We start from the raw sequence: 230,686 nt of genomic DNA, 5'->3' as shown, positions 1-230,686 counted from the left end.
GCGATGACGGTCTCCGGGTCCACCTCGCCCGGGTAGTCGAGCGTGACGAAGTAGTCCTTCTCCGCGGTGAATCCGTGCAGCTTGTTCATGTAGTAGGCGACATACGTCCTCGGCCGGCCGTCCACCTCGACCTTGCCGTAGTTCCAGGCCTCCCAGCGGTCGCGGTCGGCCGGGACCACGGACGGGTCGGTGTGCAGGATCACCGTCGAGCCGTTGTAGGCGACCTTGGAGAGCACCTCCGTCTGGCGCTCGGTCGGGTTGTCCAGCAGGGCCAGCGCCTCGTCGGCGTGCGCGCCGACCACCACGTAGTCGAAGCGCTCGCTGCCCCGGGCGGTCGTGACCACCGCACCGTCCTCGTCCTGGTGGATCGCGGTGACCGGCTCGCCGGTGCGGATCTCCGGACCGATCGCGGCGATCGCCTTGCGGACATAGGAGATCGAACCGCCGCCCACCGTCCGCCAGTCCACCTCGCGGCCGCCGAGGCCGCCCTCGTCATGGCCCATGAAGAACGCGATCGCGGTGCTGGCGGGCATCTCCCAGATCAGCTCGGCGGGGATCGACCAGACCGCCGAGCAGAGCAGGATCACGTAGGAGTGGCGGAACGCCTGGCTGTAGCCACCGCGGTCGAGGTACTCGCCGAGCGGGATGTCGGCCTTCTTGCGCACGAAGTCCTTGCGGCCCTCGGTGTGGAAGCGCCGCGCCTCCCGCCAGATGGTCAGGAACTCCTCGGAGTAGCGCTCGGACACCTCCTCCTCGCTCATGTCGAGCTCCTTGGTGCCGTACTCCAGGCCGGTGTCCAGGTCGAAGAAGTTGAAGGCGCCGCGGTGTTCGACCGCGTCGACGCCCAGCTCCTCGAAGAACTCGCAGAGGTTCGTGTAGGCGGGCCGGTTGAAGACGACGAACGCGGTGTCGATGCCGAGGGTCTTGCCGTTCTCCTCCACCTCGACGGTGTTGGCGTGACCGCCGAGGCGGTCCTCCCGCTCGAAGACGGTGATCCGGGCGCGGTTGCGCAGGTGGTAGGCGGCGGACAGACCGGCGACACCGGCTCCGACGATGGCGACACGCGGACTGGTGGGCTGCGACATGGAGATGTCCTTCAGGGTCGGTCTCATACGCATGAGATGTCGGAGAGCGAGAGGTCGGAGAGGTCGGTGCGGCGCAGGGCCCCGGGGTGCCCGTCCTCGGTGGCGACGGCCACCACGTGTCCGGGGCCGGGGTAGAGCAGGTCGAACCACCACCGGGAGTCGGTGCCCGCCGGCTGCTGCGGGTCGTGGACGGCGATACGGCCGTCGGCGCGGGGGCCGAAGGAGAACCCGCCGAGGCTCCGGGACAGCCCGGTGCCCAGGGCCTTGAGATAGGCCTCCTTCAGAACCCACAGCTCACCGGCGAGCGCGCCCCGCACGCCCGGCGGCGAGGCGGCGAGCGCGGCGCGTTCGGCCGGGGCGAGCCGGCGGCCGAGCTGTGTCACCAGCTCGGCCGGCGAGGGGGTGGGACCGACGTCGACCCCGCACCCGCGGCCCTGGGTGACGACACAGGCGATGAGCCCCTCGGTGTGCGAGAGGTTGAACCGCACGCCCTCCGGGTCCGGTTCGGCCTCGGGCCGCCCGTGCTCGCCGAGCCGGAAGCGCCACCGGTCCACCGGCCGGCCGGTGCGGGCGCTGAGCGCGTAGCGGCACAGCAGCCGCGCCCCGAGGTACCGGCGCCGTGCACCGTCGGTGAGCCGCCGGCCGAGCGCGGCCCGTTCCCCTTCCGTGAGCAGCCGGGTGCCGCCGAGGGCGGCGGCGAAGTCGTCCACCGCGCGCTCGGGCAGCAGCCACAGGAACGTCGGGTCGGGTTGCATCGACGGCACTCCCGGCCGCTCAGAGGCGGGCGGCGGAGAGATCACCGGCGCGCTTGGCGAGCTGGAACTGCCAGTGCGAGAACAGCCGGTCCTCCCGGTGGAGCCGGCGCAGCACCTCCATCACCTCGTCGACGACGGACTGGTCCGTGATCGATTCGTGCGGGTACAGATGCCGGCGCAGCCGTTCCAGCTGGAGCAGCAGGAGGGCGCCGCTCGGCAGCGGGCTCTCCAGCGCCCCGTGCGAGTGGACGAAGGTGAGCACGCACGCCGCGGTGGCGTGCAACAGGCAGTACTCCTTGGACAGTTCGAACAGCTCGGCCGACTGTCCGTACGCCCGCCCCAGGTCGGCCTTGAGCGCCGTCGCGCTGTCGGCCAGCGGGCCCGCCCGGTCGAGGAGTTCCTCGGCCACGTCGGCCGCGCGCTCCAGGCGGTCCCGCTCGGTGCCGTCGGCCTTCTCCGCCAGGGCCCGCAGCCGGCGCAGACCGTCGGGCGCGGCCAGCACGGCGTCGTCCATACCGCGGCTGAACAGCTCCTGCTTCCAGGGCTCGTACACGGGCAGTTCACGGTCCATGCCGAAGAGGGTCTCGGCGCGCACCGCCGCTGCTTTACGGATCTCGGGTGAGGCTTCGCGTGCCGTGGTCAGCAGTCCGTCCAGCTGCTGGCCCAGGTTGCGGAGGTTCACCACGGTGTTCCCGTCGGCGATGTTGGCGACGAGCAGATCGCGCAGCATCTTCTGGTACGGCCCGTAGTGCGGGTGGTCGCGCAGGAAGAAGCGGGCTCCGAGGACCGTGTTGAGCTGGGACATGGTTCTCTCCAGCAGCGTCGGCACCAGGTACTTGACGGCCGACGACCACACGCTGAGCTGCTCCGGCGCGGCCTGGAGGCAGCGCACCGCGCCCAGGCTCATCGCATCCGCGATCATCAGGTCCGCGAACGCCTCGGTCAGCTGACGGCGGCTGTAGGGGACGTCGCTGACCGTGCCGCCGAAGATCACCCGGCCCTCGGTGAAGTCCAGGGTCAGCCGCAGACCGGTGTCGACGGCCGACAGCGGGAGGCTGCCGATCACACTGCGCGCCACCTGGGTGGCCTTGAGGGCGATCTCCAGGCCCTGGCCCTCGGCGCCGACCAGTGCGGAGTCGGGGACGAAGGCCCGCCGCAGGCGCAGCCCGCTGAGGTCGAGCGCGCGCAGACCGTGCAGCTTCTCGACGGGCAGCTCCTCGGCGGCGTCCGGGGCGAGCTCCCACTTGTCGACGATGAAGATGGAGTACGCCGCGGGGCCGTTGCGCTTGCCGGTACGGGCGTACACGATCATCGTGTCGGCGACGGTGGCGTTGCCGATCAGCCACTTCTCGCCGGTGAGTTCCCAGCCGCCGTCGACCTTCTCTGCGAACATCTCGTTGGCGATCAGGTCACTGCCGTGTTCGCGCTCCGACAGTCCCCAGGACAGGCCGCCGCCCCGCTTCATCCGCTCGATCGCCGTGCGCTTCTGCTCCTCGGTGCCGGCGATCCACAGCGGCATGAAGCTGAGGTTGGTGATCACCAGGGAGGTGGCGGTGGAGGCGTCGCGGCGGGCCACGAGACGCATCAGGTTGAACCCGGTCTCCACGTTGCCCGCCCGGCCGCCCTGTTCGGCGGGCAGCGAGTACTCGTGGACGCTCCAGCGGCGCAGCTGGCTGACGAAGCCGTAGGGGTACTCCTCGTGCTCGTCGTGGTCCATCACGCGGCGGAAGGACATCCGGCTGCCGTCGTCGAACGGGTCGCCGAGGTACTTCTCGAGCTCTGCGGCCAGTGCGGTGAGATCGGCCTGGGACATGAAGACTCCTATCGGGTCGGCGCCAGCCGCACGGGCAGGGCGGTGAACAGCTGGTCGGTCTCCCGCAGCGTCGCGACGGCGTCGAGCGCCGGTGTCAGGACGGCCCCGTGCCGACGGGGGTCGACACCGTCGGCACGGGCGAGGAGGTAGCCGAGCGTGGCGCCCAGCCAGCCGGCGGAGCCGGGTGTCGTGCCGTACAGCGACCGGTCGCGGTTGGCGTGCCACAGATGGACGCAGGACGCGGCGGCGTGCAGCCAGGCGTACCGTTCGGCGGCGTCCACCAGCGCGTTGGGGTCGGCGCCGCGCTGCTGCGCGGCGCGCGTCAGCTCCCCGAGTCCGGCCACGGCCTGTGCCAACTGCCGCAGCAGGGCGCCGGTCTGCTCGTCCTCGACCAGCTCGGCCACCGTCACGGCGGCGTCCGGGAGTCCGGCGAGGACCGGGTCGGCGCCCCGGGCGAACATGTCGAGCCGGTCCGTCTCGTACGCCGGCAGGTCCGCGCCGAGGGTGTAGACCGCGGCCAGCGCCTCGGGATCGGACGCGGCCCCACCCTCGGTGAGGGTGGGCAACTGCCCCGCGTACGAGCGCAGATTGGCGAGCGTGCTGGAGTCGATCACGCGGACCACGCCGGAGTCCCGCTGGAGCTTCTGGAAGAGCCCGGCACCGCGTTCGCCCTCGCGCAGGACCGAGCGGGTCGCGAGCACCGTGCCGCAGCGGCGGATCAGTTCGTCGCAGGACTCGGCCACGACGTGCTTGGCGGCCGGCGCCCAGACGCTGAACACCTCGGGCAGCACATGGACGCCGCGCGCCGCGGTCAGGGCCACCACGTCCGCCGCCAGCAGCGCGGCCGCGGCGACCGCCAGATCGCGCCGGGGGTGCGGCGACTCGGTGAGGACCGCGCGGCCGACCCTGCGGACGGAGGCGAAGTCCAGCGCCAGGCGTACGGCGCTGTCGGCGATGCCCAGACTGCCGGCCATGCTCATCAGCCGTACGGCCTGCTGCGCCTTGACGGCGGCCTCCAGGCCCTCGCCCAGCCGGCCGACGAGCGCGCCGTCCGGCACGCGCAGCCCGGTGAAGCGCATCCGGGCGAGGTCGATGCCGCGCATCCCGCCGGTGCGTACGGCGGGAACCCGCTCCAACTGCCCCTCGGGCACGTCCGCCAGGTCCAGCAGCACCGCCGAGAAGGCGGCGGGACCGCGGCCGCCGGTGCGGGCCACCACATAGACCGCCTCGCAGCGCATGCCGAGGCCGACCATCCACTTCTCGCCGTCCAGCGCTCCGTCCGACAGGCGTACGTCGCCGGACAGCAGATCGCTGCCGTGCTCGGCCTCGGTGAGCGCGAAGGCCACCGCGCCGCCTCGGCAGAGGATCTCCGCGGCCCGGCGCTGCTGCTCGGGGGTGCCGTGCAGCTGGAGGCAGGTCGCGGCGATGATGCTGAACATCGTGCCGGGCATGATGTTGACGTCCCGGCGGGCCGCGGAGCGCACCAGGGTGAGGCTGCGGTCGAAGGACTCGAACGTGCCGCCCCACTCCTTGGGCAGGTAGTTCAGATGGAACCCGGCGCCGACGAGCGCGTCGCACAGCGCGGTGGGGAACTCGTCCCGCTCGTCGCGTTCGACGGCCGCCGTGAAACCGTGCGGGTTGGTGTCGTCCCCGGGGTCGCCGAGCAGCTCCTCCAGCTGCTCGGGGGTCAGCGGGCTCATCGCATGCCCGCCGGGGAGTCGTGGGCCGGGGTCTCCAGCGGGACCGGGCGGTAGTCGCCGGCCGTGGCGGGGATGTGCACCCCGGAGCTGCGCAGCTGGGCCAGCCGGGTGTGGAACGCGGCGCCGAGCATCAGGTGGTGGGCGACGTCGGCGACCCGGCGGTTGCCCGGTGTCTTCAGATAGCTGCCGGTCACCCAGTCGTTGAAGCTGCCCATCGCCGGGCCGCACCAGATCTGGTAGTCCATCGCCCGGTCCGTGTCACCGGTGACCGCCCAGCGCGAGGACATGCCGAGGTACCAGCGGAAGACGAGCGCCATCCGGCGCTTGGGGTTGCCGGCCGCGCGGGCGAGCTGCTCGGGGTCGCGCCGCTCGAAGTAGCCGACGCACTCCTGCCACACGTCCTCCAACGGGCGCCGGAAGACCTGCTGTTCGAGCTTGGCGCGGTCGGCGGCCGGGATGGACTCGATGCCGTCGTGGGCCTGGTAGAGCTGGTAGAGCTTCTTGGCCCGCATCGGGAAGAGGGTGCCCTTCTTGAGCACCTGGAGGTCCACGCCCATCTCGAACATGTCCGCCGCGGGCGCCATCTCGCAGTCGGCGATGCCCGCCTCGGCGAGCATCGCCTTGGAGGCCGTGGACGCACCGGACTCCAGGCAGGACTGGTTCACCGACCCGGTCACGACATAGGCGGCGCCCATCGCGAAGGCGGCCGCCACCGCGACGGGGGTGCCGAGGCCGCCGCCGGCCCCGACCCGGATCGGCACGGTGTACCGGTGCTCCCGCTGGACCGTGTCGCGCAGCCGCAGGATCGTCGGCAGCAGCGCGGGCAGCGGCCGGCGGTCGGTGTGGCCGCCCGAGTCGGCCTCCACGGTGATGTCGTCGGCCAGCGGCACATGGTGGGCGAGCGCTGCCTGGTCGTGAGTGATCAGCCCTTGGTCCAGCAGGGCGCTGACGAGGGTGGCCGGGGCGGGGCGCATGAACCGCTCGGCCGTCTCGGACCGGGAGATCTTGGCGATCAGCCGGTTGGCGGCGACGACCGTGCCGTCCGCCTCGCGGTACAGACCCGCGAGCCGGTAGCGCACCACGTGCGGGGTGAGGTCCATGTAGGCGGACGCCTCCACGCACCGCACCCCGTGCCGCAGGAACAGCTCGACGGCCTCCCGCTCCAGCCGGTCCTCGCTGGGGCTGTGGATGAGGTTGACCGCGTACGGCAGTCCCGGGATCTCGGCGGCGAACCGGCCGAGCGCCTTCTCGATCGTGCCGGGCAGCAGACCGGCCGCGCCGTAGGAGGCGAGGAAGCCTTCCCGGGCGAGGGCGACGACCATGTCGGCCGAGGCGATGCCGCCGGCCATGGCACCGGCCATGTACGGCTGGTGCACGCCGTGCGCGGCGAGGAAGGCGGCCGACCCCAGCCGCTGCGGCGGCAGCGGCTGGGCGGCGGCGAGCAGCGGCAGCCCGGCGGTGTCGGAGCCGGAGGTCACGGCGCCGCCGGAGACGGCACCGATCCCTTCCGGCGTGACGACGATGAAACAGGGCTGGTCGAGATCGGCCAGGGCGTTGTAGATACCCGCCGGGTCCGTACTGGGGTACCGCTCTCCGGACCACCGGAGAGGGGTGTCGCGAATACTCATGGGGAAACGAAGCTCCTTGGGCTGAGCGCGGGTGCGGGCCGTCAGGCCCCGACGGGACGGACCTCGATGGCCACGTCGGTGAGTTCGTAGATGCGCAGGCCCGGCTTCGAGAGATCCGCGTCGGCGATGACCAGCAGACGGTCCGCCTCGCGCCGGACCTCCTTGATGTGCACGTCGAACCGGAGCTCCTTGTCGTGCCGCAGGATCTGGCCGCGGTACTTCCAGGCCGTCTCGACGTCGGTGGCCATCGCGAAGCGGGGCTGCTCCATGCCCTCGGCGAGGTTCTGCTCGATGACGAACAGCCGCATGGCCTGGAGGATCGCCTCGACGCCCAGCGATCCGGGCATCACCGGGTCGCGGTGGAAGTGGCAGTCGAAGTACCACTCGTCGGGCCGGATGGCGCGGTGGCCGTGCAGATAGCCCTGGCCGTGCCGGCCTCCGTCGGTGACGAGGTCGACCCGGTCCACGAGCGCGAACTGCCCGCCCGGCAGGTGCAGATGGCCCCCGGTGGGGTCGCTGAACGCCGGTGCGCCCTCGGGGAGTTCGATACGGCGGACCCGCGAGGGGTCCGGCTTCTCGGTCTCGATCCAGGGCGCGACGTACGTGCCGTTGTCGAGTCCGACCTGGTTGGCGAGAGCCGCGTCGCTGAAGTAGCCGAACAGCGACTCTCCGACGTAGAACACCTCGCCGTCGGCGGAGAGTTCGTAGCTGAAGTTCTGGAGCACCGCACCGGAGACCGCGCTCGTCATCAGCAGCTTGGAGTGGTGGCGGATGGTCTTGCCCCGCAGGTCGATGTCCTTGACCAGGGTCGCCCTGCCGTCGAGGTTGCGGATCGCGTACTGCTCCTCGGGGCGTTCGAGCGTGGCGCCGAGGTAGTACCCGAGGAAGATCGCGGCCTGGAGCGAGGTCTCCATGTAGACCGCGTTCGGCATGTGCGGGTAGGAGTTCTGCTCGTAGTACCAGGCGTCCGCCGGGGAGTCGTACTCGGTCACCATCTCCGAGCCGGGGCTGCGCAGATCGCCTCGGGTGCCCTTGAGGGACATCACCCGGTCGACGAACTGGAAGTCGCCGTTGGGGATGTAGGGCGCGCGGCTGTTGCGGTAGACCTCGAACTCCGGGCCCATCGCGATGTCCAGATGCCCCTTGGCCGCGTGCGCCAGGTGCATCTCGTTGATCATGGCGGCTTCGCCGTTCCTGTTGCGGCGGCCGAGGAACTGCGGGATGCCGCCCGCCTCGGGACGGTAGGGCGAGCCGTCCTTCTCGCGGACCTGGAGGCCGAGGCCCTTCATCCGGATGACCGGCTTGTCGCCCAGGTAGATGAGGACGTCGGCGATGACCGTGGCGCGCGGCAGGAGCGTGAGCTCCATGACCTCGACCTCGTAGCGGATCTCCTCGTGGGCCTGGGTGATCTGGCCGCGGACCTGCACCTCGATCGGCACGTCGGTCACGCACTGGAAGCGCGCGTCCGGCAGCGTCAGATGCATGCCCTGGTGCATCAGATAGATCTGGAGCAGCTGCACCGCGCCCTCGGCGACCAGCGAGCCGGCCAGGACGTGGTCGTCGGGGAAGTGGCAGGTGAAGTACCAGGCGTCCGGCGTGAGCCGCTTGGTCGCGCTGAGCGTGCCGAGACCGCGCGGGCCGCCCTTGCGGTCGATGGTGACCTCGTCGACCATGCGCAGCTTGGCGTCGGGGAGCCGGATCGCGGGGTTGATCCCGGGGTCCTGGGCGTGGTCCGGGCCGAAGACGTCGCCGGGGCGGCCCTGGGCCAGCACCTCCAGGTCCTCGGGGGTCAGATGGTTCTTCTCGGTGTACGCGAGGGGCTTGAAATACCCCCGGGGCAGTGCCGCGCGCGCCGCCTTCTCCTTGTCGGTCATGACGACACCGAGCGGGGTGTCGAGCTCCTGCTTGCTGAAGAACCCGGCGCAGGCGTCGTGGAGTTCGAGGATCAGCTCCCCGTCCGCGTAGCACTGGTAGCTGAAGAAGAAGAGCGTGGTGTCGCCCTGGTGCACGAAGCGGTCGATGGAGATGTCGTAGCGCAGCGTCTGACCGACCTGGGGCAGGTTGCCGCGGAAGATCAGCGTGCTGTCGAGGAGCCGGTAGACGCGCTCGCCCTTGTTGCGGAAGTCGATGCCGAGGTAGCTGACCAGCAGCAGATCGCACTGGCCTGCCTCGACGGTCACGGCCGGCGGGACGCCTCCGTCGACGGCGTACCAGGCGTCCTCGGGGACGTCGTACTCCGTGGTGATGGTGGCGGGCTTGAACTCCCCGGTGGTGCCGCTGAGTTCTGTGACGCGGGTGACGAAGTGGTACGGCGGTGCGGGCAGCCGAACCCGCTTGGCGTACCCGTCGATGACGCCGAACTCGGGCCCGAAGACCTTGGCGACGGAACCGACGGCGAACTCCAGGAGGTCCGCCTCGTCCCAGATCACGCCCTCCTTGACCTCGCGCTCCTCGGCGGCGGCCGGGATCTCGCCCGTCGCGGCGACCGGAGCCGGGGCGGGAGGGGCGGGCGGCAGGGCCGCGGGCTCGGGCCGGGGAGCGGGCGCGACGGCCGGCAGGGCGGCGGCCGGGGGCACGGGGGTCGTGCCCCCGGCCGGGGCGGTGGCCCCGTCGAGCAGCGCCTCCACCCGGGAGAGCGTGGCCCCCTGGAGGATGCGCTGGGTCTCCATCACCACCGAGTGGGTGGCGACCATCTGCTGCCGGATCTCACGGACCAGGTCGGCGGCGGGAGTCGGCGACTCGGTGGTCGCGGTGGACGGCGCGGCCGTCGTCGCGGCCGTGGCGCCGGACGGCGGGACGCTGACGACGGGGGCAGGCGCGGCGGGCGCGGGCACGGCTTCGGCGGCCGGCAGGGCGGCCTCCGTCTCCCCGGGCGCGGGCGCCCAGGGAAGGAAGGAGATCGGGGTGCCGTCGAAGGCGATGACCTCCGCGTCAGCGAGAGTCGGATCGGCAGGCATGACGGGGTCCTCCGGCGGTACGGACGGAACGGGGGCGGACGGTACGGCGGGATGCGGCGTACCGGGCCCGGCGGGAGCGCCGGGGGCGGTCGCGGCGGCGGGCGGGACGAAGTGCGCGGCACCGGAGTGCGGGGTGCCGGCACCGGGCGCCGGAGTGCCGGGCGCGGAGAGCGCGGCCGGGGCCGTGGAGGTGCCCACGGACGCGGTGGCGGCGAGGGGCGAGCCGGCGGCCGGCGTCGCGGCACCGGGATGCGCGCCGGCGGTCGACGCGACCGGAACCGGCGTGGTGTGCGCGGCGGTTGAAGGGGTCCGATGCACGGCAGCGGCTCCGGCGGACGCCGCAGCCGGAGCGCCGGGCGCCGTGGCCGCGATCCCTCGGGCCACACGGGCGGGGACCGGGTCGCCGCCACCCACCCGGAAGCGGGTCGAACGGGCCGGACGGACGGTGGATTCCGGGGTGCCCAGCAGGGGCGTCAGATCCAGCTCCAGGCCATGGCCGACGAGCCGGGCCACCAGCTGTGCCACCGACTTCGTCGCCGGCACACCGCGGCGGTCCACCGACACCGAGACGTGTTCGGCGTCGCCGAGCGTGTCACGGACCCACCGCGAGCAGGTCGAGCCGGGGCCGACCTCGATGAAGTAGCGGAAGCCCCGGTCGTGCGCGTCGCGCACCAGACGGGCGAAGTCGATCGTGGAGCGCAGGGTCCAGGCGATGCGCCGGGCGATCTCCGCCCGGTCCAGCGCGGGCAGCGCCTCGTAGTCGTAGGCGCTGAACAGTTCCAGATCTCCGAACGAGCCCGTCGGGTAGTCGTTCAGGCCCGCCAGACCGTCCAGTTCCGCGTCCACGACCGGGCAGTGCATGACCACGTTGACCGGCGAGCGGGCGGCCGGGCAGCCGAGTTCCTTCACCAGTGCGCGGCACTGGACCGGGTCACCGGCGATGACCAGTTCGGCCGGGGTGTTGATGTGGGTGAGGTGGACGCGGTCATACCGGGGCAGCACCGCGCGTACCGAGTCCGCGTCGGTGAGCAGCACATGGCTGGCCCACAGCGATTCGTCCGCGGCGTCGGCGGGCACGTCCCACAGCTCGCGCACGGTACGCCGCGGGCCGCACAACCGGTCCTGGAAGATCGGTGTGTTGCTGATCAGGTCGTCGCGTCGGCCGCCGAGCTGCCAGCCGCCGGTGGCGAACAGCATGCTCGACTCGCCGAGGCTGTAGCCGAACGCACCGTGTGCCGTGACGCCGAGGAGGTCGCGGACCAGATCGGTGTGCAGGATCGCGAAGTTGGTGCCGGTGGCGAGCATGAACGGCACGTCGTCGCCGAGCCCCGCCTCCAGCGCCATCAGCTCGCGCCGCCCCACGGCGACCTTGCTGCGCGGATAGAGCGAGGTGGCGCGCAGCTGCCGCTCGGGCTCGTCCGCCTGCTCCTCGAACCGGTCGAGCAGGCTCGGGAAGGCCCGGAAGAAGTCCTGGCCGAGGCCCGGGTAGGAGTTGAACGCGCCCGGGTAGACCAGCGCGACCCTGCCGTCCGGTCCGATGGGCCGTGCGGTGAAGTAGCTGCCGGCCGGTGTGGCCCACTCCCCTTTCTTGGCGTGCACATCGGCCAGGTCCCGTACCGCGAGCTCCAGTTGGGCCCGCAGCTCGGCGCGGTCCCGTCCGACGAGCACCGCACGCAGCTTCCTGCCCGGCAGCTCCCGGGCCGCCTCGCGGGCGAGGGCGTACGGGTCGGCGACGGCCAGCAGTTCCAGGTGGTGCTCGATCGTGGCGTGCAGCGCGTCGAAGGAGTCGGCGGAGAGCGCCAGGACGACGGGTCCCCCGGCCCGCTGCCAGTCGGACCGGGTGACCGCGCCGCGGGTGGCGTCGGCGGAGAGCACGAGGTGGCCGTGCGCGCCGGAGGCCCCGATGAAGCTGACGGCCGCGTACCTGCGGGCGCCCTTGGTCCGCCGCATCCAGGGCCGGGAGGCGTCCGGGACGTAGAGCGCGGAAGCGGTGAAGTCCTCGGCCAGGTCGCCGGCCGGTCGGGTCCAGCCGCGGGTGCCGGGCAGATAGCCGTGGTGCAGGCACAGCACGGACCGGATGAGCCCGGCCATGGTGGCGGCGCAGCCGGCGTCGCCGATCTGGGCCTTGGCACTGCCGAGGGCCACCTCGGCGCCGGCGGCCGGGTAGACGGCGGCCAGCGCGGCGATCTCGGCACGGTCCTGGAGCTCGGTGCCGCCCGCGTGGGCCTCCAGGTAGCCGACGTCGCCGGCCGTGACGCCGGCGGCGGTGAGTGCTTCGCCGGCCGCTGCCGCGAGGGCCGCGGCGTCCGCCTCGGGCACCGCGCCGTCCACGGGCACGGCGTGCCGGATGGCGACGGCGTCCAGACGCGCGTACGCGGGCCGCTCCCGCTCACCGGGCCGGGTGACGACGACCGCGCCCGCTCCTTCGCCGATACGGCGGCCCCGGACGCCTTCGCCGAAGGTCAGTCCGGCCTCGGCGACGACATCGGGACGCAGCAGCAGGTTCTCCGCCGAGCCCGCGAGGTCGACCGCTCCGACGAGCACCGCCTCGATGGTGGGGTCGAGCAGCAGCAGCCGCGCGACCTCCAGGGCCTCGGCGGTCCCCGAGCCGTCGGAGGAGACGGTGAAGGAGGGACCGGTCAGGTTCCACAGCGAGGAGATACGGCTCGCCATCACGTTGCCGATGAAGCTGAGGACCTCGTTGGCGACGATGGGGTCGACCACCGCGTCCCGGCCCACCGCGCTCAGCGCGGCGAGCCGCTCCTCGTCGACGGGGACCCCGGCCCGCGCGAACTCCTCGCGGACGAAGGCACCGAGGGTGCGGCGGGTGAGCCGCAGATGGGTCATGGGCTCGATCTCCATGCCCACGACCACCGCGATCCGGCGGGGCTCGGGCGCGCTGCTGCCCTTGGGCACGTCGCGGCTGTAGCCGGCGTCGCGCAGGGCCTCGTCGGCCACCTTGGTCGCCAGCGCGTGCTGGAGGTTGTACGTCCGCAGGTCGGCCGGCGGGATCTTGAGGTCGACCGGGTCGATGCCGAGGCCGTCGACGAACGCGCCGCTCGGCAGCGCGTCGGGCGAGACACCGGTGGCATCCTCCAGGGAGCCGCCGCGGGTCTGGTCCAGCCCGCGCCAGCGGCGTTCGGGCAGCGGGACCAGGGCGTCGCCGCCGTCGTGGACGGCACGCTCGAAGGCGTCGAGGGAGTCCAGGGAGCCGAAGTGGGCGCCGAGTCCGACGATGTCGAGTGCGGGTACGGCCGCGGCGTCGTCCGTCTCGGTCTCCGCGGCGGCCGCGGCCGGCTCGGACAGCACCACGTGTGCGTTGGTGCCGCCGAAGCCGAACGCGGAGACCGCTGCCCGGCGCGGCCCGGCACCGCTCGGCCATTCGCGGCCGGTGCGGACGAGGGTCGCGTCGCCGACGCGGCCGTCCTTGGAGGTGACGGGCCGCTCCACGCCGATGGTCGGCGGGATGTGGCCGTCGCCCATCGCCAGGACGACCTTGAGCATGCTGCTCAGTCCGGCGACGGTGAGCAGGTGGCCGATGTTGCCCTTCACGGACCCGATCAGCGGCACCCGGCCGGCGTTGCCGAAGAACTCGGCGACGGACTCGGCCTCGGTGGCATCACCGATGGGGGTGCCGGTGGCGTGGCACTCCAGGTAGTCGACGGTCGCCGGGTCGACCCCGGCCTGGGCGTACGCCAGCTCGTACGACTGGAGTTGACCGCCGCCCTGCGGCACCAGCAGATGGCGTCCGCTGCCGTCGTTGGTCAGACCGATGCCGTCCACGACGGCGTGGATGCGGTCGCCGTCGCGCAGCGCGTCCGCCAGCCGTTTGACGGCGACCATGCCCGCGCCCTGGCCGGTGAGGATGCCGCCGGACCGGTCGTCGAAGGGCTGGCTGAACCCGTCGCGGGGGTAGGCCTGGAGATCGGAGAACGACAGGTGGATCAGGGTCGGGTCGGGCGCGCAGACGCCGCCCGCCAGCACCAGATCGGCCTGGCCGGCGGCGAGGTGGTCGCAGGCCAGCTTGAGTGCGTACAGCGCGGAGGAGCAGGCGGCGTCCAGGGCGTAGCGGGGACCGCCGAGGCCGAGCGCGCTCGCCGCGACCGACGCCGGTGAGCCGCTGACGCGCAGGTCCTCGGGCCGCAGGCCGGCGTGGTCGATGCGCCTGTCCTTGTCGGCGAGGGCGCCGAGTGCCGGATGCCCGGCACGGCGCAGCCCCTCCAGGACGGCCTCCTGGACCAGCGGGACGCTGACCCCGGCGGAGGTCGGGGTGGGGAACGAGTAGTTGCCGAGGATCAGCCCGGTGCGTCCGAGGACCTCGGGGCGCTCCAGGTGGCCGCTGTCCCGCAGTGCCTCCCTGGCCACGTGCAGGGACCAGTGGAAGATCCGGTCGAGCCCGGAGAGATGACCGGCGTCGAGCAGGTAGCCGGACGGGTCGAAGGCGAAGTCGGTGATGAAGCCGCCGCGCGTGCAGTAGATGCCGTGCTGCGGGTCGGTGTCCCTGGCGTCGAGGGCGGGTCCGAAGACCTGCTCGCCCCCTTCCCGGCGGCTGTCCGCCCCGGCGCGGAGGTTCTGCCGGAACTCGGCAGGTGTCTCCGCTCCCGGGAACAGGCAGGAGAGGCCAACGATGGCGTACTTGCTCATGAGAGCTTTCGGGTCCCTTCTGAGGGGCGGGGCCGGCCCGGACGGGCACGGGTGTGCGCCGTCCGGGCCGACCCGATCGCTTGCGTCGGGTACGAAGCGGAATCAGCCGCTGATGAACTTGGCCGCCAACTGGGGGGCCGAGACCACGGATACGCCGTCGAAGCGGGTGAGCACCCGTCCGTCGGGAGTGCAGGCGGTGACGGTGAGCGAGGCGCCGGAGCCGTTGCCGCCGGTGGCGGCGGGCTCGACCACGATCAGGAAGGGCTCGCCGTCGGGCAGCGGGTGGTGCAGGTCCACACGGCCGACGGACAGGGGCAGCCCGGCGGTGCCGCGGAACAGCCGCACCCAGACGAGGCCCGCCTGGAGCAGCAGGTCCGCCGTGCCGGGGGCGAAGCGGGAGCCGGCGAACGCGCCGCCGGCCGGGCGGTGTTCGGTCAGTGCGCACTCCAGGACCAGCCGGTTCACCGACGCGTCCTCGGCGAGCACCCGGCGTACGCCCCGCAGGGACGGGCCGTGGAAGAGCGTGCCGTCACTGTAGAGCTCGGCGGCGTCGCGGCCGGTGCCGAGCGCGGGCAGTGCGCCGACCGTGGCCGCGGCGGGCGGGGCCTGCGGGGTGACGACGGCCGCGTAGTGCGGTCGTGCGGTGCCCTGCGCGTCGACGGCGTGGATCGCGGTACGGACGCTGTCGCCGTCGGGAGTCATCGCCAGGCTGATGCGCTCCGGCTGGTCGGCGTCGAAGACGATGCCCTTGTGCACCGAGAAGTCGTGCACCTGGCGCACCTCGGTGCCGCCGGCGCGCTCCACCGCGCCGATCGCCCAGCCGAGGGCGACGACCGCCGGGAGGACCGGGGATTCACCGATGACGTGGTCGGTGAGGATCTGCTCGTTCTCCAGCGCCGCCAGCGGGCGTTCGACGGTGACGGTGGCCGTGGTGGCGGTCCGCTCCGGCTCCGACAGGGGCGTCGTCGGGCCGAGCACGGTGACGACGTCACCGGCGCGCTCCGGGGCGAACTGCTCGGTGAACATCCGGGCTCCGGTGTCCACCGGGATCAGGGTGATGCCGCGCTCCTGGAAGACGGCCTTGACCTCCGGGGAGACCATTCCGCTGTCCCAGGCACCCCAGTTGAGGGAGGTGACGCGGGCGGCGGGGTGGCGCTGCTTCCAGGACGACGCCCAGGCATTGAGGACCTCGTTGGCCATGGCGTAGTCCGACTGCCCGCGGTTGCCGAAGAATCCGGCGACCGAGGAGAACAGGACGACGTGCCGCAGGGTCTCGGGGTCGAGCGCCGCGGTCACGGCGCGCAGTCCGGTCAGCTTGGGGGCGAAGACCCGCTCGACCTCGGAGGCCTTCTTGTTGGCGATGAGCTGGTCGGCGAGGACGCCGGCGCCGTGCACCAGACCCGTGATGCGGGCCTTGTGCGGGGCGAGCGCGGCGGCGGTCGCCTGCGGGTCGGTGATGTCCACGGCGAGGTACTCGGCGCGGCTGCCGGCGGCCTCGACGTCGGCGAGGGTCCGGCGGATCTCGCGGGCGCCGACGACGGCCCGGTAGAGCTGCTCGACCCGCTTCGGGGTCGGCTTCTCCCCCGCCGACTTCAGGTGGGAGGCGGCAGCCGCCTTGAGAGCGGGCGCGTCGACATCCTGCGCCCAGGCCGGCTCCTCCTCGAGCGGGGTGCGGCCGAGGAGCAGCAGTCCGGGCCGGTGGCGCTTGGCCAGTTCGACGACGCAGGCGGCGGTGATGCCGCGGCCTCCGCCGGTGACGACGAGCAGGTCCTCGGAGGTGAGCTGCGGCGCGGTCTCGGTGTCGGAGGCGGTCAGCGACTGCTCGGCGAGGGTCAGAGCGACGCGGCGGGCGCCGTCGAGGCCGACCTGGGCGGTGTCCGTGACCGCGTCCTCGACCTCGGCGAGCAGCAGCGCGGCGCCGGCGTCAGGGCTCAGCGCGGGGGCGATGTCGACGGCCCGGCAGAACAGCTCCGGGGCCTCCACCGCAAGGGTCTTGACGAGACCCGCGGACCCACCGACGGGGGCGAGTTCTTCGGGGACCCCGCCGAGGCCGAAGGCGCCGTCGAGCCGGGTGACGGTGACGAAGGCGGCACGGCCGGAGGCGGCCGCGGTGGTCAGCGGCTGGACGGCGTGCTTGGCGGCGAGCAGCGTGTGGGCGAGGCGGCGTACGCCCTCGGACCAGTCGGCGCCGCGCGCGGCGGAGAGGTCGAGCACCAGGCTGATGCGGTCGGCGAGGATCTCCTCCATCTGCTCGGCCAGTTCGGTCACGCCCCAGCCGGACAGGGCGTGGTCCTTGACGCCGCTGATGCGCTCGGCGACACCCGGCAGACGCAGGACGTGCACATGGCGGCCCGACTCGATGAGCCGGTTCACGAGCGCGGGTGCGAGCTCGGCGCCGTCGTCGACGACGAGTGCGCCCGAGCCCTCGGCGTACGCGCCGACGAGCCGGTCGGGGGTGGGCAGATCGACGAGCGCGGCCTGCGCGCGGCCGATGCCGCCACCGGGCTTGGCGGCCGCGGGCTCGTCGCCGGCGGGGGCGGCTGCCTGCGCGGCTGCGGGAGCCGCTTCGGAGGCGCCGCCGCTCATGAAGTCGACGATGTGGCGCAGGGTCCGGAGCTCGGCGAGCTGCTCGGGACCGGCGGAGATGCTCTCGCCGAACCGCTCCTGGAGGACGCCCATGATCTCGACCCGCTTGATGGAATCGATGCCCAAGTCGGCCTCGATGTCCATGTCCAGCTCCAGCATGTCCGCCGGATAGCCGGTCTTCTCACCGACCACCTCCAGCAGCACCGCCTCCACGGTCGCGGCGTCCGGACCGGCGGGGGCCGGGGCTGCGGGAGCGGCGGCCTGAGGTGCGGCACTGGCGCTCATGAAGTCGACGATGTGGCGCAGCGTCCGGAGCTCGGCGAGCTGCTCGGGACCGGCGGAGATGGTCTCGCCGAACCGCTCCTGGAGGACGCCCATGATCTCGACACGCTTGATGGAATCGATGCCCAAGTCGGCCTCGATGTCCATGTCCAGCTCCAGCATGTCCGCCGGGTAACCGGTCTTCTGACCGACCACCTCCAGCAGGACGGACTCCACGGTCGCGGCGTCCGGACCGGCGGGGGCCGGGGCTGCGGGAGCAGCGGCCTGGGAAGCCGCGCTGGCGCTCATGAACTCCACGATGTGACGCAGCGTACGAAGCTCCGCGAGCTGCTCCGGACCGGCCGATATCCCGCCCTCGAACCGCTCCTGCAACACACCCATGATCTCGACACGCTTGATGGAATCGATGCCCAAGTCGGCCTCGATGTCCATGTCCAGCTCCAGCATGTCCGCCGGGTAACCGGTCTTCTGACCGACCACCTCCAGCAGAGCCGCCTCCACCGTGGCCGCGTCCAGGCCGGCCGGAGCCGCGGCGGCGGGAGCAGCGGCCTGGGAAGCCGCGCTGGCGCTCATGAACTCCACGATGTGACGCAGCGTACGAAGCTCCGCGAGCTGCTCCGGACCGGCCGATATCCCGCCCTCGAACCGCTCCTGCAACACACCCATGATCTCGACACGCTTGATGGAATCGATGCCCAAGTCGGCCTCGATGTCCATGTCCAGCTCCAGCATGTCCGCCGGGTAACCGGTCTTCTGACCGACCACCTCCAGCAGAGCCGCCTCCACCGTGGCCGCGTCCAGGCCGGCCGGAGCCGCAGCGGCGGGAGCAGCCGCCGGTGCGACGGGGGCGGGCGGGGCGGCGATGGCGGGCGCGGTGACCACCGGGGCCGCGGGCAGCGCCTGCGGTGCGGGGGCCAGGGGCCGGGCGGGGGCCGGGGCGGCGGCGAGTGCGGCCGGGACCGGTACGGCGGCCACCGGCTGCGCGACCGGGGCGGCCACGGCCGGCGCGGTCTGCTCCGCCGTGGCGCGGCCCGCCGGGGCGGGCGCGGTGCCGAGTTCCAGGCCGGCCAGGTCGCGCAGGATCTCGTTGGCGCGCAGATGGCTGCGGCCGATGTCGAGGCCGTGCTCCTTGACCGCGTTCACCCCGGCCAGGACCTGGCCGAGCTGTCCCTGGTCGGCGGCGCGCTCCAGCAGACCGGTCAGACGCTCGGCGCTCTGCAACTGGCCGTTGAGGTAGTCGTCGTGCAGGGCGAGGTGGTCGGCCACCAGACCGGCCAGGCGATCACTGTCCACGTGGGCTGTCTCCATGACGGTGGGAGCAGGGGCGGGGGTGGGCGCCACCGCGGCCGCGGGCGCGGGCAGCACCGCCGTGGCGGTCGCGGCCGCGGCCGGTGCCTGCGCGGCTGCGGCCGCGACCGCCACGGCGGGGGCGGACGCGGCGGCCGGCCGTGCGGCGGGCGTGGGGGCCGGGGGCTGGACCGTCACCGGGGCCGGTCGGGGCGTTGCGGCCACCGGTGACGGGGTCGGGGCCGCGGCCGCGGCGGGAGCCGGTACCGCGGGTGTCGCCGGGACGGCGATCCGGTAGCCGTTGTCGATCGCGTCGCGGTAGGCCGCCCTGCGCTCGGGAGAGACGTAGTTGATGCCGTTCAGCAGGATCGACATGCCCTTGGCGGGCACCTCGGCCACGGCCTCGGCGACATAGCGGTCGGTGGTGGCGAGCGGCAGTCCGAGGACGGCGAGCTGGGCGACGGCCTGCTTCAGCGCGACATCGGCGTCCCGTCCGGGGCCGGCGTCGAGGCTGACCACGGTGTGCTCACGGTCGCCGAGGATGCGGCGGACGAGCTGGGTGAGGACGCTCTTAGGACCGAACTCCACGAAGACGCGGAACCCGGCGGCGTACATCTCCTCGACGCGGGCGGCGAAGTCGACCGGGTTGATGAGCTGTTCGGCGAGGACCGTGCGGTTGGCGTCGATGTCGTCGCCGTAGGCCGCGCCGCGGGTGTTGGCGAAGACGGTGCCGTTCGGCCGGCGGACCTCGACGCGCGCCACGTCACCGCGGAAGGCGTCGACGGCGTGGCCGACGAAGGGGGTGTGGAACGCGGCGGACACCGGCAGCCGGCTCGCCCGCAGACCCGCGTCCTTCGCGGCGGCGACCAGGCGCTCCACCTCTTCGGTGGCGCCGCCGACCACGATCTGGTCGGCCGCGTTGCGGTTGCAGACGACCAGGCCGGGGCGGTCGGCGAGGAGTTCGGCGACCCGCTCCTCGGGGGCGGAGACCGCGGCCATCGCACCGGCGTCGAAGCCGGACTCCGGCGGCGGGGCCATGGCCTTGCCGCGGGCCCGGGCGAGAGCGAAGAAGGCGTCGTCGTCGAGGGCGCCGGAGGCCCACAGCGCGGTCAGCTCGCCGAAGCTGTGGCCGAGGAACCCTTCGGCTCCGAAGCCGAGTTCGGACAGATAGCGGAACTGGCCGGCGGACAGGGCGCCGATCGCGGGCTGCGCGTACGCGGTGGCCTGGAGGGCGGTTTCCTGCGCGGCGCGCACACCGGCGCCGAACAGCGGCGGCGGGAACGCGACACGGGACAGCGGCGCGGAGCCCTCGAAGTGCACATTGGCCCGGTCGAAGGCGGACCGCAGCGGCGGCAGCGCCATCACGGCGCTCTGGCCGAGGTTGACGTACTGGCTGCCCTGACCCGCGAAGAGTGCGCCGACCTTGCCGGCCGGAGCGGCGCTGCGGCGGTAGTGGACTCCCTTGGGGTGCGACCAGGCGTCGGCGTCGGGCCGGGCGCGCAGTTCACCGAGGGCCAGGTCGCGCAGGGACTTCAGCTCGTCCTCGCCGCGCGCGGCCAGCGCGACACGGGCGTGGCCCGCGGGGGCCGGGCCGCCGGTGGCGGGCGCGCCGTCGGCGAGCAGCTCGGTGAGGGCGGCGGTGTCGGGCGCGTGCCACAGGTGCACACGGGCGACGGGGTAGGAGACCCGCAGGTCGTCTCCGTCGCCGTGCTCCTCCAGCACCATGTGGAAGTTGGTGCCGCCGAAGCCGAACGAGGAGATGGCGGCGCGGCGCTTGGGGCGCTCGGGGTCGCGGATCCAGGGCCGTGCCTCGGTGTTGACGTAGAACGGCCCGGAGGCGAAGTCGATGGCGGGGTTCGGCTCGTCGACGTTGATGGTCGGCGGCAGGACCTTGTGGTGCAGCGAGAGCGCCAGCTTGATCAGGCCGGCCGCGCCCGCGGCCGCCTTGGTGTGCCCGATCTGGGACTTGACGCTGCCGACGGCCGCGTACTGCCGGCTGTCGTTGCCGTCGGAGACCACCGCGGCCAGTGCGCTCAGCTCGGTCGCGTCGCCGACGGCGGTTCCGGTGCCGTGCGCCTCGAAGAGCTCGATGCTGGACGGCGTGCAGTCGGCGTCCTCGTACGCGCGGCGCAGGGCGACCATCTGGCCCTCCTTGCGCGGGGCGTAGATGGACTTGAACCGGCCGTCGCTGGAGGTGCCCATGCCGCGCAGGACCGCGTAGATCTGGTTGCCGTCGCGCTCGGCGTCGGCGAGGCGGCGCAGGGCGAGCATGCCGATGCCCTCGCCGATGAGGGTGCCGTCGGCGTCCTTGTCGAACGGCCGGATGCGCCCGGACTTGGACAGCGCGGGCGTCTTGCTGAAGCACAGGTACATGAAGATGGTGTTCTCGGCGTCGCAGCCGCCCACCAGCATCGTGTCGGAGCGGCCTTCGAGCAGCTCGCTCACCGCGGTCCTGACCGCGCCGAGGGAGCTGGCGCAGGCGGCGTCGATCGTCATGTTGATGCCGCCGAGGTCGAGCCGGTTGGCGACCCGTCCGGCGACGACGTTGCCGAGCATGCCGGGGAAGGAGTTCTCCTCCCACGGGGCGTACGCGAGGCGGAACTTGGCGACGATCTCCTCGGCGTCCTTGTCGGAGAGACCGCAGCTACGGACGACCTCCTTGAGCACCGGGCTCTGGAGCCGCGCGGTCAGCGGCTGGGTGAGCTGGTTGGCGCCGGTGATGCCGAGGACGACTCCGGTGCGGGAGGCGTCATACCACGACTGACCAGCCTTGTCGGCCCCGGCGTCCTTCAGCAGGTCCCGGGCGACCACCAGGCTGAGCAGCTGGAGGACGTCGGTCACCTCGAGGGTGTTCGGCGGCAGGCCGAACTCCAGCGGGTTGAACGGGACGTCGGGGATGAAGCCGCCGCGCTTGGAGTACGTCTTGTCGGGCACCGAGGGGTCGGGGTCGTAGTGCTCGTCGACGTCCCAGTGTCCTGCGGGCACGTCGTCGATGCAGTCGGCGGCCGAGACGACGTTCGCCCAGAAGTCCGTGAGATTGCTGGACTTGGGGTAGAGCGCGGAGAGGCCGACGATGGCGATGGGGTCCCGGGCGAGCCGACGGTCGAGGTCGGATTCCTGCGAAGAGTTCACGGCAAGTCTCTCTGGATCTGGGCGAACAGGGACTTCGGTCTCGGCGCCCCGGCTCCCGGTCCGTGTGGGGACCGGGGCGGTCGGCGGCCGCTCGGGGCGGCGGACCGGATCGGCGACTGTCGCGGCGGCGGGCGGGCGGCCGGCGCCGTACCGGGGTCGCCTGGTGCGATGCGGGGGGCAAGGCCGTCGGTGGCGGGGTTCCGCTCCGGCCGAACGGCACGTTCTCGGTGCCTTGTCGGGCCTTGCCGGGCACCAGCGGTACGGAACCGGCGGGTCTCGCTCGCCTGGCCGCACCGGCCGGCAGTGGCCGTCCGGTGCGCCGTGGCGCTACGCCGCGGCGGTGCGCTTCTCGCTCTCCTCGGCGATGTGGGCGGCGAGGGCCTCGATGGTGGGGTGGTACCAGAGCGCCGTCGTTCCGAGCTCGAAGCCCAGCCAGGTCTCCATCTCACCGGCGATGATCAGTGCCTGGGTGCTGTCGAGGTCGAGCTCGTCGAAGTACTGGTCGGGCGGAACCTCTGTCGGCGCCACACCCAGGCGCTGGGCGATCTCCTCGATCAGCCATTTCTGGGCTTCTTCGGCCGTCACGTTCGCCATTTCCCATCCTCTCCAAACGGCTTATTGCATGCCTTCGGGGAATGTTCGGCTTTTCCCCGTAAGGGCGCCTCGCACTTCGAGGCGCCAAAGAATCATCAGCATTGGCCGGACCGGCCGCTAATCGGGACTTGCCCGCGATCGTGACCCTAGGTGGGCACCCCTGCCGGGGCAACCGAACTCCGCTGCCGCAAACGCCGATTTACGTGCGCCTAATCGGCATGTCAACCTGTGGGCCACGGAATTCCTGCGCTGAGCTGCGATGATTCCTTCGGAGTGGACGGGACGGAATTTCCTGTCAGCCTGGCGTAAGGCTGTCAGCGCTCATGTCAGCCGTTGCCACCGGCTGTCAGCGGCTTTGTTCGTACGGCCCGGCCTCGACGCCCGGTGGGCACGCAGCGGGTAGAGGTTCTCGGCCTCACCGCCGCGTGCGAGTTCGGAGACGAGTGTGCGGATGGAGACGTGCGGCGTCGCGGCGAGCCGGGCGACGGCCATGCGCAGCTCCAGCGGATATTGCCCGCACACGGCGGCCAGTTCCTGGGTGGCCTCGGGTTCCGCCGCCGTGCGCTCCGGACCGAGATACGTCTCGATCAGCTCGTACGCCTCGGCGGCGGACAGGACGTCGAGAGCCATGCTCATGGCACCCTCGCGCGTTACCAGGTCGATGAGAGGTGCCCGGCTGGTGACGAGCACGACGTTGCCCGGTGTCCCGGGCAACAGGCAGCGGACCTGTGCCGCATCCGCCGCGTCGTCCAGCACGACGAGGAAGCGGCGGCCGGCGAGCAGGCTGCGGAAGAGGGCGGACGCCTCCTCCGGGTTGTCCGGAATCCACTCGTCGGGCGCGCCGAGGGAGCGCAGGAACCGGGTGAGCACGGTGCTCGGGTTCACCGGCCGTTCCGACGGGTCGGCGCTGCCCTGAAGATCGGCGTACAACTGCCCGTCGGGGAACTCGTCGTGGTGCTGGTGGGCCCATCGGACGGCCAGTGCGGTCTTCCCGATCTCGGAGGGACCGTGGATGGCCGCGATACCGACCGCCGCGTATCCCTTGTGCTGCTGTGCCAGCAGGCCGTCGAGGGCCGCCAGTTGCTGCTGTCTCCCGGTGAAGGGGGCGATCACCGGGGGAAGCTGGGCGGGCGGCGCGAGGCTGCGGGGACGGGCGGATGAGGGCGGAGGGGTGCGGGGCGGCAGCGGTCCGTTCCAGGAGTGGTCAGGCGTGCCGTACTGCTCGCCCGGTGCGGGGCCGGTTGCCTCGGGGCGGTTCTCGGCGCCGTCCTGGACGAGGATGCTGTTGCGCGCCTGCCAGATCTCCTCGCTCGGTTCCACGCCGAGTTCCTTCTTGAGCCGCATCCTCAGGTCGGTGAACAGGCGCAGGGCCGCCGCGCGGCGGCCGGAACCGGCGAGCGCCAGCATGATCCGGGCCTGCAGCGATTCGTGCAGCGGTTCCTCGTACGAGGCGACCCTGAGGTACTCGACGGCGAACGCGGACCGGTTCAGCCGCAGCGCCAGATCGGCGAACTCGATGGCCACGTCGATATGGCGCTGGGCCACCCTGACCACGGAGGGGTGGTGCCAGAGCTGCGGCAGGTCCTGGAGCAGCCGGCCCTGCCAGCAGCGCAGGGCCTGCCGGTAGAGGTCGAGCGCGGCGGACGGGTCGTCCATGGCGGTCCGGGCGGCCAGGGCGGCGCGCTCCTCGAACCGGGAGAGGTCCAGTCGCACTCCGCCGCTGTTGAAGACGTATCCACCGCGGACGGTGCTGATCCTGCGGGTCGTGCCGCCGTGGCCGGGGCCGGGCTCGATGATGCGGCGCAGCCGGGCGACGTAGGTGTGCACCAACTGCGGGTAGGCGGGCGGTGCTTCGCCGTTCCACAGGACGTCGGCGATCTCTTCGTGGCTGACGGTCTGGTCGGGCTGCACGGCGAGCAGGCCGAGCAGGGCGCGCTGCTTGAGCGGCATGGACACGGGCTCGTCGGCGCTCAGGACGGTGAGCGGCCCGAGCAGCCGTATCTCCTGGGCGAATGCGGGCGGTTCGGCAGGGGTCCCGATATCGGGGGCGTCGTCCGGAACCGCGGCCTCATATCCGACGACCTCGGCCATACGGGCCAGGGTCTCGTGCCGCGGATTCTTCACGTGCCCGCGTTCAATGTGACGGACAGTTCGTACGCTGATGGCGGCGCGTCTGGCCACCTCGTCCTGTGTTAATCCTGCCTTGATGCGCGCGGCACGCAGTCCGGAACCCCGTACAATCCTCAACCATCCCCCCACCCTTCAAGCAGGTATAGACAAAACCGGCGCCAATAGCTCTGACTTACGTTCCGCCCACAATCACTCTATTGCGAAAAATTCACGGAAGCGATCATTCCGATTTAGGAATTCGCCAAGGCCGGCCTACCGACCGGACGGTCATCCGTTTTCCGGGGCCCGCGCACGGTCGGCCGCGTGCCCCGGAAAGCGGTTTCTCACACGGCCCGGAGCGAACCCTCCGCGGCCGTCTTCGGGCGGTCGCCGTCGTCCGGCACCGCGGTGTCGTGGTGTTCGGGAGAGCGGCGCACCAGGAGCAGGACCAGCACCCCGGCAAGCAGAGCGGCGAGCCCGCTCACCAGGAAGACCTGGTCGAGTCCCGCGGCGTACGCGTCCTCGACGGCCCGCGCACCCGCGGCCTGCGCCTGGGCGGGCAGTTCGGCGACCACGCTCGCGGACCTGCCGCCGGTGACCAGTTCGGCCGCCGCGTCGGAGTCGGCGAACGAGCCGTTGTCGGCCAGCTCCCGTCCGATCGCGCCGGACAGAATGGCTCCGACCACCGGAATGCCGACGGCGAAGCCCAGCTGCCGGAACGTGTTCGCCGCTCCGCCCGCCATGCCCGCCCGGCTCGCCGGCGCGGCGGCCAGCGCGGCCGACGCGAGGATCGGCGAGGCGATACCGACACCGATACCCGTCAGCAGCATGCCGGGGAGCAGCGCCGTCCAGCCGGAGGTGCCGGTGAGCAGCATCTCCAGCAGCGTCCCGGCACCGATCAGCAGCAGACCGGCCCCGATCGGCCACTGTGGCGCGACGTTTGCGAGGAAGCGGCCCGCAAGGCCCGCCGCCACGAACGACATTCCGCTGAGCGGCATCAGGATCAGACCGGCCTTCACCGGGCTGAGCTCCAGCACCGACTGCGCCCAGACGGACACGAACACCAGATTGGCGAAGGCGGCCGCACTGAAGACCACCGCGCCGGCCATCAGCCCGCCGAACGACGGTGTCCGCAGCAGCTTCAGGTCGAGCATGGGATCGCGCCGGCCGCGTTCGACCAGGACGAAGGCGATCAACGCGACCACCGTGCCGCCGAACAGCGCGAGCGTGATGTCCGCGCCCCAGCCGTCCTCGCCCGCACGGATCAGGGCGAAGATCAACAGGGTGGAGGCCAGGGTGAAGGCGACCGTGCCCGGGATGTCGACGCGGCGGTCGGTCCTGATGGACGAGCCCGTCAGGTGCTTGTGGCCGACGATCAGGGCGATGGCCGCGACGGGCAGGTTGACCAGGAAGATCCACCGCCAGTTGAGATGCTCGGTGAGCAGACCTCCGAGTATCGGACCGGCCGCGGCGGCGGCGCCGTTGACAGCACCCCACAGACCGAAGGCGATGCCCCGGTCCTTGCCGCGGTAATTGCTCGCCAGCAGTGCGGTGTTGGTGGCGAACATCGCCGCCGCGCCGAGGCCCTGGACACCGCGCGCGACGATCAGCATGCCGCTGCTGTCCGCGAGCCCGCAGGCGAGGGACGCCACGGCGAACACGGCCAGGCCGGCGAGGTAGACCCGGCGGGCGCCGGTGAGGTCGGACAGCGAGCCGATCGCCATCAGCAGTGCGGCGAGCACCAGAACGTAGATGTCGACCACCCATTGCAGGGCGGAGAACGACGCGTCGAGCGAGTCGGTCATCTGGGGCAGCGCCACGCTGACGATGGTCACATCGATCAACAGCATGAAGGTGCCTAAGCAAACCGCCAGCAGCGGCATCCATTTGCGCATGACGCGGAGCCTCTCAGGGAGCGAGCCGAAATGCGGACAATTGCGCCGGTCGGCAGGTCGGGTCGACCGGCGGCCCGAGCGAGCGGGGCACGCCTCGACCAGCGCCGTCAGCGGCGGTATCGGCAGCGGGCAGGTCTGTTCGGGCACCTCTTAGACAGTGGCTAATAGGTTAGGCTGACTCTATGCCCTGCGGGTCGCCGGGCGTCAAGTCGCTCCGGCCACTTCCCCTCAGCGTTAGGTTTCTCGTCATGTCTGAGTCAGCGCCGCGCCGTCGCTCACGCGCCTCGGCGGGCCTGCCGCCGATCACGGCGGAGAAGATCATCGACGCGGCCGTCGAACTGACCGCGGAACGCGGCCTCGACGGCTGGTCGATCCGGCAGATCGCCACCAAGCTGGACGTCTGGCCCGGTGTGGTCGCCCATCACGTGGGCGACCGGGAGGCGGTCGTCATGGCGGTCACGGACCAGGTGATCGGCCGTATACCGGTACCGGATCCGGATGTTCCGTGGCGCGACTGGTTCAGCTCGCTCACCTTCGACGGGCGCGCCGTCCTGAAGCAGTACCCGGGGGTGGCGCGGCGGCTGGTCGTGGTGGGGCCGAACGTGCCGTCCGCGCTGCCGACGATCGACACCGGCATCAAGGTGCTCCTGCTCGCGGGGTTCGGCGACCACGCGACGGAGATCTACCGCTATCTGCTCAACAGCGCGTTCATGCTGGTGGCGGTGGAGGACGACCGCGACAGCTTCTTCCCGAGCGCACGCGCGGACATGGGCCGCACGATGGCCGCGTTCGCGGCGGACCCGAACCGGCCGGGCCTCGCGGCGGCGGGCGCGCAGGCGGTGGCCCGGAGCGAGGACGCGGGAGCGCAGGACCTGGCGTTCTTCCGGCTGACGGTGGAGAGGTCGCTGGACGGGGCGGAGGCGTTGCTGAAGGGGTGAGCGGTGGGGGGTGGGGGGTGGGCCCGGGGGTTGCGGCTCCCGGGGCCCGCGCGTCGGGGTGGTGGCCCGCACGGCTGGGCGCGGGTCTGGTTGCGGGTTGTTGGCCCGCACGACTGGGCGCGGGCCTGGTTGCGGGCCATGCGTCGGCCGACCCGCCGCCCGTGCCACACGGCCTGCGGCCATGTCCTCAAACGCCGGATGGGCTGCAATGGTTGCCCCGCACGACCGGGCGCGGGCCTGGTTGCGGGCCATGCGTCGGCCGACCCGCCGTCCGTACCGCACGGCCTGCGGCCGTGTCCTCAAGCGCCGGACGGGCTGGAATGGTTGCCCGCACAACCGGGCGCCGGTCTGGTTGCGGGCCATGCGTCGGCCGACCTGCCGTCCGTACCGCACGGCCTGCGGCCCTGTCCTCAAACGCCGGACGGGCTGCAATGGTTGCCCCGCACGACCGGGCGCCGGCTCGTTGCGCGCCGTGCGTCGGCCGACCCGCCGCCTGTGCCGCGGCCGTGTCCTCAAGCGCCGGACGGGCTGCAATTGTTGCCCCGCACGACCAGGCGCACTTGTCGGACCCATGACGCCGGAGGGCCTCCTCCGCACCTCCCGGCGCACACCTCGGTGACAGAACCACCGAGTGGCGGGACGGTCTACGCGACCGGCCCGCCACTCAGTCGTGCGCTGCTACGACGTCGGCTGGTGCGCCGTCGTCGAGGACTCCGTCAGGATGCCCGCCAGGAAGCCCGCTATCTCGCTCACCGTCGGGTAGTTCCACAGCAGCGTCGCCGGGAGCGCCACTCCAAGGTCCCGCTCCAGCGCCACCCGTACCGCCGCCGCCAGCAGGGAGTCGACTCCCGCCTCCGTCAGGGGGCGGTGGACGCCGACCGCCGCCGGCTGCATGCCGAGGACCGCCGCGACCCGGCGGCGTACGTCGTCGAGCAGGTACGCCGCCAGTTCGTCGCCCGTCAGGCCCACCCAGTCCGGTACCTCCGTGGGCCGTGAGGCGTCGTCGCCCGCCAGTTCCGCCAGCAGGGCGGGGCGCGGGCCCGTGTGGCCGCGCAGCAGGCTGATGACCGTGACCAGCGCGCCCGGGGCTCCCGCCGCGGTCTGGTCGAAGGCGCGCAGCGCCTGGTCCGGGGCGATGTCGGCCGTGCCGCGGGCGGCCAGTTCGACGTCGGTCGCGTCGGCCGAGGTCGCCATGCCCATCCCCCGCCAGCTGGTCCAGGCGATGCTCACGGACTCCTGGGCGCCGCCGGTCCGCCGGTGGGCGGCGAGGGCGTCGAGGTAGGCGTTGGCCGCGGCGTACGCACCCTGGCCCGGCAGGCCGAGGAGCGGGCCCGCCGAGGAGAAGAGGACGAAGAAGTCCGTCGAACCCGGCGGGAACAGCTCGTGCAGGACCAGCGCGCCCTCCGCCTTGGGCCGCATGACCTCGCGCAGCGCGCTCGCCTCCAGACGGTGCATCATCGCGCTGTGCACGGTGCCGGCGGCGTGGACGACACCGCGGATCGGCGGGAGCCCGAGCGCGTCGAGCGCGGCCCGGGTCGCCTCCAGGTCGGTGATGTCCACGGCGACGGTGCTCACCGTGACCCCGGCGGACTCCAGCCTGCGCAGCGCGCCGACCCGGCGGTCGTCGTCGGACCACGCGGCGCGCGGAGGCACCGCGGTACGGCCGAGGAGGACGATGCGGCGGGCGCCGCGCTGGGCGAGGTGTTCGGCCATTTCGAGGCCCAGCACACCGAGGCCGCCGGTGATCAGATACGTGCCGTCGGCGCGGCAGCTGAACGGCTCGGCGTCCGGCACCGGCGTCGCGGGGACCAGCCGGGGCACGTGGACCGCGCCGTCGGCGACGGACAACACCGGCTCGGCGGGTCGCAGATGGAGCAGATTGAGCAGCAGCGCGGCGCTCACCTCGTCGGGCGCGCCCGCCGGCAGATCGACGACACCGCCCCAGAACTCGGGGTGTTCGCTCGCCGCCACCCGGCCCATGCCCCACAGCGGTGAGCCCGCCAGATCGCCGATCGAGGCCGCGCCCCGTACGCCCGCGGTCAGGCACCACAGCAGCGGCTTGCGGCCGGGCAGGGAGGCGATCTCGGCGACGATGCGGGCGAACTCGACCGCGATGTCCGCCGGTTCGGCGGCTGTCGGGGCGAACAGCACATGGTCGGCGTCGGTGACCGCGGTCGCGTCCACGCTCACCGTCGCACCGTGCGCGGCGCACGCCGGAACCAGGGAGCGGGCGAGATCGGTCGGGCCGAGCACCAGAACCGTGTGGTCGGGCAGCGCGGTGTGCGTCTCGGTGTCGACCGGGAACTGCTGCCACTCCAGCTCGAACCGGCCGCTGGTGCTCTGCTCCTCCCCGGAGAGGTCACCGTCGAGCTCCCCGTAGTGCAGACCGCGCAGGGTGAGGACGGAGTCGTCCTCCTCGCCCTCGACGGTGCCGCGGATCTCCACGTGCACGGTCGTGGGCCGGGCGGGGTCGAGGCGGACGGTGATGGCGGCTCTGCGCGGGGGCGGGCCGGAGCGGGTCACCTGGTCGATGTGCGCGGGCATGCGCAGCACGCCGGGGCCGGTGAAGATGACCGATGCCATCGACAGGGCGGCGTCCAGGACGGCCGCCCAGCTGCGGTCGAGTTCGGCGGTCGCGACGGCCGTCAACGTGCCCTCGCCGCAGCGCAGTTCCTCGATCCGCCAGGGGTATCCCATGTCGGCGACGCCGAGTTCGGCGAGCCGCTCGATGACATGACCGGGGTCGAGCACCTCGGGGGCGTCCGCGTCACCGGCAGGCGCCGCGGGCTCTCCGCCGCCGACGGTGGCCAGGGTGTGCGTGGACCAGGCCGTGTCGGGCGCGCCGAGCTTGCGGGAGACCAGCCGCAGGCCGGTGTCGTCGCGGACGATCTGCACCTCGCGGGTCTCCTGCTGCGGCACGACGACCGGCTGGCGCAGCCGCAGGTCGGTCAGGACGTCGGTGCGGCCGGCGGACAGGAAGGTGTTCACGAGCACGGCGGCCGGGACGATCTCGGTGCCGAGGACGGGGTGCCGGCGCGGATAGGGGCGGGTGCGCAGGTCGAGCGTGGTCTGCCAGATCCGCAGCCGGGAGGCGTGCACCGCGGTCTCGGTGCCCAGCAGGGTGTCGACGGGCGACTCGGTGAGCCCCCGGGCGTCGACCCAGTGCCGCTCGTGCTGCCAGGCCGTCGTCGGCAGATCGGCACGGCGTCCGGCGGGCTGGAGGACCGACCAGTCGACCGGCACGTTCGCGCAGTGCAGACGGGCCAGCGAGGTGAGCAGCGTGGTGCGTTCGGTCTTGTTGCGGCGCAGGGTCGGTACGACCAGCGCGCCCGGCACGTTGGCCGTGGTCTCCGTGACCGAGTGGCTGACCACGGGGTGCGCGGAGATCTCCAGGAAGGTCCGGTGCCCGTCCTCGACGGCGGCCTGGACGGCGTCGACGAACCGGACGGGGTTGCGCAGGTTCGCCGCCCAGTAGGTCGCGTCCTGCCTGCGGGTGGACCGCGGGTCGTCGAGCGCGGTGAGGTAGAGCGGTACGTCCGCGGTCCTGGCCTCGATGTCCGCGACGGCGACGGCGAGATCGGCGCTGATCTCGTCCATGTGCGAGCTGTGGAAGGCGACGTCGGAGTCGACCCGGCGGACGGTCCGGCCGAGCGCGGCCCACTGCTCGGCGGCCTCGTCGACGGCGGTGATGTCTCCGGCGACGACGGTCGAGGTGGGAGAGGCGGCGATCGCGGCGCACAGGGTGGGGTCGGTGCCGATGATGTCGCGCACCTCGTCGAACGGCCGGTCCACCATGATCATGGCGCCGTTGCCGGCCACCTTGCGCAGCAGCGCGGAACGGCGGCACACCAGCCGGGCGCCGTCGGACTCGGACAGCACACCGGCGACGACGGCCGCGGCGATCTCACCGACGGAGTGGCCGATGATCGCGCCGGGGACGACCCCGTAGCGCCGCCAGACCTCGGCGAGGCCGATCTGCATGGCGAAGAGCATGGACTGGATGATGTCGACGGAGCCGAGCTCCCCGCTGGTGAGCACCTCGCGCGGGGTGAGGCCGAGCTCCTCGGCGTAGATGGGGCCGAGGCGGTCGATGGCCGCGGCGAACACCGGCTCGTCGTCGAGCAGTTCGCGGCCCATGCCCGACCACTGGGCGCCGTGGCCGGAGAACACCCAGACCGGCGCCCGGGACGGGCCCGACGCGTCGCCGGTGACGACGGCCGGATGGGTCTCTCCCTCGGCCAACGCCCGCAGACCGGCAGTGAGTTCGTCCTTGTCCGCCGCGACGACGACACCGCGTCCGGCGAGGTGGGCCCGGCGCCGGGCGAGGGTGTGCCCGATGTCCGCGAGCTCGTGCGGCGCGAGGCCGTCGGCGAGCCGCGCGGCCTGCGCGGCGAGGCCGGGCTCGTTGGCGGAGGAGACGGGGTAGAGGGTGACGTCCGCGCTCGCGGAAGCCGCGCCCGTCCCCTCGGCCGCGCCCGAGGACGTGCCCGAGGACGTGTCCGCCGAGGCGTCCGCCTCCTGAGTGGTGTCCACCGGTGCCTGCTCCAGGACGGCGTGCGCGATCGTGCCGCCGTAGCCGTAACTGGCCACACCGGCCAGCCGCGGACGGTTCACCGCCGGCCACGGGGTCGCCTCGGCGACCAGGCTCAGACCCGACTCGGCCCACGGGATGTCCTTGCGCGGCCCGTCGACGGTCAGGGTCGGCGGGATGACGCCGTGCTGCATGGCGAGCGCGGTCTTGATGAGACCCGCGACGCCGGCGGCCGCCTCGCAGTGACCGATGTTGGTCTTCACGGATCCGATCAGGCAGGGGCCCTGCCCGGGGGCACGGTCGCCCACGACCTCGGCGAGCGCGGCGGCCTCGATCGGGTCGCCGACCTTGGTGCCGGTGCCGTGCGCCTCGACGTAGTCGACCTCACCGGGCGCGACGCCGGCCGCCGCGTACGCCCTGCGCAGCAGATGCGCCTGAGCGGTCGGGCTGGGCGCCATGATCCCGTCGGTGCGGCCGTCCTGGTGCACGGCGCTGCCGCGGACGAGCGCGATGACGCGGTCGCCGTCGCGCCGGGCGTCGGCGAGGCGCTTGAGGACGACGATGCCGCAGCCCTCGCCGCGGCCGTAGCCGTTCGCGGCCTCGTCGAACGCCTTGGAGCGGCCGTCCGGGGAGATGGCCCCCGCGATGTCGAGGACGGTCGTCAGACCGGGGCCCGCCATCAGCATGACGCCGCCGGCGAGCGCCACGGGCACCTCGCCGCTGCGCAGGCTGGCGCACGCCTGGTGGAGTGCGACCAGCGAGGAGGAGCAGGCGGTGTCCACGGCGACGCTCGGGCCGCGCAGATCGAGGGTGTACGAGATCCGGTTGGGCACGCCGCACAGCGAGGACCCGATACCGGTCCACGCCTCGACGCCCGGCAGGTCCTCCAGGAGTCGGCGGCCGTAGTCGTCGGTGCCGACACCGACGAAGACGCCGGTGTCGCTGCCCGCGAGGCTCGACGCGGGGATGCCGGCGTGCTCCAGCGCCTCCCAGGCCACCTCCAGCGCCATGCGCTGCTGCGGGTCGAGCTGGCGGGCCTCGGTGGCGGACATGCCGAAGAAGGCGGCGTCGAAGCCGCTGATGTCGTCGACGAAGGCGCCGTTGGAGATCACCCGCGACAGGACGGCGGCGTTCTCCCGGGACTGGGCGCGCTGCGGCGCCCACCGGTCCTCGGGTATCGGTCCGGACGCGTCGCCCGCGTCCATCAGCAACTCCCAGAGCGCCTGCGGGGAGTCGACGCCACCGGGGAAGCGGCAGCCGATGCCGACGATGGCGATCCGGTCCTCGGGGCTCGGCGGCAGGGGGGACATCTCACTCACCATGGGTCACCGCTTACGGGTCGGGCGTCGTCCGCTGTGGACGACGGGAGGACGGGAGAGGGCCGGCCGGGGCCGGCGGGGTGCGGACGGGCCGTCGGATGCGCGCAGCTCGGAGCGGCTCATGCGTACATGACCGCCTTGTCCCAGTCCTCGCCCTCACCGAACAGATAGCGGGCCTTGAGGATGTCGCGCTGTGCGGTGAGCGCCTCGGAGGGGACCAGCGTGCCGAGGGGAAGGCCGGTGATGCTGTGCGGTACGCCGAGTTCGCGGTCGATGAGTCCGGTCAGTTCCTTGACGGCCCGCTCACGGGTCGCGTCGGGGGCCTCGAACTCCACCCGCAGCACGTCCGGGTGGGCCATCGCGCGCCAGAACATCACGTCGTACTCGAAGGGCAGGCTGAACACCAGCTCCTCCAGGCGCTGTTGGGTGACCGTCGCGGAGCCGACGGTGTAGCCGGTGCCGGAACGGCCGAGCACCCGGACGGTCGGCAGCAGCCAGCCGCAGGTGCAGTCGGCGGTGGACACCTCGACGTCGTCGGCGAGGTTGTAGCGCAGCAGCGGCATGGCCTCGCGGTAGAGCGGGGTCACCACGAGCTGGCCGCGGCCGGAGTCGGAGAGTTCGCCGGTGGCCGGGTCCCACACCTCGAAGACGGCGCGGTCGGCCCACAGGTGCAGGGAGCCGTCCGGGCACTGGCCGGCGATGGTGCCGGTCTCGGTGGAGCCGTACTCCTCGACGACGGGGATGCCGCCCCAGATCTCGCTGATCCGGCGGCGGCGCACCTCGGTGAGGGGCTCGGCGGCGGTGAACATCGCCCGCAGGGCGGGGAAGTCCTTGTCGGGGCGGAGGCCCGCGGCCTTGGCGGCTGCCGCGAGCATCATGATCTCGGTGGGGTTGCACCAGGTCAGCGAGACGTCCAGGGCACGCATCACCCGCACCATGCGCGGCAGCGGGGTGGCGAGCGAACGGGCGTCGCCGGGCACGATGGTGGCACCGCGCAGCCGGCCGGCGGCCTGGGCGAGGTGCGCGGTGATGACCAGGCCGTAGGGGGTGCGGACGAGGAAGGTGTCCGACGGATGGATGCCGACCCACTTGCGTGCGTACCGCTCGGCCAGGTCGGCCCAGTCGTCGTCCGTGTAGTACGAGGCGGTCGGGTCACCGGCCGTGCCGCTGGACTCGTGGTAGGTGGCCAGCTTCTCGCGGTCCACGGCGAGCATCCCGAACGGGTACTGGTCGCGCAGGTCCTGCTTGGTGGTCAGTTCGATGCCGGCGAAGTCCTCCGCACCGGCCGGTGCGCTGCGGCCCCGGTAGCGGGCGGCGTAGAACGGCGAGCGCATCGCCTGGGCGAGCACCCTCGGCAGCTCCGCCCGCTGCAACTGCGCGAGTTCGGCTGGACTTGACCAGTCGCCCGGTTCCGGACGCGACCACGACATCGGATCTCCCTCGTCTGTGCCCAGGGGCCGCGGGCTGTGGCACGCGGCGGCTACGCGCCCAGCACAGCACCGCGCCACACGGAGGGGCCCGAGTAGTCGCTACTCAATTCGGCCACCGCAACCGGCCCGTGGAGCGTGTATCGCCGCTGCACAGGACGGTGCGGGATAGACAGTGTCTAAGAGGAGGTGGATGAGTACCGCCTACTCATGAGGGCCGGGATCGCAGCTGTTGTGCTTGCCGCCAAGGCCACCCACCCACGAAGGAGTCGGCGCGATGAGGACCGAGAACCTGTATCTCGCCGGGATCGGCAGTCATCTGCCGCCCCTGTACCCGGCCGAGCGCGCGGTCGCGGAAGGTCTGTACGACGAGGCCGCCCGGCAGGCGTCGGGCATGCGGTCCGCGGCCGTCAGCAAGTCAACGCCCGCGCCCGACATGGCGATCGACGCGGCCCGCGCCGCACTGGCCGAGTCCGGCCACGGCCCCGACGACATCGGCATCCTGCTGCACAGCTACACGCACCACCAGGGTCCGGACGGCTGGTCGGCCGTGCACTACATCCTGAACAACACCGTCGACCGCCCGGTGCCGGCCGTCGAGATCAAGCAGGGCTGCCTCGGCATGCTCGCCTCGGTGGAGGTGGCGGCCAACCGGCTCGCGGCCAACCCCACGCACGAGGCCGCCCTCATCACCACCGGCGACAACTACTCGACACCGGGAGTGGAGCGCTGGCGCGCCTCCGGCCTCTTCGTGCTCGCCGACGCCGGCTCGGCCGTGGTCCTCTCACGGCGCGGCGGCTTCGCCGAGATGCTCGCCCTCGGCTCGCTGTCCGACTCCTCGATGGAGATCCTGCACCGCGCCGGCGAGGAGCTCTTCCCGCCCGGTGTCACCCGCGGCCGCGGACTGAACTTCGCCGAGCGCGCCGAGAAGGTGCGTGAGCAGTGGGCCGCCGGACAGGCCCCGCCCATCAAGAACTTCGGCGACCGCGTCGCCGAGATCGCCGAGCGCACGCTCAAGGAGGCGGGCCTCACCTTCGACCAGATCGACCGGGTCTGCCACGTCGGCTTCGGCCGGCCGGCACTGGAGGCGATGTTCCTGCTGCCGCTGGACGTCCCCGAGGACAAGGACGTCTGGGACTACGTCAGCACCGTCGGCCACACGGGCGCCGCCGACCTGTTCCTCGGCCTCGAACACCTCTGGCGCTCCGGCCAGGTCGGCCCGGGCGACAACGTCCTGCTGATCGGCGCGAGCACCGGCATGGAGGCGGGCGCCGCCGTCGTCCGCATCACCGAATCCGCACCCGAAGCCGAGTAGGAGAGCCACCCATGCTTGCCGGATGCACTCCCTGGCCGTCCGATGTCGCTCAGCGCTACCGCGAGCAGGGCATCTGGCGCGGCGAGACGCTCGGCACGGTGCTGCGCGACGCCGCGCGGCAGTACGGCTCCGCCACCGCGCTGGTGCACGGCGGCCGGCGGATCAGCTACACCGAACTCGACCGCTGGGCCGACCGGCTGGCCGCCGGCTTCCTCGAGCACGGGGTGCGCGCCGACGACCGGATCGTGGTGCAGCTGCCCAACGTGCCGGAGTTTGTTGCGATCTCGTTCGCCCTCATGCGGATCGGCGCGAAGCTCGTCTTCTCGCTGCCCGCGCACCGCGCGACCGAGATCAGCCATCTCGTGGAACTGAGCGGCGCCACCGGCTACGTCCTCCCCGAGACCCACCGCGGATTCGACCACCGCGACCTCGCGCGGCAGGTGCAGGCCGGCAGCGAGACCCTGCGGACCCTGTTCGTGCTCGGCGCGAAGACCGACGGGTTCGTCTCGGTGTCCGAGCTGGAACTCGCCGCCCCCGACGCCGAGCCCTTGCCGGAGCCCGACGCGTCCGACGTGGCGTTCTTCCTGCTCTCCGGCGGGACCACGGCGCTGCCGAAGCTGATCCCTCGTACCCACGACGACTACGTGTACCAGGCGCAGCGCGCGGCGGAGGTGTGCGAACTGACGCCCACCGACACCTATCTGGCGGTGCTGCCGATCGAGTTCAACTTCGCCTACGGCTGCCCCGGTGTGATCGGCACGCTGATGTCCGGCGGCACCACGGTGCTCGCCGACACCCCCAACCCGCTGGACTGCTTCCCCCTGATCGAGCAGCACGCGGTCACCGTCACCTCGATGGTGCCCTCGATCATGCAGCTGTGGCTGGAGGCAGCCGAGTGGAGCGAGGACGACCTGAGCAGCCTGCGGCTGGTCCAGGTCGGCGGTGCCCGCATGCTGCGCGAGTTCACCGAACGCATCGCGCCCACGCTGGGCTGCTCGCTCCAGCAGGTGTTCGGCATGGCCGAGGGCCTGCTCACGTTCAGCAGGCCGGACGATCCGGCCGAGGCGGTGCTCACCACCCAGGGCAGGCCGATCTCGGACGCGGACGAGCTGCTCATCGTGGACGAGAACGGTGACCCGCTGCCCGCCGGCGGTATCGGCGAGCTGATCACCCGCGGTCCGTACACACTGCGCGGGTACTACGGCGTACCCGAGTACAACAAGCGCGCGTTCACCGAGGACGGCTTCTACCGCACCGGCGACCTCGCCCGGCTCACCGAGGACGGTGACCTGGTGATCGAGGGCCGGATCAAGGAAATGATCATCCGCGGCGGCGACAAGATCTCCGCGGGCGAGGTCGAGGACCATCTCATGGCGCTCGACGGGGTGGCCGCGGCCGCGGTGATCGGCGTACCCGACGAGTTCCTCGGCGAACGGATCTGCGCCTGCATCGTCGCGGAGGGGCCGCAGAGGACGCTCGCCGCGCTCAAGCAGGCGGTCCACGCGCGGGGCGTCGCGGACTACAAGCTGCCCGACGCCGTCCGGTACGTGACCGAGCTGCCGCTCACCCCCCTCGGCAAAGTCGACAAGAAGGCGCTGGCCGCAACAGCCGCGTCCGAGCAGGAAGGCTGACGTGGACAACACCGACACCCGCACCCCGACCGAGCAGGATCTGCGTGAGGTGGTCGCTCCGCTGCTCGGCATCGAGCCGGCGGCGATCGACCCGGACGCCAATCTGGTCGTCCTCGGCCTGAGTTCGCTGGAGATCATGCGGCTCGTCAGCCGCTGGCGCAGGAACAAGGTCCCGGTCGAGTTCGACGCGCTCGTCGCCGCGCCGACGCTGAACGGCTGGCTCGCGCACTTCGCGGCCGGCGCCGTACCCGCCGCGGCGGAGCCCGAGGTGGCCTCATGAGCGCCGAGCTGATCACCGGCGGCACCGTCTACACGGCGGACGCCGAGGAGAGCGTGCACGCGCACGGCGCCGTCCTGATCGTGGACGGGACGATCGCCGCGGTGGGGGCCGCCGACGAGGTCGAGCGGGCCGTGGCCACGCTCGACCCCGCGCGGAAGGCCGGGCTGAAGACGCGCGACGTCCGCGGGATGATGGTGCTCCCCGGATTCGTCAACGCGCACTGGCACGAGATGTTCGCCATGCGCTTCCCGATGCGCGGCGCGCTGCGGCCGGTCTCCGACCGCGACGACGAGGTCGCGTTCATGGGCGGCGGCGGCGACATGCACCAGATATCCGCCACCTTCGACCGCTTCGACGGCCTCATCGAGCAGATGACGCCCGACGAGGCGCAGGCCATCGCCGAGTACTCGATGTGGACCCAGCTGCGCGGCGGTGTCACCACCCTCGGCGACATGGGTTCGCTCAACCGCCCGCGCTCGATGGTCGCCGCGGCACAGCGCGTCGGTATCCGCTTCTCCGCGAGCACCTGGGCGAGCGACGCGGTCTGCGCCCCCGACCAGGACCGCTTCGTGCGCACCCGGGACGCCGACGGCGTCCTGGCGGACGTGGAGTCGCTGCTGCGGCTGGCGTCCGAGGACACCTCGGGCCGGCTGCGGTGCCGTCCGAGCGTCGCGTACGTCACCAACATGACCGACGAGCTGGCACGCGGCATGGCCGAGCTCGTCGCCCGCCACGACACCGGTTTCGCGACCCACGTCGGAGCGCTGCGCAACGAGGTCGACCTGATGCGCAGGTACTACGGCGAGACGGGCGTGCGCCGGCTGGCCGAACTGGGCCTGGTCAACAAGCGGTTGATGGCGGGCCACTGCGCCTTCCTGGACGAGGACGAGCAGAAGCTGCTGCTCTCCGGCCGCGCCCACATCAGCCACTCCCCCGGCAAGTACGGCCCGTCCGGCGAGTCGTCGCTCACCGAGACCGGTGTCGTCCCGGCGCTCCGTCGGCAGGGCTTGGACGTCTCCCTGTCGACGGACGGTTCCTCGATGCCGAGCGCCGGCATCGCCGAGACGATGCGTGCGGCCTGGCAGATGTACAACGAGATGAGCGCCGACCAGACCGAGGTGCTGCCCAGCGACGCGCTGGCGATGGGCACCCGGATCGCGGCCAAGGGGCTGCGCTGGGACGACGCCGTGGGCAGCCTGGAGACCGGCAAGCAGGCCGACCTGGTGCTGGTGCGTACCGACGACTGGCGCTACCTGCTGAACCCGCGGCCGCTGGAGAGCTTCCTGTGGCTGGCCGGTTCGGCCGATGTGGACACCGTGATCGTGGGCGGCCGCACGCTGCTGTCCGGCGGCCGGGGTGTCGAGGTCGACGAGGCCGGTCTCCAGGAGCGCTATCTGGCCGCGCTCGGTTCGTTCACCACCCGCGCCCTGCGGGTGCCGGACGAGGTGGTCGGGCGTGTGCTCGGGCGGTGGACCCGATGACCGGGCCGCTGTCCGGGGTCGCCATGGTGACGGGCGCCGCCGGCGGGATCGGTGCCGAGGTCGTCCGCGCGCTGGTGGACGCCGAGCTGCCGGTCGCGCTGATCGACCGCGACGTACCGGCGCTGTGGGAGCTGGCGGCCGAACTCGACGCGGCCGGGGCCCGGGTGCTCGCGGTCGCGACGGACGTGACCGACAGCGCCGACGTGGACACCGCGGTCGCCAAGGTCGAGGTCGAGCTCGGGCCGATCGAGTACCTCGTCAACGCCGCCGGGGTACTGCGCAGCGGCCCGGCGGCCGAGCTCAGCGACGAGGAGTGGGACACGACCTTCGCGGTCAACGCGGGCGGGGTGTTCCACACCAGCCGGGCGGTCGCCCGGGTGATGGTGCCGCGCCGGCGCGGGGCGATCGTGACGGTCGCCTCCAACGCGGCGGCGACGCCCCGGATGTCGATGTCCGCCTACGCGGCCTCCAAGGCGGCCTCCGCGATGTTCACCAAGTGCCTGGGCCTGGAGCTGGCCGGGCACGGCATCCGGTGCAACGTCGTCGCGCCCGGCTCGACCCGCACCCCGATGCTGACCGCCCTCCAGGGCGACGCCGCCGAGCGGGCGTCGGTCGACGGTGTGCCCGCCGCGTACCGCGTCGGCATCCCCCTCGGCCGGATCGCCGAACCCGCCCACATCGCCGACGCGGTGCTGTTCCTGCTCTCCGAGCGGGCCGCCCACATCACCATGCACGACCTGACCGTAGACGGCGGCGCCGCGCTCGGTGCCTGAGCGGGCCCGCGAGCAGACCCCCGCGAGAATCCCCGCGAGAAGAGGACACGACCAGTGGCGATTGCGCCGATCGACTCCTATCCCATGCCGCGGCCCGCCGAACTGCCCGCGAACACCGCGGCGTGGACCGTCGACCCCCGCCGGGCCGTGCTGCTGGTGCACGACATGCAGCACTACTTCCTCGCACCGTTCGCCGAGGGCGGGCTGCGGACCGAGCTGCTCGACGCCGTCGCCGGGCTGCGCGAGAGCTGTGAGCGTGCCGGCGTCCCCGTCGTCTACTCGGCCCAGCCCGGCGGTATGACCCCAAAGGAGCGGGGCCTGCTGCAGGACTTCTGGGGTCCGGGCATGTCCGCGGAGCCCGCGGACCGCGGCATCCCCGACGTCATCGCCCCCGGCGAGCGGGACACCGTGCTCACCAAGTGGCGGGCCAGCGCGTTCCACAACAGCGGTCTGCTCGAACTGATGTCCGCGCAGGGCCGCGACCAGCTCGTCATCTGCGGCATCTACGCCCATGTCGGCATCCTGCTCACCGCCTGCGACGCCTTCGCCCACACGATCCAGCCCTTCGTGGTGGCCGACGCGATCGCCGACTTCACGCCCGAGTTCCACCGGATGGCACTGGAGTACGCGGCCACCCGGTGCGCCATGACCGTGCCGGCCGCGGCGGTGCACGACGCGCTCGCGACGGCGACCACCGTGTCCGCAGGAGACGCCTCATGACCTCCCTCGACGAACTGGCTGCGAGCGGACGGGCGTTCGCCGTGCTGCACCGCCCCGAGAGCGACCGGCCCGACACGGTCGACCTGCTGCTCGGCGACTTCACGGAGGCCGGTACGACGGCCGGCCTGCCGGTCGTCGACGACGGCGCGCCCGACCGTCACGAGACGCTCGTGCTGCTGCCCTACCGGGTGATCGGTGAGCGGGGCTACGACCATCACGACGACGGCGAGCCGCTGCTGGCGATGAACATCCGTGAGCAGTCGCGGCTGCCCGTGGACGAGGTGCTCGACCAGGTGCTGGCCTGGCCGATCGAACTCGCCGCGGACGAGGGCACCTTCGACCTCGACGACGAGGCGTACGGCGACCTGGTGCGCCGGGTGCTCGCCGAGGAGATCGGTCACGGCTCCGGCGCCAACTTCGTCCTCAAGCGCACCTATCTCACCGAGATCCCCGACTGGTCGGTGCGCACCGCGCTGGCGTTCTGGGGGCGGCTGCTGCGCGGCGAACCCGGCGCGTACTGGACCTTCCTCGTCCACACGGGCGAGCGGACCTTCATCGGCGCCAGCCCCGAGCGGCATGTGAGCCTCGACGGCGGGGTCGCCGTGATGAACCCGATCAGCGGGACCTACCGCTATCCCGACGGCGGGGCGAGCACGGCCGGGCTGCTGGAGTTCCTCGCCGACAGCAAGGAGACCAACGAGCTCTACATGGTCCTCGACGAGGAACTGAAGATGATGAGCCGGGTCTGCGACGACGTGCGCGTGGTGGGGCCGCGGCTCAAGGAGATGGCCCACCTCGCCCACACCGAGTACCGCATTGTCGGCCGCAGCGACCGCGACGTGCGGGAGATCCTGCACGAGACGCTCCTCGCGCCCACCGTCACCGGCAGCCCCGTGCAGAGCGCCTGCCGGGTGATCGCCAAGATCGAGCCCGCGGGCCGCGGTTACTACGCGGGCGTCGCCGCCCTCATCGGCCGCGACGCTGCCGGTGCGCGGCGGATGGACTCCGCGATCATGATCCGCACGGCAGACGTGGACGCGCGGGGCCGGATGCGGATCGGCGTCGGCGCGACGCTCGTGCGCGACTCCGAGCCCGCGAAGGAGGCGGCGGAGACCGCGGCGAAGGCGGCCGGGCTGCTCGACGCACTGCACCGGATCGCCCGGCGCAGACGTCCTGCCGGGCACAACGAGCATCCGCAGATCAGAGCGGCGCTCGCGGAGCGCAACCGGCCGCTGTCGGACTTCTGGCTCGCGCCCGCGACGCCCCGCCCGGCCGACCGCGGCCGGCTGCTGATCCTGGACGCCGAGGACACCTTCACCGCCATGGGCGCCCTCCAGCTCCGCTCGCTCGGATTCGACGTCACCGTCCGCCGGTTCGACGAACCGCACCGGCTGACCGGGTACGACCTCGTGGTGCTGGGCCCCGGGCCGGGCGACCCCCGCGAGGAGAACCACCGCAAGATCGCCTATCTGCGCGCGGTGACCGGCTCGCTGCTCAATCTGCGGGTGCCGTTCGTGTCGGTGTGCCTGAGCCACCAGGTCCTGTGCGGACTGCTCGGACTGCCGTTGCGCAAGCTGGACTTCCCCAACCAGGGCGTCCGGCGGACGGTCGATCTGTTCGGTACCGAGGAGCAGGTCTACTACTACAACACCTTCGCCGCACACACCGACAGCGATCTGCTGGAGAGCCCGCTGGTCGCGGACTACGTCGACGTCGCGCGCGACCCTGCCACCGGCGAGGTGCACGCCCTGCGCGGGCCCGGGTTCACGTCGGTGCAGTTCCACCCCGAGTCCGTGATGACCCGTCACGGCCTGGCCATCCTGGACAACCTGGTCACCGGCGCGCTCGCTCCGGTGCCTCACAGAGTGGAGCTCACGGCGTGACCACTCCCCTGGTCGGCGTCCCTTCCGTGCAGTCCGCGCCGAGCTGGCGCTCCCTGCCGGCCCGCCAGCAGCCGCACTGGCCGGACGCGTCCGCACTCGACTCGGCCGTGGAGACCCTGGGCCGCAGTCTGCCCCTCGTCTTCCCGCGCGAATGCGACCTCCTCAAGCGCCGGCTGGCCGCCGTCGCCCGTGGCGAGGCGTTCCTCGTCCAGGGAGGCGACTGCGCCGAGTCCCTCGACGCGGCGGATGCCGCCTCCATCGGCCGTACGGTCGCCACACTGCGGCAACTGGCCACGGTGCTCGGCCATGCCATGGCACTTCCGGTGGTCACGGTCGGCCGCCTGGCGGGCCAGTACGCCAAGCCTCGCTCGGCCTCCACCGAGACGAGGGACGGGACCGAACTGCCCGTCTACCGGGGCGACGCCGTGAACGGCTCCGCCTTCACCACGGCGGCCCGCACCCCCGACCCCCAGCGCCTCGTCCGCATCTACAACGCCTCCGCCGCCACCCTCAATCTCGTGCGGGCGTTCGGCATGCGCGAGCGGATGGGCGCGGCCGAAGCAGGCGACGGACTGCGGGAGTTCGCGGCCGGATCACCGTCCCGCGAGCGGTACGAGGAACTCGTCGCCGGGACCGGGCAGGCGGGAGGGCTCGTCGCGGCCGACGGTGCGCACACCACCGGCGATCTGTTCACCTCGCACGAGGGCCTGCTCCTGGACTACGAGTCCGCCCTGACGAGGACGGACGTCGACACCGGCAAGAAGTACGCGGTCTCGGGCCATCTGCTGTGGATCGGCGAGCGCACCCGGCAGCTCGACGGAGCCCATGTCGCGTACTTCGCCGGCATCAGCAACCCGATCGCGGTGAAGATCGGCCCGGGCATCGGCACCGACGAACTGCTCCAGCTCATCGACAGGCTGGACCCCGAGCGCGATCCGGGCCGGCTCACCCTCATCGTGCGGATGGGGGCCGAGCGGATCCGTGACGTCCTGCCCGACCTGGTCGCCAAGGTGACGGCCGAGGGGTTCCCCGTCGGCTGGATGTCCGACCCCATGCACGGCAACACGATCGGCGCGCCGTGCGGGCGCAAGACCCGCCGGTTCGACGACGTGCTCGACGAGCTGTCCGGGTTCTTCGAGGTGACGGGCGGCCTGGGTGTGCACCCCGGCGGCGTCCATCTGGAGCTGACCGGCGACGACGTGACCGAATGCGTCGGCGGCGCCCCGGGCCTCACCTTCGACGATCTGCCCGACCGCTACCGGTCGCTGTGCGACCCCCGGCTCAACCGGGAGCAGGCGCTCGACCTCGCCTTCCGGCTCGCCGACACCCTCGCCGGCCGTCCGGGCGGCGGGCGGACACCGGCCGGCGGACACCCCGGAGAGGAGCTGCGGCATGGCTGACACGACCACCCTCGCCGAACGGACCCCCGATGCCGGGACGGCCGCCGGTACCGGGGCCACCTATCTGTGGCTGCTGCCGGAGCACGCCGTCACCACGTTCGCCGCCGGTCTCGGCGGCGACCGGCTCCTCACCGAGGAGGAACGGGCCCGCGGGGCACGGCTGGTGACACCCGCCGCCCGGCAGCGGTTCCTGGGCCGCCGGCTGCTGTGCCGGTACGCGCTCAGCGACCGCACCGGCCGTCCGCTCGACAGCTGGCGGTTCACGACCGGACGCTACGGGCGCCCCGAGACCGAGACGGACACCGACGGTGTGCGGTTCAGCCTCTCCCACACGGAAGGCCTGATCGTCTGCGCCGTCACCCACGGCCGGTCGTGCGGCGTCGATGTGGAGGGGACGGCGGCCTCCGCCGAATCCGCGCACTACATCAGCAGGTTCTTCGCCGCCGACGAACTCCTGGAGCTCGCCGCGCTCGACCCCGCGGATCTGGTCGCCCGGGTGGGCGACCTCTGGGTCCTCAAGGAGGCCTACCTCAAGGCACAGGGCACCGGACTGCACCGGAGCCTCGCGGGTTTCTCCTTCGCTGCGCGCGGACCGGCCGCCGGGCGCCGGATCACCGTGCACGACACCGAGCGGACCGGCCCGTCCGCCGACTGGTCCTTCGAACTCCTCCGCCCGACCTCCCGGCACCTCCTCGCCCTCGCGATCGAGGGCGCGCACCCGGGGGCGCTCCACCAGACCTGGCTGACCAGCACCTGAGGGCCGCTTCCGGCCCGAGGAACAACGATGGGAAGACCGATGAACCGAGAACTGGACATGACTGTCGCCCTCTTCCCCGGGCAGGGCGCGTACCGCCCAGGCACCCTCAAGGGACTCTGGGAGCGTGGCGACGACGCCGTACGCTCCACCTTCGAAGAGGTCGACGCCGTCGCCAAGGACCGGCTCGGCCGCGCGGTGTCGCCGACGGTCTTCCAGCCCTCTCCGCCGAGCCCCGCCACGCTGCTGGAGACCGCCCCGGACATCCTCCAGCTGGCCGTCTTCACCGCCTCCGTCGCCACCCACCGGCTCCTCGCCGAGCGTGGTGCCCGCGCGTCGGTCCACGTCGGCCACAGCCTCGGCGAGATCGCCGCACTGACCTGCGCGGGCGCCTGGGACCTGGCGGACGCGGCCGCGGTGCTCTGCGAGCGGATCTCGGTCGTCCGCGAACACGACCGCAGCGACGGGAAGATGCTCGCCCTCGGCTGCGGACGAGGACGCGCCGAGCAGGTGGTGGCGCTGATCGGCCACCCGGATCTCGTCCTCGCGGTCGACAACAGCGCGAACCAGTCCGTCCTCTCCGGTCCCGCCGACCTGATCGACACGGCCGCGGCGATCGCCGGCCGGATCGGCATCACGGCGACGCAGCTGCGCTCGCCGCACCCGTTCCACAACCCGCTGCTGGGCCAGGCGCGCCGCCGGCTCACGGAACGGATCGCCTCCTTCACCAGCCGTCCGCTCGAGGTCCCGGTGTACTCGCCGATTCTGGGCCGGTTCTACCGCGACGGGGACGATCTGGCCGAGCTGCTGGCCCTGCACCTGGTGACACCGGTCGAGTTCGGCACGTCGATCTCGGCCCTGCACGCGGCCGGAGCCCGGGTGTTCGTCGAGACGGGTGCGGGCCGTGTGCTGACGGCCCTGGTGGAGCAGTCCCTGCCGGGCGCGCACGTGGTGGCGCCGCTGGCCGGCCGTGACGACGACGAGGGGCTCACCCGGGCGGCCGGTTCGCTGCGCCCGGCCCTGAGCGGAGCCCGGCCGACGGCCCCGCCGGCCGCCGTCACCGCCGAGCCGGAGGCCGCCCCGAACACGCCCGGCGCTCCGGTCACCATCGACCGCGCCGACCTGGCAGCTCAGGTACGGGCGTTGTACGCCGAGGCCATGGAGTACCCCGAGGAGGTCTTCACGGACGACGTGCTGCTGGAGGCGGACCTCGGTGTCGACTCGGTCAAGCAGACGGAACTGCTCAGCAGGCTCGGTGACCGCTTCGGACTGGGCGTGCCGCCCGCCGGGCTGCGGGTCGCCGACTACGACACGTTCGGCAAGGTGGTCGACTTCGTGGCCGCCGGTGCCGCGGACGGCGCCTTCGCGGGAAGCGCGGCGGTCCGGTGAATGACCGACACCTCATGACCGGCGGCGAGTTCGCCGGACGCATAGCCCTGGTCACCGGCGGCGCGGGAAGCGTCGGCCGGGTCGTCGTGGAACGGCTCGCCGAGCGCGGCGCGACCGTCCTGCTGAACTGCTTCCACTCGTACGACTCCGCCAAGGAACAGGCCCGTGCCCTCGTCGGCCGCGGTCTCGACGTACGCGTGGTGCGGGCATCCGTGGCCCGCCCCGCGCAGGTCGAGCGGATGTTCGCGGAGATCGGCGACGAACACGGCCGGCTCGACATCCTGGTCAACAACGCGGCCGCCGGATCCTTCGTCCCCTTCGACGAGATCACCGAGGAACTGCTCGACCGCACGTACACCACCAACGTCAAGGGCCCTCTGTGGTGCGCCCGTTACGCGCGCCCGCTGCTCGCCGCGTCCGGCGGGCGGGGTGGGGCGATCGTCAACGTCTCCTCGCTGGGAGCGACGACCACACCCGCCAACTACCTGCCGGTGGGCGTGTCCAAGGCCGCACTGGAGGCCCTGACCCGCTACCTCGCCGCGGAACTCGCCGAGGACCGGATCCGGGTGAACGCCGCCTCGTGCGGCCTCATCGACAACCCGGTGGGCCAGATGTTCCCGGCCTTCACGGACGTCCGGGCGAACACGGTCGCGGCGACGCCCCTGGCGCGCCTCGGCCGCCCGGAGGATCTCGCGGAGGTCGTGCTGTTCCTCAGCTCGGAACGCTCGGGCTGGGTGACCGGCCAGACGGTCCTGGCGGACGGCGGGCTGACGCTGCTGCGTTCCGCGATGTCCCCGACGCGGGAGCCGGCGGAGGAGGCTTCCACCTCGGAGACGGAGACGGTGTCGCCGCCTGCGGACCGCGCGAAGGTGTCTGCGGCCCACGGAAGTTCGGACACGGCGACGGCCGGGGAAGCATCGCTGCCTCCGGCGGAGGCTCCCGCCGGCCGGGGCCCGAGCCGCACGACAGCGGACACCACTCCTGCCCTCCGCACGGCGACCCGCCCCACCACCGTGCCCGAACTCGACGACGAGGAGTTCCTGCCCGCCGGGGAAACCGCCGTCTGCGGTGATGTGCTCCTCCCGGACACGGCCGCACCGGCCGACTCCCCCGGACCGTCCGACGCAGCCGACGTGCCCGACGCCGCCGACCTCGCCCGCCCCACCGACCCCGCCGACGATCCCATCGCGGTCGTCGGCATGGGCATGGCCGTCCCCGGAGCCTCCTCTCCGGAGGAGTTCTGGCGGCTCCTGATCGACGGCGCGGAGCTCTTCGTCGACGCCCCCGCCGACCGGTGGGACATCGCACGGTTCCACCACGACGACCGCCGCGCGCCCGACAAGACCTACCAGCGGCGCTCGGGCTTCATCACCGGATTCCAGCCGCACGAGAAGCTCCGGGCGGAGGGCCTCGCCGACGCCGGGCTCGACCACACCGCGCTCTGGCTGCGGCACAGCCTCCACCAGGCCCTCGACGGCGTACGCCGCACATCGGCGGACCGGTTCTCCTTCTGTGTCGGCTACACCCCCGACGGCAGCCAGCACCTGGAAGAGGCCTTCGTTCTGCGTTCCGCGCTGGACACCCTCGCCGAGGACGGCGACGACGCCCTCGAAGGCCCCGTCGGGGACGCTCTGCGGCGGCGGTTCAGCCGCGGCGAAGACCCCTCCGCCGCGTATCTCCCCCACCGCGTCGGCCAGGACGCCATGGACGGCATCCTCCCGTCCGGCACCCGGCTGCACATGGTGGACACCGCCTGCTCGTCCTCGCTCTACGCGATGGACCTCGGCGTGCGCGATCTGCTCTCCGGGCAGAGCGACATCGCCGTGTGCGGCGGTTCCTTCGCGCTGGCTCCGAGCGGCTCGATCCTGTTCGCCAAGCTCAACGGGCTCTCCGCGGGCGGCGCCGTGCGCGCGCTGGACGCCGGCGCGGACGGTGCGCTGTTCTCGGACGGCGCCGGGCTCGTCGTGCTCAAGCGGCTCTCGCGCGCCCGCGCCGACGGCGACCAGGTCCTGGGCATCGTCTCGGCGATCGGTCTGTCGGCGGACGGCCGCGGTAAGGCCATCTACGCACCGGCCCCCGCCGGCCAGGAGCTCGCCGTGGAGCGGGCGTTCGGCCGCAGCGGCCTCGGGCCGGACGACGTGGACTGGATCGTGGCGCACGCCACCGGCACCCCGGCGGGCGACGAGGCGGAGTTCACCAGCCTCGCCCAGCGCTACTCGGGCAGCCGCACCACGCTGGTGACCTCCAACAAGTCCCTGGTCGGGCACTGCGGTTGGGCCGCCGGTGTCGTGTCGGTGATCCACACCCTGCTGGCGCTGCGCCACGACACGATCCCCGCCCAGTACCGCTTCGAGCGGCTGCCGGACGCGCTCGCCGGGCAGGGGGACGGCCTCACGGTGCCGGAGCAGCCGGTGCCCTGGCCCGCCGACGCCGGCCGCCCCCGCCGTGCCGCGGTGTCGGGCTTCGGCTTCGGCGGCACCAACGCCCACATGATCATCTCCGAGGACCACCGGAGCACCCGCTCCGGGCACCCGGCGGCGCTTCCCGCGCCGCTCGGCGAGGACCTGGTCGTGGTCGGCTGGTCGTCCCAGATGCCGGGCAGCCCCGAGGCCGACGAGGTCGCGGCCTGGGCGGCGAACGGCGGGTCCGGCGAGGACTTCGAGCCGTCGTTCGGGCCGGCGTACCCCGTACCGCCGTTCCAGGAACTGCGGATGCCGCCGCCCACCGCGCGGACCACCGACCGCACCCAGCTGATGATGGTCCGCTGCATGCAGCGGCTCGACGAGCGGGTGCGCGAGCTGTGCCTCCGCCATCACCGGACAACCGGGGTGGTGGTCGGCCACACCGGCGCCACCCGCAACGCCCTGCTCTACAAGACCCGCGCCTATCTCGACGAGATCGGCCACGCGGTGGCCGGGGCGGGCGAGCCGGCCACCACGGCCAAGTTCCTCCAGCGCCTGGAGGAACGGGCCACCGGTCTGATCGCCGCACCGACCGAGGACTCGTTCCCCGGCGAGATGCCCAATGTCATCGCGGCCCGGCTGTCGAACTACTTCGACCTGCGGGGACTCAACATCACGGTCGACGCGGGCGAGGCATCGCTCCTGGAGGCGTTCGACGTGGCCGGCTCGTACCTGGACTTCCAGGAGATCGACGTCGCGCTCGTGGCGGGCGTCAACGGCACGGCGCTGCCCGGGTGGAACGACACCGCGGGCCGCCGGGCCGCCGAGGGCGCCTTCCTCTTCGTCGTGACCCGCAGGTCCCTCGCCGAGGAGGCCGGCCTGCCCGTGCTGGCCGTCATCGAAAGGAGCGTGGCAGCGTGACCGCCCCGCGCCAGGGTTCCACCACCCTGCTGGGCGCCGAGGGCGCCCGCGAACTGATCGCGTTCCTCACGGCGTCCGGGCCCGTCCGGACACCGTCGGGCGGGACCGCGGTGATCGAACGCGCCGTCCAGGAGGGCGGCCCGGCCCACCGGCTGCGCCTGCGCCACCCGGACGCGCCGCGCACGACGGCCGAACCGGCACCACGCCCGACCACCGCGCAGACACCTCGTACGACCGCCGAGCCCGCATCACGCAAGACCGCCGACCCGGCACCACGCCCGACCGCCGAACCGGCCCCGCGCCCGACCGCCGCGCCGACACCCCGTACGACCGCCGACCCGGCACCACGCCCGACCACCGACCGGACGCCGCGCCCTGCCTCCGGACCCGCGCCGGCCGCACCGCCCGAACCGGCATCCACCGAGCAGGCACCCCCGGCCGCACCCCATCTCCTCGACCGGCATGTCCTGCGGCTCGCGCCCGCGGCGCGTCCCGCACCCGGCGGCGGACCCGTCCCACCACTCTTCCCGCCCGCCACCGTCGTGCTGACCGGCCGTCACACCACTCTGGGCGCACGCGAACTGCACCCCGGCTGCACTGTGCTGACACCTCTTCAGGACGAGAGCATCGAGGCCGCCGTCCTGCACGCGCGGCCCCGGCATGTGCGCGTCCTGGTCGACCTGTCGCAGGAGGATCCGCTCGCCGGGCCGTCCGAGCGGCTGCTCCGGCTGCACGACGCGATGTTCCGTACGGCCAAGGCCTGCGCCGAACTGCCCGAACGGCCCGAGTCGTTCGCCGTCGTCGTCCTCGGCGGTATCGACGCGTCCCGGGTGCCGCATCCCTGCACCGGTCTGTTCACCGGGTTCGTCAAGAGCCTGGCGCTCGAATGGCCCGCGTCCTCGGTGGTGGCCGTGGTCCACGACGCCACCGAGCTGACGGCGGCCGAGACGGACGCCGCAGCCGAGACCCTGGCCGAACAGATGCTGCCCGTCGTCTCGTTCGCGGGCGGCACCCGGCTCCTGTGGCAGGCCGTGCCCGAGCCGGGAGCCGTCCGGGCTTCCGCAGCGCCGACCGGGTACACCGTCGTCGCGGCCGGCGGCGGCCGCGGTATCGGCGCCGAGCTGCTCACCGCGCTGGCGCGCCGCGACCGGCCCCGGCTCCATGTCATCGGCTCCACCCGGCTCGACGGGGTGACGGCGGAGGACGCCCGGCTGACCCGCAAGGACTTCATCCGAGCGCGCAGCACGGGGCAGGACCGGCTCACCGTGAAGGAGGCGAACGCCGCCTTCGACCGGCTGTCCGCCGCCGTCGAGGTGCAGGCCAATCTGCGCACCCTGGAGGACATCTGCGGTTCGGACAGGGTCACGTACCACGTCTGCGATCTCCGTGACCCCGACGCCGTGAACGCGGTCGTCGGGCGGATCACGGCGTCCGAGGCGGACGGCGTCGATCTGCTGCTCGACATCGCCGGCACCAACCGTGCCGCGTCGGTGGACCAGAAGAGCCTGGACGACTTCCGTACCGTCCGCGATCTGAAGGTCCGCAGCTACGCCAACCTCAAGGCCGCCTTCGGCGACCGGCAGCCGCGCCGCTGGTGCAACTTCGGCTCCTTCGTCGGCTTCACCGGCCAGACCGGGGAGACCGACTACGGAGCGGCGAACGACTACTTCAACACCGCCGCCCTGCACAGTGCCTCCCGCGGGCTGAGCGAGTTCACCATCGGCTGGACGCTGTGGCGGGACGTGGGCCTCGGGTCGACCCCGATCATGCGCACCTTCCTCGCGAAGAGCGCGCAGTTCACCGCCATGCCCACGCCGGAGGGGATCGACCACTTCCTGCACGAACTCGACCAGGCGCACCAGAGCCCGGTCACCGTGCTGTTCGGCGAACCCGAGCGGGCCGCCATCGAGGCGGCCGTGCCCGGCTATCTGGAGTTCTGCCGGACCGGGCCGGCACCCGCCGTGCCCGCGGCCGCCACGGCTCCCGCCCTGCCGGACTTCTTCGTCGACGACATCGTCGACCGCGGCCCCGACCGGCTCACCGTGGTCCGCACCTTCAACCAGGAGCGGGACGCCTATCTCCACGACCACGTGGTCAACGGCTATCCCACCCTGCCCGGCACCTTCGTCCCCGAACTCGCCGCACAGGCCGCGATGCACCTGGTGCCCGGCCGCGTCCCGGCCGTCCTGGAGGACATCCGGCTCGACTCGTTCCTGCGCGTCTACCGGCCGGGCCGCGACGAGACCAAGCGCATCACCGCACGTCTCGTCACCCACGGCCCCACCGAAAGCATCGTCGACATCGAGGTGACGGGCGACGTGCTGGCCCCGAACGGGCGGCTGCTGGTCAAGGACCGCCGTCACTTCTCGGCGCGCGTACGGCTGCGGGACGAACCGGTCGCGGCGCCGCGCTGGGACCACTGGGACGACCAGGGCGCCGAGCCCATGGCCGACCCGTACCACCTGCCCAACCCGGCCGTCCTGCTGAGCGGTGTGTTCGTCTCCACCGGCGACACCCGCACCCATCCGCACGGCAGGCGCGCCCGCTACACGCCCGACCGGCCCGGCATCGAGCGCTGGTTCTCCGGACTCGTCGTGCCCTCCGTGCTGCTGGACGGCCTGGCGCGGGTCTCCGTGCTCGACCGCAGCGACGGCGACTGGACCCCGTTGGCCGTCCCCCGCACCATCCGCCGCATCGATCTCTACGGCGGCCACACCGATGCCACGCTCGCCGCGGCCGGCACCCGGGTCGAGCTCTACTCACTGCCCTCGCGTCTCGACCTGGAGAGCGAGGAGGACAACCGGGCCGTGGCGGTCACCGCGGCCGGAGACGTCGTCCTGCAGATCAAGGACATGACCGGTGTCGTACTCGGCCATGTGAACCAGTCGACCGGCGAGTACCGCGAACGCCGGCGCCCTGCCGAGGAGGCAACATCGTGACCGAGGCACACGAGCGGACGACCGCCGCACCGCCGGCACCCGAGGGCGTCTGCCCCGTGACCGGCGCCCGCGCGAAGCCGGTCGAGGGACCGACGAGCTTCCCGCTGTCCTCGCCCGTCATCTCCACCGTGGCGTACGCGTCCGACCCTCCGGGGTACTCGCTGCGCGCCCAGCAGAACCACGGCACCGTGGTGAAGCTGCCGATCCTGCCGCACAATCCGACCGTGCAGCTCTCCGCGCCGGACGCCATCCGGCGGGTGCTCCAGGGCAACGCCGACAACTATGCGCGCGGCGCGTACTACGAGGCGTTCGAGCTGTTCATGGGCCAGGGGCTGCTCACCCTCGACGACGGCGACTGGCGCGGCCATCGCAAGGTCGTCAACCCCGCCTTCACCCCGAACGCGATCGCCGCCCGTGGCGCGCAGAGCGACGAGGCCGTCGCCGACCTGCTCGACCGCTGGGCCGAACACGCCCGTGCGGGGCGGCCGTTCGACCTCTTCGCCGAGTCCATGAAGCTGACCTGCCGGGTGATGGGTCTGGCGCTGGTGGGCAAGGACCTGTCCCAGGACGGCGGGGAGTTCGCACAGGCCGTCTCGGTCGCGCTGGAGGCGATCTTCAAGAACGTCGGCTCGCTGGACAAGGCGATCCCGTCGTTCGTCCCGACCCCCTACCGCCGCCGTGTGGCACGCGCCCGGCGCACCCTGGAAAGGGTCGTCGCCGAGGCCGCGCAGAACGTCGATCTCGGCGTCGGCGGCGAAGTCGCCACGCTCATCCGGGAGTCGGACCTTCCCGAGGACGCGCTCTGGGCCGACCTCGTCACGCTGTTCCTGGCGGGCGTCGAGACAACGGCTCTCTCGCTGTCCTGGACGCTCTACGAGGTGGCGCGGGACGCGGGTGTACGGGAGCGGCTGGAGGAGGAGACGGACCGGCTGCTGCGCGGCCGTATGCCCACCGCGCGGGACCTGTCCGAGCTCACCTACGCGGGCATGGTCGTCGACGAGGGACTGCGGATGCATCCCCCGGTCTGGCAGTTCACCCGTGAGGCGATCGGGGACGACGTCCTCGCCGGCCATCACATCCCCGCGGGGACGCCCCTGCTCGTGTCCGTGTACGGGGCGCACTACAACCCCGAGCAGTGGGAGGACCCGGAGCGCTTCGACCCGGAGCGGTTCCGGCCCGGTGCGTCGCCGACCCAGGACCGTTCGGCGTATCTGCCCTTCGGCGGCGGACGGCGTCAGTGCATCGGCAAGCGGATGGGTCTTGCGCTGCTCCAGCAGACGGTGGCCGCGGTGTCCGGCAGGTTCCGGCTCTCGCTCGCCCGTGACGCGGCCCGCGAGGGTGCGTTCATCACGCTGTTCCCCAAGGGCGGCATCCAGGTGAAGGCCGAGGAGCGCCACCGATGACGACCACCAGCGCAGGGCCGGCGACGGCCCGGACGAGCACCGGGTCCGCGCCCGCCATGGCCCGGACAACCACCGCCGCCCCGGCCATGGATCAGTGGCCGGCGGTCCGGCCGCACCTCTCCTCGTTCGACCCGGACGCCTTCGTGCGTCCGGTCGACCGGTTCATCTGGGAGCCGGTCCCCGTTCCGCACACCGGCCCCGCGCCGGACCGTCCGCTGGCCGGCCGCCGGCTGCTGCTCGTCGGCGAGTCGGCCGCACTGGTGTCCGCCGTGGCCGCCGAACTCGGCGGGCGCGGCGCGCTGGTCGTGCGGTCCGATCCCGGCACGCCGCTGTGCGCGGACGGCTGGGACGGCATCGTCGATCTCAATGTGATGGGCGAGACCTACGAACTGGGTGACACCGGCTGGCAGTCGGCGCTCACCCGCACCACCGAGGCGATCCGCGCCGCCTATCGGCGCTGGGCCGACGAGCCGCGCTTCGGGCGCCATGTCTATCTCGCCCTGACCCGGCTCGGCGGGCTCTCGGGCCACGGCGACGGCGAGGTGCCGCAGCCGCTGGGCGGCATCTGGGCCGGTCTCGCGAAGTGCCTGCCGCGTGAACTGCCCGCCGCCGGCATCGTCGTGGTCGATCTGGACCGCGCGGACGCCGGCGCGATCGCGGACGCGGTCGAGCGGGAGTACGTACGGCCCGATCAGTTCGAGGTCGGGTACCGCGACGGGGTGCGTCATGTGCTCGCGGGCCGTCCCGCCCCCGCGTGCCCGCCCGGCGGGACTCCGCCGGGCCCCGGTGACACCGTGCTGATCACCGGTGGTGCGCGCGGTGTCGGGTTCGCGGCGGCCCGCGCGTTCGCCGAGTCCTTCGGCTGCCGTGTCGTCGTCACGGGCCGCGGAGAGCGCCCGGAGACGAGTGAGGTGAACGATCTCGACGACGAGGAGTTCACCGTCTGGCGCCGCCGTCGGATGTCCGGCGCGCGCACCCCGCAGGACCTCGCCGCCGCCCGGGGCGACATCCGCCGCGCGGACGAGAACCGTACGGTGCACCGCAACCTCGCGCAGGCGGCGGCCGACGGGCTGCGCGTCGACTATCTGCGCTGCGACTGCACGGACGCGGAGCAGGTCGAGCGGGCCTTCGCCGCACTCGGCGACGGTCCGCAGTTCGTGGTCCACAACGCCGGCATCGACGACCCCGCCCGCTTCGACCGCAAGTCGGCCGAGTCCGTGGTGCGGACGGTCGACGTGAAGGTCACCGGCTTCGCGAACCTGGTGGCGGCGATCCTCGCGCGTCCCGAACGGCGCGCCCGGCTGCGCCTGTTGAGCAATGTCGGCTCGCTCGCGGGCCGGATGGGCGGCATGGTCGGCCAGATCGACTACGCCGCGGGAAACGAGGCGCTCGCCCGGCTCGGCTTCTGGGCGCGCGACAACCTCGGACTGCCGGTGCAGACGCTGTGCTGGCCGACCTGGGAACGGCTCGGGGTCATCGCGAACTACTCCGCCGCCGTCCGCTACGTCTCCACGCTCGACCCCGGCGAGGGCGCCCGCCGCTGGGTGGCGGAACTCGCCTCCGGCCACACCGACGAGGCCGTGTTCCTGGGCCGGATCGGGGCCGTACTGGCGCCGGGTCAGCTGCGCGGCTTCGGCATGCTGACCGGTCACCCGGATCTGCCGCGGCTGCACGCGCTGGACCATCACCTCGGCGAGGTGGAGGAGTACGAGATCTTCCGGTCCCTGCGCACCACCCGGACCTGGGACGCCGATCGGCATCCGTGTCTGTCGGAGGTCCGGGTCGACGGCGCCCCGGCCGTCCCGGTCGGTGTGGTCGTGGAGCACGCGGTCGCGGCCGGCGACTGGGTGGTCCCGGAGGGCTGGCCGCTGCTGCACCTGCGGGAGTTGCGCGGGCTGCGTGTACGGCTGGAGGGGCTGCGGTTCACCGGCGGTTCCCTCACCCTGCACCGCGAGGCCCGCGGCGCTCACCGGGACGGCGAATGGTGCGTGGACGTCACGGTCCGCGACCCCGCCGGGGCCGTCATCGCGAGCGTCACCCTCGTCTACGGTCCCGAGCCGGCCGGGCATCCCCCGGTGCGCACCGAGCGGTCGTCGCTCGGGCAGGCGACCGGGGCGGGCAGGCTGAGCTGGGCCGGTGTGGTGTTCCGCGAGGCCCGGCCGGAGCCCGGCGACGAGGGGCTGCTGGCTCTCGATCCGGTCCTGCCGGCCGATCTGTGGACCGTGCCCTTCCCGCCGGAGCCCACCCTCGCCCCGGCGGCGATCGAGACGATCGTGCGCGAGACGGACCGCCGCTGGGACCGTACGTCGGCGGGCGTCCTGACGATCGGGCGGCTGGTGCTGAGCCCGGGGGCCCAGCAGGTCGACGAGCTGCGGGCCGGTGCCGCGCCGGGCCAGTGGACGGGGGTGCGCGCGGGGGTCGGCGTGCTCCTGGCGGAGGACGTCGGCCTCACGGACTGATGCGCCGGCCCGGCGGGTGGGTGACGCCGGGCGGGCAGCGCGCCGCGGCGGGACGGCCCCGTGCCGTCTCAGCCGCGGCGCCAGCCGCTGACGACGGCGCGCAGGGTGGCTTCGTAGGCGTCGCCGATGTCGAGCCCCGGTGGCTCGTTCCCGGAAAGCTCCAGGGACACCAGTCCATGGGCCGCGCCCCAGCAGGACAGGGCGATCACATCGGGCGAGCCGTCCTTGAACTGGCCGGCCGCCTGTCCTCTCACCACCGCGTCGACGAGCGGCTGGATGGTCTCGCCGACCTCGTTCCTGCGCTCCGGCGTCGGTTCGTAGTCGACCGTGCGGTCGGCGAACATGATCGCGTACAGGTGAGGGTTCGCCAGTGCGTACTCGCGATAGGCCTTGCCGAGCCGGATGACGTCGGCCGCGGGGTCGTCGGACGAGTCGACCGTGGCCAGGCGCGCGACGAACAGTCTGGCCGCCTCCCGGTACAGGCTGTCGAGCAGCCCGGCCTTGTTTCCGAACAGCGAATACACCGCTGTGGTCGACGTCTTCACATCGGCGGCGAGCCGCCGCAGGCTCAGGGCCGCGGTGCCCCGGTCGAAGACCGTGGCGGCAGCGCGGTTGATGAGCTTGAGACGGAGTGCTTCGTCATGAGTCTTGAGCCGGGCCATGCGCCAAATGTATCGCAACACCGTTATACGAGCCGGTGGACAGCAGCCCAAGAGCTCGCTCACTGACATGGCGCTGACATCGCCCAAAAATCTTGCACACTGTCTAAGTGTGACATTACCCCAGGTCAAAGCATGTGAGCACCGACTCACCCCCACCCCGATGCACCCCGCTTCGCCGGGACAGCCATTGATAACGCTGTTACTGTTGCCGTAGCTTCGAAGCATGGCAAGCGGAACGTGCGGAACGATCTAGGGAGTTGGGATGTTCGAGGGGTTGGGGCGGTTCATCCACCGGGGGCGCAAGCCCCTGCTGATCCTCACACTGGTGTTCGCCGTGCTCTCCGGGGTGTACGGCGTCGGCGTCTTCGGCGACATGAAACCCGGCGGATTCGAGGACCCGAAGTCGGAGAGCCGCAAGGCGGCCCTCCTTGCCGAGAAGGCGTTCCCGCAGCGCGCACCCGATGCGGTCGTCGTCTACCGCAGCGATGACAGGACGGTCGACGACCCGGCGTTCCAGAAGGCCGTCGTCGGCAAGATCTCGTCGCTGCCGAAGTCGGTGGTCACCGGGTCCGCGCACTTCTGGATGACCAAGATGCCCTCGCAGGTGAGCCGGGACCGGCACGCGACGTACGTCGCGATGAACCTGCACGGCAGCGATGACAACACCAAGGAAGAGTCCTACAAGAAGATCAAGGACAAGCTGGACGTCGCCGGGTTCGAGACCCTGCGCGGCGGCCCCGTCCCCACCGGCCACCAGGCCGGCGAGGAGATCGGCAAGGATCTCGGCGCCGCCGAGGGCTTCTCGTTCCCCATCCTCTTCCTGCTGCTGGTGGTCGTCTTCGGCGGACTGGCCGCGGCGAGCCTGCCGCTGCTCGTCGGCGGACTCTCGATCATCGGCTCCATGGCGGTCCTGAGGGTCATCGCCCAGTTCACCGACGTCTCGGTGTTCGCGATGAGTCTCGTGACGATCCTGGGCCTGGCGGTCGCCATCGACTACGGCCTGCTGATCGTGAGCCGCTACCGCGAGGAGCTGCAGGCCGGCCGCACCGGCGCCGACGCCCTCGCGCGGACGGTCGCCACCGCCGGACGGACCGTCGTGGTCTCCGGCATCACGGTCGCGGTCGCCCTGTTCGGCATGACCTTCTTCCCGTTCGCCTTCCTCAAGTCCATGGCGTACGGCGGTGTGGCCGCGGTCGTCCTGTCCGTCTTCTTCTCGATCATCGCCCTGCCCGCCGCGCTGGCCGTCATGGGCCCGAAGGTCAACTCCCTCTCCCTGCGCCGCAAGAAGCGGACCGCGGCCCCCAAGGCCTCGGACGAGGGCGCCTGGTTCCGGCTGGCCCACGGCCTGATGCGCCGTCCGGTCGCCGTCGCGGTCGTCACCCTGGGCGTCCTGCTCGCCCTGGCGATTCCGTTCCTGCGGATCGAGTTCGGCGCCAACGACGCCCGCCAGCTGCCGAACACGGCCGAGGGCCGGCAGGTCCACAACATCATGGAGAAGGACTTCGAGGGCGACGGCATCAAGTCCATCGACTCGCTGCTGAAGCTCTCCGGCCCCGCACAGTCGCCGGAGCAGGGCGCGGCCCTCCAGGCGTACGCCGACAAGCTCGCCAAGGTGCCCGGCGCCAAGGGCGCCCAGATCAGCGGCGCCGAGGGCACCTCGGCCCGTGTCTCCGTCACCTTCGACGGGGTGGCCGTCTCGCCCGAGGCCCGCGACCTGGTGAACGATCTGCGCGAGGTACCGGTGCCGGACGGCGCCACCGCGTACTTCGGCGGTGAGACCGCGGTCTTCGACGACACGCTGGACGCACTCGCGGACACGCTGCCGTGGATGCTGCTCTACATCGCGGTCGCGACCTACATCCTGCTGTTCCTGGCCTTCGGTTCGGTGCTGCTGCCGCTGAAGGCGATCGCGATGAACCTGCTGTCCCTGTCGGCCACGTTCGGCATCCTCGTCTGGATCTTCCAGGACGGGCACCTGGCCGACCTGATCGGCTTCGACCCGACAGGCAACATCGAACCCAATATGCCGATCATGCTGTTCGCGCTGATCTTCGGACTGTCCATGGACTACGAGGTGTTCCTCGTGTCCCGGATCCGGGAGCAGTACGACACGCTCGGCGACCCGACCGCCGCGGTGGCGACGGGCCTGCAGAGCATCGGCAAGCTGATCGCCAGCGCCGCGCTGCTGATGTGCGTCCCGCTCGCGGCGATGGCGACCAGTGGTGTGCTGACCATGACCCTGTTCGGTGTGGGCATGGTGATCGCCATCCTGCTCGACGTGGCGGTGGTCCGGATCCTGCTGGTGCCGGCCGTCATGAAGCTGATGGGCCGCGCCAGTTGGTGGGCTCCCGGCCCGCTCCAGAAGCTGTACGCCCGCTATGGCATCAAGGAGGGCGACGCGGCCCTCGACGACGCCTCCAAGGAGCGTGTCCCCGTAGCGGGCTGACACGTTCACCCCCTCGACCGGGTGAAGTGCCGCAGTCGGCGGCGGCACTTCACCCGGCACCACCACCAACTCTGCACTTGACGCACCGACTCGGGCGTCGGGTACAGTCGATCCATCTATTAGACACCGTCTAACTGAGGTCACGGAGGACCGGATGGCCGCGGAAAAGGCCGCACTCGGCGGGATCCTGCGCCCGATCAAGGGAAGGCTGCGGCTGGCAGTGGCCGCCCAGGCCGTCTCGGCGATCGCCGGCGTCGTCCCCTTCATCGCCATCGCCGAGCTCGGACGGGTGCTGTTGGACAACGAACCCGACCGCTCCGACCAGGCGTGGACCATCACCGCGATCGGCGCCGGCGCCCTGCTGGTCCGGCTGATCTTCATGCTGGCGGCGGGCGCGCTCACCCACTTCGCGGACAACGAGCTCCAGTTGCACATCCGCCGCGGACTGGTGGCCCGGCTCGCCCGCGTCCCGCTGGGCTGGTTCTCCGAGCGCAACTCCGGCACGGTGAAGAAAGCAGTGCAGGACGACGTGGACGCGATGCACCACATGATCGCCCACTCCATGCTGGAGATGACCTCGGCGACCGTCGTCCCGGCCGCGTCGCTGGCGTATCTCTTCTGGGTCGACTGGCAGATGACGCTCGTGACGATCGCGCCGCTCGTCATCGGTCTCGGCCTCTACAGCATCACGATGGCGGGGATGGCCAAGCATCTGCCCGACTACGACCGGGCGATGGGCGCCATCAACGGCAGCGCTGTCGAGTTCGTCCAGGGCATCTCCGTCGTCAAGACCTTCGGCCAGAGCCGCCGGGCGCACCAGAAGTTCCGTGACGCGGCCGACGACTTCGCCGCGTTCTTCCTCTCCTGGGTCCGCTCCACGCTCAACTCCAAGGCCGCCGCCGAGATCGTGCTGTCCCCCATCGCCGTACTGGTGGCGGTCATCACCGGCGGCGCGATCTTCGTGACCGACGGCCGGCTCGCCGGCGTCGACCTGCTGCCGTTCGCGCTGCTCGGCATCGGCCTCACCGCACCCGTGCTCGCCCTGTTCTACGCGAGCTACGAACTGCGCTTCGCCAAGGCCGCGGCCGAGCGCGTCAGCGAGGTGATGAACGCCGAGGAGCTGCCGGTGGCCGAGAGCCCGCGCACCCCCTCCGGCAACCACGTCAGCTACCAGAACGTGCGGTTCAGCTACGACGGCAAGAAGGAAGCCGTGGCCGGCGTCGATCTGGAGCTCGCTCCGGGCACGGTCACCGCGCTCGTCGGCCCCTCGGGGTCCGGCAAGAGCACCCTGGCCACCCTGCTCCCCCGGTTCGGCGACGTGACCGGCGGCTCTCTGAGCATCGGCGGGGTCGACATCCGGGAGCTGGCGCTGGACGACCTGTACCGCCGGGTGGCGTTCGTCTTCCAGGACGTCCGGCTCACCCAGGGCACCGTCGCCGACAACATCCGTATGGCCAGGCCCGATGCCACCGCCGCCGAGGTGGCGGACGCGGCCCGTGCCGCCTGTGTCCACGACGTGATCCAGGCCCTGCCCCGAGGCTACGACTCGGTGGTCGGCGAGGACGCCCGCTTCTCCGGCGGTCAGGCCCAGCGCGTCTCGATCGCCCGCGCCCTGCTGGCCGACACCCCCGTGATCGTCCTCGACGAGGCGGCGGCCTACGCCGACCCGCAGTCCGAGGCCGACGTCCAGGACGCATTGTCCGAGCTGACGCGGGGCAAGATCGTGCTGCTGATCGCCCACCGGCTCTCCACGGTGGTCGACGCGGACCAGATCGCCGTGCTGGAGGACGGGAAGATCGTCGAACGGGGCACGCACCCCGAACTCGTCGCCCGCGAAGGCCGGTACGCCCGTATGTGGCACGCCCATGAACGCAACGCCGCCTGGCAGCCGCACCGGCCGGCCCCGGCCACCACTGTCAGCGCCGTCCCGGCGGGAGGTACCAGCCGATGATCCGCCAACTGCTCGACGTCGTGGGACCCGAGCACAACCGTCCCGTACGCCGGATGATCACCGCCCTGGTGGTCTGCGCCGTCCTCCAGGGCATCGCCTTCGCCCTGCTCGTGCCCGTCCTCGAAGCGCTCCTCGGCTCCGACCCCGACTCCGTCTGGCCGTGGCTGTGGACCCTGCTCGGGGTCTGTCTCCTCTACTGCGTCGCCTACTACGACTCGCTGCGCACCGGCTTCCAGGCCGGCGCCACGCTCTCGCGGACGCTGCACAACCGGATCGGCGACCAGGTGGCCTCGCTGCCGCTGGGCTGGTTCGCGCCCGAGCGGGTGGGCCAGCTGGGCCAGCTCGCCACCAAGAGCGTCATGGACGTCATGGGCGTACCGGCGCACCTGCTGCGACCGCTGGTGACGAGCTTCGTCACCCCGGCGACCGTCGTCCTCGTCATGTACGTCTTCGACTGGCGGCTCGCCCTCGCGGCGACCCTCACGGTTCCGCTGATCGTCGGCGTCTACCGGTGGAGCGCCGGGCTGAACCGCAAGGCGGACGAGGCCCGCACCGCCGCGCACGCGGTGACCGGCGGCCGGGTGGTCGAGTTCGCCCAGCTCCAGCCCGTGCTGCGGGTGTTCGGCCGGGACGGCGCGAGCTCCGGCACCCGCGGGCTGGACGCCGCGCTGCACACGCAGTACGAGGCGTCCCGCCGGGTGCTCGTCACCGGCGTCCCCGGTCTGATCAGCTTCGCCCTGGTGATCCAGGCCGCGTTCACCGTCATCCTGGTGACCGGCACCTATCTGGTGCTCGACGGCGGGCTGGACGTGGCCAAGCTGCTGGCGATCCTCGTCCTCGCGGCCCGGTTCACCGAACCCATCGCGGAGACGGCGGTCCTCGGCTCCACCCTGCGCACCGCCCGGTCCGCCCTGGACCGCGTCGCCGACCTGCTCGCGGAGCCCTGCCTTCCGCAGCCGGACGACCCGCGGCTGCCGGCGGGCAACGACGTCGAGTTCGAGAACGTGGACTTCAGCTACGACGGCACCCGCGTCCTGTCGGGGGTCTCGCTGACCCTGCCGGAAGGCACGATGACGGCGCTGGTCGGTCCCTCCGGATCCGGCAAGACGACCGTCAGCAAGCTGATCCCCCGGTTCTGGGACGTGGACTCCGGTGTGGTGCGGGTGGGCGGCGTGGACGTCCGGGACATCGAGCCCGAGGTCCTGATGTCGAAGATCTCCGTGGTCTTCCAGGACGTGTACCTCTTCGAGGGCACGATCATGGAGAACATCCGGGTGGGCCGGCCCGACGCGACGGACGAAGAGGTCCGTGAAGTCGCCCGGCAGGCCCGGGTGGAGGAGATCGTGCAGCGGCTCCCCGACGGCTGGGACACCAAGGTCGGCGAGGGCGGCGCGCTGCTCTCCGGCGGTGAGCGCCAGCGGGTCTCCATCGCCCGCGCGATCCTGAAGGACGCGCCGATCGTGCTGCTGGACGAGGCGACCGCGTCGCTCGACCCGGAGAACGAGCAGGCGGTGCAGGAGGCGCTCGGCCACCTCACCGCGGGCCGGACCCTCCTGGTCATCGCGCACCGTTTGCAGACCGTGGCCGCCGCAGGCCAGATCCTGCTGCTGGACGAGGGCCGGATCGTGGAGCGCGGCACCCACGCCGAACTCGTGGCGGCGGACGGCCGGTACGCGGACTTCTGGGCGCAGCGCAGCCGGGCCCAGCGCTGGCGGGTGGCCCGACAGCCGTCCTGACGACGGACTTTTCGGCCACGCGTCCCCCGAACCACTCGTCCCCGGATGCCCCCGCACCGGGGACGAGTGCTGTCAGGACACGGCTCGCGGAGCACATCGGACGGCAATATCCGAACCAGATCCGACATAAGCGAAGGGAAGGCATTCCAGGAACGGACCGGCAGTGACCGCCGGCGGAAGTCAGAATTGCCGGTTCATGTTGCCGCTCGGCCTCCCCAACGGCAGCCGAATACCAGGGCCATCAGGCAATTTGAACGTTTCCGGCTCCGTCAGATTCATTCCAGCCCGGCTTCCGACGTGCCGGTCTATACTTACAACCGTCCTGTTGGCCCATCAGGTTCGAACGGCGCGAAAACGGCGTCGAATTCAAGCCGGACCGGTAGTGGACGCGTTTCCGCCAGACGCGTTTCCTTCCGGTTACAGGCTGTTCAATCAGTTGTCACATCTGGACACCTGAGGGCCGCGGGACATTCATCGAAGGGTGCTGACATTCTTCCTGCGGGGGCTTGAGAACAGATGTCAACAGATGTTGTATTCCACTGGCCGATAACTGCAAGAGAAACCGAGCTTCGCGCTGTCGAAAACTCCCTTGCGCACGGCAGTGGAGCGCTTCTCGTCGGCGGTCCCGGGGTGGGCAAGAGCCTGCTGCTCGCCACCGCGCTCGAGCGCGCTTCCGACGAGGGCCGCACGGTTCTCTCGGTGGGCGGGGCCAGCTGGAACAGCGGTGCACGCGCAAAGGGTTACGCCTCGCTCGGCGAATGTCTGGAGTCGGTGGAGCCGTCGACTCTGGACGGCACCGCGGCCGACCGCCCGGTCGTCGGCATCGACGACGCGCATCTGGTCGACGCCGCATCGGGTCACCGTCTGCACCGCCTGGTCGCCGCGGGGCGGCTCAGCGTGCTCGCCACCAGCCGCAAGGACGCACCGGCGCCGGCCGGTATCGACAAGCTCTGGGTCGACCGGCTGATCGACCACGTCGAGGTGGCGCCGTTCGACAGCGCGGCACTGGGTGATGTCCTGCGGGCCCGCCTCGGCGGCCACACCGACGCCACCACGCTGGAGCGGCTGTGGGCAGCCACCCACGGCAACGCGCTGATGCTGCGCGAACTCATCGACCACGCGGTCGAGGACGAGTCCCTGCGCTGCGTCAACGGCACCTGGGTGTGGGAGGGCCTGACCGAACGCCCCGGCCGCCGGCTGTCCGAGGTGATACGGCTCGGGCTGCGCGACCTCAGCCACGACGAACTCGAACTGGTCAACATGCTCGCCGTCGCCGAGCCGCTGGAGATCGACATCGCCGCGGCGTCGGGCCTCGCACACGCCGCCGAGTCCCTGGACCTGCGCGGCATCGTGACCGTCGAACGCAACGGTACGCGCGTAGACCTGCGGTTGTCGGTGCCGCTCAGCCGGGTCGTCGTCGCCTCCCGGATGTCCGGCCTCACCGCTCAGCGACTGCGCCGGCAGGTCGCCGACGCCGTGGAACGCACGGGCGCACGCCGGCCCGAGGACGTCCTGCGCATCGTCTCGCTGCGGATCGAGGCCGGACTCGTCCCGGAGCGCGAGCAGTTGCTGACCGCAGCGCGCACCGCGATCCGCCGGCGGAACTTCGCGCTCGCGGAGCGGCTGTGCCTGCTGGCCCTGCGCGACACCCCGACCGAGGACTCGGCGCCCTACGGCCCGGTCCCGGACTCCGCGGAGTACGGAGCGGTGCTGTGCCGGGTGGTGTCGTACGCGGCACAGCGCTCGGACAGCCCCACGGACTGCGTCCGTGCCGCTCTGCTGCTCGGCAGGGTCCTCATCGGCAAGGGCTGCCACCAGGAGGCCGAGGCGGTGCTGCGCACGGCGCTCGGATCCGGAGTGGAGGTCCCGCGGGCCGAGTTCATCACCGCCGTGCACACCAGGGTCATCAATCTGGCCTGGCGCTTACAGCGCGTCCAGGCCGCGGGCGCGGTGCTGGACGGCGCCGTCGCGACCGTCGGCCCCGAGCACGCCGGGATACTGCACGGCAGCCGCGCCATGATCGCCGTCATGTCCGACCAGCTCCAGGACGCCGTCGACATCGGGGAATCGGTGCTGCGTGCCGGTGACGCGGGCATGGCGGTCACCCAGACACTGGTGCCCGTGGTCGCCTTCGCGCGGACCGAACTGGGCGATCCGGCAGGCGCCCTGGAGATGCTGAACCGGTACCGGGACGTCTCGTTCGACTGGGACACCGACGCCGTGGTCCTGCTGGACGCCCTCGCGGCCCGCTGCTCGTGGCTCGCCGGCAACCTCAAGGACGCGGCCGACACCCTGGACGCGCCGCGCCGGTACGACTCCGCGGACCGCTGGCCCGTCCTGCTGCAGACCGTCGTCGCCCGGTCCCGGCTGCTGCGGCTGCTCGGCGAACCCGAGCGGGCGGTGGCCCTGCTGCGGCAGGCCATCGCCGTCGAGACGGGTCACGAGTGGCCGGCCACCCGGGCCTGGCCGCTGGCCCAACTGGCCGGTGCGCTCGCCGAGTCCGGTCAGCACGCCGAGGCGCTGCGCACGCTGGTCGAGGCGCGGTCGATGCAGGGCGAGGCGGTCTCGCACCCGATCGCCGACGACGAGATCGCCTACGACCGGGCGCTGGTGCTCGCACACACCGGGGACCGGTCGGGCGCGGCCTCGTGCGCCCTCGAACTCGCCGAGCGCGCCGAGGCCGGCGGGCGTGCGGTCACCGCGGTCATGGCACTGCACCTGGCCGCCCGCATCAAGGAGAACGCCTCCTACCGCTTCCGGGCCCGCGCCCAGCAGCTCGCGGCGCGGTGCACCGGCGGTGTGATGCGGGTGATGGCCGATCACATCCAGGCCCTCGCCGATGCCGACGGCAACGCGCTCACCAAGGTCTCCCGGCAGTTCCGGGAGATGGACGCGCTGCCGCTCGCCGCGGAGGCGGCGGCCCAGGCCGCCCGTGCCCACCGGGCCGCGGGTCAGCGCCGCAAGGGCCGGGAGGCCTCGGCGGCCAGCCAGGACCTGCTCCGCGCCTGCGCCGGGACCCTGCCGCCGTGGATGGTGACCGAGACCCGCCGGGACAGCGACATCGCCCCGCTCACCCCTCGCGAGCGGGAGGTGGCCGCGCTGGCCGCGACCGGGATGTCCAACCGCGACATCGCCCACCGGCTGGTGGTGTCGGTGCGGACGGTGGAGAACCATCTGCACCGGATCTACCACAAGCTGGGGATCACGGCCCGCAACGCGCTGCGCCGGGGTCTGGAGCAGGCGGCGGCGCAGTCCGACGGTGTTCGTATGTCGCCCATGCAACTGCTCCGGGCGCACGAGCCGGAGCGTACGGCGGCGTCCGACGCGGACCACGGGGGCCGTCGCACCCGCAAGCCCGGCAAGCTCCGGCTGGCCGACCGCACGGCGTCCTGACGGCTGTCCCTGGCCGGCACAGCGGAAGGGCGGTGGCCCGCGAGGAAGTCCTCGCGGGCCACCGCCCTTTTCGGCGGGCTGTCAGCCCGTCACGCCATCGGGTCCGGCAGAACACCGTGCCGGACGAAGTACGAGACGTAGGAGGCGAACACCTTCTCGTCGATGTCCGGGCAGGTGACCCCGGAACCGCTGAGGAACTCGCGCGTGGCCGCGTCCGAGAATTCGGCGACCTCGAACTTCTCCAGGTCCACGAGCATGCGCATCAGCGGGAACATGGAGTTGTTGACGTCGGCGGAAACGGCCTTCATCCACCGCAGGATGCTGACCTCCTTCAGCTCGTACCCGACGCCGCGGACGAGTTCGAGAATGGCGCCGGAATCCAGCGAGCCGGTGCTCACCTCGTGGAATGTCCGGCCGAGCGACCGCGGGTCGCGGGAGACGGCGACCATCGCGGAACTCACATAGTCGACCGGCACCATGTTCATGTCGAGGCCGAACTTCCGCGGATAGACGCCCGCCTGCACGGACCCCTTGATGAACCGCCAGACGAAGTCGTTGGGCTGGCACGCACCGCTGCGGGTGTCGCCCCACACCTGGCCCGGACGGTGGACGGTCAGGGGCACACCCCTGCGGCCGGCCTCCCGCACCAGTTGCTCGGCCACCCACTTGCTCTTGGTGTAGCCGAGCGCGAGCGTCTCGGGCGGGCCGGTGACGTCGGTCTCCGTACGCGGGCCCAGGGCGGCCCGGGGCTCGAAGACCCCGATGGTCGACACATGGTGCAGCGTGGCCTCGGCCGCGCAGGCCAGCCGGAGGATCTCGTGGGTGGCGTCGATCGTCGACTTGCGCAGCCACTTGTAGAGGGTCAGGAAGTTGACCTTGGCGGCGGAGTGGTAGATCGCGCCGATACGCCCGGCCAGTTCCGCGTACTCCTTCTCGGGCACCCCGAGGCGGGGCCGCGTCACGTCACCGGTGACGACCCGGACGCGGCCGAGGTCGACCTCGTCGAGCACCTCGTAGGTGCCGAGAGTGGCCTTCAGCCGCTCCAGTCCGGCCTCGGCGTCGGCGGCCCGCACCAGGCAGTGCACGGTCAGGCCGCGTGCCAGCAGTTCCTTCAGCAGGAACGCCCCGAGGAACCCGGTCGCGCCGGTGAGGAACACCTCGGAGATCGTGCTCGGGTCCTTCGCGGCGAAGCCGGTGATGTCGTCGGCCAGCACGACGTCCTGCGCGAACTCGTCGGTGACTCCTGATTGCGTGAGCGAAGTCATCAGCTCTCTTTGTTCCTTCCCCGGGACCTGGTCTCCGGTTCGGTGCGGCGGCCAGGGCAGGCCTAGGAGGAGGCCGCCGCCTGGGCTATCGCTCCGCCGAGCAGCGACAGGGCCTCTTTGACGTCCTCGTCCGTCGCGACGATCGGCGGCAGGAGCCGTACCGTCGTCGGACGGCTGATGCAGGGGGACACGACCAGCCCGCTCTGGGCGAGGCCGGCCAGTACGTTGCCGGAGACCTCGGCCGTGGTGAAGTCGATGCCCCACAGCAGACCGCGGCCGCGGGTCTCGACCACCACGTCGCCGTGCTCGTCCCGGATCTCCGCCAGCCCGGCGGCCATCGCCGCGGCGATGCGCTCGCCGTCGGCCGCGTGCTCCTCGATGGTGGCGAGGGCCGTGGGGATCACGCCGGTGCCCAGCGGATGGCCGCTGAAGGTGGCGGTGTGCAGCATCGGGTCGGCGAGCAGGGGTGCGAAGAGCCGGTCGTTGCCGACGGCGGCCGACACCGGTACGACGCCGCCGCCGAGCGGCTTGCCGAGCAGGACGGCGTCCACCGGCAGCCCGGCCTCCAGCGCGACCGACTTGGCTCCGCAGCGCCTGAGGCCCACCTGGATCTCGTCGGAGATGACGAAGGCCCCGTGCTCCTGCGCGTCGCGGCACCAGCTCGCGAGGACGTCCTCGTCCAGCAGCCGGACACCGTTCTCGGCCTGTACGGGCTCGAAGACGAGCGCGGCGACGTCCTGTTCGGCGATGACGCGTGCCAGGGCCCGGGGGTCGTCCGGGTCGATGTGCACGACGCCGTGCAGCAGGGGTTCGAGGCCCGCGCGGAACCGCTCGTTGTGCGTCAGGGACAGCGCGCCGAGGGTCTTTCCGTGGAAGGCGCCCTCGACGGCGACGACCGTGGTGCGGCCGGTGGCCATCCGGGCGAGCTTCAGCGAGACCTCGACGGCGTCGGCGCCGCCGCACCCGAAGTAGACCCGGTTCAGGGCCCCTGAGAAGTACTCGGTCAGCTTCTCGGCGGCCAGCGGGGCCACCGCGCTCTGGACCGTCCTGGTCGACGCGGGCATCAAGTCCAGCTGGGCGCGGACCGCGTCCAGGACCGCCGGGTTGCGGTGCCCGAGCAGGGCGACCGCGTACGAGCCGAAGTCCAGGACCGACCGGCCGTCCGAGAGTGTCACCCGGCAGCCGTCGGACGAGGCCTCGACCGCGCCCTGCCCGCTGAACTTGCCGGCCACCGAGAGAGCGGGCGAGAAGTGCCGCTTCACGCGCCGGAACGTTGCTTTCGCATCGACCGAGCCAAGGTCACTCATGACTGATCCTCCTACGAGCTCTGCTCGACGATGCCCTGCTGATAGCCCTCGAGTGCCTTGGCCACAGCGGGATGAATCATTTCGGCGACCATCGGCAGACCGATGTCGAACTCCACCTTCAATTCGAGGCCGACCCCTTCGGCGTCCTCGACGATCTGCCAATATCCCTCGTAGTTCGCGAGGTCACCGTCGATCTGGCGGAATTCCACCCGCCGCCGGCCGGCGTCGATGACGTCCTCCTGGTCCCATTCCATTTCGGAACCCTTGAGTTCGACCACCCAGCTGCTGGTACGGCGGTCGCCGTCCTCCTCGGTGATCTCGACCTCGTTGACCCCCTCCATGTACGAAGGGAATGCCTCGATGTCGAGCAGTACCTTCCACAGGTCGTCGGGTGTTCCGGCGCCCCGGTGGGTGGTATGCAGTACGGCCATGGAAATCTCCTCTCAGAATTCGCAATTCCGCTCATCGGCGATTCGCAGTTTAGGTGGGCGGACCACCCGTTCCGGGCGCCGAATGGGCACATCTGACAGACAATTGACAGGCTGACAACCGGCAGGGCGAACGGACCGGCGGAACCGGTCCGCCGGTCACCGCGCCGGGTCGCACGCAGGGTCGCCGCGCCGGGTCGCACACGAGATCACCGCGCCCGGATCGCACGCCGGTACACCGGTCGCGCGCCGGATCGCCGTTCGGTCAGGCGGAGTCCCTCCGCTGTCCCGAACCGCCCTCGACCAGCGCCATGAGCCGGTCCAGTTCCGAACGGAGCGAGTGCTGTTCCGACGTCAGCTGGTCCACCCGGCGTCGCAACCTCAGCAGTTCGAGGTCGCTGCCGCCGCCCTCCCGGTGGTGCTCGGTGTCGGCGACGCCGTCCTCGCCCACCGGGTGTTCGCCGACTCCGTGCCCGTGCCAGCGGTGACCCGCCTCGTGGATCTGGCGTACGGACAGGCCCCGTACGGCCACCGGTCCGGCAGCGGTCTCGGGGGCGCGGCGCCGCCGTACGGTGTCCCGCACCGCCCGTGCCTCGCCCTGCCGGCCGCAGCGCTGGAGGGACAGGACCAGCTGGTCGCGGAAGCGCTCGCGCAGCGGGTGTGCGACCACCAGCTCTTCGAGCTGGCCGACCACCTGGCGGTGGTGGCCGATCCGGATCGAGGCGTCGCAGAGGTCCTCCAGGGCGAGCAGACGCTCCTCCTCCAGCCGGGCGGCGACGCCCGCGCACAGGGGACCGTGGGAGCCACCGTCCAGCGCCGGGCCGCGCCACAGCCTGAGCGCCTTGCGCAGCAGGGCGGCGGCGGCGTGCGGATCGGTCTCCAACTGCCGCTGGGCGCGGGCCGCCTGGAGCCGGAACTGCACGCTGTCGAGTTCGTCGGGGCGCGCCTGCAACAGATAGCCGGAGCCGCGCGCGACGAGACGGGGGGTGTTCGCCCGGGCGGGCTCGACCTCGATCAGCTGCTGGCGCAGCCGGGAGACGTGCGCCTGGAGGGCGTTGATCGCCTTGTCCGGGGCGTTGCGGCCCCACAACTCGTTGATCAGCGCTTCCGTGGGAACGGCAGACCCCAGTCGGACCAGCAGCACCCCGAGGAGCACGCGCTGCTTGGGACTGTTCAACTGGACGCTCCGCTGCCTGACGTCGTCATAGATCTCAGGGGGCCCCAGTACACGGAACTGCATCACAACCTCCACCCGTCGTCGCGGCCTGCACCGCGCGGCAGTGTCGAGGTCACCACGGCCGGGGGTCCCGCATCGTGAGTACTCAGGTACTCAAACACCTGCCGCCGTACTGCGGTCGGCGCGCCCGCGGTCCGGATCCCCGGCGGCTCCGCGGACCTCCGGCGGCCGAAAGCTGAGTGGCCGAAGCAAGGTGAGTACCGGTTACTCAGGCCTCGCGCGGGAGGGGCGTGGTGGGCTGCACCCAGGGACCGTGACGACAGGGCAGGTGCAGGTGACATGACTCAGTGGGATGCGGATGCGGCGGTCGTGGGACTCGGCGCCTGGGGCGCCTCGGCGCTGTGGAGACTGGCCGGCCGGGGCATCGACGTCATCGGCTTCGACCGGTTCACGCCCGGCCGTGCGCCCGGATCGTCGTACGGCGCGGGGATGTTCCGGCTGTGCTGCTCCGAGAACCCGGCGCTCGTGCCGCTCGCCCGGCGCTCGCACGCGCTGTGGTCGGAGCTCGAAGAGGCCTCGCGGAAGCGGTTGTTCGTGCCCTCGGGCGGGCTGCTGGTGGGCCCGGAGGACGGGCTGGTGGCCGGCGGCGCACTGCGTGCCGCGCGCGAGCACGACATCGATGTCCGGACCTTCACGGCACGTGCGCTGCGCTTCCAGTACCCACGCCACACCGGCGTGCCCGACCACCACATCGGCGTGTGGGAGCCGACCGCGGGGCTGCTGCGGGCCGAGAACGCGGTGCGCGCCGCGGTCTCCCTCGCCCGGACCGCGGGTGCCCGTGTCTTCGCGGACACCCGGATCGTCTCCGTCGAACCCGTCACGGGCGGCGTCCTGCTGCACACCGCCCAGCGCAGCGTGCGTGTCCGGCAGGTCGTGGTGACGGCCGGCGCCTGGCTCGCGGAGCTGGTGCCCGGCCTGCCGCTGGAGACGGTCCGGATGCCGGAGACCTGGTTCCGCCCGCTCGAGGACGACGGCAGTTTCACGCTGGAGGAGTTCCCCGCCTTCGTCCGCGAACTCGACGACGGCCGGGTGCTGCGCGGCAGCGGTTCGGAAGGCGGTCATGACGTCCGGCTGAGCCTGGAGGACCGCGAGGTGACGGCCAAGCCACTGGACCCGGACGAGATCGACCGCGGCGTGGCGTACGACGACTGGTCCGACCTGGCGCGCATCCTGCCGGCGAAGCTCCCGGGCCTGCGGCGGCTGCCGGCCAGGGTCTCGGTGCGGACGACGACCCGGGCCGCCGACGGGCAGTTCGTGCTCGGCCGTCCCGACGGGGACCCGCGCGTCGTCGTCGCCGGCGGTGGCGGCGCGTACGGCCTCCAGTACGCGACCGGCATCGGCGATGCCCTCGCCGATCTCGTCCGCGGGGTGGAGACCGCGGTGCCGGTGGACTTCCTCGGGCCGGACCGCCTCCGCTGAGGGAAGGGCGCGGAGGTACGGTCGAGATCCCCCTATGCGAAGGATGTCCTGTGGCCAGTGTGGTGAAGATCAATGTGCTGACCGTCCCCGCCGAGCAGCGCGAAGTGCTCGAGAAGCGCTTCGCCTCCCGGGCCGGTGCGGTGGAGGGCGCGGACGGTTTCGAGTGGTTCGAGCTGCTGCGGCCGCTCGAAGGGACCGACCAGTACCTCGTGTACACGCGCTGGCGCGACGAGGCGTCGTTCCAGGCCTGGATGGAGGGTTCGATGAAGGCGGCCCACGGCGGCGGCGCGCAGGGCGGCCCTCAGGGTCAGGGCGGTCCGCAGGGTGAGGGCGGCGAGCGTCCGAAGCCCGCGGCCACCGGCTCCACGCTGTGGTCCTTCGAGGTGGTCCAGTCGGCCTCTCCCAAGGCCTGATCGCACCCGGAAATCGCTGGCCAGGGCTCCGGCACCTGCGGTACAGAGAACGTCATGACGTCCTGGACCCTGGCCCGCGAGGCCTTCGACTCACCCGACGCGACGGGCCTGCGCCGTGACTACTACGCCGATGTGGCGAGCAGCTACTGGCAACGGCCCGCGACCGACAGGGAGATCGACGAGGGACTGGCCGGCGACGGCGTCGAACTGCTCACCCCTCCCACGGGGACGTTCGTCGTCGGCCGGTACGGCGGCGAGGCCGCGTCCTGCGGCGGGGTGCTGCTGCTGGACGACGGGCGCGCCGAGCTGACCCGCGTGTTCGTGCGCCCGGCCTTCCGCGGTCGCAAGGGCGCCGGGATGCTGATGGAGCTGCTGGAGGACGAGGCCCGTACGCTCGGCGCCCGGCGCATGGTCCTCAACACCCGTCTCGATCTCCTGGCGGCGCGTGCGCTGTACGTACGGCACGGCTACGCCGAGATCCCGGCGTACTGCACCGGTCCCTACATGCAGATCTGGTACGGCAAGGAACTGCGCGGCGGCTGCCTGACGGGCCCGGGCCGTTCTCAGCCCCATCCACGGCCTCAGGCGGCGTGATCGCGCTTCGGTGGCGGGCTGTAGGGCCGTTCGCCGTCCGAGCCGCACAGCTCGGCGTTCAGCTCCTCGACCAACTGCACCAGGTCCGTCGGCCGCTCCGGGCCCCACCAGTCGCCGAGCAGCTCGGACAGCGACTCCTCGCGGGCCTTGGCGAGCCGTACGGCACTCTCCAGACCCTCCTCGGTCAGAAGCAACTGGAGCCCCTCACGACGGGCGAGGTGACGTTCCTCCAGCAGTCGGGCGGCGTCGGTGATGGTCCGCAGCGGCACGGGCGTGGCATCGGCGAGCAGGCCCGGCTCCACCGTCCCGTGGCGGCGGATGCGCAGCAGAAGCCAACTGGCCGCGGGGGTGAGGTCGTACCCCGCCTTCGCGGTGATCTTCTCGTAGATGTGCCGCCGTCCCTCGCGCGAGCCGAGGACCGACAGGGCACGTGCGGCCTCTTCGAGGGAGGAGCGCTCCACCGGGTTCGACGCGACCGTCTGGCTGGGGTCGGGCGCGGTGACCGAGGCACGCAGCGGGTCCTCCTTGAGGAACCAGGCGACGACGAACGCGACGAGCACCACGGGCACGGCGAAGAGGAAGACGTCCGTGATGGCCGTGGAGTACGCATGGAGTACCGACGGACGCAGCGCGGGCGGCAGTTCGCCGATGGCACGGGGATCGGCGGCCAGCTCCGACGGCCCCGCGCCCGACGGCAGCGTCTTTCCGGCGAGCGCCTCGGTGAGCATGCTCGCCAGCCGGCTGTTGAAGATCGTCCCGAAGATGGCGACGCCGAACGACGCGCCGATGGAGCGGAAGAAGGTCGCGCCCGAGGTGGCGACGCCGAGGTCCTGGTAGGTGACCGCGTTCTGCACGACCAGCACGAGCACCTGCATCACCAGGCCGAGCCCGGCCCCGAAGACGAAGAAGTACGCGCTCATCTCCCAGGTCGAACTGGTCTCGGTGAGCCGGTGGAGCAGCACGAGGCCGAGCGCGGTGATCCCTGTGCCGGCGATCGGGAAGACCTTCCAGCGGCCGGTACGGCTGACGATCTGGCCGGACGCGGTGGAGGTGAGCAGCATGCCCAGCACCATCGGCAGCAGATGCACCCCGGACAGGGTCGGGCTGACGCCCTGGACGACCTGGAGGAACGTCGGCAGGAAGGTCATCGCGCCGAACATCGCGAACCCGACGACGAAGCTGATGATCGCGACGAGCGTGAAGGTGCGGATGTGGAAGAGCTTCAGCGGGATCACGGGTTCGGCCGCCCGCCGCTCGACCCGCACGAAGACGTAGAGCAGCAGCAGCCCGACCACCGCGAGGGTGATGATCTGGGCGGAGGCCCAGGGCCACGTCGTGCCGCCGAGCGAGGCGACGAGGATCAGACAGGTGGCGACGGCCGCGATGAGCAGGGTGCCGAGGTAGTCGATCGTGTGCCGGGCCGAGCGTGCGGGGATGTGCAGGACGGCGGCGATGACGAGCAGCGCGACGATGCCGATGGGCAGGTTGATGTAGAAGACCCAGCGCCAGGTGAGGTGTTCGGTGAAGAAGCCGCCGAGCAGGGGACCGAGGATGCTCGTCGCGCCGAAGACACCGCCGAACAGGCCCTGGTACTTGCCGCGTTCCCGGGGCGAGACGATGTCCCCCACGATCGCCATGGACAGCACGATCAGCCCGCCGCCGCCGAGGCCCTGGAGGGCGCGGAAGCCGATGAGCTGCGGCATGTTCTGCGCGATGCCGCACAGCGCGGAGCCGATCAGGAAGATGACGATCGCGGCCTGGAAGAGCTTTTTGCGGCCGTACTGGTCGCCGAGTTTGCCCCACAGGGGGGTGGCCGCGGTGGAGGCCAGCAGATAGGCGGTGACCACCCAGGACAGATGGTCCAGCCCGCCGAGTTCGCTGGCGATGGTCGGCAGCGCGGTGGAGACGATGGTCTGGTCGAGCGCGGCGAGCAGCATGCCGAACAGCAGCGCTCCGATGGCGACCATGACGCTGCGCCGGTTCTGCCCCTCCCCGGGGGCCGGGCTCACGGCCGGGGTGCCCACTTCCTGCGCCATGCGCCCTCCTCGGTCTCCTCGGTGCCGCGCCCTCCCCCGTGTCCGCTCCCCCCACTCTCCTCCCCATCGTGGTGGTTGCGTCCCGTTATGGCCTGCCGAGCCGGAACGAGTGGCGTATCCGGCCCGCTTTTTGTATCGTGAAGGAACAAAGTGGCTCCGCCCGTACTCCCTGACCGGCGGGCGGAGCCGCTTGATGTCTTGTCCCTCGCCGCCCTCCGCCCTGGAGCACGCCGATGCCGGCCAGCACGACGCCCGCCCTGACCGCCCGCGCCCTCCTGCTGGACATGGACGGCACCCTCGTCAACTCGGACGCCGTGGTGGAGCGCTGCTGGCGCCGCTGGGCCACGGAGCACGGCCTGGACCCGGACGAGGCACTCAAGGTCGTCCACGGCCGCCAGGGCTACGCCACGATGGCGGTCCTGCTGCCGGACCGGCCCATGGAGCAGAACCACGCGGACAACCGCGTGATGCTCGCCCAGGAGACGGCGGACACGGACGGCGTGATCCCGGTCCCCGGCGCCCCCGCCTTCCTCGCCGCACTGACCGGCCTCCCGCACGCCCTGGTGACCTCGGCGGACGAGCCCCTGGCCCAGGCTCGCATGACGGCGGCGGACCTCCCGATGCCCCCGGTCCGCGTCACGGCGGAACGCGTCGGCGCGAGCAAGCCGGACCCGGAGGGCTTCCTGAAGGGCGCGGCGGAACTGGGCTTCGTCGCGGCGGACTGCGTGGCCTTCGAAGACTCCGAAGCGGGCATCGAGGCGGCCCGCGCGGCGGGCATGCGCGTGGTGGGCGTGGGCCCGAGGGCGAAGTCGCTGTCCCCGGACGTCTGGGTGGAGGACCTGCACGGAATCACGGTGGAGTGGACGCTGAACGGGCTGATAGCGCTGAGCTTCACGCCCTGAGCGCGGGCCGCGCGAACGTCATCCCGACCGCCACCGACGCACCCGGCAAGATCAGCCCCGCCGGCGATTGAGGCGCGGGGCCCGGGGCGGAGCCCCGCCACCACCCGCACACCCACGCTCGCCGCCACCGACGCACCGGGCCCGCAAGAATCAGCCCCGCCGGCGATTGAGGCGCGGGGTCCGGGGCGGAGCCCCGCCACCACCCGCACACCCACGCTCGCCGCCACCGACGCACCGGTCCCGCAAAAATCAGCCCCGCCGGCGATTGAGGCGCGGGGCCCGGGGCAGCGCCCCGCCACCACCCGCACCGCACCCGCACACCCAGACCCCCGCCACCGACGCACCGCCCGGCTCACGAGGTCAAGCAACCTCACGCCACGCCGGCGATCGAGGCGCGCCCCCTCACTCCTCCTCACGGTGCAGCACCCCCCTCGCCACCAGCTCCAGCAGCACCGCCACCGCCGCCGCCTGCACCGCCATCAGTCCGACCAGCACGAACAACTGCACCGCGCCCGCCAGCAGCGGTGACGCCCCGCCGAGCAGCATGCCCACGAACGCGCCCGGGAGCGTGACCAGCCCCACCGTCCGCGTCTGATCGAGCCCCGGCAGCAGCGCGTCCGACGCGGCCGGGCGGGCCACCTCCAGCCGGGCGTCGCGGTCCAGCAGCCCGAGCGCCATCCCCGCCTCCACCTCGCCGCGCCGCAGGCTGAGCTCGTCCAGCGCGCGCCGCCCGCTGAGCACGGTCACGGTGAGCGCCCCGCCGATGAGAATCCCGGTCACGGGGATCAGCGCAATGCCCTTGACCGGCACCAGCCCGGTGAGCAGCAGCGCCACCACGACGGGAAAGACACCCGCGGCGATCGGGAGTGCGGCCCACCACCAGGTCCGGTTGGCCGTGATGCGCCGCCCGGCGGTCCGTACGGCGACGGCGTACATCAGCAGCACGAAGGCGAACAGCAGCGGCAGCGACCGGACGACCCAGCCGATGACCAGGGAAACGGCGGCGAGTTGGACGGCGGCCCGCACTCCCGCGACCGCGATCTCCCGAGCCCGGCCGAGATGGGCGACGGCCGCGACCGTCGCCGCCACGGCGAGCAGTACGGCCAGAACCGCCCCGAATGTGACGTTCACCGGCAGCAGCACCCGCCAACCCTACGCCGCCGACGGCCATGTGCCGCTTCGTCAGAACTCTTGATGTGACGTGCCCATGTCGTCAGTCTGTAACCCGGCGCCCACCCCACGGCAACCCCGCGCCGTCAGCATGGCCACGCCCACTGGCCAAGTACCCCCCATGACAGAGGAGTTCGCATGCCCGGTATCTACGCGCGTCAAGGCCGCCGCATATCCGTTCTCGCCGCCACCTCCGCCCTCGCCGTCACCGGTCTCCTGGCGACCGCCCCCACCGCCCAGGCCGCCCCGCCCACTCCGGTCAGCGCCGCCACCGCACGCACCTACCTCAGCCAGCTCACGGTGCGGGCGGAAGGTTCCTCCAGCGGCTACAGCCGCGATCTGTTCCCGCACTGGAGCACCCAGTCGGGCGCCTGCAACACCCGTGAGGTCGTCCTCAAGCGCGACGGCAAGAACGTCGTACAGGACTCCAGCTGTGCCGCCACCAGCGGCAGCTGGTACTCGGAGTACGACGGCGCCACCTGGTCCGCCGCCGCCGATGTCGACATCGACCACATCGTTCCGCTCGCCGAGGCCTGGCGCTCCGGCGCGAACAGCTGGACCACGACCCGCCGAGGGTCGTTCGCCAACGACCTCACCCGTCCGCAGCTGATCGCCGTCACCGACAACGTCAACCAGTCCAAGGGCGACCAGGACCCCGCCGAGTGGATGCCCTCGCGCACCGCGTACCGCTGCACGTACGCCCGGATGTGGGTACAGGTGAAGCAGTACTACGCCATGAGCGTCGACTCCGCCGAGAAGAGCGCACTGCAGTCCGTGCTGAACGGCTGCTGACCAGCGGCTGACCGTCCGGCGCGGATCTTCGCCGGAACCTGTCCTTACCCCTCCGTCGTTCCGTACGGTACGGGGCGACGGAGGAGGACACATGGCAGGGCTGCGTTTGGGACCGTTGCTGCGGTTCGTCGACTGGGAGGCGGGTGGCACGGCGACGGTCTGGGTCGAGGCCGACCGGGCCTGCACGGCAGAGGTCCGCTGCGCGGACGGTGCCGGCGGCTCCGCGCCCACGTTCCGGGTCGCCGATCACTTCTATGCCCTGGTGCTGGTGACCGGCCTCACCCCGGGCACGACCACGGAGTACGAGGTACTGCTCGACGGCGACCGCGTCTGGCCGCTGGAGCACTCGGCCTTCCCGCCGAGCACCATCACCAGCCCCGAGGCCGGCTCCACGGCCGTGACCGTCTCCTTCGGCTCCTGCCGCTGGGCGGCCCCGGCGGCCGAGGACCACGACCCGGTGGGCCCCGACGCCCTCGACACCCTGGCGTCCCGGCTGGCCACCGCCCCGGCCTCCGAGCGCCCCGACGTCCTGCTGCTCCTCGGTGACCAGGTGTACGCGGACGAGACCTCCGAGAGCACCAGGGAGTGGCTGGCGAAGCGGCGCGATCTCGACCAGCCGCCCGGCGCCGAGGTCACGGACTACGAGGAGTACACCCACCTCTACGACGAGTCCTGGCTCGACCCCGATGTGCGCTGGCTGCTGTCCACCGTCCCGAACTGCATGATCTTCGACGACCACGACCTGATCGACGACTGGAACACCAGCGCCGCCTGGGTGTCCGACATGCGCGCCACCGACTGGTGGCAGAAGCGCGTCACCAGCGGACTGATGTCGTACTGGGTCTATCAGCACCTCGGCAATCTCACGCCCGCCGAGCTGGAGACCGACGAGACGTACGCGGCCGTGCGTTCCTCGCCCGACGGCACCGAGGAGCTGCGGGCCTTCGCCACGAAGGCGGACACCGATCCGGCCTGTGTGCGCTGGAGTTACCGCCGCGACTTCGGCCGGACCAGACTGCTGATGGTCGACAGCCGCGCCGCCCGGGTCCTGGAGGAGAAGAGCCGCGCCATGCTGGACCCGGGTGAGGCCGCCTGGGTACGGGAACAGGCGCTGGACCGCAAGGGTTCGTACGACCATCTCCTCGTCGGCACCTCGCTGCCGTGGCTGCTGCCTCCGCTGATCCACGACGCCGAGAGCTGGAACGCGGCGCTGTGCCGCGGCGAGCGGGGCGAGCGTTGGGCGCGGATCGGCGAGAAGCTGCGCCGTGCGGCCGACCTGGAGCACTGGGCGGCCTTCCCCGACTCCTTCGAGGAGATGGCCCGGCTGTTCGCCGAGACCGGCACGGGCGAGGGCGCACCGGCGACGGTCTGTGTGCTGTCCGGCGATGTCCACCATGCCTACGTCGCCGAACCCGACTGGCGCGGCAAGCCCGGCCCGGACGCCCATGTGGTGCAGCTGACCTGCTCGCCCGTGCACAACTCCGTACCCCGGTCCATGAGGTTCGGATTCCGCTTCGGCTGGAGCCGGTTGGGGCGGCGGCTCGGTCACGCGCTGGCCCGCCACGGCCGGACGGGCCGTCCGCCGGTCCACTGGGACCGTACGGGCGGACCGTGGTTCGGCAATCAGCTGATGACGCTGCACCTGCGTGGCCGGGCGGCCCATCTGCGCCTGGACCAGGCCCAGATGGGCGACGGCGGGGTGGGTGCGCGGCTGGTGACCGTCGACGAACGCGAGCTGACCACGGCCCGTGACCCTTCCCACAGCACAGGGTGATCCCTCCCCCAGGGGTTCGACTCACGGCGGGCCCCCGGCATGATGTGGCGGACGCTCCGCTTCCGAGCGCGCCTCAATGCCGGGGAGTTTCCGCTTTGTCCGACGTACGCGACGTATGGTCCACCGCTTCGCCCCCTCGTGCCCTCGTCGGTGCCCACGCCGTCGCGATCGTCGGCGCGGGCCCCCGCGGCACGTCGGTCCTGGAGAGACTCTGCGCCTCGGTTCCGGAACTGAGGCCGGGGACACCGCTGACCGTCCATCTCGTCGACCCCGCGCCCCCGGGCGCCGGGCGCGTCTGGCGCACGGACCAGCCGGCGGAGCTCCTGATGAACACGGTCGCCTCCCAGGTGACGGTGTTCACGGACGCCAGCGTCGGCTGCGAGGGCCCGATACGCCCGGGGCCGAGCCTCTTCGAGTGGGCGGCCGCCCACACCGACGAGGACCTCGGCCCCGACGAGTACCCCACGCGCGCCTGTTACGGCCGCTATCTGGAGTGGGCGTTCCGGCGTGCGGTCGCGGGCGCACCGGAGTCCGTGACGGTCCGGGTGCACCGGGCACGCGCGGTGGCACTGGCGGACGACCGGCACAGCGACGAGCCGGACCCGCCACAGACCCTGGCCCTGGACGACGGCACGACGCTCACCGGACTGAGCGCGGTGGTGCTCGCCCAGGGCCATCTGCCGGTCGTCGGACGGCAGACGCAGGCGCATCTCGCCGAGTACGCGTCCCGTCACCCGCGTCTGCGCTACGTCGCCCCCGCCAACCCGGCGGACATCGACCTCTCCGGCATCGAGCCCGGCGAGCGGGTGCTGCTGCGCGGCCTCGGCCTCAACTTCTTCGACCACATGGCCCTGTTGACGACTGGCCGGGGCGGCACGTTCGTCCGCGACGCGTCCGGAACGCTCGTCTACCGGGCCTCGGGCCGTGAGCCGCGGCTCTACGCGGGATCGCGGCGCGGGGTGCCGTACCAGGCACGCGGAGACAACGCCAAGGGCCCTTCCGGCCGTCATGAACCGCTCGTTCTCACGGCCGAGGTGATCGCCGCCTTCCGCGACCGTGCGGCCGCAGGCACTCCGCCGGACTTCCTCACCGAGATATGGCCGCTGGTGGCCAAGGAGGTGGAGACGGTCCACTACGAGGCGCTGCTCGACGCGGCCCCCGGCTTCCGGACCCGTTTCCTCGCCGCGCCGCACGGGAGCGCCGAAGAGGCCGCCGTACTGGACGAGTTCGGCGTCCCGGCCGCCGGCCGCTGGTCGTGGGAGCGGCTGTCCCGCCCGTATGCGGGTGAACGGTTCGGCTCCCCGCGCGAGCACCGCGCCTGGCTGCTGGCCCATCTGCGGCAGGACGCGGAGCAGGCGGCCCTCGGCAACGTGGCCGGCCCGGTGAAGGCCGCGCTCGACGTCCTGCGGGATCTGCGCAACGAACTGCGCCTGATCGTGGACCACGCGGGCCTCTCCGGCACGTCCCGCCGCGATCATCTGGACCGCTGGTACACGCCGTTGAACGCCTTCCTCTCCATCGGGCCGCCGCGCCGGCGCATCGAGGAGATGACCGCGCTCGTGGAGGCGGGCGTGCTGGAGGTGATCGGCCCGCGGACGGCCATGGGCACGGCGGACGGGCGCTTCACGGCGCACTCCCCCGATGTCCCGGGCTCGGCGGTGACGGCGACGACGCTCATCGAGGCGCGGCTGCCGGAGCCCGATCTCCGGCGCACCAGCGACGCGTTGCTGAGCCGGCTGATGATGACGGGCCAGTGCCGGCCGCACGCGGTCGACGGCTACGAGACGGGCGGACTGGACGTCACCCGGCGTCCGTACCGCCTGGTGGACCGACGGGGGCGGGCGCACCCGAGGCGCTTCGCCCTCGGCGTGCCGACGGAGGGGGTGCACTGGGTGACGGCGGCCGGTGCGCGCCCCGGTGTGGACTCGGTGACGCTCGCCGACGCGGACGCCGTGGCCCGGGCCGCGCTGCGCACGTTGCCCCTACGTGAAGTTCGCGTGAGAAAAGAAGTCCGGCCGAATGTTGAACTTGCAAGCATTGATTAGGTCGACCTAACTTGTAGGCGAGCTCCACCTCTCGTCCCCCACACCGCAGGAGTCCCCATGGCCAACACCCAGTTGACCTCCCGGCTGAACCAGTACCAGCCCTACGCCCTCGGCCTGTTCCGCATCGTCGTGGGCCTGCTCTTCGCCTGCCACGGCGCCAACACGCTCTTCGGCGTCATAACCGACGGCGAGACGATCGCGGCCGGCAGCTGGCCGAAGGGGCCCGCCGCGGTGATCGAGCTGATCGGCGGCACCCTGGTACTCCTCGGAATCGGAACCCGCAGCGCCGCGTTCCTCTGCTCCGGCGCGATGGCGTACGCGTACTTCTCGGTGCACCAGCCGGAGGGCCTCTTCCCTCTGGAGAACAGCGGTGGCGAGCCGGTGCTGTTCTGCTGGGCGTTCCTGCTCCTGATCTTCACCGGCCCGGGCGCGCTCGCGGTGGACAAGCTCTTCGCGGCGCGTGGCACGAACCGCAGCGAGGGCGAGCAGCGGACCACGGTCTCCGCCTGATCCCGATCCGCAGAACGCAGAAGGCAGACCGCAGAACGCAGACCGCCGAGCGCCCGCGTCCGCGTCCGCACGAAGGGGACGCGGGCGCTCAGGCGTGCGGAGGCGGGGAGTCCGCTGCAAGGGGAGGTTCTCGGGCTCCGGCGAACCCCCGCAGGAGCGGAGGCGAGGGCTCCGCCCAACCCCGGCAGGAGCGGCGTAATTCCCCATTCCGGGCAGACGTGATGATCACAACATCAGTACCCCCCAAGCGATCTCGGGGTGAACCTCAGGCGTACGCTGTACAGCTGTACTGCCGCCCCTGCCGCTCCCCTGCGACGTCGCGGCGTTGTTCACGAACCGGGGAGTCAAGGTGCTCGAGAGCATGGGGTCGCTGACCGGCAGCCCATGGATTTATGCCGTGGTGGCCCTGTCCGTCCTCCTCGACGTCTTCCTTCCCGTCCTGCCGAGCGGTGTCCTGGTGATCACCGCGGCGACCGCCGCGGCCGCCGGAACCACCGCGACCGCCACGTCCGTGGCGAACGCGGCCGGTCAGGTCCCCCGCGAGGTCCCCTCGCTCCTCGTCCTGGTCCTGTGCGCGGCCACCGCCTCCGTCCTGGGTGACCTCGTCGCCTACCGCCTGGCCTGGCGCGGTGGCGACCGCTTCGACCGCGCGATCGCCAAGTCCCGTCGCCTGACCAGTGCGCAGGCGAGGCTCGGTACGGCCCTGAGCCGTGGCGGCGGCACGCTCGTCGTGATCGCCCGTTTCGCCCCGGCCGGCCGCTCGGTCGTCTCCCTGGGCGCGGGCGCGGCCCACCGCAAGGTGAAGGAGTTCCTGCCCTGGTCGGCGCTCGCGGGCGTGGCCTGGGCGGGCTACAGCGTCGGCCTCGGCTACTTCGGTGGCCAGTGGCTCGGCGCGACCTGGGTCGGCGCGGCCGTGTCCGTGTTCGCGCTGGCGGGCGCGGGGGCACTGGCGGCCTACGTCATGCGGCGTCCGACGCCGTCGCCTGCTCCTGAGACCGCTTAGCGGCGCCACCGCCGCCGCGGATCTCGAGCCCGTCGAGCAGTCGGCCGGTCGCCTCCGCGATCGCCTCGACGGCCCGGTCGAACACCTCCTGGTTGTGCGCGGCGGGCGCCCGGAAGCCGGACACCTTCCGCACGTACTGGAGGGCGGCGGCGTGGATGTCGTCCTCGGTGGCCTCTTCGGGGAGGACGGGCGGACGGAGAGTCTTGATGCTGCGGCACATGTGTCCCAGTGTGCCTCGCGGGTCCGACAGCGGCCATGCCGCTCATGATCGATCCCCTGTGCGCGGCCCGGTGAAGCGACGGACGTAGCGCCGCTGCCAGGGTGTCTCCACGGCGTGGGAGTCGTAGTGCTGCCGCACGTAGCGCACGGCGTCCTCGGCGGGCACTCCGTCGAGGACGGCGAGACAGGCGAGCGCGGTCCCGGTCCGCCCCCGCCCACCCCCACAGGCGATCTCCACCCGCTCCCGCGCGGCCCGCTCCCACGCCTCCCGCAGCACCTCGCGGGCGGCGCCGCGATCACTGGGCAGCCGGAAGTCGGGCCACTTCAACCACGTGAAGTCCCAGTCGACTTGGGCCGGCGGCTTCCCGAGCAGATACACCCCGAAGTCGGGAACACGCCCATCGGGCAGCCCCTTCCGCAGCCCACGCCCCCGCACATACCGACCGGAGGGAAGCCGCAGCACGCCGGCGTCGGCGGGATTCCAGGTCTCGATCACGCACTCAACGTAACCGCCGACGGCCGGGAGCGGGGTGCGGTCCGGTCGAGTACCGGGAGGACGAACGGTCCGACCACCGCGTACACAAGGCGCGCCTGCTCGCCCGCCTACTCCCCGGCCTTGTCCGCGAAGGTGTCGGCGGCGCGCTGGATGCCGGCGACGTAGTCGCGCCACCACGCCTCATCGCCGATCTCGTCGTGATCGGGACCGCCCCGCCCGTCGATGAGCTCGCGGACGACATCGGCGTGCCCCCCGTGCTGCGCGGTCTCGACCACCATCCGCACGAGCAGAACGCCCAACGTGGTCTCGCGCCGCTCCTCGGGCCAGTGCGCCACCCACCCGGGAGCGTCCAGCCCCAGCTCCTCGACGGTCCGGTCACCGTGCGCGCAGGCCCGCTCGTAGAGCCCGATCAGATACTCACTGGACTCGTCGGCGGTAGCCCACATGTCGGCGCCGTCCCAGAGTGACCCGTCCTCGACCCACGCCATGGTCTCGGGCGCCGGCCGCTTGAACGACTCCCCGAGATACACGTACTCCACACCGGCCAAGTGCTTGACGAGCCCGAGCAGATTGGTCCCGCTGGGCGTGAGGGGCCGCCGCAGGTCGTACTCGCTCAGCCCCTCCAGCTTCCCCAACAACCCGGCCCTGCCGGCCTTCAGCTTGCGGTGCAGCTCTTGCTTGAGATCGACCATGCTCGCCCCTGGTGCCGACGCCGAACTGTGCGGGGCGCCAGGGTAACGACATTCGGGCGGAACGAGGCGTGGCCGACGGCGCCTTGTCCGTGACGTGAGGCCACCGGATCAGGCGGCAAGAGACACCTGCTCGCCCTCCACCGGGTTCCCGTAGTGGGCCCAGATCTGGTTCAGCTCGTGCTGGTAGTAGAGCGAGTGCAGACCGGCAATGATCCCGAGGATGACCCCGATCCACGGATTGCAGGTGGGCTGCAGCCCGGCCGAGGTCTGCATGCGGGCGATGCGCAGCCCGGTGTTGTAGACCGACACGAAGGGCGGGACGATCACCAGCCAGCCGATGGTGACGGCCAGCACGGACAGCATCGGATCGACCTCGATCCGCTCGTCGAAGTCGCGGGCCTCGCGATTCACCTTGTAGTACCAGACCAAGTGGTAGATACCGAGGGTGATCAGCGGCCATACCAGCCACACGAGGAAGATGTTGCGGGGTTTGCCGGCTCGACCTGACACGACGCACCTCCTGTTCCTCCAGTGCATCACGCGGAACGCGAACGCGCGCGCTCTGCACATGGGCGGCGGAGGCGCACATCGGAAGTCCAGAGGGTGGGGCGGGGACGAGGCCCGAGGGACCTGAGCTGCGGGCCGACCGTCGTCAGACGGATGCCCCCGGACAGCCGGGCTCGTCCTGGTTCCCCTTCAAACACACAGCGACGCGTTCGCGGACCATGTCGACCTCCACGATCTCGACGGTCACCTCCTCACCGACGCCGACCATCTCCCCCAGGCCCTGAGCCGCACGCTGTCCCGGGAGTTCGGGGACGGTCATCACTCCCTCGAAACCGTGGAGGTCGACGAGCGCCTCGGCCTCGCCGATCGACATCACGATGCCCGAGCAGATCTGACCGCGCTGCAACGCCTTGATCGCGGCCCACCGGATGTCGCTCGGTGTCGGGTCGGTCCTCCAGCGCGCTCGCAGCACACCGTCGTCATCAGGCAGCACGGCAGTGAACAGCGGATGGCGCTCATCGACGGTGATCGGCAACACCGCTGCTGCGCGAGCGCCGTCGAGGAGCGCGGCCAGTTCCTCGTACGCGTCCTCGTCCGCGAAGACGCTGGTGATCCGCCCGTCCTCGTCCTCCCGGACGAGCTCGATCAGGCCCTCCTCCGGGAAGGCGTCTCGTTCGGCGTCGAGGTCCGTGGACAGGTCCGGCCACACGGTCAACCGCGCCCGAGGCACGAGCCGGGCGCGGACCGCGTCAAGATTCGCCTGGGTGATGCGGTGCCATCGGGAGACGTTGTGGACGTTTCCCTCCTCCAGGATGCCTGCTTCACCTGTGGCGACGCACCAGGCCACCCGTGCCCAGAAGGCATCGTCGGCGGGACGCTGCTCACCGGGCTCCTCGTCGAACGACGCCTCGTAGGGGGACACATCAAGTCGCTCGGCGAACAGACCGAGTTCATGGGTGTGGGCCACCGCACGATCGCAAGGCCTGCCGCTGCCGACGTAGACGTACTGGTCCCATCCCACGTGGACGAAGAAGCGCCCCTCCATTTCGAGACGGCACCATGCACCGTTGTCGCGCAGCATGGCCCGGAGCAGTTCCGACGCCGCCGCGAGGGAAACCTCCGCCCCGTCGTGAAATCCGGTCAGATCGGGCGCGAAGTGACCGGCCAGGCCGTACCCGTCGATCGGGGGCTCCAGCCCGAAGTGGACGGGTACGGAGATCAACGGCTCGCGTATGGCCAGGTACTGAACCGCGCTGTCCTCGGCGAAGGCAGCAACGGCCGCCAGGTAGGCGGCTTCGACGCTCCCGTGGTCGCTCCCCGTGTCCTCGGAGCCGGTGTAGTACCCGTGCTCATTGCGATCAGCCGGATCGTACTTGGTGACGCGGTAGACGTAGGGCAGCATGTTCACTGCCCCGCGACGGGAACATCAAGGGGCATACGGACTCCTTGGCCGGAACCGAACTGACTGAGCGACCCGGCGAGTCTGCCACCGGTCCGCCTTCCGCGACCACGGGTTACCGTCAGCCGCTCCCGCGGTCACGGCGTCGCCTCCGCCCCCCTCCACGAAGCGAGAAACCGCAAGCCCTCCTCGGACGACGAGCCGGGCGCCGCGGTCATCACCATCAGCTGCTGATCCGGGTCGGTCGTGCAGCCGAGAATCTCCCAGTCGAGCGTCAGCGCACCGATCACCGGGTGATCGAGGGCCTTGGTCCCGCACGCCTTGTGCGCGACATCGTGCGTCGCCCACCAGATGCGGAAATCGGGGTCCTTCACCGACAGCTCACCCACGAGCGCGGCGAGCCGGGGGTCATCCGGATACTGCATCGCGTCCATTCTGAGATATGCCACGCAGGTGCGCGCCGTGCTTTCCCAGTCGGTGAAAAGGCGACGGACATCCGGGTCGAGAAATGCGAGGCGCAGATAGTTCCGCTCGGGCTGGGACAGCGCGGAGAAATCCGTGATGAGGGCAGCGGCGAGCGAATTCCACGCCAGCACGTCCATGTGCCGGCCGAGGACAAGGGCGGGAGCGTCGGAAAGCAGGTCCAGCAGCCGCTGCAACTGCGGACGGACACGCTGCGCGGGCCGCCTCGTGGCTCGGCCCCCGCGCTTCGCCGCCAGCCCGCGGAGGTACACGGTCTGGTCCTCGTTCAACCGCAGCGCCCGGGCCAGGGCTGCCACGACCGGCTCCGAGGCCTTGAGCCGCCCTTGCTCCACCCGCGTGTAGTAGTCGGTACTGATGGCGGCCAGCTGGGCCACCTCTTCCCGGCGCAGTCCAGGCACTCGCCTCAGTGCTCCGGAGTCGGGCAGGCCGACATCGGCGGGCGTGAGTTCGGCGCGCCGGGTTCTGAGGAATTCGCCGAGTTCGTTGCGCTGCGCGTCTGCGGTACCCATGCCTTCCAGTGTCGCAGCCGACGGCCTGTCCGTGAGGGGGAGAAATCTTTCCCAGGAACGATCGTTCCCAGGAAAAAGGCCACTCTTGTTCCTCTCCTGACCCCGTGTGACCGTGAATGACGTGACCGGCCGTACGGGCCTCATCCATGACACACACGAAACCTGCGAATCAGGAAAGAGAAACACCCATGCTTCCCATCGATGTGCAATTCCAGAGCAATGGGCTGGCCATTGCCGGGCACCTCTACCTCCCCGACGACCACGTCGAGGGCGACCGGCGCCCCGCTGTCGTCACCTCGCACCCCTTCGGCGGTGTGAAGGAGCAGACCGCCGGCCTGTACGCGCGGAAGCTCGCCGCGGAAGGCTTCGTCACGCTCGCCTTCGACGCCGCGTACCAGGGCGAGAGCGAGGGCGAACCGCGCTTCCTGGAGAACCCGTTCGCCCGCGCCGAGGACATCAGGAGCGCGGTGACCTTCCTCGCCACGCTCGACCAGGTTGATCCGCACCGCATCGGCGCGCTGGGCATCTGCGCCTCGGGCGGCTACGTCCCGTTCGCGGCCACGACCGACCACCGGATCAAGGCGGTGGCAACCGTGAGCGCGGCGGACATCGGCGCGCTGTTCCGTGAGGGACTTGGCGGCGGACAGGACGAGCAGGTCCTTCAGGACATGCTCGTTGCCGCCGCGGACGCCCGTACCGCCGAGGTCACGGAGGGCACCTTCCGGCTCGCCCCGGTGGTCCCGGACACCCCGGAAGACGCGGCCGGCTGGCCGACCCTCTACCAGGAGGGCCAGGACTACTACCGCACGCCCCGGGCCCAGCACCCCAACTCCCCCAACCGGTACCTGTTCCGCAGCGTCGACCAGATCGCCCAGTACTCCTCCTTCGACATGGTCGATCTGATCTCTCCTCGTCCCCTGCTGATGATCGCGGGCACCGAGGCGGACACCGCGTACTTCAGCCGTGAGGCGATCGCGAGGGCCCGCGAGCCCAAGGAACTCTTCTGGGTGGAAGGGGCGACGCACATCGACCTCTACGACCGGGACACGTACGTGCCGGCGGCGGTCGCGAAGCTGACCGGCTTCTTCAAGGAGAACCTCGCGGCGGCCTGATCCCCCGGGTCCGGCACGGCCAACCGGGGCGATCGCGGGTACCGCCCCGAACGAGGGTTCCGTCGATGGGCGACGGAACCCTCGTCGCGTACCGGCGGAACCCTCGCGGCCGGGCGCGACAGACCAGGCCGTCAGGCCTTGGTGAGCTGCTGCGTGAAGAAGTCCGTCAGTTTCGCGACGGCGGTGGGCACGTACTCCTCCTTGTCGTAGAGGTCGATGTGCGTGGCGCCGTCGATCCAGAAGAGTTCCTTCGGCTCCCCGGCCTTCCCGATGGCCTCCCGGCTGAAGTAGGCCGTGTCCGCTTCGGTGCCTGCGATCATCAGCAGCGGACGCGGGGAGATGAGGTGGATCAGGTCGTACGAGGAGTACTGGGCGATCTGGTCGACACTGCGGAAGACCCAGCGGTTGGGTGAGTTGGGGTGCTGGGCCCGGGGCGTGCGGTAGTAGTCGCTGCCCTCGCGGTACAGCGTGGGCGCGTCCTTCGCCTCCTCCGGCGTGTTGGGGACGATGGGCTCCAGATGGGGCTCCTTGCCCAGGGCCTCGTTGGTGCGGTCCTCGCCGGCCTGGTCGAGCATGCCGCGGATGACGTCCTCGCTCTGACCGCCGCCGAGACCCTCACGGAACAGCCCGCCCATGTCGGCGGCACTGACGGTGGCCACGGCCTTGATGCGGTGCTCGGTCTGGGCCGCGTAGGGGACGTAGCCGCCCGAGGCACAGATGCCCAGCGCACCGATGCGCCCGGGATCGACCTCATCGCAGACGGACAGGAACGTCACGGCGCTCTTGATGTCCTCGGCGCGGGCGAACGGGTTCTCCAGGAAGCGCGGTTCGCCCTCGCTCTCGCCCTGGTAGCTCGCGTCGAACGCGAGGCTCACGAACCCCTGGTCGGCGAGCCGTTGGGCGTAGAGGCCGGCGGTCTGTTCCTTGACACCGCCGTAGGGGTGCGAGACGACGACGGCGGGCCGGCGCTCCGACTCGGTGTAGTCGTCGGGTGTGTAGAGGTTCCCCGCGAGCATGAGGTTGTTGCTGGGGAACTGCACTGCGGTCTTCATTGCGTCTCCTGCACTGACGGTGAGGGACGAGACCTGGCCCGCTGTACGGAGCGGACCCGAGGGTCCCCGGTAGCTCTGGAGGTGCAGATCCAGGCTTTTTGGCCTATACCATCCTCAACCCTCACATGCCACTCGGGACGACGCAAACGTGGCGGAGGCCCGCCGCGGTCCGGGGCTCTCGCGGCGCCTCGCCGGACCCGTCGCCCCAGGTCGTGGCCCCGCCCATGCGACGTAGCATGGCAGGAGGGCGCCGCCGCGGACCGCACGGCGACGGGCACCAGGGCACCAGGGCACCAGGGCACCAGGGCACCAGGGCACCAGGGCACCAGGGCACCAGGGCACCAGGGCAATGATCACCGGCTGACAGCCGCCGGGCTTGCCGCCGAGTCGTGACGAGCGACGACAGGAAGACCCCATGACCGCCTCGTACGAAACCATCGACACCAGCGTGGACGGCAACGTCCTGACCGCCGCCTTCAACGCACCGCCCATGAACCTCATCGGCCCCGAGGTGGTGCGGGACCTGGTCTCGCTCCTCGACGACCTGGCGCAACCGGACGCCCCACGCGTGGTGATCTTCGAGAGCGCGGACGCCGAATACTTCTTCCCGCACGTCGACATGACCAAGGTCGCCGAGTACACCGCCGAGGCCGCGAAGGCCGGAGGCCCCGGCGACGCCTCCCTGGGAATGCTGTTCCGCAAGCTGAGCCGGCTTCCGGTCGTCACCATCGGCAAACTGCGCGGCCGCGCCCGGGGAGCGGGCAGCGAGTTCCTCCTCGCCTGTGACATGCGCTTCGCCTCCCGGGAGAACGCCGTCCTGGGCCAACTGGAAGTGGCGGTCGGAGCCCCTCCGGGCGCGGGCGCGATCCAGCACCTCACTCGGCTACTGGGCCGGGGCCGGGCGCTCGAGGCCGTGCTGACGTCGTCGGACTTCGACGCGGACCTCGCCGAACGCTATGGATGGATCAACCGCGCCGTTCCCGACGCCGAACTGGACGCGTTCGTGGCAGGCATGGCCGCGCGCATGGGCGGCTTCCCCCGCGATGCGCTGATCGCGGCCAAGTCGGCGATCAACGACATCAGCCTTCCGGCCCCTGCCGACGTACGCGCGGACGCAGCGCTGTTCCAGCAACTCGTCCGGAGCGAGACGGCGCAGCAACGCGTGGCCGAATTGTTCGAGCAGGGCTTCCAGACCCGGGGTGCCACCGAACGGGACCTCGGAGACGCCTTGGGCACCATCGGCGGATCGGCGGGCCGGTAAGGGGGCTCGGGCTCCGGAGCTCGACCTGCCTGGCACAGTCAGGCAGGCCACCGGCCGCCGATTGGCCCTCGCACCGGAATGGCGGGGCAGGAAGACTGCGAAGCCGGTGCCGTACGTCAAGGAGTTGTGATGCAGGTAGCAGTGGTCACCTTCGACGGGTTCAACGAACTCGACAGTTTCATCGCTTCCGCGCTGATCAACCGTTGCCGTAAGGACGGCCTGGAAGCCTTCATCACGACACCGACGCCGGTGGTCACCTCGATGAACGGCGTCGAGGTGACCGGGCAGCGCCCGATGGACTTCGTCACCGAAGCCGAGGTCGTACTGATCGGCAGCGGCGTCAAGGCACGCGAGGTGGCGGCCGACGACCGGATGCTCTCCCGCTTGCAGCTCGACCCCTCACGCCAGCTGATCGGCGCCCAGTGCTCCGGTGCGCTGGTGCTCGCCCGGCTGGGGCTGCTGAACGGCATGCCGGTCTGCACGGACATCAAGACCCGGCCCTTCGTCGAGGCCCTCGACGTCACCGTGCTGGACACGCCGTTCCACGCCGAGGGGAACATCGCCACGGCGGGCGGCTGCCTGGCGTCCCAGTACCTGGCGACGTGGGTGATGACGCGAACGGTCGGGGAGGACGCGGCGCGCGGAATCCTCGACTACGTGGCTCCGGTCGGCGAGAACCAGGAAACGGTGGAGCGGGCGCTGCGGGCCGTGCACGCGGGCGAGGTCGCGGTGCACTGAGCGCCGCACTACGGGAGCGGGCGGGAGCCGGCTTACCCCGCCTTGGTACCGGACCGGCCCGTGTGCGCGCTCGGCGCCGGCCGTTGAGCGGGATGGGCCGACTGCAGGCGTCCGAGCAATTCTGAGTTCCGCGACACCCGGCAGAGCGGCGGGCTGCCGTCCTGCGATCGGGCCGGCGGCGGCATCCCGGCGGTGGCGTGAACGCGTTCGGCGACTTCGGCCCATAGGGGTGTCATCGATCGTCGGCAGATCCGAGATCGGCCGGTTGTCGGTCACGCCAGAACCTCCAGGCGTGGGCGGACAGATCTGCTCGGTCGGATGGAGCGGGGCCGGTCAGAGATCGGCACCCATGGGACGTATCTGTTCTCGATCGGGTCGCGGTCGCGTACGGCGCTCCGGCGTCCGGCATCTGCCCTGCGCCGCATGATGTGGGGACGAGCGTCCGTCCTAGGGCGTCGAGACGGCCATGGCGTGGCCTCCGAGCACCACGGCGACGACCAGAGAGACAACGACGATGGCGGCGGCCGTGCGCCGGCCCGGAGGAAGGCTGCGTGGCAGCAAGAGACTCAGCACTGCGCCGGTCCACGCGACGGACACCAGCCAGGGGAGCCATGCTTCCGCCCGATCGTTCACTCGGTGACAGTGGTCGGCTTGCGGCCCGGTTTCCCCGAAGTAGTAGAGGCAGTTGCTGCCGAAGTCCTCAGTACTCAACCCTATGAAGCCCCACCACACGGTGACGAAGACGGCGGCGGTCAACGCGACGCCGACGACCCGGAAGTCTCCGGCGCGACGCGGTGTGGATGTGTCCATTCCCGGTCCCCCCGGCGAGACGCTGACCCGCCGAGGGTATCCCCGACAAGATGCGAACCCGCGACCGCTGGAGAGCGGGGTGGGGCGAGTTGGGTCCGACCTGCCCGATGCCGACCTCGGCGTCTGCCGACTGTGGCCTCCATCGGCAGCCGCCGTGTGCCCCGTGAGTTCCGTCCGACCCGGCGCGGTTGTGGGCACGGGGACCTTCGCAGGGTCACCGTCCCTTGGCCCCGCCGACGCATGCCTTGAGGCCACGCTCGCCCACGTGGAGAGCCGCGGCATGTCGCCGTTCGCCTGAGAAGACGGCCCACAGCGGCCGCGCTGATGACACCGCTCCTGTGTCAGAGAGGGGGGATACGGTGCATCGACGAATTGACCATGCGTTTGGGGAGGGGCCATGGGAGCCAAGACCGGTCTGCTCGTGTACGCCGAGGGCGATGTGCCTTGCCTACTGCGGCAGGTGGGAGCGGCGGACGTGGAACAGACGTCCGTCATGATGCGGCGTCTTCATCCTGGCTGCGAGATCGAGGAGAGCGATGGCTCGCACCTGTATGACGGCGTGTATCCGCCTGATGGAACGGCCTATGCGGCGAGCTGGCCCGGCGTGGAGATCGTCTGCAATCGGCGTGTGATGATCGATTACCCGTCGCAGCTCCCCCGGCATCTCGTCGCGGCGAGTGCCGGCCGACGGTTGGTCCTGCACGCCATGCACAGTGTGGTCGACTGGTTGGCGTTCGCTGTATGGGAGGACGGGCGTCTCATCCGGTCTCTGAGCCTGTCGCCGGAAGCCGGGGTCATCGAGAACATCGGGGAACCGCTCCCCTTCGAACTTCCCTACTGGGCTGGGGACCGTCCGGCCGATGTGATTCCGTGGCCGGGTGAGGAAGAGGAGCCGTACGCCCTGCCCTTTCATCCTCTGGAACTCGGCGAAGACGCCCTGCGTGCGCTCTGCGGCTTCATCCAGGAGGGCATGCCGGAGCCCGGAGACGTCGACGCCGAGAACATCGAGCTCCATGGTTTCCGAGTGAGGGAGCCGCACGGCCCCGACCGCGCCGAAAGGGAAGCGGAGCTGCGGAGGGCCGTGAAAGCGATGGGGTCGCCCCGGTTCTACACGATGGGCCCTGACGGCTTGTTGGTCGAACGGGACGGGCCGCCGGCTCCCGCAGAGGACGAGTGAAGCGAGGCCGCTTCATCCCACTCGATGCGCGTTCGCTTGTGCGCGCAGGTCAAGCAGGTCGAGCAGGTCGAGCAGGTCGAGCAGGTCGAGCAGCATGACGTCATAGAGGTCCGGGCCCGCCCACGGGCGCGCCTCGCCGATCTTCCGATAGCCCCACGCCTGGTAGGCGGCCGACGCTGCCTTGCTGTCCGGGTGGACGTTCAGCAGCACCCGTTCGGCCTCGATGACGTCGAGCAGGGTCTCGTGCAGACGCCGCGCGACACCCTGCCCGCGGCAGGGTGCGCACACGGCACGTTCCATGAGTCCGAAGGTGCGGTGTCCGTCCTCGCGCCGCATGTCGTCGGGCACGGGCTCGGTCAGTTCGTCCCACCACGCTGTATCGGGCTCGACCGTGAACCCGTATGCCATGCCGACCGGTTCGCCGTCCTCGGTACGGGCCAGGGCGGCGCGGAAGGTGCGCTTGCGGGTCTGGGAACGAAAGCGCCGGAAGGTGGCTGCGACGTCGTCAGCGGTCTCGTTGTACGGCGGCTCCGCGAACACATCGGCGTAGATCAGCCTGAACGCGTCCACAGCCTGTGCTGCGGCCGAGCCGTCCATGCGCTCTACCGTGATGGTTCCCTGTGCCGTCATGTGGTCTGCCCCCTCGGACCTTCTCGCCGATGCAGCTTCTCAGCCCGCTGCACGTAGCGCGCGGTCGGGCGCGGCCGGCCTGGGCGGAGACGGGAGGCTGTCCGCGCCGAACGGCGACGCGGCGGCCGCGCCGTGCGCGAGCCCACCGACGAACAAGTCGAGGTCTGCTCATACCGGAGTATCGCTGCACGCCACGCGTCAACAGCAACCTCGGGGACGCAACTCTGCCTCGGCTACTCCTCCAGGACGGCGGCTCGTCGGTCAGGGTGTCTGGGAGGCGGAGTCTCAATGACCGAGTCAGGTCGAGGGGCGCCCGTCCGCTGACCAGGACAACCCCCCACGCCCTGACAGGATTTGAACCTGTGGCCTCATCCACATCAGGTCGATCACAGAGACGCATCGGCATGCTCAACTCTCTCCGCGCCTTGCTCGCAAGCCGCTGCGGTGCAGCGTTGATCGACGCTGTTCACGCTTGTCGGTGTCAGCTGCTGCTGTCAGGCATGGCATCCAGGCTCTCTTGATGGTCGGCCCGGCCCCCGGCTCAGCCGGATCGGCAACCACCATCACCGGGCGCTCAAGGCAGTGACACGTCGTGCTCTCGCTGGCATCCGTCATCGCGCAGATGGAGGCGCCGAAGGTCTTGAAGAGCAGCGACAGGGAAGGGGTAACGCCTCCACTTCTCGTGGTAGCCGTCCTCTCCATGGGCCCGCAGCACCGTCTGTGCCGCCTCCATGACGGCGTGGCTGAGGGCGCTACGGGGTTGGGTGGAGCTCCATGAGAGCGATCCCTCCCGGTCGGGTACACCGAAGCTCACAGCCATGTCCGGGAACCGGTAGATCGCGATGTCCACGTCCGAGCCCCGGCGGCGCAGAACCCATCGCGCTTCCGTCGGCTCAAGGTCGAAGGAGACCCGCTGGACGGTAGAAGGTCCATAGAGACCTGATAGTGCGCACAGCAGGTCGGCAAGAGCGTCCGTGCAGTAGCTGACGGTGTCCTTGCATTCCGAGGAGTTGTCAGCGATTCGGCACGTCGCCCAGCCAGTGCCGTCGAGCTCCCAACTGAACTGGAGATCAACTGTCATTGTTCGGCTCCCCGTGATCGTTCACGAAGACGGTACAGCGCACGTCGGCGTCCCGGACGTCCGGATGAATCTCACCTGAGGCGGGCTTCAGATTTTCGGAGTTCGGCGGTCTGCGGATGTCGAGAACGTGCTGTCGGCTCCGTCCCAGGGGCATCAGCGGCCACCGTCGGCCGCGCGAGGAAGAAGAAGGAGAAACCAGCATGGCGATTCAGCGGATGGACAATGTCGGCATCGTCGTCGAGGACATGGATGCCGCCATCGCGTTCTTCGTGGAACTCGGTATGGAGCTGGAGGGCAGGGCGGTGGTCGAGGGCCTCGTCGCCGACCGGTGCACCGGACTCGACGGCGTCCGCTGTGACATCGCGATGGTCCGTACCCCGGACGGTCACAGCCGGCTCGAGCTGGCGAAGTACCGCAGTCCCGCGGTGATCAGCGCCGGGCCGCGCAACCGGCCGCACAATATTCTGGGCACGCACCGCGTCATGTTCGCCGTCGACGACCTCGAGGACACCGTTGCCCGTCTGCGCCCTCACGGCGCCGAACTCGTCGGCGGGATCGCCCGGTTCGAGGACAGCTATCTGCTCTGCTACGTCCGCGGCCCCGAGGGCATCATCGTCGGACTGGCCGAGCAACTGAGCTGAGAAGGATCGCCGGGAAGGTGTCCACCGACAGAAAGTCTCGATCCAGACGCGCGACGGGGAGAAGGTTGCAACTCACTGCCCGCGTTGATCTGTCCACGAGTCAGTGACCAGTGACGGCATTCACGGTATGGGCAGCGATCCCTACAAGGCTCAAGACGGCGGCAAGCGCTCCAAACCCCCGGGCGAAGCTGCGCGGAAGGACGTCGTTAGGCCTGCCGGAGACGAGGCTGAAGATGAACAACAGGAACCAGTCTGCTGCTCCCCGATAATCCGTAGCCAAGAGCGCACCTCCAACTAGGCCCATCGAGAAGAGGACAAGCTCCAAGAGCATCGCTGTCTCCCGTAGCAAAGGCTCGTCAGCGTGACACGGAGACTGTAAGCGTCGTCTCTGCACCGCTCCCACTTGTCAGCCGGTCAGAAGGCAGAGCAAGCACCGGCGATGACTCGATGACCCGCTCTCGCTGCTGTCATCGCCATTTGTCGGAAAGGACGCCAAAGGCCTCCAAACCATGCTCGGTTGGGGCCTTTGCATTGGTGGCGGGAACGCTTCGAACCCCGGCATCTGCTTTGCAAGTCCGCGGACCGCTGGCAGACCGGGTCACACCATCGACGACGCCGCTGCGGGCAGCCGCCCGATGCTGCTCCTGTACACCGTCGTTGATGTCAGATGGTGATGTCAGGTTGGATGGCCCGATGGAGCGCGTCGAAGCTGAGCTGTTCACGGACGTTGGGAACAACGCTGTGGTACGCCTGCCACCCCGTCGGTTCCCTGGCGTCTTGATCCAGGGTGACTCGCTCTCCATCATCCGCAGCGAAGTTGCGGAAGTCGTTGAATCGTGCGATCAGAACGACCTCGCCGGGGCACGGGAGACTGCCGGCCTACTGCTTGCCAACCTCGACGATCTGCTGGCGCGGTACAGCGCTGCGCTGGAAGCCCACAAGACGCGGCCGTACTGATCGCCGGGCCCTGAGCTTGAGAATCACGGATCATCGAGTGCCGATTCAGCAGCTGACCAGCAACGACGTGCCGGGCGGGGATGTTAAGGGGTTCGTTGCGATCGCCGTCATTGATTGCAGCTCGCCGTGCCAACTGGTGCAAATCTGGTGCGAGAACTACCGCCGCTGCAGATTGCCCCTACGGAATGCGTTGAGGCCTAGTCGCAGGCTCGAGACCTACGCGGACGCCTTCCCCGCCATAGAGAGACTCTTAGTGGACGGTGATTCTGCCTGGCGGTGACAGGGGGCGTGTCCGGAGCTACGGACTCGGCTTCTGTCCTGAAGCCCATCTCAGCAGCCAACTAAGGCTGGTCGCAGGAAGAATGGGGCCATGGACGCTGGACTCACAGCACTGCTCGGCGCCGCCGTAGGCTCACTCGCCACCCTCGGCTCCGCGATTGTCACTGGGCGCGCTGCGGCGCGCACGCAGTTCGGCCAGTGGCGCCGGCAACACCGCCGAGACGCCTACGCGAACTACCTGGGCGCGGTGTACGACCGCGATGTTGCCCTGGATGCCGTGCGGGACGCGCTGCGGGCAGACCCGCCGGACCTGCGGGAAGTCAACGAGAAGATGGAGCGCTTCGCCGTCCAAGTCCGCGGCGTTCACCGGGCCGCCGAGTTCGTCATCCTCGAAGGTCCGCCGTCCGTGGTGGATGCGCTTTACAGTGTGGTCCACGCGGCCGACGACCTCGCTGAGGTCATGCGGCGGATGGTGCGCGATGCCAACGCGGGTGATACCTCCCGCAAGCTCGCGGACATCGAGCTCGCCGTTGAGCGGGAGCACCTGTTGTACGAGGCCGTGAAGGGCCTCCGGGCGGCGGCGTCCGACGTCCTGGGCGACAGCCGGATACATGTCTACTAGTAACTCGAATCCACCGGACGGCCTGTGGCAGCTGCGCCCAACTCCTGAGAACAACGAACGCCCCGTTGACTTCGGGTCCGTGCATCACGCGCACTCGTCAATCGTCAGATCAAGTGCGCCGGGTATCACGATCACTGCTTGTAAGCCTGGCGCCGATCGCAGGCCGGTCCTCGCTGGCCAACAGGCGAACAAACAGCGCTGAGCCTGTCGGCGCTTGCCTGCACCGCCTCACACCCCGATTGACCGTGACTGACCGCTCGATCTGGCACGGATCTGGCACGGTCACCTTCTGATCCGTAGCGCTAGCCGGATCGGTCAGCGTCGTCATCCCGGTCACACAATCGCTCGACAGGACGACAGGCGTGTCCCATCTGCCTGCGAGCACCCTCCGCATCGCACGGCTGTCGAGTGGTGCCATACTTTCGAACGCGTTCAAATCCACTCTGCAGGCGGGGACGAGTGAACAAATGCTGATCTGGGAGACACGCCAGCCGGCCGGTCCGGGCATGAGGCGGGTTCTGGGACGCATGGCGCAATGCGTCCTCACCTATCTGATCCTCTACGCGCTGGCCTGGGTGATCATGACTCTGGCGGGCCGGCACGAGGACTCGTACGCCGTGGTCGTACGAGACTGCCTCATGGTGCTGGTCATTACTGGGGTTCCCACGCTGTTCCTCGCACTCCTCGCGGGACTAGCGCACACCGAGATGGATGTCGCCCGGTTCCGAATGGCTCTGGCAGCGCCGATGCTGTTGTTCGCCTGGCCGATGCTGGCAGCCAGCACGGCAGAGCCGCTGTTGTTCCAGGCCACGGCCCAACTCGCGTTTGCTTGGCTGACGCCGGCGCCGCTTGTCCCGGAGAACTGGGTGGGGCGGCCTTAGATGATGCTGCCTGTGGCTGACACCCAGCGTCTGCGACGGAGCCCTGAGTACCAGTTTGGAAGATCCCGTAACCGGATCCGGGCCTGAACTACCAAGACGTTGGCTGCGCGTTCTCGGGAGCCCCTTTGTCATTCCCCCTCGCTCCCCGCTGATCGCCTACCGATCGGGCACACGAGGGGCACGGCCCTGCCCGTCCTGATAGGACTTCCCCAGGGCCGCGATGGCCCGGCCCCGCGTCGCCGATCTGCGCCAGTCTGTGACCGCTTTGACGGCGACAACCACGAGCAGAGGCGTGACCAGGGACGCACCCACAATAGCGACAACGAACAACAACCCAAGCGTTTCCCGTGCCCACAGCCACCACTGGTCGGGTCACAGAAGCATGAGGAATGAGCTAGTCGGCAGGCTGCTGGGCGCGACCAATTCGCATCAATGCTTGCCAACTCCTGACCAAGCAGCCCAAGAGCGGCCATGCTGTGCTGCATGGCAGACCATCTCAGCCCGTACCTGACGCAGACGACTCGACCGCGGATGTTCAGCCAGCCATGGCACCGGTACGCCTGGGCCGTCGTCCCGCTCCTCAGCATGTCGGTCCTCGCCTGTCTCCCCTTCATCGTCGCTTCGTACCGGCACGTTGTCGGGTGGCGGATCGCGGCTGTGTACACCGTCCTGAGCGCGACCGTCCTCGGCTTCGCCATCGTGCAACCCCAGGTGAACGGATGGTTCGCAGTCGCTGTCTGGGCCTTCATGATCACGACAGTCGTGCACGTCCTGCTGCTTGACCCGAGGAAGCCGCAAGCCAAGTAGGCCGCCTTGCGCACCTAGTCACCAGCGCTGGCAGCTCGCGCTCGAGTACCTCACCGCCCTCGGCCGCCTGCACCGGTGAGGATCAGGCGGCGTTTGGCCTCATGGCATCGGACCTACCGAGGACGGCAGCACCCTGGTGGCATGCACCGCCGTACGGCAGAGAGCAATGAACGCTGCTTCGTAAGCCTGGCACCGATCAGGGAGCAGTCTTGGCTGGTCAACCGGCACACACCAGCGCCAAGCTTGTCAGCCTTGCCTGCACCCCTCACACCCCAATTGACCGTGACTGACCGCTCAATCTGGCACGGATCTGGCACGCACGACTACGCAGCGCCGAACCACCTCACGGCTGGCGGCAAGCAGACCGGCCAGTGCCGAGAGAACGCGCCGTACCGAAGAGCATGCAAAACCTCGCCATTCAGCCCGCAAAGAGAGTGATGCCGTGAATTATCCCGCAATTGCAATATCAAGCATAGCGCTACTGATCAGTTTATTCTCGTTATATAGATCGGTAAGAAATGACCAAAGAGACGTCTCCCTGAAGCTGCACGAGTCGCTAATTGACCCCAAGCTGCAGTCTGGGCGAAAGATAATCCACGAAATGCGAGGAGGTGTCGAAAGCCTAACTGGCGAACAGTACGAAATGGCAAACAGAGCCTTGGCATCCCTCGATATCGCCGGATTTTACTGCGAGAAGGGATATGTGAGCGAGAAAGATTTTCTGGATCTCTGGGCTCCTGCGCTGGTGCGACTTAAGCGCTCTGCCGTTCCATTTCTCGCGTACCGCGACTCTCAGAGGCCAAGCGCTACCCCCGTTTGGCCCTACTATCGGCGCCTGGCTGAGCGTTCGGAGGAATACCTGCGTAAGCGCGGGGTGGACATCGACAACTAGGTGCTGCTACCCGCCCCGAAGGGGAGCGACTGTCTTGAAGCCTCGTAACGCTGTGGACTGGTTTACGGGCAACAACCCCAGGCGGCCGCTCGCTGCTGAGGCCGTCTCACATCGTTGATGTGTCAGATGATCATGCGCGCTGTCGCGCTGTCCTGATGCTTGATCCCTATCCCCCAACCGGCCTGCGACGGCCCGCGGGAGTACTGCTAGCGAAGCTTGAACCAGGGGCTGGGGTCGATGCCCGGGTGGCCGAAGTCGGGATATGCCTTCATCGTGATGCCCTCTGACTAGGAAGTTATCGGCGGACGCCTGAGGGGCAGGCCCTGGAGGAGCTGCCTCTCAGGTCACTTGCCCTTCGGCTTGTGCTTGGTCGGGTCAACGAGCTTGTAACCCTGCCCAGCCTTGGGCGTCGGGGGAAGGGGCTTGCCCTTCACGGCCGTCACTTCTGGCTATGCAGGGCTGTCAAACCCTGGTCTGATCTCCGCATGTGGGTTCTGGGGGCGGTGTTCGCGTGCTTCGGCCTCGTAGGGCTGTTCTGTGTGGCCTTGATCAAAGACTTCAAGGGGTGGCGCACGTCGTTTGAGCGCCAGGGAAGCCCGGATGCCTACGCGCTGAAGTGGCGCCGGCGGAGCATGCTGATGTTTGCATGGTTCGGCTTGGCCATGAACGTCTACATCTTCGGCGGGTTCGCCATCCGCTTGCTCATGGACGCCTTCTCGTAGGTCGACAGCAGCGGTTTTGGACGGGAGCTGCCGTGGGGCGAGAGATGGGGCCCGTAAGCTTTCCGCGACTCGTGCAGCCTCTGGACCTGCCCGCAATAGCCCGATGTGGGCCCCGATCTTCGAGGCTCGCCTCATGGTGGCTGCCTAAAGCCGCGGAGCCGACCGGCCCCAGCCACAGCGGGCTACCGTCCACCGCATCAGGTGTGCTCGCTCTCACCGCGCGGCCGGCGGAGCCGGGGCCCGGAGCGGGGCGGAGACAGGAGCGTCGTCCCCGGCGGTGACGCCGGGGAGCGCGCGGCGAGCGGAGCGAGCCGCCTTGAACCCGTAGAGAAGGCTTCTACTCACTGCTTGTCGCCAGAACTATTCCGAACCACTTGAGGTTCGGCCCCCGCTTGCCGACTTGACCGTCCGAGCCCGACCGGAGCTACTGCTTCAACCACTGCGATGTGCGGTGATGACCAGTGTGCCGACCTTTCGTGGCCCGGGCGGTGCGGCGAGCACGCGGGCGGTATCTGTGGTGAACCCGTGGTCGTGCAGGATCGCCAGCCACCGTTCGGGTTCGTAGTCCCAGCGCTTCACAACAAGAGGGTCCTCGCCCTCGGACCGGTTGATGTACGAGGCTTGGCAGCCGTAGCAGCCTTCGATGGCGGGGCGTTGGGAGAAGGCGAGCACTCCGCCAGGACGTAGCCGCCGATGGACGACAGGCAGCAGATCGCCCGGGTCCGTGAACCAGACAGCGCCGAACACGGAGTAGATCGCGTCGAATTGCTCGCTGCTCTCGGTCAGGAATCGCACGGCATCTGCATGGTGCAGCGCCACGCCACTACCGGTCCAGCGCTCCTCGGCGGCCCTCAATTGCGCGCGAGATACGTCGACGCCGACCGCACGGGCTCCGAGAGCGGCAACGTGAGCGATGTTGCCGCCCTTACCGCAGCCGAGGTCAAGGACGTTCGCACCCGGCGTGATGGCCAGGACCTCAGCACCGGGACCATGGTCGGCGTACTGAGTCCAGTTGAACCAGGTCCTTTCGCCGGCAGCGTTCGTCAAGCGCCGCTCGGGCTTCTGCTTCGAGTAGGTCTCCCACGCGACGTTGGTGTTCGTCACCTGCACTCCCTTCGCAGAGCCGGCCGCTCGGCGGATCGCCGGACGGCCGCCAGACCGTCGCCCCGCTACTTCTTCTTGCCACCGTTGGGACTGTCGCTGCATCCGGCGTGGCACTGGGAGCACTCACCCATCTTGGCCGTCTCGGGCCACAGATCGAGGTCGATCGTGAACCCCGCCTGAGTCATGGCGGCCAGCGTGCGCTCACGGGCCGCCTCGGGACTGGACGCTGACTCCTCACTGTCCGGGGTGGGGACGTGGTGAACGAACCGGCCGACGACCCGCTCGCAGAACTGGGCGTAGTCGACGGTGTGGAGGATCCAGGTGTGCCAGCCGATGTCCACCAGCTTGCTCGGCGACAGTTCGACTCCCGGGCGCCGGCTGCTGGTGGCGAGGAAGGCGGCCGTCTGGCCGACGATCCGGCGGGCCGTGCCGCGATCGATCTCGGGGTGGTCCTTGATGACGCGGGCGGTGAGGCGTCGCATCACCTCGGCGTCGACAAGCGTGGCCGGGTCGGTGGTACTCGCGGGACGGACTGACTCGATGGTCATGCTTCCTCCTGTAGGGATGTCGCCCTCCGCTGAGGGCCTGCCCGTCCACGCACCGGATGGAGAGGGGTGAACCGGCGCGGGCGGGAGTCTGCGGGACGATTCCGTGCTCGCCCTGAGGCAGCCCGGACAGGCGCAGGGCGGGTAGGCGGGGGACATCACGGGCGCATCGGCGGCCGAGACCACGCGTACGGCAGCCGGGGATCGCTCGAGCGTGGGCGTCAAACCGACGACACACGGGGCGTCATTTCGGTGTCATTGGAGGGAAGTTGGAGCTACCGTCTCTTGATATGGCCACACCGAACAGCGCGTTGCGAGCGGTCCGCCTCGGTCTGCTCATGTCCCAAGACGACTTTGCCCGCGCCGTGCGGGATGCCGGCACCCGCGCGGGCCAGCCCAACGATGCCAACAAGCGACTCGTACAACGCTGGGAGTCCGGCATCACCACCGCACCGCGAGCCGTGTACGCCCGCGCTCTGGAGTCCGTAACAGGACTGCCGATCGAGTCCCTCGGCTTCTCCGGCACGATGTCGACTGCGCTGGTTTCCGAGGACGGCCGCGGCGGCCACGACGTCGAAGCATCCACGAACATCGCCCCGACGGTCGCGCCGCACACGGAGCGGCAAGGCGCGCATCGCAACTACAGCGGCGTGTGGCTCAGCCGCTACGAGTACTTCAGCTCCGGCCGCGACTCGGCACTCATCGGTCAGCACTATGTCGTCGTACTGCAGCATGGCAACCGGCTCACCGTTCGCAGCTTGCCGGGGTCGTCCGACAGTCCGTTGACGATGGACCTGGAAATCGACGGTCACGTTGCCACGGGAACCTGGACTGAGCAGACCGCGACCGACGGCTACTACCGCGGTGCCCGCTACCACGGTGCGATTCAGCTGCTCATCGAGCCGACAGGCCGTCGCATGACGGGCAAGTGGGTCGGCTTCGGCAAAGAGTTCGACGTCAACACCGGGCCCTGGGAGCTCGTGTTCCAGGACGCCTCGACGAACAAGGCGACTCTCGCCGCATTCAACAAGCGGCCCACAGGCTGACCGGGGCTGATGGAGTGCCCTCGGCTCGCCCCGCCGGACAGACTGATGGGCCGAGCCGCGGCATCGCACCGCCGGCCCGCTGATGTCAGCCCTGGATGTCATGTGGCATCCAGGTGGCACGACGAAGGCCCCGACCATGATCGGTCGGGGCCTTCGCACTGGTGGGCGCGGACGGTTTCGAACCGCCGACATCTGCTTTGTAAGAGCAGCGCTCTACCCCTGAGCTACGCACCCGTGGATGAGTGAACAGGGTACATGGCCCACTGGCCCGCCCCGCAAACCCGTTTCCCACCCGCCAAGGCGACCCCGCACCCGCCGCGCCCCCGGGGGCTACCCCCACCCCCGACCCGGTGGTCGGCCGGATCGTACAGGCCGCACCCTCGCTCATACCGTGAGAGCGCGTCGGCGCAGTGGAGCGCACCACACCGCCCGCACCGCGCACCGCACCGCACCGCCCGCACCGCGCACAGCACCACCCGCACCGCGCACCGCGCACCGCACCGCACCACCGCATCCACAGGGGGAATGATCACCATGGCCGCTCACACCGGTACCCGCGTCACCACCGCGCGCTCATCCGCGCAGCGCCGCCTCCGGGCCGCCGTCGTCGGGGGTGGGGTCGCCGGGTTGGTCGTCGTACTGGCGGGGTGTGGGGGTGCCGAGGCCGAGGACGCTCCCGTCGAGAGCAAGAAGTTTCCCCTCGCCGGGAAGACCCTCACCGTCGACAGCGACGACTCCCGTATCGACCTCGTCGCCGCCGATGTGAAGGACGTCGAGGTCACCCGGCAGGTCGATGGGTGGGTCTTCCTCGGGAGCGGGCCCGAGGCGACGTGGAAGATGAAGGGGGACCGGCTCACCCTGCGGGTCAAGTGCGCTGCCGTCGCGAGTGACTGCGAGGCCCGGCACACCGTGAAGGTGCCGCGGGATGTCGCGGTGACCGTGGAGGACGACAACGGGGGTGTCACCGCCGGCGGGTTCCGTACGCCGCTCACCATCCGGTCCGACAACGGGGCCGTCGAGGTGCGGGACTCCAGTGGGGCGCTGGATCTCGTGAGCGACAACGGCAAGGTCGTCGCGCAGGGCGTCACCGCGCGGACCGTGAAGGCGCGGTCGGAGAACGGAGGGGTGGAGCTCGGGCTCGCCGCCGTGCCGGACACCGTGGAGACCGTCAGCGACAACGGGCGGGTCGTCATCGAGCTGCCGCGCTCCGGGGCGCCGTACGCCGTGACCGCCAAGAGCGACAACGGCGGGGTCGATGTCGACGTGCCCACCGACGCCGGCAGCTCCCATGTCGTGAAGGCTCGCAGCGACAACGGCAAAGTGACGGTGCGAAGCGCGAACTAACCGACCCGTGTGTTCGTCACTACCTGGTGGGAGAATGAACCGGGTACGGCGACACGGCACGGGAGAGGGATGTGACGGCGACACACGCGCAGCCGCACGAAAGAGCGAAAGCGAGTGCCGTCCGGGATGTCCTCGCCCTGGTGCTGCTGCCTGTGCCGATGGTGGCCGTGGCGTTGTCGGGTGTGATGTCGGGATCGTTCGCCGGCGGGGGTACGCGGCGCTGGTTCGGCGGGCGCGGGGAGAGTCAGCGGGCCGACGCGCAGGCCGCGAAGGACGCCGCAGCCGCCGCTTTCTACGAGCTGGACACCGCGCAGCGCGATCTGCGGATCTCCATCGAGACGATCACGGCCGTGGACAGCTCGCCCGGGGCCCGTCGTACGGTGGACGACTTCGCCGCCCTCGGGCGGCGGATCGATGAGGTGAGCCAGCTCTACATCACCGCCGTCGACGCCCATGACCTCGACCGGGACGATCTCGAACCCTCCGTCGCCTCGCAGGCGCGCGGTGAGCTGAACCGTGCGAAGGACGAGCTCGTACGGGTCAAGGGCGATCTCGACCGGTTCGCCGCGGGGCTCGGGCCGCTGCTCGACAAGGCCGAGACGCAGTTGGCCCGGCTCGCCCCCGCCGTGGAGCGGGCGCGCCAGGCGCTCCTTTCTGCGAGCAATGCTCTCGATTCGGTGCGCAGCTCCGGTCTGCGAGCGGAGGATCTGGCCGCCCGCCTCGCCGCCCTCGCCCCCGAGCTGACCATGCTCAACCAGGGCGCCGGGCGCCACGGCGTCGCCGAGACCCTCCAGCGGGCCGACCGGGTGATGCGCGACGCCGAGGCCGTACGGGCCGAGGCCGAGCGGCTGCCCGAGCTCGCGGCGGAGATCGACAAGCGTCTGGTGTCGCTGCGTACGCGCGCCCAGGCCCTCACCAACCGTGCCGGCACCGTCGACCCCGTCCTCAGCGAGCTGCGGCGCCGTTTCGCCGCCGCCTGCTGGCAGGACCTCCAGCCGGTGCCCGACCAGGCCGCGAACAGCGTGCGGCAGGCCGAGGAGAAGCTCCGCGAGGCGGCGAAGGCGCGCGAGGAGCAGCGCTGGCCGGACGCGACCGCCCTCCTCAGCACGGTCCGCGCGCTGCTGAACAGCACCGATGAGGCGGTCTCGGCCGCCGGTGACCGGCTCCAGCGGCTGAACGCCGTGTCCAAGGACCCGCAGCACGAGATCGACCGCACACGCTTCGCCATCCGCGATGCCCAGCGGCTCGCGATGGCCGGACGCAACACCCCCGATCCCCGTCACGCGCGCCCACTGGACGACGCGGTCGCCCGGCTGGACCGGGCCGTCACCGGCCTCGAAGGGCGTCACCCCGACTACTGGCACTTCCTGATGGAGACGGAAGCCGTACGGCGTACGGCGGCCCGCGTGGTCGACCAGATCAGGGAGGACCGGGGCGCCCACAGCGGCTGACCGGCGGATCGGGCCCTGTACCGCCGCCAAGCCGCGAGGCGTTCCCTGTGCCCGCCGGGCCGCGCCCGCCTTCCGTACCGCCCCCCGACCGGCCCAGTGGGCCCCCGCCGGCACCCGGCCCCACTCACCGGCCCCAGGCGCCCTCGCACCCGGCCGCACCCAGGCGCCCCCCGGCCCACTGAGTTGAAGCCGTCCCGTCGCAGGCGGATGCTGGAAGGACGAGTACGTCCCCAAGGAGGCCGGACATGGCCGCTCACGTACTGCACGGCAGAAGCCGGAACACCGCCGGAGGCAAGCGCCTCCGGTTCGACGATCACCTTCCCGTCGACCACCGCCTCAGCCGCGTCTACCGCGTCGGTGCCGGACTGATGGGGCTGATCCTGATCGCCTTCGGCATCCTCGGGCTGATCGACAAGATCGGTTTCTTCGACACCGACGGTGACAAGGTCGCCGGTCTGAGCACGAACGGCGCGCTGAGCGTCCTCTCCATCTGTGTGGGAGTTCTGCTGCTCGTCGGCATGGTCATCGGCGGCAATGTCGCCTCGACGCTGAACATGGTCCTCGGCGTCCTCTTCGTCGCGAGCGGCTTCATCAATCTCGCCCTGCTGGACACCGACTTCAACCCGCTCGCCTTCGAGATCCAGAACGTGCTGTTCAGCTTTGTGGTGGGGCTGATGCTGATGACGTTCGGGATGTACGGCAGGGTCAGTTCGACGTTGCCGCACGACAACCCGTACTGGCGCGCCCGCCATCCCGAGGAGGCCGAGCGGGAGCTCCACGCAAGCCGCCGGGCCGAGGCCAAGGCGGTGCAGGGATCCGGGTCGGAGCGGGAGCCGGCCGGCCTCACCACCGGCACCCGGCAGGGACCGGGCGCCACCGACACTCCAGGCACCACCGGTACTCGGGGCGCCACCGGTACTCCAGGCACCACCGGTACGCACGGCATCACCGGTACGCACGGCGGCACGCGGGACTCCGCTTCCGGAGCCTCCGAGTCCCGGAGGGACCCGCCCGGCCCGCGGCCGACCGCGTAGCCTGAGGCCATGCCCCGTTACGAATACCGCTGCCGCAGCTGCGGCGACACCTTCGAGGTCAGCCGGCCGATGGCCCGCTCCGCCGATCCGGCGAGCTGCCCGGCCGGCCACGAGGACACCGTGAAGCTGCTGTCCACCGTCGCCGTCGGCGGTACGAAGTCCTCCCCCGCGCCCGCCCCCAGCGGTGGTGGCGGGGGCGGCGGCTGCTGTGGTGGCGGCTGCTGCGGCTGACGGACGCCCGCCCCGGACGCGCCCGCGGACCACACCCCCGCGGGCGCCCCGCACGCCCTCAGCACCCGGCGCACCGGCGTCACCACCACGCGCACCCGACCACCAGCGCCACCACACGCCGCCGGCGCCCCACGCACCCGCCGACACCACACGCACCGGCCGGCGCCTCACGAACCCAGATACCTCAGCACCGCCAGCACCCGACGTGAGTAGCCCGTCGTGCCCGTCAGGCCCGTCAGGCCGAGCTTGTCGAAGATCGCGTTGATGTGTTTCTCCACCGCGCTCTGCGACACATGGAGATGCGCGGCGATCGACGCGTTGGTGTGCCCCTGCGCCATCTCCCCCAGCACGTCACGCTCCCTCGCCGTCAGCCGCGAGAGCGGGTCCGTACGGCTGCTGCGGGCCAGGAGCTGGCGGACCACCTCGGGGTCGAAGGCCGCCCGCCCCCGCCCCACCCGCTCCAACGCGTCCAGGAACTCGTCCACTTGGACCACCCGGTCCTTGAGGAGGTAGCCGACGCCCTGATGGCCCGCGCCCCGATGACCGGCACCGTGGCCCGCACCCGGACCCACACCCTGAGGGCCCTCCGGGTCCGGGGTCAGCAGCTCGGTCGCGTACCGCTTCTCCACGTACTGCGACAGCACCAGAACACCCACCTCCGGCCGCCGGCGGCGGATCTCCAAGGCGGCGCGCAGGCCCTCGTCGGTGTGGGTCGGAGGCATCCGGACGTCCGCGACGACCACGTCCGGCGTGTGCGCCTCGACGGCCGCGAGCAGTTGTTCCGCGTCGCCGACCGCCGCGAGGACCTCGTGGCCTTCCTCCGCGAGCAGGCGTACGAGGCCCTCCCGCAGCAGGGTCGAGTCCTCGGCCAGGATTACGCGCACGGCAGCTCCGCGGTGATCTCGGTGGGTCCTCCGGCCGGGCTGTGCACCGCGAACCGCCCGTCGAGCGCGGCGACCCGGCCCGCGAGGCCGAGCAGTCCGCCGCCCGTCGGGTCGGCGCCGCCCGAGCCGTCGTCCTCGACGCGCAGGCACAGCGTCCGTGCGCCGGGCTCACGTCGCAGGGTGACGGTGATACGGGTGGCGCCGGAGTGCTTGACCACGTTGGTGACGGCTTCGGAGACGACGAAGTAGGCGACGGTCTGCACCTGGCGGCCGGGAGGTTCGTCAACGGTGTAGTCCAGGTGCACGGGCAGCGGGGTGCGTTCCGCGACGGTCTCCAGGGCGGCGCGCAGTCCCGCCTCGTCCAGCACGGTCGGGTAGATGCGCCAGGCGACCTCGCGCAGCTCGGCCAGGGCGCGGCGGCTCTCCTCGTGGGCCTGGAGGAGGAGTTGGCCGGCGCGTTCGGTGTCGCGGCTGCGCCGGGCGCGGCCGATGAGCATGCCGAGGGCGACGAGGCGTTGCTGGACGCCGTCGTGGAGGTCGCGCTCGATGCGGCGGCGTTCGTCGTGGACGGCGTCCATCATCTCGGCGCGGCTGGTGGCGAGTTGGGTGATGCGCCGCTCCAACTCGTCCTGATGGCTGGGACCGAGGAGACGCCCGGCCAGCTGCCCTTCCAGCAGGGCGGTGCCGAAGACGGCCTGGACGGTGAGGAACACGAGGAACAGCCCGGCCAGGCCGGTGCCGACGACCGCCCAGGGGTATTCGATGCCGTTGAAGAACCAGCCGAACAGGCCGAATCCGACGTAGAGGGTGCCGGTCGCCATGCAGAACAGCACGAGACCGCCGAGCAGCCCCAGCGGCCAGCGGGCCACGACGTAGCGCAGGGCGCGCCCGTCGTCGTACGTGTCGGAGATGCGCACTCCGAGGAAGCGGCTCAGCCGGCGCCGCTCGGTGTCCGCGATCCTCGCCGCGATCGCACCGAGCCGCCGCAGCACGGCGCGGCGGCCGCGCGGCCAGGCAAGGACGAGCAGCAGGGACAGGCCCGCCGGCAGGGCGAGGAGCAGTTCGGCGACGGCGGTCGCGGCCCCGAGGGCCAGCCCCGCCGCGTACCACGCTCCCCGTACCGCCACCGCCCTCATGATCGGTCACGCTAGCCGGTCCGGCACATCTCGCACACTGCGGAAAACCGCAGGATGGTGTGCGGCGGCCTTCAGTCTCTCTTCAGCTTCGGCTCCCTAGCGTGGCCCGCATGGAAACCGCGATCGAAAGCAGCGCTCCGGGCTGGGTCAACGGCCTGATGGACACCCTGGGCGCCCCGGGGGCGGGCATCGCCATCGCCCTGGAGAACCTCTTCCCTCCGCTGCCCAGCGAGGTGATCCTGCCGCTGGCGGGCTTCTCGGCGAGCACCGGGCAGATGAACCTGATCGCGGCCCTTGTGTGGACGACGGCGGGCTCGGTGATCGGTGCGCTCGCGCTGTACGGGGTCGGCGCGCTGCTCGGCAGGGACCGTACGGTCGCCATCGCCGCGAAGCTGCCGTTGCTGAAGGTCGCCGACATCGAGCGGACGGAGGCGTGGTTCGCGCGGCACGGTGCGAAGGCGGTGTTCTTCGGGAGGATGATCCCGATCTTCCGGTCGCTGATCTCGGTGCCGGCGGGTGTGGAGCGGATGTCGCTGCCGCTGTTCCTCGGGCTGACGACGCTGGGCAGCGCGATCTGGAACACCGTCTTCATCCTCGCCGGATACCTGCTCGGCGAGAACTGGCAGGACGTGACCGGTTATGTCTCCACCTACTCGACCGTGGTGCTGGTGGCCGCGGTGCTCGGGGTGGTGGCGTTCATCGGCGTACGCCTGCGCAAGCGGGGCACCGGGGTACGGCGCCGCTGACCGACCGGGCGGCGGGGGCGGCGGAACACCACCTCCCCCGCCCCGCCCCGGTCAGGCCGCCGGCAGCGACGCCACCGGGCCGATCGCGCCGAGCAGCCGCCGCAGGATCTCCTCGCCCGCCGCGATGCCCGTCTCCTCCAGCACCTCGACGTTCGCCGCGCGCCAGCCGCTGTCGGCGAGTTCGCCGTGGCCGGGCCGCCAGCCGCGGTCCGCGGCGTGCAGCAGGTCGGCGTCGAGGAGGGAGTCCCCGGCGGCGAGGATCTGCTCGGCGCCGGTGCGCCGGGCGACCTCACGGACCGCCGCGCTCTTGGTGAGCGGCTGCGGTACGGCGTAGATCTTGCGGCCCTGGAGGGAGACGGCCCAGCCGTGGGGCGCCGCCCATTCGGCGAGCTCCTTGACCCAGCCGTCGGGCAGCAGGGCGCGCTCGACGACGAGGTACGCGAAGAGATCCTCGGCGACGCGTTCCTTGAGCAGCCAGGCCGGGTCGGCCGCGGCGACGAGATGGGCGCGGACCTCGTCCAGCGAGGCGCACTCGTCGCCGAGGCGGGCGGCCACCTGCCGCTGCCAGTCGGGGTCGGAGACGCCATCGACGAGGATGTGCCCGCCGTTGGCGCAGATGGCGAACTGCGGTGTGGGGCCGGGGAGATGGATCCGGCCGTACTGCTCGCGGGTGCGGGTCGTCGTCGGTACGAAGACGCCGGCCGCGGCGAGTTCGGGCAGCAGCCCGGCGGCCGTCTCGGTGATGTACGACAGGGGCTTGCCCCCGTACACCTCGACGCAGAGCAGCCGGGGGGCGTCCGCGTCGGGCATCGTGAGCTGGAGCGCCGCGCTGGAGTAGATGAGGGTGCGGTCGAGGTCGCTGGCGACGAGGGTGGGCGCGGTGCTCACGGCGTCGTCACCGCCCTGCCGTCGGCGCCGGTCGCGCCGCGTGTGTACTGGGGGTGGATCAACCCGACGCAGGTGTAAGGGAGTTCGTCGACCTCCTCGACCGGTACGCCGCGGTGCTCGGCCAGCAGCCGCACATGGTCCAGGTCGGCGCCCGCGCCGCGCTTGGCGAGGATCTTCCAGGGGACGCGCCGCAGCAGCACGCGGGTCGTCTCGCCCACGCCCGGCTTGACCAGGTTCACATCGTGGATGCCGTACTCCTCGCTGATGCGCTCGACGGCGGCCCAGCCCTCCCAGGTCGGGGCGCGGTCGGCGGCCAGCAGCTCCTTGACCTCGGCGTCGACCGCGACGGCGACCTCGTCGAAGCGGGCGGCCACGGTGTCGAGGAAGTGGTTCGAGACGTCGGCGTCCGCGAGTTCGCGGTAGAACTTCGCGCCGTGGAAGTCGTCCGGGCCGACCAGGTCGGAGCGCAGGACGGTGCGCGATATCAGGCCGGAGACCGTGGAGTTGAGGCACGCGGAGGGTATGAGGAAGTCCTCGCGGGTGCCGTAGGTGCGCACGCAGCCGCCCGGGTCGGCCAGCACGGCGATCTCCGGGTCGAAGCCCTCGAACTCGGCGACCGCGGCGGCCAGTTCGCGGGTGATCGCGCCCTTGCCGGTCCAGCCGTCGACGAACACGACGTCGGCGGGGTCGTGGTGCTGCTGGAGCCAGCGCAGGGCGTTGGCGTCGATGCCGCGGCCCCGCACGATGGACACGGCGTAGTGCGGCAGGTCGATGCCGTGCCGGTACTGGGCCCAGCGGCGCATCAGCACCCCGACGGGGGTGCCGGCGCGGGCCAGCGAGACCAGGACCGGTCGCGGGTGGGGGTCCGTCCCGCGCCGGCCGCGGCGCAGGGGGACCTCGGCGAGGACGGTCTCGGTGACGGTGCCGACGGCGCGGGCGATGCGGGCCGCGGAGGTGTCCAGCGCGGCCTTGAAGAGCTGCTGGTACTCGGCGCTCGGCTGGTACTCCACCGGCAGCGACTCGGCGTAGTGCGCGCCCCCGCTCTGGATGGCCTCCTCGCGCTCCTCGGTCGGCGCCTCCAGTTCGGCGTCCGAGAGGTCCTGGAGCAGCCAGCCGACCTCATCGGCGGCGTAGGAGGAGAACGCGGGTCCGCGCAGGGGCTCGGGCAGCATGGACGCCCTTCCGGGGGTGTACGGGGTGTGCGGAGTGTACGAGGGCACGACGGCCAGCACGACGTGCGGCGTGTGGGCGGCCAGCTGTGCGAGCAGGCCGTCGGGGGCGTGCAGCAGGGGGGTGTCGGCGACGGAGTCCACGACCGCGACGACGGCGTCGAAGCCGCCGCCGGCGACGTTGTAGGCGTACCGCTCGCCGGGGCCGTCGGCCGGGTCGTCGTGGGCGGGGAACACGAGCCGGGTGCGGATCGCGTAGCCGGGGTCGTCGACGGCGAGGACGGGTGAACGGGTGGTGGTGGAGTAGCGCACCTCGGCGTCGGCGATCCGCTCCAGGGCGGTGCCGAGACGCAGGGGCGCGTACATGAGCTCCTCGAACCCGAGAACGAGAACGCGGGGGCGCGGGCGCGCGGCGGCGCCGTCCCCGGTCGCGGCCCCGGTCACGGTCGCGGTCGCCGTCGGGAGGTCGAGCGCCCGCGCGATGCGGTGCGCCATCGCCGGCGCCTCGGCGTCCAGCCGGTCGCGGTGCTCGGGGGTGAAGCCGTGCCGTCCGCCGTCGGGCACGCCCTCCGGCCACTCCAGCTCGACGCGCCGCACCCGGCCGGCCGGCCCCTCGGGAGTCTTCGGGGCCTCACCGGTACGGGCCTCGTACTGCGCGACCAGGGCCTGCCCCTTCTCCAGCACGCCCTCCGGCAGGCTCACCGTGCCCGAGGCCAGCGACACGAGGTCGACCCGAGCGCCGATCTCCGTCGCGAAGGACTCCAGCCGGGCCCGGTCCTGCTCCGCGCGCATGTCGACCAGCGCCACGATCACATAGCGGTCGCGCGGATAGCGTTCGTGCAGGTCACGAATGGTGTTGAGGACGGTGTTGCCCGTGGAGAACTCGTCGTCCACGAGGATCAGCGGGCCCTCCCCCGCCAGCAGGTCCGGATCCTCCGGCAGCAGCAGGTGCGAGGTGGCGTGGGAGTGGGACTCCTCGAAGCCTCCGGCGCGCTCCACACCCTCGACCGGTCGCCGCGTGGAGTGCAGATACGGCGCGAGAGCGATCCCGTCCGCCACCGAGTGACCGAGGCCGGTCGCCGTCTCCGCGTAGCCGAGGACGACCGCCCGGGCCGCCTCCTCGTCGCCGAGGAGCTTGCGCACCCGCTCACCGAGGCCGTGCCCCGCGTCGTAGACGACGGAGGGGGCCTGCGGCACATGCTTGCCCAGCACGTTCGACACGAGCAGATGTGCCCGCTTGGGATTGCGGCGCAGGGCCAGTCCCAGCAGGGCGGGCAGCTGCTCGTCTCCTCGGAGCCCGACGCCCAGCCGCTCCGCGACCCACGTTCCCGACCAGACCACGTCGACGTTCTCTTTCCTCGTCATTCAGCCGGCGAGCCCGGCCGCGAGCAGTTCCACGAAGCCGACCTCTTCCCGGGCGACCCCGAAGACCTCGGCGCGCAGCAGGGTGCGCTCGGCCCAGGCCCGGTGCGGCTTCACTTCGTTCATCTTGTTCGTATACGCGGAGCGCATCACTCCGCCTCCTTCCCGGTCCGGGCGAAGGATGTCCCGCGCATCGCTGAACTCCTCGTGACTGACAACCGACAGAGCGTGTACGGGCAGGACGTGCGAGGGGTGGATGCAGGTCTTGCCCTGGAGGCCGTTGGCGCGGTCCAGCTCGATCTCGCGCAGCAGTCCGTCCAGATCGTGCTCGATCAGCGCGGTGCGCAGCTCCTCCGCCCGGCCCTCCATGAAGGGGCTGCGGCGCAGCTGCGGCTTGAACATGCGCTCCTGGAGCCTGAAGTACTCCCACACGGGGCCGGTCACGGTGAATCCGGTGCCGTCGGCCCTTCCGAGGACGTTCACCACGTCGGCGATGACGGCGGCGACGATCTGCACGTCGTAGGCGGTCATGGCGGGTGCGCGGCGCAGCCCGTAGGCCGAGCAGAAGTCGGTGACGCCGAGCCGGAGCGCGAGGACGCGCTCGCGGTACTTGTCGACGGTGCGGGCGATCCCGGCGAGTGTCTCGGTGCGGGTCTCCAGATGGAGAAGTTCCGGGGATTCCAGGACGGGCATCGCGAAGAGCCGCTGTCCGGTGGCCGTCTCGGCGTCGGTGAGCGCCTCCAGGAAGGGCACTCCACGCTCATCCGTGAACTTGGGAAGTACGAATCCGGACAGATGACGGACGGAGGAGCCGAGGCGCTGTGCCAGATCGGGAATCTGACCGGGTTCCCGGACCCGGATGAACAGGAGCGGGAGCTCGGCGCCGCGCTCGTCGAGGGCGGCGAACTGCCGGACCAGGTTCTCCTCCGCCTCCGGCACATCGGCGTCGTCGATGGAATCCTCCAGGCAGAGGACCATGGAGACCACTCCGTTGCCCGCCAGCTTGATCACGTCGTCGGCGAGGTTCGGACGGGTGGCGGGGCTGTAGAGCGTCGCCCCCAGCGCGGCCGCGAGTGTACGAGCGGGAGCGGCGGTGGTGAATTCGCACGGCTCCTGATGGAACAGACTGTCGCGGACGCCAGGCGGAAGGTGCCCGAAATGACGCATTTATTTCCCCCGTACTGCTCTGGCGGCCGAACTGGCGTGGCCGGTAATAGTACGTATGAATGTGTGTCAAGAGTTCCCCAAGACCATGAACTCCAGGTAACCCGCTTGCACCATGCCCATGTCCTCGCCGGAGGACAAGGGGCCCCGCGTTGTCCGGGATGCCCACGGGAGGGCAGGATGACGGGCATGACGCACGCGATGCTGAAGGGCTCGAACGTCCCTCTCGATGCCACGGCTGTACGGGCCGTGCTCCGCTGGACGCCCGGCGCCGGCGTCCCCGACGTGGACGCCTCGGCCCTGCTGCTCGGCCCGGACGCCCGTGTGCGCTCCGACGAGGACTTCGTCTTCTACAACCAGCCGCGCCATCCCTCGGGACTGGTGCGGCGGCTGCCGAAGAAGCGCGTCGCCGAGCATTTGACGGACACGGTCGAGGCGGATCTCTCCTCGCTCGACGCGTCGGTCGACCAGGTGGTGCTCGCCGCCTCCTCCGACGGCGACTCCTTCCAGCATGTACGCGATCTGCGGATACTGCTCTACGACGCCTCCCTGGCCGATGGTGAGCCCCTCGCCGTCTTCGATGTGAAGCCGGAGACCGGTGAGGAGACCGCGATCATCTGCGGTGAGCTGTACCGGCGCGGGGAACGGTGGAAGTTCCGCGCGGTGGGGCAGGGCTACCCGACCGGGCTCGTCGGCCTGGCCACCGATTTCGGTATCTCGGTGGACGAGGCCGAGGCGGCCGCGGACCCGTCGGCCCATCCCGCGCCTCCGGCGCACCCGCCCGCGTACGGATTCCCGCAGCCCGCGGGTACCCAGCCCGCCTACGGCTATCCGCAGCAGTCGTCGGGCCCGGCGCAGCCCGCGTACGGCTATCCGCAGCCGGCTCCCGCTGCCGCCTTCGCGCCGGATCCGAACTTCCGGCTGCCTCCGATGGGGCCGCAGTTCGTCCGTCCATGACGCGGGCGCCCCGGAACCGTCCCGGAACGCGAGGCCGGCGGCGCTCGGCGGGCCTTAGCTGTGCGGGCAGGCCCTGTGCGGACGGGGCCTACACCCGCGTCTTGTAGCCGCGGCCCCACTGGAGTCCCCAGCCGTAGAGCCGGTCGAGCTCCGCCTGGAAGCCGTAGACGAACTTCACCTCGCGGCGCACGATCAGCTCGCCCTTGATGTTCTCCATGGAGAACACCGCGCAGGAGCGGGCCTGCGGCGCCCGCTCGTCGAGCTCTATCTCGACCCGCGGCCCGTTGCTCGGGTAGAGCGTCACATGGGCGTGCGTACGGTCGAAGGCGGGCGTCTGGTCGTAGATGTAGACGAAGAACAGCAGCCGCTTGATGGACTCGCGGTGGTCGAGGTTCACGTAGACGGTCTCACCCGAGGGGGAGCCGAACCGGTCGTCGCCGCTGAGCTTCACGTAGGGCGCCTCGTTGATGGCGCCGAAGAAGCTGCCCAGCGGCTGCACCACACCCTTGCTGCCGTCCACCAGCTCGTAGAGGCAGCCGAGATCGAGGTCCACATTGACCACGCCCTGGGTGTGGGCCTGGACCACGTCGGGCTGGAAGAGCTTGAAGGGGTGACGCAGCAGGCGCCCGCTCTGCCGGGACCGGCCCTCGATGTCGGACGTCCGCATCCGCCAGGACAGGTTGACGCGCAGATTGCCGGTCGCGGCGCCCTGCTTGGTGAGTGACACCGACGGGTGCCGCTTGGTGAGCTCGATCGAGTTGGACGCGGCGCTGCCCGAGTCGAACTGCGCTGCCCTCCCCCGCCACAGACCGTCCCAGAAGGCCATACGTCCCACCCCAGTCGTATCGATGTGCCCCCGCTGCGTGACACGCAACGGGGCGGCGCCGAGGCCGGTGCCTCGAAGCCGCCCCGTTGAGAGCGTTCCTCAATCTCCGCCGGGTCACACCCCGGCGTCGACCGGCTCGCCCTTTTCCTCCTGGGCAGCGAGCGCCTTGTTGCGGCGCACCGAGGACCAGAAGGAGGCGCCGATCAGGACGACGCCGATGAGACCGGTGATGATCTCGTTGATCTCGTACTGGATGGTGATGAGCAGGATCGCGGCGAGCGCGCCGATCGCGTAGTGCGCGCCGTGCTCCAGGTAGACGTAGTCGTCGAGCGTGCCCTGGCGGACCAGGTAGACGGTCAGCGACCGGACGTACATGGCGCCGATGCCGAGGCCCAGTGCCATGAGCACGATGTCGTTGGTGATGGCGAAGGCGCCGATGACGCCGTCGAAGGAGAACGACGCGTCCAGGACCTCGAGGTAGAGGAACATGAAGAACGCGGCCTTGCCCGCGAGAACCACGGCGGACGGCTTCTTGCCGCTCGCCTTGGCCTTCTCCTCTTCCTCGTGTTCGCGCTCCTCCTCCTCTTCGAGCCTGTCCTCGAAGAAGCCGGAGAGTCCGCCGACGATGAGGTAGGTGATGAGGCCGGCGACGCCGGCGAGCAGTACCGTCGAGGACTTGTCGACGTGGGTGCCGCCGTGCTGGTGGGCGTGGGTCGCGACGGTCACCGCGCTGATCGCCAGGACGATCAGGGCGATGCAGACCGACAGCATGTCGATCTTGCCGAGCTTGGCCAGCGGGCGCTCGAGCCAGCCGAGCCACTTGATGTCACGGTCCTCGAAGATGAAGTCGAGGAAGATCATGAGCAGGAACATGCCACCGAACGCGGCGATCGACGGATGTGCGTCGGTCACCAGCTGCTGGTACTGGTCCTTGTCATTGAGTGCGAGGTCGACCGCCTCGATGGGGCCGAGCTGGGCGCTGACGGCGACAATGACGACGGGGAAGACGAGCCGCATGCCGAAAACGGCGATGAGAATGCCGATGGTGAGGAAGATCTTCTGCCAGAAGGCACTCATCTTCTTCAGGATTCCGGCGTTGACCACCGCGTTGTCGAACGACAGCGAGATCTCGAGGACGGACAGGATCGCTACGACACCGAAGGCCGTCCACCCGCCGTAGAGCACCGCCGCGACCAGGCCGAGCGCGGTCACCGCGAACGACCAGCCGAAGGTTTTCAGAACCACTGGTACCCAATCGTGTAATGGGGGTTCCCCCGGGCGAACCTTGGGGGAGGTCTCCCACGCACCAAGGACAGGCTTTACCTGCTCCGTGCGCAGCTTTACGAAACGTTGACCCCGAAGTCTAGAGCGATGCCCCGCAGACCCGACGCGTACCCCTGCCCAACGGCCCTGAACTTCCATTCGCCGCCGTACCGGTACAACTCGCCGAAGATCATCGCGGTTTCGGTGGAGGCGTCCTCGCTGAGGTCGTAGCGCGCCAGCTCCTGGCCGTCGGCCTGGTTGACCACCCGGATGAAGGCGTTGCTGACCTGGCCGAACGTCTGGCCACGATTGTCGGCCTCATGGATCGAGACCGGGAAGATGATCTTGTCGACATTGGCCGGCACCTGGGGAAGGTTCACCAGCAGCGACTCGTCGTCGCCCTCGCCCTCACCCGTGAGGTTGTCACCGGTGTGCTCCACGGAGCCGTCGGGGCTCGTGAGGTTGTTGTAGAAGATGAAGTACTCGTCGCCCAGAACGCGTCCGCCGTTGCAGAGCAGCGCGCTCGCATCGAGGTCGAAGTCGGCTCCCGTGGTGGAGCGCGCGTCCCAACCGAGCCCCACCAGCACCTGCGTGAGATTCGGTGCGGCCTTGGAGAGGGAGACATTGCCTCCCTTGGCGAGCGTGACGCCCATGATCCTGTCCTCCCCAGCTGACGATGTGGTGCAAGGCGCGTCCGGCGCCGCACTTCGCAGTGCGGCGCCGGACGGAATGCGGCCTGCTCAGACGTTGACGCCGAAGTCCTGCGCGATGCCGCGCAGGCCCGAGGCGTAGCCCTGGCCGATGGCACGGAACTTCCACTCCGCGCCGTTGCGGTACAGCTCGCCGAAGACCATCGCGGTCTCCGTCGAGGCGTCCTCGCTCAGGTCGTACCGGGCGAGCTCGGTGTTGTCCGCCTGGTTGACCACGCGGATGAACGCGTTGCGCACCTGGCCGAAGGACTGCTGACGGCTCTCGGCCTCGTAGATCGAGACCGGGAACACGATCTTGTCGACGTCGGCGGGCACGCCCGCCAGGTTCACCTTGATCTGCTCGTCGTCGCCCTCGCCCTCACCGGTGAGGTTGTCACCGGTGTGCTCCACGGAGCCGTCCGGGCTCTTCAGATTGTTGAAGAAGACGAAGTTCGAATCGTTGGCGACCTTGCCCTCGGTGTTGGTCAGCAGGGCGCTGGCGTCGAGGTCGAAGTCGCCACCGGTGGTGGTACGAGCGTCCCAGCCCAGACCGACGATGACCGCCGTCAGGTTGGGTGCGGCCTTGGTCAGCGAGACGTTGCCGCCCTTGCTGAGGCTGACTCCCACGAGTCCCTCCATTGGGTATCAGGGGCAGCGCCCCCGTCGTGCGTTGGTGTCGGATCAACGAGTGGATCCTAGTGACCGGTTCCCGCGCAAAACAGACTTTCGCGCGGTCGGTCGACGGGTGTATCGGTGTGTGGCCGGGTGTGGCCGCCCTTGTCAGAGGGTTCGCAGCGCCTTGACGTACTCGTTCAGGTCGCGGGCGTCCGGCAGGCCGTTCACGACGGTCCAGCGGACGACACCCTCCTTGTCGATGATGAAGGTGCCGCGCACGGCGCACCCCTTGTCCTCGTCGAAGACGCCGTAGGCGCGCGAGACCTCGCCGTGCGGCCAGAAGTCCGACAGCAGGGGGTACTCCAGCCCCTCCTGCTCACCGAAGACGCGCAGGGTGTGGATGGAGTCGTTGGAGACCGCGAGCAGCTGGGTGTCGTCGTTGACGAACGACGGCAGTTCGTCGCGCAGCGCGCACAGCTCACCGGTGCACACCCCGGTGAAGGCGAACGGATAGAAGAGGAGCACCACGTTCTTCTCGCCGCGGAATTCGGCGAGCGTCACGGTGCGGCCGTGGTTGTCCTTCAGCTCGAATTCCGGGGCCTTGGTGCCGACCTCGATCGCCATGTCGTGTGGATCCCTTCGGTGAGCCCGTTCGGGTGACGGGTCCACTCACCCTAAGGGCTGTCCCGTGATCCCCGGCGGATCAGCCCTTGCTCGCGGCACGGGTACGCAGAAGGCCCCCTCCGACGTGGTCGGAGGGGGCCGGGGCCTGATGCTGGAGGTTCAGCGCTTCGACTTGGCCGCCTTGGGAGTCACCAGCCTGCTGCCGGTCCAGTCCTTGCCGGCACTGATGCTCTTGGTCTGGGAGAGACCCGCGGTCTGGGCGGCTTCGTTGATGTCGCTGGGCTCGACGTAGCCGTCACGGCCGGTCTTGGGAGTCATGAGCCACACGGCACCGCCCTCCTCGATGAGCCCGATGGCGTCCACCAGTGCGTCCGTCAGATCGCCGTCCTCGTCGCGGAACCAGAGGATGACGACGTCGGCGACGTCGTCATAGTCCTCGTCCACGAGTTCCTGGCCGATCACGGACTCAATGGCTTCTCGGAGCTCCATCTCGACGTCGTCGTCGTAGCCGATCTCCTGGACCACCTGTCCGGGCTCGAACCCCAGCCTGGTGGCCGGGTTGGTCCGCTCCTCCGCGTGGTCCGCGGTCGCGCTCACGGCTTGCCTCCTGATCATGTTCGGTAAGTGCTGCAGCCGCGCGCGTACGCGTGGCTTTGGCCGTAGTCCACACGGGCGGGGCGGATCGCGCAAGTACCCGGCCGTCCAGACCGCCGAAACGGTGACGTTTGCGCCCGTCTCGACGCAAGCCCGGACACGCTCGGCCGGGGACCGCACCGGACACCCACCCGTTCCGCCATGTTTGCCACCATACGTCCAGTCGCTGGGCCATTCGGAACCGAACAGCCAAACGGAACGCTTTGCCGCCTTGAGCGTAAGGTTGCGATTTGACCGGGCCCGAACGGGGCTCCGGACGGGTTCCGAGCCTGTTCGGCGGCGAGCTCCGGTCAGGATGTCAGCCAGAGCTGGGGTTACCCCTCAGTAGAGATGACGTTTGCCGCCCCGCGGTCCACGATGGAGGCGGTGCGACACCGCGCAGACATCTTGTGTAGAGGCAGAACTCACCGAACAGCGAAGGAATAGCGTGGCTTCCGGATCAGATCGCAACCCGATCATCATTGGCGGCCTTCCCAGTCAGGTCCCGGACTTCGATCCCGAAGAGACCCAGGAATGGCTGGACTCCCTCGACGCCGCCGTCGACGAGCGGGGCCGGGAGCGCGCCCGCTACCTCATGCTCCGGCTGATCGAGCGGGCCCGCGAGAAGCGCGTGGCCGTGCCCGAGATGCGCAGCACGGACTACGTCAACACGATCGCCACCAAGGACGAGCCGTTCTTCCCGGGCAACGAGGAGATCGAGCGCAAGATCCTCAACGCGACCCGCTGGAACGCCGCGGTGATGGTCTCCCGCGCCCAGCGCCCCGGTATCGGGGTCGGCGGCCACATCGCGACCTTCGCCTCCTCGGCCTCCCTGTACGACGTGGGCTTCAACCACTTCTTCCGCGGCAAGGACGACGGCAAGGGCGGAGACCAGATCTTCTTCCAGGGCCATGCCTCCCCCGGCATCTACGCCCGCGCGTTCATGCTCGACCGGCTGAGCGAGGCGCAGCTCGACGCCTTCCGCCAGGAGAAGTCCAAGGCGCCCAACGGTCTGTCCAGCTACCCGCACCCGCGGCTGATGCCGGACTTCTGGGAGTTCCCGACCGTCTCGATGGGCCTCGGCCCCCTCGGCGCGATCTACCAGGCCCGGATGAACCGCTACATGGAGGCGCGCGGCATCGCCGACACCTCCGACTCGCATGTGTGGGCGTTCCTCGGCGACGGCGAGATGGACGAGCCCGAGTCGCTCGGCCAGCTGTCCATCGCCGCGCGTGAGGGCCTCGACAACCTCACCTTCGTGGTCAACTGCAACCTCCAGCGCCTCGACGGCCCGGTCCGCGGCAACGGAAAGATCATCCAGGAGCTGGAGTCGCAGTTCCGCGGCGCCGGCTGGAACGTCATCAAGCTGGTGTGGGACCGCTCCTGGGACCCGCTGCTCGCCCAGGACCGCGACGGTGTGCTGGTCAACCAGCTGAACACCACGCCGGACGGCCAGTTCCAGACGTACGCCACCGAGACCGGCGCGTACATCCGCGACCACTTCTTCGGTCACGACCACCGGCTGCGCGCCATGGTCGAGAACATGACCGACGACCAGATCCTGCACCTGGGCCGTGGCGGTCACGACCACAAGAAGGTCTACGCGGCCTTCTCGGCGGCCAAGGCGCACAAGGGCCAGCCGACCGTGGTCCTCGCCCAGACCGTCAAGGGCTGGACGCTCGGCCCGAACTTCGAGGGCCGCAACGCGACCCACCAGATGAAGAAGCTGACGGTCGACGACCTCAAGGGCTTCCGCGACCGCCTGCACATCCCGATCACGGACGACCAGCTGGAGAACGGCGCACCGCCGTACTACCACCCGGGCCGTGACTCGGAGGAGATCCAGTACATGCACGACCGGCGACAGGGTCTCGGCGGCTATGTGCCGACCCGTGTCGTGCGGTCGAAGCCGCTGGAGCTCCCGGGCGACAAGACGTACGCGGCTGTGAAGAAGGGCTCCGGCCAGCAGTCCATCGCCACCACCATGGCGTTCGTCCGGCTGCTCAAGGACCTCATGCGGGACAAGGAGATCGGCAAGCGGTTCGTGCTGATCGCGCCCGACGAGTACCGCACCTTCGGCATGGACTCCTTCTTCCCGAGCGCGAAGATCTACAACCCGCTGGGTCAGCAGTACGAGGCGGTGGACCGCGACCTGCTGCTCGCGTACAAGGAGTCGCCGACCGGTCAGATGCTGCACGACGGCATCTCCGAGGCCGGCTGTACGGCATCGCTGATCGCGGCCGGCTCGGCCTACGCCACGCACGGCGAGCCGCTGATCCCGGTGTACGTCTTCTACTCGATGTTCGGCTTCCAGCGCACCGGCGACCAGTTCTGGCAGATGGCCGACCAGCTGGCGCGCGGCTTCGTCCTCGGCGCCACCGCCGGGCGCACGACGCTGACCGGTGAGGGCCTCCAGCACGCGGACGGCCACTCGCAGCTGCTGGCCTCGACGAACCCGGGCTGTGTCGCCTACGACCCGGCCTTCGGCTTCGAGATCGCGCACATCGTGCGGGACGGTCTGCGGCGGATGTACGGCTCCGACGAGGAGCACCCGCACGGCGAGGACGTCTTCTACTACCTCACCGTCTACAACGAGCCGATCCAGCACCCGGCCGAGCCGGAGAACGTGGACGTCGAGGGCATCCTCAAGGGCATCCACCGCTTCAAGACCGCCGAGCAGGGCCGGATCCCGGCGCAGATCATGGCGTCCGGTGTGGCCGTGCCGTGGGCGATCGAGGCACAGCGGATCCTCGCGGAGGACTGGGACGTCAAGGCGGACGTCTGGTCGGCGACGTCCTGGAACGAGCTGCGCCGCGAGGCCGTCGAGGTCGAGCGGCACAACCTCCTGCACCCGGAGGAGGAGCAGCGCGTCCCTTACGTCACGCAGAAACTCCAGGGCTCCGAGGGACCGTTCGTGGCCGTCTCGGACTGGATGCGTTCCGTCCCCGACCAGATCTCGCGCTGGGTGCCGGGCACCTACCAGTCGCTGGGCGCCGACGGCTTCGGCTTCGCCGACACCCGTGGCGCGGCCCGCCGGTTCTTCCACATCGACGCCGAGTCGATCGTGCTGGGTGTCCTCACCGAGCTGGCCCGTGAGGGCAAGGTCGACCGCTCGGTGCTGAAGCAGGCCGTGGACCGCTACCAGCTGCTGGATGTCGCGGCCGCCGACCCGGGTCCCGCGGGCGGCGACGCGTAGCAGTCGCAGGGGTGCGGGGCGGCCGGGCTGATCCGGCCGCCCCGCACACGTTTTCGCCTCCCGTTCTACGATGCGCGGCATGAAGCAGCGAACAGCGCAGGTCCGGTGGGAAGAGCGCATGCAGACGCCCCTGCTGGTGCTCGCCGCGGCGTTCGCCGTCGCGTACGCGGTGCCGATCGTGGCGCCCGGGGCCGACGGCTGGGTGCACACGCTCTGCACGGCCGTCGAGTGGGTGGTGTGGGGCGCGTTCGCCGTCGACTACCTGGTGCGGCTCGCACTGGCGCCGAGCCGCTGGCTCTTCGTCCGCAGCCATCCGCTCGATCTTCTCGCGGTGGTGTTGCCGCTGCTGCGGCCGCTGCGCCTGCTGCGGGTCGTCTCCACCCTGCTGCTGGTGGGCCGGCGGGCGCGGATGGCGCCGCAGATCACGCTCACGACCTATGTCGCGGGCGCGGTGGTCGGGCTCATGATGTTCGGCTCACTGGCCGTGCTGCACGTCGAACGGGACGCGCCCGACGGGAACATCAAGACGCTGGGCGACGCGGTGTGGTGGTCCTTCACGACCATGACGACGGTCGGCTACGGGGACCACGCGCCGACGACGGGGCTCGGCCGGCTGCTCGCCGTCGGGCTCATGATCTCCGGTATCGCCCTGCTCGGTGTCGTGACGGCGAACATCGCGGCCTGGTTCATCTCCCGCTTCGAGCGGGACGACGCGGAGGAGCGCCGGCAGACGGCTCTACTGGAGGCGCTGACGGCCGAGGTGAAGGCGCTGCGCGCACAGGTGACCGCGCTGTCGGAATCGACGGAGACATCGGAGTCATCGGAGCCATCGCGATCAGGAGCGCGCGGGGCGACGGCGGCGACAGGCGCGGCCGTGCCGACGGGCGGGGGAACAGGCGCGGCCGGGGTGGGCACAGTGCCCACCCCGGCCGGTCCGCCCGACGAGCCTGCGGTGCGAGGCTGATCACCACATCCCGCCGCCGGGAGCCGCGGCTCCCGCCAGCCAGACGATGGCCAGGACGGTGTCGATGGCACCGAGGACCAGCGCGACGAGCGCCGGTATGTGCTGCGTGCCGTTCCAGCTACGGCCCATGGCCAGCCAGCCGCAGACGACGGCGATCGGGCCGAGGATGATCCCCAGCACGAAGAATCCGGTGATCGCACAGATCAGCCCGATGACTCCCAGTGCCGCGCGGTCCGGCCCGCTCCGAGACCACGTCCGGCCGCGTGAGCGAGGGTGCCTGCGCGATGTGTGTCCGAAGCCCGCCATCATCACTCCCTGAGTTCGGCCGATTCGGGACTACGCAGGCCCGGGTACCCCGGTTCATCGCTCCCAGACCTTGAACGCCCTGACGCGGTACGGGGACTGGGGCAGCCAGGTGCCCGAACCGGGGTACGTCTCGAACTCGCCCGTTTCCGCGCACTCCTGGCTCTGATAGGTCGTCACCGGCCGTCCGGTGCGGTTGACCAGGGACTCGGCGGCAGTGCCGGCCGGCAGCGGCACACAGCTGTCGATGTCGAGGCCGGCGAGCTCGTGCGTCTGGCGGGCGCCCTTGAAATCGGCCTTGGCCCACAGGCAGAGCTGTCCGGCGCCGCAGCTTCCGAGGCGCGGCGGGCCGGCGGCCGTGGCGTGGGCCGGGAGGAGCGCGGTGACGGCCAGGGCGGCCGCGGCGAGCAGTGGTGTCGTACGCATGTCGGTGAACCCCCGTGTGGTGACTGATCGTGTGGTGCATGACCGCGCGGTGCATGGCCGCGTGGTGACTGACCGCGCGGTGCATGGCCATGTGGTGCATGACCGCGCGGTGCATGGCCATGTGGTGCATGACCGCGCGGTGCATGGCCGCGTGGTGACTGATCACTTGACCGGGAGCCTGGAGCACACGAAGACGCCCGCGGAAGGGGAACGGGCCGAGATCATCCGGATAGGCGACAGCCCCGCCGGAGTCGTCCGGCGGGGCTGTCGGTCGCACGAGGTTGACGCCCGTCGAGGGCGGCGACGGCGTCAGATGTGGGCGCCACCCATACCCGCGTCGGCGTTCGCACCGCGCTTGGTGAGCAGGGCGACGAACACCGCGACGGTCGCGACACCGGCGGCGACCAGGCAGGCGAGGCCCATGCCCGAGATGAACGTGTCGTGGGCGACACCGACGATCTTCTCGGCCAGCTCGGGCGGCGTTCCCGGAGCGACCGGCGGCACACCCACCTGAACGGCTTCGGACGCCTGGTCCAACTGGGCCGGGCTGAGCGGCGGGAGCTGCGCGTCGGCCCAGTTGCCCGGCAGGTCGCTGTCGACCTTGGAGGCCATGACCGCGCCGAGCACCGCCGTACCGAGGCTGCCGCCGATCTGCATGGCCGCCTGCTGGAGACCGCCCGCGACGCCGGAGAGCTCCATGGGGGCGTTGCCCACGATGACCTCGGTCGCGCCGACCATGACCGGGGCGAGGCCGAGACCGAGAAGGGCGAACCAGATGGACATCGGCAGGCTGCCGGTGTCGGTGTCGAGGGTCGACATGCCGAACATGGCGACCGCGGTGAGCACCATGCCGCCCGCGAGCGGGACGCGCGGGCCCGTCTTGGTGATCATGGCGCCGGCGAGCGGCGATCCGACGATCATCATGCCGGTCAGGGGCAGCAGGTGGAGTCCGCTGTCGACCGGGCTCATGCCGTGCACGTTCTGGAGGAAGAAGGTGACGAAGAACAGTCCGCCCAGGAAGGCGATGGCCATGAGCACCATCAGGACGGTGCCGGCCGCGAGCGGGACCGAGCGGAACAGCTTCAGCGGGATCAGCGGCTCGGCGACCCGGTTCTCCCAGTAGGCGAAGAACGCGAAGCAGACCACCGACGCGGCGATGAAGCCCCAGGTCCGGCCGTCGCCCCAGCCCCACGCGGGGGCCTTGATGAGCGCCCAGACCAGGCAGAACATCGCGGTCGACAGCAGCAGGATGCCGAGGATGTCGAAGGACCTCGGGGCGTTCTCGGCACGGTGGTCCTTGAGGATCAGCACACCGAGGACGAGCGCGATGACGCCCACCGGGACATTGATGAAGAAGACCGACTGCCAGCTCACGTGCTCGACCAGCAGACCGCCGAGGATCGGGCCGCCCGCGGTGGACGCGCCGATGACCATGCCCCAGATGCCGATCGCCATGTTCAGCTTCTCGGCGGGGAAGGTGGCGCGCAGCAGTCCGAGCGCCGCGGGCATCAGGAGCGCGCCGAACAGACCCTGGAGCACGCGGAAGGTGACCACCAGGGTGATGCTGTCGGAGAGGCCGATGGCCGCCGAGGCCGCGGCGAAGCCGACGACACCGATGAGGAACGTCTGCCGGTGGCCGAAGCGGTCGCCGAGCTTGCCCGCGGTGATCAGCGTCACGGCGAGGGCCAGGAAGTAGCCGTTGGTGATCCACTGCACGTCGGCGAAGGTGGCGCCGAGGTCCTTCTGGATCGCGGGGTTGGCGATCGCGACGATGGTGCCGTCCAGCGCCACCATCATCACGCCGATGGCCACGGCGAACAGCGTCAGCCAGGGGTGGCCGCGGAGCCCCTTGACCTGGGCCGGTATGGGGTCCTGGGGATCCTTCGGCGCCTTTTCGACGGTGGTCTGACTAGTCATGCGTGGGAGGCTAATGTCAGTCGCTGACAGTTGACAAACCAATTCACAAGTCGGTAACTGTCACGTTGCTCACAGGTAGGCTGAGCTGGTCGAAAGCGTCGGAAAGAGGACCCAGGTAGTGACGGCCGAGCCGACCGGACTGCGCGCACGCAAGAAGCAGCTCACCCGTGACGCGCTGGTGCGCGCCGCGCTGGAGCTGTTCACCACGAAGGGGTACGAGCAGACGACCGTCGACGAGATCGCGGACACCGTCGACGTCTCGCAGCGCACCTTCTTCCGGTACTTCACCAGCAAGGAGGAGGTCGCCTTCGCCGTCCAGGAAGTGGTCGAGGCCCACTTCATCGAGGCGGTACGCGAACGGCCCGCGCAGGAAGGCCCGTTCGAGGCGATGCGCAACGCCGTGCTCGACGGCTGGAACAGGATCGGCGAGGCGATCGCGGAGATCGTCCCGGTCGAACTGCACATGCGCAGCTATCTCATGATCGAGTCGACTCCCGCACTGCTGGCGGTGCATCTGCGCCGGTCGGCGGACCTGGAGGAGACGATCGCCCAACTGATCGCCGAGCGCGAGGGGCTGGACGTCGACGCCGACCCGCGCCCCCGGGTGGCGGTGGCGGCGCTCAGCGGTGTGATGCGCGTCACGGGACGGCTGTGGGGGCAGGGCGAGGACTGGAGCCCGGAAGCGATCCGCAGCCTCACGGCCACCTATCTGGACCATCTGAAGCCGGCGCTGGCGGACGACTGGCGGACGCAGCGGGCCCCGGAGTCGACGGCACGGGGTGACAGGCCGGAGTGACGAGGCGGACCGGCGCGCGCCGGTGACGACGGCGCGTGACGAGTCGCAGTGACGACGCGGGGTCACGAAACGGGTCGATGACACGCCGGAGTGCACTCCCCGGCGTGGCTCAAGTCACGGTTCTTCCCCGTAATTACGTTCTGAACACGTGATCTCCCTCACGGTCTTCGCGAGCCACCGCCGGCTTCTCCTAGGGTGTCTCTCAGTGACTTCCTTCGACTCCTCCCCCACCCCCGTCACCGTGCGCGCTTTTCTCGCGCTCACGGTCGTGTTCCTGATGCTGGCGACCACCGGTTGGACGGCCGTACGGCACCAGGGCGGCCCTCGTGACATCTACGAGGCCGAGCTCAGCGGCTGGGGCAAGGCGCGCATAGGAGCAAGGGCCCTGCCCGGGACCGACTCGTCACCGAAGAAGCTCACGGCCTTCTTCGCCTCGCTGCGGGGCACGGAACGCATGCGGCTCGCCGACGAGTACCCGTACGTGGTCGGCAATCTCAACGGCGCTCCGGTCGCTCTGCGTTATCGGGCGAACCGCAAGGGCCTGGCGCGCGCACTGGAACTCGAACGCCACCGCTTCGCCACCGCCGACCTCACCGCGGACGGCCGGCGCGTGGCGACCCGCCGGATCAACCGCTTCGAGTCCCTGATGGATCCCGAGCGGCAGATCCTCGCCTTCGACCCGTCCGGGCCCGGCAAGGTCGCCGAGGTGTTCGGCGATCTGAACCGCGCCGAACGTGTGTCCGTGGTCGTCCCCGGTGTGGACACCAATCTGCTCACCTTCCAGCGGACCGCCCGCAAGTACGCGGCGCCGGTCGGCATGGCCAAGTCGCTCTACGCGGCCGAGCGGGCGGCCTCGCCCCGGGCGCGTACGGCGGTCATCGCCTGGGCCGACTACACGGCCCCGGCGGGGCTCGGCGTGGACTCGGCCATAGGCCGGTTGGCGGAGAGCGGTGCCGTCCGGCTGACGGCGCTGACCGAAGCCCTGCCCGGACCGGCCCGCGTCGCACTCTTCTGTCACAGCTACGGCTCCGTCGTCTGCGGCGTCGCCGCAGGTCAACTGCCCGAGCGCGTCACCGACATCGCGGTGGCCGGCAGCCCGGGCATGCGCGCCGAGAACGCCGCGGCGCTGCACACGCGCGCCCGGGTGTGGGCGATGCGCGACAGCGACGACTGGATCCAGGACGTGCCGCATCTGGCGGTCGGCGGACTGGGGCACGGCGAGGACCCGGTGGCACCGGAGTTCGGCGCGCGGGTGATGTCGGCGGCGGACGCTGTCGGCCATACCGGCTATTTCGAGCCGGGCACGGAGAGCATCACCAACTTCGCGGAGATCGGCGTCGGTTCGTTCGACGGTGTCACCTGTGCGAGCGCCGATGACACATGCCGCAGTGGTATCTACGGCGAAGAAGCGGTCTGACGCGCGTAGAACTTCGTCAACCGGGCTCGGCACCGAGGGAAGACGTGCGGGCGCCCGCCGCCTACGATGAGGCGTATGGGTGACGAACTGGCCGGAATTCAAGCCACGTGGGAGTTCGAGACCGACTCCGTGATCATCCGCTTCGAACGGGGACACCGCGCGCCGAAGCTGTTCCAGACGCTCCGCGAACGCCGTATCCCGCACGAAGCGTTGGCGTCGGTGACACTTTCCCCGGGCAAGCGGGGAACGGTGGTGCTGCATGCGGCACCCAGACCCGGTGCCGATCCTCTGATGGAGGCAGCGGCCGGGCAGTTGAAGGAAGCGTGCGATCCGTACCGCCTGGTGCTGCCGGCCGACCGTGAGACCCTCGCCGAGTACTACGCCGACGAGTTGAGGGCCGTGCTGCCCTCGGACGCCGACCGTCCCGTCGACCGGTACGCCGTGGCCGCGCCCAGCGCGCCCCTGAACTTCAAGGCGTACGACGGCAAGGCCTCCTTCGACGGCTCCCGTGTCGACTTCCGCTGGTCGTGGGCGGGTGCGTCGTCCGCCAAGTGGAAGGCGGGCGACCAGTGTTTCCCGGTCGACGAGCTGAGCGGTGTCGAATGGCGCACGCCCGACGCCCTCGACGGATATCTGCGGCTCGTCCGGCGCGCGAATCCGCCGGTCGACGACACGGCCCGGCCCGCGCTCGACAAGGACCCTGCCGCGCTGATGTTCGGGCTGAACAAGGGACAGGTGCACGAGTCGCTGCCGTTCGCGGCGGCGGTCCTCGAATCCGTGCAGAACTCCGGCTCGCCGCCCGCGATGGCCATGCAGGCGTGCCGTCGCGACCCGGCGGACATCGCCGAGCGGATCCGGCACCTGGGCGAACTGCATCTGGCGGGTCTGGTGACGGACGAGGAGTTCAGCTCGAAGAAGGCGCAGCTGCTGGCGGAGCTGTGAGCGGGCCGGAGCGGGCGGTGGTGTCATACCGGGGTATGACACCGCGCCCGGCCCCCGGGTATGACGCCGACGGCCGGCCGGTCTGCCTACGCTGATCAGGTCATGTCCCAGTCTCCCCGGTCCTCCCCCTCGCGACGCTCCCGGGCGTTGCGCGGCGCCCAGGACAATCTGCGTCTCCTCGCCGCCGACCTCCGTACGCCGTCGTCGTCCACCGCCCCGCTCTTCGGCTCGGTCGAGAAGCGGTGGCTGCGGCTCACGCCGTACGTGGTGGTGTTCGCGTTCGTCGTGACGCTGCTGCCGGTCACGGTCAGTGTGCTCGTCAACGACTACCGGCTGAACGGAGCGGTCGCCGGTGCGCTGGCCACCGCCCAGACCGTGCCGCTGCTCCTCGCCCTCACCCGCCCGCTCCAGGCGTGGTGGATCGTGGCCGCGGCGGATGTCGCCGGCGCGTTCGCGCTGATGGGTTCCGCCGGGACCGTGGACCGGAGCTGGCCGTGGACGCCGATGGTGGTCATCGGGTACCTCGTCCTGATGGCCTGCCTCGGGCTGCGGGAGCCGCGCCGTACGCTGCTGGCCGTCTGGCTGGCGACCGGAGCGGTGGGGTGGCTGTTCGAACTGATCTCGCAGGACCGCAGCGACGGCGTCCATCTGCTGCTGTTCGTCCTGAGCGCCGTGGTGCTGGTCGTCACCGGCGCGCTGCGCGAACGCGGCGACGCACAGCGCCGGCTGGTCGTGCAGGAGACCATCAGCGAGGCGGAGCGGGCGCAGCGCACGGTCCTGGAGGAGCGGGCGCGGATCGCGCGCGAGCTGCACGACGTCGTCGCCCACCACATGTCTCTGATCACGGTGCAGGCCGATTCCGCGCCGTACCGCATCGAGGGCCTGCCCGACGCGGCGCGTGAGGAGTTCGGGGCGATCGCCGCGGGCGCCCGTGAGTCGCTGACGGAGATGCGCCGGCTGCTGACGGTGCTGCGCAGCGAGGGCACGGAGAGCGAACTGACCCCGCAGCCCGGGCTCGACCGGGTGCAGCAGCTGGTGGAGGCGACCGTACGAGCGGGCGTACCGGTGGAGTTGGCCCTCGCAGTGCCGGACGACCCGGTGCCGCAGGCGGTCGACCTGTCGGCGTACCGCATCGTGCAGGAGGCACTCGCCAATGTGGTGCGGCACGCGCCCGGGGCGCCGACGCGGGTCTCGGTGACGTCCGACGGCACGGATCTGACCGTCCTCGTCGTCAACCTCCCGGCGGAGGAACGCACGTCACCGCTGGAGACCACCGGCACCGGACACGGTCTGGTCGGTATGCGGGAACGCGTACGGCTGACCGGCGGAACACTGGACACCGGCCCGTTGCCGGACGGCGGCTTCCGGGTGGCCGCGCGGCTTCCACTGGCCACTCCCCCCACTTCGGAGGACCCTTCGTGACCATCCGCGTGATCATCGTCGACGACCAGGCCATGGTGCGGGCGGGCTTCGCCGCGCTGCTGGCCGCGCAGTCCGACATCGACGTGGTGGGCGAGGCGCCGGACGGCCGGGCGGGCGTGGACGTGGCGCGTTCCACGCACCCCGACGTGGTGCTGATGGACGTCCGGATGCCGGAGATGGACGGCCTGGCCGCCGCCCGCGAGATCCTCCACCCGCCGGTGGGAGTCGTGCATGTGCCCAAGGTGCTGATGCTGACCACCTTCGACGTGGACGACTACGTCTACGAGGCGCTGCGGGCGGGTGCGTCCGGGTTCCTGCTGAAGGACGCACCCCCGGCGGATCTGATCGCGGCGGTACGGGTGGTGGCGGCGGGCGAGGCGCTGCTGGCCCCCTCGGTCACCCGCCGGCTGATCGCCGAGTTCGCCTCCCAGCGGCAGGCGCCGCGGAAGGACCCCTCCCTGCGGCTGAACGGCCTGACCCCGCGCGAAACGGAGGTCCTGGAACTGATCGCGCGCGGTCTGTCCAACCAGGAGATCGCGGCCCATCTGGTGCTGGCGGAACAGACGGTGAAGACGCACATCGGCAGGGTGCTGTCGAAGCTGGCGCTGCGGGACCGGGCGCAGGCAGTGATCTTCGCGTACGAATCGGGCCTGGTCCGGCCCGGGGCGGCCGACTCCTGAGCCTGCGGGTGTGCCTGTTCCCGCACGTGCCTCCCCACGTGCTTCCGGCAGCCGGTTCCTGAGCCCGCTTCCGGCAGCCCGTTCCTGAGCCTTCAGGCGCACCTTCCCGCCGCCGGTCTCCGCCCGCTCATACCCCGGTAGCACCTTCGACCTGGCTCCCCGGGGTGACGCCCCCTCACCCATCCCCTTCCTACCTTCCCTCCGTCACGCAGACGGACGAGCGAGAGGAAGGGCGGGAGCATGCGCCGCTACAAACGAACCCTGGTGGCTGTTGCGTTGGCGACGACCGTCGTCTCCGGGACCGCCGGCTGGGCCTCCGGGAGCGCGCAACGGCCGGTCACCGGTCCGCCGCCCGGGACCGCCGAGTGGAACGCCGACCGCTCCCTCGGCCGCGCCCTGCCCGACCCGGCCACCGCCGAGCCCGCCCAAGTCGCGCAATTCTTCCGCACGTTGGACCCAGCCGCCCGAGAGCGGCTCGTCCACCGCCACCCGCTCGTCGTCGGCAATCTGGACGGCGCACCCGTCGCCCTGCGGTACGAGGCCAACTCCCGTGCCCTGCGCGGCACTCCGCTCGCACGACTGGCGGAGCCCGGACGGCAGATACTCGCCTTCGACCCCCGCGGCCGCGGCCAGGTCGCCGAGGTCTACGGCGACCTGGAGCACGCCCGCCATGTGTCGGTGATCGTGCCGGGGTCCGACATGGACGCCGGGACCTTCGACCGCGCCAAGGACCCGTACGGCACGCCCGCCGGGATGGCCACCTCCCTCCGGGCGGCGACGGACCCCGGCACCGCCGTCATCGCGTGGACCGGCTACACCACCCCCGTGGGTGTCGGGCTGGACGCCGCCACCGGCGATCTGGCCGAGGCCGGAGCCGTACGCCTGACCCGCTTCGCCGACGGCCTGGCGGCGGTCGACGCACCGCGGCCGAGCCTGTTCTGCCACAGCTACGGCTCCGTCGTCTGCGGTCTCGCCGCCGGTGACCTTCGGGCCGCCGACATCGTCGTGCTCGGCTCCCCCGGGATGCGCGCCGGCTCCGTCCGCGAACTGCGCACCGACGCCCGGGTGTGGGCCGCCAAGGACGCGTCCGACTGGATCTCCAAGGTCCCGCACGTCGAACTCCTCGGACTCGGCCACGGCAACGACCCCGTCTCACCCGCCTTCGGCGCACGCCGTGTTCCCGCCGAGCGGGCCGAGGGGCACACCGGCTACTTCGCCCCCGGCACCGACTCGCTCCGGTACTTCGCCGCCATCGCGACCGGCCGTGCGGCGTCCGCGGGGCCCGTATCCGCAGGGCACGAAGGAGACGTCCGATGAGACTCGCCGAGAAGATCGAGGCGCGCACGCCCGCCCACCGCGACCGTGCCGTCGACGGGCTGCGAGCGCTCGCCCTGCTCGCCGTGCCGACCGGACACTGGCTGCTCGGCGGCTTCACCCTCGACGCGGACGGTGCCCTGCACAACGCCAGCCCGCTCGCGGCCTTCGGCTTCTTCGCCCCGGTCAGCTGGGTGCTCCAGATGCTGGGGATCTTCTTCCTGGTCGGCGGCTACGCGTCCGTGCTCTCGTACCACCGCCGCCCGGGCTCCACCGCCCAGTGGCTGAAGCAGCGCATCGCCCGCCTCGGGCGCCCGGTTCTCGGAGTCACCGCCGTCTGGGCCGCGATGATCCCCGTCCTGTACGCGCTCGGCGTGCCCGGCACGACGCTGCGCACCGGCTCGACGCTGGTCGTCCAACCCCTGTGGTTCGTGGGCGTGTACACAGTGGTGACGGCGCTGACCCCATGGTGCGTGCGCCTCGCGCGCCGTCTCGGCGCGTGGGCGGCAGCGCCGCTGCTCGTGAGTGTCGCCGTCGTGGACGTCCTGCGCTACGGGCCGTACGCCGACGCCGTGCCGTCCTGGCTGAGCGTCCTCAACATCCTTCCGGGCTGGCTCTTCGCGTACCAGCTCGGTGTCAGCTGGGGGGAGGGACGCCTCGGCCGCCGGCACGCCCGGGTCCTGCTCGTCGGCGGCGCGGCGCTCTTCGCCGTGCTGCTGCTGGTCTTCGACTACCCGCCGTCGATGGTCGGTGTGCCGGGCGAGACCCGTACCAACTCCCATCCGCCGTCGCTGCTGGTGCTCGCCCTGGCCTCGGCGCAGAGCGGTGCCGCGATCGTGCTCCGCGACCGGATCGCCCGGCTGCTGACGCGGCCGGCGCTCTGGGCTCCGGTCGTGGTGGTCAACCTGTCGGCGATGACGATCCTGTGCTGGCACCAGACGGCGATGCTGGCGGCGGCGGTCCCGGGAGCGTTCGCCGGTGCCGTGCCCGGTCTGACGACCGCACCCGACTCGCTCGGCTGGATCCTCGCCCGGCTGGCGTGGCTGCCGCTGTTCGCCGGGCTGCTGGTCCTCATCGGCCGCTACGCGCGCCGATTCGAGGAGCCGTGGACGAAGACGACGAGAGCCCGCCGCGCGGCAGCGGGGCTGCTCGCGGCGGGCTTCGCGGTATTCGCCCTGGGGCTCGCGTAGTCGGCTCAGGCTTCTGGGCTCAGGCCCGGTCTAGGTCCTCGACAGGGCAAAGCTTGCCGGGAGCGGCACTACACCTCCCGCGCCGCCGATGTCGACGACATGTCCGGGTAGCGGTCGCCCGCCACCTGCCCGGCGATCGGCTCCAGCAGCGCCAGTTCCTCGTCGGTGAGCGTCAGCCGCGTCGCCCCGAGGTTCTCCCGGAGCCGGGATGCCTTGCGGGTGCCCGGGATCGGGACCACGGGCAGCCCGTGCACCCGGGACTGCTGCTGCACCCAGGCCAGGGCCACCTGGCCGAGGGTCGCGTCGTGCGCGTCGGCGATCTTGCGGACCGGTTCGAGCAGCGCCGCGTTGTTCCGGGCGTTGTCCCCGGTGAACCGGGGCTGGTACTGCCGGAAGTCGCTCTGGGACAGGTCCTTCGTGGCGTCGGCGAAGGCACCCGTCAGGAATCCGCGTCCGAGCGGCGAGTACGGCACCAGCGCGACACCCAGCTCGGCCGCCGCGCCCACCGCGCTGCGCTCCACGTCCCGGCTGAACAGCGACCACTCCGACTGGAGGGCCGCGATCGGGTGCACGGCGTGCGCCTCGCGCAGTTCGGGGCCGGTGACCTCGCTCAGTCCGAGATGCCTGACCTTGCCCGCGGCGACCAGTTCGGCCATCGCGCCGACGGACTCGGCGAGCGGAACGCCCGGGTCACGACGGTGCATGTAGTACAGGTCGATCACCTCGGTCTTCAGCCGCGCGAGGCTCGCGTCGACAGCCCGGCGGATGTACGCGGGGTCGTTGCGCACAGCCCGGTACTGCGGGTCGTCGGTCCGCTCGATGGCGAACTTGGTGGCGAGGGTTATCTCGTCGCGGTGCGCGCCGAAGAAGGGTGCGAGGAACTCCTCGTTGGCGCCCCGCCCGTACACGTCGGCCGTGTCGAAGAGCGTGACACCTCCCTCCAGCGCCGCTTCCAGGGTTTCGCGGGCGGCCGTCTCGTCGGTGTCGCCGTAGAACTCGCTCATGCCCATGCAGCCGAGCCCCTGCACGCCGACCAGCGGGCCCCCGGTCCCGAGACGAACCTGTTCGATCTTGGTGGTGCTCATCAGGGTTCAGACCCTCTCCGGCGCCCTGTGGGCGCCCGCGTAGAACTCGATCTTGTGGTCCAGCACGGCGAGGGTGTCCTGGAGTTCCGCGATCCGCGCGAGAACGTCGCGCCGGGTCTGCTCCAGCAGCTCCTGCCGGGCATCGAAGGTGTGCTCGCCGGCCCGCACCATCTCGGCGTACCGGACCATGTCCGCGACGGGCATTCCGGTCAGCCGCAACTTGCCGACGAAGGCGAGCCAGTCGAGGTCGCGATTGGTGAAGCGCCGCTGTCCGGTGTGCGACCTGTCGACATGCGGCATCAGCCCGATCCGCTCGTACCAGCGCAGGGTGTGCGCGGTGAGTCCGGTGAAGGCGGCGACCTCGCTGATCGTGTAGCGGTCCTGCCCCTCCGGGCGCGGGTGCGCGCGGGGAGCCGCTTTGCAGAGATCCGTCCGTACGGGAGTGCTCTCGATCAGCGTCATACCTCCACGCTAAAACCTTCGAGTGCACTCCAAGCAAGCAGAATCCGATGGCAGTTTTGCGGGTGCCCGCATTAGCGTCCCGCTCATGACTGCCGCCCGCCGGGCAACGCCCGAAGACGCCGTGGAACTGGTCCGCCTCCGCAAGGTCATGCAGGACTCGTGCCACGGCCCGAACCCCGACGTCAGCTGGCAGCCCGCGGCCGCCGCGACCCTGCGGGCCAGGCTGGCCGAGCCGGACGGCGATCTGACGGCGTTCGTCGTCGACCGGCCGGGCGGGCTCGCGGCCTGCGCGGTCGGCATTGTCGAGCACCGGCTCGGCGGACCCGGCAACCCGCACGGGGTCAGCGGTTATGTCTTCAGTGTCGCCACCGACCCGGACATGCGCCGGCGCGGCCACTCCCGCGCCTGTATGGAAGCGCTGCTGGCCTGGTTCGAGGAACGCGGCGTACGCAAGATCGATCTGCGGGCCTCGTCCGAGGGCGAGCCGCTCTACACCTCGCTGGGCTTCGCCCGGACCCCCGACCCCGCGATGCGGCTCACCCTTTAGGGCTGCCGGGGCGCGGGCACGCGGTGTCGTCCCCGGCGGTACGGCCCGGCCGGGGCAAGATCGGGAGGTCCGCGGCACAGGCGCCGGGGCGAGACCGGAGACACCGTCAGGAGACAGCCGTGCATGATGATCCGATGCCGCGACGGCTCCGGGGGCCCGGTCTGCGTTGACGGACTTCCGTGAGCGAGCCGTACTGGGGGCCCTGTCCCTGCTGTCCGTGACGACGGGCGCGGTCGACGCCCTCAGTTTCCTGGTCCTCGGCCATGTCTTCACCGCGCTGGCGACCGGGAACCTGCTGTTCCTGGCCTTCGCCCTCGGCGGCACGAGCGACATCCCGTCGGCGGTCCCCTCGACCGTGTCGCTGACCGCGTTCGTCCTCGGTGTGGTCTGCGGCAGCGCGCTGATCAGACTGCTCCGTCGGCGCCGCCCGTTCTGGCTCCCCCATACGCTGGCGGCCGAAGCGGTCCTGCTGGCCGTGGCGGCGGTGGTGGCCCTCGGCTGGCCTGGGGACGGTTCCGTGTCCTCCGGGCAGCGCTACGCCGTGATCGGCCTGGTCGCCCTGGCGATGGGTCTGCGCAACATCGGGGTGGTGCGGGCCCCGATCACCGGGATGACGACGCTGCTCATCCAGATCCCCCTGGTGACCCTGATCGGCACCCTGCTGGTCCCCGGGACCACGGCATCCGGAGGGCGGGAGATCCGGTTCGTCCGGCCCGTCGCCACCGTCGCGGGCATGTTCCTGGGCGGACTGGCCGGCACGCTGATGGTGCCCTGGGGTCCCTCGCCCGCGCTGTTCGTGCTGTCCGGCGTGGTGGCGCTCATCGCGGCCTCCGGTCTGCTGCTGTCCCCCGGGGACGCGGAAACGGTCGCCGGGCGGTCGGTGTGACGCCCGCCCGGCAGCCCCGGCAGACACGCGGCTAGGCTCGCAGACATGCAGAGCCTGGCGAAGATCGAGAACTGGCCCGTACCGACCGCGGCGGCCGCCGTCGTCCGAGCGGACGGAACCGTCGCCGGCTCGCACGGCCCCGCAGCCCAGCGCTTCCCGCTCGCCTCGGTCACCAAGCCGCTCGCCGCCTATGCGGTGCTCGTGGCGTACGAGGAGGGCGCGGTCGAGCTCGACGAGCCCGCGGGTCCCGAGGGGTCCACGGTGCGCCACCTGCTCGCCCACACCTCCGGGCTCGCCTTCGACGAGCACAAGCAGACCTCGGCGCCCGGCACGCGCCGGATCTACTCCAACGCCGGCTTCGAGCAGCTCGCCGACCATGTCGCCAAGGCCACCGAGATCCCCTTCCCGGAGTATCTGCGCCAGGCGGTGCTGGAGCCGCTGGGGATGACGGCGACGACGCTCGACGGCTCCCCGGCGAAGGACGGCACCTCGACCGTGGACGACCTGGTGCGCTTCGCCGCCGAGGTGCAGGCGCCCCGGCTGCTGGACGCGCGGACCGTGCTGGAGGCGATGACGGTCGTCCACCCGGGCCTGTCGGGCATCCTGCCCGGCTACGGGAACCAGAAGCCGAACGACTGGGGTCTCGGCTTCGAGATCCGCGACGGCAAGTCCCCGCACTGGACGGGCAGTTCGTCCTCACCCCGCACCTTCGGGCACTTCGGCCAGTCGGGCACGTTCCTGTGGATCGACCCGGACGCGCAGGCGGCGTGCGTGGTGCTCACGGACCGCGCCTTCGGGCCGTGGGCGATCGAGGCGTGGCCGCCGTTCACGGACGCGGTCCTGGCGGAGCTGCGGGGCTGAGCCGTCCCGGCCGGTCGTCCGGCGACGAGGCAAGGCACTCGAACCACACGGTCTTGCCCTGCCCGCCGGCATGCGGCTGCACGCCCCACCGGTCGGTGACCGCCTCGACCAGCAGTAACCCCCGTCCGCCGTCGGCCAGTTCGTCGCGGGCCGCCGGCTCGGGCAGCTTCGGACAGTCGTCGGCCACCTCCACGCGCACGCCGTCGGCCCGCAGAAGGATGCAGGTGCGGCAGCGGCGCCCGGGGACATGCCGTACGACGTTCGCGATCAGCTCGGTGAGCGCCAGCTCGGCCGCGTCGGCCACGTCGAGCAGCCCGGAGCCTTCGAGGTAGAACCGCAGGATGCGCCGCAGATGCCGGGCGGAATGGTCGGCCACCGCGAAGTCGGTGCGGTACCGGGCGGCGGCCTCGTTCACCCGCGGATCGGTTACGTGATTCATGTCACCAGCGTGCGATGCGGCGGTTACGCTCGGCTACGAACCGAAACGAACGCCGCGAGGCGTTGCAGGCCGGAGGTGCCCCCGTGGCCAACATCCAGTCACTCGACCCCAGCGCATCCCCGCTCGACTACTACGGCTGGGAGCTGCGCCGCCAGCGCGAGGCCCACGGGCTCAAACAGGGCCAGTTGGGCGAGATCATCTTCTGTACGGGCTCACTCATCGGCCAGATCGAGACGACGAAGAAGGTCCCCACCCGCGACTTCTCCGAGCGGGTGGACGCGGCTCTCGGCACGGACGGGGTGTTCTCGCGCCTGGCCGGCCTGGTGCTGCGCAGCCAGCTGCCCAACTGGTTCCAGCCGTACGCGGAGATGGAGGCGAAGGCGGCGTACATCTCCACGTACCAGGCGCAGTTGGTGTACGGGCTGTTGCAGACGGAGGAGTACGCGCGGGCGGTGCTCGCGACGGGAATGCCGGACGACCTCGACGGGCTGGTGGCGGCCCGCGTGGAGCGCCAGCGCATCCTGGAGCGGGAACGGCCGCCGCTGGCCTGGGCGATCCTCGACGAGGCGGTGCTGCACCGGCCGATCGGCGGGCGTGAGGTGATGCGAAGGCAACTCGGGCGCTTGTTGGAGTTCGTGGGCCACCGCTGGATGCGGATTCAGGTGCTGCCGAATGCAGCGGGGGAACACACCAGCCTGGACGGGTCGTTCAACCTGCTGCGCTTCCACGACGACCCGGACATCATCTACACCGAGGACCTCATCTCAGGCCATATGACGGCCAACCCCGAGACCCTGAGGGAAGCCTCCCGCCGTTACGCTCACTTGCAGGCAGCCGCCCTGTCCGTGGAGGGTTCGGCGGCGCTGATCAGGCGCGTGATGGAGGAGCGTTATGCAGACCGGTCCGGAGTTGAGGAACGCGCAGTGGCGTAAGTCCAGTTACAGCGGCAGCACCGGCGGCGACTGCGTCGAGTGCACCGTCACCGGCAGCGCGGCTTGGCGTAAGTCCAGTTACAGCAGCAACACCGGCGGCGACTGCGTCGAGGTCGCCGACAACTGCCCCGCCGCCGTCCCCGTCCGTGACAGCAAGAACCCCACCGGACCCGTCCTGGTCCTCGGCGCCGACGCCTGGCGGTCGTTCGTCAGCAGCCTGTGAAGCTCCCGTGGCATCCGCGGGTGCGCGACATCGAGGCCCTGATCCCGCAGGCCGGACGCGAAGACGCCGCCGCCCTGCGCGAGTTCGACGCCGACGCGCTCGCGCGGTACGTGGCCGACCGGGCGCACCCCTGGTGGCGGCGCAGGCCGTGCGCGCTCGCGCTGGCCGGGCGGGTGCCGGAGGCGCGGGTGCCCGCGCTGCTCGCGCGGGTCCGTGACTGCGGGGATGTGGGCGAGGTGCGCCGCGCGCTGCTGGACGTGCTCGCGGACCGGGACGAACTCCTGCCCTGGCTGCGGCACGAGGACCGGCGGACGGAGAAGTCGTTCGGCATGCCCGAGGCGTTCCTCCAGGCACGCGGCAGACTCGGCGACCGTACGGCCGTGCAAGAGCTGGCGACGCTCGCGGCCGATCCGTGGCCGCGGAACCAGGCCCTCGGCGAGGCCGGACTCGACGCACTCACCGACCGGTTCGGGCTCGTCGCGGTGCTGGACGGCCTCGGTGACGCGCGGCCCGAGGACCGTGCCTTCCGGGTCCGTATGCGGGCCCGCGCCGGTGAGGACGTGACCGACGCGCTCGCGGACCCCGACCGCCTTGTCGCCCACCTCGCCCAGTCGCTCGCCGACGACGCGGACCGGCTGCGGCTCTACCTCGACGAGGCCCCGACGACCGACGCGAAGCTGTGGGCCGCGTACGCGCTGCACCGCCTCACCGAGGACGCCGCCGAGACGCGGGCGATCCACGAGGCGCTCGGCCGTCCCCGGGTCGAGGTGCCCGGTCTGGACGAGGAACTGCGCTCCGCGATCGTGCACGCGTACGCACCGGGCTGCCGCACGCAGAGCGATCCGCGCTGGCGCGTGGAGGTGCTGGCGACCGAGCCTCCGCCCCGCGTCGATGTGGACGACCAGCTTCGCCGCGCCACCGCCGCTCTCACCGCGGCCGGGCTCGCACCCCGGCGACCGGTGAGCGCCGGCGAGCACCAGCATCAGGGCGACGGCACCTATCACGTGATCGCGTACGGCGGCGGGAAGGAGCTGATGGTCAGTACGCTCGGGCGCTTCGCCACCGATCACGACTGCGACCCCGTTGCCCGCCGGGCCCTCGAATCGGCCGGCTTCCGCTGGATCGACGGGGCCACCGGCGCGATCCGCGTCACCGATCTGTGCGTCTACCACTTCGGCGACCGTGCCCCGCTCGACGTCGCCACGCTGCTGTTCTACTGGCAGGACTGAGGGGCCGGCCCGCACTCAGCCCAGTTCCCAGACGAGGACCTCCGCCGCCCCCGCTCCCGCCGTCAGCTCCAGATGCTCGGCGTCCGTGATCCGCGCCGAGTCGCCGGGGCCCAACTCCGCCTTCCCCAGGCGCACTTCACCGCGCACCACATGGACGTACACCGCCGCCGCGTCCGGGACCGCGCTGCGTTCACCGGCGGACAGACGGCGCACATGCAGCATCGCGCCCGCCTCGGGCAGTGCGTACGGCGTCGAGTCGGCGATGCCGTGGACTATCTCGTAGGACGGATCGCCTCCCGGTGCCAGCGGCACGAGCCACATCTGCACGAAGACCAGGTCCTCGTCGCCGTCGTTGCGCTCCACGTGCCGCACCCCGCCAGCCGCGCTGAGCCGCTGCACGTCCCCGGGGCGTACGACCGTCGCGTGTCCCTGCGAGTCGCGGTGGGTCAGCTCGCCCGAGACGACCCAGGTGACGATCTCGGTGTGACTGTGCGGATGCTCGTCGAAGCCGGCGCCGGGCCGCAGCCGCTCCTCGTTGCACGCGAGGATCGCGCCGAAGCGGAGGTTGTCGGGGTCGTAGTGGCGCCCGAAGGAGAAGGCGTGCAGGGATTCGATGCCCGATCCGGGTGCGCCGCCGCGGTAGCGGTCGGCGGAGCGCCGTACGTCAATCACGGATCCACGGTAGCTCCGCCCCGGAGGGCTCCGGCGCAGGACAACGAACCCCGCCACTTAGCGCCCGCGTCCTGATAAGGCAGTCTTGTCCCGTGCCCGAACCTGCAGCGAACGCCCCTCATCCGCACTCCGCGACCCTGCGCCGGCTGGAGCAGTCCTCCGGCCGGCTGGCCGGAGACGCCATCGCACGCATGGACGAGACGCTGCCGTGGTACCGGGCGATGCCGCCCGAGAACCGGTCGTGGATCGGCCTGGTCGCCCAGGCCGGTATCGCCGCGTTCACCGAGTGGTTCCGGCACCCGGAGACCCCGCAGGCCATCTCCACCGACGTCTTCGGCACCGCCCCGCGCGAGCTGACCCGGGCCATCACGCTGCGCCAGACCGTCGAAATGGTGCGCACCACCATCGAGGTCATGGAGACGGCGATCGAGGAGGTCGCCGCGCCGGGCGACGAGTCCGTGCTGCGCGAGGCTCTCCTCGTCTACGCCCGCGAGATCGCGTTCGCGACGGCCCAGGTGTACGCGCAGGCCGCCGAGGCCCGTGGCGCGTGGGACGCCCGGCTGGAGTCCCTCGTGGTCAACGCGGTGCTGTCCGGGGAGGCCGACGAGGGCGCCGTCTCCCGCGCGGCGGCGCTCGGCTGGAACTCGCCCGAGCATGTGTGCGTCATCCTCGGCACCGCGCCGGACGGTGACAGCGAACTGACCGTGGAGGCCATCCGCCGGGCCGCCCGGCACGCCAAGCTCCAGGTCCTCACCGGTGTCCTCGGTGACCGGCTCGTCGTCATCGCGGGCGGCAGCGACAACCCGCTCCAGGTCGCCAAGGCTCTGATCGGGCCTTATGCCGCCGGTCCGGTGGTCGCCGGGCCCGTCGTGCCCGACCTGCTGGCCGCGACCAGGTCCGCCCAGGCCGCCGCCGCGGGCCTCAAGGCGTGTTCCGCCTGGCAGGACGCGCCGCGCCCGGTGCTGGCGGACGATCTCCTGCCGGAGCGCGCGATCGCCTCCGACCCTGCCGCGCGCGAGCAGTTGGTGGAGGAGATCTACAGACCACTGGAAGAAGCGGGCTCGGCACTTCTGGAAACTCTGAGTGTCTATCTGGAGCAGGCGAGTAGCCTCGAAGGCGCGGCGCGGATGTTGTTCGTCCACCCCAACACCGTCCGCTACCGGCTGCGACGTGTGACAGACGTCACCGGCTGGTCACCCTCCGATGTACGCTCCGCTTTCACACTGCGGATCGCACTCATCCTGGGGCGTCTGGCCGACGGGGATACCCAGTCCTAGACTTTTGTGGGACACCAACAATTCCCCTGACGGTTCTTCGTCCCTGTCCCCACGGGCGTCCGGAGCCGTATACAAGAGAGAGTGTGAGGGTGCTCGTACTCGTCGCTCCCGGCCAAGGCGCTCAGACGCCCGGCTTTCTGACCCCCTGGCTCGAACTCCCCGGCGCCGCCGACCGCATCGCGGCCTGGTCGGACGCCATCGGACTCGACCTCGTCCACTACGGCACGAAGGCCGACGCGGACGCGATCCGCGACACGGCCGTCGCCCAGCCGCTGCTGGTCGCCGCCGGTCTGCTGTCGGCGTCCGCGCTCGGTGACGTGGCGCCCGGCGCCGTCGCCGGCCACAGCGTCGGCGAGATCACCGCCGCGGTGTTCGCCGGTGTCCTCGACGACGTGGCCGCGCTCGGCTTCGTACGGACCCGCGGCCTGGCGATGGCCGATGCCGCGGCCATCACGAAGACCGGTATGTCGGCGCTGCTCGGCGGCGACCCCGAGGTCACCGTGCCGCACCTGGAGAGCCTCGGCCTGACCCCGGCGAACGTCAACGGCGGCGGTCAGATCGTGGCCGCCGGAACGATGGAGCAGCTCGCCGCGCTCGAGGCGGACAAGCCCGAGGGCGTCCGCCGCGTGGTGGCCCTCCAGGTCGCCGGTGCCTTCCACACGCTCCACATGGCCCCGGCGGTCGACAAGCTCGCCGAGGCGGCGAAGACGCTCACGGTGTCCGACCCGAAGCTGCCGTACGTCTCCAACCGTGACGGCGCTGTCGTCAGCTCGGGCGACGAGGTCGTCGAGCGGCTGGTCGGCCAGGTGGCCAACCCGGTCCGCTGGGACCTGTGCATGGAGACGTTCAAGGAGCGCGGTGTGACGGCGCTGATCGAGGTGTGCCCCGGCGGCACGCTCACCGGTCTGGCCAAGCGCGCGCTGCCGGGCGTGCAGACGCTTGCCCTCAAGACCCCCGACGATCTCGACGCGGCCCGCACGCTCGTCGCCGAGCACTCAGCAGCCTGACAAGGAGCCGTAGAGCATGTCGAAGATCAAGCCCAGCAAGGGCGCCCCGTACGCGCGGATCATGGGTGTCGGCGGCTACCGCCCCACCCGGATCGTGCCCAACGAGGTGATCCTCGAGACGATCGACTCCTCCGACGAGTGGATCCGCTCCCGCTCCGGCATCGCGACCCGGCACTGGGCCTCCGACGAGGAGACCGTCGCCGCGATGTCGATCGAGGCGTCCGGCAAGGCGATCGCGGACGCGGGCATCACCGCCGAGCAGATCGGCGCCGTGGTCGTCTCGACCGTCTCGCACTTCAGCCAGACCCCGGCCATCGCCACCGAGATCGCCGACCGGCTCGGCACGGCGAAGGCCGCGGCCTTCGACATCTCGGCGGGCTGCGCCGGCTTCGGCTACGGCCTCACGCTCGCCAAGGGCATGGTCGTCGAAGGCTCCGCCCAGTACGTCCTGGTGATCGGCGTGGAGCGGCTCAGCGACCTGACCGACCTGGAGGACCGCGCGACGGCCTTCCTGTTCGGTGACGGCGCGGGCGCGGTCGTCGTGGGCCCCGCCGAGGAGCCGGAGATCGGTCCGACGGTCTGGGGTTCCGAGGGCGACAAGGCCGGGACGATCAAGCAGACCGTGTCGTGGGACCGTTTCCGTATCGGCGACGTGTCGCAGCTGCCGCTCGACTCCAAGGGCGAGATCAAGTTCCCCGCCATCACGCAGGAGGGCCAGGCGGTCTTCCGCTGGGCCGTGTTCGAGATGGCGAAGGTCGCCCAGCAGGCGCTGGACGCCGCCGGGATCACCTCGGCCGACCTGGACGTCTTCATCCCGCACCAGGCCAATATGCGGATCATCGACTCGATGGTGAAGACCCTCAAGCTGCCGGAGCACGTCACGGTCGCCCGTGACGTGGAGACCACCGGCAACACCTCGGCCGCCTCGATCCCGCTCGCCATGGAGCGGCTTCTGGCGACCGGGCAGGCCAAGAGCGGCGACACGGCGCTCGTCATCGGCTTCGGGGCGGGTCTCGTCTACGCAGCCACGGTCGTTACCCTCCCCTAGGCATCCGGATCTTCCGGGCACCGCCCAGATCAACCCTCTGATTAACACCGAAGGAGCGCCACATGGCCGCCACTCAGGACGAGATCGTTTCCGGTCTCGCGGAGATCGTCAACGAGATCGCCGGCATCCCGGTCGAGGACGTCCAGCTGGACAAGTCCTTCACCGATGACCTGGACGTCGACTCGCTGTCCATGGTCGAGGTCGTCGTCGCCGCCGAAGAGCGCTTCGACGTCAAGATCCCGGACGACGACGTCAAGAACCTGAAGACCGTCGGCGACGCCGCGGACTACATCGCGAAGCACCAGGCCTGAGCCTGAGACGCGCCTGTCGCCACCTGACCGTGGCGTCGTGAACATTCAGCACCCCCTACACGTGGAGAAAGAATTCCTGTGAGCTCGACCAATCGCACCGTGGTCGTCACCGGTATCGGCGCAACCACACCGTTGGGTGGCGACAGCGCATCGACCTGGGAAGGTCTGCTCGCCGGGCGCTCCGGAGTGAAGCCGCTCGAAGGTGAACGCTTCGCCGAACTCCCGGTCCGGATCGCCGCGCCCGCGGCGGTCGACCCCGGCGAGGTCCTGCCGCGCCCGCTCGCCCGCAAGCTGGACCGCTCCGCGCAGTTCGCGGTGATCGCGGCCCGCGAGGCGTGGGCGGACGCCGGCTTCACCGCTCAGGCGGGCGAGGACGAGAGCATCGAACCCGCCCGGCTGGGCACCGTGATCGCCTCCGGCATCGGCGGCGTAACGACTCTGCTGGACCAGTACGACGTGCTCAAGGAGAAGGGCGTACGCCGCGTCTCCCCGCACACCGTGCCCATGCTCATGCCCAACGGCCCCTCCGCCAACGTCGGCCTGGAGGTGAACGCCCAGGCGGGCGTGCACACCCCGGTGTCCGCGTGTGCGTCCGGCGCCGAGGCGATCGGCTACGCCGTGGAGATGATCCGCACCGGCCGCGCCGACGTGGTCGTGGCCGGCGGCACCGAGGCGGCGATCCACCCGCTGCCCATCGCCGCGTTCGCCAACATGATGGCGATGTCCAAGAACAACGACGAGCCCGAGAAGGCGTCGCGTCCGTACGACACGGCCCGTGACGGCTTCGTCCTCGGCGAGGGCGCCGGCGTCGTCATCCTCGAATCGGCGGAGCACGCCGCGAAGCGTGGCGCCAAGGTCTACTGCGAGGTGCTGGGCCAGGGTCTGTCCGCGGACAGCCACCACATCGCGCAGCCGGAGCCGACGGGCCGCGGTATCGCCGCCGCCATGCGCAACCTGCTGGAGACGACGGACCTCAAGCCCGCGGAGGTCGTGCACCTGAACGCGCACGCCACCTCGACGCCCCAGGGCGACGTGGCCGAGGTCAAGGCGCTGCGCCAGGTCCTCGGCGCGGACCTCGACCATGTGGCGGTGTCCGCCACGAAGTCGATGACCGGTCACCTGCTGGGCGGCGCCGGCGGCATCGAGACCGTCGCGACGGTCCTGGCGCTGTACCACCGCACGGCCCCGCCGACGATCAACGTCGACGACCTGGACGAGGCGGTGGACGCGGACATCGTGCGCGGCGAGCCGCGTGCGCTCCCGGAGGGCACGATCGCGGCGATCAACAACTCGTTCGGCTTCGGCGGCCACAACGTGGTCCTGGCGTTCCGTACCGTCTGACCGCCCGTCACAGCCAAGAGGCCCGGCCCCCTCGGGGGCCGGGCCTCGGTCGTTCTCGTGCGCGGGCGGCTCGGGGGCGCTCCCGCGCGGACGGACGCGCGGGTCGTTCTCCCGCGCGGACGGGCGCTCTGCGGGCTCAGACCACCTGGTGCAGCCAGCGGACCGGGGCGCCCTCGCCGGCGTACCGGAACGGCTCCAGCTCGTCGTCCCACGGCTTGCCCAGCAGCTTCGCGATCTCCGCCTCCAGATCCGTCTCCCCCTGGACGGATCGCGCGAGCGCGGCCCGCAGCCGGTCCTCGGGGATCAGGATGTCGCCGTGCATCCCGGTGACGGCGTGGAAGATGCCGAGGTCGGGCGTGGCGCTGTACCGCTCGCCCTCCGCCTTCGCGCACGGCTCGGCCGTCACCTCGAAGCGCAGCAGCTGCCAGCCCCGCAGCGCGGACGCCAGCTTGGATGCGGTGCCCACCTCGCCCTGCCAGGAGAACTCGGCTCTCCAGGTGCCGGGGGATGCGGGCTGTCTGATCCAGTCGAGCTGGACCCGTACACCGAGCACACCCGCGACCGCCCATTCGACGTGCGGGCACAGTGCACGGGGGCTTGAGTGAACGTACAGAACGCCACGTGTCGTCACCGGGACCTCCAGAGTGGGACGAGGATCGCCATTCCCAGCGGCCTCAGTAAACAGCATCAGGAGTTAATCTCCACAAAAGGGACACCATGTGACGTGATGTAATTTACCGGGGCCGATGGGCACGCGGCCTCTGGTCGACGGGGAAAAGCTACCGCGCGCGGGTGGCCGAGGGGTGACGTAATGTCGGTCCTGGGGGCCGTACGCACCAAGCTTTCACCCGCGAGGACGCCATGTACGGGTGATACGGAGGGGAAAAGGGGATGCGCGAGACCGTACGAGGCCGTCGTGTGCGTACGGCGGCCGCGGCACTGACGGCCGTCGCGCTCCTGGCGACCGGCGCCCTGACGGGATGTGACTCCTCGTCGGACAACCGGGCGAACGGCTCACCCGCCAAACGGCGGCCTTCACCCACCCCTGTGTGGGACCGCAGCCCTGACTCGATCGCCGCCGTGGGTGACTCCATCACCCGGGGCTTCGACGCCTGTGTGGTGCTCTCCGACTGCCCCGAGGTGTCCTGGGCGACCGGCTCCGACGCCACGGTGAACAGCCTCGCGCTGCGGCTGATGGGCGCGCCCGCCGTCGCCGAGCGTGCCTGGAACTACGCCCGGTCCGGCGCGGAGGTCTCCGATCTGCCCGCGCAGATGACCCAGGCGGCGGCCAGGAAGCCGGAACTGGTGACGGTGATGGTCGGCGCGAACGACGCCTGCGCGGACACCACCGCGAGCATGACGCCCGTCGAGGAGTTCCGTACGTCCTTCACCGGCGCCCTGCGGGAACTGCGGCGCACCGCCCCCAAGTCCCAGGTCTACGTCTCCAGCGTGCCCGACCTGAAGCGGCTGTGGTCGACCGGGCGGGGCAATCCGCTGGGCCGGCAGATCTGGAAGCTGGGGATCTGCGCCACGATGCTGGGCGACGCCGAGGACGAGAGTGTGCGGGCGCAGCAGCGGCGGACCGAGGTGCAGGACCGCGTGAAGGCGTACAACAGCGTGCTGAGGGACGTGTGCGCCAAGGACCGGCGCTGCCGTTACGACGGCGGCGCGGTCTTCGACTACCGGTTCAGCGGCGACCAGTTGAGCCGCTGGGACTGGTTCCACCCGAGCAAGAACGGCCAGGGGCGGCTCGCCGAGATCGCGTACCGCAACATCACCGCGGTACGTCCGCCGGTCTGACCGCCGGGGGCACGACCTGTGGCTGTTGGGGTCGGTGCGGCCGGAATGAGGCGGTAGCCAGGGCAGCACTCCTGTGGTGGTATGTCCGCGACCCCCCGACGGAAGGATTGCCGTGTCCCGGATACGTGCGCGCGTGACCGTAGTTGGCGCCGCCGCCCTGACTTTCGCCCTGGCGGCTCCGCCGCTCGCCGCCGCCGAACCGGGCGCTGCCGCGCCGGTCACCGTGGAGGAGGCCCGGCTCGACCGGGCCGTGCCCCAGGAGATTCTGCGGCGCGGCGGATTCGACACGGTGGCACCGGAGTTCGCCGGGGCGCTGGGCCACGCGCGGAGCTACCGGCAGGCGGAGCGGGCCGTCGTACGGCACGCCTCCTCGCTCTGGGACCGTGCGGTCGACCGCGCTCAGGGGCGTGGGCCGGTACGCGGCGATCTGAGCCGGGACGACGACCGGCCGCTGTACTGGGCGCGGCTCGCGATGACGCGTGAACTGCGGCAGTGGGAGCCCGGGTTCGGGCTGACGACCGCGCAGCGCGACCGGCTCGTCGACCGGCTGGAGCACTCCTCGCGCGGCCAGGACTCGATGGACCTCCCGGCGGGCAAGGGCGTCAAGCGGATCGTGATGACGGGCTTCGACCCCTTCACGCTCGACCGGGACATCCGGATCAGCAACCCGTCCGGCGCGACGGCGCTCGCGCTGGACGGGACGTGGATCCGTACGGCGGACGGACCGGCCCGTATCGAGACGGCGGTCTTCCCGGTGCGCTGGCAGGACTTCGCGGACGGCACGGTCGAGCGCACCCTGCGCGAGCAGCTGCCGAAGGCGGACCTGTTCACCACGGTCAGCCAGGGGCGCGTGGGCCGTATCGACATCGAGCGGACCAACGGGGCCTGGCGGGGCGGCTTCGGCGACAACCTGAACGTCTCGCGCACCGAGACGGTGCCGGTGAGCGATCCGGCGACGCAGCCGCAGTGGACGACGACGACCCTGCCGTACGCGGCGATCGTGGCCGCGAAGACCGGGCCCTTCCCGGTCTTCGACAACACGGCGGTCACCGAGATCCCGGCTGGCTCCACGACACCCGTGGCCCGCCCGGACGGCCCGACGCCGGGCTCGACCGCACGGGCGGGCGGCGGCGGCGACTACCTCTCGAACGAGATCGCCTACCGCGCGACGCTGCTGCGGGACAGGCTGGGGCTGAAGATCCCCGGCGGGCATGTGCACACCCCGGTCCTCCAGTTCGACGCGGCCAACACGACGGAGATCACGGACCCGGTGTTCGTGAAGAACCGGCTGGAGATCATCGCGCAGGTGCGGGAGATCATCCGGGTCGCGGCCGACGCCTCCTGAGGTACGGCTCCTCCCCCGCTCCGGCTGCCGGGGCGGGGGGGGAGGCGCGGGGGCCGCGGGTGCGGGAAAGGCGTGGTGCCGGCTGCTGCCGGGCGGTGATGATGGCCGTATGAGGATTGCCGCCGCACAGTTCCGCTCCGCCCCCGGTGACATCGACGCGAATGTGCGCGCCGTGCGTGACCTCGTCGACGCCGCGTCGGCGCAGGGCGCACGCCTGGTCGTCTTCGCCGAGCTGGCGGTGACGGGGTACGAGCCGGATCTCATCGCCGCCGACCCCGCGCTGGTGCTCACGGAGGACGACGCGCGGCTCGACCCCGTGCGGGAGGCGTGCCGGACGGGCGGCACGGCCGCCGTGCTCAACGCCGCGATCCGTACGCCCGGTGGCAGGCCCGCCATCACCTCGCTGGTCATCGGGCCGGACGGCGAGTTGCTCGCCCGCTACGACAAGCAGCATGTGCACGGCACGGAGAACGACGTCTTCGACGCGGGCTCCGAGGACGGCCGGTTCACCCTGGACGGCATCGGCTTCGCGACGGCGGTCTGCTACGACAACCGCTTCCCTGAGCTCGCCGAGCGGGCGCGGGCGGACGGCTGCCGGGTGTACGTGGCGAGTTCGGCGCTGGAGATCGGCAACGACTCGTTCGCGACGGTCTACCCCGTCCGCGCGCGGGACAACGGTCTGTATGTGGTGCTCGCCAACGCGGTGGGTCGCTGCGGTGTCGGGGAGTGCCCGGGCGACAGTGCGGTGTGGGGCCCGGACGGCGCACTGCTGGCCACGGCGGCGTCGAGCGCACCCGGGCTCGCGCTCGCCGAGCTGTCACCGGCGACGGTGGCGCTGTGAGCGCCGTACCGGTCCCGCCCGGCCCCTGTGCCCTGTCGTGGACCACGGTGGACCGGGTGAGGATGCGGTGAGCCGCGCCGCGGAGGAGACCAACCGCCGCATGCTGCGGGCCCGGGACGCGATGGACCGCGCCTACGCACAGCCGCTGGACGTGCCGGCCCTGGCCAGGATCGCCCATGTGTCCCCGGCGCACTTCGCTCGCACCTTCCGGGCCACGTTCGGCGAGACGCCGCACCGCTACCTCCAGCGCCGCCGTGTGGAGCGGGCGATGTATCTGCTGCGGGAGACCGACCGCAGCGTGACGGACATCTGCTTCGAGGTCGGCTTCGGCAGTCCGGGGACCTTCAGCCGTACGTTCCGTGACATCGTCGGCCGGCCGCCGAGGGCGTACCGCAAGGAGGCCGCGGCGGCGGACGTGCCGACGTGCTTCACGAAGGCGTGGACGCGGCCGGTCCCGTGAGCGGCGGCCCGCCCGGCGGTCCTGCGCGGACATCCCCGGACCGAGCAGTTCTGGATAAGTTTTCGTCCGCCGCGGCCCGTAGCGTGAGGGACATGTTCAACGCCATCACGCACTCACAGATCTACGTCCTCGACCAGGACGAGGCCCTCGACTTCTACGTCGGCACGCTCGGGCTGGAGGTCGGCGCCGATGTCGACCTCGGCTTCATGCGCTGGCTGACCGTCAGCGTCCCCGGCCACCCGGAGCGGCAGATCCTGCTGGAGCGGCCCGGTCCTCCGGCGATGTCGGAGGAGACGGCCCAGCAGGTCCGCGAGCTGGTGACCAAGGGCGCCATGGGCGGCTCCCTCATCTTCAGCACGGACGACTGCCACGGGACGTACAAGACGCTGCGGGACAGGGGCGTCGAGTTCACCGAGGAGCCCACCGAGCGCCCGTACGGCATCGACTGCGGCCTACGCGACCCGTTCGGCAACAGCATCCGCTTCACCCAGCCGAAGACCTGAGGGCCGGAAGGAGTCGGGCGCGGAACCCGGAGGGGCCGCGGTGATCAGGCGCGGAACCCGAGGCTCGCCGCCGTCAGGATCGGTACCCGCCCCGTCCGGCGTCGTTGAGGCCCCGGTCCTTGTCGAGGCTGTACGGGGCCGGGGCGTGCGGTGACGGCTCGTCGGACTCCGTGCCCGCCAGGTCGCGCACCATCAGCGTCGCGCCCGCCACCGCGCCCGGCATCAGGAACACCGCGACGAGCGGCACGATGAACGCCAGCGTGAGCGGCACACCGAAGCCGAGGACCATCATCCGGCGGCCCCGCAGCAGGACGAGCCGCTCCTTCAGTTCGACGCCCCGGCGCTGGAGGGCCACGGCGGTGAGCTCCTCGGCGAGGAAGAACCCGGAGACCGCGAAGCCGAGCGCGGGGACCACGGTCTGGCCGACGACGGGCAGGAAGCCGGCCGCGAACAGCAGAATCCCGTAGAACACCACACGCGCCACGACCCGCAGCGAATCGCGCGCGGAGATCCACAGCTCGCGCCAGAGAGGCAGCCCCGACCGGGGAACCCGGCCGCCCTCGCTGCGGTCGACCTGTTCGGAGAGCGACTCGTAGAAGGGCTGACCGATCAGCAGGGTGACGGCCGTGAAGGTGATCACCGCGACGAACAGGCCGAAGGTGAAGACGAGGGCGGTCAGAAAGCCGCGCAGCAGCCCGAGCCACGGCGAGGACCAGCCGTCGGCGAACGGTGTCGCCCAGCCCACCAGATTGTCGGCGCCGTAGCCGAGGCCGACGAGCGCGCCCGCGTACAGCACGAGGGTCACCAGGCCGGGCAGCAGCCCGAAGCCGAGCCAGCGGCCGTGTCCGGCGACCCAGCGCTGGCCCTTCATCAAATAGCCGAAGCCGACCACCAGATCACGCATACGCCCAGCCTAACGGGCCGCCGGGAGGGACAGGCCGGCCGGTCGGGGCGCGGCGAAGAGGGCGAACGGCCGATCTTCTTCCGGACATCTGTTGCCCCCGGCACGGCGACACGGTAGACCCTCCGTTCATGGCACTCCTCAGACCAGTCCTGTTCACCACCAGTACCGCCGTCCTCGGAGCCTTACTTCTCAGCCCGCTGTCCGCGTCCGCGGCACCGGGGCGCGACGAACCGCGGCCGCACCCCGTACGCGAAGGGGCCGGGCGGGACACCGCGCGGGACTCCACGCCCGTGGGAGCCGGTGCGCTGCGAGCGCTGGAGCGCGCGACGCCGGGGCTGCGGAAGGACGCCGGCTACCCGCGGCGCACCGTCCTCGACGCGCCGCCCGTCAACCCTGCCGACAAGTCGATCAAGCTGGGACTCGCCCCGTACCACTCGCTCGCACCGCGGCTCAACGCCCTCCAGAAGCTGGGCAACCGGGTGAGCGTGGAGGTCGCCGGGCACTCCGCCGGCGGGCACGAGCTCTACCTGGTGACCGTCACCGCGCCGGAGAGCGCCGGCCAGGCCCGCGACCAGGAACGCATGCGGGAACGGATCGAGAACAGCCCGGCCGCGGCCGCCCGCGACAAACACATCAAGGCCTCGTACAAGACGCCCCTGTTCATCAACAACAACATCCACGGCAATGAGTGGGAGGGCACGGACGCGGCCCTGAAGCTCATCGAGGAGCTGGCGAAGGCCAAGGACGCGAAGACCGCCGGGCTGCTCGCGAAGAACCGTGTCTACCTGAACGTGACCGCCAACCCGGACGGCCGGATCGCGGGAACCCGCGCCAACGCCAACGGCTTCGACCTGAACCGCGACTTCATCACCGCGACCCAGCCCGAGGCACGGGCGATCCGGCGGATCGCGATCGACAAGCAGCCCGCCGTGATGCTCGACCTGCACGGCTATGTCAACGGCACGCTGATCGAGCCGACGACACCGCCGCACGGCGAGAACTACGAGTACGACCTGTTCCTGAAGAACGCGTACGCCAACGCGCTCGGTATGGAGAAGGCCGTCAACGGCCTCGGCTACACCCCCGCCGCCGACGGCGTGCAGCCCGCCGTCATCCCCTTCCGGGACGAGAAGGAGGGCTGGGACGACTGGCCGCCCATCTTCACCCCGCAGTACATGCCCTTCCAGGGCGCGGTCGCCTCGCACACCATCGAGTTCCCGATGACCGTCAACAACGCCCAGTACGACAGCCTGCCGGTCGCCGAGCTGCGCCGGCGCGCGGTGATCAACACGGCGATCGCGGGTGCGGCGATGCGCGCCACGCTGGAGTACACGAACAGCCACCGCGCCTCGGTGATCGCCGACCAGATCGAGACGTTCCGGCGGGGCGCGGCCGGTGAGGCCCAGCGTCCGGTCTCGCCCGAGACGGTGCCCGGGGTGCCCGGTATCGGGCCGGAGGACGTCTACACGACGACGTTCCCGCGGGCGTATGTGATCCCGGCGGGCCGCGGACAGCGCTCGGCGGTCGCCGCGGGCCGTCTGGTGGACCACCTGGTCGCCAACGACGTCCGGGTGGAGCGGGCCGTCCGCCCGTTCCGGCTGGCCGGCCGTAGCTACCCGGCGGGGTCGTACGTCGTCGATCTGCGGCAGCCCAAGCGCGGGATCGCCAATGTGATCCTGGCCGAGGGCAGGGACATCAGCGCCGACGTCTCCACCATGTACGACATCTCGGGCTGGAGCCTCGGGCTGCTGTGGGGCGCGACGGTCGACAAGGCCGCCCGGGGCGATCTGCACGTGGTCTCGCGGCCGGTCACCGCCGCCGCGCCCACGGGGTACGTCGCGCCGCGCGGTGATCTGAAGCTGCGGCTGGACGACCCGAAGGAGCTCGCGGCCGTCAACACCCTGCTGGCCCAGGGGGTCGCGGTGCGCCGGACGTCCGACGGCGCGGCGATCGTGCCGGGCTCTGCGCGCAGGGCGGCCGCCGTGCTCGCCGACCGGTTCGGTGTCGTCTTCTCGGCGACGAAGGAGCGCGGGACCGCGCCCCTCGCGCGCACCCGGGTCGCGGCCGCCGTGACGGCGGGCGAGCAGTTCGCGCTGCGCGAGATGGGCTTCGACGTGGTGCCGGTGTCGACCGCGATCCTGAACGCGGGCTTCGACTGGTCGCGTGCCGACGTCCTGTACGTGTCGACGGGCCTCGACCACGGCCGGCTGACGCCGGCCGCGCGGGAGGCGTTCGCCGGGAGCGGTGTCGGCGTGGTCGGCCTCGGGTCGGCCGGTGCGGCCTTCAACGCGGCCGCCGGACTGATCCCGGCGACGGCGGCCGCGGGCAACGGCGACGCCAACGGCGTGGTGCGGGTGACCAACAGGGGCGGCGCGATCACCGGCGGCGCCCCGGCCCACACCTTCGTCTACTCCCCGCTCTGGTTCACCGGTCTCGGCGCCGGCGTCCGGGCGGAGCAGTCGTACGGCACCGGCAATCCGCTGGTGGCCGGCCACTGGCGGGCGGCGGAGGACGGCAGCGGCGGCCCGCAGGCGGCCGCGGGCCGGGCGTCGGTCGTCAGCGGTACGACGGCGAAGGGCGCGCCCGTCGTGCTGTTCGGCACGGAGCCGCTGTTCCGTGACCACCCGAAGGGTGTGTTCGCGCAGGTCGGCCGGGCACTGCTGACGCGCTGACCATGCGCCGAGGGCCGCACCCCGGAAACGGGGTGCGGCCCTCAGTCGTGCCTACTGCTGGTGCCTCGGCCGTGCGTGCGGCCCGACGTGCCCGAGGTGGGACTCAGACCGCGAGGTCGACCGTGATGTTGCCGCGGGTCGCCTTGGAGTACGGGCAGACCTGGTGGGCCTTCTCGATCAGGGCCTTGGCCGTGGCGGCGTCGACGTTCGGGATGGACGCCGTGATCTTGACGATGATCCCGAAGCCCTCGTCGTTCTTGCCGATGCCGACCTCGGCGGTGACCGTCGAGCCCGTGATGTCGGCGTTCTCCTGGCGGGCGACGACACCCAGCGCACCCTGGAAGCAGGCGCTGTAACCGGCGGCGAAGAGCTGCTCCGGGTTGGTGCCCGCCCCGGAACCGCCCATCTCCTTCGGCGGGTTGACGACCACGTCGAGCTTGCCGTCATCGGTGGAGACGCGGCCGTCACGGCCGTTCTCCGCGGTGGCGACAGCGGTGTACAGGACGTCGGACTGCTGAATGGACATGAAGAGGTTTCCTCCTGTGGTTCGCCGCGACTCGCGCCCACGACCGCGACGGCTCGGCACGAGCCTAGCGTCTCCGCCGGACCGGCAGACATGGCCGGTCACGGCACTAGCGGGTGAGGGAAACGATCATCTTTCCGGTGTTCTCACCGCGGAGCAGGCCGACGAAGGCGTCGTAGCCGTTCTCGATGCCCTCGACGACGGTCTCGTTGTACTTGAGCTCACCGGAGGCGATCCAGCCGGCGACGTCCTTCACGAACTGCGGCGCGAGGTCGTTGTGGTCGTTGACGAGCATGCCCTGGAGGCGCAGGCGCTTGCCGATGACCAGGGCGAGGTTGCGCGGGCCGGGGGCCGCCTCGGTGTTGTTGTACTGGGCGATCATGCCGCAGATGGTGGCGCGGCCGTGCACGTTGAACGAGGAGAGCGCGGCTTCGAGGTGCTCGCCGCCGACGTTGTCGAAGTAGACGTCGATGCCGTCGGGGGCGGCTTCCTTCAGCTGCTGGGCGACGGGGCCGTTCTTGTAGTTGAACGCGGCGTCGAAGCCGTACTCCTCGACGAGGAGCTTGACCTTCTCGTCGGAGCCTGCCGAGCCGATGACGCGGGAGGCGCCCTTGATCCGGGCCAGCTGGCCGACCTGGCTCCCCACCGCTCCGGCCGCGCCGGAGACGAAGACGGCGTCGCCCTCCTTGAAGGAGGCCACCTCGAAGAGACCGGCGTAGGCGGTGAGGCCGGGCATGCCGAGGACGCCGAGGTAGGCCGAGAGCGGGGCGACGGAGCCGTCGACCTTGGTGGCGTGCTTCGCGGGGACATCCGCGTACTCGCGCCAGCCGAGGCCGTGCAGGACGTGGTCGCCGACGGCGAAGCCCTCGGCGTTGGAGGCGATGACCTCGCCGACCGCGCCGCCCTCCATGGGACGGTCGAGCTGGAAGGGCGGGGTGTACGACTTCACGTCGTTCATCCGGCCGCGCATGTACGGGTCGACCGAGAAGTACAGGTTGCGGACGAGGACGCGGCCCTCGGCCGGCTCCGACACCGGCACCTCACGCAGGGCGAAGTCCTCCGCCTTGGGCCAGCCGTGCGGGCGGGCGACGAGGTGCCATTCACGGCTGGTCTCCGGAAGTGCGGACATGCTGCGTTCCTCCTAGAAAAGCTTCACTACCTGAAACAACCATGCGCAGCGATATTTCATGTTGTCAAGTAACCGGGTACCCTGGCGTCCATGGCCACCCCACGTACCGATCCCCTGACCGTCGAGGTCGTCGACCTCATCGGCTCCGTCGTGGCCCGGTACTACACGGAGTACGAGCAGGTCGCGGCCCAGCACTCGCTGACCGGCGCGCAGGCGCGCGTCCTCGGGCTGCTCACGCTGGAGCCCATGCCGATGCGGCGTATCGCCGTGAAGCTGAAGTGCGAGCCGTCGAACATCACCGGCATCGTGGACCGGCTGGAGAGCCGCGGGCTGGTGGAGCGCCGGCCGGACGCGAACGACCGCCGGGTCAAGCTCGCCGCCCCCACCGACGACGGTCTGGAGACGGCGCGGCGGCTGCGGGAGTCACTGGACTTCGCCCGTGAGCCTCTGGCGCAGCTGACGGACGAGGAGCGGACCGTTCTGCGGGACCTGCTCAGGCGGATGCTCGGCGAGGACGCCGCGGCGACGGGCTGAGCGCGGACCGGGGCGCGGGTCCCCGGTGTGCGGAGCCGCGGGTCATGGAGACCCGGGACACGGAACCGACGGAACGGAAGCCCGGGGCGCGGGATCGCGGTGCCCGGCCCCCTGGCGCGCGGACGGCGCACGGGTCACGGCCGACGGAACCCAGCCCACCGGAACCGGAACACGGCTCACAGGCACCAGAAGAGGAACCGATTGCAGGTCGGCGTCGGGGTCGGCGACGGCGTGGGGGTGCCGGGCGCGGGGTTCGTGGGCGCCCCGCCGCCGGGGCCCGACGACTCGCTCGGCTGCGCGGAGGACGACGGCGACTGATCGGGATCGGACGGCTCGTCGGCCCGCGACGAAGGCGGCGGGCCGTTCCCCTCGCCCGGATCCTCCCCGGCAGGACTGCCCGTGCCGGCGGTCCCCGCGACAGTGACGGTGGAGGTGGGCCGTGCGGATGTGGCCGAGGTCTCGACCGGCTGCTCGGTGACGCCGTCGGGACCCTCCGGGCTCTCGTTCGCCTCCGGAGGCAGCGGAGCGAACTCCGTCTCCTCGCTGTCCGCTTCCTTCACGGCCGTCGCCGCTCCGTCGTCGCCCGGGTTCTCCAGGGCCAGTTCGGCGAGGCTCAGCGCACCGGCCGCGAGCACCAGACCGACGACGCCGATGAGCACCTTGCGGCCACGCCGCTTGCGCCCCCGTCGGCCCGAGGACTTCGGACGCGCAGGGGCCTGGCGGCGCGAACGCCGATGACCCGCCGGCGCGGACACCTCGTCCAACTCGAGGACGTGCTCCGCCGCGGGGGCGCTGGGGCTTCGATGCCTGAGCTCCTCGACGGGCGTGCCGCAGCCTGCACAGGCCAGGGCGCCGTTGAGGTGCCGTCGACACTGGTAGCAGTAATCCATGGCGCCCGCAGATTATGCGGCGAGGGTGGGCCAGAGGTGAATGAGACTGTGAGGATCTTGTGTGGAATCTTCACTTCCGCGGCGCGTCCGGTCGCCCGGTTGACGACGCGTCGCGTCCGGTCCGCGGGGCAGGATGTCGGACATGACCGCAGCCGCACCCTTCGGGCCTCACGACTTCCAACTGGTCCTCCTGCGCCGGATGGCCGACCACCAGCCGGAGTTGGTGGAGGCGGCGCGCCGGGAACTGGGCGCGTCGATCGCCGACATGCGCGAGGCGAACCGCCGCTGGCAGGCGATGGTGCGCTCACCGCGCGGACGGGGTGCCCTCTCCCGCTACCGCTCGGTGCTCGGACCTGCCGAGCGCACCGAACGCCGCCGGATCGGCGACCTGGAGTGCGACGCCCACCAGTGGCGCGTACCGCTCTGGCCGGACCTGCGCTTCGAGGTGATGGCCGCGGACGGCGGAGCGGTGTGGAACGAGTGGCTGGTCCGTGCCCCCGGCACCCCGGGCCCCGAGCTGCGGACCCGGGAGGACCTCACCGCCTGGTCGTGCACGGTGGACGAGGCGGCCCGCGCTTTCCCCCCGGCCCGCCCCATGGAGGGATCGGCCCCGACCCGCTGGCAGCTGCGGCTGACGCTTCCTGACGGACAGCCATGTGTGGCGGAGTTCTGCTGGGGGCTGCTTCAGCGGTTGCTCTAGCGACGACCACCGCGCGCCGGCCCGCCCCGACGATCGGCGTACCCTCCCGGCCGCGGGACGACGTGTGCGCGCGGATGCCGCCCGGCGAGGACCTCACCGCCTGGTCGTGCACGGTGGACGAGGCGGCCCGCGCTTTCCCCCCGGCCCGCCCGATGGAGGGATCGGCCCCGCCCCGCCGGCAGCTGCGGCTGACGCTTCCTGACGGACAGACATGTGTGGCGGAGTTCTGCTGGGGGCTGCTTCAGCGGTTGCTCCAGCGACGACCACCGCGCGCCGGCCCGCCCCGACGATCGGCGTACCGCCCCGGCCGCGCGACGACGTGTGCGCGCGGATGCCGCCCGGCCCGGCAACGCCCACCCCCCGAATGGGCGCACAGATCTGGCGGATCGTCAGCTTCGTACCCCCGACCGGCTCACCCAGCGCGCGCACTGCTCCCGGCGACCGCACGATGCCATCACGAACCGCACTCGGGAGGATCTGCCGTGACCGTCAGTCTTGAGCAGTTGCGCCGTTGCCATGTCGCCGTCGACCTGGGAGCCGCACGGACCAGGGTCTTCGTGAAGGGCGCCGGACTCGTCGTCGACGAGCCGAGCGTCGCCGCCGTGAACACCCGTACAGGCGCGCTGATCGCGGTCGGCGCGCTCGCCGAGAAGATGACGGGCCGTACGCCCGACTACATCCGCGTCGTCCGGCCCGTCTCCGGCGGCACGGTCGTCGACATCGAGATGGCCCAGCGGATGCTCCGTCACCTTCTGGGCGAGAAGCTGCGCCGGCAACTGCGCCGCAAGCCGCGGCTGCGCGCCGCCGCCTGCACACCGCACGACAGCGACCCGCTGGCGCAGCGCGCCGCGGTCGAGACCCTGGTCGGCCTCGGTGCCCGCCGGGTGGAGCTCGTCGACACCCTGATCGCGGCGGCCGTCGGCTGCGGGCTGCCCGTGGAGCAGCCGACCGCGAGCATGATCATCGTGTGCGGTGCGGCGACCACCCAGATCGCCGTGCTCTCGCTCGGCGCGATCGTCACCGCCGAGCGGATCCCCGTGGGCGGCAACGCCATCGACTACGCGGTCATCCAGCACCTGCGCCACCAGCACGAGCTGATGCTGCCGAGCCAGTCGGTACGCCCCCTGCAACTCGCCCTGCGCGGCAACGGACTGACCCCTCAGGGGCCGGCTTCGACCGAGATCCACGGGCGGGACGTGGCCACCGGCCTCGCGCGTTCCGTGCGGGTCGACACCGCCGCCGTGCGGGACGCCATCCACACCCCGCTGACCTCCGTGCTCGACGGGATCGGCAAGGTCCTGCGGGACTGCCCGCCCGACCTGGTCGCCGACCTCGCGGAGCGGGGCATCATGATGGTCGGCGGTTCGGCGCTGCTGCCGGGCCTCGACGAGATGCTGCACGAGGCCACCGGTATGCCGGTCCAGATCGCCGAACGCCCCGACATCTGTGCCGTACTGGGCCTCGGCGCGATGCTGGAGGGCAAGGTCCAGCCGCTGCTCCTCAACCCGCTGGCCGAGGCCGAGGCCGGCTGAGGCAGGGAGCGGGACGAGGGCGGCCCGCGGTGGGCGAGGCGGGGCCGGCACGACGTCTCACGATGCTGCTGGAGGCCGTGCTCAGTGTCGGTACCGACCTCGAACTGCACACGACCCTCCAGCACATCGTCGACTCCGCGGCCGGTCTCACCCGGGCGGGCCACGGCGCTCTCGGGGTCCTCGACCCCGAGAGCGGGACGATCACCGAGCTCTACACCGCCGGCGCGGCCGCCCGGACGGAGGACGACGAGGGCTGCCTCTCGTCCGGCGGCGGCCCGGCCGCCCCCCTGCCGGCCGGGGACGACGACGGCCTCATCAGCGCCTTCATGCGGGATCCGCTGCTGCCGAGCCCCGACGACCCCGCCCAGGCGCCCTCGCCCGGCGCTCCCGGCGGCCGTCCCGGGACGTACCTGTACCTCAGGGTTCCGATCCGGGTGCGCACCCAGGACTTCGGGCTCCTCTGCCTGACCGACCGGCGTGACGGCTCGTTCACCGAGGACGACGTCGCTCTGCTGCGGATGCTCGCCGCACAGGCGGGTATCGCGATCGGCAACGCCCGGCTGTACGAGAGCGCACGGCAGCGGGAGCGCTGGATCGAGGGCGCGGCCGCCGTCACGACCGCGCTGCTCACCGGCGAGAGCGCCCAGGACGCCCTGGGGACGGTCGCCGAACAGGCCCGCGTCCTCGCCGACGCCTCGGCGGGTGTCGTGCTCCAGCCCACCGAGGACGGTGGAATGGAGATCGTCGCCGCGTCCACGGCCGACGACCCCGGTGACATCGTCGGCACCACCATCGCGCCCGGGTCGCCGGTGCTCGTCCAACTCCTCGGCGGTGAACCGGTGTTCATCGACGACTCGGCGACCGATCCACGGATGACCACCCATGTGCGCAGCCGGTTCGGACCGTCGATGATGCTGCCGCTGCAGAGCGGCGGTCGGCTGATCGGCACCCTCGCACTGCCGCGCCGGCGGCACGGCCCTCCCTACACGGCGGCCGAACGGCTGCTGGCGACCCGGTTCGCCTCGCACGCCGCGCTGGCGCTGGTCCTGGCGGACGCGCAGCACAACCGCAAGCGGCTCGCGGTCTACGAGGACCGTGACCGTATCGCCCGGGACCTGCACGATCTCGTCGTCCAACGGCTGTTCGCCACCGAGATGATGCTGGAGTCGACGCGGCGGCGCGCACCGGACGACGAGAGCGACGAGCTGCTCGGCCGGGCCGTGGACGAGCTGGACTCCACGATCCAGGAGGTACGGACGGCGATCTTCGCGCTCCAGCAGCCGCCCGCCGACGCTCCGGCCGGCTTCCGCGACCGGGTACTGCGGGAGACCGCGGGGGCGGCCGCGCTGCTCGGCTTCCAGCCGTCCGTGCGGTTCCGGGGCGCGGTCGACGCCCTCGTACGGGAGCCGGCGGACCAGCAGCTGCTGGCCGCGCTGCGCGGTGCGCTGGCCGCGGCGTACCGGCGGCGGGACGTCTCCGCGATCGACGTGGAGGTGGACGCGACCGTGCCGCTGCCGGACGGACGGCCCGGGGTGCGGCTGGTGGTCACGGACGACGGGCGCCCCGGTGAGGGGGCCGGCAGGGAAGGGGACGGGGACGGCGGGCACGGTACGACGGTCACCTGGCAGGCGCCCCGGTAGGGACCCCGCGGGAGTCCGCGGCACCCGCGTCGGGGCGGCCGCCCGTACCCGGTCAGGGGTGCCGTCCCACCGCCCGTGCCGTGATCCGGCGGGGGACAATGGTGTGTGCGAGGACCGGCTTGTGTGCGGTCGCGTGCGCCGGACATCAGGACGGCACGCGGCCCAGCGCGGCACAGACACGCTGCATCAGACGGAGGACGACGAGTGACTGACCTCTTCCCGGCGCTGACCGCCGGCTCGGACCGGCCCGCCCTGCGCTTCGGCGAACGCGGTCTGACCTACGGGGAACTCGCCGGCGCTGCGGGCTCGCTCGCCGTACGGATCGGCGGAGCGTCCCGGATCGCACTGTGGGCGACGCCGACGCTGGAGACGGCGGTGGGAGTGGTGGCCGCACTGCTGGCCGGCGTGCCCGTCGTGCCGCTGAACCCGAGGACGGGAGAGCGCGAGCTGGCGCACATCCTCGCGGACAGCGAACCGGCGGCCGTCCTGGCCGCCGCGGGAGAGCAACTGCCGGACGGGCTGGACCGGTTGCAGCGCATCGACGTCCCGGTGACGGGGGACGCGGGACCGCCGCCCGCGGTGCCGTCCCCGGCCGACCCGGCCCTGATCGTCTACACCTCGGGGACCACCGGCGCGCCGAAGGGCGCCGTGCTCCCGCGCCGGGCGATCGCGGCGAGCCTGGACGCCCTGGAGGACGCCTGGGAGTGGACGGACGCCGATGTGCTGGTGCACGGGCTGCCGCTGTTCCATGTGCACGGACTGATCCTCGGCATCCTCGGCCCGCTGCGCCGGGGCGGACAGGTGCGGCACCTCGGCCGGTTCTCGTTGGAGGGCGTCATCCGTGAGCTGACGGACGGCGGCACGATGCTGTTCGGGGTGCCGACGATGTACCACCGACTGGCCGAATCACTCGACGACGACCGGGAGTTGACGAAGGCGCTCGCGGGCGCGCGGCTGCTGGTGTCCGGCTCGGCGGCGCTGCCCGTGCACGACCAGACACGCATCCGTACGGCGACGGGCCGCCCGGTGATCGAGCGGTACGGCATGACCGAGACCCTGATGAACACGAGCGTCCGGGTCGACGGCGAACCGCGGCCGGGTTCCGTCGGGGTGCCGCTGCGGGGCGTGGAACTGCGGCTCGTCGAGGAGGACGGCACGCCGGTCACGGCGTACGACGGTGCGGCCATCGGCGAGATCCAGGTCCGCGGGGAGAACCTGTTCACGGAGTATCTGAACCGGCCGGACGCCACCGCGGCGGCCTTCGACGGCGACTGGTTCCGCACCGGGGACATGGCGGTGCGCGACCCGGACGGGTATGTGCGGATCGTCGGCCGCAAGGCCACGGACCTGATCAAGAGCGGCGGTTACAAGATCGGCGCCGGCGAGATCGAGAACGCGCTGCTGGAGCACCCGGGCGTGCGGGAAGCCGCCGTCACCGGAGAGGCCGACGCCGATCTGGGCGAGCGGGTGGTGGCCTGGATCGTTCCGGTGGACGGCCAGTCGCCGCCGACCGAGGCCGAGTTGGCGGATCATGTGGCGGCCCAGCTCGCTCCGCACAAGAGGCCCCGGACGGTGCGCTTCCTCGACGCGCTGCCGCGCAACGACATGGGCAAGATCATGAAGCGGGCGCTGCATGGCTGACCGGCTGAGCGCATCCGCGGCGATCGCGCTGATCTGCGACGACTTCACCGAGACGGCGCCGGTCGAACGGCAGGGCGCGCTCGACGAGCAGCAGGCACCGGACGGTCCGATCGGCTGGGAGGGGTACGGCGACCAGCGCGCGGCGGCGGCCCGGCGCACGGGGTCCTCCGAGTCCGTGGTGTGGGGCGAGGCGACGGTGGGCGGCCGTGCGTGTGTGGTGATCTCCTTCGAATTCGGCTTCCTCGGCGGCTCGTTGAGCAGCCGGGCCGGCGACCGGCTGGAGGCGGCGTACGACAGGGCCCGCGAGCTCGGCCGGCCGCTGGTGTCGCTGATCGCGACGGGCGGCAGCCGCATGCAGGAGGGCATGATCGCGCTGACCCAGCTCCAGCGGGTGGCGGCCGCGTCGGTGCGGCTGCGCGCCGCGGGAGTGGCGCAGATCGCGGTCCTGCGCGACCCGACGACGGGTGGCGGCTGGGCGACGCTGGGCGCGGGAGCGGATGTGATCCTGGCTCTCCCGTCGGCCCAGGTCGGCTTCGCGGGCTCCCGTGTGCGGCCCCCGGACGCGGACCCGTCGGCGTACACGGCGGAGGCACAGCTGGCCGCGGGCCAGATCGACGAGATCGTGGCGCCGGAGGACCTGCGGGAGGCGGTGTCGTTCTGGGCGGCGGCGTCCGGGGGTGCGGGCCGGGCCCGCTTCGAGACGGACGAGGACCGTGCGCCCCTGGACGCGGCCGGTCGGGGCCGCTCGGACACGGTGGAACCTGTCGGCGGTGGCGCGGAGACGGGCGCGGCCCCGTCCGGCTCCGTGCCTCCCCCCTTCGCGCTCGGCGCGCCGCCCCTCCCCCGCACCGGATGGGACGCCGTCACCCAGGCCCGCACACCGGGGCGGCCCCACGCACGGGCCTATCTCGACGCGTACTTCGGCCGGCGCAGGCCCCTCAGCGGCGACCGGTGCGGCGGGGTGGACGCCGGGATGCTCTGCGGGGTCGGGATGCACGACGGGCGGGCCGTCGCCTTCGTCGCGCAGGGCGGCACCGCCACCCTTCCGGCCGGCTACCGCACCGCCGCACGCGTCGTGCGCATGGCCGGCCGGCTCGGGCTCCCCGTGCTCACCCTCATCGACACACCCGGCGCCGCCAACGACGCCGCGGCCGAGCGCTCCGGCGCGGGCGCCGCCATCGCCGACCTGTTCGCCGCGATCGCCGGCGCCCGGTCGCCGGTCACCAGCCTCCTCATCGGTGAAGGCGGTTCGGGCGGCGCCCTCGCGCTGGCCGCGCCCGGCAACACCTGGGCCACACCCGACAGTTACTTCTCCGTCATAGCACCCGAGCTCGCCGCCGCGATCCTCAAGCGTCCGCCGGAGCAGGTGCCCGGGACCGCCGACCAGTTGCGGCTGCGCCCGCAGGATCTGGTCGAACTCGGCGTCGTCCGCGGGATCGTCGCCCCGCGGGAGTGAAAGCCCGGCCCGCAGCCGGGGTCCGCCCCTACGGCTGAGGGTCCCGTGCGTCGTACCGGGCGAAGCCGCGCCAGCGCAGTGCCAGCAGCGAGACCGCCAGCACACAGGCGATCCCGCCGCCGGTCACCGTCACGGAAGGCGAGGTGAGATCCGCGGCGCTGCCCGCGAGGAAGTCGCCGAGCCGCGGCCCGCCCACGACCACCACGAGGAACACACCCTGGAGCCGGCCGCGCAACTCGTCGGGCACGGCCGCCTGGAGCATGGTGCTGCGGAACGCCATCGAGATGGCGTCCGCGAAACCGGCGAAGCCGAGAAAGAGCAGCCCGAGCCACAGATTGCGGGTGAGCCCGAAGACCGCGATGGCCGCGCCCCAGGCCCCGACGGCCAGCAGGATCGCGAGCCCCTGCCGCCTGATCCGCCCCTGCCATCCGGAGAACACCCCGCCGAGCACCGCGCCGAGGGCCGGGGCCGCGACCAGCAAGCCGGCGGTGCGGGCGTCGCCGTCGTACCAGACGACGGCGACGGCGGGGAACAGCGCGCGCGGATGAGCGAGGATCATGGCGCAGAAGTCGGAGAAGAACGTCATCCGCAGATTCGGCCGGGTCGCCAGGAACCGCAGCCCCTCCAGGACGGAGGCCTTCTTCGCACCCTCGGCACGGTCCGGCAGCATCGACGGCAGCCGCCACATCGCGTACAGGGACGCGGAGAAGGCGACGGCGTCGATGGCGTACGCGGTCTGGTAACCGGCGAACCCGACGACGAGCCCGCCGAGCATCGGACCGACGAGAGTCCCGGACGTCATGGTCATCGAGGTGAGGGCGTTGGCCGCGGGCAGCTGCTCGACCGGCAGCAGCCGGGGGATCATCGCGCTGCGCGCCGGGGAGTTGACGGCGGCGCACACGGACTGGAACGCGACCACGCCGTACAGGAACCACACATGGTGGAAGTCCGCGAAGGCCGCGGCGGCCAGCGCCGCCGACAGCACCGCGGAACCGCTCGCGCTGATGAGCCCGAGCCGGCGCCGGTCCACGGTGTCGGCGATCGCGCCGCCGTACAGCCCGAAGGCCAGCAGCGGCACGAGCGAGCACAGTCCGACCAGCCCCACCGCGAACGTGGAGTGGGTGATGTCGTACACCTGGAGCGAGATCGCGAGGGTGGTCATCCCCTGTCCGATCCAGGAGATCGTGTTGCCGAACCAGAGCCGCCGGTAGTGGACGGAGGTGCGCAGCGGGGTGAGGTCGGCGAGTATTCGCGGGCGCACGGAGGGGGCGGGGCTGGTCTGCGGCATGGCGGGAAGTCTATGACCGCGGCCCGTCGGGCCCCTTACATTTTTTGGTGAGGCGTCCCGTGCACGGTTCGGCGCGCGGGGGCCCGCGGAGACCCATAGCGTGTGGGCAAGCACGCCCTTCGACCGGGAGGCTGGGACCCCATGGCCGTACGACCGGAAGGCACGCCCTGCTGGGCGGACGCGATGTTCCTCGACCTGGAGGCCGCGAAGAGCTTCTATGGCGAGCTCCTCGGCTGGACCTTCGGCGAGGGCCAGGAGGAGTACGGCGACTACACCCAGGCCTACTCGGACGGGAAGGCGGTGGCCGCGCTCTCCCCGCAGATGCCGGGCATGGACAGCCCCGCCGCCTGGAACCTGTACTTCGCCACCCCGGACGCGGCCGCGACCGCCGCGAGGATCCGGGAGTACGGCGGCACCCTGATGATGGAGCCCATGGAGGTCGGCGGGTTCGGCACCATGGTGAGCGCCCAGGACCCGAGCGGAGTGTTCTTCAGCGCCTGGCAGGCGGCCGCCCACGAGGGCTTCGAGAAGACCGGGGAGCCCGGGGCCTACGCCTGGGTCGACGTCCACACCCGTGACGCGCGCAAGGCGGACTCCTTCTTCCCGTCCGTCTTTCCCTTCGAGGTCCAGCGCATGGACGTCGACGACGTGGACTTCCACCTCTGGAGCATCGGCGGTGATCCGGTGGCGGGACGGCAGAAGACGGAGGAGGACGCGTCCGACGGACTGCCGCCCTTCGCGAACGTCTACTTCGCCGTGTCCGACTGCGACAGGGCGGTGACCACGGCGGTCAAGCTCGGCGGACGGCTGCTGAGCGAACCCATGGACAGCCCCTTCGGCCGCTCGGCGACGGTCGCGGACCCGCAGGGTGCGGTGTTCTCGGTCATCGACCTTCAGAACACCAAGGGTGAGATGCCCACGTTCTCCTGACCGGACCGGCTGCCACCGTCCGGCCGTCACGACATGCTCGTCGCGCCGTGGCCGTCACCGTCCGGCCGTCACGACATGCTCGTCGCGCCGTGGCCGTCACCGTCCGGCCGTCAGCCGGTGTGGATGCGCGAGGCGGGGCCCCGCCCCCGAGGTGGGGCCCCGCCTCGCGCATTCCCCCGGTACCTGCGGGAACCACTCTGCCCGGCCGGGGCCCGTCGCTCGTCATCCGCCGGCAGGAGTGGCCTCCTCCGTACGGAGGAGGGATCCGGCCGGTTCGAGAACGCCGCGGTCCACGGCTTCGACGAGGCCTCCCACGGCCGCGGGCACCTGATGGAGGGCGGGCTCCAGGGCCGGGAGGATGGCGGCCTGGGCGGTGCCGTCCGGTTCCGCCGCTCCCCCGTCGTCACGGACACTGCGCAGATCGGCGCCCGGCACGCCCTGTCGCGTCCGCCCTTCCGAGGTGTGCTGCTCGCCGTCCGCGGGTGCGGACGAACGGCCGCGCCCCGAGGGCCCGTTGACCTCCTGCGTGTTCGGGGCGTCGGCGCTCGGGCGCATCCTGGGCGTGCCGACGGCAACGTTGTCCGTCGCCCACTGCTGCGCCGCCGAACCGTCGCGGACCTTGACCACGACCGGTGCCCCGGCCTCGGTGGAGCTCGGGACGACCGCCAGCGACTCGTTCCAGCGGGGGACCACATGGCCCTGGATGGTCAGGTCGTACCGGACGTCGGACGCGTCGGGCGCCGAGGTCCCGGGACAGGAGCCGAGCACGAGCACACCGTCGAGCTCATGGGAGTTCAGGCACAGTTCGAGGGCCGCGCCGCTGCGCAGCAGACCGTCGTTCTCGTAGACCCACTGCTGGGTGACCGAGGTGGTGCAGGCGGCCATCGTGGCCTCCGTGCCGAACTGTGCGCTGCGGTCGCGGATGTCCAGGCACAGACCGGCCACGGTGTTGCGCAGCCGCGTGCTGAAGGGCCCGGTCGGGTGGGCGGCCGAGGTCATCGACGGCTGCGGGCCCGGGGCGGTCGGTGCCTCGCCTCCCGGTACGGGGGGCGCGGAGACCGAGCCGCTCGGGGCCGGCGGACCCGCGGTGCCGCCGTCGTCCGCCCACAGCTGGGTGACAAGGGTCGCGACGACGAGCAGACCGGCGACGACGCCGAGCCCGGTGAGGACGGCGCCCCGGCCGCGCTGCGGCAGGGTGATCCGGCGGCCCCGGAAGGTGAGGGGGAACAGGGCGCGGGCGGGTCCGCCGCGCGAGTGCCGGCCGGGGCCGCGTGCCGGACCGTGCACGGCGGCCGCACGGGCCTGGTAGCGGGCGTTGTTCCGGGCGGGCCGGGAATCGAGATAGGGCTGGGCGGCCCAGCCGAGCAGTCCCTCGGCCAGCAGAAGGGCGAGCCGGCCGCCGCCGTGGTCGAGCTGTTCGGCGGCGAACCGGCAGTGCCGGCAGGTGGCCAGGTGCGCCTGGATGTCGGGTATCAGAGTGCCGCCGCGGCGCAGGGATACATCGAGCAGCCGGTTGTAGTGGCGGCATTCCTTGTCCTGCGTGAGTTCGAGATGGGACCGCAGGATGCCCACCCGGAAGATTTCTCGCGCCTGATCGAGCTGCCCGGCAGCGGTACGCGCATCTGTTGCCAGCAAACCAGCTGGTACGGATATGCCCTCGGCCTCCACCTCGACATGCCACAGGAGACATTGGGCGGGGCCGGGCATTGCCTGGAATGACCTGGCGACCAGGGCCCGGTTTTCGGCCAGAGTGAACATGTCGACCGGTACGGTGCGGCCCGTCTCGGGATTCTGGAGTTCGGGCAGAGCGGTGACCCGCTCGTCGGCAGCCCATGCCTTGGCGGTCTGGCGTGCCGTGAGCAGCAGAAGGGGCCGCAGAGCGGCGGTCGTCCGCGCGTGCCGCAGATTTTCGAGCACCTTGTTGAATGCCGCCGTGGCCAGCATGGACGCCGCTTTGGCCGAAGGGGTACCGATCGAGGCGTAGTCGAAGACGGGTTGCCAGTGCCTCGCGAGCAGCACGGCCACCGTGCGGGTCTCGGCATCGCCGTCGCCGGTCCGCAGCGCGGCCGCGAGGCCTTCGTCGGAGTCCCCGGGGTCGAGACCGGTGCGGGCAGGTGGGACGGGACCCTGAGTGCGGGGCTTCTGCATGAGACGTCTTTCCATCCAGGGCAATGCGGTGGGGGGTTGAGCAGTGCCGTCCCCGGACCGTAATCGGCCGGGGATTCCGGTTGGTGAAAGGTGGTGCGCGCCTACTTGGTCTATACCGCGTCCATTCGAACGGTTGAACAAAAGTTGCCATGTTCGGACGTGAGGAAGCTCACCTTGGCACAACCGCCGGGCGCTGAACAAGAGTTCCCGAACCGCGGCCATTCAGGCCCCGACGGCAATGAAAAGAACTGCTCCGGTCTTGCGCGGAGTTGACTGCTTCCCCGACGACAAGAGTGCAGCGGTCCTCTCGTTCGAGCATCGAGTTGTCGAATACCGACATCACGTCGGCTTCCCGCCAACTGCCTTGGCACTACTGGCCGTTCGGGAAAACTCCGGGCGGTTGGGATGTGGCTCGGCAGATCGGGGAGGGTCACAAAGTGACGACGACTGCCTCGGTCACCTTGACGCTTGTCCGCAGGGAAGTGCCGCCCTTCGGCCGGAGTTCGGCGGCCACCCGGGGGGTGATCTCCGCCACCGGGTCCGCGGCCCGAGAAGAAGTGACGAGAATACGCAAAGGCCTGCCTGACGCGGTGATTCCCGGAACGTGCCGGGCCGCACGTTCCGGGGGCCGCCGCCCGGATTTTCCGGGCGCATGGAAACAGCCTCGGGATCGCTGAAGACCAGCACCTCGGCACCGGCCGGCACCGGCTCGGCGGTCCCGAGGAAACCGCCGCCGACGGCCGCGGACCGCTCCGGGCCGCCGTACCGCCCCAAGCGGCGAGATCCCGCGTCCGGACCGCCCGGCCGATGGCGCACGCCCGCATATGCGCCACATTTGTCACGGTATGATCGCATCCGCAAAGACATGTGCCGCATTTCCCCGCACATGCCGGGCACCCTGCGGAGAATGCTTCAAGGGGCCCGGAAGCGCGGTCACCCCCGCCGCCCGAAGGTGCCCGGAGGCCGAGGCCTGGTTACGCTGCGTCAAGACGGCACATGTCCGACACGTCCGAAGGGGCGAGGCCGTGAGTACTGACGTGGTCACCCTGGAACGGCCCATAGCCGCCCGGCCCGAGACGGTGTTCTCCTTCCTCACCGACCGGAACAAGTGGCTGCTCTGGATGGGCAAGGACGGCCGGTTCAGCTTCGAGCCGGGCGGTGCCTACCGGACGAACATCGTCGGCGACAACGTCGCCGAGGGCCGCTTCGTCGAGATCGACCCACCCGAACGGCTCGTCTTCACATGGGGCTGGACCGAGGGCGCGCTGTCCATCCCGCCCGGCTCCACGACCGTCGACATCACCCTCGAACCGGTGCCCGACGGCACCCTGCTCCGTCTCGTCCACAGCGGCCTGCCGACCCCCGAGGCATGCGCCGCGCACAAGGAGGGGTGGGCGCACTACGTGGACCGGCTCGCGACTCTGGCGGCGGGCGGGAATCCCGGTTCCGACAGCTGGAAGTGAGCCGTCCGGCAGGGCATGCGGACCCGTCGGCGAGCGGTTCGACCCACGGAGCCGCGACGACCGAAGCACCCGGCACGCAGGTGCTGTGCCGGTCAGGGACGCTCGAAGAACTGGAACAGGCCCCCGACCAAGAAGCACGCCGCCCCCGTGAGCGTTCCCCAGTTGGCGACGACGATGTTCACCACGCTTCCCGTCGAGGGATGCGTGAAGGCGGCCAGTGCCGAAACAAGGAAGAGAACGGATCCGAGCTGGTTGACCGCGACGATCCACCATCCGAGGTCCCGGGGACGGACGCCCGGCCGGCCATGGCAGACCTCGACCAGGGCGAGGTGCCCCGAGATCAGGAACAGGATGCACCCGACCATGTCGGGGGCCCAGATCAGCCTGTTCACCTGCTGGGCCGAGAGCCCTTGCAGCAGCGAGTTCAGCAGATTGATCCCGAACACGAGCGTTCCCACGAACAGCAGGAAGGTACTGAGCCAATCGATCCGCTGGGGCTCGTAGCTCCACCACTTCCAGCGCTGTGCGGCCAGCGCACCGGCCCGGCTGTCCCGGCGGGGAGCGTTGATCGCCTGGAGCAGTGAGGCGTAGCCGCCGGTGTTGAAGAACAGGCCGCCGACGAAGTAGACCCAGGCGCCCGTCGCGCCGGCCGGGCCGAACTGAGCGATGCCCGCCCCGAGGGCGAACAGGGCGCCGCCGACGGTGAAGGCACCCGCGGCAATGGCGTTCAGCCTGCGCAAGCGGCCGACCGAGACACTGTCCGCTCTTCTGGAACGGCCCTCCAGCTCGCCCGCGGCCCGTACGGTGAGCAGACCGCGCTTACGTGCCGGACGCGATTCCCAGACCGCGGTGCCGCCGTCCAGCAGGCGCCAGGTCAGGCGGGTGGTGAACGGCCCCGCGCCCTCGACGTGCTCCTCGGTTCGGCTCACTCGCCGACCTTAGCCCCGCGCCGGGGGATCCTCCGGGATCGACCGGCAGGACGGCAGGACGGCAGGTGAGAACGTTCCTGCACCTGCGGTGTTCGGTGGGGCGGGTGGGACTCGAACTCGCGCCTGTGAATCCGGGACCTTCGGCGGTCCGCTCCTGGGAACCCCACCTCGGGAGCAGAGGCGGAAAACAATGAGCGGGAGCCCCCGAAGACCCGTGACGGGTCTTCGGGGGCTCCCGTGCGTCAGCTACGACCGGACGGGCCTACTTGGCCACATAGCCGAAGCGCCCGCCGACCGGCGGGAGGCCGCCTGATCCGGGCTGGTACGTCGAGACGGCTGCCTTCGTGCCGCCACTCACGTTCGACCAGGGCAGGACGTGGACGGCGCCGAGGGACGGGCCGTACGGCATGCCGACGTAGAGGTTCGTGCCTGTGAAGGTGATGCTCCTGCCCACGTACTGGTTGGCGCCGGGGGTGCCGGGCAGACCGGCGGCACTGCCCGCCTCGATCCAGACATCGGAATCGCCGGCCGTGCCGAGGAGCGGGAACGTCTGGACCGCGCCCGCCTTGGCAGCCGTACCGACGGCCTCACCGGGGATGCCGACCGCGACCCGCAGAGTCGAGACAGTGCCGGTGGCGCGCGGTGCGGTGTTGACGGCGGTCACCTTTTCGCCGAAGCGGTCACCGGCCTCGGCGGTACCCGTCACGGTGTCGTCACCGGTGCCCTGCCAGAGGGCGTCAACCTCGCTGTAGGTGCCCGTGGCAGTGACGCGGAGGGTGACGACGCGGCCCGCGTCAGCCTTGTCGGCGCCGCTCACGGCCAGGGATTCGCCGGGCGAACCGACCACGAGGAACGAGTCCGTGGCGGACGCGGCGCCTGTCGGGCGGTACGACACCAGGGACAGCGAGGCGCCGAACTCGTCGCCGGCCTCGGCAGCGCCGGAGATGGTGGCGAGGTCCTGGTCCAGGCCGAACAGGGGCTTGGGGTGACCGTCGGCGTGCAGGGTGTGGGAGAAGACCGCCACGCCGCCGGAGTCCGCCAGAGTGCCGATGGCCTCGTTGGGGGCGCCGATGGCGATGTGGTGGGCATCGGCCGCGACACTGGCGCCGAACCGGTCGTTCGCCTCCGCGACGCCCTGGACGTCCGTTTTATCCTGGTGGACCGAGACGTTGGTGGTGCCACGCAGGTAGAAGGCCGTGCCCGCCTTGGTGACGGTGCCCAGCGCCTCGCCGGGGACGCCTATCACCAGGTACGGCTCGCCTGCGGCGGTCCGGCCCGCGGCGAGGGCGTGGCCCATACGGTCGCCCGCCTCGGCGGCCGAGGCGAGGATTGCGCCCGCGCCGGTGCCCTGCTCCAGGTGGGTGACCTTCTGGGTGCCGGCGCCCAGGCCGCCGGCTGCGCCGTACAGCACGTCGACCATGCCGGCGTCGGCGGCCGTGCCGAGGTCCTCGGAGGGGGTGCCGACAACCAGGTCCGTGTAGCCGTCCTCGTTGTGGTCGACGGTTGCGACGGCCTCGCCGAACCAGTCGGACGCCTCGGCGTTGCCGGGCACCCAGTCGAGGTCCTGGTTGATCTCGGCGGTGCCCTTCCCGCCGCCGTACACAATCCGGACCACTCCGGCGTCGGCGTCGGCGCCGACGGTGGCCTTGGGGTCGGAGATCGCGATGTCCTCGACGCCGTCGCCGTTGAAGTCGGTGATGCGGGTGGCGCCGATCTTGGAGTTCACCCAGGAGGCCAGATCGTCGACGCGGGCGGTGACTCCGCCGGTGCGGGCCTCGGAGGTTTCGGAGCCGAAGCAACCGCCCTGGTAGGACTGGCTGTTGAGGGCTGCGAGGGTGGCTGTGCCGTTGACGACGCGGACCACGGGGCCGCCGGAGTCACCCATGCACGCGGCCGCACCGTCCTTGCCGGTGACCGCGGCCGTGGTGGGGGTGGCGGCATCCACCGTGTAGGTGCCGGTGTGCAGCTTCAGCGGGGCCCACTCGTCCTTCGTACGCCCATATCCCGCGAACGTCAGCTGCTCGCCCGCGGTGGGGGCAGCGGCGGCCAGGGCGATCGGGGCCACGCCCGCGACCGGGCGGTTCAGACGGGCGAGGACCACATCACGGTCAGTGCGCGGGACCAGCTCCACGACGCGGCGCTCCGCGCCCTGAGTGCCGGCCAGGTCGGCGCGACCGATGACGGCTGTGGTCTTTAGCTTCGGGGCTCCGGCGGGCACCGCTTGCCCGGCGGCCGGGTTGTCGACGAAGCAGCTTGCCGTCGTGAGCAGCCACTCGGCGTCGATGAGTGTGCCGGAGCAGCCGCGGGTGCTGTCGCCGATGTCCAGGCGCGCCGTGTAGGCGTAGGTGGTGTCGGCGGAGACGGTTCCGCCGGTGACGGCGGACGCGGGCGCGGCGCACAGCGCGACCGGGCCCGTGATCAGGGCCGCGGCCAGCGCGGCGAGGCGCAGGGGTCTGGTGTGTTGCATGACCTTGGTTTCCTTGGTGCGAGGTCTGCGCGTCCGGTGGTCACCGGACCGCAGCGCGGCGGACGTTGGGGCGCTGATCGGGTGCTACTTGGTGGACCTGATCTCTACGAGCATGTGCTCGCGGCCCTGCTCGTCCGCGCTCTCGCCCACCGAGGTCCAGGAGTTCTTCGCGATGTCGAACGATTTCGTCTCGGTGCCGACGGTCATGTCGACCTCGGTCGTGTAGTCGTTGCCCTTGATGGTGTAGACAGCGGGGATCTCCAGGGTCAGCCAGCCGGAGTTGCCGACAACCTTGAAGCAGATCTTGTCCTTGGCGCGTGCCCAGACCTCGAGAAAGCCGGTGCCGCCGGCGCAGTCGACGTAGGTGATGTGTCCGTCGCCGCGCTTGAGGACGATGTTCTTCTCGGCGAGGATTTTGTCGGCCTGCGGGTAGGCGAAGTCCTCGACCGCGTAGCCGGGGGCCTCGTCGGCGACGGGTGTGGCCGCCTCGCCCTTGCCGCCGGTCTCGGCGGCGGGGCTCGCCAGCGCGAGCCACGCGAGGGCCCCGGCGGCGGCCGCGGAGCCGAGCGTGCGCGCTATGAATCTCTTCCGCTGCGGCTTCGCCGCATGTGCGGTACGTGCCTGCATCACAGTCCTCAAGTCGTCGTCGGTTCCGGTCGCCGGCGCCGGAACGTGGTTCTCAACGGGCATGAAGGTGACCGGAACAGAAAATGCAGCTCCAACTCCCCGGCGGGAGCAGGACTACTTCCCAACGGTTCCTCCTTCGGCGTACCGCGCGAAAGGGAACCCTCACCCATGCCCCGGGAAGCCGCTTCGGCCTCGCAATCGAATCCTTCGATTCGATCTTTTGTACACTTCGCCAACTCCCGCAAAGCGGGCGGTAGTTGAGCCTCCGCTGTGATCATCGCCACCTTCGGGCATGGCTGTACGGCCCTGCGTGAAGAACGCGTGAAGGATCTCCGGGCCACCCGCCTCCCGCGATGACGGACAAACCTGTGTGGCGTGTCCATCGAAAGGACTTCGACCACCTGTACAGGGACAACTCGCCACGGAGGACGGCGTGCCGGGTTGAGCCGAACGCGCGGCCTCACCGCGCCGGTTGAGGAGTTCCAGGAGCCGGGCGGCGCCGTCGGCCGTCAGTGTTCCTTCAGGTGTGTCAGGCGCGAGGTCGAGGAGGCGGGTCAGCACGGTCGTCCTCGGCCGGGCGGTCACGGAAGTCAGCCGGCGCACTGCAGAGGGAGCCAGGGTCGTCCCACTCGGTGGCCATGGCGTACTTGACCAACTGAGATCAGTCTCCGAGCCTCGGCTGGGGCGGAACAGGTCCCTCACCCGCATAGGTGTCGCCTCGCGGTGCCGAGGGGGCGTCGTCCTCCGCGAGCGTCAGGCTGGGCCAGGGCCCGGCGAGGGCGGTGTCGTCCAGGGTGATGCCGAGGTGGTCGAGGACCAGGGCTACCACCGGCGCCATCCCGGTGTCCTCACCCGCGTGCGCGGCGAGCGCCGCTTCCACCCGGTCCCACCAGGGTTCGGTCCGCGCGGGCCGGGTGTGCTCCATGCCGGGCTCGAAGTTCTCGACGCACTCGCCGTCGCGCCAGTACTGGAAGACGTCGAGTCCTTCCGTGGTCAGCACGCTGTACGTCTCGGTGCCCCGGGACAGTTCCGCCAGCGGTTCGTTCCAGGATCCGATGACACCGTCCTCCTCGACGCAGAAGGCCCAGTCGCCGAGCCTCCCGGATCGCAACAGCGAAACCGCTCCGTCGCCGGAGTCGCCAGAGCCAAGATCCGAGGCCTCGTCCGCATCGAGCGGACGCGCCTGCTCCGGATCGGCTCCGTACCGGGCGAACACCTCTTCGGGGCCCAGCCCTCGTGTGAACGTGACGCACATCCAGGCCCTGGCCCACTCGAGCGAACGCACGTCCGTGCCTGCTTCCATGTTCTGCCTCCGTCATTCGGGCCCGGCATCGTCTGCCGGGGTCGGAACTTCCGGGATCCCCGCAGCGAGCGAGGCGCGGCGGGGATCCCGGTTCATGATGCCTGGTTCAGGCAGCGGGACCGTTTTCGGGCGGGATGCCCTGTGGGCCCTACGCCGTGAACTCGATACGGAACGGGTCGCCGTCCACGAGACGCTGGTACTTGCGAAGAGAGCCCAGGACCCCGCCCGCCGAGCTGTTGGCACGCTGGGTGATGTGGAGCCGCAGGCAGGTCTCGTTGCCCGAGGTCGGACGGGTGGGCCAGGTCGCCGGGGCGGACCACAGGCCGTTCACGACTTGAGGGGTCAGTTCGGCGCACAGATCGCCGTCCTGACCACCCTCCTCCGTGCTGGCGGGCGGGAACTCGTCGCAGCTGTCCTTGCCGGTCTGCCCTGGGTACAGGCTGGTGAAGGGGGTGCAGGTCGAGGCGCGATTGGCGTTCGCCTTGGTCTGATTGACCGCGTGCAGGATATCGGTGCCACGGCGCTTCATGATCTCTTCGTAGATGGGCACAACGATTCCGTACTTCTCGTGCGCACTCGAATAGCTCAGCACCGGGATGTCGTCGGTCGGTATGACGCAGCCGCGCAGCCGGGGCTGCTCCTTGTCGCAGCGGATCTCGCCGGTCGCGGGGCTTGACCATGAGGCGCTGGGATCGACCGGGACCGCACCGGGCATCGTCACGTACATCTTGTAGCTGGTCCGGAAGGATGAACGGGTGGTGCCGGCTGCGAAGGCGTCACCGCTGTATTTGGTCTTGCCGGTCCTTTCCGTACCGGGTGTCATCGCGGTGCTGCCGTACCACGGCTGCTTCGTCACCGTCTTGCAGCCGGCGCCGCAATCCACCTGCATCTTCACCACGAGACTCTTCACATCGCCGGTGACCCGGACCAGCCTGGCGGTGATCGTCTCGTTGAGGTCGAGGGACTTGTAGGACGTGGCGAGTGTGGAGTCGACCTGGACGAGGCCGGTACCGATGGTCTTGCCGTTCGCGTCGTAGAGCGTGTACGTGACCTCAACGCCGTTCAGGCACATGCCGCCAGTGCGGCTCCAGGTCCAGTTTCCCTGATTCGTCAGCGCACACGAGGGCGCGGGCGGCTCGGGGTCGTCGGCGTCCGGCTCGAACTCCGTCCCGATGCCGTCACCTGCCGGGTCGTCGGCAGCGAGGTCAGCGGTTGCCGGGGCGGGAGCGGCGGTCTTCGTGCGGGTCGCCGTGCCCGTCCCGCTGTCCACGCTGACACACGCGGTGACGGCGTCGGGCGCCGCCGTGCGGGCACCGGCGGGGAGCCGGGAGCAGAAGTCCTCGGCGGCGAAGGCAGCGCTTTGCACGGTCGTGGCGGGAGCGGCAGAAACACCGTCCGCGGTCTCGTCCGCCGCCCCGGTGAGGGGCGAACGGGCCGGTGCGGCCTGTCCGTCAGCGGCACCGGCGGTGCCGGTCGTGGTCAGGGCCACGGTGAGAAGGAGGGCAGGCAGCACCCATCTGGTGCGTGGTGAGGTCATGACTTCTCTCTGGTGGGGTGTGGAAAGGGGGAGGTGGACGACCGGACCACCGCCCGGAGACCGGACGGGAATCCGTCGGTGCCGGACGCCTCAGAACTTGGTCGAGAGGACCTTGGTGGCCCCTGACAAGACGTCCTCGCCGACATCGGCGATCTTGCCGACGACGGGCTTGATGAGCTTGCCGCCGAGAGCCTTGTCCGCGGCACCGATCCACTTGGACTGGCCGAAGGTGACCAGGCTCAGGCCGGTGCCGATGGCGGAGTCGATGAACTCGCCACTGGTAAAACCGTGTTCGATGCCGGTGAAGAGGGTGCCGAGGCCGCTCGCACCCATCGAGACCGCGGAGAGGAAGCCGGCGGCCGCGGCCGCCGGGGGGAACACGAAGGCGGCGAGGGCGCAGCCCGCGGCCAGGAACCCGGCGCCGACGCTGATCGCGTTGAACGCGTCGGCGTAGAAGCCGGCGTCGTTCCACCACTCGTCGGCGTCCGCGCCGGTGCCGTTGGGGTTGATCTGATCGTTGGTGTCCTTGTCGGCCGGGTCGATCTTGGCCTCCCGCTCACGGCGGGCCTTCTCGGCAGCCGCCTTGGCGGCCGCCTTGACCTCGGCCTCACGCTTGGCCGCGGCGATCTGTTTGGCCTGGGTGGCCGCAGCCGCCGCCGTCGCCGCGTCCTTGCCCGCCGCGATCGAGGAGGCGCGGGCATCGGCGGCCGAAGCCTGGGCGCTGTAGGACGACTTGAGGGCGGAGCGGGCGGAGTCCATCGCCTTGTTCGCCGAGTAGTTCGCGGAGCGGGCGGCACCACGGGCGGTCGACGCCGCCGCGCTCGCCTTGTTCGCGGACGCCTTGGCGTCGGCCGCGGACTTGTCGGCCGCGTCCGCGTTCCGCCTGGCCTCGTCGGCGTAGTCGTCGGCCTTGGCCGCGGAGTCAAGTGCCTTGGCCGCCCAGTCCTTGGCCTCGGCAGCGGCGCTACGGGCGTCGGCGCCGGCCTTCGAGGCCAGGGCGGCGTTCTCCTGCGCCTTCTCGGCGATCTTCGCCGCAGCCGCGATGGCACCGCGGATCGCGGCGACATGGGTGGCGGTGTCGTGGTCGAGCTGGGCCGTCCGGAACTGCACCAGGGAGACGAAGTTGCGGCGCATCCAGGTGGGCCCCTCCATGGCCACCTCGGCGTACGCCTTGGTGAAGGCACCCCCGGTGTTCATCAGCGTGACGGTGAGGACCGCGTCGTCCTCCCGTATCGCCTTGGGGTAGTCATGGTCGAAGAAGTTCTGCAGCGATTCGGTGGTGTTGAGGTCGAGAGCCTTGTTCGCCGCGATGGTCACGGCCTTGCCGGGCTTCGAGGCCAGGATGCGACCGATCGCCACGCGATTGTCCTCGTCGGAGGCCTTCTTCATGCCGCTGGTGAGGAAGTCACCGACGGCCTTGGAATCGGGACTCTCCAGGGCGCCCTGGGCCGCTTCGGCGATCCTGGGGCCGGCGATCGTGGCCACATGGAGCGTGGTCTCCCGGTCGTCCTGTCCCTGGGCCAGGAGCCGGTCGAGGTCGATCCAGGCGTACACGTCGTCGTCCGTGCCGGAGAGCGCGAACTGGGCTGCCTGCCGGGTCCAGGCACCCCTGGAGCCGAGGAGGGCGATGGCCGCCTTGCGCCCCTGGACCGCCGCGACCGTCATGTCGTTCGCCGCCAGCGCCTGCTCGGCCTTGGTGATCAGATCCTTGGTCGCCTGATCGGTCTGCTGGGCCTGGGTGACCTTGTTCTGATAGGCGGTCAGCTCCTTCGTCTCGATCTCGGCGAGCAGCCTGACCTCCTCGATGGCCTGCAGTTTGTCCTGCTCAAGGGTTTCCGCCTCGGCCTTCCGCGCGTTCTGCTCCACCAGGAGGGCGTCCGAGACGGCCTTGGTGGCCGTGTTGGCGGCCAGCACGGCCGCCGCCGCGTGGGCGGTGGACCTGTTGGCGTAGTCGACGGCCTTGCCCGCGTACTTCACGGCCTCCTCGGCGGCGGCCGCCGCCTTGTCGGCGTGGTCCGCCGCGGAGTTGGCGGCGTCCCGGGCGGTGCGGGCGGCCGCGGCCGCGGTGGTGGCGAGGGTATGGGCGGTGGAGGCGGCATTGGTGGCCCGGTTCGCGGCACTGGACGCGATCGCGGCCTGGCGCTTGGCCTCCGCGGCCTCCGACTGTGCGGCGCCGGCGGCGGCACCGGCCTGGGCGGCGGCGTTCGCGGCGGCGGCGGCGTTGCGTGCGGCGGAGGCAGCGGCGGAACCGGCGGCGGCGGCCTTGGTTCCGGCGACGGCGGCCTGGTCGGCCGCCTTGGCCGCGGTACGCGCCTTGGCCGCGGCGTTGCGGGCGGCGACCGCCGCGTTCTTGGCGACCTCGGCCTTGCCCGCGTCCTTGGAGGCACCGATCGCGGCATGGAAGGCGCGGGCCGCGGCGCTGCCGGCGTTCGCGGCGGCCTGGGCGGCGCCGGTGGCTGCCCAGGAGGCGCGGCGGGACGCCGACACAGCGGCGTTCGAGGCGTTGATGGCGTTACGGGCGGCATCCGCCGCGCCCTTGGCGGCGCCCGCCGCCTTGCGAGCCGCCGCCCCGGACTTCCGTACGTCCTCCTTGGCAGCGGCCGCCTCGACGGCTGCCTTCTCCGCCGCCTCCTTCGCCTTCTCCGCTGCGGTCTGGGCGCGCGCGGAGGCCTCGACGGCCAGGTTCGTCTGGCGCTCGGCGCGCTTGCCCTCCCGCTCGACGACGGCGACGAGTTCCTCGATCGTCGCCGACTCCTGGTCCCGGGCACGGGCGATGTGCTGTCCGGTCTCGATGAACCACTCCACGTCGGACGCGGTGCCGCCGAGGGCACGGTCGGCGTACTTCCGCACCTCCGGGCCGGCCTGCATCAGCATGGTGGTGACCTGGACCCGGGCGTCCTCCAGGCGTGCGTCGTACTGGGTGTCGGTGAGGAACGCGGTCAGGGTCTGCTGGGTGTCGGCGTTCAGGGCGGCGGTGGCGGATCGCTGGACCGCTTTGTCGCCGGTGCCCGACACGATGGTGGTGGCCACCCGGAGGTCCTCGAGGATGGCGGGTTTGAAGCCGTCCCTCAGGAACTCGGCGATGGCGGCATCACCGTTGTCGAGGGCGGCGGCTGCCTCACGGCGCAGGCCCTTGCCCGCGCGGTCCAGGCTGCTGACGATGGCGACGCGGTTGTCCTGCACGGTCTGGTTCGGCAGCGTTTCGGCCAGGAAGGTCTGGATTTCACTGTCGGAGCCGAACAGGGCCTCGGCGGCAGCGGCCTTGACGCCTCTTCCGCCCGATATCCAGGCTTTGACCACCTTCGCCCGCTCGGTGTCCGGCAGCGGGACCGGATCCGGCGCCGTGCCCTCCGCCGCGGCGGCGACCGGGGTGAGGAGCACCGAGGGCGTGGAGGCTACGGCGGTGGCCGCGGCAAGCGCACCAAGCACGCGGCGCCGGCTCCAGAAAATTGTCTGCATAAGAGCGTTGTCCCCCTGTGAGCTGTTGACAGGACATGTCGGATCTCACTGGCGAGGCGGTTTCCGACCTGCCCGCGGGATGGAATGCCAATGGACGCGAACTAGCGCTAAAGCAGCGCCTCTTGTCGTGCTGGACCATATCAACTGCGCATACGAGGCAGGCCAATTGGGAGGCTGATCCTTCAACGCGTTTTAGGACAACGGTTCCTGACTGTGCCTCAGGAACCATTCACACCTCCTCCACAATCTGTCGTACAACCTTTACGAAGCGTGGCGGAGATCACGACTGGCGCGTGTGGATTGTCACAATATGCCTGGCTTTATGCACTCGACCTGAGAGTCACTTCATGCTGGTATGGCGAAGCGGATGACGATCACGGGGACAGGGGGCCTCTCGCTTCGAGAGGTAAGAGAGTAAGAGAAGTGCTTTCCAGGGGAGTTGGGGCATACCCGGCAGAGCGATGTCGATATCGCATTCCTGTGCACCCGAATTCGAGCCCGGTGATGAACATCCGGCCGTCAGCGACGAACTTGGGGGATGCAATGAAGGAATCCAGCAGAATGTCCGTGAAGCCGCGGCGCAAGCGGCTTGCGCGGCGCGCACTGGGCGCGGCCGCGGTCGGCGCCCTGGCTTGGATCACGGCGACCACGGGTATCCCCGGCGGGGCGTCGCAGCAGACGGTCCCCACCGCACTGGTCGCGGGGGACACCCCCGGTTACGCGGTGGAGGACTTCGACTATCCGCAGGCGGACAAGATCCTGGCCGAGAAGAACATCGTCCTCAAGCGCGGCGACGGGCACATCACCCTGGCCGACTGTACGGCTGGCACCGGGCTCCTGGAGATCATGGCCCGCGACAAGGCGGACAAGATCTGCTTCAAGGTGGTGGGCAACTCCGGCTGGCTGACCCTGGAGATCCCCGCGGTCTACGCGATCAAGGGCAACGACTACACGACCGCGGTCGACATGACCGTAGGTACCGAGGAGAAGTCGTTCGACATCACCAAGAACGCCTGGACCTCGGTGGGCGAGGCCGCGGACACACAGGGCCGCGATCACATGCTCGTCGAGATCAGGTCCTCCAAGTAGCCGCAGCTCAAGACCGACATGCTCACCGCTCCGCGGTCCGGTCACCACAGGACGCGCGGCCCTCGTGCCTAGGAATCCACATCCATGTACCCCTCCAGACGCCCCCGTTTCTCCGCGTTGGCCGCTGCACTGCTCGCGGCCCCCGTCGTGCTGAGCGCCGTTCCGGCCGCGGCCGTGACCGGCCCCGCCACCGCACTCACCGGAGCCGACGCCCCGGCACAGCTGAACCACGTCGCGAAAATCAACGTCGGTGAACAGACCGCCTGCACCGGCACCCTCATCGACCCGCAGTGGGTCCTGACCGCGGCCACCTGCTTCGCCGCGGACGGCAGACCCCCCGCAGGCAAACCCGCCATCACCACCACCGTCACCACCGGCCGCACCGACCTGACCCAGACCAACGGCAGCGTCCTGTCGGCCATCCAGCTCGTCCCCCATCCCGACCGGGACCTGGTGCTCGTCAAACTCGCCGCCAGGATCACCGATCCGAGCATCACGCCCGTCCGGTTGGCGACCACGCCCGCCGCTGCGGGTGAGGAGCTGGTGAAGGCCGGATTCGGACGCACCAGGACCGAATGGGTGCCCGACAAGCTCCACACCGCCACGTTCACCGTCGCCACCACCACGGGCACGACAGTGGACCTCAACGGCTCCGACACGGCGACCGTCTGCAAGGGCGACGCCGGCGGTCCCACCCTGCGCAGCGTCAGCGGCACCACGGAACTCGTCGCCATCACCTCCCGATCCTGGCAAGGCGGATGTCTCGGCAACGATCCCGCCGAAACCCGTACTGGTGCCGTCGACAGCCGCGTTGATGACATCGGCGACTGGGTCGATCACGCCGTATCCCGCAACCCGGACGACGTCACCGGCGACGGCAAGGCCGACATCGCGGCCGTCAAGGACGACGGCATTCTGTGGGTCTACCCCGGCACCGGAAAGCCCGGCATGGACACCCTCGGCACCCGCTACCAGGCCGGCACCAGCTGGAAGAGCCAGGACGCCATCACCATCGGAGACCTCAACAACGACGGCATCGGTGACCTGCTGTCCCGCCAGGCGTCCGACGGCACGTTGTGGGTCTACCCCGGCACCGGAAAGCCCGGCATGGACACCTTCGGCACCCGCTACCAGGTCGGCAGGAGCTGGCAGACCCAGGACGCCACCCGCACCGGGGACTTCAACAGTGACGGGCGCACCGATGTACTGACCCGCCAGGCGTCCGACGGCACGTTGTGGGTCTACCCCGGCACCGGAAAGCCCGGCATGGACACCTTCCCCGCCCGCTACCAGGTCGGCAGGAGCTGGCAGAGCCAGGACGTCATCACCACCGGCGATCTCAACAATGACGGGCGCACCGATGTACTGACCCGCCAGGCGTCCGACGGCACGTTGTGGGTCTACCCCGGCACCGGAAAGCCCGGCATGGACACCCTCGGCACCCGCTACCAGGCCGGCAGGAGCTGGCAGACCCAGAACGCCACCCGCACCGGGGACTTCAACAGTGACGGGCGCACCGATGTACTGACCCGCCAGGCATCCGACGGCACCTTGTGGATCTACCCCGGCACCGGAAAGCCCGGCATGGACACCCTCGGCACCCGCTACCAGGCCGGCACCGGCTGGGGCCCCTACCGCATCATCTGAGCAGCGGGGATGATCTCCGGCTCTTCCCCGCACCCAGTCAAGGGTGCGGGGAAGAGCCCTGAGCCATCGGCGGTACCGGCACCCATCAGGAACCCCGGCCGCGACAGCACTGGCGACAACAGGGCCGACTGTCGGCGTACGGACCTGTCGTTTTGGATCACGCCCGGTCAGTGAGTGGGCCCCCACGCCCGCAGGGCGTAGGAGGAGGGTTCTGGCGCGGGCGATCGCAAGGCGCGGAGGAAGGAACCCACGCGGTGGGGGCGCCTGCCGTGGCCGAGGGCTACGGATGGGAGTACCTCCCGCGCCCGGAGGGCTACGGGGGAGTGCCGGGGCACACGAGCCCCAGCAAAGACAGACGACAGGCCCCAGGGCTCGGCGACGAGGAGGGGCTGTTCACCCAGTAACCGCCCGACTACGGCGATCTGATCATCGTCCGCCGCCGGGCCTCCGCTGCGCGGCTCGACCAGCAAGTCGCCGGTCGAACGTTTCTGCGTCACCACTTTGTGGTGGGGCGGGTGGGACTCGAACCCACGGCCGACGGATTATGAGTCCGCTGCTCTAACCGGCTGAGCTACCGCCCCTAACGGCGCGTCGCGCACAAATGTGCGCGCCGTCTGCCGCAGCATAGCCGCTCATACGATCTCCTGCCTCGGATGGTCGGCAACGCCCAATCTTGAGGACTGCGCTGCCTGCTGCCCGGTTCCAGGAGCTGTCGATCAGCCTCCGGGCACACGAAAAAGGACCCCTTATAGGGGTCCCGTTCCGGTATCTGCTCCCCCGGCTGGACTCGAACCAGCAACCCTCCGGTTAACAGCCGAATGCTCTGCCAATTGAGCTACAGGGGATCGCGCTCCCCCGACTGGACTCGAACCAGTAACCTGCCGGTTAACAGCCGGCTGCTCTGCCAATTGAGCTACAGGGGATTGCTGCATGTGCACCGAACGTACCCAACCCGGGCGTCCCGGAGGGCGTGCGCTCGCTGCGACACATACATTAGCGCAAGCAGGGGGGTGCTCCGCCAATCGGTATGCCCCCGGGTGATCAGGGGCGATCACGGGTAGGCGCCCAGCACCGACGTAAGGGAAGGGTGGCAGACATGCGGTACAAGGTCACGTTCGTCGTCGGACTGGCTGTCGGCTATGTGATCGGCACACGGGCCGGCCGTGAGCGCTACGAGCAGCTGAAGAAGTCCATGCGTCAGCTGTCGCAGAACCCCGCCGTGCGCAACGCCGCGGAGTCCGCGGCGCACAACGGCCGCGAGGTGGCCGGCAAGGCCTTCCACGCGGTGAGCGACAAGGTCGGGGACCGGATGCCTGACTCGGTCTCCGAGCGGGTCAGGTCCCTGCGGGAGCGCAGCTCCGGCAGGGAGGACGAATGGGGAACGACCAACACGTGACGCCGCCGCTCCACATGTGCGGCAGAATCTTTCCCCATGGGGATAGTCGCCGGTCTGGACAGTTCGTCTGCATTCACCCGCATCGTCGTCTGTGACGCGGACACGGGTGCCGTGTTGCGGCAGGGCTATGCCCCGCACCCGGTGGAGCCCAAAGCCACCGAAGCCGATCCGCAGGCGTGGCTGCTCTCGCTCGGCGAGGCGGCGGCCGGTGGCCTGCTCGAAGGTGTGCAGGCCATCGGCGTCTCCGCCCAGCAGCACGGCATGGTCCCGCTGGACCGTCAGGGCGGACTCGTCCGGCCCGCGCTCCTCGGCAACGACAAGCGCGCGCAGGTCGCCGCGGCGGATCTGATCGACGCACTCGGCGGGCGGCAGCCCTGGGCCGAGGCGGTCGGCTCCGTGCCGCAGGCCGCTCACCCGGTGGCGAAGCTGCGCTGGATGGCACGCTCCGAACCCGAAGCGGCTCAGCGAGTGGCCGCGGTGCTCCAGCCGCACGACTGGCTGGTGTGGCAGCTGCTCGGCCGGCCGGTCCGCCGGACCACCGACCGCGGTGGCGCCTCCGGCACCGGGTACTGGTCGGCGGGCACCGGTTCCTACCGCCCCGACCTGGTGGAGCTTGCTCTCGGCCATCAGTGCGCGCTCCCCGAGGTGCTCGGCCCGGCCGAAGCCGCGGGCACCACGCCCGAGGGGCTGCTGATCTCCGCCGGCACCGGCGAGACGATGGCCGCCGCCTTCGGTCTCGGCGTCGGCGTCGGCGACGCGGTGGTCTCGCTCGGGGCCTCCGGTTCCGTGATGGCCGTGCACCACGAGGCACTGGCCGACCCCAGCGGAATGATCACGTCGTACGCGGACGCGACCGGCATGCATCTGCCGGTGGTGCACACCTCCAACGCCGTACGGGCGCTGCGCGGCACCGCCGAGCTGCTGGGGCTCGACGGCCTCGAGGAACTCTCCGCGCTGGCCATGAAGTCCACGCCCGGCTCCTCCGGGCTGGTCCTGCTGCCGTATCTGGAGGGCGAGCGGACCCCCCAACTGCCGCACACCGCGGGCACCCTGACCGGTCTGCGCCGGGAGTCGATGCGGCCCGAGCATCTGGCGCGGGCTTCCTTCGAGGGCATGCTCTGCTCGCTCGCCGACGCGATGGACGTCCTGCGCGCCCGCGGCGTCGAGGTGCGGCGGGTCTTTCTGCTGGGTGCGAGTGCCGGGCTGCCGGCCGTGCAGTCCGCGGCCCCCGGGATCTTCGGCGCTCAGGTGGTCGTGCCCCAGCCCGCCGACTACGCGGCACTCGGCGCGGCACGGCAGGCGGCCTGGGCGCTCGGGGCCTCGCAGGGGATGCTGTCCCCCGCGTCCCCGCCGATCTGGCAGGACGCCGCGGCGCAGCTCTTCGAGCCGGGTGACGAACTGGCGGTGGGTCAGGCGGTGCGCCAGCAGTACAGCGCGACGCGGGAGCAGTTGCACCCCGGAGCCTTCGGCCCGACATCTTGACCCTGCTTTGAATCAAACCCGTGGGGTTCGGGGGGCGGAGTGCCGCAAGATGGGGTGACCCCCCGATCTTGCCGAGCCCGAGAGACAGCGCGTGCTGATACGACTGCTGCGGACCCATCTGAGTCCGTACACACGACCCATCGCCCTGCTGGTGGCGCTGCAGTTGCTGCAGACCAGCGCCACTCTGTATCTGCCCACCCTGAACGCCGACATCATCGACAACGGTGTCGTGAAGGGTGACACGGGCTACATTCTGCGGCTCGGCGCGCTCATGATCGGCATCAGCCTCGTGCAGGTCGTCTGCAACATCGGTGCCGTCTACTACGGGGCGCGGACCGCTTCCGCCCTCGGACGGGACGTGCGGGCGGCCGTCTTCGACCGTGTGCAGAGCTTCTCGGCCCGCGAGGTCGGGCGCTTCGGGGCACCGTCGCTGATCACCCGGACGACCAACGACGTCCAGCAGGTGCAGATGCTGGTCCTGATGGCGTTCACCCTGATGGTGTCGGCCCCCATCATGTGCGTCGGCGGCATCGTGCTGGCTCTCGGCCAGGACGTGACCCTGTCCACGGTGCTGCTGGCGGTGGTGCCGGTGCTCGGCATCGCCGTGTCCCTGATCGTCAAGAAGATGCGGCCCCTGTTCCGGACCATGCAGGAGCGGCTGGACACGGTGAACCGGGTGCTGCGGGAGCAGATCACCGGCAACCGCGTGATCCGCGCCTTCGTCCGGGACGGCTACGAGAAGGACCGCTTCCGCGGGGCGAACACGGAGCTGACCGATGTGTCCCTGGCCACCGGCCGGCTGATGGCCTTGATGTTCCCGACCGTGCTGACGGTCGTGAACGTCTCGTCCGTCGCCGTGGTCTGGTTCGGTGCGCACCGCGTCGACAGCGGTGCCATCCAGATCGGCGCGCTGACCGCGTTCCTCGCCTATCTCATGCAGATCGTGATGGCCGTGATGATGGCCACCTTCATGTTCATGATGGTGCCGCGCGCCGAGGTCTGTGCCGAGCGGATCGACGAGGTCCTGGCGACGGAGTCGAGCGTGGTGCCGCCCGCCGCGCCGGTGCGGCAGCTGCACCGGCGGGGGTATCTGGAGGTACGCGGCGCCGAGTTCCGCTACCCCGGGGCCGAGGAGCCGGTGCTGCGTGATGTCTCGCTGTCGGCGCGGCCGGGCGAGACGACCGCGATCATCGGCTCCACCGGCAGCGGGAAGTCGACGCTGCTCGGTCTGGTGCCGCGGCTGTTCGACGCGACCGGCGGCGAGGTGCTCGTCGACGGGGTGGACGTCCGCGAACTCGAACCGGCGCTGATGGCCCGGACCGTGGGGCTCGTGCCGCAGAAGCCGTTCCTCTTCTCCGGCACGGTGGCGACGAACCTGCGGTACGGGAGGCCCGACGCGAGCGACGAGGACCTGTGGCAGGCGCTGGAGGTGGCGCAGGCCGCCGGCTTCGTGCGCGAACTGGAGGGCGGGCTCGACGCGCCGATCGCACAGGGCGGCACGAACGTCTCCGGCGGTCAGCGCCAGCGGCTCGCGATCGCCCGGACGCTGGTGCAGCGCCCGGAGATCTATCTGTTCGACGACTCGTTCTCGGCGCTGGACTACGCGACCGACGCGGCGCTGCGGTCCGCGCTGACACTCGAGACCTCGGAGGCCACGGTCGTCATCGTCGCCCAGCGGGTGTCCACCATCCGTGACGCGGACCGGATCGTGGTCCTGGACGAGGGGCAGGTCGTGGGGGCGGGAACCCACCGCGAGCTGATGGCGGGGAACGAGACCTACCGGGAGATCGTGCTCTCGCAGCTGACGGAGGCTGAAGCCGCATGAGCGGGCCGGGTGGACGCATGATGATGGGCCCGGTCGAGCGGTCCATGAACTTCAAGGGCTCGGGCAAGCGGCTGCTGAAGCGGCTCGCGCCCGACCGGAGACTGCTGTGGGTGATGCTCGCGGCGGGTGTGCTGAGCGTCGCGTTCTCGGTGGTCGGGCCGCTGGTGCTGGGCCGGGCGACCGACCTCGTCTTCGCGGGTGTCGTCGGCCGGGGCATGCCGGAGGGGACCACCAAGTCCCAGGCGATCGACGGTCTGCGGGACAAGGACCAGGGCGGACTCGCGGACATGCTGTCCGGGGTGGACTTCACGCCCGGCGAGGGCATCGACTTCACCGCCGTCGGTCATGTGCTGCTGGTGGCGCTCGCGCTGTACGTGATCTCGGGGCTGCTGGCGCTGGTCTCGACCCGGCTGTCGATCCGGGTGATCAACCGGGCCGTGTACCGGATGCGTGAGGACGTCCAGGCGAAGCTGTCCCGGCTGCCGCTGTCGTACTTCGACCGGGCCAAGCGCGGCGAGGTGCTGAGCCGGGCGACCAACGACATCGACAACATCTCGCAGACCCTCCAGCAGTCGATGGGCCAGCTCATCAACTCGCTGCTGACCATCGTCGGTGTACTGGCGATGATGTTCTGGATCTCGCCGCTGCTGGCGCTGGTCGCCCTCGTCACCGTGCCCGTGTCGGTGTTCGTGGCGACGAAGGTCGGCAAGCGGTCACAGCCGCACTTCGTGCAGCAGTGGAAGTCCACCGGGACGCTCAACGCCCACATCGAGGAGATGTACACCGGCCACGCCCTGGTGAAGGTCTTCGGACGGCAGGACGAGTCCGCCAGGGACTTCGCCGAGCAGAACGAGGCGCTGTACGAGGCCGGATTCAAGGCGCAGTTCAACAGCGGTGTGATGCAGCCGCTGATGTTCTTCGTCTCGAACCTCAACTACGTGCTGGTGGCGGTCGTCGGCGGACTGCGGGTCGCGTCCGGCGCCCTGTCGATCGGTGACGTGCAGGCCTTCATCCAGTACTCCCGGCAGTTCTCGATGCCGCTGACCCAGGTCGCCTCCATGGCGAACCTGATCCAGTCGGGTGTCGCGTCCGCCGAGCGGATCTTCGAACTGCTGGACGCCGAGGAGCAGGAGGCCGACGCACCGGCCGCCGGGCGCCCCGAGCGGCGCCTCGGCCGGGTCGCCCTGGAGAAGGTCGCCTTCCGCTACGACCCGGACAAGCCGCTCATCGAGGATCTGTCGCTGACGGTGGAACCGGGCCACACGGTCGCGATCGTGGGCCCGACCGGCGCCGGCAAGACCACGCTGGTCAATCTGCTGATGCGGTTCTACGAGGTGACCGCGGGGCGGATCAGCCTCGACGGCGTCGACATAGCGGACATGTCGCGGGAGGAACTGCGGTCCGGTATCGGCATGGTGCTCCAGGACACCTGGCTGTTCGGCGGCACCATCGCGGACAACATCGCCTACGGCGCCGCCCGGGACGTGACGCGGGCGGAGATCGAGGAGGCCGCGCGCGCCGCGCACGCCGACCGCTTCATCCGTACGCTGCCCGAGGGCTACGACACGGTGCTCGGCGACGACGGAGCCGAGGGCGCGGGAGTGAGCGCGGGCGAGAAGCAGCTGATCACCATCGCGCGGGCGTTCCTGTCCGACCCGGTGATCCTGGTGCTCGACGAGGCGACGAGTTCGGTCGACACCCGTACGGAGGTCCTGATCCAGAAGGCGATGGCACGTCTCGCCCACGGCCGTACGAGCTTTGTGATCGCCCACCGGCTCTCCACCATCCGGGACGCGGACGTGATCCTGGTGATGGAGAACGGGTCGATCGTCGAACAGGGCACGCACGACGGCCTGTTGGCGGCGGAGGGCGCCTATGCGCGGCTGTATTCGGCGCAGTTCGCGCAGGCGGTCGTCGAGGTGGAGTGAGAGCGGGAGCCCCGCGGCTGCCCGGAGGTCCGGGGTGTCAGTCCAGGTAGCCGCGGAGCTGGTCGGCGAAGGCGTGGTCGCGCAGTTTGTTGAGGGTCTTGGACTCGATCTGGCGGATGCGCTCCCGGGTCACGCCGAAGATCCGGCCGATCTCCTCCAGGGTGCGCGGCCGACCGTCGACCAGCCCGTACCTCAGCTGCACGACCTTGCGTTCGCGCTCGCCGAGGGTGGAGAGCACCGCTTCGAGGTGTTCGCGCAGCAGCAGGAACGCGGCGGACTCCACGGGTGACGCGGCGTCGCCGTCCTCGATGAGGTCGCCGAGGGCGACGTCGTCCTCCTCCCCCACCGGCGCATGCAGCGAGACCGGTTCCTGGGCGAGCCGCAGCACCTCGCCGACCCGCTCGGGCGCCAGGTCGAGCTGGGCGGCGACCTCTTCGGCGGTGGGTTCGTAGCCGCGCTCCTGGAGCATCCGGCGCTGGACCCGCACGACACGGTTGATCAGTTCGACGACATGCACCGGGACGCGGATGGTGCGGGCCTGGTCGGCCAGCGCGCGGGACATGGCCTGCCGGATCCACCAGGTCGCGTACGTCGAGAACTTGTAGCCGCGGGCGTAGTCGAACTTCTCGACGGCCCTGATCAGGCCGAGGTTTCCCTCCTGGACCAGGTCGAGCATGGTCAGCCCGCGGCCGACGTAGCGCTTGGCGACCGAGACGACGAGCCGCAGATTCGCCTCGATCAGCCGGCGCTTGGCCATCCGGCCCATCACGACCAGTTTGTCGAGGTCGACGGCGAGCTGGGAGTCGTCGATGTCGGGGGTGCCCGCGAGCCGTTCCTCGGCGAACAGGCCCGCTTCGACCCGCCGCGCGAGCTCCACCTCCTCGACCGCCGTGAGCAGCGGGATCCTGCCGATCTCGCGCAGATACTGGCGGAACAGGTCGGAGGACGGCCCGCCGGAGTCTGCTCGGGCGGCGCGGACGGGTTCGGGCGGGTCGGGTACTTCCACTGCGTCCTCGACGACGGTCTCCGCGACCGTTTCGGGAACGGCCTCGGGATGGTGTGCGGGCAGGCTCTGGGCGGGGACCTGCGCGGAGACGTCGGCGGCAGCCTCGGTCTCGGTCAGGGTCTGGGTCTGGGTCTGCACGGGGGCGACCTCCAGGGTGATCGCTGCCGGATCGGGGGCGTACGGCAGCGGGACGGGGGCGGCCGGGCCGCATTCCGTCCCGTACACGATGAGCGGATCCGCGGGGTCGAGAGGCCCACTCGGTGTGGACCGGCCGCGCTCCGAGGACTCAGGCACCGCACCCAGTGTGGGGTACGACACACAGCTGCCACGAGGGGCGTGCGACGACTTTTTGAGTCCCGTGCGTGACCGGACGGTTACGGGGACGGGGGCCGGGGGCTGTGGGCGACAGCCCTCAGAGGGCGTCGGCGCCGCGGTTGCGCAGGGAGCGGGCGTACTGCTGGAGGACCCACAGTTCGTTCGCCACGGCGGTGTGCTGCTCGGGGTCGGCGTGCTGGCCCAGGCGCGCGAGCGTGCCCTGCACCTCGCTGATGCGGCGGTCCACGGCGCGCAGCCGGACCGAGACGAGCTGGACCCCCGCGTACGTCTCGTCGACGATCTTCGAGTGCACGGCCTCGACGGCCAGTTCGGTGACCAGCGCCCGCACCGTGTCGTTGGCGGCTGCGTCGCGGACGCGGGCGATATAGCCGGAGCCGTCCTGCGTGCCCTGTTCCGCGCCGCCCGCCTCGGCGATGGTCTGGCGGACCGCCGCGTACGGAGGAGCGGTGAACTCGTCCACTCCGTACGCGTCGAACGCCGGGGACACCAGGCCCGGGTGCTGGAGCGCCAGCTTGAGCAGTTCGCGCTCGGTGCGGTGGGCCGGGCTGCGGAGGTTGAGCGCGGGGCCGGACGGGACCGCGGGGGCCTGGGGCTCCTGCTGCCGGGCGGAGGGGCGCGTCGGGGCGGGGCCGCGGCCGCCGCGGTCCCGGGCCCAACGGGCCAGCTGGGCCACACGCTTGACGACGAACTGGGTGTCGAGGATGCCGACGATGCCGGCGAGCTGCACGGCCGACTCGTGCTGGATCGCGACGTTCTTGATGCCCGCGACGATGGGCGCGGCCTCGTCGAGCGCGGCGGCGCGGCCGGCCGGGGTCTCCAGGTTGTGGCGCAGCACGACCTGGCGGATCGCGAACTCGAAGAGCGGGGTGCGGGTCTCGACCAGCTTCTGCACCGCGTCGTCGCCCTGCGCGAGCCGCAGCTCGCAGGGGTCCATCCCGCCCGGGGTGATCGCGATCGACGTCTCGGCGGCGAACTTCTGGTCGTCCTCGAAGGCACGCAGCGCGGCCTTCTGACCGGCCGCGTCCCCGTCGAAGGTGAAGATCACCTCGGCGGTGGCGTTGTCCATCAGCAGCCGGCGCAGGATCTTGATGTGGTCGCCGCCGAACGCCGTGCCACAGGTCGCGATCGCGGTGGTCACACCCGCGAGATGGCAGGCCATCACGTCGGTGTAGCCCTCGACGACGACCGCGCGGCTGGCCTTGGCGATCTCCTTCTTGGCCAGATCGATGCCGTACAGCACCTGGGACTTCTTGTAGATCCCCGTCTCGGGGGTGTTGAGGTACTTCGGGCCGTTGTCGCTCTCGTAGAGCTTGCGGGCGCCGAAGCCGACGACGTCGCCGGAGATCTCGCGGATGGGCCACATCAGCCGGCCGCGGAAGCGGTCGATGGGGCCGCGGCGGCCGTCCTGGGAGAGACCGGAGAGGATCAGCTCCTTGTCGCTGAAGCCCTTGCCGCGCAGAAAGCGGGTGAGGTGGTCCCAGCCCTGCGGGCTGTAACCGACGCCGAAGTGCTGGGCGGCGCCCTGGTCGAAGCCGCGTTCGGCGAGGAAGGCGCGGCCGGTCTCCGCCTCGGCGCTGTTCTCCAGCTGCTCGATGTAGAACTGCGCCGCGATCTTGTGCGCCTCCACCAGCCGGATCCGCTCGCCCCGCTGGTGGCTCGGGTTGTACCCGCCCTCCTCGTAGCGCAGGGTGATGCCCGCCGTCGCGGCGAGCCGCTCGACCGTCTCCGAGAAGGTGAGATGGTCGATCTTCATCACGAAGGCGATGGTGTCGCCGCCCTCCTGGCAGCCGAAGCAGTGGAACAGGCCCTTGCTCGGGCTGACCTGGAAGGAGGGGGACTTCTCGTCGTGGAAGGGGCAGAGGCCCTTGAGATTGCCGCCGCCGGCATTGCGCAGCTGGAGGTACTCGGACACGACGGCGTCGATCGGGACGGCGTCCCGCACCGCCTTCACGTCGTCATCGTTGATCCTGCCTGCCACGCGTGAAGTCTACGGTGGCGCGGTGACACTCCTGCCTGCTCCCGTCATCCCGTGAGCGTGGTGAGGGGGACGGACGGGTCACCGAGGGCGTCCGGGTCCACCTGGGCACCGGAGCGGATGAGGTCCTGGACGGGTCCGGTGACGTCCCACACATTGACGTTCATCCCGGCGAGCACCCGGCGGTCCTTCAGCCAGAAGGCGATGAACTGCCGCTTGCCGGCGTCCCCGCGCAGCACCACCTGGTCGTAGCTGCCGGCCGGTGCCCAGCCCGAGTACTCGAGGCCCAGGTCGTACTGGTCGGAGAAGAAGTAGGGGACGCGGTCGTAGCTCACGTCCTGACCGAGCATGGAGCGCGCGGCCGCCGGGCCGCCGTTCAGCGCGTTCGCCCAGTGCTCGACCCGCAGCCGGGAGCCGAGCAGCGGGTGGTGCGCGGCGGCGACGTCGCCCGCGGCGTAGATGTCCGGATCGGAGGTGCGCAGCTGCGCGTCGACCGCGATGCCGCCGCCGTGTGCCCGGTCGGCGAGGGCGAGGCCGGCGGCTTCGGCGAGGGCGGCGCGCGGTGCGGCGCCGATCGCGGCGAGCACGTCGTGGGCCGGGTGCTCCTCGCCGTCGTCGGTGCGGGCCGCGAGGACGACGCCGTCCTGGCCGGTGATCTCGGTGAGGCGGGCGCCGAAGTGGAAGCGGACGCCGTGCTCCTTGTGCAGTTCGGCGAAGACCTGGCCGAGTTCGGGGCCGATGACCTGGTGCAGCGGGGTGGGCTCGGGTTCGACGACGGTGACCTCGGCGCCGTAACCGCGGGCCGCGGCGGCGACCTCCAGGCCGATCCAGCCGGCGCCCGCGATGACCAGATGGCCGTTGTCGCGGCCGAGTGCGGCGAGGACCCGGCGCAGCCGGTCGGCGTGGGCGAGGCGGCGCAGATGGTGGACGCCGGCGAGCTCGGTGCCGGGGATGTCGAGCCGGCGCGGCTCGGAGCCGGTGGCCAGCAGCAGCTTGTCGTAGTGGAGGACGGTGCCGTCGCCCAGCCGGACCGACTTGGTCTCCCGGTCGACGGCGACGACGGTCTGGCCGAGATGCAGCTCCACATCGGCCTGCGCGTACCAGCCGGGCTCGTGGACGAAGACGCTGTCGCGCTCCTCCTTGCCGGAGAGATAGCCCTTGGACAGGGGCGGGCGCTCGTAGGGGTGGTCGCGCTCGTCACCGATGAGGATCACGCGTCCGGTGAAGCCCTCCGCACGGAGGGTCTCGGCGGCCTTGGCCCCGGCCAGACCACCACCGACGATGACGAACGTCCGATGTGCGTCGACCACTTGATGCCTCCTTTTTGCTTGTACGCTGCGCAGCCTTCAGCGAGCGTCCCGCACGCAGCGTGATGGCGGAAGAGGGGGTGACCTTCGGGCGTGTCATCCCGGACATCCCGCGCGGGCCGCTCCGGCCGCTCAGCTGCGGGCCGTGAGCTGCGCGTGCAGACTGCGGGCGGTCGCGTCGGTGAGTGACGCGAGCTGGTCGACGACGACCCGGGCGCGGGCCCGGTCGTCGCCGGCCGCGGCGAACAGGGCGCGGAACTGCGGGTCGAGGGTGTCGGGTGCGCGGGCGGTGAGGGCCTCGGCCAGTTCGGCGAGCACGATGCGCTGGTCGGCGCGGAGAGTCTCCTGCTCGGCGCGCTGCATCACATAGCGGTCGGCGACCGCCTTGAGAACGGCGCACTCGTTGCGTGCCTCGCGGGGGACGACGAGTTCGGCGGCGTAGCGGGTGAGCCGGCCGGTGCCGTACGCCTGACGGGTCGCGCCCTCGGCCGCGAGCGCGAAGCGGCCGATGAGCTGGCTGGTGGCGTCCTTGAGGCGGGCCTGTGCGACGGCCGAACCGTCGTAGTGGTGCGGCCACCATTCCTGTTCGAGGAGGCGGTCCAGGGCCTCGGCGAGCTCCCCGGGGTCGGTGTCGGAGGGCACGTACCGGCCGATCGCCACCTGCCAGATGTCGCTGCGCTCCGGTTCGGCGAGCAGGAGGCCGGGGTCGAGGTGCCCGGCGTGCAGTCCGTCCTCGAAGTCGTGCACCGAGTAGGCGACGTCGTCGGCCCAGTCCATGACCTGGGCCTCGAAGCACTTGCGGTGGTCCGGCGCGCCTTCGCGGACCCATTCGAAGACGGGGAGGTCGTCCTCGTACACACCGAACTTGACCGAGGCGGGGTCGGTGGGGTGACCGCCGCGCGGCCAGGGGTACTTGGTGGCGGCGTCCAGCGTGGCGCGGGTGAGGTTCAGACCGACGCTGACGACACCGCCGCCGTCGGTGGGGACGAACCTCTTGGGCTCGATACGCGTCAGCAGGCGCAGAGACTGGGCGTTGCCCTCGAAGCCGCCGCAGTCCTTGGCGAACGTGTTGAGCGCCTGCTCGCCGTTGTGCCCGAAGGGCGGATGGCCCATGTCGTGGGCGAGGCAGGCGGCCTCGACGAGGTCGGGGTCGCAGCCGAGTGCGGCGCCCAGCTCACGGCCGACCTGGGCACACTCCAGGGAGTGGGTCAGCCGGGTGCGCGGGCTGGCGTCCCACGCCTGGTTGCGGGTGCCCGGGGTGACGACCTGGGTCTTGCCGGCGAGACGGCGCAGCGCGGAGGAGTGCAGCACACGCGCGCGGTCGCGCTGGAACGCGGTGCGCCCCGGACGCTTGTCGGGCTCGGGCGCCCAGCGCGCGGAGGCCGCGTCGTCGTAGCCGTCGTCGTGGAGGCCGTTTCCGTCGTACGTGCCGGGCCCGGGCGGAGTGGTGCTGGTGGTGCCTGCCATGCACCGAAGGTAACCGGAGCGGCCGGGCGGCGGTCGACCCGGTGGGCTACGCGGAGGCGAGTTCGCGCCGCTGAGCCGTGTACGGGACGGTCAGCGCCTCGTCGTAGCGCTGGAGCAGCAGCCGGGCCAGCGCGGGGTGCGCGCCGAGCGGGGCGGCGGCGATCCAGGGTGTGGCGGCGGCGCTGCGGGCGGCGAACAGACCGGGGGCCGCGAAGTAGGAGGCGACGGCGATGCGGTGGCGGCCACGGGCGGTGAGCGCACGGACGGCGGCCGGGACCGTGGGGGACGCGGCCGAGGCGTACGCGGCGACGACCGGCACTCCGCCGAGGCGTTCGCTGAGCATCGCCGCCGTGCTGCGGGCGTCGGCCGCCGATTCGGGGTCGCGGGATCCGGCGGCCGCCAGGACGACCCCCGTGCTGCGGCTGGTGCCGTCGCCGGGCTGCCAGCCGGCGTCGGCGAGCCGGGAGCAGAGCGCCTCCACCAGCAGGGGGTGCGGGCCGAGCGGGGCGGCGATGCGGATGTCCGCACCGGGGACGGCGGCCGCCGCCTGCGGCAGGTCGTACTTGATGTGGTACCCGCGGCCGAGCAGCAGCGGTACGAGGACGGCCGCGCCGTCCCGATCGTGCGGTGCGGGGGCGAGACCGGCGAGGGTGTCGTCGAGCAGCGGCTGGTTCAGCTCGATGTGGCCGAGCCGTACGTCGAGGCCGGGGCGCAGTTCGCGGACGCGGTCGAGGAGCTCGAGGACGGTGTGGAGTGCACGGGGCTCGCGGCTGCCGTGGGCGACGGCGACGAGGATGGGCCGTTCGTTCGGGGGCATGGGCTGCGGGTTCCGTTCAGTCGCACATGGCTGAGTTGGGTGCCCAGCTGGTCGGTGATCCGTGAGAGCAGCTGAGCGGTGGTGTCGAGGGGCAGTGGCCGGCCGTCTGGTACCTGTACCTGCTCCGTCATGAACAGATCCTGGCGGATCGACATTGCGAGGCCGTTGCACGGCGGTGACAGGTGTTTTCCACCGCCTCACCGCCGCCCCGCGGCCGGTGTCAGGATCCTCGGGCCGGCCGGGCCGAACGAACCGATCCGGTCCGTTGTGCGTCTGACCGGGTGTGAAGCGATCACGACTCAGACCCCGCCTGCCCAAGCTGCCCCGCTCGCGCCGCTCACAGCGGCGCCTCGTGCAGGCCGCGATGCTCGGCTGTGTGCTCGCTCTCGCCCCGGCGACCTGGATGCACGCCGTGGCCGACAGCCGGGTGAGGACGGTCGCGGAGGTGCCCGCGCAGGACGTGGCCGTGGTCTTCGGGGCCGGCCTGTGGAAGGGCCGGCCCACGCCCTATCTCGCGCACCGGCTGGACGCGGCCGCCGAGTTGTACCGGGCGGGCAAGGTGCGGGTCGTCCTGGTCACCGGGGACAACAGCCGGGTGGAGTACGACGAGCCCGACGCCATGCGCACCTATCTGACCGCCCGGGGCGTGCCGGACGGGCGGATCGTCAGCGACTACGCCGGTTTCGACACCTGGGACTCCTGTGTGCGCGCCAAGAAGATCTTCGGCGTGGACCGGGCGGTGCTCGTGACCCAGGGCTTCCACATCCGGCGGGCCGTCGCGCTGTGCCGTTCGGCCGGGGTCGACTCGTACGGCGTCGGGGTCTCCGAGCCGCACGACGCGACCTGGTACTACGGCGGGGCCCGCGAGATGGCCGCGGCCGGCAAGGCGGCGCTGGACGCGGCGGTCGAACCCGATCCGCGGTTCCTGGGCGCCGAGGAGAAGGGTGTGCACGAGGCGCTGGCCGCGTCCGGACGGTGATCGTCTGCGGGTGACACACGGCGGGCCGCTCGCTTCGGGATGCGCGGCGCGCGACAGTGATCTGTATGGAAAACGACGTGGCGACCCTGCTCAGCCGGCACACCGAGGCGCTCGCGCTCTTCTCCGACCGGGTGCACGCCGTGCGCCAGGAGCAGTGGGACGATCCGACACCCTGTACCGAGTGGTCGGTGCGCGATCTCGTGAACCATCTGACCGCGGAACAGTTGTGGGTGCCCCATCTGGTGGTCGAGGAAGCGGATCTCGACGAGGTGGGCGAGGCGTACGACGGCGACGTCCTCGGCGCGCATCCGCGCCGGAGCTGGGACGCGGCGGCGCGCGCCGCCCGGGAGGCGTTCGCGGAGCCCGGGGCGCTGGAGCGGACGGTGCAGCTCTCCTACGGCGAGACGCCGGCGGTGGCCTACTGCGCGCAGATGACCACGGACGCGGTCGTGCACAGCTGGGACCTCTCCCGTGCGATCGGCGCGCCCGAGCAGCTGCCGGACGCGCTGGTGGCCTTCGCGCTCGACGAGGTGAGTCCGTACGCGTCGGAGCTGGAGGCGTCCGGGCTGTTCGCCCCGCCGATCGAGCCGCCGCCGGCCCACAGCCACCAGGCCAGACTGCTCGCACTGCTCGGCCGCCGCGCCTGACCGGCCAGGGCGCCCGCGGTGGCGGCGCCTCACAGGGCGGGGCAGGGCATGCGGAGGGGCGCGTACCCCGGCCGTAATGGGGCACGAGGGCCGGCGTAACAGAGGCCGCGCACGCTGGCCGTATGCCCGAGCTCACTGCCCCCGCCGCCCCGCTCACCGCGACGCACTGTCCGTACTGCGCCCTCCAGTGCGGCATGAATCTGCGCGCTCCCGGGGCCGGCGAGGAGACGGTGCAGGTCGTGGAGCGGCCGGACTTCCCGGTGAACCGGGGTGCGCTGTGCGGCAAGGGCCGTACCGCCCCCGCGCTGCTCTCCTCCCGGGTACGCCTGACCGGGCCCCTGGTCAGGTCCGCTGCCACCGGCAGGCTCGAACCGGCCGGCTGGGAGGAGGCCCTGGAGAGGGTCGCAGAAGGGCTGCTGCGGACCAGGGCGGCCCACGGCCGGGACGCGGTCGGGGTGTTCGGCGGCGGCGGGCTCACCAACGAGAAGGCGTACACGCTCGGAAAGTTCGCCCGGGTGGTGCTCGGCACCTCGCAGATCGACTACAACGGGCGCTTCTGCATGTCGTCGGCCGCTGCCGCGCATCAGCGGGCGTTCGGACTGGACCGGGGACTGCCGTTCCCGCTGGAGGACATTCCCCGGACGGGCTGTGTGGTGCTCGTCGGCTCCAACCCGGCCGAGACCATGCCCCCGGCCCTGCGCTTCCTGACGGAACTGCGGGAGAACGGCGGCACGTTGATCGTCATCGACCCGCGCCGCACCCGCACGGCCGAGCAGGCGGACCTCCATCTCGCGCCCCGGCCCGGTACGGATCTGGCGCTGGCGCTCGGCCTGCTGCATCTGGTGGTGGCCGAGGGGCGCACCGACGAGGCGTTCATCGCGGACCGCACGACCGGCTGGGAGGAGGCCAGGTCCGCGGCCATGGCGTACTGGCCGGAGCTCGTGGAACGGATCACGGGGGTGGGTGTGCCCCAACTGCGTGCGGCGGCCGCCCTGTTCTGCGACGCCGCGTCGTCGATGGTCCTCACCGCCCGCGGCCCCGAGCAGCAGTCCAAGGGCACGGACACGGTGAGCGCCTGGATCAACCTGTGCCTCGCGACCGGCCGGGCCGGGCGCCCGCTGTCCGGCTACGGCTGTCTGACCGGGCAGGGCAACGGCCAGGGCGGCCGCGAACACGGCCAGAAGGCCGACCAGTTGCCCGGCTATCGCAAGCTGGACGACCCCGCGGCCCGCGCGCATGTGGCCGAGGTGTGGGGTGTGGCGCCCGAGTCGCTGCCCGGGCCGGGCCGCAGCGCGTACGAACTCCTGGACGCACTCGGTACCGACGTGAGGTCGCTGCTGGTGATGGGCTCCAACCCGGTGGTGTCGGCGCCGCGAGCCGCCCATGTGGAGGAGCGGCTGCGGTCGCTGGACTTCCTCGCGGTCGCGGACGTGGTGCTCTCCGAGACGGCCGCGCTGGCCGATGTGGTGCTTCCGGTGACCCAGTGGGCCGAGGAGACGGGGACGACGACGAACCTGGAGGGCCGGGTACTGCTGCGCCGCCGCGCGGTGTCCGCGCCGCCGGGTGTCCGCAGCGACCTCGAGATCCTCGGCGGACTGGCGGCGCTGCTCGGTCACGAGAAGGGCTTCCCTGCGGACCCGGAGGAGGTGTTCGAGGAGCTGCGGCGGGCGTCCGCGGGCGGACCCGCGGACTACTCGGGCATCACGTACCGCAGGATCGCGGAGGAGGACGGGGTGTTCTGGCCCTGCCCGGAGGACTCGGCGGAGAGCCGGCACCCGGGCACGCCCCGGCTGTTCCTCGACCGGTTCGCCACGCCCGACGGGCGTGCCCGCTTCGTACCGGTCACGCACCGGGCCGCCGCCGAGGAGCCGGACGACGACTACCCGGTGCTGCTGACGACCGGCCGGGTCGTCTCCCAGTACCAGTCCGGGGCCCAGACGCGGCGCGTCGACGAGCTCAACGCGGCGGCGCCGGGGCCCTTCGTGGAGCTGCATCCGCTGCTCGCCGAACGCCTGGAGGCGGCCGAGGGCGACCGCATCGCCGTCGTCTCACGGCGGGGGCGGGCGGTCGGGCCGGCGCGGATCACCACGGGGATCCGGCCGGACACCGTGTTCATGCCCTTCCACTGGCCGGGCGAGGGCCGGGTCAACTCGGTGACGAACCCGGCGCTCGACCCGACGTCCCGGATGCCGGAGTTCAAGGTGTGCGCGGTACGGGTGGAGCGGGTGGGTGCCGGGGAAGGGGCCGGGCCCGGGGCGCCGGAGGTGGGGTAGCGCCCTTCGGGCGGGCAGTGTCCAGCGGGGGCGAGGTCGGCCGACCGGGCGGGCGCACCGGCGGGGGCCGGGGTCAGCCGACCGGGCGGGCGCACCAGTCGCCGCCAGGAATGGCGGTGCCGTGCGCGCGGAGCCTCCCCGCCACGTCCGGGGCCGCCACGTACACCCATGCCCGTACCGCCGTGCCGTCCGGGCGCAGCACGTCGAGCGCGACACGTTCGTACAGATTGCGCGGATGGCCGGGTGAGACGTACTCCTCCAGCCGGTCGAGCACGGTGAGCAGATCCCCGTACTCCCCCGGCGCGGCCGTCAGCAGGTCGCCCACCACGCCGGAGGCACCGCCGGTGCGGGACGACTCGACCGCGTATGGGTAGCCGGGGCCGTCGTAGAGCTCCGCTCCGGGGAGCCGTGCCGGTTCCTCGGCGGCGGTGCGGCCGTGCAGGAACAGGTGGTGGTTGCACTCCCCCGGCCGGAGGGTGCCGTAGACGAAGAAGGGCAGGTCCTGGCCGTTCATCGGGCCGAGGTCTCCTCGTCGATCCACGCCAGGTAGGCAGCGCTGCCTGCCACCACCGGGGTGGCGATGATCTCCGGCGTCTCGTAGTCGTGAGCCGCCCGCAGATGGGCTTCCAGCTCCGGGTAGCGCTCCTCGGACGTCTTGAACAGGATCTGCCACTCCTGCGCGGTCTCGATCGTGTCCTGCCAGCGGTAGACGGAGGTGACGGGCGCGGAGATCTGCGCGCAGGCGGCGAGCCGTGCGTCCACGGCTCCGCGCGCCAGCTCCTCCGCCTTGGCCGCGCTGTCGGTGGTGGTCAGAACGGTGAGTGCCAGGGCCACAGGCGGACTCCGATCGCTTCGGGGGTACTCACGGGCAGGGCCTCACAGCCCCTGCCCGGCCGGTCCGGCCCACCGTACGGGAGCCCCACCGCCGCCCCGCCACCCGCCGGGTCAGCCCGTGTACGGGTGCGCCGACTTGGCCGTCCGCAGCGCGCGGCCCCACCACGCGAGCTGGTCCAGCATCGCCTTGGCGGCGGCGTCGGGGGCCGCCGGGTCCCGGTGCCGGCCCTCGTCGTCGAAGTGGCCGCGCGCGTTGTGGAAGGACACCGTGTCGCGGACGGTCACGGCGTGCATCTCGGCGAAGACCTGCCGCAGCTGCTCAACGGCGCGCAGCCCGCCGGACATGCCGCCGTAGGAGACGAAGCCGACGGGCTTGGCCTGCCATTCCGTGAAGTGCCAGTCGACGAGCGCTTTCAGGGACGCGGGGAAGGAGTGGTTGTACTCGGGGGTGAGGACGACGACGGCGTCGGCGCGGGCCAGGACGGGCGAGACCTTGTCGAGCTCGGCGCGGACGGCGGGCGAGGGATCGTGGGAGATGGCGGTGGGGAGGTCCACCTCCCCGAGATCGACGAGCTCGGCGGCGAAGTCCTCCCGCTGCCGTGCGTTGCCCAGGAACCACTCGGCGATGACGGGCCCGAAGCGCCCGTGCCGGTTGCTGGCGAGGATGACGGCGAGCCGGAGGGGGACGGCGCGAGAGGCGTCCGTGGAGGGGTCTGTCTGCGGATTCTGCTGCGTGATGAGGTCCATGGGCATGAGCGTGGTACCTCAAGCTTGCTTGAGGTCAAGTGGACGGGGGTGGGGGTGTTCTGGCCTGGCGGCCGGCGGGGGGTTGGGGGCGCCCCGGCCCGCCGCCGACGAAGGGCGGCCGCCCGCGACGCGCGCACCCCCAGCCCGTCGGCGACGTGCGGCCCCTGGGGGCGCAGCCCACAGCACGTGACCCCAGGCGCGCGCGTCCGCGTCACCCATTCAGTCCGGGCGGCCGCGATTCGCCGCGGCCCGTCCTGACCTGCGACAACCCCCGCTGTCCAGCGCGACACGCCGGGAATGGGCCCATATCTGATGCGGCATCAGCAGGCGTGCGACACGCGCTGCGCCTTACCTCGAAGAAGACGACCTCGTCGCACCGTTCTTCCCGGAGGAACCCCATGCGTACCGCCGCCCCCCTGCCGACCGGCCTCGCGCCGGCAGCTGACCTCATAGGCACCGGTGGCACCGGAACGTCGGCCGGGACCCTGGGGAGCGGCCGCGGCGCCGGTGACGTGGTGGTTGGGCTCCGTGGCGGGCCGGGCGGCCACGGACACGTCGGTCTCGGCCGCAGCGTCGGCCCGGACATCACCCAGATCGCGGCGGGTGTGGCCCTGCAGGCCACACCCGCCGTCGGCGGGACGCTGCTCCTGCGCAGTCGGGCGAGCGGCTCGCAGGGCAGCTGACGGGGGACGGCTTCCGTCCCCCGTCCCCGCCATGTCCCCGTTCCCGCCGGACCTTCGAGTCCGCCGGGAGCGGGGACCTTTCATTCGAACGGCCGACACGCACCACCGGCATGAGCCACGTGGACGGCGTCCGCGGACATCCCGCGGTTAATCACGCCGTCCACTGGTCGAAGGCCAGCTTCGCGACCAGTGAGAAGACCACGACGAGCAGGACACCGCGCACGAACTCGCTGCCCTTGCGGAGCGCCATACGCGCGCCGAACATCGCGCCCGCCAGGTTGAACACCGCCAGCAGCGCGCCCAGCTGCCACATCACGGTGCCCTGGTAGGCGAACATCGCGAGGGCGCCGGCGTTGGTGCAGACGTTGACGATCTTGGCGGTGGCCGACGCGGTCACCAGGTCGAGATGGAGGACGGCGGTGAGCGCGAGCACCAGGAAGGTGCCCGTGCCGGGGCCGAACAGCCCGTCGTAGAAGCCGATGCCACCGCCGACCAGGACGATCGCGGTGACCGTGCGGACGCGGGTGACGGGCTTCCTGCCGTCGTCCGCGCCCGTACCGAAGGCGGGCCGCAGCATCACGAAGGCGGCGACACCCAGCAGTACGACCATGATCACGGGACGGAGCACATCGCTGCTGATCCCGGCCGCGAAGAACGCACCGCCCATCGACCCCGCCAGTGCGGCGAGGCCGATCCGTACGGCCGTCCGCACCGACACGGGGGCCTTGCGCACATACGTGACGGCCGCGCCCGAGGTGCCGACGATGGCGACCGCCTTGTTGGTGCCGAGGATCTGCGCGGCCTGGACGCCTGGCAGGCCGAGCAGCAGCGCGGGGAGCAGCAGCAGCCCGCCGCCCCCGACGACGGCGTCGATCCAGCCGGCCGCGGCCGCGGCGAGGCACAGGAAAAGGAGCGTGGTCAGCGATATGTCGGGCACGTCCGCGACCCTACGAAGGAGATGGGTGTGGCGTCCATCCATCTCTGGTTGCTTGAGGGACCTCTGAGCTTCGGGTGCCGACGACGACGGTCGCATACAGCTCGTCCGAGGTGGCCACCCGCGCGCCGAGCCCGTCCCGGGTGACGATCGCCGCCGCCCGCTCCGCCTGCCGCTCGCTCGTCTCGAACAGCAGCGAGCCGCCGGGGGCCAGCCAGGACGCGGCCTCGGCGGTCACCCGCCGCAGGACGTCGAGGCCGTCCGCCCCTCCGTCGAGCGCCACCCGCGCCTCGTGCACCCGCGCTTCGGCGGGCAGCAGGTCGATCTCCTCGGTCGGTACGTACGGCACATTGGCCAGCAGCACGTCGACGCGGCCGCGCAGATGGCCCGGCAGCGGGTCGTACAGATCGCCCTCGTACGCCAGGCCGCCGGCGGCGCGGACGTTGCGGCGGGCGCAGCGCACGGCGGCGGGGTCGATGTCGGCGGCGTGCAGTTCGGCCCCGTCCAGGCCCGCGACGAGCGCGGCGCCGAGCGCGCCGGTGCCGCAGCACAGATCGACGACGACGGCGCCGGGCCGGGCGAGGACCGCGGCCTGCTCGACGAGGAACTCGGTACGGCGGCGGGGGACGAAGACCCCGGGGTCGACCGCGATACGCAGACCGTGGAACCCGGCCCAGCCGAGGACGTGTTCCAGCGGCTCCCCTTCGATGCGGCGGCCGACCATGGCGGCGAGATCAGCGGGTGTGCGCGCGGTGGCGACGAGCAGTTCCGCCTCGTCCTCGGCGAAGACACACCCGGCGGCACGCAGCCTGGTGACGATCGCGGACGAGGACAGAGGGGAGGGAGAAAGCGACATGAGAGCCTTTCGGATACCGAAGGGCGCTCTCCGGTCGCCTAGGCCGGTCGAACCGGTTCGACCGAGGGACCACGGTGGGAGAGCACCCCGCCTGACGCAGCAGCGGTAATGGGTCTCACCTCCTCGGCCGGTCCACTGATGTGGAGACGGCAACACTACCCGACCTGCCCCGACGCGCACGGGTATCCGCGCACCGCGCCCCGGGTCCACCGGCACCGGCCTCACAGGACGGGCCTGGCGGCGCTGAGGGCAGCGTTCCCGGTGGGAAACAGAGGAGCACCTGACGGGTAACAACGGACCCGCAGGCTGCGGACATGGCTACAGAGACCGTGGTGATCGGGGGCGGGACGGCGGGTGCGCGAGTGGCGCACCGGCTCGTCACCGCCGGTGTGCCCGTCACCGTGCTCGGCGAGGAGACCCACGCGCCGTACAACCGGGTGCTGCTCGCCGACGTGCTCGCCGGGCGCTACGGCCCCGAGGTGATCAGCCTGCCCGGTGTGCCGGTGCGGCGCGGTGTGCGGGCGGTGTCGATCGACCGGGAGCGGCGGCTCGTGCACTGCGCGGACGGCACGGCGACGCCGTACGACCGGCTGGTGCTGGCGACCGGCTCGAACCCGGTCCTGCCGCCGCTGCGGGGCCTGGGCGGTGAACTGCCCGACGGGGTCCACCCGTTCCGTACGCTCGACGACTGCGCGGCGCTGTCCGCCGCGGTGCGCCCCGGTCTGCACGCGGTGGTCGTCGGCGGCGGTCTGCTCGGTGTCTCCGCCGCCCGCGCGCTCGCCGCGCGAGGCGCCCGGGTGGTGCTCGCCCAGCAGGGCGAATACCTGATGGAACGTCATATCGACCCAGCCGCTTCGCTGTTGTTGCGTACGCATCTCGAGGCCCTGGGCGTGGAGGTGCACACCGAGTGCCGTGTCCGGGGTCTGCGTGGCACGGCCGTCGAGCTCGCCGACGGCTTCGTGCTCGACTCCGACCTGGTCGTCCTTGCCTGCGGGGTGCGCCCCCGGGTCGGTCTGGCGGTCGACGCCGGGCTCGACGTCCGTACGGGCATCGTCGTCGACGACCGGCTGCGCACCTCGGACCCGTCCATCCATGCCATCGGTGACTGCGCCGAGCACGACGGGCGCGTCTACGGTCTCGCCGGTCCGGCGCTGGACCAGGCCGACGTCCTGGCTGCCGTCCTCACCGGACAGACCGCGCGCTACACCGGCACCCGCGCCCTGACCCGGCTCACGCTGTCCGGCCAGGGGACTTTCGACCTGGCCGCGTTCGGCGAGACCAGCCCGCTGCCCGGCGACGACGTCGTGCGGCTCGCCGACGCCACCCGGGGCGCGTACCGCAAGGTCGTCGTCCGCGGGGACCGGCTCGTCGGCGGGATCCTGCTCGGCGATCTCACGACCGTCGGCGAACTGGCCCGTACCTGGGAGGGCGACGAGCCGCTCCCCTCCACCCCGCTGTTGCACCTGCTTGGAGGCTCCTGAGATGTCCACCCCCACGATCGTGGTCGTCGGCCACGGGATGGTCGGCCAGCGATTCCTCGAGGCACTCGCGGAGCGCGGAACGACCGGGCGCGCACGGATCGTCGTGCTGTGCGAGGAGCCGCGGCCGGCGTACGACCGGGTCCGGCTGACCTCGTACTTCGACGGCCGCACCCCCGACGAACTCGCTCTCGCCGACGCGGACTTCATGCAGCAGAACGGCATCGAGCTGTATCTCGACGACCCCGCCGAGAGCGTCGACCGGGCCGCGCGCACCGTCACCTCGCGCGCCGGACGGACCTTCACCTACGACACGCTCGTCCTCGCCACCGGCTCGTACCCCTTCGTACCGCCCGTGCCGAACAAGGACGCCGAGGGTTGCTTCGTCTACCGCACCATCGAGGACCTGCTCGCGATCGAGGAGTACGCCAAGACGGCCACCACGGGTGCCGTCGTCGGCGGCGGTCTGCTCGGCCTGGAGGCGGCGGGCGCGCTCAAGGGACTCGGCCTCACCACGCACATCGTGGAGTTCGCGCCCCGGCTGATGCCGGTCCAGGTCGACGAGGGCGGCGGCGCGGCCCTGCTGCGCACGATCGAGGGCATGGGACTCACCGTCCACACGGGCACGGGCACCCAGGAGATCACCGTCGATGGCTCCGGCGCGGTCAACGGCATGGCCCTGTCGGACGGTTCGGTCCTCGCGACCGATCTGGTCGTCTTCTCCGCGGGCGTCCGGCCGCGGGACCAGCTCGCCCGGGACATGGGCCTGGAGGTCGGCGCACGCGGCGGCATCGTGGTCGACGGGCAGTGCCGCACCTCCGACCCGGCGGTGTTCGCCATCGGCGAGTGCGCGCTCGCGGCGGACGGCCGGGTGTACGGCCTGGTCGCGCCCGGGTACGAGATGGCCGAGACGGCGGCGGCCGCGCTCGCCGGTGAGGACGGGGAGTTCACCGGCGCCGACATGTCCACCAAGCTCAAGCTCCTCGGTGTGGACGTGGCGTCCTTCGGCGACGCGCACGGCGCGGCGGAGGGCTGCCTGGACGTCGTGTACTCCGACTCCCGCTCCGGGGTCTACAAGAAGCTGGTCGTCGGCACCGGCGGCGAGCTGCTCGGCGGAGTCCTCGTCGGGGACGCCGAACAGTACGGTCTGCTGCGCCCGCTCACCGGCAGTGTGCCGCCGGTCTCCCCCGAGCAGCTGGTGCTGCCGGCGGGTGCGGGTGCGCCGGTGGCACTCGGCCCCTCCGCCCTCCCCGACGACGCGGTGATCTGCTCCTGCCACAACGTCACCAAGGGCGCGATCTGCGCCTGCTCCTCGCTCCCCGAGGTCAAGAAGTGCACCAAGGCGGGTACGGGCTGCGGCAGTTGCGTCAAGGTCATCGGCCAGCTGCTGCCGCAGTCCGGCGAGAAGGGGCTGTGCGGCTGCTTCGGCCACACCCGCAGTGAGCTGTACGAGATCGTCCGCACCCTGCGGTTCACCTCGTACGCCCAACTGCTCGACTCGCACGGCCGCGAGGAGGCGCGCGGCACGGACGGCTGCGAGGTCTGCAAGCCGGCGGTCGGGTCCATCCTGGCGTCGCTGGACGGTGGTTACATCCTGGACGGCGAGCAGGCCGCACTCCAGGACACCAACGACCACTTCCTCGCCAACCTCCAGCGCAACGGCTCGTACTCGATCGTGCCGCGCATCCCCGGCGGCGAGATCACCCCGGAGAAGCTGATCGTGATCGGCGAGGTGGCGCGGGACTACGGCCTCTACACCAAGATCACCGGCGGTCAGCGCATCGATCTCTTCGGCGCACGCGTCGACCAGCTCCCCGGCATCTGGGCCCGGCTGGTGGACGCGGGCTTCGAGTCGGGGCACGCGTACGGCAAGGCGCTGCGCACGGTCAAGTCCTGTGTGGGGCAGACCTGGTGCCGCTACGGGGTGCAGGACTCGGTCCGTATGGCGATCGATCTGGAACTGCGCTACCGCGGCCTGCGCTCGCCGCACAAACTCAAGTCCGCGGTCTCGGGATGCGCACGGGAGTGCGCGGAGGCGCAGTCCAAGGACTTCGGCATCATCGCCACGGCGAGCGGCTGGAACCTGTACGTCGGCGGCAACGGCGGCGCGACCCCGCGCCATGCCGACCTGCTGGCGCAGGACCTCTCGGACGCCGAACTGGTGCGGCTGATCGACCGGTTCCTGATGTTCTACATCCGTACGGCGGACCGGCTGGAGCGGACGTCGACCTGGCTGGAGCGGCTGGAGGGCGGCCTGGAGCATCTGCGGGACGTCGTCGTCCACGACTCGCTCGGGCTGTGCGACGAACTGGAGGCGCTGATGGAGCAGCATGTGGCGGGCTACCGCGACGAGTGGGCCGAGACGCTCCGCGACCCGGACCGGCTGCGCCGCTTCGTCTCCTTCGTGAACGCCCCGGACACCCCGGACCCCTCCGTGCGCTTCGTCCCCGAGCGCGGGCAGATCAAGCCCGACCTCACGTTTCTCACCCTGGAAGGGGCCGGTTCCCGATGAGCGTCCAACTGCTGGTGAGCGGCGAGTGGTTCACCGTCTGCGAGGCGTCCCGGCTGACCCCGGGGCGCGGTATGGCCGCGCTGCTGCCGGACGGCCGCCAAGTGGCCCTGTTCCTGGACCGCGCGGGTCGGGTGTACGCCATCGACAACCGGGACCCCTTCGCCGGGGCCCAGGTCCTCTCCCGCGGCCTTCTCGGCTCGTCGGCGGGCGCGCCCTTCGTCGCCTCACCGCTGCTCAAGCAGCGCTTCGACCTGGCGACCGGCCGCTGTCTGGACGACGAGGACGTCTCGGTACGGGCCTACGAGGTACGGCTGGACCGGCCCTCGTCGGGAGCGGCGGACCGCGCGCGGCCACGCCTCGCGGAGAGCGTCCCGGCGGGCGGCTCCTGACATCCGCTGACACGGCAGCGGCCCGGGGCACCGATACCGGCGCCGGCTGTGGCTCCCGGCCCCCGCGATTCAATACGCTGACGCCCCAGGGTCTTCACCACCGACCGGGGTCTTCACCACCGAGGGGCGCAGCGATGGCGGGCTGGAGCACCAGCGACATTCCGGATCAGCACGGGCGTACGGCCGTGGTCACCGGGGCCAACAGCGGTATCGGTCTCGTCACCGCGCGGGAACTGGCCCGCAAGGGCGCGCGGGTGGTCCTCGCGTGCCGCAGCGAGTCCCGCGGCCGGGAGGCGGAGAGCGTCATCCGCGCCGAAGTGCCCGGTGCGGACGTGGAGTTCAGGCCGCTGGATCTGGCGGACCTGACCTCCGTACGGGACTTCGCGGCCTCGTACCCGTACGACCGACTCGATCTGCTGATCAACAACGCCGGTGTGATGGCGCTGCCCCACTCGGTGACGGCCGACGGCTTCGAGACGCAGTTCGGCATCAACCACCTCGGGCACTTCGCCCTGACGGGCCTGCTGCTGCCGAAGCTCCTGGAGACACCGGGCGCCCGGGTGGTGAGCCTGTCGAGCTTCATGCACGCGATGGCCAACATCGACATCGGCGATCTCAACAGCGAGCGCCGCTACAGCCCGTGGACCGCCTACTCCCGCTCGAAGACGGCGAACCTGCTGTTCGTCCACGAGCTGGCCAGGCGGCTGAGCGCGGCGGGCTCCGACGTCGTGGCGGCCGCCGCCCACCCCGGTTATGCCGACACCAACCTCCAGGCGGCCGGGGCACGGATGGCGGGCCAGAAGACCAAGGAACGGTTCATGCAGACCGGCAACCGGATCTTCGCCCAGTCCGCCGCGTCCGGGGCGCTGCCCACGCTGTACGCGGCCACCGCGCCGGACGTCCGGCCGGACTCGTTCACCGGCCCGCGGATCCTGGGATGGCGGGGTGCGCCGGCTCCGTCGTGGCGGCTCTCCTGGTCGTCGAACGACGTGGCCGGGGAGCGGCTGTGGGTGGCGTCGGAGCAGCTGACCGGGGTGACGTACGAGGGGCTCAAGTCCTGAGCTCCGGCGGACACGGCCCAGCACTTGCCGCAGGGCGGCCTCAGCGCAGTCCCGACGCCTCGAACACCTCCCGGGCCGTGTCCGACTCGATCCGTCGCGCCAGCGACTGAAGCACCGCGGATCCGCTGCTCAGCAGTCCGTCCTCACGCGCCCGCCGGGCCCCGGTGTCCAGTTCGTGCCACAGCAGCGGATTGGCGGCGAGGGTCTCCAGTTCCACCTCGACCCGCGCACCCCACACATCGCGGAGCACGATCCGCGGGCTGAGGCCGTCGCGGTGGCCGACCTGCGTGAGCAGGTCGGTGCTGACCCGGCGCTCGCCGAGCAGTCCGCGTACGGCGATCCAGTGGTGGCCCGCGGTCACCCGGCTGGGGAAGAGCACCGAGAACAGCAGGGCCGCGAGCGCGGTCCACAGTCCCGAGCGCAGCGCGTCGAGCGTGCCCGCCGCCAGGTCCACGAGATGCAGCAGGACCAGCAGGGCGGCCGCGCAGAAGACCGCGGCCCGCACATCGGCCGCCCAGCGGCGGTCCTCGGCCGTCACCACCGTGTCGCCGGCCCCGAGGCACCCGGCGCTGTTCCCGCTCTCGCCCGTTTTCATGGCCGGGACGGTAAACCGGCCCGGGGAGCCGCGTCTGCACCGTCTGGGGCGCTCTGACGGATTCGCTACGCGGCGCGTCAAGAGTCCGTGAAGGCCGGGGGTGCGGGCGCAAGGAACACGACAAGACGGCACGGGGCGCGAAAGGACCGCCCGCACGCTGAGGTGTTCCCGACCGGAGGTGCCCGCACGATGACCGTCCTCAACACGCCTCCCGGCTCCGCCGGCTCCCCCGGCTCCGCACCGTCGGGTCCGTCGGGTCCCTCGGGTCCGTCGGGTCCCTCGGGTCCGTCCGAGGAGGTGCCCGGCCCCCGCGGCCCGTCCGAGGAGGTTCCCGGTTCGCACCCGCCGCCCGTGCGGCAGGCGGGCGACCGGCACCGGCTCACCGCGCTCCAAGGGCTCGCCGCACTCTCCCTGGACGCGATGGCGTCGGTGGCCTACGGACCCGAGGCGATCGTGCTGGTCCTCGCCACCGCCGGCGGTGTGGGACTCGGCTTCACCCTTCCCGTCACCCTCGCCATCGCCGCCCTGCTCGCGGTGCTCGTCGCGTCCTACCGCCAGGTGATCGCCGCGTTCCCGAACGGCGGCGGTTCGTACGCCGTCGCCCGGACCCATCTGGGCCGGCGCACCTCCCTGGTCGCCGCGGCCTCGCTGATCCTCGACTACGTACTGAACGTCGCGGTCTCCGTCACGGCCGGCGTCGCGGCGCTCACCTCCGCGTTCCCGGCCCTCTACGACGACCGGATCGTGCTGTGTCTCGGTGTCCTGGTCCTGGTCACGGCCGTCAATCTGCGCGGCATCGTGGACTCCGCACGGGCGTTCGTCGTGCCGACCGCAGTCTTCGTCGGCTCGATCCTGACCATGATCGTCGTGGGGCTGTTCCGCGACGCACCGGTGTCCACCGAGGCCGCCGCCGGCCACGCCTCCGTCCTGGGCGAGAACACCACCACCGTCGGCGCGCTGCTGCTGATCAAGGCGTTCGCCTCCGGCTGCTCCGCGCTCACCGGCGTCGAGGCCGTCGCCAACGCCGTGCCGTCCTTCCGGGCGCCGGCGGCACAGCGCGCCCGGCGTACGGAGGCCGCGCTCGGCGGACTGCTCGGTGTGATGCTCATCGGACTCGCGGTCCTCATCGGCCGCTTCCACCTCCAGCCGGTCGAGGGCGTCACCGTGCTCGCCCAGCTCGCGGACGCGTCGCTCGGGCACAACTGGGCCTTCTACGTGGTGCAGTTCGCCACCGTCGTGCTGCTGGCGCTGGCCGCCAACACCTCCTTCGGCGGCCTGCCCGTCCTGATGTCGCTGCTCGCCCGCGACAACTACCTCCCCCATGTCTTCCGGCTGAAGGCCGACCGTGAGGTCCACCGCCACGGAGTCCTGGCGCTCGCCGCCGTCGCGGCACTGCTGCTCGTCCTGTCCGGCGGCGACACCAACACGCTGGTGCCGCTGTTCGCGATCGGTGTCTTCGTCGGCTTCACCATCTGCCAGACCGGCATGGTGATCCACTGGCGCGCCGAGCGGTCGCCCGGGTGGCGCGGGCGAGCGGTGCTGAACGGTGTCGGAGCCGTCCTCACCGGAGTCGGAGCCGTGGTGGTCACGGCCACCAAGTTCACCGAAGGAGCCTGGCTGATCGTGGTCGCGCTGCCCGCGCTGGTGCTGATCTTCGAGCGGGTGCACCGGGCCTACGGCAGGATCGGCGAGCGCCTCGGTCTCGGCCGGGTGCCCGAGGCCCCGCACCGCGAACGCTCCCTGGTCGTCGTGCCGGTATCCCATCTGTCGAAGCTCACGGTCGAGGCCCTCAACGCCGCCGTCTCGCTCGGTGACGAGGTACGGGCGGTGACGGTGACCCATGGGGACGCGGAGGACCGCGCGGCCCTGCGGGAACTGCGCCAGGCCTGGGAGCGGTGGAACCCGGGCGTGGATCTGGTGGAACTGCACTCGGAGCACCGCACGGTGGGCCGGCCGGTGTCGGAGTACGTACGCCGGGTGTACAAGTACCACCCCGGCACACGGGTCACCGTGCTGATACCCGAGGTGGAACCGGACCGGCTGTGGCAGCGGCTGCTCCAGAACCAGCGGGGTGCGGTGCTCGCGCACGCGGTGCGCCGGGACACGGACGCGGTGATCTGCCGGCTGCGGTTCCGCCTCTCGGATTCCGACCCCCTGTCCTGACCGGGTCCGGCCCCCTGTCCCGTCCGGGGACGTGGTGGCACCGTGAAGGGAGAGGCGCACGACGAGGCCACCGGCCCGCTCGACCCGCTCGGCCGCATGTCGACCGCTGCGGGTCACCGGCCGTTGGCATTCCGTCAATTCGGCGCTCCTAGGTTCCATCAGCGCGCGACCCCGCCGCGCCGACCGGCACCGCGGGGCGGTCCCCCCATTGGAGCGATACGTGGAACGTCGCAACTTCCTGCGTGGAGCGGTCATCGGCACCTCGGCAGCCGCCCTCGGCGGCACCCTGTGGCGCGGTGCGGCCGTCGCGGATCCCGCACAGCCGGGCCCCGGCCCCTACGGCGCACTCCGGCCGGCCGACTCCAACGGCATCCTCCTGCCCGACGGGTTCACCAGCAGGGTGATCGCCCGCTCGGGACAGAAGGTCGGCTCGACTTCGTACACCTGGCACAGCGCGCCGGACGGCGGTGCCTGCTACGCCGACGGCACCGGCTGGATCTACGTCTCCAACTCGGAGATCAACCCGTCGGGCGGCGCGAGCGCGGTCACGTTCTCCTCGACCGGCGCGATCACCGGCGCGCGCCGCATCCTGTCCGGCACCCGGCAGAACTGCGCGGGCGGCAAGACCCCGTGGAACACCTGGCTGTCCTGCGAGGAAGTCAGCCTCGGGTACGTCTACGAGACGGACCCCTGGGGCGTGAACGCCGCCGTGCGCCGGGACGCGATGGGCAGGTTCAAGCACGAGGCGGCCGCGGCCGACCCGGTCCGCAAGGTGGTCTATCTGACCGAGGACGAGACCAACGGCTGTCTGTACCGCTTCGTCCCCACCACCTGGGGCAACCTCTCCTCCGGCACCCTCCAGGTGCTGAAGGCCGGTACGGCGACCTCGGGCAGCTACACCTGGGCCGATGTCCCCGACCCGGACGGCTCGCCGACGGCGACCCGCAGCCAGGTCCCGGGCTCGAAGAAGTTCAACGGCGGCGAGGGCTGCTACTACGCCGACGACAAGGTGTGGTTCACCACCAAGGGCGACAACCGCGTCTGGCAGCTGAACCTGACCGCCGGCACGTACGAACTGGCCTACGACGACTCGCTGGTGAGCGGCGGCGCACCGCTGACCGGCGTGGACAACGTCACCGGCTCCTCCTCCGGGGATCTGTTCGTGGCGGAGGACGGCGGCTCCATGGAGATCTGTGTGATCACCCCGGACGACGTGGTCGCGCCGTTCCTGCGGATCAACGGCCAGTCCTCGTCGGAGATCACCGGTCCGGCATTCTCGCCGGACGGCAGGCGGCTGTACTTCTCCAGCCAGCGCGGCACGAGCGGGTCGTCGTCGGGCGGCATCACCTACGAGGTGACGGGGCCCTTCCGCACCTAGGGGCCTGCCGTTCGGACCTTGCCGGGTTCGTGTGAACCGTGCCGTCCTGCCGCCCGCGGGTCTCAGCCCGCGGCCTCCGCCGGCGCGCCGCCCCTCAGCAGGGCGGCGCCCAGCGGGGTGAGCGTGTGCAGGACGGCGTTCCCGTGGCGCAGGGTCAGCACCAGACCCGCGTCCCGCAGGACCGCGGCGTGCTGGCTCGCGGAGGCGAGCGACACCCCTGCCCTGCGGGCCAGTTCGCTGGTGGTGCAGCCGTACCGTATGGCCTGGAGCACGGCGGAGCGGGTGTGGCCGACCAGCCGGCCGAGGGAGGGGCCGCCGGCCTCCCCGAAGACCGGGTCGGGGGTGTGCTCGGCCGCGTAGACGAGGACCGGCGGGAGCGACGGGTCGCGGTAGACGACGGGATTGCCCCGGCAGAAGAACGACGGCTGGAGCAGCAGGCCCCGGCCGTCGAGGTACAGATCACGGTCGACGGGATAGTCCGCCTCCAGGACCGGGGCACGCCAACGGAGCACCGGGGGAAGCGAGTCGAGCAGTTCGCCCGCGCCTCCGTCGAGCAGTGCCCGCCCGCGCACCGCGCGGTCCGCCTCGACCCTCGCCTGGATCTGCGGCCAGTACGGCTCGATGGCGGCGCGGTGGTAGCTGCGGAGCACCGACACGAGCCGGACGAGCGGCTCGGGCCGTCCCTCGGCGAGGGCGGCGAGACGGCCCGTCAGCTCCGGAGCGGGGGTGCGGCCGGCGGCCACGAGCCCCAGTTCCGTATACAGTCGCGCCGGCGATGTGGCACGAATCACTTCGAGTCCGGAGTCGAGTCCGAGGCTTCCTTCCGGAGGCGTCAGAAAGTCGGGGAAATAGCCCCGCGTCGGCACCAGAGCGGCCAGCAGGCTTGTTTCACCATTCAACCTGGCCCGCGTTTCCGAGCGCCATTCCCCGAACATCAGCGCACGTCGGCGCTCTCTCAATCGGTGAAAGCTGAGAATCGTTTCCCACAACACATCCGGTTTCGTCGCCATCCGCACTCTGGCGAGGTCGTCACCGGTGAAATGGATACGAAGCACTGAACCCCCACTGTTGCACACGCAATCGGCCCCGATCACCGAGTATGCATGCAATCACAGCCGGTTACCACGGTGTTTCAGCCACAGTTGAAATGTCTCGCCGGAGCCGGGTGCGAACCGAAAGGCTGTACGGCGTCGGACAGGAACCAACTGTCACCGATGGACACAGCGAAGGCCGTGGGGGGCTTTGCGTGTCCGGCGGCGGGCGACAGTCGGTGCGGCTCCCTGCCCGGCGTGGGTAATGGGGCGCGGTCGGCGGATGGGGATCCGCGGGCCGCGCTCCGCCCGTTGTTTGCTGAACCAATGGCGGGAATTCGCTGGCCGGCAACATCCACAATTGCTCAGGGACTTTGTGAAAGTACTGAAAGAAGGGGACGGCCCACCGGGGCCGTGCAGGCACAGCAGAAGGGGCGGGCGCCCCGCACAAGGCGCCCGCCCCTTCTCGGTGTTCCGGAGCCTCCACCGGGTCGGTGAGGGTGGGATGCCGGCTCCCCCCACGGGCGCCGGGAGGCGCCCGAGGAGGACCGGTGTCGGCTCCGGGGTCCTTAAGTCCCTAGCGGGAGTCGCTGCCCTTCGAGACGGCCGCCGCACGGCCTGCCTCCAGGCGCGCCACCGGGATACGGAACGGCGAGCAGGACACGTAGTCGAGGCCCACCTCGTGGAAGAAGTGCACCGACTCCGGGTCGCCGCCGTGCTCACCGCAGACGCCGAGCTTGAGGTCCGGGCGGGTGGCCCGGCCGGCCTCGACCGCGTTGCGGACGAGCGAGCCGACGCCGTCCTTGTCGATGGTCTCGAACGGGGAGACCCCGAAGATGCCCTTCTCCAGGTACGCGGTGAAGAACGAGGCCTCCACGTCGTCGCGGGAAAAGCCCCAGACCGTCTGCGTGAGGTCGTTCGTCCCGAAGGAGAAGAACTGGGCGGCCTCGGCGATCTGACCGGCGGTGAGCGCGGCACGCGGCAGCTCGATCATCGTGCCGATGGTCAGCCGCAGGTCGGTCCCCGTGGCGGCCTGCACCTCGGCGATGACCCGGTCGGCCTCCTCGCGCACGATCTCCAGCTCCTGGACGGTGCCCACCAGCGGGATCATGATCTCGGGGCGCGGGTCACCCTTGGCGTTCTTGCGCTCGGCCGCGGCCTCGGCGATCGCCCGTACCTGCATGGCGAACAGACCGGGGATGACGAGACCGAGGCGGACGCCGCGCAGGCCCAGCATCGGGTTCTGCTCGTGGAGCTTGTGCACGGCCTGGAGCAGCCGCAGGTCGTTCTCGTTGTGGTCCTTGCGGGCCTCGGCGAGCGCGACGCGCACCGACAGTTCGGTGATGTCGGGGAGGAACTCGTGCAGCGGCGGGTCGAGCAGCCGGACGGTGACGGGCAGTCCGTCCATCGCCTCGAACAGCTCGATGAAGTCCTTCTTCTGGAGCGGCAGCAGCGCACCCAGAGCGTTCTCGCGCTCGTCGTCGGTGTCGGCGAGGATCAGCTTCTCGACCATCTCGCGGCGCTCACCGAGGAACATGTGCTCGGTGCGGCACAGGCCGATGCCCTGGGCGCCGAACCGGCGGGCGCGCAGCGCGTCCTCGGCGTTGTCGGCGTTGGCCCGCACGCGCAGCCGGCGCACCCGGTCCGCGTAGGCCATCACCCGGTGCACGGCGGCGACGAGTTCGTCGGCGTCGTCCGCGCCGGCGTGCATCCGGCCCTCGAAGTACTCGACGACCGGGGACGGTACGACCGGCACCTCGCCGACGTACACCTTGCCGGTGGAGCCGTCGATGGAGACGACGTCGCCCTCCTCGATGACCGTGCCGTTCACGGTCATCCGGCGGCGCTTGGTGTCGACCTCGAGCTCCTCGGCGCCGCAGACACAGGTCTTGCCCATGCCGCGGGCGACGACGGCGGCGTGCGAGGTCTTGCCGCCGCGGGAGGTCAGGATGCCCTCCGCGGCGATCATGCCGTCGAGGTCGTCGGGGTTGGTCTCGCGGCGGATGAGAATGACCTTCTCGCCCGAACGCGACCACTTCACCGCGGTGTAGGAGTCGAAGACCGCCTTGCCGACCGCGGCACCCGGGGACGCGGCGATACCGCGGCCGAGGAGTTCCGTCTTCGCCTGGTCGTCGAAGCGGGGGAACATCAGCTGCGCGAGCTGGGCGCCGTTGACCCGCTGGAGGGCCTCGGCCTCGTCGATCAGCCCCTGGTCGACGAGCTGCGTGGCGATGCGGAACGCGGCGCCGGCGGTGCGCTTGCCGACGCGGGTCTGCAGCATCCACAGCTGGCCGCTCTCGATGGTGAACTCGATGTCGCACAGGTCCTTGTAGTGCGTCTCGAGGGTCTCCATGATCTGCATCAGCTGGTCGTACGACTTCTTGTCGATCTGCTCCAGCTCGGCGAGCGGGACGGTGTTGCGGATGCCCGCGACGACGTCCTCGCCCTGCGCGTTCTGCAAGTAGTCGCCGTAGACGCCCTGGTGGCCGCTGGCGGGGTCACGGGTGAAGGCGACGCCCGTGCCGGAGTCGGGGCCGAGGTTGCCGAACACCATGGAGCAGATGTTGACCGCGGTGCCGAGGTCGCCGGGGATGCGCTCCTGGCGGCGGTAGAGCTTGGCGCGGTCGGTGTTCCACGACTCGAAGACCGAGCGGATCGCGAGGTCCATCTGCTCGCGGGGGTCCTGCGGGAAGTCGCGCCCGGCCTCGGTCTTGACGATCTTCTTGAACTGCTTGACCAGCTTCTTCAGATCGCCGGCGTCGAGGTCGGTGTCGATGGTGACCTTCTTGGCGGTCTTGGCGTCGTCGAGGGCCTCCTCGAAGAGCTCGCCGTCGACACCGAGCACCGTCTTGCCGAACATCTGGATGAGGCGGCGGTAGGAGTCCCACGCGAAGCGCTCGTCGCCGGCCTGCTGGGCCAGGCCCTCGACCGACTTGTCGGAGAGGCCGATGTTGAGGACGGTGTCCATCATGCCGGGCATGGAGAACTTCGCGCCCGAACGCACCGACACCAGAAGCGGGTTGTCGGCCTGGCCGAGCTTCTTGCCCATCTTCTGCTCGAGGGCGTCGAGGTGCGCACTCACCTCGTCGCGCAGAGCCGCCGGCTCCTCGCCGCTGTCCAGGTAGACCTTGCACGCCTCGGTGGTGATGGTGAAGCCCGGAGGGACGGGAAGGCCGAGGTTGGTCATCTCGGCGAGGTTCGCACCCTTGCCGCCGAGGAGGTCCTTCAAATCCCTGTTGCCCTCGGTGAAGTCGTAGACGAACTTCGCTACGTGGGGATCTTTGTTTTCCGACACGGGTCTCGACTCCTCGAGGACGCGGTGGCTGCCCTGACGGCCAGGAACATACCCAGATCGAAGGCGCCTGGGTACGTCCACTTGGCCGTCATACGGCCGTAACCACTCGTCCGCCACCAGATCGAAAGTGACCGGGCAGCCGACGCGCGATCGGCAACCTTTCAAGCCCTGAACACATCACCACTCTCGGCGACGAGAATGCGGCGAACCATCGACGGAGAGCGATGATTCTCGCAATCGGGTGAACCCATGAAGGGTGGCACTCGGTGCCACCCTTCCGAGAGATGCAGTCGCCACCAAATCGCTCATCTGAGCGGCACCCCTATCAAGGGTGGCGAGAATCACGCGGCCGAAGACCGTCCGGTCCCATCATCCGGACCCGCGGAACACGCCGCAACACATCGGCTCAGCACCTCCAGGTCCACCTCCTCCAGGCTCTCGGCGAAGACCCGACCTGCTGATTCGGGCACCGGAAGCAACGAGGGCACCACGAGCACCGGGCATCCCGCGGCCTGCGCCGAGGCACTCCCGTCCGGCGAGTCCTCCACCGCCACACAGGCCCCGGGGTCGGCCCCGAAGCGCTCAGCCGCCGCCCGGTAGGGATCCGGGTGCGGCTTGGTCCGCGCGGTGTCGTCGGCGGACAGGGTGAAGGAGAAGGGCACCCGGGCCAGCGCCCCCTGCACCACACAGTCCACGACCAGCCGCGGCGAGGCGCTGACCAGGGCGAACGGCACATCGCACCGTTCCAGTTCGGCCAGCAGCCGGCGGACTCCTGGACGCAGCGGGGCCCCCGCCGCCACCCGCCGGTGGAAGGCGTGGGTCAGCGCGTCGGCCGCCTCGGTGGCACTGAGAGACACCCCGGAACCGGGGAGGGCCACCCGCATCAGATGAGCGGCCGTGTCCTGGACGGCGCGGCCGACGACCTCGGGTGCGTCCGCGGCACCCAGCCGGTGCCCGACCGAGGCGGCGACCTCCTCGGCCGCCTCCCACCACAGCACCTCCGTGTCGACGAGGGTGCCGTCCATGTCGAAGAGGACGGCCGCGGGACGGGCCGGGGCGCCCGGGGTCACGGCGCCGCCGGCACGACGAGGACGGGACGCTCCGCCAGCGACATGCGCGCGCGGGTGCCGGGGGTGAGCGAGGCCGCCTCCCGAGAGGGCAGATCCGCCTTGACCGATCCGCCGCCCGGCAGATCGAGCAGGACCCGGGTGACCGAGCCGAAGAAGGACGCGGAGACGACGGTGGCCTCACCCTCCGGGTCCGCGACGACGAAGACATTCTCGGGGCGTACGAGCACCTCGACCGCACCGGCCGTGACCGGCGGATCGCCGTCCACCGGCAGTGCGGCGCCCGCGACCTCCACCAGGCCGCCGCCGGTCGTCAAACCGGGCAGCCGGTTCATGGTGCCGACGAACTCGGCGACGAACGCCGTCGCGGGGTGCTGGTACAGCTCGGCGGGCGCCGCGCACTGCTCCAGCCGTCCCGCGTTCAGGACGGCGACGCGGTCCGCCATGGACAGGGCCTCCTCCTGGTCGTGCGTGACGAAGATCGTGGTGATGCCGAGCGACAGCTGAAGCCGCCGGATCTCCTCGCGCAGGCTGAGCCGCACCTTGGCGTCCAGCGCGGACAGCGGCTCGTCGAGCAACAGCACACGCGGTTCGAGCGCCAGGGCGCGGGCGAGCGCGACCCGCTGCTGCTGGCCGCCCGACATCTGGTGCGGGTAGCGGCCGCCGTGCTCAGGCAGGCCGACGAGGGCGAGGAGTTCGGCGGCGCGGGCGTTCCGCCGGGCGGCGGGCACCTTGCGCACCCGCATGCCGAAGGCGACGTTGTCACGGGCGCTGAGGTTGGGGAAGAGGCTGTACGACTGGAACACCATCCCGGCGTCCCGGCGGTTCGCCGGCACCCGGGTGATGTCCTCGCCGTCGACCGACACCTCGCCCGCGTCGGGCTGTTCGAAGCCGGCGACGACCCGCAGCGCGGTGGTCTTGCCGCAGCCCGAGGGGCCGAGGAGGGCGAGCAGTTCGCCGGGCTCGACGGTCAGGTCGAGACCGTCGAGGGCGACGGTGGAGCCGAACGCCCGGCGCAGACCGCGGAATTCGACGCGCGCACCCGCGCCGGCGGCGACCTCGCCGGCCACGGCCACGGGTGATGCGGTGGGTGCGGTGGGTGCGGACATGGTCAGGACTCCTTGCTGGAGGCGGGGGCGGCAGCGGGTACGGAGCCCACGCTGCGGCTGCCGTTGCCCGCACGGGACAGGAGGAGCAGCAGCGCCCAGGTGATCAGAAGGCTGAGGATGGACACGGCCACCGACATCCGGGCCTGCGATCCGGAGACGGTGACGATCCACACCGCGAACGGCTGGAAGCCGAGCAGGGCGGCGATCGTGAACTCGCCGAGCACCAGGGCCAGGGTGAGGAACGCGGCCCCGGCCAGCGAGGTGCGCAGATTGGGCAGCACGACCCGGCCGATCACCTGCGGCCAGTTCGCCCCGCAGTTGCGGGCGGCCTCGACCAGCGTCGGCACGTCGACGGCGCGCAGCCCCGCGTCCAGTGAGCGGTACACGAACGGCAGCGCCAGCACGGTGTACGCGAGGACGAGGACGAGCGGGAAGCTCTCGTTCTGGACGGCGAGGAACGTCTGGTAGAGCGGGGTGCGCGACAGATGCTCGGGCCCCCAGCGCAGCACCGTGCCCATGCCGGTGACCAGCGCGATCGGCGGCACCACCAGCGGCAGCATGCACACGACCTCGACGAGCGGCCGCAGCTTCGGCGCTCCGAGCCGTACGGCGACCAGCGCGGGCACCGCGAGCAGCAGCACCAGGGCGATGGTGGCGGCGGCGAGCCCGAGGGAGAGCAGCAGGCTGTCGGTGAAGCCCTCGGCGCCGAGGATGCCGGTGTACGCCTGGAACGAGATGCCCTGCCCGGGGGTGTGCACGGTGAAGACGAACGAGGCGGCGAGCGGCACCAGGAAGTACAGGCCCGCCAGGCCCAGCACGAACCCGCGCCACACCCGGGGCCTCCCGGCGCGACGCCGCCGCGTCGCGGACGGTGCCTTCTCCGGCACGAGGGGGGCGACCGGGTCGGCCGGTGCGGTGGGGGTCAGCGCAGCCATCGGGCACTCCGTCGCTGAAGGGGGAGATAGACCGCCATGACCAGCCCGGCGATCAGGATCATGTCGAGGCTGAGGGCGAGGGCCACGTTCTCCTGGCCGACCAGCACATTGCCGGAGAGCGCGTCCGCGATCTTCAGCGTGACCAGCGGCACGGACCCGCCGACCAGGGCGGCGGCGGTGGCGTGCGCGGCGAACGCGCTGCCGAACAGCAGGACGAAGCCGCCGAGCAGCGACGGGGCGAGGACGGGCAGTCCCACCATCCGCCAGTACTGCCAGGTGCTCGCTCCGGTGTTCTGCGCCGCCTCCCGCCACTGGGGCCGCAGCCCGTCGAGCGCGGGCACGATCGTCAGCACCATCAGCGGGGTGAGGAAGTAGAGGTAGACCACGCTGAGTCCGGTGAAGGAGTACAGGTTCCAGCCGAGGCTGTCCAGGTCGGCGAGCTGTGTGAGCACGCCGGAGATGCCGGCGGTCGCGATGAAGGCGAACGCCAGCGGTACGCCGCCGAAGTTGGCCAGGACACCCGATGCGGTGAGCGTGGCGCTGCGCAGCCACTGCCGGCGTGAGGTGACGACGGCCTGCGCGATGAACAGTCCTGCCAGCGAACCGATCACCGCGGTGAGCCCGGAGAGCTGCACACTGCCGGCGAGGGAGTCCAGGTAGGGGCCCTGGAGCGAGCGGCGGACGTGCTCACCGGTGAGCGAGGAGCCGCCGGTCGTCGCGTCGGTGCGGGTGACCGCGCCGTACAGCACGGCCCCGAACGGGAGCCCGAAGCACAGCCCGGTGAACAGCAGCAGCGGCAGGACCGCGAGCCCGCTGCCGGGCCCGCGCCGCCGGCGGCGCACACCGCCGGCGGTCCGGGTGGAGGACGGAAGAGTCACGGACATCAGGAGAGGGCCTTGTCCCACTTCTCGGCGAGTACGGCCTTGGCCTTGTCGAGTTCGGCGGACGAGGGGAACGTGGGTGTGCCCTCGACCTGCGGGAGCTTGGCGACGAAGGACTTGTCGGCGGTGCCGCCGGCGGTCATGACGGGCAGCAGCACGGGGCGGGCGTAGCCCTTCAGCCAGAGGTTCTGGCCCTCGGTGCTGTAGAGGAACTCCATCCACAGCCGGGCGGCGGCGGGGTGGGGGGCCTGCTTGTTGATGGCCTGCGAGTAGTACTGGGCGTAGACGCCGTCGGAGGGGACGGCGACCTTCCAGTCGACGCCCTTGCCGCGGAACTGGTCGGCGTAGCCGGCGTTGAGGTAGTCCCAGTCGATGCTGATCGGGGTCTCGCCCTTCTCGACCGTGGCCGGCGTGGACTCGACGGGGATGAAGTTGCCGCGCTTCTTCAGCTCGGCGAAGTAGTCGATGCCGGGCTGGATGTCGCCGAACGTGCCCTTGCCGGCGAGAGCGGCCGCGTACACCCCGCCGAAGGCCGAACCGGACTTGGTCGGGTTGCCGTTCAGCGCGACCTTGCCCTTGTACTCGGGCTTGAGCAGGTCGGCGAAGGTCTGCGGGCAGTTCTTGATCCGCTTGGCGTCGCAGCCGATGGAGACATAGCCGCCGTAGTCGTTGTACCAGCGGGCCTGCGCGTCCTTCTGCTCCGCGGGGATCTTGTCGAAGGCCTCGACCTTGTACGGCGCGAAGAGGTTCTCGGCGGCGCCGCTGCGCGCGAAGGCGATGCCCAGGTCCAGGACGTCGGGGGCGCGCTTCTGGCCCTTGCGGGCCTTGACGGCCGCGATCTCGTCGGCGCTGGCGGCGTCGGGGTTCTCGCTGTTGACCTTGATCTTGTACTTGGCCTCGAAGGCCTTGATGATCTCGCCGTAGTTGGCCCAGTCCGGCGGGAGGGCGATGACGTTCAGCTCGCCCTCCTTCTCCGCGGCCTCGACGAGCGCCTGCATACCGCCGAAGTCGGCGGCGGAGGCACTGGCCTTCGCCCCCACGCTGCCCGCGGCCGCATTGTCGGGCGCGGCACCGCAGGCCGTGACGGTGGTGAGCACCGCGGCGCCGAGCAGGGCGGCGGCGACGGGGCGGGTAGGTCTGAACACGGTCTCTCCCGGAGACTAAGTGAGAACTTGTCTGAACAAGCTGAGCTCAGTTCGCCCGGATGACCTGTCCGGGCCATGAACGCCGCATGACCGCCGGGGATCGGGCGACGGAAGAGACAAAGCCACCTCACCAAAGGTCATGGTCGGTTGCAGCGCGTGGGTACGGCCGCGCCCGGACACGGTTAGGGTGAGGAGGGAAGCGGAACCCAGCGCAACCGACTGCGCACAGTTTCGGGGCACGGAGGACGTTCGCGTGGGCACGGCGCGTTATCTGGAGATCGCGGAAGCGCTGCGGGGATCGATCCTCGGCGGCGAGTATCCGGTCGGGGCCCAACTCCCCTCGGAGAGCGACCTCGCCGACCGCTGGTCCGCCTCGCGCGGTACCGTGCGCCAGGCCGTCGCCGTCCTCGCCTCCGAGGGCCTGATCGGATCCCGCCAGGGTGCGCGCAGAATCGTGCTCCGGCACGAACGGCGCCACAGCTTCGCGGAGTTGAACAGTTTCGCCCAGTGGGCCGATTCGCAGGGCTACGAGGTCGCCAGCCGCATCCTGACCCGGGTGCGCCGGCCCGCCACGCCCACGGAGGCCTCCCGGCTCTCGGTACCGACCGGGTCCGCGATCCTCCATGTGCTGCGCCTGCGGCTGCTGGACGGCGAGCCGGCGATGCTGGAGCGCACCGCGTACGCGCCCTGGGTCGCACCCGCCGTCGAGGAGCTGCCCGAGGACTGCTCGTCGATCATGAACAGCATCGCCGGGACGCACGACATCGTCGCCCACTACGGCGAGCACCTCATCGACGCGGTGTCCGCGGGCAGCGTCGACGCGCGGATGCTGCGGGTGCGCCGGGGCAGTCCCCTGCTGCGGCAGCGGCATGTGTCGTCCACGGCGACGGGCCGGGCCATCGAGTGGACGGACGACCGTTATGTGGCGGGCAGCGTGACGTTCAGCGTGAGCAACTCGTCGGACACGGCGCCGCTGTCGCGCCACGCGGGCCAACTGGACGGCTAGGACGGGCCGTTCACCGACAGCGCGGACCGGTCGCCCGACCTGTCGTCCGGCCTGCCGCTCGGATCAGGCCGGACAACGCGGGCCTCAGCCGCCCGAGGTGTCCAGTTCCGCGTCCGCGCTGATGCCCGCGCAGTCGTAGGGGTCCTTGAGCCAGCCGTCCGGCAGGACGACGCGGTTGTTGCCCGACGTACGGCCGCGCGGGCCGTCCGCGCCCACGGGCCACGGCTGGTCGAGGTCCAACTCGGCCAGCTGGGCGTCCAGTTCCGCCAGCGAGGACGTGATCGCCAGCTTCTTGCGCATCTCGGAGCCGACCGCGAAGCCCTTGAGGTACCAGGCCACGTGCTTGCGGAAGTCGATGACTCCGCGTGTCTCGTCGCCGATCCACTCCCCCAGCAGCTCCGCGTGCCGTCGCATCACCGCGGCGACCTCGCGCAGGGTGGGTGTCGCGTACGACCCCGTGCCCTCGAAGGCCGCGACCAGGTCGCCGAAGAGCCAGGGCCGGCCCAGGCAGCCGCGCCCCACGACGACACCGTCGCAGCCCGTCTCGCGCACCATCCGCAGCGCGTCGTCCGCCGACCAGATGTCGCCGTTGCCGAGCACCGGGATCTCCGGGACGTGCTCCTTGAGGCGTGCGATCGCGTCCCAGTCCGCCGTACCGCCGTAGTGCTGCGCGGCCGTGCGGCCGTGCAGCGCGATCGCCGTCACGCCCTCGTCGACCGCGATCCGTCCGGCGTCGAGGAAGGTGATGTGGTCGTCGTCGATGCCCTTGCGCATCTTCATCGTCACGGGGAGGTCGCCGGCGCCCGTGACCGCCTCGTGCAGGATGGCGCGCAGCAGCGGCCGCTTGTAGGGCAGGGCGGAGCCGCCGCCCTTGCGGGTCACCTTGGGCACGGGGCAGCCGAAGTTGAGGTCGATGTGGTCGGCGAGGTTCTCGTCCACGATCATGCGGACCGCCTTGCCGACGGTGGCCGGGTCCACGCCGTACAGCTGGATCGACCGCGGCGTCTCGCTCGCGTCGAAGTGGATCAGCTGCATCGTCTTCTCGTTGCGCTCGACCAGCGCCCGCGTCGTGATCATCTCGCTCACGAAGAGTCCCTTGCCGCCGGAGAACTCCCGGCAGAGGGTGCGGAACGGAGCATTCGTGATGCCGGCCATGGGCGCGAGCACGACCGGCGGCTGTACGGAGTACGGGCCGATCGAGAGCTTCGCGAGGGACGCGGGAGACGGGGCGAGCGTGGTCATTCGCCCATTGTCGCGCACGTCCGGAGTCGTTAGTTAACCGTACTATCGACGTATGTCCGAGCTCACATCACGACGGCGGCTGCTCATCCTGGCGATCTGCTGCATGAGCCTGCTGATCGTCTCCCTCGACAACACGATCCTCAATGTGGCGCTGCCCTCCATCAGCAAGGAGATGCACGCCTCCGTGTCCGGGATGCAGTGGACGATCGACGCGTACACGCTCGTCCTCGCGTCGCTGCTGATGCTCGCCGGTTCCACCGCTGACCGGATCGGCCGCCGCCGGGTCTTCAAGGCCGGGCTCGTGATGTTCACCCTGGGCTCGCTGCTGTGCTCGATCGCCCCGAACCTCGAATCGCTGGTCGCGTTCCGCATGGTCCAGGCCGTCGGCGGCTCGATGCTCAACCCGGTCGCCATGTCGATCATCACCAACACCTTCACCGACGCGCGCGAACGCGCCCGCGCGATCGGTGTGTGGGGCGGCGTCGTCGGCATCTCCATGGCCGCGGGCCCGATCGTCGGCGGAGTGCTCGTGGACACCGTCGGCTGGCGTTCGATCTTCTGGGTCAATCTGCCGGTCGGTCTGATCGCTCTGCTGCTGACCTGGCGCTACGTCCCGGAGTCCCGCGCGCCGAAGCCCCGCCGGGCCGACCCGGTCGGGCAGCTGCTCGTCATCACCCTCCTCGCCTCGCTCACCTACGCGATCATCGAGTCGAGCATCGTGTTCGCCGTGGTCGCCGCCGTCGCGCTGGCCGGTGTGCTGCTGTACGAGCCGAGGCGCCACGAACCCCTCATCGACCTGCGCTTCTTCCGCAGCGCCCCGTTCAGCGGAGCCACGGTCGTCGCCGTCTGCGCCTTCGCCTCCCTGGCCGGGTTCCTCTTCATCAACACGCTCTACCTCCAGGAGGTCCGCGGTATGTCCGCCCTGCACGCGGGGCTGTACATGCTGCCGATGGCGGGGCTCACCCTCGTCTGCGCACCCCTGTCGGGGCGGCTGGTGGCGAGCCGGGGCCCACGCCTCCCGCTGGTGATCGCGGGGATCACGATGGCCGCGAGCGGGCTGCTGTTCGCCGCGTTCGAGGCGGAGACCTCGGAAGTGCTGCTCTTCGTGGGCTTCGTCCTGTTCGGACTCGGCTTCGGCATGGTGAACGCGCCGATCACCAACACCGCGGTCTCCGGGATGCCACGCGCCCAGGCGGGCGTGGCCGCCGCCGTCGCCTCGACCAGCCGGCAGATCGGCCAGACGCTCGGCGTCGCCGTGATCGGGGCCGTCCTGGCCGCGGGCGTCTCCACGGCGACGTACGCCACGGACTTCGTCCCGGCCAGCCGCCCGGCCTGGTGGATCCTCACCGGCTGCGGTGTATGCGTGCTGGTGGTCGGGGTCCTGACGAGCGGCCCCTGGGCCCGCGAGACGGCCCGGAGGACGGCGGAACGACTGGGCGCGGCGGACCGGGAGCCGGAGCGGTCGGTGGCGGATGTGTGAGGGGGTCCGGTCGAGACCGGCGGGCCGGGGGGTCTGGTCGTGACCGGCGGGCCGGGGGGTCTGGTCGTGACCGGCGGGCCGGGGGCCCGGTCGTGACCGGCGGGCCGGGGGCCCGGTCGTGACCGGCGGGCCGACGCGGCGGGCGGGGGTCCGGTCGAGACGGGCGGGCCGGGGTCCGGTCGTGACCGGCTGACCGGGGGCCCGGTCGAGACCGGTGACCGACGCGGCGGGCCGGAGGTCCGGTCGTGACCGGCTGACCGACGCGGCGGGCGGGGGTCTGCCCGTCACGGCCGGCTGCCCCGTACTGCGGGCGCGGGACCCGGTCCGACAGTGCCGCGGGCGCATGACCGGCTGGGCGACTGACCAGCGCTGTTGGCACGGTCCGCCCTGACCCGCGCGCGGCCGAAAGCCCGGCCGTGACCGGCGGGCCGGGGGCCCTGTCGTGACCGGCTGACCGACGCGGCGGGCAGGGGTCTGCCCGTCACGGCCGGCTGCCCCGTACTGCGGGCGCGGGACCCGGTCCGACAGTGCCGCGGGCGCATGACCGGCTGGGCGACTGACCAGCGCTGTTGGCACGGTCCGCCCTGACCCGCGCGCGGCCGAAAGCCCGGCCGTGACCGGCGCTGCGGGCGCGGGACCCGACCCGACTGCGCCACGGACGCGGGACTCGGCCGTGCAGGGCTTCTGGCACGGCTCCGCCGGGCCCAGTGCGCGGGCCAGGGTCCGACCCTGACCGGCTGCCGGTGTCGCGGGCGTCCGACGCGGTCGGGCAGGGGCGTGATCCGGTAGCCGTGCGGGCCCCGTCGAAGATGCGCTCACGAGGCCCGGGACCGGCGGTCCGCCCGTTCGGCCCAGCCGATCGCGAGGAGCATGCGGCGCCTCGCGACCGG

At 71.2% G+C, this 230,686-nt stretch carries 179 protein-coding genes and 4 tRNA genes (1 of these 183 running past the window's edge); 98 read left to right on the top strand and 85 right to left on the bottom strand.

Going from position 1 to position 230,686, the window contains the following annotated elements; translation table 11 throughout:
- From RPQ07_RS25965 to RPQ07_RS25920, 10 genes are all read right to left on the bottom strand, one after another.
- Positions 1 to 1,112: the 5' portion of an NAD(P)/FAD-dependent oxidoreductase gene (locus RPQ07_RS25965; protein WP_313946600.1), read on the bottom strand. 205 nt of this gene lie to the left of the window's left edge; only the first 1,112 of its 1,317 coding nucleotides appear in the window; it begins with the start codon at positions 1,110 to 1,112; the stop codon falls past the left edge of the window.
- A complete protein-coding gene (locus RPQ07_RS25960) occupies positions 1,109 to 1,840 on the bottom strand; it encodes a 4'-phosphopantetheinyl transferase superfamily protein (RefSeq protein WP_313946599.1) in 732 nt (243 codons plus the stop codon). The genes RPQ07_RS25965 and RPQ07_RS25960 overlap by 4 nt, the downstream gene beginning before the upstream one ends.
- Before the next feature lie 19 nt (positions 1,841 to 1,859).
- On the bottom strand, positions 1,860 to 3,653 hold the full coding sequence (locus RPQ07_RS25955) for an acyl-CoA dehydrogenase family protein (RefSeq protein WP_313946598.1): 1,794 nt from the start codon (positions 3,651 to 3,653) through the stop codon (positions 1,860 to 1,862).
- Between the two features lie 8 nt (positions 3,654 to 3,661).
- Positions 3,662 to 5,353 carry an acyl-CoA dehydrogenase family protein gene (locus RPQ07_RS25950; RefSeq protein WP_313946597.1) on the bottom strand — a complete coding sequence of 564 codons (1,692 nt, stop codon included), beginning with the start codon at positions 5,351 to 5,353 and terminating at the stop codon, positions 3,662 to 3,664.
- A complete protein-coding gene (locus tag RPQ07_RS25945; RefSeq protein WP_313946596.1) occupies positions 5,350 to 6,981 on the bottom strand; it encodes a PfaD family polyunsaturated fatty acid/polyketide biosynthesis protein in 1,632 nt (543 codons plus the stop codon). The genes RPQ07_RS25950 and RPQ07_RS25945 overlap by 4 nt, the downstream gene beginning before the upstream one ends.
- 41 nt (positions 6,982 to 7,022) lie before the next feature.
- Positions 7,023 to 14,582, bottom strand: coding sequence for a beta-ketoacyl synthase N-terminal-like domain-containing protein (locus RPQ07_RS25940; RefSeq protein ID WP_313946595.1), 7,560 nt, complete (start codon positions 14,580 to 14,582; stop codon positions 7,023 to 7,025).
- A gap of 102 nt (positions 14,583 to 14,684) precedes the next feature.
- Positions 14,685 to 21,869 (bottom strand): SDR family NAD(P)-dependent oxidoreductase, encoded by a 7,185-nt coding sequence (locus RPQ07_RS25935; protein ID WP_313946594.1) that lies wholly within the window; start codon positions 21,867 to 21,869, stop codon positions 14,685 to 14,687.
- 327 nt (positions 21,870 to 22,196) lie between these two features.
- A complete protein-coding gene (locus tag RPQ07_RS25930; RefSeq protein WP_313946593.1) occupies positions 22,197 to 22,463 on the bottom strand; it encodes an acyl carrier protein in 267 nt (88 codons plus the stop codon).
- 321 nt (positions 22,464 to 22,784) lie between these two features.
- Positions 22,785 to 24,722, bottom strand: coding sequence for a BTAD domain-containing putative transcriptional regulator (locus tag RPQ07_RS25925; RefSeq protein ID WP_313946592.1), 1,938 nt, complete (start codon positions 24,720 to 24,722; stop codon positions 22,785 to 22,787).
- Positions 24,723 to 24,916: 194 nt separating this feature from the next.
- Positions 24,917 to 26,467 (bottom strand): MFS transporter, encoded by a 1,551-nt coding sequence (locus RPQ07_RS25920; RefSeq protein ID WP_313946591.1) that lies wholly within the window; start codon positions 26,465 to 26,467, stop codon positions 24,917 to 24,919.
- A 248-nt stretch (positions 26,468 to 26,715) separates the two neighbouring features.
- Between RPQ07_RS25920 and RPQ07_RS25915 the strand changes: the two genes are divergently transcribed.
- Positions 26,716 to 27,405, top strand: a complete 690-nt coding sequence (locus tag RPQ07_RS25915) for a TetR/AcrR family transcriptional regulator (RefSeq protein WP_313946590.1) — start codon at positions 26,716 to 26,718, stop codon at positions 27,403 to 27,405.
- A gap of 678 nt (positions 27,406 to 28,083) precedes the next feature.
- Here the strand turns inward: RPQ07_RS25915 and RPQ07_RS25910 are convergent.
- Together RPQ07_RS25910 and RPQ07_RS25905 are read right to left on the bottom strand one after the other, a co-directional pair.
- Positions 28,084 to 33,246, bottom strand: a complete 5,163-nt coding sequence (locus RPQ07_RS25910; RefSeq protein ID WP_313946589.1) for a type I polyketide synthase — start codon at positions 33,244 to 33,246, stop codon at positions 28,084 to 28,086.
- 128 nt (positions 33,247 to 33,374) lie between these two features.
- Positions 33,375 to 34,685 carry a phenylacetate--CoA ligase family protein gene (locus RPQ07_RS25905; RefSeq protein WP_313946588.1) on the bottom strand — a complete coding sequence of 437 codons (1,311 nt, stop codon included), beginning with the start codon at positions 34,683 to 34,685 and terminating at the stop codon, positions 33,375 to 33,377.
- A gap of 274 nt (positions 34,686 to 34,959) precedes the next feature.
- Between RPQ07_RS25905 and RPQ07_RS25900 the strand changes: the two genes are divergently transcribed.
- The 14 genes from RPQ07_RS25900 to RPQ07_RS25835 are packed head-to-tail and all read left to right on the top strand — an operon-like array spanning position 34,960 to position 56,432.
- Positions 34,960 to 35,997, top strand: a complete 1,038-nt coding sequence (locus tag RPQ07_RS25900; RefSeq protein WP_313946587.1) for a ketoacyl-ACP synthase III family protein — start codon at positions 34,960 to 34,962, stop codon at positions 35,995 to 35,997.
- Between the two features lie 11 nt (positions 35,998 to 36,008).
- On the top strand, positions 36,009 to 37,628 hold the full coding sequence (locus RPQ07_RS25895; RefSeq protein ID WP_313946586.1) for a (2,3-dihydroxybenzoyl)adenylate synthase: 1,620 nt from the start codon (positions 36,009 to 36,011) through the stop codon (positions 37,626 to 37,628).
- A gap of 1 nt (position 37,629) precedes the next feature.
- Positions 37,630 to 37,908 carry a phosphopantetheine-binding protein gene (locus tag RPQ07_RS25890; RefSeq protein WP_313946585.1) on the top strand — a complete coding sequence of 93 codons (279 nt, stop codon included), beginning with the start codon at positions 37,630 to 37,632 and terminating at the stop codon, positions 37,906 to 37,908.
- A complete protein-coding gene (locus RPQ07_RS25885) occupies positions 37,905 to 39,389 on the top strand; it encodes an amidohydrolase family protein (RefSeq protein WP_313946584.1) in 1,485 nt (494 codons plus the stop codon). Before RPQ07_RS25890 ends, RPQ07_RS25885 begins: the two co-directional genes overlap by 4 nt.
- Positions 39,386 to 40,162 carry a 2,3-dihydro-2,3-dihydroxybenzoate dehydrogenase gene (locus RPQ07_RS25880; protein ID WP_313946583.1) on the top strand — a complete coding sequence of 259 codons (777 nt, stop codon included), beginning with the start codon at positions 39,386 to 39,388 and terminating at the stop codon, positions 40,160 to 40,162. The genes RPQ07_RS25885 and RPQ07_RS25880 overlap by 4 nt, the downstream gene beginning before the upstream one ends.
- Positions 40,163 to 40,216: 54 nt before the next feature.
- Complete coding sequence (locus RPQ07_RS25875; protein ID WP_313946582.1) at positions 40,217 to 40,882, top strand: isochorismatase family protein; 666 nt, start codon at positions 40,217 to 40,219, stop codon at positions 40,880 to 40,882.
- Entirely contained in the window at positions 40,879 to 42,765 is a 1,887-nt protein-coding gene (locus tag RPQ07_RS25870; protein ID WP_313946581.1) for an anthranilate synthase family protein, read from the top strand. Before RPQ07_RS25875 ends, RPQ07_RS25870 begins: the two co-directional genes overlap by 4 nt.
- A complete protein-coding gene (locus tag RPQ07_RS25865) occupies positions 42,762 to 44,165 on the top strand; it encodes a 3-deoxy-7-phosphoheptulonate synthase class II (RefSeq protein WP_313946580.1) in 1,404 nt (467 codons plus the stop codon). Before RPQ07_RS25870 ends, RPQ07_RS25865 begins: the two co-directional genes overlap by 4 nt.
- Positions 44,158 to 44,922: a 4'-phosphopantetheinyl transferase family protein gene (locus RPQ07_RS25860; RefSeq protein ID WP_313946579.1), complete on the top strand. Its 765-nt coding sequence runs from the start codon at positions 44,158 to 44,160 to the stop codon at positions 44,920 to 44,922. Before RPQ07_RS25865 ends, RPQ07_RS25860 begins: the two co-directional genes overlap by 8 nt.
- Before the next feature lie 39 nt (positions 44,923 to 44,961).
- On the top strand, positions 44,962 to 46,308 hold the full coding sequence (locus RPQ07_RS25855) for an acyltransferase domain-containing protein (protein WP_313946578.1): 1,347 nt from the start codon (positions 44,962 to 44,964) through the stop codon (positions 46,306 to 46,308).
- 14 nt (positions 46,309 to 46,322) lie between these two features.
- Positions 46,323 to 49,631, top strand: coding sequence for an SDR family oxidoreductase (locus RPQ07_RS25850; protein WP_313946577.1), 3,309 nt, complete (start codon positions 46,323 to 46,325; stop codon positions 49,629 to 49,631).
- Positions 49,628 to 52,570, top strand: a complete 2,943-nt coding sequence (locus RPQ07_RS25845) for a KR domain-containing protein (protein ID WP_313946576.1) — start codon at positions 49,628 to 49,630, stop codon at positions 52,568 to 52,570. The genes RPQ07_RS25850 and RPQ07_RS25845 overlap by 4 nt, the downstream gene beginning before the upstream one ends.
- Positions 52,567 to 53,973, top strand: coding sequence for a cytochrome P450 (locus RPQ07_RS25840; protein ID WP_313946575.1), 1,407 nt, complete (start codon positions 52,567 to 52,569; stop codon positions 53,971 to 53,973). The genes RPQ07_RS25845 and RPQ07_RS25840 overlap by 4 nt, the downstream gene beginning before the upstream one ends.
- Positions 53,970 to 56,432 carry an SDR family NAD(P)-dependent oxidoreductase gene (locus RPQ07_RS25835; RefSeq protein WP_313946574.1) on the top strand — a complete coding sequence of 821 codons (2,463 nt, stop codon included), beginning with the start codon at positions 53,970 to 53,972 and terminating at the stop codon, positions 56,430 to 56,432. Before RPQ07_RS25840 ends, RPQ07_RS25835 begins: the two co-directional genes overlap by 4 nt.
- A 68-nt stretch (positions 56,433 to 56,500) precedes the next feature.
- On the opposite strand, the gene RPQ07_RS25830 is transcribed toward RPQ07_RS25835, so the two are convergent.
- Positions 56,501 to 57,094 carry a TetR/AcrR family transcriptional regulator gene (locus tag RPQ07_RS25830; RefSeq protein ID WP_313946573.1) on the bottom strand — a complete coding sequence of 198 codons (594 nt, stop codon included), beginning with the start codon at positions 57,092 to 57,094 and terminating at the stop codon, positions 56,501 to 56,503.
- A gap of 262 nt (positions 57,095 to 57,356) precedes the next feature.
- Between RPQ07_RS25830 and RPQ07_RS25825 the strand changes: the two genes are divergently transcribed.
- The 4 genes from RPQ07_RS25825 to RPQ07_RS25810 all read left to right on the top strand — a co-directional run bounded on the left by RPQ07_RS25825 (position 57,357) and on the right by RPQ07_RS25810 (position 66,620).
- The gene (locus tag RPQ07_RS25825; protein WP_313946572.1) at positions 57,357 to 59,540 is read left to right on the top strand and encodes an MMPL family transporter; all 2,184 of its coding nucleotides are present in this window, start codon (positions 57,357 to 57,359) and stop codon (positions 59,538 to 59,540) included.
- 154 nt (positions 59,541 to 59,694) lie between these two features.
- The gene (locus tag RPQ07_RS25820; RefSeq protein WP_313946571.1) at positions 59,695 to 61,491 is read left to right on the top strand and encodes an ABC transporter ATP-binding protein; all 1,797 of its coding nucleotides are present in this window, start codon (positions 59,695 to 59,697) and stop codon (positions 61,489 to 61,491) included.
- Positions 61,488 to 63,227, top strand: coding sequence for an ABC transporter ATP-binding protein (locus RPQ07_RS25815; protein WP_313946570.1), 1,740 nt, complete (start codon positions 61,488 to 61,490; stop codon positions 63,225 to 63,227). Before RPQ07_RS25820 ends, RPQ07_RS25815 begins: the two co-directional genes overlap by 4 nt.
- Before the next feature lie 630 nt (positions 63,228 to 63,857).
- Complete coding sequence (locus RPQ07_RS25810) at positions 63,858 to 66,620, top strand: LuxR C-terminal-related transcriptional regulator (RefSeq protein ID WP_313946569.1); 2,763 nt, start codon at positions 63,858 to 63,860, stop codon at positions 66,618 to 66,620.
- Positions 66,621 to 66,709: 89 nt separating this feature from the next.
- Here RPQ07_RS25810 and RPQ07_RS25805 read toward each other — a convergent pair whose 3' ends face one another.
- The 4 genes from RPQ07_RS25805 to RPQ07_RS25790 form a co-directional block, all read right to left on the bottom strand.
- Entirely contained in the window at positions 66,710 to 67,885 is a 1,176-nt protein-coding gene (locus RPQ07_RS25805) for a thioester reductase domain-containing protein (RefSeq protein WP_313946568.1), read from the bottom strand.
- A gap of 62 nt (positions 67,886 to 67,947) precedes the next feature.
- The gene (locus tag RPQ07_RS25800; RefSeq protein ID WP_313946567.1) at positions 67,948 to 69,192 is read right to left on the bottom strand and encodes an aspartate aminotransferase family protein; all 1,245 of its coding nucleotides are present in this window, start codon (positions 69,190 to 69,192) and stop codon (positions 67,948 to 67,950) included.
- 11 nt (positions 69,193 to 69,203) lie between these two features.
- Positions 69,204 to 69,623, bottom strand: coding sequence for a type II toxin-antitoxin system RatA family toxin (locus RPQ07_RS25795; RefSeq protein WP_313946566.1), 420 nt, complete (start codon positions 69,621 to 69,623; stop codon positions 69,204 to 69,206).
- Positions 69,624 to 69,885: 262 nt separating this feature from the next.
- Positions 69,886 to 70,860: an AfsR/SARP family transcriptional regulator gene (locus tag RPQ07_RS25790; protein WP_313946565.1), complete on the bottom strand. Its 975-nt coding sequence runs from the start codon at positions 70,858 to 70,860 to the stop codon at positions 69,886 to 69,888.
- Between the two features lie 276 nt (positions 70,861 to 71,136).
- Between RPQ07_RS25790 and RPQ07_RS25785 the strand changes: the two genes are divergently transcribed.
- The 3 genes from RPQ07_RS25785 to RPQ07_RS25775 are packed head-to-tail and all read left to right on the top strand — an operon-like array spanning position 71,137 to position 73,283.
- Positions 71,137 to 72,276 carry an FAD-dependent oxidoreductase gene (locus RPQ07_RS25785; RefSeq protein ID WP_313946564.1) on the top strand — a complete coding sequence of 380 codons (1,140 nt, stop codon included), beginning with the start codon at positions 71,137 to 71,139 and terminating at the stop codon, positions 72,274 to 72,276.
- A 50-nt stretch (positions 72,277 to 72,326) separates the two neighbouring features.
- Positions 72,327 to 72,689: an antibiotic biosynthesis monooxygenase gene (locus RPQ07_RS25780; RefSeq protein WP_313946563.1), complete on the top strand. Its 363-nt coding sequence runs from the start codon at positions 72,327 to 72,329 to the stop codon at positions 72,687 to 72,689.
- Between the two features lie 54 nt (positions 72,690 to 72,743).
- Positions 72,744 to 73,283 (top strand): GNAT family N-acetyltransferase, encoded by a 540-nt coding sequence (locus tag RPQ07_RS25775; protein ID WP_313946562.1) that lies wholly within the window; start codon positions 72,744 to 72,746, stop codon positions 73,281 to 73,283.
- Here the strand turns inward: RPQ07_RS25775 and RPQ07_RS25770 are convergent.
- Entirely contained in the window at positions 73,271 to 75,319 is a 2,049-nt protein-coding gene (locus RPQ07_RS25770; RefSeq protein ID WP_313946561.1) for an MFS transporter, read from the bottom strand. The two genes, RPQ07_RS25775 and RPQ07_RS25770, sit on opposite strands and share 13 nt — an antisense overlap.
- Positions 75,320 to 75,552: 233 nt before the next feature.
- Between RPQ07_RS25770 and RPQ07_RS25765 the strand changes: the two genes are divergently transcribed.
- Positions 75,553 to 76,221: an HAD-IA family hydrolase gene (locus RPQ07_RS25765; protein ID WP_313946560.1), complete on the top strand. Its 669-nt coding sequence runs from the start codon at positions 75,553 to 75,555 to the stop codon at positions 76,219 to 76,221.
- 402 nt (positions 76,222 to 76,623) lie between these two features.
- Here RPQ07_RS25765 and RPQ07_RS25760 read toward each other — a convergent pair whose 3' ends face one another.
- Positions 76,624 to 77,364: an ABC transporter permease gene (locus tag RPQ07_RS25760; protein ID WP_313946559.1), complete on the bottom strand. Its 741-nt coding sequence runs from the start codon at positions 77,362 to 77,364 to the stop codon at positions 76,624 to 76,626.
- 165 nt (positions 77,365 to 77,529) lie between these two features.
- Here RPQ07_RS25760 and RPQ07_RS25755 point away from each other — a divergent pair, with 165 nt between their 5' ends.
- The 5 genes from RPQ07_RS25755 to RPQ07_RS25735 all read left to right on the top strand — a co-directional run bounded on the left by RPQ07_RS25755 (position 77,530) and on the right by RPQ07_RS25735 (position 83,515).
- The gene (locus RPQ07_RS25755; RefSeq protein ID WP_313946558.1) at positions 77,530 to 78,183 is read left to right on the top strand and encodes an HNH endonuclease family protein; all 654 of its coding nucleotides are present in this window, start codon (positions 77,530 to 77,532) and stop codon (positions 78,181 to 78,183) included.
- A gap of 91 nt (positions 78,184 to 78,274) precedes the next feature.
- Complete coding sequence (locus tag RPQ07_RS25750; protein ID WP_313946557.1) at positions 78,275 to 79,957, top strand: alkaline phosphatase D family protein; 1,683 nt, start codon at positions 78,275 to 78,277, stop codon at positions 79,955 to 79,957.
- 95 nt (positions 79,958 to 80,052) lie between these two features.
- A complete protein-coding gene (locus RPQ07_RS25745; protein ID WP_413777780.1) occupies positions 80,053 to 82,002 on the top strand; it encodes an FAD/NAD(P)-binding protein in 1,950 nt (649 codons plus the stop codon).
- Between the two features lie 57 nt (positions 82,003 to 82,059).
- On the top strand, positions 82,060 to 82,512 hold the full coding sequence (locus tag RPQ07_RS25740; RefSeq protein ID WP_313946556.1) for a DoxX family protein: 453 nt from the start codon (positions 82,060 to 82,062) through the stop codon (positions 82,510 to 82,512).
- A gap of 349 nt (positions 82,513 to 82,861) precedes the next feature.
- Positions 82,862 to 83,515: a DedA family protein gene (locus RPQ07_RS25735; RefSeq protein WP_313946555.1), complete on the top strand. Its 654-nt coding sequence runs from the start codon at positions 82,862 to 82,864 to the stop codon at positions 83,513 to 83,515.
- On the opposite strand, the gene RPQ07_RS25730 is transcribed toward RPQ07_RS25735, so the two are convergent.
- The 6 genes from RPQ07_RS25730 to RPQ07_RS25705 form a co-directional block, all read right to left on the bottom strand.
- A complete protein-coding gene (locus RPQ07_RS25730; protein WP_313946554.1) occupies positions 83,472 to 83,735 on the bottom strand; it encodes a DUF2277 domain-containing protein in 264 nt (87 codons plus the stop codon). The genes RPQ07_RS25735 and RPQ07_RS25730 overlap by 44 nt on opposite strands.
- 42 nt (positions 83,736 to 83,777) lie before the next feature.
- A complete protein-coding gene (locus RPQ07_RS25725) occupies positions 83,778 to 84,230 on the bottom strand; it encodes a protein-tyrosine phosphatase family protein (protein WP_313946553.1) in 453 nt (150 codons plus the stop codon).
- A 107-nt stretch (positions 84,231 to 84,337) separates the two neighbouring features.
- Positions 84,338 to 84,922: a DinB family protein gene (locus RPQ07_RS25720; RefSeq protein WP_313946552.1), complete on the bottom strand. Its 585-nt coding sequence runs from the start codon at positions 84,920 to 84,922 to the stop codon at positions 84,338 to 84,340.
- Between the two features lie 108 nt (positions 84,923 to 85,030).
- Positions 85,031 to 85,432, bottom strand: coding sequence for a DUF4234 domain-containing protein (locus RPQ07_RS25715; RefSeq protein ID WP_313946551.1), 402 nt, complete (start codon positions 85,430 to 85,432; stop codon positions 85,031 to 85,033).
- A gap of 142 nt (positions 85,433 to 85,574) precedes the next feature.
- Positions 85,575 to 86,831 carry a S1 RNA-binding domain-containing protein gene (locus RPQ07_RS25710; protein ID WP_313949024.1) on the bottom strand — a complete coding sequence of 419 codons (1,257 nt, stop codon included), beginning with the start codon at positions 86,829 to 86,831 and terminating at the stop codon, positions 85,575 to 85,577.
- 134 nt (positions 86,832 to 86,965) lie between these two features.
- A complete protein-coding gene (locus RPQ07_RS25705) occupies positions 86,966 to 87,820 on the bottom strand; it encodes a helix-turn-helix transcriptional regulator (RefSeq protein WP_313946550.1) in 855 nt (284 codons plus the stop codon).
- Positions 87,821 to 88,008: 188 nt separating this feature from the next.
- On the opposite strand from RPQ07_RS25705, the gene RPQ07_RS25700 reads away from it, so the two are divergent.
- Entirely contained in the window at positions 88,009 to 88,932 is a 924-nt protein-coding gene (locus RPQ07_RS25700) for an alpha/beta hydrolase (protein ID WP_313946549.1), read from the top strand.
- A gap of 131 nt (positions 88,933 to 89,063) precedes the next feature.
- Here RPQ07_RS25700 and RPQ07_RS25695 read toward each other — a convergent pair whose 3' ends face one another.
- The gene (locus RPQ07_RS25695; protein WP_313946548.1) at positions 89,064 to 89,984 is read right to left on the bottom strand and encodes an alpha/beta hydrolase; all 921 of its coding nucleotides are present in this window, start codon (positions 89,982 to 89,984) and stop codon (positions 89,064 to 89,066) included.
- A 415-nt stretch (positions 89,985 to 90,399) separates the two neighbouring features.
- Here RPQ07_RS25695 and RPQ07_RS25690 point away from each other — a divergent pair, with 415 nt between their 5' ends.
- A complete protein-coding gene (locus tag RPQ07_RS25690; protein WP_313946547.1) occupies positions 90,400 to 91,245 on the top strand; it encodes an enoyl-CoA hydratase/isomerase family protein in 846 nt (281 codons plus the stop codon).
- Between the two features lie 129 nt (positions 91,246 to 91,374).
- Positions 91,375 to 91,983: a DJ-1/PfpI family protein gene (locus tag RPQ07_RS25685; RefSeq protein ID WP_313946546.1), complete on the top strand. Its 609-nt coding sequence runs from the start codon at positions 91,375 to 91,377 to the stop codon at positions 91,981 to 91,983.
- Between the two features lie 447 nt (positions 91,984 to 92,430).
- Here the strand turns inward: RPQ07_RS25685 and RPQ07_RS25680 are convergent, their stop codons facing one another.
- The gene (locus tag RPQ07_RS25680) at positions 92,431 to 92,793 is read right to left on the bottom strand and encodes a hypothetical protein (protein WP_313946545.1); all 363 of its coding nucleotides are present in this window, start codon (positions 92,791 to 92,793) and stop codon (positions 92,431 to 92,433) included.
- A 397-nt stretch (positions 92,794 to 93,190) separates the two neighbouring features.
- Between RPQ07_RS25680 and RPQ07_RS25675 the strand changes: the two genes are divergently transcribed.
- The gene (locus RPQ07_RS25675) at positions 93,191 to 93,970 is read left to right on the top strand and encodes a DUF6928 family protein (RefSeq protein WP_313946544.1); all 780 of its coding nucleotides are present in this window, start codon (positions 93,191 to 93,193) and stop codon (positions 93,968 to 93,970) included.
- 12 nt (positions 93,971 to 93,982) lie between these two features.
- Here RPQ07_RS25675 and RPQ07_RS25670 read toward each other — a convergent pair whose 3' ends face one another.
- Both RPQ07_RS25670 and RPQ07_RS25665 read right to left on the bottom strand, forming a co-directional pair.
- Positions 93,983 to 94,600 carry a GNAT family N-acetyltransferase gene (locus RPQ07_RS25670; protein ID WP_313946543.1) on the bottom strand — a complete coding sequence of 206 codons (618 nt, stop codon included), beginning with the start codon at positions 94,598 to 94,600 and terminating at the stop codon, positions 93,983 to 93,985.
- A 574-nt stretch (positions 94,601 to 95,174) separates the two neighbouring features.
- The gene (locus RPQ07_RS25665) at positions 95,175 to 95,681 is read right to left on the bottom strand and encodes a hypothetical protein (RefSeq protein ID WP_313946542.1); all 507 of its coding nucleotides are present in this window, start codon (positions 95,679 to 95,681) and stop codon (positions 95,175 to 95,177) included.
- Between the two features lie 200 nt (positions 95,682 to 95,881).
- On the opposite strand from RPQ07_RS25665, the gene RPQ07_RS25660 reads away from it, so the two are divergent.
- The 6 genes from RPQ07_RS25660 (at position 95,882) to RPQ07_RS25635 (ending at position 101,482) form a co-directional block, all read left to right on the top strand.
- Complete coding sequence (locus tag RPQ07_RS25660) at positions 95,882 to 96,322, top strand: VOC family protein (protein WP_313946541.1); 441 nt, start codon at positions 95,882 to 95,884, stop codon at positions 96,320 to 96,322.
- Between the two features lie 693 nt (positions 96,323 to 97,015).
- A complete protein-coding gene (locus RPQ07_RS25655) occupies positions 97,016 to 97,279 on the top strand; it encodes a DUF6959 family protein (RefSeq protein ID WP_313946540.1) in 264 nt (87 codons plus the stop codon).
- Between the two features lie 370 nt (positions 97,280 to 97,649).
- Complete coding sequence (locus RPQ07_RS25650) at positions 97,650 to 98,180, top strand: proline dehydrogenase (RefSeq protein WP_313946539.1); 531 nt, start codon at positions 97,650 to 97,652, stop codon at positions 98,178 to 98,180.
- Positions 98,181 to 98,542: 362 nt separating this feature from the next.
- Positions 98,543 to 99,061: a hypothetical protein gene (locus tag RPQ07_RS25645; RefSeq protein ID WP_313946538.1), complete on the top strand. Its 519-nt coding sequence runs from the start codon at positions 98,543 to 98,545 to the stop codon at positions 99,059 to 99,061.
- A 483-nt stretch (positions 99,062 to 99,544) separates the two neighbouring features.
- Positions 99,545 to 99,868, top strand: a complete 324-nt coding sequence (locus tag RPQ07_RS25640; protein ID WP_313946537.1) for a hypothetical protein — start codon at positions 99,545 to 99,547, stop codon at positions 99,866 to 99,868.
- Between the two features lie 1,377 nt (positions 99,869 to 101,245).
- On the top strand, positions 101,246 to 101,482 hold the full coding sequence (locus RPQ07_RS25635; protein ID WP_313946536.1) for a hypothetical protein: 237 nt from the start codon (positions 101,246 to 101,248) through the stop codon (positions 101,480 to 101,482).
- A gap of 432 nt (positions 101,483 to 101,914) precedes the next feature.
- On the opposite strand, the gene RPQ07_RS25630 is transcribed toward RPQ07_RS25635, so the two are convergent.
- Positions 101,915 to 102,586 carry a class I SAM-dependent methyltransferase gene (locus RPQ07_RS25630; protein ID WP_313946535.1) on the bottom strand — a complete coding sequence of 224 codons (672 nt, stop codon included), beginning with the start codon at positions 102,584 to 102,586 and terminating at the stop codon, positions 101,915 to 101,917.
- A 65-nt stretch (positions 102,587 to 102,651) separates the two neighbouring features.
- Entirely contained in the window at positions 102,652 to 103,134 is a 483-nt protein-coding gene (locus RPQ07_RS25625) for a hypothetical protein (protein WP_313946534.1), read from the bottom strand.
- 287 nt (positions 103,135 to 103,421) lie between these two features.
- On the opposite strand from RPQ07_RS25625, the gene RPQ07_RS25620 reads away from it, so the two are divergent.
- Positions 103,422 to 104,177, top strand: a complete 756-nt coding sequence (locus RPQ07_RS25620) for an XRE family transcriptional regulator (protein WP_313946533.1) — start codon at positions 103,422 to 103,424, stop codon at positions 104,175 to 104,177.
- Between the two features lie 159 nt (positions 104,178 to 104,336).
- Here the strand turns inward: RPQ07_RS25620 and RPQ07_RS25615 are convergent.
- Positions 104,337 to 104,411, bottom strand: a tRNA-Val gene (locus RPQ07_RS25615).
- A 300-nt stretch (positions 104,412 to 104,711) separates the two neighbouring features.
- Between RPQ07_RS25615 and RPQ07_RS25610 the strand changes: the two genes are divergently transcribed.
- The 4 genes from RPQ07_RS25610 (at position 104,712) to RPQ07_RS25595 (ending at position 108,237) form a co-directional block, all read left to right on the top strand.
- Positions 104,712 to 105,521, top strand: coding sequence for a DUF4097 family beta strand repeat-containing protein (locus tag RPQ07_RS25610; RefSeq protein WP_313946532.1), 810 nt, complete (start codon positions 104,712 to 104,714; stop codon positions 105,519 to 105,521).
- A 71-nt stretch (positions 105,522 to 105,592) separates the two neighbouring features.
- Complete coding sequence (locus RPQ07_RS25605) at positions 105,593 to 106,972, top strand: hypothetical protein (protein ID WP_313946531.1); 1,380 nt, start codon at positions 105,593 to 105,595, stop codon at positions 106,970 to 106,972.
- Positions 106,973 to 107,217: 245 nt separating this feature from the next.
- The gene (locus RPQ07_RS25600; protein WP_313946530.1) at positions 107,218 to 108,006 is read left to right on the top strand and encodes a DUF4383 domain-containing protein; all 789 of its coding nucleotides are present in this window, start codon (positions 107,218 to 107,220) and stop codon (positions 108,004 to 108,006) included.
- A 9-nt stretch (positions 108,007 to 108,015) separates the two neighbouring features.
- Positions 108,016 to 108,237 carry a zinc ribbon domain-containing protein gene (locus RPQ07_RS25595; RefSeq protein ID WP_313946529.1) on the top strand — a complete coding sequence of 74 codons (222 nt, stop codon included), beginning with the start codon at positions 108,016 to 108,018 and terminating at the stop codon, positions 108,235 to 108,237.
- 167 nt (positions 108,238 to 108,404) lie between these two features.
- Here the strand turns inward: RPQ07_RS25595 and RPQ07_RS25590 are convergent, their stop codons facing one another.
- Positions 108,405 to 109,121, bottom strand: a complete 717-nt coding sequence (locus RPQ07_RS25590) for a response regulator transcription factor (protein WP_313946528.1) — start codon at positions 109,119 to 109,121, stop codon at positions 108,405 to 108,407.
- Positions 109,112 to 110,257, bottom strand: a complete 1,146-nt coding sequence (locus RPQ07_RS25585) for a sensor histidine kinase (protein WP_313946527.1) — start codon at positions 110,255 to 110,257, stop codon at positions 109,112 to 109,114. Before RPQ07_RS25585 ends, RPQ07_RS25590 begins: the two co-directional genes overlap by 10 nt.
- Before the next feature lie 110 nt (positions 110,258 to 110,367).
- On the opposite strand from RPQ07_RS25585, the gene RPQ07_RS25580 reads away from it, so the two are divergent.
- The gene (locus RPQ07_RS25580) at positions 110,368 to 111,003 is read left to right on the top strand and encodes a DedA family protein (protein WP_313946526.1); all 636 of its coding nucleotides are present in this window, start codon (positions 110,368 to 110,370) and stop codon (positions 111,001 to 111,003) included.
- Between the two features lie 51 nt (positions 111,004 to 111,054).
- Here RPQ07_RS25580 and RPQ07_RS25575 read toward each other — a convergent pair whose 3' ends face one another.
- The 3 genes from RPQ07_RS25575 to RPQ07_RS25565 are packed head-to-tail and all read right to left on the bottom strand — an operon-like array spanning position 111,055 to position 115,589.
- On the bottom strand, positions 111,055 to 111,891 hold the full coding sequence (locus tag RPQ07_RS25575) for an HAD family hydrolase (RefSeq protein ID WP_313946525.1): 837 nt from the start codon (positions 111,889 to 111,891) through the stop codon (positions 111,055 to 111,057).
- The gene (locus RPQ07_RS25570; RefSeq protein WP_313946524.1) at positions 111,888 to 114,425 is read right to left on the bottom strand and encodes a phosphoribosyltransferase; all 2,538 of its coding nucleotides are present in this window, start codon (positions 114,423 to 114,425) and stop codon (positions 111,888 to 111,890) included. Before RPQ07_RS25570 ends, RPQ07_RS25575 begins: the two co-directional genes overlap by 4 nt.
- The gene (locus tag RPQ07_RS25565) at positions 114,426 to 115,589 is read right to left on the bottom strand and encodes an HpcH/HpaI aldolase/citrate lyase family protein (protein WP_313946523.1); all 1,164 of its coding nucleotides are present in this window, start codon (positions 115,587 to 115,589) and stop codon (positions 114,426 to 114,428) included.
- A gap of 177 nt (positions 115,590 to 115,766) precedes the next feature.
- Between RPQ07_RS25565 and RPQ07_RS25560 the strand changes: the two genes are divergently transcribed.
- Positions 115,767 to 116,543, top strand: coding sequence for a TerD family protein (locus RPQ07_RS25560; RefSeq protein ID WP_313946522.1), 777 nt, complete (start codon positions 115,767 to 115,769; stop codon positions 116,541 to 116,543).
- Between the two features lie 88 nt (positions 116,544 to 116,631).
- On the opposite strand, the gene RPQ07_RS25555 is transcribed toward RPQ07_RS25560, so the two are convergent.
- The 6 genes from RPQ07_RS25555 to RPQ07_RS25530 form a co-directional block, all read right to left on the bottom strand.
- On the bottom strand, positions 116,632 to 117,369 hold the full coding sequence (locus RPQ07_RS25555; RefSeq protein WP_313946521.1) for a Tellurium resistance: 738 nt from the start codon (positions 117,367 to 117,369) through the stop codon (positions 116,632 to 116,634).
- Between the two features lie 114 nt (positions 117,370 to 117,483).
- Positions 117,484 to 118,614 (bottom strand): DUF475 domain-containing protein, encoded by a 1,131-nt coding sequence (locus RPQ07_RS25550; RefSeq protein WP_313946520.1) that lies wholly within the window; start codon positions 118,612 to 118,614, stop codon positions 117,484 to 117,486.
- A 95-nt stretch (positions 118,615 to 118,709) separates the two neighbouring features.
- Positions 118,710 to 119,285: a TerD family protein gene (locus RPQ07_RS25545; protein ID WP_313946519.1), complete on the bottom strand. Its 576-nt coding sequence runs from the start codon at positions 119,283 to 119,285 to the stop codon at positions 118,710 to 118,712.
- 87 nt (positions 119,286 to 119,372) lie between these two features.
- The gene (locus RPQ07_RS25540) at positions 119,373 to 119,948 is read right to left on the bottom strand and encodes a TerD family protein (protein WP_313946518.1); all 576 of its coding nucleotides are present in this window, start codon (positions 119,946 to 119,948) and stop codon (positions 119,373 to 119,375) included.
- Between the two features lie 153 nt (positions 119,949 to 120,101).
- Positions 120,102 to 120,560 carry a peroxiredoxin gene (locus RPQ07_RS25535; protein ID WP_313946517.1) on the bottom strand — a complete coding sequence of 153 codons (459 nt, stop codon included), beginning with the start codon at positions 120,558 to 120,560 and terminating at the stop codon, positions 120,102 to 120,104.
- Positions 120,561 to 120,719: 159 nt separating this feature from the next.
- Positions 120,720 to 121,157, bottom strand: coding sequence for a DUF3052 domain-containing protein (locus RPQ07_RS25530; protein ID WP_313946516.1), 438 nt, complete (start codon positions 121,155 to 121,157; stop codon positions 120,720 to 120,722).
- A 484-nt stretch (positions 121,158 to 121,641) separates the two neighbouring features.
- On the opposite strand from RPQ07_RS25530, the gene aceE reads away from it, so the two are divergent.
- Together aceE and RPQ07_RS25520 are read left to right on the top strand one after the other, a co-directional pair.
- Positions 121,642 to 124,389: a pyruvate dehydrogenase (acetyl-transferring), homodimeric type gene (gene aceE, locus RPQ07_RS25525; RefSeq protein ID WP_313946515.1), complete on the top strand. Its 2,748-nt coding sequence runs from the start codon at positions 121,642 to 121,644 to the stop codon at positions 124,387 to 124,389.
- 79 nt (positions 124,390 to 124,468) lie between these two features.
- A complete protein-coding gene (locus RPQ07_RS25520) occupies positions 124,469 to 125,353 on the top strand; it encodes a potassium channel family protein (RefSeq protein WP_313946514.1) in 885 nt (294 codons plus the stop codon).
- Here RPQ07_RS25520 and RPQ07_RS25515 read toward each other — a convergent pair whose 3' ends face one another.
- The 3 genes from RPQ07_RS25515 to RPQ07_RS25505 all read right to left on the bottom strand — a co-directional run bounded on the left by RPQ07_RS25515 (position 125,354) and on the right by RPQ07_RS25505 (position 127,999).
- Complete coding sequence (locus RPQ07_RS25515; RefSeq protein WP_313946513.1) at positions 125,354 to 125,662, bottom strand: small hydrophobic protein; 309 nt, start codon at positions 125,660 to 125,662, stop codon at positions 125,354 to 125,356. It abuts the gene before it with no gap.
- Positions 125,663 to 125,713: 51 nt separating this feature from the next.
- Positions 125,714 to 126,082, bottom strand: a complete 369-nt coding sequence (locus RPQ07_RS25510) for a peptidase inhibitor family I36 protein (protein WP_313946512.1) — start codon at positions 126,080 to 126,082, stop codon at positions 125,714 to 125,716.
- A 309-nt stretch (positions 126,083 to 126,391) separates the two neighbouring features.
- A complete protein-coding gene (locus tag RPQ07_RS25505; RefSeq protein WP_313946511.1) occupies positions 126,392 to 127,999 on the bottom strand; it encodes an MFS transporter in 1,608 nt (535 codons plus the stop codon).
- A 118-nt stretch (positions 128,000 to 128,117) separates the two neighbouring features.
- Here RPQ07_RS25505 and RPQ07_RS25500 point away from each other — a divergent pair, with 118 nt between their 5' ends.
- From RPQ07_RS25500 to RPQ07_RS25470, 7 genes are all read left to right on the top strand, one after another.
- On the top strand, positions 128,118 to 128,795 hold the full coding sequence (locus RPQ07_RS25500) for a TetR/AcrR family transcriptional regulator (RefSeq protein ID WP_313946510.1): 678 nt from the start codon (positions 128,118 to 128,120) through the stop codon (positions 128,793 to 128,795).
- Positions 128,796 to 129,000: 205 nt separating this feature from the next.
- Positions 129,001 to 130,212: an alpha/beta hydrolase gene (locus RPQ07_RS25495; RefSeq protein WP_313946509.1), complete on the top strand. Its 1,212-nt coding sequence runs from the start codon at positions 129,001 to 129,003 to the stop codon at positions 130,210 to 130,212.
- Positions 130,213 to 130,287: 75 nt separating this feature from the next.
- Complete coding sequence (locus RPQ07_RS25490) at positions 130,288 to 131,154, top strand: DUF4429 domain-containing protein (RefSeq protein WP_313946508.1); 867 nt, start codon at positions 130,288 to 130,290, stop codon at positions 131,152 to 131,154.
- Between the two features lie 102 nt (positions 131,155 to 131,256).
- A complete protein-coding gene (locus RPQ07_RS25485) occupies positions 131,257 to 132,576 on the top strand; it encodes a sensor histidine kinase (protein ID WP_313946507.1) in 1,320 nt (439 codons plus the stop codon).
- Positions 132,573 to 133,256 (top strand): response regulator transcription factor, encoded by a 684-nt coding sequence (locus RPQ07_RS25480; RefSeq protein WP_313946506.1) that lies wholly within the window; start codon positions 132,573 to 132,575, stop codon positions 133,254 to 133,256. Before RPQ07_RS25485 ends, RPQ07_RS25480 begins: the two co-directional genes overlap by 4 nt.
- 240 nt (positions 133,257 to 133,496) lie before the next feature.
- A complete protein-coding gene (locus RPQ07_RS25475) occupies positions 133,497 to 134,573 on the top strand; it encodes an alpha/beta hydrolase (protein WP_313946505.1) in 1,077 nt (358 codons plus the stop codon).
- Positions 134,570 to 135,760 (top strand): acyltransferase, encoded by a 1,191-nt coding sequence (locus tag RPQ07_RS25470; RefSeq protein WP_313946504.1) that lies wholly within the window; start codon positions 134,570 to 134,572, stop codon positions 135,758 to 135,760. Before RPQ07_RS25475 ends, RPQ07_RS25470 begins: the two co-directional genes overlap by 4 nt.
- A gap of 68 nt (positions 135,761 to 135,828) precedes the next feature.
- Here RPQ07_RS25470 and RPQ07_RS25465 read toward each other — a convergent pair whose 3' ends face one another.
- Positions 135,829 to 136,845 (bottom strand): aldo/keto reductase, encoded by a 1,017-nt coding sequence (locus RPQ07_RS25465; RefSeq protein ID WP_313946503.1) that lies wholly within the window; start codon positions 136,843 to 136,845, stop codon positions 135,829 to 135,831.
- Between the two features lie 6 nt (positions 136,846 to 136,851).
- Positions 136,852 to 137,307, bottom strand: coding sequence for a MerR family transcriptional regulator (locus tag RPQ07_RS25460; protein WP_313946502.1), 456 nt, complete (start codon positions 137,305 to 137,307; stop codon positions 136,852 to 136,854).
- 85 nt (positions 137,308 to 137,392) lie between these two features.
- Here RPQ07_RS25460 and RPQ07_RS25455 point away from each other — a divergent pair, with 85 nt between their 5' ends.
- The 3 genes from RPQ07_RS25455 (at position 137,393) to RPQ07_RS25445 (ending at position 139,601) form a co-directional block, all read left to right on the top strand.
- Positions 137,393 to 137,854 carry a GNAT family N-acetyltransferase gene (locus RPQ07_RS25455; RefSeq protein ID WP_313946501.1) on the top strand — a complete coding sequence of 154 codons (462 nt, stop codon included), beginning with the start codon at positions 137,393 to 137,395 and terminating at the stop codon, positions 137,852 to 137,854.
- Positions 137,855 to 138,020: 166 nt separating this feature from the next.
- Positions 138,021 to 138,740 carry a YoaK family protein gene (locus tag RPQ07_RS25450; RefSeq protein WP_313946500.1) on the top strand — a complete coding sequence of 240 codons (720 nt, stop codon included), beginning with the start codon at positions 138,021 to 138,023 and terminating at the stop codon, positions 138,738 to 138,740.
- A 45-nt stretch (positions 138,741 to 138,785) separates the two neighbouring features.
- Positions 138,786 to 139,601, top strand: coding sequence for a serine hydrolase domain-containing protein (locus RPQ07_RS25445; RefSeq protein WP_313946499.1), 816 nt, complete (start codon positions 138,786 to 138,788; stop codon positions 139,599 to 139,601).
- Here the strand turns inward: RPQ07_RS25445 and RPQ07_RS25440 are convergent.
- A complete protein-coding gene (locus tag RPQ07_RS25440) occupies positions 139,567 to 140,040 on the bottom strand; it encodes an ATP-binding protein (protein WP_313946498.1) in 474 nt (157 codons plus the stop codon). The genes RPQ07_RS25445 and RPQ07_RS25440 overlap by 35 nt on opposite strands.
- A gap of 83 nt (positions 140,041 to 140,123) precedes the next feature.
- Between RPQ07_RS25440 and RPQ07_RS25435 the strand changes: the two genes are divergently transcribed.
- The 3 genes from RPQ07_RS25435 to RPQ07_RS25425 are packed head-to-tail and all read left to right on the top strand — an operon-like array spanning position 140,124 to position 142,424.
- Positions 140,124 to 140,972: a helix-turn-helix transcriptional regulator gene (locus RPQ07_RS25435; protein WP_313946497.1), complete on the top strand. Its 849-nt coding sequence runs from the start codon at positions 140,124 to 140,126 to the stop codon at positions 140,970 to 140,972.
- On the top strand, positions 140,932 to 141,195 hold the full coding sequence (locus RPQ07_RS25430; protein WP_313946496.1) for a DUF397 domain-containing protein: 264 nt from the start codon (positions 140,932 to 140,934) through the stop codon (positions 141,193 to 141,195). The genes RPQ07_RS25435 and RPQ07_RS25430 overlap by 41 nt, the downstream gene beginning before the upstream one ends.
- Before the next feature lie 20 nt (positions 141,196 to 141,215).
- The gene (locus RPQ07_RS25425) at positions 141,216 to 142,424 is read left to right on the top strand and encodes a hypothetical protein (RefSeq protein WP_313946495.1); all 1,209 of its coding nucleotides are present in this window, start codon (positions 141,216 to 141,218) and stop codon (positions 142,422 to 142,424) included.
- A gap of 15 nt (positions 142,425 to 142,439) precedes the next feature.
- Here RPQ07_RS25425 and RPQ07_RS25420 read toward each other — a convergent pair whose 3' ends face one another.
- Positions 142,440 to 143,096: a pirin family protein gene (locus tag RPQ07_RS25420; protein ID WP_313946494.1), complete on the bottom strand. Its 657-nt coding sequence runs from the start codon at positions 143,094 to 143,096 to the stop codon at positions 142,440 to 142,442.
- 92 nt (positions 143,097 to 143,188) lie between these two features.
- Between RPQ07_RS25420 and RPQ07_RS25415 the strand changes: the two genes are divergently transcribed.
- The 5 genes from RPQ07_RS25415 (at position 143,189) to fabF (ending at position 148,080) form a co-directional block, all read left to right on the top strand.
- The gene (locus tag RPQ07_RS25415) at positions 143,189 to 144,373 is read left to right on the top strand and encodes a helix-turn-helix domain-containing protein (RefSeq protein WP_313946493.1); all 1,185 of its coding nucleotides are present in this window, start codon (positions 143,189 to 143,191) and stop codon (positions 144,371 to 144,373) included.
- An 89-nt stretch (positions 144,374 to 144,462) separates the two neighbouring features.
- The gene (locus tag RPQ07_RS25410) at positions 144,463 to 145,380 is read left to right on the top strand and encodes an ACP S-malonyltransferase (protein ID WP_313949023.1); all 918 of its coding nucleotides are present in this window, start codon (positions 144,463 to 144,465) and stop codon (positions 145,378 to 145,380) included.
- A gap of 16 nt (positions 145,381 to 145,396) precedes the next feature.
- On the top strand, positions 145,397 to 146,428 hold the full coding sequence (locus RPQ07_RS25405) for a ketoacyl-ACP synthase III (protein ID WP_313946492.1): 1,032 nt from the start codon (positions 145,397 to 145,399) through the stop codon (positions 146,426 to 146,428).
- A gap of 62 nt (positions 146,429 to 146,490) precedes the next feature.
- On the top strand, positions 146,491 to 146,739 hold the full coding sequence (locus RPQ07_RS25400) for an acyl carrier protein (protein WP_313946491.1): 249 nt from the start codon (positions 146,491 to 146,493) through the stop codon (positions 146,737 to 146,739).
- A gap of 78 nt (positions 146,740 to 146,817) precedes the next feature.
- Positions 146,818 to 148,080: a beta-ketoacyl-ACP synthase II gene (gene fabF / locus RPQ07_RS25395; protein WP_313946490.1), complete on the top strand. Its 1,263-nt coding sequence runs from the start codon at positions 146,818 to 146,820 to the stop codon at positions 148,078 to 148,080.
- A 136-nt stretch (positions 148,081 to 148,216) separates the two neighbouring features.
- On the opposite strand, the gene RPQ07_RS25390 is transcribed toward fabF, so the two are convergent.
- Positions 148,217 to 148,711: a DUF3145 domain-containing protein gene (locus tag RPQ07_RS25390; RefSeq protein WP_313946489.1), complete on the bottom strand. Its 495-nt coding sequence runs from the start codon at positions 148,709 to 148,711 to the stop codon at positions 148,217 to 148,219.
- 260 nt (positions 148,712 to 148,971) lie between these two features.
- Between RPQ07_RS25390 and RPQ07_RS25385 the strand changes: the two genes are divergently transcribed.
- The 5 genes from RPQ07_RS25385 (at position 148,972) to RPQ07_RS25365 (ending at position 153,029) form a co-directional block, all read left to right on the top strand.
- On the top strand, positions 148,972 to 149,880 hold the full coding sequence (locus RPQ07_RS25385; protein WP_313946488.1) for an SGNH/GDSL hydrolase family protein: 909 nt from the start codon (positions 148,972 to 148,974) through the stop codon (positions 149,878 to 149,880).
- Positions 149,881 to 150,013: 133 nt separating this feature from the next.
- Positions 150,014 to 151,225: a pyroglutamyl peptidase gene (locus RPQ07_RS25380; protein WP_413777779.1), complete on the top strand. Its 1,212-nt coding sequence runs from the start codon at positions 150,014 to 150,016 to the stop codon at positions 151,223 to 151,225.
- 109 nt (positions 151,226 to 151,334) lie between these two features.
- Complete coding sequence (locus tag RPQ07_RS25375; RefSeq protein WP_313946486.1) at positions 151,335 to 152,066, top strand: carbon-nitrogen hydrolase family protein; 732 nt, start codon at positions 151,335 to 151,337, stop codon at positions 152,064 to 152,066.
- A 67-nt stretch (positions 152,067 to 152,133) separates the two neighbouring features.
- Complete coding sequence (locus RPQ07_RS25370; RefSeq protein WP_313946485.1) at positions 152,134 to 152,526, top strand: AraC family transcriptional regulator; 393 nt, start codon at positions 152,134 to 152,136, stop codon at positions 152,524 to 152,526.
- Positions 152,527 to 152,618: 92 nt separating this feature from the next.
- A complete protein-coding gene (locus tag RPQ07_RS25365) occupies positions 152,619 to 153,029 on the top strand; it encodes a VOC family protein (protein ID WP_313946484.1) in 411 nt (136 codons plus the stop codon).
- 73 nt (positions 153,030 to 153,102) lie between these two features.
- Here the strand turns inward: RPQ07_RS25365 and RPQ07_RS25360 are convergent, their stop codons facing one another.
- On the bottom strand, positions 153,103 to 153,933 hold the full coding sequence (locus RPQ07_RS25360; protein ID WP_313946483.1) for an EI24 domain-containing protein: 831 nt from the start codon (positions 153,931 to 153,933) through the stop codon (positions 153,103 to 153,105).
- Between the two features lie 128 nt (positions 153,934 to 154,061).
- Here RPQ07_RS25360 and RPQ07_RS25355 point away from each other — a divergent pair, with 128 nt between their 5' ends.
- The gene (locus RPQ07_RS25355; protein WP_313946482.1) at positions 154,062 to 156,605 is read left to right on the top strand and encodes a M14 family zinc carboxypeptidase; all 2,544 of its coding nucleotides are present in this window, start codon (positions 154,062 to 154,064) and stop codon (positions 156,603 to 156,605) included.
- Positions 156,606 to 156,708: 103 nt separating this feature from the next.
- Here the strand turns inward: RPQ07_RS25355 and RPQ07_RS25350 are convergent, their stop codons facing one another.
- Positions 156,709 to 157,131 carry an organic hydroperoxide resistance protein gene (locus RPQ07_RS25350; protein ID WP_313946481.1) on the bottom strand — a complete coding sequence of 141 codons (423 nt, stop codon included), beginning with the start codon at positions 157,129 to 157,131 and terminating at the stop codon, positions 156,709 to 156,711.
- A gap of 106 nt (positions 157,132 to 157,237) precedes the next feature.
- Positions 157,238 to 158,257 (bottom strand): NADP-dependent oxidoreductase, encoded by a 1,020-nt coding sequence (locus RPQ07_RS25345; protein ID WP_313946480.1) that lies wholly within the window; start codon positions 158,255 to 158,257, stop codon positions 157,238 to 157,240.
- Between the two features lie 90 nt (positions 158,258 to 158,347).
- On the opposite strand from RPQ07_RS25345, the gene RPQ07_RS25340 reads away from it, so the two are divergent.
- A complete protein-coding gene (locus RPQ07_RS25340; protein ID WP_313946479.1) occupies positions 158,348 to 158,791 on the top strand; it encodes a MarR family winged helix-turn-helix transcriptional regulator in 444 nt (147 codons plus the stop codon).
- 176 nt (positions 158,792 to 158,967) lie between these two features.
- On the opposite strand, the gene RPQ07_RS25335 is transcribed toward RPQ07_RS25340, so the two are convergent.
- Positions 158,968 to 159,681: a hypothetical protein gene (locus RPQ07_RS25335; RefSeq protein WP_313946478.1), complete on the bottom strand. Its 714-nt coding sequence runs from the start codon at positions 159,679 to 159,681 to the stop codon at positions 158,968 to 158,970.
- 133 nt (positions 159,682 to 159,814) lie between these two features.
- On the opposite strand from RPQ07_RS25335, the gene RPQ07_RS25330 reads away from it, so the two are divergent.
- The 5 genes from RPQ07_RS25330 to RPQ07_RS25310 all read left to right on the top strand — a co-directional run bounded on the left by RPQ07_RS25330 (position 159,815) and on the right by RPQ07_RS25310 (position 166,650).
- Complete coding sequence (locus tag RPQ07_RS25330; RefSeq protein ID WP_313946477.1) at positions 159,815 to 160,381, top strand: hypothetical protein; 567 nt, start codon at positions 159,815 to 159,817, stop codon at positions 160,379 to 160,381.
- A gap of 482 nt (positions 160,382 to 160,863) precedes the next feature.
- Complete coding sequence (locus RPQ07_RS25325) at positions 160,864 to 161,913, top strand: rod shape-determining protein (protein ID WP_313946476.1); 1,050 nt, start codon at positions 160,864 to 160,866, stop codon at positions 161,911 to 161,913.
- Between the two features lie 62 nt (positions 161,914 to 161,975).
- Positions 161,976 to 163,553: a GAF domain-containing sensor histidine kinase gene (locus RPQ07_RS25320; RefSeq protein WP_313949022.1), complete on the top strand. Its 1,578-nt coding sequence runs from the start codon at positions 161,976 to 161,978 to the stop codon at positions 163,551 to 163,553.
- A 204-nt stretch (positions 163,554 to 163,757) separates the two neighbouring features.
- Positions 163,758 to 165,194, top strand: a complete 1,437-nt coding sequence (locus tag RPQ07_RS25315; protein WP_313946475.1) for an acyl-CoA synthetase — start codon at positions 163,758 to 163,760, stop codon at positions 165,192 to 165,194.
- Positions 165,187 to 166,650, top strand: a complete 1,464-nt coding sequence (locus tag RPQ07_RS25310; protein WP_313946474.1) for a carboxyl transferase domain-containing protein — start codon at positions 165,187 to 165,189, stop codon at positions 166,648 to 166,650. Before RPQ07_RS25315 ends, RPQ07_RS25310 begins: the two co-directional genes overlap by 8 nt.
- A 28-nt stretch (positions 166,651 to 166,678) precedes the next feature.
- On the opposite strand, the gene RPQ07_RS25305 is transcribed toward RPQ07_RS25310, so the two are convergent.
- A complete protein-coding gene (locus RPQ07_RS25305; protein WP_313946473.1) occupies positions 166,679 to 167,938 on the bottom strand; it encodes an MFS transporter in 1,260 nt (419 codons plus the stop codon).
- A gap of 141 nt (positions 167,939 to 168,079) precedes the next feature.
- Between RPQ07_RS25305 and RPQ07_RS25300 the strand changes: the two genes are divergently transcribed.
- The gene (locus tag RPQ07_RS25300; protein ID WP_313946472.1) at positions 168,080 to 168,868 is read left to right on the top strand and encodes a VOC family protein; all 789 of its coding nucleotides are present in this window, start codon (positions 168,080 to 168,082) and stop codon (positions 168,866 to 168,868) included.
- Between the two features lie 222 nt (positions 168,869 to 169,090).
- Here the strand turns inward: RPQ07_RS25300 and RPQ07_RS25295 are convergent, their stop codons facing one another.
- Complete coding sequence (locus RPQ07_RS25295) at positions 169,091 to 171,016, bottom strand: RICIN domain-containing protein (RefSeq protein ID WP_313946471.1); 1,926 nt, start codon at positions 171,014 to 171,016, stop codon at positions 169,091 to 169,093.
- A 1,025-nt stretch (positions 171,017 to 172,041) separates the two neighbouring features.
- Here RPQ07_RS25295 and RPQ07_RS25290 point away from each other — a divergent pair.
- Positions 172,042 to 172,479 (top strand): SRPBCC family protein, encoded by a 438-nt coding sequence (locus RPQ07_RS25290; protein WP_313946470.1) that lies wholly within the window; start codon positions 172,042 to 172,044, stop codon positions 172,477 to 172,479.
- A gap of 92 nt (positions 172,480 to 172,571) precedes the next feature.
- Here RPQ07_RS25290 and RPQ07_RS25285 read toward each other — a convergent pair whose 3' ends face one another.
- The 6 genes from RPQ07_RS25285 to RPQ07_RS25260 all read right to left on the bottom strand — a co-directional run bounded on the left by RPQ07_RS25285 (position 172,572) and on the right by RPQ07_RS25260 (position 182,771).
- Positions 172,572 to 173,408 carry a hypothetical protein gene (locus RPQ07_RS25285; protein ID WP_313946469.1) on the bottom strand — a complete coding sequence of 279 codons (837 nt, stop codon included), beginning with the start codon at positions 173,406 to 173,408 and terminating at the stop codon, positions 172,572 to 172,574.
- Positions 173,409 to 173,670: 262 nt separating this feature from the next.
- A complete protein-coding gene (locus tag RPQ07_RS25280) occupies positions 173,671 to 175,875 on the bottom strand; it encodes a trypsin-like serine protease (protein ID WP_313946468.1) in 2,205 nt (734 codons plus the stop codon).
- 84 nt (positions 175,876 to 175,959) lie between these two features.
- Complete coding sequence (locus tag RPQ07_RS25275) at positions 175,960 to 176,502, bottom strand: hypothetical protein (protein WP_313946467.1); 543 nt, start codon at positions 176,500 to 176,502, stop codon at positions 175,960 to 175,962.
- Positions 176,503 to 177,163: 661 nt separating this feature from the next.
- On the bottom strand, positions 177,164 to 177,805 hold the full coding sequence (locus tag RPQ07_RS25270) for a DUF6461 domain-containing protein (protein ID WP_313946466.1): 642 nt from the start codon (positions 177,803 to 177,805) through the stop codon (positions 177,164 to 177,166).
- A gap of 148 nt (positions 177,806 to 177,953) precedes the next feature.
- Positions 177,954 to 179,342 carry an FxLYD domain-containing protein gene (locus RPQ07_RS25265; RefSeq protein WP_313946465.1) on the bottom strand — a complete coding sequence of 463 codons (1,389 nt, stop codon included), beginning with the start codon at positions 179,340 to 179,342 and terminating at the stop codon, positions 177,954 to 177,956.
- A 90-nt stretch (positions 179,343 to 179,432) separates the two neighbouring features.
- Positions 179,433 to 182,771 carry an ALF repeat-containing protein gene (locus RPQ07_RS25260; protein WP_313946464.1) on the bottom strand — a complete coding sequence of 1,113 codons (3,339 nt, stop codon included), beginning with the start codon at positions 182,769 to 182,771 and terminating at the stop codon, positions 179,433 to 179,435.
- A 591-nt stretch (positions 182,772 to 183,362) separates the two neighbouring features.
- On the opposite strand from RPQ07_RS25260, the gene RPQ07_RS25255 reads away from it, so the two are divergent.
- From RPQ07_RS25255 to RPQ07_RS25245, 3 genes are all read left to right on the top strand, one after another.
- Positions 183,363 to 183,890, top strand: coding sequence for a hypothetical protein (locus tag RPQ07_RS25255; protein WP_313946463.1), 528 nt, complete (start codon positions 183,363 to 183,365; stop codon positions 183,888 to 183,890).
- Between the two features lie 84 nt (positions 183,891 to 183,974).
- Positions 183,975 to 185,537 (top strand): FG-GAP-like repeat-containing protein, encoded by a 1,563-nt coding sequence (locus tag RPQ07_RS25250; RefSeq protein ID WP_313946462.1) that lies wholly within the window; start codon positions 183,975 to 183,977, stop codon positions 185,535 to 185,537.
- 254 nt (positions 185,538 to 185,791) lie between these two features.
- On the top strand, positions 185,792 to 185,941 hold the full coding sequence (locus RPQ07_RS25245; RefSeq protein ID WP_313946461.1) for a hypothetical protein: 150 nt from the start codon (positions 185,792 to 185,794) through the stop codon (positions 185,939 to 185,941).
- Positions 185,942 to 186,041: 100 nt separating this feature from the next.
- Here RPQ07_RS25245 and RPQ07_RS25240 read toward each other — a convergent pair.
- From RPQ07_RS25240 to RPQ07_RS25230, 3 genes are all read right to left on the bottom strand, one after another.
- A tRNA-Ile gene (locus tag RPQ07_RS25240) sits at positions 186,042 to 186,118 on the bottom strand.
- A gap of 191 nt (positions 186,119 to 186,309) precedes the next feature.
- A tRNA-Asn gene (locus tag RPQ07_RS25235) sits at positions 186,310 to 186,382 on the bottom strand.
- Positions 186,383 to 186,387: 5 nt separating this feature from the next.
- Positions 186,388 to 186,460 (bottom strand) — tRNA-Asn (locus tag RPQ07_RS25230).
- A 173-nt stretch (positions 186,461 to 186,633) separates the two neighbouring features.
- Here RPQ07_RS25230 and RPQ07_RS25225 point away from each other — a divergent pair.
- The 4 genes from RPQ07_RS25225 (at position 186,634) to RPQ07_RS25210 (ending at position 192,168) form a co-directional block, all read left to right on the top strand.
- The gene (locus tag RPQ07_RS25225) at positions 186,634 to 186,933 is read left to right on the top strand and encodes a YtxH domain-containing protein (protein WP_313946460.1); all 300 of its coding nucleotides are present in this window, start codon (positions 186,634 to 186,636) and stop codon (positions 186,931 to 186,933) included.
- 36 nt (positions 186,934 to 186,969) lie between these two features.
- The gene (locus RPQ07_RS25220; RefSeq protein WP_313946459.1) at positions 186,970 to 188,415 is read left to right on the top strand and encodes an FGGY family carbohydrate kinase; all 1,446 of its coding nucleotides are present in this window, start codon (positions 186,970 to 186,972) and stop codon (positions 188,413 to 188,415) included.
- Between the two features lie 91 nt (positions 188,416 to 188,506).
- Positions 188,507 to 190,240, top strand: coding sequence for an ABC transporter ATP-binding protein (locus RPQ07_RS25215; RefSeq protein ID WP_313946458.1), 1,734 nt, complete (start codon positions 188,507 to 188,509; stop codon positions 190,238 to 190,240).
- Entirely contained in the window at positions 190,237 to 192,168 is a 1,932-nt protein-coding gene (locus RPQ07_RS25210) for an ABC transporter ATP-binding protein (protein ID WP_313946457.1), read from the top strand. The genes RPQ07_RS25215 and RPQ07_RS25210 overlap by 4 nt, the downstream gene beginning before the upstream one ends.
- A gap of 37 nt (positions 192,169 to 192,205) precedes the next feature.
- On the opposite strand, the gene RPQ07_RS25205 is transcribed toward RPQ07_RS25210, so the two are convergent.
- From RPQ07_RS25205 to RPQ07_RS25185, 5 genes are all read right to left on the bottom strand, one after another.
- Positions 192,206 to 193,468 carry an RNA polymerase sigma factor gene (locus RPQ07_RS25205; protein WP_313946456.1) on the bottom strand — a complete coding sequence of 421 codons (1,263 nt, stop codon included), beginning with the start codon at positions 193,466 to 193,468 and terminating at the stop codon, positions 192,206 to 192,208.
- A 118-nt stretch (positions 193,469 to 193,586) separates the two neighbouring features.
- Complete coding sequence (gene dnaG, locus RPQ07_RS25200; protein WP_313946455.1) at positions 193,587 to 195,488, bottom strand: DNA primase; 1,902 nt, start codon at positions 195,486 to 195,488, stop codon at positions 193,587 to 193,589.
- A gap of 44 nt (positions 195,489 to 195,532) precedes the next feature.
- Entirely contained in the window at positions 195,533 to 196,795 is a 1,263-nt protein-coding gene (locus tag RPQ07_RS25195) for an NAD(P)/FAD-dependent oxidoreductase (RefSeq protein ID WP_313946454.1), read from the bottom strand.
- A gap of 129 nt (positions 196,796 to 196,924) precedes the next feature.
- Positions 196,925 to 198,259, bottom strand: a complete 1,335-nt coding sequence (locus RPQ07_RS25190) for a deoxyguanosinetriphosphate triphosphohydrolase (RefSeq protein ID WP_313946453.1) — start codon at positions 198,257 to 198,259, stop codon at positions 196,925 to 196,927.
- A gap of 46 nt (positions 198,260 to 198,305) precedes the next feature.
- Positions 198,306 to 199,076: a sirohydrochlorin chelatase gene (locus tag RPQ07_RS25185; protein WP_313946452.1), complete on the bottom strand. Its 771-nt coding sequence runs from the start codon at positions 199,074 to 199,076 to the stop codon at positions 198,306 to 198,308.
- A gap of 364 nt (positions 199,077 to 199,440) precedes the next feature.
- Here RPQ07_RS25185 and RPQ07_RS25180 point away from each other — a divergent pair, with 364 nt between their 5' ends.
- The 3 genes from RPQ07_RS25180 to RPQ07_RS25170 all read left to right on the top strand — a co-directional run bounded on the left by RPQ07_RS25180 (position 199,441) and on the right by RPQ07_RS25170 (position 202,975).
- Entirely contained in the window at positions 199,441 to 200,055 is a 615-nt protein-coding gene (locus RPQ07_RS25180) for a vancomycin high temperature exclusion protein (protein ID WP_413777851.1), read from the top strand.
- Positions 200,056 to 200,120: 65 nt separating this feature from the next.
- Positions 200,121 to 200,702: a TIGR03086 family metal-binding protein gene (locus tag RPQ07_RS25175; protein ID WP_313946450.1), complete on the top strand. Its 582-nt coding sequence runs from the start codon at positions 200,121 to 200,123 to the stop codon at positions 200,700 to 200,702.
- A gap of 122 nt (positions 200,703 to 200,824) precedes the next feature.
- Positions 200,825 to 202,975 (top strand): molybdopterin oxidoreductase family protein, encoded by a 2,151-nt coding sequence (locus RPQ07_RS25170; RefSeq protein WP_313946449.1) that lies wholly within the window; start codon positions 200,825 to 200,827, stop codon positions 202,973 to 202,975.
- Positions 202,976 to 203,048: 73 nt separating this feature from the next.
- On the opposite strand, the gene RPQ07_RS25165 is transcribed toward RPQ07_RS25170, so the two are convergent.
- The 3 genes from RPQ07_RS25165 to RPQ07_RS25155 form a co-directional block, all read right to left on the bottom strand.
- Positions 203,049 to 203,489: a gamma-glutamylcyclotransferase family protein gene (locus RPQ07_RS25165; protein ID WP_313946448.1), complete on the bottom strand. Its 441-nt coding sequence runs from the start codon at positions 203,487 to 203,489 to the stop codon at positions 203,049 to 203,051.
- Positions 203,486 to 203,809 carry a divalent-cation tolerance protein CutA gene (cutA, locus tag RPQ07_RS25160; RefSeq protein ID WP_313946447.1) on the bottom strand — a complete coding sequence of 108 codons (324 nt, stop codon included), beginning with the start codon at positions 203,807 to 203,809 and terminating at the stop codon, positions 203,486 to 203,488. The genes RPQ07_RS25165 and cutA overlap by 4 nt, the downstream gene beginning before the upstream one ends.
- 111 nt (positions 203,810 to 203,920) lie before the next feature.
- Complete coding sequence (locus tag RPQ07_RS25155) at positions 203,921 to 204,556, bottom strand: NAD(P)H-dependent oxidoreductase (RefSeq protein WP_313946446.1); 636 nt, start codon at positions 204,554 to 204,556, stop codon at positions 203,921 to 203,923.
- A gap of 398 nt (positions 204,557 to 204,954) precedes the next feature.
- Between RPQ07_RS25155 and RPQ07_RS25150 the strand changes: the two genes are divergently transcribed.
- Complete coding sequence (locus RPQ07_RS25150) at positions 204,955 to 205,239, top strand: hypothetical protein (RefSeq protein ID WP_313946445.1); 285 nt, start codon at positions 204,955 to 204,957, stop codon at positions 205,237 to 205,239.
- A 151-nt stretch (positions 205,240 to 205,390) separates the two neighbouring features.
- On the opposite strand, the gene RPQ07_RS25145 is transcribed toward RPQ07_RS25150, so the two are convergent.
- Positions 205,391 to 206,176, bottom strand: coding sequence for a sulfite exporter TauE/SafE family protein (locus tag RPQ07_RS25145; RefSeq protein ID WP_313946444.1), 786 nt, complete (start codon positions 206,174 to 206,176; stop codon positions 205,391 to 205,393).
- A gap of 10 nt (positions 206,177 to 206,186) precedes the next feature.
- Positions 206,187 to 207,029: a putative protein N(5)-glutamine methyltransferase gene (locus RPQ07_RS25140; protein ID WP_313946443.1), complete on the bottom strand. Its 843-nt coding sequence runs from the start codon at positions 207,027 to 207,029 to the stop codon at positions 206,187 to 206,189.
- 314 nt (positions 207,030 to 207,343) lie between these two features.
- Here RPQ07_RS25140 and RPQ07_RS25135 point away from each other — a divergent pair, with 314 nt between their 5' ends.
- The 4 genes from RPQ07_RS25135 (at position 207,344) to RPQ07_RS25120 (ending at position 212,469) form a co-directional block, all read left to right on the top strand.
- Complete coding sequence (locus RPQ07_RS25135) at positions 207,344 to 208,510, top strand: NAD(P)/FAD-dependent oxidoreductase (RefSeq protein ID WP_313946442.1); 1,167 nt, start codon at positions 207,344 to 207,346, stop codon at positions 208,508 to 208,510.
- A 1-nt stretch (position 208,511) separates the two neighbouring features.
- Entirely contained in the window at positions 208,512 to 211,019 is a 2,508-nt protein-coding gene (nirB, locus tag RPQ07_RS25130; protein ID WP_313946441.1) for a nitrite reductase large subunit NirB, read from the top strand.
- Positions 211,016 to 211,408 (top strand): nitrite reductase small subunit NirD, encoded by a 393-nt coding sequence (nirD, locus tag RPQ07_RS25125; protein WP_313946440.1) that lies wholly within the window; start codon positions 211,016 to 211,018, stop codon positions 211,406 to 211,408. The genes nirB and nirD overlap by 4 nt, the downstream gene beginning before the upstream one ends.
- Positions 211,409 to 211,542: 134 nt before the next feature.
- Entirely contained in the window at positions 211,543 to 212,469 is a 927-nt protein-coding gene (locus tag RPQ07_RS25120; protein WP_313946439.1) for an oxidoreductase, read from the top strand.
- 40 nt (positions 212,470 to 212,509) lie between these two features.
- Here RPQ07_RS25120 and RPQ07_RS25115 read toward each other — a convergent pair whose 3' ends face one another.
- Entirely contained in the window at positions 212,510 to 213,064 is a 555-nt protein-coding gene (locus tag RPQ07_RS25115) for a hypothetical protein (protein ID WP_313946438.1), read from the bottom strand.
- A gap of 189 nt (positions 213,065 to 213,253) precedes the next feature.
- Here RPQ07_RS25115 and RPQ07_RS25110 point away from each other — a divergent pair, with 189 nt between their 5' ends.
- A complete protein-coding gene (locus tag RPQ07_RS25110; protein ID WP_313946437.1) occupies positions 213,254 to 215,227 on the top strand; it encodes an APC family permease in 1,974 nt (657 codons plus the stop codon).
- 220 nt (positions 215,228 to 215,447) lie between these two features.
- Entirely contained in the window at positions 215,448 to 216,605 is a 1,158-nt protein-coding gene (locus RPQ07_RS25105; protein ID WP_313946436.1) for a PhoX family protein, read from the top strand.
- Positions 216,606 to 216,667: 62 nt separating this feature from the next.
- On the opposite strand, the gene RPQ07_RS25100 is transcribed toward RPQ07_RS25105, so the two are convergent.
- The 7 genes from RPQ07_RS25100 to RPQ07_RS25070 all read right to left on the bottom strand — a co-directional run bounded on the left by RPQ07_RS25100 (position 216,668) and on the right by RPQ07_RS25070 (position 226,068).
- Positions 216,668 to 217,660 carry a winged helix-turn-helix domain-containing protein gene (locus tag RPQ07_RS25100; RefSeq protein ID WP_313946435.1) on the bottom strand — a complete coding sequence of 331 codons (993 nt, stop codon included), beginning with the start codon at positions 217,658 to 217,660 and terminating at the stop codon, positions 216,668 to 216,670.
- 553 nt (positions 217,661 to 218,213) lie between these two features.
- Complete coding sequence (gene ppdK, locus RPQ07_RS25095) at positions 218,214 to 220,931, bottom strand: pyruvate, phosphate dikinase (protein WP_313946434.1); 2,718 nt, start codon at positions 220,929 to 220,931, stop codon at positions 218,214 to 218,216.
- A gap of 341 nt (positions 220,932 to 221,272) precedes the next feature.
- Positions 221,273 to 222,001, bottom strand: a complete 729-nt coding sequence (locus RPQ07_RS25090) for an HAD family phosphatase (protein ID WP_313946433.1) — start codon at positions 221,999 to 222,001, stop codon at positions 221,273 to 221,275.
- Positions 221,998 to 223,107, bottom strand: a complete 1,110-nt coding sequence (locus RPQ07_RS25085; protein WP_313946432.1) for an ABC transporter ATP-binding protein — start codon at positions 223,105 to 223,107, stop codon at positions 221,998 to 222,000. Before RPQ07_RS25085 ends, RPQ07_RS25090 begins: the two co-directional genes overlap by 4 nt.
- A gap of 2 nt (positions 223,108 to 223,109) precedes the next feature.
- Positions 223,110 to 224,042: an ABC transporter permease gene (locus RPQ07_RS25080; protein ID WP_313946431.1), complete on the bottom strand. Its 933-nt coding sequence runs from the start codon at positions 224,040 to 224,042 to the stop codon at positions 223,110 to 223,112.
- Positions 224,030 to 224,926, bottom strand: a complete 897-nt coding sequence (locus RPQ07_RS25075; protein ID WP_313946430.1) for an ABC transporter permease — start codon at positions 224,924 to 224,926, stop codon at positions 224,030 to 224,032. Before RPQ07_RS25075 ends, RPQ07_RS25080 begins: the two co-directional genes overlap by 13 nt.
- The gene (locus RPQ07_RS25070) at positions 224,926 to 226,068 is read right to left on the bottom strand and encodes an ABC transporter substrate-binding protein (protein WP_313946429.1); all 1,143 of its coding nucleotides are present in this window, start codon (positions 226,066 to 226,068) and stop codon (positions 224,926 to 224,928) included. Before RPQ07_RS25070 ends, RPQ07_RS25075 begins: the two co-directional genes overlap by 1 nt.
- A gap of 253 nt (positions 226,069 to 226,321) precedes the next feature.
- Here RPQ07_RS25070 and RPQ07_RS25065 point away from each other — a divergent pair, with 253 nt between their 5' ends.
- Positions 226,322 to 227,074, top strand: coding sequence for a GntR family transcriptional regulator (locus RPQ07_RS25065; RefSeq protein ID WP_313946428.1), 753 nt, complete (start codon positions 226,322 to 226,324; stop codon positions 227,072 to 227,074).
- A gap of 84 nt (positions 227,075 to 227,158) precedes the next feature.
- Here RPQ07_RS25065 and dusB read toward each other — a convergent pair whose 3' ends face one another.
- Complete coding sequence (gene dusB, locus RPQ07_RS25060) at positions 227,159 to 228,316, bottom strand: tRNA dihydrouridine synthase DusB (RefSeq protein WP_313946427.1); 1,158 nt, start codon at positions 228,314 to 228,316, stop codon at positions 227,159 to 227,161.
- Positions 228,317 to 228,368: 52 nt separating this feature from the next.
- On the opposite strand from dusB, the gene RPQ07_RS25055 reads away from it, so the two are divergent.
- Positions 228,369 to 229,796 carry an MFS transporter gene (locus RPQ07_RS25055; protein ID WP_313946426.1) on the top strand — a complete coding sequence of 476 codons (1,428 nt, stop codon included), beginning with the start codon at positions 228,369 to 228,371 and terminating at the stop codon, positions 229,794 to 229,796.
- Positions 229,797 to 230,686 lie beyond the last annotated feature (890 nt).

It is taken from the genome of Streptomyces sp. AM8-1-1 (assembly GCF_032229325.1).
GTDB classification, from domain to species: Bacteria; Actinomycetota; Actinomycetes; order Streptomycetales; family Streptomycetaceae; genus Streptomyces; species Streptomyces achmelvichensis.
The sequence above is the reverse complement of the archived record's forward strand: the minus strand, read 5'-3'. Positions and strand labels throughout refer to the sequence as shown.

What these genes read in the sequence shown, in the direction of transcription:
- RPQ07_RS25960 (WP_313946599.1), bottom strand. Translation starts at nt 1,840, where the DNA reads ATGCAACCCGACCCGACGTTCCTGTGGCTGCTGCCCGAGCGCGCGGTG.
- RPQ07_RS25955 (WP_313946598.1), bottom strand. Translation starts at nt 3,653, where the DNA reads ATGTCCCAGGCCGATCTCACCGCACTGGCCGCAGAGCTCGAGAAGTAC.
- RPQ07_RS25950 (WP_313946597.1), bottom strand. Translation starts at nt 5,353, where the DNA reads ATGAGCCCGCTGACCCCCGAGCAGCTGGAGGAGCTGCTCGGCGACCCC.
- RPQ07_RS25945 (WP_313946596.1), bottom strand. Translation starts at nt 6,981, where the DNA reads ATGAGTATTCGCGACACCCCTCTCCGGTGGTCCGGAGAGCGGTACCCC.
- RPQ07_RS25940 (WP_313946595.1), bottom strand. Translation starts at nt 14,582, where the DNA reads ATGAGCAAGTACGCCATCGTTGGCCTCTCCTGCCTGTTCCCGGGAGCG.
- RPQ07_RS25930 (WP_313946593.1), bottom strand. Translation starts at nt 22,463, where the DNA reads ATGGCGAACGTGACGGCCGAAGAAGCCCAGAAATGGCTGATCGAGGAG.
- RPQ07_RS25920 (WP_313946591.1), bottom strand. Translation starts at nt 26,467, where the DNA reads ATGCGCAAATGGATGCCGCTGCTGGCGGTTTGCTTAGGCACCTTCATG.
- RPQ07_RS25915 (WP_313946590.1), top strand. Translation starts at nt 26,716, where the DNA reads ATGTCTGAGTCAGCGCCGCGCCGTCGCTCACGCGCCTCGGCGGGCCTG.
- RPQ07_RS25910 (WP_313946589.1), bottom strand. Translation starts at nt 33,246, where the DNA reads ATGTCCCCCCTGCCGCCGAGCCCCGAGGACCGGATCGCCATCGTCGGC.
- RPQ07_RS25905 (WP_313946588.1), bottom strand. Translation starts at nt 34,685, where the DNA reads ATGTCGTGGTCGCGTCCGGAACCGGGCGACTGGTCAAGTCCAGCCGAA.
- RPQ07_RS25900 (WP_313946587.1), top strand. Translation starts at nt 34,960, where the DNA reads ATGAGGACCGAGAACCTGTATCTCGCCGGGATCGGCAGTCATCTGCCG.
- RPQ07_RS25895 (WP_313946586.1), top strand. Translation starts at nt 36,009, where the DNA reads ATGCTTGCCGGATGCACTCCCTGGCCGTCCGATGTCGCTCAGCGCTAC.
- RPQ07_RS25885 (WP_313946584.1), top strand. Translation starts at nt 37,905, where the DNA reads ATGAGCGCCGAGCTGATCACCGGCGGCACCGTCTACACGGCGGACGCC.
- RPQ07_RS25880 (WP_313946583.1), top strand. Translation starts at nt 39,386, where the DNA reads ATGACCGGGCCGCTGTCCGGGGTCGCCATGGTGACGGGCGCCGCCGGC.
- RPQ07_RS25870 (WP_313946581.1), top strand. Translation starts at nt 40,879, where the DNA reads ATGACCTCCCTCGACGAACTGGCTGCGAGCGGACGGGCGTTCGCCGTG.
- RPQ07_RS25860 (WP_313946579.1), top strand. Translation starts at nt 44,158, where the DNA reads ATGGCTGACACGACCACCCTCGCCGAACGGACCCCCGATGCCGGGACG.
- RPQ07_RS25855 (WP_313946578.1), top strand. Translation starts at nt 44,962, where the DNA reads ATGAACCGAGAACTGGACATGACTGTCGCCCTCTTCCCCGGGCAGGGC.
- RPQ07_RS25850 (WP_313946577.1), top strand. Translation starts at nt 46,323, where the DNA reads ATGACCGGCGGCGAGTTCGCCGGACGCATAGCCCTGGTCACCGGCGGC.
- RPQ07_RS25835 (WP_313946574.1), top strand. Translation starts at nt 53,970, where the DNA reads ATGACGACCACCAGCGCAGGGCCGGCGACGGCCCGGACGAGCACCGGG.
- RPQ07_RS25830 (WP_313946573.1), bottom strand. Translation starts at nt 57,094, where the DNA reads ATGGCCCGGCTCAAGACTCATGACGAAGCACTCCGTCTCAAGCTCATC.
- RPQ07_RS25825 (WP_313946572.1), top strand. Translation starts at nt 57,357, where the DNA reads ATGTTCGAGGGGTTGGGGCGGTTCATCCACCGGGGGCGCAAGCCCCTG.
- RPQ07_RS25820 (WP_313946571.1), top strand. Translation starts at nt 59,695, where the DNA reads ATGGCCGCGGAAAAGGCCGCACTCGGCGGGATCCTGCGCCCGATCAAG.
- RPQ07_RS25815 (WP_313946570.1), top strand. Translation starts at nt 61,488, where the DNA reads ATGATCCGCCAACTGCTCGACGTCGTGGGACCCGAGCACAACCGTCCC.
- RPQ07_RS25805 (WP_313946568.1), bottom strand. Translation starts at nt 67,885, where the DNA reads ATGACTTCGCTCACGCAATCAGGAGTCACCGACGAGTTCGCGCAGGAC.
- RPQ07_RS25800 (WP_313946567.1), bottom strand. Translation starts at nt 69,192, where the DNA reads ATGAGTGACCTTGGCTCGGTCGATGCGAAAGCAACGTTCCGGCGCGTG.
- RPQ07_RS25795 (WP_313946566.1), bottom strand. Translation starts at nt 69,623, where the DNA reads ATGGCCGTACTGCATACCACCCACCGGGGCGCCGGAACACCCGACGAC.
- RPQ07_RS25790 (WP_313946565.1), bottom strand. Translation starts at nt 70,860, where the DNA reads ATGCAGTTCCGTGTACTGGGGCCCCCTGAGATCTATGACGACGTCAGG.
- RPQ07_RS25785 (WP_313946564.1), top strand. Translation starts at nt 71,137, where the DNA reads ATGACTCAGTGGGATGCGGATGCGGCGGTCGTGGGACTCGGCGCCTGG.
- RPQ07_RS25775 (WP_313946562.1), top strand. Translation starts at nt 72,744, where the DNA reads ATGACGTCCTGGACCCTGGCCCGCGAGGCCTTCGACTCACCCGACGCG.
- RPQ07_RS25770 (WP_313946561.1), bottom strand. Translation starts at nt 75,319, where the DNA reads ATGGCGCAGGAAGTGGGCACCCCGGCCGTGAGCCCGGCCCCCGGGGAG.
- RPQ07_RS25765 (WP_313946560.1), top strand. Translation starts at nt 75,553, where the DNA reads ATGCCGGCCAGCACGACGCCCGCCCTGACCGCCCGCGCCCTCCTGCTG.
- RPQ07_RS25755 (WP_313946558.1), top strand. Translation starts at nt 77,530, where the DNA reads ATGCCCGGTATCTACGCGCGTCAAGGCCGCCGCATATCCGTTCTCGCC.
- RPQ07_RS25750 (WP_313946557.1), top strand. Translation starts at nt 78,275, where the DNA reads ATGGCAGGGCTGCGTTTGGGACCGTTGCTGCGGTTCGTCGACTGGGAG.
- RPQ07_RS25740 (WP_313946556.1), top strand. Translation starts at nt 82,060, where the DNA reads ATGGCCAACACCCAGTTGACCTCCCGGCTGAACCAGTACCAGCCCTAC.
- RPQ07_RS25730 (WP_313946554.1), bottom strand. Translation starts at nt 83,735, where the DNA reads ATGTGCCGCAGCATCAAGACTCTCCGTCCGCCCGTCCTCCCCGAAGAG.
- RPQ07_RS25720 (WP_313946552.1), bottom strand. Translation starts at nt 84,922, where the DNA reads ATGGTCGATCTCAAGCAAGAGCTGCACCGCAAGCTGAAGGCCGGCAGG.
- RPQ07_RS25710 (WP_313949024.1), bottom strand. Translation starts at nt 86,831, where the DNA reads ATGCTGCCCTACGTCTACCGCGTCACCAAGTACGATCCGGCTGATCGC.
- RPQ07_RS25705 (WP_313946550.1), bottom strand. Translation starts at nt 87,820, where the DNA reads ATGGGTACCGCAGACGCGCAGCGCAACGAACTCGGCGAATTCCTCAGA.
- RPQ07_RS25700 (WP_313946549.1), top strand. Translation starts at nt 88,009, where the DNA reads ATGCTTCCCATCGATGTGCAATTCCAGAGCAATGGGCTGGCCATTGCC.
- RPQ07_RS25695 (WP_313946548.1), bottom strand. Translation starts at nt 89,984, where the DNA reads ATGAAGACCGCAGTGCAGTTCCCCAGCAACAACCTCATGCTCGCGGGG.
- RPQ07_RS25690 (WP_313946547.1), top strand. Translation starts at nt 90,400, where the DNA reads ATGACCGCCTCGTACGAAACCATCGACACCAGCGTGGACGGCAACGTC.
- RPQ07_RS25685 (WP_313946546.1), top strand. Translation starts at nt 91,375, where the DNA reads ATGCAGGTAGCAGTGGTCACCTTCGACGGGTTCAACGAACTCGACAGT.
- RPQ07_RS25680 (WP_313946545.1), bottom strand. Translation starts at nt 92,793, where the DNA reads ATGGACACATCCACACCGCGTCGCGCCGGAGACTTCCGGGTCGTCGGC.
- RPQ07_RS25675 (WP_313946544.1), top strand. Translation starts at nt 93,191, where the DNA reads ATGGGAGCCAAGACCGGTCTGCTCGTGTACGCCGAGGGCGATGTGCCT.
- RPQ07_RS25670 (WP_313946543.1), bottom strand. Translation starts at nt 94,600, where the DNA reads ATGACGGCACAGGGAACCATCACGGTAGAGCGCATGGACGGCTCGGCC.
- RPQ07_RS25665 (WP_313946542.1), bottom strand. Translation starts at nt 95,681, where the DNA reads ATGACAGTTGATCTCCAGTTCAGTTGGGAGCTCGACGGCACTGGCTGG.
- RPQ07_RS25660 (WP_313946541.1), top strand. Translation starts at nt 95,882, where the DNA reads ATGGCGATTCAGCGGATGGACAATGTCGGCATCGTCGTCGAGGACATG.
- RPQ07_RS25655 (WP_313946540.1), top strand. Translation starts at nt 97,016, where the DNA reads ATGGAGCGCGTCGAAGCTGAGCTGTTCACGGACGTTGGGAACAACGCT.
- RPQ07_RS25650 (WP_313946539.1), top strand. Translation starts at nt 97,650, where the DNA reads ATGGACGCTGGACTCACAGCACTGCTCGGCGCCGCCGTAGGCTCACTC.
- RPQ07_RS25640 (WP_313946537.1), top strand. Translation starts at nt 99,545, where the DNA reads ATGGCAGACCATCTCAGCCCGTACCTGACGCAGACGACTCGACCGCGG.
- RPQ07_RS25635 (WP_313946536.1), top strand. Translation starts at nt 101,246, where the DNA reads ATGTGGGTTCTGGGGGCGGTGTTCGCGTGCTTCGGCCTCGTAGGGCTG.
- RPQ07_RS25625 (WP_313946534.1), bottom strand. Translation starts at nt 103,134, where the DNA reads ATGACCATCGAGTCAGTCCGTCCCGCGAGTACCACCGACCCGGCCACG.
- RPQ07_RS25620 (WP_313946533.1), top strand. Translation starts at nt 103,422, where the DNA reads ATGGCCACACCGAACAGCGCGTTGCGAGCGGTCCGCCTCGGTCTGCTC.
- RPQ07_RS25610 (WP_313946532.1), top strand. Translation starts at nt 104,712, where the DNA reads ATGGCCGCTCACACCGGTACCCGCGTCACCACCGCGCGCTCATCCGCG.
- RPQ07_RS25600 (WP_313946530.1), top strand. Translation starts at nt 107,218, where the DNA reads ATGGCCGCTCACGTACTGCACGGCAGAAGCCGGAACACCGCCGGAGGC.
- RPQ07_RS25595 (WP_313946529.1), top strand. Translation starts at nt 108,016, where the DNA reads ATGCCCCGTTACGAATACCGCTGCCGCAGCTGCGGCGACACCTTCGAG.
- RPQ07_RS25585 (WP_313946527.1), bottom strand. Translation starts at nt 110,257, where the DNA reads ATGAGGGCGGTGGCGGTACGGGGAGCGTGGTACGCGGCGGGGCTGGCC.
- RPQ07_RS25580 (WP_313946526.1), top strand. Translation starts at nt 110,368, where the DNA reads ATGGAAACCGCGATCGAAAGCAGCGCTCCGGGCTGGGTCAACGGCCTG.
- RPQ07_RS25570 (WP_313946524.1), bottom strand. Translation starts at nt 114,425, where the DNA reads ATGACGAGGAAAGAGAACGTCGACGTGGTCTGGTCGGGAACGTGGGTC.
- RPQ07_RS25565 (WP_313946523.1), bottom strand. Translation starts at nt 115,589, where the DNA reads ATGCGTCATTTCGGGCACCTTCCGCCTGGCGTCCGCGACAGTCTGTTC.
- RPQ07_RS25560 (WP_313946522.1), top strand. Translation starts at nt 115,767, where the DNA reads ATGACGGGCATGACGCACGCGATGCTGAAGGGCTCGAACGTCCCTCTC.
- RPQ07_RS25555 (WP_313946521.1), bottom strand. Translation starts at nt 117,369, where the DNA reads ATGGCCTTCTGGGACGGTCTGTGGCGGGGGAGGGCAGCGCAGTTCGAC.
- RPQ07_RS25545 (WP_313946519.1), bottom strand. Translation starts at nt 119,285, where the DNA reads ATGGGCGTCACGCTCGCCAAGGGAGGCAATGTCTCCCTCTCCAAGGCC.
- RPQ07_RS25535 (WP_313946517.1), bottom strand. Translation starts at nt 120,560, where the DNA reads ATGGCGATCGAGGTCGGCACCAAGGCCCCGGAATTCGAGCTGAAGGAC.
- RPQ07_RS25520 (WP_313946514.1), top strand. Translation starts at nt 124,469, where the DNA reads ATGAAGCAGCGAACAGCGCAGGTCCGGTGGGAAGAGCGCATGCAGACG.
- RPQ07_RS25515 (WP_313946513.1), bottom strand. Translation starts at nt 125,662, where the DNA reads ATGATGGCGGGCTTCGGACACACATCGCGCAGGCACCCTCGCTCACGC.
- RPQ07_RS25510 (WP_313946512.1), bottom strand. Translation starts at nt 126,082, where the DNA reads ATGCGTACGACACCACTGCTCGCCGCGGCCGCCCTGGCCGTCACCGCG.
- RPQ07_RS25505 (WP_313946511.1), bottom strand. Translation starts at nt 127,999, where the DNA reads ATGACTAGTCAGACCACCGTCGAAAAGGCGCCGAAGGATCCCCAGGAC.
- RPQ07_RS25490 (WP_313946508.1), top strand. Translation starts at nt 130,288, where the DNA reads ATGGGTGACGAACTGGCCGGAATTCAAGCCACGTGGGAGTTCGAGACC.
- RPQ07_RS25485 (WP_313946507.1), top strand. Translation starts at nt 131,257, where the DNA reads ATGTCCCAGTCTCCCCGGTCCTCCCCCTCGCGACGCTCCCGGGCGTTG.
- RPQ07_RS25475 (WP_313946505.1), top strand. Translation starts at nt 133,497, where the DNA reads ATGCGCCGCTACAAACGAACCCTGGTGGCTGTTGCGTTGGCGACGACC.
- RPQ07_RS25470 (WP_313946504.1), top strand. Translation starts at nt 134,570, where the DNA reads ATGAGACTCGCCGAGAAGATCGAGGCGCGCACGCCCGCCCACCGCGAC.
- RPQ07_RS25465 (WP_313946503.1), bottom strand. Translation starts at nt 136,845, where the DNA reads ATGAGCACCACCAAGATCGAACAGGTTCGTCTCGGGACCGGGGGCCCG.
- RPQ07_RS25460 (WP_313946502.1), bottom strand. Translation starts at nt 137,307, where the DNA reads ATGACGCTGATCGAGAGCACTCCCGTACGGACGGATCTCTGCAAAGCG.
- RPQ07_RS25455 (WP_313946501.1), top strand. Translation starts at nt 137,393, where the DNA reads ATGACTGCCGCCCGCCGGGCAACGCCCGAAGACGCCGTGGAACTGGTC.
- RPQ07_RS25445 (WP_313946499.1), top strand. Translation starts at nt 138,786, where the DNA reads ATGCAGAGCCTGGCGAAGATCGAGAACTGGCCCGTACCGACCGCGGCG.
- RPQ07_RS25440 (WP_313946498.1), bottom strand. Translation starts at nt 140,040, where the DNA reads ATGAATCACGTAACCGATCCGCGGGTGAACGAGGCCGCCGCCCGGTAC.
- RPQ07_RS25430 (WP_313946496.1), top strand. Translation starts at nt 140,932, where the DNA reads ATGCAGACCGGTCCGGAGTTGAGGAACGCGCAGTGGCGTAAGTCCAGT.
- RPQ07_RS25405 (WP_313946492.1), top strand. Translation starts at nt 145,397, where the DNA reads ATGTCGAAGATCAAGCCCAGCAAGGGCGCCCCGTACGCGCGGATCATG.
- RPQ07_RS25400 (WP_313946491.1), top strand. Translation starts at nt 146,491, where the DNA reads ATGGCCGCCACTCAGGACGAGATCGTTTCCGGTCTCGCGGAGATCGTC.
- RPQ07_RS25385 (WP_313946488.1), top strand. Translation starts at nt 148,972, where the DNA reads ATGCGCGAGACCGTACGAGGCCGTCGTGTGCGTACGGCGGCCGCGGCA.
- RPQ07_RS25375 (WP_313946486.1), top strand. Translation starts at nt 151,335, where the DNA reads ATGAGGATTGCCGCCGCACAGTTCCGCTCCGCCCCCGGTGACATCGAC.
- RPQ07_RS25365 (WP_313946484.1), top strand. Translation starts at nt 152,619, where the DNA reads ATGTTCAACGCCATCACGCACTCACAGATCTACGTCCTCGACCAGGAC.
- RPQ07_RS25360 (WP_313946483.1), bottom strand. Translation starts at nt 153,933, where the DNA reads ATGCGTGATCTGGTGGTCGGCTTCGGCTATTTGATGAAGGGCCAGCGC.
- RPQ07_RS25355 (WP_313946482.1), top strand. Translation starts at nt 154,062, where the DNA reads ATGGCACTCCTCAGACCAGTCCTGTTCACCACCAGTACCGCCGTCCTC.
- RPQ07_RS25350 (WP_313946481.1), bottom strand. Translation starts at nt 157,131, where the DNA reads ATGTCCATTCAGCAGTCCGACGTCCTGTACACCGCTGTCGCCACCGCG.
- RPQ07_RS25345 (WP_313946480.1), bottom strand. Translation starts at nt 158,257, where the DNA reads ATGTCCGCACTTCCGGAGACCAGCCGTGAATGGCACCTCGTCGCCCGC.
- RPQ07_RS25340 (WP_313946479.1), top strand. Translation starts at nt 158,348, where the DNA reads ATGGCCACCCCACGTACCGATCCCCTGACCGTCGAGGTCGTCGACCTC.
- RPQ07_RS25335 (WP_313946478.1), bottom strand. Translation starts at nt 159,681, where the DNA reads ATGGATTACTGCTACCAGTGTCGACGGCACCTCAACGGCGCCCTGGCC.
- RPQ07_RS25330 (WP_313946477.1), top strand. Translation starts at nt 159,815, where the DNA reads ATGTCGGACATGACCGCAGCCGCACCCTTCGGGCCTCACGACTTCCAA.
- RPQ07_RS25320 (WP_313949022.1), top strand. Translation starts at nt 161,976, where the DNA reads ATGCTGCTGGAGGCCGTGCTCAGTGTCGGTACCGACCTCGAACTGCAC.
- RPQ07_RS25310 (WP_313946474.1), top strand. Translation starts at nt 165,187, where the DNA reads ATGGCTGACCGGCTGAGCGCATCCGCGGCGATCGCGCTGATCTGCGAC.
- RPQ07_RS25305 (WP_313946473.1), bottom strand. Translation starts at nt 167,938, where the DNA reads ATGCCGCAGACCAGCCCCGCCCCCTCCGTGCGCCCGCGAATACTCGCC.
- RPQ07_RS25300 (WP_313946472.1), top strand. Translation starts at nt 168,080, where the DNA reads ATGGCCGTACGACCGGAAGGCACGCCCTGCTGGGCGGACGCGATGTTC.
- RPQ07_RS25295 (WP_313946471.1), bottom strand. Translation starts at nt 171,016, where the DNA reads ATGCAGAAGCCCCGCACTCAGGGTCCCGTCCCACCTGCCCGCACCGGT.
- RPQ07_RS25280 (WP_313946468.1), bottom strand. Translation starts at nt 175,875, where the DNA reads ATGCAACACACCAGACCCCTGCGCCTCGCCGCGCTGGCCGCGGCCCTG.
- RPQ07_RS25275 (WP_313946467.1), bottom strand. Translation starts at nt 176,502, where the DNA reads ATGCAGGCACGTACCGCACATGCGGCGAAGCCGCAGCGGAAGAGATTC.
- RPQ07_RS25270 (WP_313946466.1), bottom strand. Translation starts at nt 177,805, where the DNA reads ATGGAAGCAGGCACGGACGTGCGTTCGCTCGAGTGGGCCAGGGCCTGG.
- RPQ07_RS25265 (WP_313946465.1), bottom strand. Translation starts at nt 179,342, where the DNA reads ATGACCTCACCACGCACCAGATGGGTGCTGCCTGCCCTCCTTCTCACC.
- RPQ07_RS25255 (WP_313946463.1), top strand. Translation starts at nt 183,363, where the DNA reads ATGTCCGTGAAGCCGCGGCGCAAGCGGCTTGCGCGGCGCGCACTGGGC.
- RPQ07_RS25250 (WP_313946462.1), top strand. Translation starts at nt 183,975, where the DNA reads ATGTACCCCTCCAGACGCCCCCGTTTCTCCGCGTTGGCCGCTGCACTG.
- RPQ07_RS25225 (WP_313946460.1), top strand. Translation starts at nt 186,634, where the DNA reads ATGCGGTACAAGGTCACGTTCGTCGTCGGACTGGCTGTCGGCTATGTG.
- RPQ07_RS25220 (WP_313946459.1), top strand. Translation starts at nt 186,970, where the DNA reads ATGGGGATAGTCGCCGGTCTGGACAGTTCGTCTGCATTCACCCGCATC.
- RPQ07_RS25210 (WP_313946457.1), top strand. Translation starts at nt 190,237, where the DNA reads ATGAGCGGGCCGGGTGGACGCATGATGATGGGCCCGGTCGAGCGGTCC.
- RPQ07_RS25190 (WP_313946453.1), bottom strand. Translation starts at nt 198,259, where the DNA reads ATGGCAGGCACCACCAGCACCACTCCGCCCGGGCCCGGCACGTACGAC.
- RPQ07_RS25185 (WP_313946452.1), bottom strand. Translation starts at nt 199,076, where the DNA reads ATGCCCCCGAACGAACGGCCCATCCTCGTCGCCGTCGCCCACGGCAGC.
- RPQ07_RS25180 (WP_413777851.1), top strand. Translation starts at nt 199,441, where the DNA reads ATGCTCGGCTGTGTGCTCGCTCTCGCCCCGGCGACCTGGATGCACGCC.
- RPQ07_RS25175 (WP_313946450.1), top strand. Translation starts at nt 200,121, where the DNA reads ATGGAAAACGACGTGGCGACCCTGCTCAGCCGGCACACCGAGGCGCTC.
- RPQ07_RS25170 (WP_313946449.1), top strand. Translation starts at nt 200,825, where the DNA reads ATGCCCGAGCTCACTGCCCCCGCCGCCCCGCTCACCGCGACGCACTGT.
- RPQ07_RS25165 (WP_313946448.1), bottom strand. Translation starts at nt 203,489, where the DNA reads ATGAACGGCCAGGACCTGCCCTTCTTCGTCTACGGCACCCTCCGGCCG.
- RPQ07_RS25155 (WP_313946446.1), bottom strand. Translation starts at nt 204,556, where the DNA reads ATGGACCTCATCACGCAGCAGAATCCGCAGACAGACCCCTCCACGGAC.
- RPQ07_RS25150 (WP_313946445.1), top strand. Translation starts at nt 204,955, where the DNA reads ATGCGTACCGCCGCCCCCCTGCCGACCGGCCTCGCGCCGGCAGCTGAC.
- RPQ07_RS25140 (WP_313946443.1), bottom strand. Translation starts at nt 207,029, where the DNA reads ATGTCGCTTTCTCCCTCCCCTCTGTCCTCGTCCGCGATCGTCACCAGG.
- RPQ07_RS25135 (WP_313946442.1), top strand. Translation starts at nt 207,344, where the DNA reads ATGGCTACAGAGACCGTGGTGATCGGGGGCGGGACGGCGGGTGCGCGA.
- nirB (WP_313946441.1), top strand. Translation starts at nt 208,512, where the DNA reads ATGTCCACCCCCACGATCGTGGTCGTCGGCCACGGGATGGTCGGCCAG.
- nirD (WP_313946440.1), top strand. Translation starts at nt 211,016, where the DNA reads ATGAGCGTCCAACTGCTGGTGAGCGGCGAGTGGTTCACCGTCTGCGAG.
- RPQ07_RS25120 (WP_313946439.1), top strand. Translation starts at nt 211,543, where the DNA reads ATGGCGGGCTGGAGCACCAGCGACATTCCGGATCAGCACGGGCGTACG.
- RPQ07_RS25115 (WP_313946438.1), bottom strand. Translation starts at nt 213,064, where the DNA reads ATGAAAACGGGCGAGAGCGGGAACAGCGCCGGGTGCCTCGGGGCCGGC.
- RPQ07_RS25110 (WP_313946437.1), top strand. Translation starts at nt 213,254, where the DNA reads ATGACCGTCCTCAACACGCCTCCCGGCTCCGCCGGCTCCCCCGGCTCC.
- RPQ07_RS25085 (WP_313946432.1), bottom strand. Translation starts at nt 223,107, where the DNA reads ATGTCCGCACCCACCGCACCCACCGCATCACCCGTGGCCGTGGCCGGC.
- RPQ07_RS25080 (WP_313946431.1), bottom strand. Translation starts at nt 224,042, where the DNA reads ATGGCTGCGCTGACCCCCACCGCACCGGCCGACCCGGTCGCCCCCCTC.
- RPQ07_RS25075 (WP_313946430.1), bottom strand. Translation starts at nt 224,926, where the DNA reads ATGTCCGTGACTCTTCCGTCCTCCACCCGGACCGCCGGCGGTGTGCGC.
- dusB (WP_313946427.1), bottom strand. Translation starts at nt 228,316, where the DNA reads ATGACCACGCTCGCCCCGTCTCCCGCGTCCCTCGCGAAGCTCTCGATC.
- RPQ07_RS25055 (WP_313946426.1), top strand. Translation starts at nt 228,369, where the DNA reads ATGTCCGAGCTCACATCACGACGGCGGCTGCTCATCCTGGCGATCTGC.